Consider the following 228,198-nt stretch of genomic DNA (forward strand, 5'->3'; position numbering starts at 1 on the left):
CCTCCTCGGCACCGACGAAGCGACCCGTGAAGACCATGTCCTTGGCCTTGGCCGGGCCGACGAGTCGGGCCAGGCGCTGCGTTCCGCCGCCGCCGGGGATGATGCCCAGCAGGATCTCCGGGACGCCGAGCTTGACGTTGTCGCCGGCGATGCGGCGGTCCGCACCGAGAACGACCTCGAGGCCGCCACCGAGCGCGTAGCCCGTGATCGCGGCGACGGTCGGCTTCGGGATGTCGGCGATCGCACCCAGCGCAGACTGCAGGTCGGCGACGATCTCGCTCATCCGGACGAAGTCGAGCTCCACCATCTCCTTGATGTCGGCGCCCGCGGCGAACACCTTCTCGCCGCCGTAGACGATGACAGCCTTGACCTCCGGATCGACGGTCGCCTGACGCGCCGCGTCCCGAATCTCCTCCTGCACCTGACGGTTCAGGGCGTTCATCGGGGGACGTGCCAGACGGATGGTGCCGATACCTTCGGAAACCTCGAGGGTCACAAACTCAGCCATGCGGCTCAGGCTACTGGGCGTCATCCCCAGGGCAGCGCGCCGGTGTCGTAGTAGCCCGCGTCGCCCGGGAAGGACACGCGCGGCTTGCCGGCGACGAAGCTCAGCTCCGGCAGGATCGGCGAGATCTCCTGCTCGGCAGCGAGTATCGCGTCGACGCTCGGGAACTGGCCGAGGGTGGCCAGCTGACGCCACGTGGGCGGCAGCAGAATGCTGCGCTTCTCACGCCAGTCGTCGACAGCCGCGGCGGGCGTCCGCCACGCGACCTCCGCCGCCTCCGAGGTCTCCCCGTCGGCCTGCTGGCCCTCGGGAAGCACCGCGACGAAGAAACGGGTGTCGTAGCGACGCCCCTCCTGCACCGGGGTGATCCAGTTGGCCCACGGACGCAGCAGATCGGTTCGCAGCACGAGGTTCTCGCGGGCGAGGAAGTCCGCGAACGACAACTCCCGCGACTCGAGCTGACGACGCGTCTGCGCGTACCCGGAGGTGTCGGCGACGACGCTGTCCTCGGCAGGACCGGCGAGCAGCACGCCGCACTCCTCGAACGTCTCCCGGACCGCCGCGCACACCAGCGCCTTGGCGCGCGACTCGTCGACGCCGAACCGCTCCGCCCACCACGACGGCGACGGTCCGGCCCAGCGGACATCGGCGTCGCCGTCGGTCGGGTCGACACCGCCACCAGGGAACACCGTCATGCCGCCGGCGAACGCCATCCCGGCGACGCGGCGGAGCAGGAACACCTCGACGCCGGCGTCACCGTCGCGCACGAGCATGACGGTGGACGCGTCCTTGGGCGCCGCCGCGGTGGCCGCGGTCTGCGTCGCATCGAACATTCCGGCCTGCTGCGCGGCGCCGACGGAAGAGGCGCCCGACTCTCGAGAAGTTCCCATACCGGGAACTTACGCTCCGAGTGACGGACGCCTCCCGACCAGTCCCACCGGACACGTCGGATCAGCGTGTCGCCGACCGGTTTCAGGCCCGGTGCAGACCGGGGTGGCGGGTACGGCGCGCGAAGAAACGGCCGTCGACGCGGTCGAGGCTGATCGACTGGGTGAACGCCTCGCTGAGATTCTCGGCGGTGATGACGTCGTCGAGCAGGCCCTGCGAGACGACACGCCCCTCGGACAGCAGCAACGCGTGCGTGAAGCCCGGCGGGATCTCCTCGACGTGGTGCGTGATGAGCACGGTCGCCGGCGAATCGGGGTCGGCGGCGAGATCGCCCAGTCGCGCAACGAGTTCCTCGCGCCCACCGAGATCGAGTCCGGCGGCCGGCTCGTCGAGCAGCAGCAGTTCGGGGTCGGTCATCAGGGCGCGCGCGATGAGCACGCGCTTGCGCTCGCCCTCCGACAGCGTCCCGTAGGTGCGCTCGGCGAGGTGCTCGGCGCCCAGGCTCTCGAGCATCTCGATCGCCCGATCGGTGTCCATGTCCTCGTAGCGCTCGCGCCACCGGCCCAACACCGCGTAACCGGCGGAGACCACCAAATCCTTCACGACCTCGTCGGCCGGGACGCGATGCGCGAGCGCCGACGACGACAGGCCGATCCGGGGGCGCAGCTCGGTGATGTCGACGCGACCGAGGGTCTCGCCGAGCAGCCGCGCGACACCGGCCGTGGGGTGAAGCTCGGCGGCGGCGATGCGCAGCAGGGAGGTCTTGCCCGCGCCGTTGGGGCCGAGCACGACCCACTTCTCGTCGAGCTCCACCTGCCAGGACACCGGGCCGACGAGGGTCGCTCCGCCCCGGCGAATCAGGACATCTTCGAAATCGATGAGGAGATCAGGATCTGGTTCCGACACAACGACCATCTTCGCGTACGCACATTCGACCGCTCCGACTGGATCGGACCTGCGTGTCGCCGGGCGGCTCAGCGCACCGGGGCGATCACGGTCATCGAACCGGGCGCTACCTCGGTGAACCCGGCGTCGCGCACGGCGATCGCGCGCCCGGCAGCGACTTCGTCACACAGTGCCGCCCAGGCCTTCTCGTCGGCGTCGCGGACGGCGCAGCGATAGCCGTCGGCCGCCCACGACAGCGCCCGGTCCACCGGCATCGCTCCGGCCAGCAGCATCGATGCGTGCCCGACCTGCGCGGCGGCCTTGCCGACGGTCATCCCGAGCGACGCGTTCACCCACAGCGTGGGCACCCCGTCGGGCACCGGCCCCGGCGCGTCGTGATCGAGGTCGGTGCCGCCGATCTGCAGCTTCTTGATCCGTGGGTCCAGGTCCCCGACCCGACCGGGCACGAAGGCACGAGCCTGCGCCCCCTCGACGTCGACGGTCACGCCGTCGACGTCCTGCGCGGCGAACCACTGCGCTCCGCGAGCCCTGCGGGCCACCTTGCGGATGCGGGCGTCGGTCCACTCGCGGAACGCGTGCTGCCACGGTCCGGGCGCCCCGTCGGCGTCCGGTCCGACACGGTCGTCCAGGCACAGCGCGACCGTCGCCGATGCCGCCGCGGCCAGCAGTGCGCTGCGCGCGGGTGGATCGGCCTTGGGGATGTGCAGCACGATCGGCATCGCCAGCACCTGCCCGGGATCCGTCGGGTCCGGACGGCTGCCGTACCCGGCGGCCAGCACCGCGTGACGTGCCGCGAAGCCGTCGCCCGTCTGTGTCACGTGGCCGTCCACGGCCGGTGTCATGGGATCGGCACGCGCCGCACGACACCGTCGACCGCGTCGGCGGCCTCGACCTCGTCGCGGGTGACACCGAGCACGAACAGCACCGCGTCGAGGAACGGATGCGACAGCGCGGTGTCGGCCACCTCGCGCAGCGCCGGCTTCGCGTTGAACGCGACACCGAGCCCGGCGGCGGTGAGCATGTCGATGTCGTTGGCGCCGTCGCCGACCGCGACGGTCTGCTCCATCGGCACCCCGACCTCGGCCGCGAACTTTCGCAGCGCAGTGGCCTTGGCGGCGCGGTCCACGACGTCGCCGACCACGCGTCCGGTGAGCTTGCCGTCGACGATCTCGAGCGTGTTGGCCTGGACGAAATCGAGCTCGAGCTCGTGCGCGAGCCCCTCGATCACCTGGCGGAAACCTCCCGAGACGACGCCGCAGTGGTAGCCGAGACGCCGCAGGGTGCGGATCGTGGTCCGTGCGCCCGGCGTCAGCTGCAGGTCGGCGGCGACATCGTCGATGACGGATGCGTCGAGGCCGGCCAGGGTGGCGACGCGCTGGTTGAGGGACTCGGTGAAGTCGATCTCGCCGCGCATCGCCGCCTCGGTGACGGCCCGGACCTCGTCCTCGACGCCCGCGCGTGCCGCAAGCATCTCGATGACCTCGCCCTGCACGAGCGTCGAGTCGACGTCGAACACGATCAGCCGCTTGGCGCGCCGGGCGAGGCCGCCACGCTCGACGGCGACGTCGACGTTCTCGCCGGCCGCGACCTCGGCGAGCCCGGCCCGCAGCTGGGCGTCGGCCTCCGCTCCGGTGCTGGACGCCGTGACCATCAGCTCGAGACCGGTGACCGGGTAGTCGGCGATGCCGCGGATGGAGTCGATGTTGGCACCCTGCCGGGCGAGTTCACGCGACAGCGAACGGAACGAGCGCGCACTGACGGGGCTGCCGAGGACCACGACCGCGTGGGTCGACACCTGCTGGCGTCCGGCCGGGTCGGCACCGATCTCGACGTCGACGTTCATGCCGACGGTGTCCATCGCTTCCTCGAGTTCCTCCTGGAGGGACTCGGGGTCGGTGGGGCACTGCACCAGGACGCCGAGGGTGAGCCGACCACGGATCACCACCTGCTCGACATCGAGGAGGCTGACCTCGTGGCGCGACAGCGCCGCGAAGAGCACCGACGTCACGCCGGGCCTGTCCGGACCAGTAACCGTCACCAGAACAGTGGCGTCTGACGCACCCACCGAGAAACTCCGTTCGTTTGGGCTCGAACAACGTGGAAGAAGTACCGCCCCCATTCTGCCAAGTGGGGGTGTAGGCAACGGAAAGGCCCCGCCCGTGATTCGGGCGGGGCCTTCCGGTAGTGCAGGGACCCTCAGGTCCGCTAGACCTTGCTGTCCTCCAGGACCGCGGTGGCGTGCTTGCCTCCGTGGCCCGGTCCGACATGAGCCTCGGCGCGCATGCGCTCGACCATGTGCGGGTAGTGCAGCTCGAACGCGGGGCGCTCCGAACGGATCCGGGGCAGCTCCGTGAAGTTGTGCCGCGGCGGCGGGCAGCTGGTGGCCCACTCGAGCGAGTTGCCGTAGCCCCACGGGTCGTCGACCTTGACGACGTCGCCGTAGCGGTAGCTCTTGAAGACGTTCCACAGGAACGGCAGCGTCGAGGCGCCGAGGATGAACGAGCCGATCGTGGAGATCGTGTTCAGCGTGGTGAAGCCGTCGGACGGCAGGTAGTCGGCGTAACGACGCGGCATGCCCTCGGCACCGAGCCAGTGCTGGACGAGGAACGTGCTGTGGAAGCCGATGAACGTGGTCCAGAAGTGCCACTTGCCGAGGCGCTCGTCCATCATGCGGCCGGTCATCTTCGGGAACCAGAAGTAGATGCCCGCGTAGGTGGCGAACACGATGGTGCCGAAGAGCACGTAGTGGAAGTGCGCGATCACGAAGTACGAGTCGGTGACGTGGAAGTCGATCGGCGGGCTCGCGAGCAGAACGCCCGACAGACCACCGAAGAGGAACGTCACCAGGAAGCCGACGGAGAACAGCATCGGCGACTCGAAGGTCAGCTGACCCTTCCACATCGTGCCGATCCAGTTGAAGAACTTCACACCGGTCGGGACCGCGATGAGGAACGTCATGAACGAGAAGAACGGCAGCAGGACGGCGCCGGTGGCGTACATGTGGTGCGCCCACACGGCGATCGACAGGGCAGCGATGCCCATGGTGGCGTACACCAGGCCGCTGTAGCCGAAGATCGGCTTACGCGAGAAGACCGGGAAGATCTCCGAGACGATGCCGAAGAACGGCAGCGCGATGATGTAGACCTCGGGGTGGCCGAAGAACCAGAACAGGTGCTGCCACAGCAGGACACCACCGGTGGCCGGGTCGAAGATGTGGCCACCGAGGTGACGGTCGACGAACAGACCCATGAAGGCGGCCGTCAGCAGCGGGAACGCCAGCAGCACGAGGACGCTGGTGATCAGGATGTTCCACGTGAAGATCGGCATGCGGAACATGGTCATGCCGGGGGCACGCAGGCACACGATGGTGGTGATGAAGTTGACGCCACCGAGGATGGTGCCGAGGCCGGCGACGGCCAGACCCATGACCCACAGGTCGGCGCCCATGCCCGGCGAGTGCAGTGCGCTCGTCAGCGGGGTGTAGGCGGTCCAACCGAAGTCGGCGGCACCACCGGGGGTGATGAAGCCGGCCGTGGTGATGATCGCGCCGAAGAGGTACAGCCAGTAGCTGAAGGCGTTCAGACGCGGGAACGCGACGTCGGGGGCACCGATCTGCAGCGGAACGATGTAGTTGGCGAAGCCGAACACGACCGGGGTCGCGTACAGCAGCAGCATGATCGTGCCGTGCATCGTGAACAGCTGGTTGAACTGCTCGTTCGAGAGGAACTGCAGGCCAGGAACTGCGAGCTCGGTTCGCATCAGCAGCGCCATCAGGCCGCCGATGAGGAAGAACGCGAACGAGGTGACCAGGTACATGATCCCGAGCACCTTGGGATCAGTCGTGGTCACCATCTTGTAAACGAACGAGCCCTTGGGTCCCTGCCGCGGCGGGTACGGCCTCGCTGCTATCTCTGGGACTGGCTGGGGCGCTACGGCAGTCACTGATCCTCCTGAATGTGCCCTTGGTCGCTCCGCAGGCTCGCTCCGAACCCCCACCCCTGTGCTCGAGGCGGACGTTCTCTGGCTTGCGCTCATCGAATCGTAGACGGTGCTTTCGGGCCCCGTGGATCGGGTCCTACTCCCTGTCGTACTCGGGCCCTTCCGCCTCCGACCCATAGGGCCGCGAGCAGGACTTTAGTCCCCGACCGGTCACACCACCCGGTAGCGGGCGGCGTGTCGAGCGAGGTCACGGAGGTCTCGGACCGGCCGTCTCCAGGGACAGCCGTGCCGCATCACGCCACCGGCGTTGCTAAGGTTCCACTCATTAAGGTTTCCCTTACCTAATGATCAGGCCATCTCGACCAGGGAGCTCCACTTGCTCAGATCGTCCCGACGCGCCCTCATCTCTCTCGCCGCGGTGGGTGTGGCCGTCAGCCTCACCCTCACCGGCTGCTCGTCCTCCGGAAACGATGCCGACATCGACGACACAACGACTGTCGACGCGAGCGGGTTCCCGCGGACCGTCGAGCACTTCCGGGGTGTGGCCCACATCGATGCCCAGCCGCAGCGCATCGTCACCCTCGACAACAGCTACGCCGACGCGGTCCTCCTGCTCGAGTCGCCGCTGGTCGGATACGTCGACTACCGCGAGCAGGGCCTGCCCGACTACCTCGGCGACGCCCGCACCGAGTACGCGGCCGACGCCGTCTCGGTAGGCAAGGTGCAGGACGCAAGCCTCGAGAAGGTCGCGCAGTTGCAGCCGGACCTGATCCTCTCGGCCGAGGTGAGGGACGGAAAGAACTACGAGGCGCTCGCCGCACTCGCCCCGACAGTGTTCTCGCAGTCGACCGGCCCGACCTGGAAGGACAACATCCGCCTCGTCGCCCGGGCCCTCGGCAAGGAGGATCTGGCCGAGCAGAAGATCGGCGAGTACGAGGCCCGCGCCAAGGCGATCGGAGACGAGATCAACGCCAAGGCGAACAACCCGAAGGTCTCGGTCGTGCGCTTCGCGGGCGAACCCACCGCCCGCCTGTACCGGACGACGTCGTTCAGTGGCATCGTCCTCGCCGACGCGGGACTCGCGCGCCCGGACAGCCAGGGACCGGACCCGGCCGACGCCGGCAGCATCATGAATTCGATCAGCCCCGAGCGGATCAACGAGGCCGACGCCGACGTCATCTTCGTCGCGACGTACAAGGATCCCGCGGGCAAGTCGCTCGAGGCGGCGCAGGCCTTCCTGCAGAACCCGCTGTGGGGAACGTTGAAGGGTCGGATCGTCGACGTCGACGACGCGATGTGGATGACGCCGGTCAGCATCCAGGGCGCGCACGAGATCCTCGACGACCTCGCGGAGGCGTTCGGGGTCGACCCGCACAACAGCTAACCTGGATCGGCCCGCACACGCCGAGCTCGTCGAACAGGAAGTCGCCGCATTGTCCAGTTCCCAGGCCGTCCGCACCGTCCGCCGCGTCACCGTCGCCGCGATGGCGGCGTCCGTGGCCATCGTGGGGCTCGCCGGGTGCAGTGACTCGTCGGACGACGACGCGAGCACGATCGTGCGGACGACGACCAAGATCGCAGGCGCGGGTGTCGTGAGCGTGGAGCGCGACACCCGCGCCGCCTGCGCGACGCCGACGCCGGCCGACCCGGGCGCCCCCGATCCGCAGCGCATCGTCGTACTCGACGGCGCCGCAATGGATTCGGTGTGCGCACTGGGCCTGTGGGAGCGGGTGGTCGGCGCGGCGACGTCGGCCGGCGACACCCCGCAGCCGGCCTACCTGGGCACCGGAATCTCACTGCTGCCCAAGGTCGGCCCGGAGTCGGCACCCGACGTCGACCTGATCGCGAAGGCCGCCCCGGATCTGATCCTCGGCTCCGCACCGGCCTCCCCCGAGCTGGCCGATCGGCTGAAGGCCGTCGCTCCCACCGTCTTCGTCGGCGACGATCCGGTCCAATGGAAATCGCGGTTCCTCGCGTCGGGCAAGGCGCTCGGACGGTCCGGCGCGGCGCAGCACGCACTGGACGTGTACGCCGCCGACGCCGACCGCGTCGGTAACGAGATCAACGCGCGCCAGACCCAGGCGTCGGTGATCCGGTTCGGGTCCGACACGACCGCGATCGAGGGTCCCGGTTCGTTCTCCGGCCAGGTGCTCGCCGACGCGCACGTCCAGCGTCCGGCCTACCAGCGAATCGAGGTGGCGTCGAAGGACATCGACGACCGCGACGGTTTGTCGGCGGCCGAGGGTGACCTCATCTACGTCAGTTTCGACGGCCCGGACGGCCTCGAGCACGGCACTTCGGTCATGAAATCCGATGCCTGGTCGGGCCTCGGCGCGGTCACCGACAACCGCGTCTTCGCCGTCGAGGACGAGGTGTGGAACGCCGGCAACGGCGTCGTCGCGGCGCGCGCGCTTCTCACCGATCTCCGGGAGAGCCTCAACGCCTACGTCAGCTAGGAGCCAGTGATGCCGGTACCGGAATTCGTTGCGGCGCTGCGGGAACACGTCGGGCACGCCCCGCTGTGGCTGCCGGGCGTCAGCGTCGTCCTGCTCGACGACGACGGCCGGATCCTTCTCACCCAGCGCGCCGACAACGGCCTGTGGGCCGTGGTCTCCGGGATCCTCGAACCCGGCGAGGAACCCGGTCCGGCGGCACTGCGGGAGATCCGGGAGGAGACCGGAGTGGAGGCGGAACTGGTGCGCGTCGTCCGCGTCGGCGCCGCCGGTCCGGTCACGTATCCCAACGGCGATGTCGCCGCCTACCTCGACGTGTGCTTCCTCGCCCGGGCGGTGTCCGGAGAGGCCCACGTCGCCGACGACGAGAACCTCGACGTGCGTTGGTTCTCCGCCGACGCGCTGCCGTCCGACATGACCGCGTCGTCGCGACTGCGCATCACCGCGGCTCTGCGCGACGACGACCGCACCTGGTTCGCACGGGACTGACGCTCACATTCAGGCGTTCTGCCACAACCCCATCACGTTGCCTTCGGTGTCCCGGAAGTAGGCAGCAAACCCCATCTCCCCCACCGGTTGCTTCGCCGAGACCGTCGCACCACCCAACGACTCGATCTTGGCCAGTGCCGCCTCGATGTCGGGGACGTCGACCGTGATCACGGGCCCCGTCGGGGCCTGCTCCGCACGCTCGAACATGCCGCCGCCGATGTATCCGGGCTCGGCCGGCATTCCCGACTCCGCGACCGGCCCGGTCGACACGCCGGTGTACTTCATCTCGGGCATCTCGTTGAGGTTCCAACCGAACGCCTGGCGATAGAAGTTCCGTGCCCGGTCACCGTCGTCGAACGGGACCTCGAAATGGATTACTCGACCACTCATTTGCCGTCTCCTCGAATTGTCGTCGGCTGAGTCGTGCTCCCTCCGAGGGTAGGCGCGTGGCCCCGCCGATCACAACGATTGCCCGAAAACCCGTTCCCACCATTGTTTTTCGCTGGTCGATCCGGCACCCTTCTCCGGTGACGACATCAGGGTTCGACGCGAGCGCTCCGGACACGAGACCGATTCCGGTGCAGATTCCCGACAAACACGGCGAGTCGCACGATCCGCGCTATCCGTCTCCGCGCGACCTGCGTGAGGTGATCGCCTTCGTCCTCGACTGGTGCCTGCACATCGCGGTCGGCCTCGTCGCGATGACCGTGTGCATGGACATCGCGGACGTCGCGGACTGGGCGGCCCTGGCCCTGTTCATCGGCTGGATCGCCGCGTCGCTGCTGCAACGCGTGGTGGCGCAACGGATCTTCCACGCAACCCTCGGCAAAGCCCTGACCGGGCTGTGCGTCATCCGCCCGTCGGACGGATCGTGGCCCACCCTCGGCTACCTCCTGAAGTGGTGGCTCATCGGGGCGCTCGACTTCGTCTCCACCATCTCCGACAGCCCGTGGCTGGGCGACTACGGCGGCGCGCCGGCCGTCGTGCGGCGCCGGGACGTCGTCGCCCTGCACACCGCCCGTTGAAACGCCGATGGCCGAATGTCACATCGGTTCAGTTGGACTGAACGAATGTGACATTCGGCCACGGAAGGTGGGGTGGAACTAAAAGTCCCAGTCCTCGTCCTCGGTGTTGACGGCCTTGCCGATGACGTAGCTCGAGCCCGACCCGGAGAAGAAGTCGTGGTTCTCGTCGGCGTTCGGCGACAGGGCCGAGAGGATCGCCGGGTTGACGTCCGTCTCGTCCTTCGGGAACAGGCCCTCGTAACCGAGGTTCATCAGCGCCTTGTTGGCGTTGTAGCGCAGGAACTTCTTGACGTCCTCGGTGAGCCCGACCTCGTCGTAGAGGTCCTGCGTGTACTCGACCTCGTTGTCGTACAGCTCGAACAGCAGCTCGAACGTGTAGTTCTTGAGCTCCTCGCGCTCGGCCTCGGTGATCTGCTCGAGTCCGCGCTGGTACTTGTAGCCGATGTAGTAGCCGTGCACGGCCTCGTCGCGGATGATCAGGCGGATCATGTCGGCCGTGTTGGTGAGCTTGGCGCGCGACGACCAGTACATCGGCAGGTAGAAGCCCGAGTAGAACAGGAACGACTCGAGCAGCGTCGAGGCGACCTTGCGCTTGAGCGGGTCGTCACCCTTGTAGTAGTCGAGGACGATCTGCGCCTTGCGCTGCAGGTTCCGGTTCTCCTCCGACCAGCGGAACGCGTCGTCGATCTCCCGCGTGGTGCACAGCGTCGAGAAGATCTGCGAGTAGCTCTTCGCGTGCACGGACTCCATGAACGCGATGTTGGTGAGCACCGCCTCCTCGTGCGGGGTGACCGCGTCCGGGATGAGGCTCACGGCGCCGACGGTGCCCTGGATGGTGTCCAGCAGCGTCAGGCCGGTGAACACGCGCATCGTCAGCTGCTGCTCGTTCGGGGTGAGCGTGGCCCACGACTGGATATCGTTGGACACCGGCACCTTTTCCGGCAGCCAGAAGTTGCCGGTGAGGCGGTCCCACACCTCCGAGTCCTTCTCGTCGGGGACGCGGTTCCAGTTGATCGCCGAGACGCGGTCGATCACCTTGAGCTTGTCACGCATGGCAGCAGTCGCTTTCTTCACTCATCATTAGGTTTTGCTGCATCTTCGATGCAGTACTGACACGTGCGATTGAAGACACCCTTGTTCGTGTGGTGGCGAGTGTGAGCGTTCCGCTTACTCGACGGCATCGGCCGCCCCTTTCGAGCCGCCGACATCTTCGCACGTGTTACTGCGCTGGCACGTCGCCCGAAGTTGGGATTCCCCTCGCCCCGCCTCTGCTCGGACAGTCTCGAACGCGCCTCATCGGACATGACGCGCCCGAAGCTCGGATGATCCTCCCCGAACTTCCCGTAGTTGGGATTGGCCGCCCCGCTGTTCGTACCCTTCCGGTCCCGAGCCCACTTCTCGCGCTGAGCATCGGAATGCCTGCGCCCGAAGAACGGGTTTTCCTCGGCAAACCGACTGGTCCCCAGTCGGCCCGTCGAACGGAGACGGGCAGCCTCCCTCATTTCGTCGGTCCAGACGACACCGGTAGGACCGAGTCCTCCTCGGGACAGGTTGAGCAGAGGTTGGCCGTCGCGCCGGAGGTAGTCGATCCAGCTGATCTCGGCCTGTCCGAGTTCGTCGAGCCCGTCCAACCAGTCCAATTCGTCGGCGATCACGTCGTTGCGGTCCTGCTTCCGGAGCCAGTCGTAGAACGGTGTCTTGCGACCCCCGGCTGCGACCTTGAAGTGCTGACGCAGTCGGAGATCCGCAGACTTGGTCGTGAGACCGACATAGCGATAGTCGAACCCCGGCCGAAGCCGAACTCCGTAGATCACTCCGCCGGTCGTCACTTCCACGTCCACTCCCGTCTCAGAAGGGAAAGCTGAACATCACAACATGCAGGAAACGCAGTTCTCCACCTCAGTCCCCTCGAGGGCCATCTGACGCAGACGGATGTAGTACAGCGTCTTGATTCCCTTGCGCCACGCGTAGATCTGTGCGCGGTTGACGTCACGCGTGGAGGCGGTGTCCTTGAAGAACAGTGTCAGCGACAGACCTTGGTCGACGTGCTGCGTAGCCGCCGCGTAGGTGTCGATGATCTTCTCGTACCCGATCTCGTACGCGTCCTGGTAGTACTCCAGGTTGTCGTTGGTCAGGTAGGGCGCCGGGTAGTAGACGCGACCGATCTTGCCTTCCTTGCGGATCTCGATCTTCGCGGCCACCGGGTGAATCGAGCTGGTGGAGTTGTTGATGTACGAGATCGACCCGGTGGGCGGGACGGCCTGCAGGTTCTGGTTGTAGATGCCGTACTTCTGCACCGAGGCCTTCAGCTCGCGCCAGTCGTCCTGCGTCGGGATGTGGATGTCGGCGTCCGCGAACAGCTGACGCACCCGCTCCGTCTTCGGCTCCCACACCTGGTCGGTGTACTTGTCGAAGTACTCGCCCGAGGCGTACTTGGACTCGGGGAAGCCCTTGAAGTGGGTGCCGCGCTCCTTCGCGATCTCGTTCGACGCGCGAACCGCGTGGAACACGACCGTGTAGAAGTAGATGTTCGTGAAGTCGACGCCCTCTTCGGAGCCGTAGTGGATCCGCTCGCGCGCGAGGTAGCCGTGCAGGTTCATCTGACCCAGGCCGATCGCGTGAGAGTCGTTGTTGCCCTGCTCGATCGACGGCACCGAGTAGATGTGCGTCTGGTCCGAGACCGCGGTCAGCGCACGGATCGACGTCTCGATGGTCTTCGCGAAGTCCGGCGAATCCATCGTCAGCGCGATGTTGAGCGAACCGAGGTTGCACGAGATGTCCTTGCCGACATGGCTGTAGGACAGATCGTCGTTGAAGTACGACGGCGTCGAGACCTGCAGGATCTCCGAGCACAGGTTCGAGTGGGTGATCTTGCCCTCGATCGGGTTCGCCCGGTTCACCGTGTCCTCGAACATGATGTACGGGTAGCCCGACTCGAACTGCAGCTCGGCGAGGGTCTGGAAGAACTCGCGCGCCTTGATCTTCGACTTGCGGATCCGCTTGTCGTCGACCATCTCGTGGTACTTCTCGGTGACGTTGATGTCCGCGAACGGCACGCCGTAGATGCGCTCGACGTCGTACGGCGAGAAGAGGTACATGTCCTCGTTCTTCTTCGCAAGCTCGAACGTGATGTCCGGGATCACGACGCCCAGCGACAACGTCTTGATGCGGATCTTCTCGTCCGCGTTCTCGCGCTTGGTGTCGAGGAAGCGGTAGATATCCGGGTGGTGCGCGTGCAGGTACACCGCGCCGGCACCCTGACGGGCACCGAGCTGGTTGGCGTACGAGAACGAGTCCTCGAGCAGCTTCATGATCGGGATGACGCCGGAGCTCTGGTTCTCGATCTTCTTGATCGGGGCGCCGTGCTCACGAACGTTGCTGAGCAGCAATGCAACTCCGCCGCCACGCTTGGACAGCTGCAGGGCCGAGTTGATCGAACGGCCGATCGACTCCATGTTGTCCTCGATGCGCAGCAGGAAGCACGACACGGGCTCGCCGCGCTGCTTCTTGCCGGAGTTGAGGAACGTCGGGGTCGCCGGCTGGAACCGTCCGGCGATGATCTCGTCGACCAGTTCGGTCGCGAGCGTCTCGTCGCCTGCGGCGAGGGTGAGCGCCACCATGCAGACACGGTCCTCGAAACGCTCGAGGTAGCGCTTACCGTCAAACGTCTTGAGGGTGTACGAGGTGTAGTACTTGAAGGCGCCGAGGAACGTCGGGAAGCGGAATTTCTTCGCGTAGGCCCGGTCGATCAGAGACTTGACGAAGTTGCGGGTGTACTGGTCGAGAACCTCACGCTCGTAGTAGTTCTCCTTCACCAGGTAATCGAGCTTCTCGTCTTGGTTGTGGAAGAAGACCGTGTTCTGGTTGACGTGCTGCAGGAAGTACTGATTGGCAGCCTCACGGTCCTTCTCGAACTGGATCTCGCCGTTGGGACCGTACAGGTTCAGCATCGCGTTGAGCGCGTGGTAGTCCAACTCGCCCGCCGACGCGTCAGGTTGTGCCGCAGCGCGCTCTACACTCCCAGCCGGGGCTGAATCTGTGATGGTCGGTGCCACTGTTCACTCTCCATGAATTGTGCGAGGCCCTCGCGCACGGCGACGACGTCCTCGGCTGTTCCCATTAGTTCGAAGCGGTACAGGTACGGGACCCGGCACTTCTGTGAAATCACGTTCCCGGCGTAGCAGTACGACTCGCCGAAGTTCGTGTTGCCGGCCAGCAATCACCCCTCGGATGAGGTCGCGATTGTGCTCGTTGTTGAGGAATCGGATGACCTGCTTGGGCACGTAGCTCGTGTCGCGCCCCGTCGCCGTCGTACCGCCCCCGTAGGTGGGGAGGATCATGACGTACGGTTCGTCGACCTCGAACAGGCCTTCGCGGTCATGTAGTGGAATGCGCGTAGCGGGGACACCGAGTCGTTCTACGAATCGGTGTGTGTTCTCCGACGCGCTGGAGAAGTACACCAGCGAAGCCATCGGCGTTCACCATTCACTCGTGTGGATCATCCCCGCGGCGCTGCCGCGTGGCGGCTTAGGCAGCGTTTGCGGTGAGGTCCTTGATGCGGTCCGGACGGAAGCCCGACCAGTGCTCGTCACCGGCCACCACGACGGGGGCCTGAAGGTATCCGAGGGCCATCACGTAGTCGCGAGCCTCAGGGTTCTCGGAGATGTCGACGATGTCGTATTCGAGACCGGCCTTGTCGAGGGCGCGGTAGGTGGCATTGCACTGAACGCAGGCGGGCTTGGTGTAGACGGTGATGCTCATATTGGTCCCTCTTTCCAACGGCCTGACGAGCTTGGGTCGTGCACTGTTCACGCCGAGGATGAGCCTCATCTCCAAGCCGGGATCCGTTTGGTTCCCGTTGTGCCCCCTCGGCTGTGTAGACACTACACCTTGTGGCCGACAGATACGCACAGCGCGAGATCTTGTGAGTGACACGCGTGGAATTCCCAGGTCGACCCCCTGCCGGAGAATCGATTCAGCCCGCCTTCGGCGTGTCGCGCGTCACATCCACGGCCGTGATTTCGGGCACATCGGACGGGCGCGAGATCGCGCGCACAAGCCGCGCCGCATGCAACCGACCAGCGGGTCCACTCAGGTTTCGAGCGCGCTATTCGACGGGCCGCCAGGGCGCCGGCGCCCGCTCCGTGGGACCGGGCTCCCGGCCCCGCTAACGACACGCCGGAGCGCGACACGCGGGGCCCCGAACGGAACCCGCACGACGACGCGTCGACGACCCCGTCCGGAAGATAACTGACCGATAACCGCCTGACCGTCGCGCGGCGCCGCCACCACCCCTCGCCCACCGCGGTCCGCGGCGGTGTTGCGGGCCACAGAAACGCCGAATGTCACATACGTTCAGTTGGACTGAACGCATGTGACATTCGGTCAGATGCGCGGGTGACCCGACGAATCAGGCGCTGACGAGCGCCTTGGAAGCCTCGACGAGGGCGACGACGACGCCGCCGACCTGCTGGGCGACCTCGGCGTTCTCACGCGGGTGCTGGTCGCCGAACTTCTGAATGGTGCCGCCGATGGACAGCTCGGCGTCGAGGACGTTTCCGCCGGCGATGCCGAGGGCCTTGCGAGCGTCGTCGTGGGCCCACTTGGCAGCGTTGGGGCTCGGCGAGGCGCTGATGACGGCGACCGGCTTGTCCTTGACGGCGCCGGCACCGTAGGGGCGCGAGATCCAGTCGATGGCGTTCTTCAGGACGGCGGGAACGGTGCCGTTGTACTCCGGGGTGACCAGGAGCAGGGCATCGGCCTCGGCGGCCGCGGCACGCAGCTCCTCGACACCGGCGATCGCAGCACCGGGGACGTCGATGTCCTCGTTGTAGAAGGGCAGGTCGCCCAGGCCCTCGAAGATCGTGAGCTCGACACCCTCGGGGGCAACGGCTGCGGCGGTCTCGGCGACCTGGCGGTTGACGGAGCCGGCACGGAGGCTGCCGACGAGAGTGAGGACGCGGGTGTCAGACATGACGGTTTCCTTCGGTGGTGCGGTGGTGGTTGACGCTGCAACAGGTATAGCAGCCTAAACGGACCGCGGTCCACTTGTATTCCCGCTGGGCTACGATGCCTGATGTGAACAGCCCGCTGATTCCGCTGGTGGACGCCGAGATCCCCGAGCGATGTGACGCTGCCCGCAATCGGAAGCTGCTCCTCGACGCGGCGGCCGCCCTCGTCGCCGAACGAGGCGTGGACGCGGTCACGATGGAAGCCGTCGCCGCGAAGGCCGGCGTTGGCAAGGGCACCGTGTTCCGGCGCTTCGGAAGCCGTTCGGGTCTGATGAACGCGCTGCTCGACCACACCGAGCGCGAGTTGCAGCAGGCATTCATGTTCGGTCCCCCGCCCCTCGGCCCGGGCGCCGACCCGATCGTCCGGCTGATCGCGTTCGGTCGCGCCCGCCTCGACATGGTCACCGTGCAGGGCGATGTGTTGCGCGCCGCCGAGGGCTCCCCCGAGGTCCGGTTCGCCGGCCCGGCCCGCGGCGTGAGCCTGCGTCACATCGTCATGCTGCTCACCGACGCCGGTGTCGACGGCGACGTCGAACTGCTCGGAATCGCACTGCTCGCCGCGCTGGAGGCCGGCCTGGTGCTGTACCAGATCCGCGAGCTCGGGATGTCGCATCAGCGCATCGCCGACGGCTGGGAGGACCTGGCGCGCAGGGTCACCGGTGCGGTACCCGCTTCCGGCTAGGGTGTGCCCATGCGCACGCTTCCGGTCGCTCTCGCCTTCCTGTGTGCCGCCACGCTCAGCGCGTGCGGCAGCACGGCCGACGGAGCCGACGCCGCAGACGTGACGGAGACACCGGCCGTGGCGGCCTCGCCCGCGGACGCGATGTGGGGCCGGACGTTCCTCTCGACCTCGGTGACAGGATCGACGATCCCGGGCGGCGGCCCGCTCGAGGTCGCGTTCCCGGAGCGGGACCACATCGCGATGAGCGCGGGCTGCAACCGGGGTGTGAGCAGCGTCGACCTCGCCGGCGGAACCGTGAAGACCGGTCCGATCGCGACCACCATGATGGCCTGCCCGGGCGACTCCGCCGGGGCGGACAAGTGGATGACGAGCCTCTTCGAGGCACAGCCGGCGTGGACGCTGGCCGAGGACATCCTGACGCTGTCGTCGGCGGACGTCACGGTGACCCTCGCCGACAAGAAGACCGCCGAGCCGGATCGCCCCGTCATCGGCACCACGTGGGTGGTCGAATCGTTGATGACGCCGGACGCCGTGGTGACGTCGACCGCACTCGAGGCCACGGCCCCGTCGCTGACGATCGGCCAGGACGGCCAGGCCACCGGCTCCACCGGATGCAACCGATTCAGTGGCCCGGTCCGGGTGGGTGACAGCACCATCACGTTCGGGAAGCTCGCGACCACCCGTGTCGCGTGCCCGGACGACGTCGCCGACGTCGAGCGGGCGGTGCTGCACGTCCTCGACGGCGAGGTGACCTACACCGTCGACGGACCCGTCATGAAGCTGACGCGGCCCGACGGCACCGGACTGCAACTGCGAGGGACCTGACCCGCCGCTAGAGCGCGTCGCGAAGCCAGTCGGCAAGAACCCGGGCGCTGGCGTCCACCTGGGTGGGCCAATCCATCGCCGAGTCGTCGGCATGGTCGCTGACGTGCTTGACCAGTCGGCACGGCGCACCCAGTTGCGCGCACGCGAACGCGATGGCGAAACCTTCCATGTCGACCAGATCGGCCCGGGCCGCGAGGGCATCGCGGACCTCGGCGTCGGAGATGAACGAGTCGCCGGTCGCCAGGACAGTGCCGTCACCGCCCTCGAGGTCGATCACGTCACGCACGGGATAGCCGAGCGAGCGCAGCACCTCGCTGCTGAAGTCGTGGTTGAGCACTGCCGACGGCACATACAGTCCACCGTGGTGCGCATGCAGGGCACCGGCGGTTCCGATGTTGACCACCAGCGGCAGACGCTCCGCCGGGTACTGCGCGAGTGCTCGGGTGACGGCCACCGCCGAGGCGACCTTGCCGATGCCGGTGACGACCAGATCCAGACCGTCCGGCACGTGCGCCGCCTCCTCCCGTGTGGCACTCACCACGAGGACGCCGGTGTTGTTCATGAAAGGTCTCCCGAGTTCTGGTTCGGCGCCGATCGGACGCCGCAGTCGCATCCTGCCGTGACGGTTCACGGCTGCGCGCACCCGACGCTACAGTTCTGCCATGGCGATTCCACGTGCACAGATCATCGAGGAACTCGGCGTCCAGGCGACGATCGATCCCGCCACCGAGATCCGTAAGCGCGTGCAGTTCCTCGCGGACTACCTCCGGTCCACGCCCGCACGCGGATTCGTGCTCGGGATCAGCGGCGGGCAGGACAGCACATTGGCCGGACGCCTGACGCAGCTGGCGGCCGAGAAGCTGCGGGCCGAGGGGCACACCGCCGAATTCGTCACGGTGCGGCTGCCGTACGGAACGCAGTTCGACGAGGACGACGCGCAGGTGGCGCTGAAGTTCATCGCGCCGGACCGGTCGCTGACCGTCAACGTCAAGCCGGGCGCGGACGCGACGATCGCCGAGGCGTCGCAGGCGATGCACAACCTCCTCGACGACGGCGACATACTGCGAGACTTCGTGCGCGGCAACATCAAAGCCCGTGAACGGATGATGATCCAGTACGCGATCGCCGGCGAACTCGGCTACCTCGTCGTGGGCACCGACCACGCGGCCGAGGCGCTCACCGGGTTCTTCACCAAGTTCGGCGACGGCGGCGTGGACGTCACGCCACTGACCGGGCTCACGAAGCGTCAGGGCGCGGCGCTGCTGCAGGAGTTGGGCGCGCCGGACAGCACGTGGCAGAAGGTGCCGACGGCGGATCTCGAAGACGACCGGCCGTCGCTTCCGGACGAGGTGGCGCTCGGAGTGACGTACCGGCAGATCGACGACTACCTCGAGGGCAAGGATGTCACGAGCGACGTCGAAGACAAGCTCGAGGCGATGTATCGCAACACCCGGCACAAGCGCACGGTGCCGGTGACCCCGCTCGACACGTGGTGGCGCGAGTAACGACCAGTTCCATACCGGAGGGGGCACGCTGTGACGACGTATCTGGTGGCCGGCGGGACCGGAGTCGCGGGCCGGGCCGTGGTGACCGAGTTGCTCCGGCGCGGTCAGACCGTGCGGGTGCTGAGCCGGCGCGGCGGATCGCCGGGCGGTGGCGTCGAGCACGCCTCGGGCGACCTGGTGAGCGGCGTGGGCCTCGCCGCCGCGCTGGAGGGCGTGGACGTCGTCATCGACACGACCGACGGCAAGACCCGAAGCACCCGTGACGTTCTCACCACGGGCGCGGCGAACCTGCTGTCGGCGGCCGCGACCGCGGGCGTCTCGCGCGCCGTGCTGCTGTCCATCGTCAACGTCGACCGCGGACAGTTCGCGTACTACCGGGCCAAGACCCGGCAGGAACAGCACTACCGGGACGCGACGCTGCCCACGCACGTCGTGCGTGCGACCCAGTTCCACGAGTTCGTTCCCATGATCTGCGCGCCGGCCGCCCGGATCGGACTGATTCCGGCGTTCACCCACACGCGGTTCCAGCCGATCGACACCTCCGACGTGGCCCGCGCACTCGTCGATGCCGCCACACAGGAGCGGCCGTCGGACGAACCGACGGTGGTGGGCGGACCCGAGGTGCTCACGATGCGCGAAATGGCGACCGCGTGGCAGGCCGCGACCGGAACGCGCGGCCGGGTGACGAACATCCGCATGCCCGGCAACATGGGCGCGTTCTGGCGCAACGGATGGAACCTGGTGCCCGACAACACGTTCGGCACGGTCACCTTCGAGCAGTGGCTGGCGACGCGGTAGCGCCTCTCAGCCGCCCGCGAACGGGGGCAGCACGTCCACCTGTGCGCCGACCGGCCGGGTGAGGTCGCGCGTGAGTTCGGAGTCGATCAGGTAGGCCGCGACGCCGAGGATCTTCCCCATGCGTTCGCCGTAGCGGTCGATCAGCGCCGTCCGCAGGTCGGCGAGATCTGCACCGGCAGGCAACGACAGCGTCTCCTCCGCCCGGTCCGCGGCCTCGGCCGCCGCCGCGAAGTACCGCACCTCGACGGTGCGCACCGAATCCTGCACCGAACCCGGCATCTCCGAGGTCTCAGCCACCGATCGCTCCCATACTGCGTTGCGGAGGAACGAAACCCGCCGCGTTGATGCCGTGACCGGCCCACTTGTTCCACATCGCGGCCCGCCAGAGCTGCGCGAGTTCCTCGTCGTCGGCGCCGCCCCGCAGCGCCGCACGCAGATCCACCTCGCGGTCGCTGAAGAGGCACGACCGGACGGTCCCCTCCGCGGTGAGTCGCGTGCGGTCGCAGTCCGCGCAGAACGAGCGGGTCACCGACGCGATGATCCCCACCGTCGCGGGACCACCGTTCACCAGCCACTCCTCGGCGGGCGCGGACGGATCCTCGCGCCCCACCTCGCGCAGGTCGAAACGCGCGCCGAGCACGTCGAGCAGGGTCTGCGCGTCCACCATCCGCTCGCGGGCCCACTCGTGGTCGGCGTCGAGCGGCATCTGTTCGATGAACCGCAGCGCACAACCCGAATCGAGGCACCACTGCAGCAGATCGGCTGCTCCGTCCAGTGTCTCCGCCATGAGCACGGCATTGATCTTCAGTGGCGCGAGCCCGGCAGCCTGCGCGGCGCGGATCCCGGCGAGCACCGAGTCCAGGCGGTCGCGGCGGGTGAGTTCGGCGAAGTGGCGCCGGTCGACGGTGTCCAGCGAGACGTTGATCCGGGACAGCCCGGCGCGGGCGAGGGCGTCGGCGCGGTGTTCGAGGCCGACCGCGTTGCTGGTCATCGACAGCGGGATCCCCGGGACGGCGGCGGTACATCCGGCGACGATGGTCTCGAGGTCGCGGCGCATCAGCGGCTCGCCGCCGGTGAACCGCACCTCCCGGACGCCCAGCCGGTGCACGGCGATGCCGACCAGTCGGACGATCTCGTCGGCGGTCAGCAACTGCTGCGACGGAATGGCCGGCAACCCCTCGGCCGGCATGCAGTACGTGCAACGCAGCGAGCACTTCTCGGTGATCGAGACCCGCAGATCGCGCGCGATCCGCCCGAACCCGTCCACCAGTTCGGGGACGTCGGGGCGTCCCTCCGTCGACGGCGCCGCACCGGCCGAGGCGGACCGCACGGTGGGAATGCCCACGTCCACCGCGGTACGCGCTCGTGTCGCCGTCGTCATGCCACCAGTATGCCGCCGTCCGGACTCCCGAGTGCGCCGAAGATGCCTAGGATTGACACTCATGGCACAGGCGCAGCGGCACTCAGGCCACACAGGTGCGGCGCGATCCGTCGAGGACCACGCCGCCGAGGTGACCGAACTGCTCGGCCCGCTCCTGACCCGCCCCTCCGAGACCGTCCGGCTCGACGACGCGCTGGGCCGGGTCCTGTCGTACGACGTGTCCTCCCCCGTCGATCTGCCGCTGTTCCGGAACTCGCAGATGGACGGATTCGCAGTCGATGCCGCATCGGTCGCGAACGTCCCGGCGACCCTGCCGATCGCGGCGACCGTGCCCGCCGGGCCGGCCGAGCCGGCTCCGCACGTGCCGGCGACCGCGGTGCGGATCATGACCGGCGCGGTGATGCCCGAGGGTGCCGATGCCGTTGTGCCCGTGGAGGACACGGAGGTGTCGGACGGAAAGGTCACGGTGCAGCGGTCGCGCGGCGTCGGCGACTTCGTCCGCGAACGCGGCAGCGACGTGCGCACGGGCATGCTCCTGTTGCCCGCCGGCACCCTGCTCGAACCCCGCCACCTGGGGGTGCTCGCGGCCGTCGGCCTGAGTTCGGTGGCGGTGCGGACGCGGCCCCGCGTCGCGGTCATCACGACGGGCGCCGAACTCGTCGACACCGGCACCACCCCGGGGCCCGGCCAGATCTACGACTCCAACGGCGTCGCGCTCGCGGCGAGCCTGCGGGCCGACGGCGCCGAGGTCGCGGTCGTCGACCGCAGCACCGACGAACCGGACGCCTTCCGCGCGACGCTGCGTCGCGCGATCGCCCGTACAGAGCTCGTGATCACCTCCGGCGGGGTGTCCATGGGCGACTACGAGGTGGTCAAGGACGTGCTCGCCGAGCTGGGCGCGCGATTCGGTCCGGTCGCGATGCAGCCGGGCGGGCCTCAGGGGCTGGCGCTGGTCGACGAGACCCCGGTCCTGACGTTCCCGGGAAACCCGGTCAGCACGATGGTCTCGTTCGAGGTGTTCCTGCGTCCGCTGCTGCGTCGGGCGGCGGGGCTGCCGCCGATCGACCGCGCGGACGCGGTCCTCGACCACGACCTGACGTCGGTGCCGGGCAAGCGCCAGTTCCTGCGCGGCCGGCGCACCGACTCCGGGGTCGAAGTGGTCTCCGGCCCGGGCTCGCACCTCGTCGCGGCGCTCGCGTGGGCCGATGTTCTGATCGATGTTCCCGCCGATGTGACCACCCTGGCGGCGGGCGAGCGAGTGAAGGTATGGCCCCTGTAGTGACCGAGCAGAACACGAGCGAACTGAGCCACCTCGACAGCGAGGGCCGCGCCCGGATGGTCGACGTGAGCGCGAAGGCGGACACCACGCGGGTGGCGCTGGCCGCCGGCGAACTGGTGACCACCCCGGAGGTGGTGGCGTTGGTGCGCGCCGACGACATGCCCAAGGCCGACGTGCTGGCGACCGCCCGGATCGCCGGCATCGCCGGGGCGAAGAAGACATCCGAGCTGATCCCGCTGTGCCACCAACTGTCGCTGTCGTCGGTCAAGGTCGAGTTCGGGTTCACCGAATCGTCGATCACGATCGAGGCGACGGCGAAGACCAAGGGGCCCACCGGCGTCGAGATGGAGGCACTGACCGCCGTCGCGGTGGCGGGGCTGACCCTGCACGACATGGTCAAGGCAGTCGACCCGGCCGCGACGCTCGACGGCGTCCGACTGCTCACCAAGGAGGGCGGCAAGCGCGGTCGGTGGCAACGTGACGAGGCATCGCCCGCCGCGGCACCGGAGACCGTCGGATCCGAGGTGCGCCCCGGATCGGCGACCGTCGTGGTCGCGTCGACCGGAGGCGCCCGCGGCACCCGCCCGGACACCACCGGCCCGGCGATCACCGAGTGGCTCTCCGCCCGCGGCCACGCCGTCCGCGGGCCGCTGGTGTACGCCGACGCCGACATCGCGGCCGGGCTCGCCGATGCCCTCTCCGACGGCCCCGCCCTGGTGATCACGACAGGCGGAACGGGCGCCTCCCCCACCGACGCGACCCCGGAGGCGACGCTGGCCGTGCTCGACCGGGAGCTCCCCGGGATCGCCGAGGAGATGCGCCGACGCGGGACGAAGGTGACCCCGCACGCGTCGCTCAGTCGCGGCGTGGTGGGGCTGTCGGGCCGCACGCTGATCGTGAACCTGCCGGGCTCGCCCGGCGGGGTGAAGGACGGGCTGTCGGTGCTCGATCCGGTCCTCGAACACCTGCTCGCGCAGATCGCCGGCGGAGGTGCCCACAGTGCGTGAACTGCTGGCCCGCATCTCGGCCGACCCCCTCGACCCCGCGGCGGTCGATGCCGCCGTGTCCGGGCCCGAGCACGGAGCCGTGGTGGTGTTCACCGGGGTCGTCCGCGACCACGACGGCGGCCGGTCGGTGTCGGCGCTCGAGTACCAGGCCCACCCGGACGCCGAACGGTTCCTGCGCCGGTGCTGCGAGCAGGTGTCCGAACGAAGCGGGCTGCCCGTCGCGGCCGTGCATCGCGTGGGCCTTCTCACGATCGGCGACCTGGCGCTGGTCGCGGCCGTGGCCGCGCCGCACCGTGCCGAGGCGTTCGCTGCATGCGCCGAACTGGTGGAACGGATCAAGGCCGAGGTGCCGATCTGGAAGCGGCAACGGTTCACGACCGGGGTCTCGGAATGGGTGGGGCTCTAGCCGACCGGTATGGTGGCAGGAACTGGACGTCCCGCGAGGGGCGTCCAGCGTCGTAGAACGCTTCATGTCTCGAGCAGGTCTTGCGGCGCTCGATCTTGCCCACCGGCAATGTCGCCACCTTGTGCAAGCCCCTGACCCGGGACTCCTCCGGCCGCGGGCATGCATGATTGCCCGAAAGGCACCGAGAAACTTGTCCACCAGCGTCACCTCCCCGTCCGGCGAGCCCGCCTCCTTCGCATCCCTGGGCGTTCCCGCGCCGATCGTCGCGGCACTGGCCGACGGTGGCATCACCTCACCGTTCCCCATCCAGGTCGACACCCTGCCCGACACCCTGGCGGGCCGGGACGTCCTCGGCCGCGGCAAGACCGGCAGCGGCAAGACCCTCGCCTTCTCGATTCCCCTCGCGGCCCGCCTGGCCGGCGGCAAGCGGCGCCCGCGGAAGCCCCGCGGGCTGGTCCTCTCCCCCACCCGGGAACTGGCGACGCAGATCACCGCGACCCTCGAACCCCTCGCGAAGGCCCACGGCCTGCGGGTGACCACGATCTTCGGCGGCGTCTCGCAGCACCGGCAGGTGAACGCGCTCGAGGCCGGCGTCGACATCGTCGTCGCCTGCCCGGGGCGGCTGGAGGACCTGATGAAGCAGGGCTTCGTCACACTCGACGACGTCGAGATCACGATCCTCGACGAGGCCGACCACATGGCCGATCTCGGCTTCCTGCCCGGTGTCACGCGCATCCTCACGGCCACCCCGAAGGGCGGTCAACGACTGCTGTTCTCGGCGACGCTGGACAACGGCGTCGACAAGCTGGTCAAGCGCTTCCTGCAGAACGAGGTGCTGCACTCGGTCGACGAGGCGAACTCGCCGGTCGCCGCGATGACGCACCACGTGTTCGACGTGACCGGCGTCGACGTCAAGAAGGCCCTCGTCCACAAGCTCGCGTCCGGCCAGGGCCGACGGATCCTGTTCATGCGCACCAAGCACCAGGCGCGCAAGCTCGCCCGCCAGCTCACCGAGGCCGGAATCCCGTCGGTGGATCTGCACGGCAACCTCTCGCAGAACGCGCGCGACCGGAACCTGGCCGCATTCTCGGAGGGTTCGGCGCGCGTGCTGGTCGCCACCGACGTCGCGGCGCGTGGCGTCCACGTCGACGAGGTCGAACTAGTCGTGCACGTCGATCCGCCCGCCGAACACAAGGCGTACCTGCACCGGTCGGGTCGCACCGCGCGGGCCGGCAGCGCCGGTGACGTCGTGACGATCGTGCTGCCGGACCAGCGCAAGGACCTGTCGGTGCTGATGCGCAAGGCCTCGATCAAGGTCACCCCCGTCCAGGTGACCGCCGAGTCCGAGCACGTGCTCGAGCTGGTCGGCGATCCGGCGCCGCACGTGCCGCCGGCCCCGAAGACCGAGAAGCAGCAGGCCGGCGGCGGGCAGCGTCCGGGTCGCCGCGGCGGCGGGCAAGGTGGGCAGGCGCAGCGTCAGGGGCAGGCCCGCGGTCGTGGTCCGCGCCCCGAGGGCGCGGGTGCCGCGGCCGGTGGCGGTCGCCGCCGCTCGGGTGGACGCCCGGGTTCGGCCGGCGGCAATGGGACCGGGTCCGGCGGATCGACGGGCGGTGGCTCACGCCGCCGCCGCGGCTGAGGCTCCCCCTTCACACCGGCGCCAGGCCCTGGACCCCTGGCGCCGGACGGCGGTCACGCTGTGTCAGTGCATCCGCTCCTGATACAGCCGATCGATCAGGGCATGCGCGAAGCCCTGCGGTAGTTCCTCCGTCTCGAAGAGCAGCCGGTAGACGATCGGTGCGACGACCACGTCGAGGATGTCGTCTGCCGCGGGCGTGAACTCGCCCCGGTCCCGACCCCGGGAGAGGATGATCTCGAGGCGTTCGCGCGTGTACTGGCCTCCGCGGAATCCGCTCTGACAGTCCGGGCCCCCTGAGACCATGTCGCGCAAGAACTCTCGGCCAGTCGCCGACCCTGTCTCCTCGGCGTACTGAGCCGCCCACGCGGTCAGGTCTCCCTGCACCGAGCCGGTGTCCGGTGGCCCTTCCGGGCGCAGTCGTGCGACCGCCACATCCGCGAGCAGCTGGTTCAAGTCGCCCCATCGCCGATAGATCGTCGACGGCGCTACCCCCGCCAGCTCCGCGATCCGGGGCACCGTGATGTCCCCCCGATAGTGCTCCGCCTGAAGCGTGCGCACGGCGGCATGTACTGCCGTTTGGATGCGGACGGCTCGTCCGCCCGGGCGTGGATTGGGAGTCGCTGCCACCACACCACCCTAACGCAAAGATTTTGCAGTAGGGACTCGCCGGAAGTACCGTTTCCGCAGTTTCGCAAAATCTTCGCGTTAATGGATCCGGCTGGCCTGCTCGAACGGGCCGGCATCGAGTGTCCGGAAGGGAATGGGACGCCTTGACGTCGACTCCGACCGCGCCACGTCGGCGCCGCAGCGCACTGACACCCCGAGTCGCATTCTGGCTGCAGGCGTCGGTCTTGGCCGTCGTCATGGGAGGGTCGAGCGCACCGACCCCTCTCTATCCCGTCTATCAGGCGATGTGGGGTTTCTCCCCGATCACCCTGACGGTTGCGTTCGCCGTGTACGCGCTCGCGTTGTTGGCGGCTCTTCTGACAGTCGGGGCGCTGTCAGACCACCTCGGACGTCGGCCGGTGCTGCTCGCAGCCCTGCTGGTCGAGGTGGTCGCAATGGTCGTCTTCGCCGTGGCCGACAGTGCGACTGCGCTGATCGCCGCACGTGTCGTTCAGGGACTGGCGACGGGCGCGGCCCTGGGGTCGCTCGGCGCCTATCTCATCGAGCTCGAACCCCGAAACCGACCGGGGCTGGGCACAGTGATCAACAGCGCCGGCCCGATTCTGGGCCTGGCCGTCGGCGCCGTGGCCTCCAGCATCATCATCACAATCGCACCGGGTTCGATACACGCGGTCTATGTCGTGATCCTCGGGCTCCTCGTCTTGCAGATCGTCGGCACCGCGATCACCCCGGAGACGGTCCGCCCGGCGCCCGGTGCGCTCGCATCGCTGCGTCCTCGTGTGCACTTGCCGCAGTCGGCCCGCCGCGCAGCGATGTGGGTCCTGCCCGCGGCCGTCAGCACCTGGGCGCTCGGCGGACTGATCCTCTCCCTCGGCCCGATCGTCGTGCGATCGATGGCGGGTTCGGGTTCGGCGATGCTGGGCGGGCTCATCGTCGCCGCCCTGGCGGGCACCGGCGGGGTCGCGGTCCTCCTCGTCGGCTCGTGGGCGCCCCGCAGGCTGCTCACCCTCGGGATGGTCACTTTGCTGATCGGCATGGCCACGACCATGATTGCCGTCGGCGTCGGTTCGTTGCCGCTGTACTTCGCGGCCACCGTGGTCGCCGGCGTCGGTTTCGGCGCCGGCTTCCTCGGCGTGCTGCGCACCCTGATGCCGCTTGCCGCCGCCCACGAAAGGGCGGGATTACTCTCGGCCATCTACGTCGTCAGCTATCTCGCGATGAGCGTGCCCGCTGTCGTCGCCGGCCGACTCGTCACCGTTGTCGGACTGAATTCCACGCTGCTCGGCTACGCGGCGGCGATCATGGTCCTGGTTGTCTTCGTCCTGGCCGGGCTTCTGCGCACGCCGCGGTCCGCCGCTGACCGAGGTCTGTCCAGCGACAAGATTCGTCGGTCCACCCCGAATCACGTTCCGGCTCCGCGGCGAGCGGATACTGGAAGCGCCGACATCAACATTCGGGACGGCACCGACGCCATCGAACTACGCCCCCTCGGCCGTGGCCCGATGGATACCGACCGGATCACCGCCCCCGGAACGGAGTGACGCGATGGCCCCGAACATCAGGATCGAAGCGGTCGTCGACCACGAATATCGCGTCCACATCGACGACCGTGGGGACTCCGTCGAGTCCGAGATCATCGTCCACCCCGACGTCCTCGCCGATCTCGGATTCACGCCCGCCGACGAACAACTGGTCGTGCACCACACGGCGGCCTTCCTTGCCGAACACCAGCCCGTCGTCGACTTCCCCACGCTCGTCTACCTCGACGAAGTCGCCGCCGCCTACCGCGACTACCCCGAACAACTCCGCCTCCGGTTCGATCGACGAGACGGTCACGAGGGGTAGGTGCTTCTGTCAGAAGCGCTCCCAGTGGATCGCGTCGGCCAGGTTCCGACGGTTCCGCCAGCCGAAGCGCTCGAGATCGGGAACCTCCTGGAACTTGTCGACTTTGCCGACGCACAGCCACGCGATCGGCCGCACCGGCGCCGGGATACCGAGCAGCTCGGTGAGGTACTCCTCCTCGTAGAACGACACCCAGCCGACGCCGATGTTCTCGGCCGCCGCGGCGAGCCACAGGTTCTGGATCGCGAGTACGGCCGAGAACAGTCCGGTGTCGTCGATCGTGTGCCGGCCGAGGATGTTCTGGCCGCCGCGCGACGGGTCGTAGGTGACGACGATGCCCGTGCCGCTCTCGCGAATTCCCTCGATCTTGATGGGGTCGAACGTCTTCCGGCGATCCTCGGGTAGCGAGTCGGCGAATGCCTTGCGGCGCCCGGCCACGTGCTGGGCGAACGCGTCGAGGGTGTCGGGGTTGCGCACGACGATGAAGTCCCACGGCTGGGTGTTGCCGACGCTCGGCGCCGCGTGCGCCGCGCCGAGCACACGCTCCAGGGTGCCGTCCGGGATCAGTTCGCCGCTGAACTCGGCGCGGACGTCACGGCGTCGGCGGATGGCTTCGTACACGGAAACGAGAGATTCGGTCACCACTCCACGGTAGCCGCCGGGGATCGGCGGCCTGCAGGGATCCGATCAGGCGTCGACGGTGTAGCGGTGCACGCCCATCATCGTGTCGGACTCGAGGCCCTCCGCCTCGGGCTCGGCGCACGCTTCGAGCAACGCGTCGATCGACTCGGGGTCCAGGTCGGTGCCGATGACGACGAGTTCCGTGCGACGGCCCTCGCCCGGATTCCACTTCTGCGGATGGAACGCGATGTGGTCGCCCACCACCTGCAGCAGATACTTCTGCTGGTGCCCACGGACACCGAAGTACACGTACCCCTTGATCCGGTAGATACCGGCGGGCTGCTTCTCCAGGAACCGGACGAGCCGGCGCGGGTGCATCGGCAGCTCCGACGTGAACGTCATGCTCTGGTACATCGTGTGGAAGTGGTCGTCGTGGTCCCCGCCACACTCCGTACACGTGTCGTCGGCCACCGCGAACAGCTCGTCGAACGTCAACTGCTCACCGGGCTGCGCTTCACGCCGCGGCGTCCGGTCGAACAGCAGCCCCGGATCGACCCGCCCCTGCACCGTCGAGACCACCGCGGCTCGGGGATTGATCCGGCAGACGTCGCTCAGGAGGGTGTCGTGGTCGTCCTCACCGATGCGGTCGGTCTTGTTCAGCACCACCAGGTCCGCGATCGCGATGTGCTGGTCGAGTTCGGGATGGCGTTGCCGACTGGCCTGGTACTCGGCGCCGTCGACCAGCATGACCAGCCCGCCGTAGGTGATGTACTGGTTCTCGCTGCCGAGGACGAGCCGAATCATGTTGCGCGGCTCCGCGAGCCCACTCGCCTCGACGACGATGACGTCGATCTCCGACGTCCGGTGCGCGAGCCGGTTCAGCATGTCGTCCATGTCGCTGACGTCGACTGCGCAGCACATGCACCCGTTGCTGAGCGCCATCATCGAGTCGACCTGGCCGGCGACCATCATCGAGTCGATGTTCACCGAACCGAAGTCGTTGACGATCACACCGATACGGGTGCCCCCGTTGTTGCGCAGCAGGTAGTTGAGCAGGGTCGTCTTCCCGGAACCGAGGAACCCGGCAACCACCACGACGGGGATCGACCGCGGACTCCGCTTCTTCGCCACCCCGACCTCCGTACCGCCGACAACACCGACCGGCAATCGTACTAGGTTCGCGCCTCGGACATTTCGGGCGATTTCTCCGGTTCGAAACCGGCATGCAAGAATGCCCCGGTCAGGTGATGACGAACGAGGAAGCCGGTGCGAAACCGGCGCGGTCCCGCCACTGTAATCGGGGAGCGACCCTCCACCCAGCCACGGCTCACACGCCGGAAGGCCGGGGGGAAGCGACGATCCGAGAGCCAGGAGACTCCCGTCATCGCAACCTCCTATTCGGGGCGGATTTCCCCGAGAGAGGTGGCCAGTCCACCATGCTGTTCGCTGCATCGTCACCACGGTTCTCCGCGTCGCGCCTCGACGAGTTCACCTGGGACAACTCTCTCCACATCCGCGCCTGACGCCCCATCGCTTCGCGGCGCACCAGCGCCGCCTCGTCAGGCTGATCTCGTTCGCCGGTGCGCTGCCCCGCTCGTCGTCGGCATACCCGAGAGCGAGTCGAGCCGAAGACCAACCGTCCCGCTCACCCGTGGAGAACCCATGTCCCAACGGTCCCTGACCGCCCTGCTGGCTGCCGTCGCCGCGGCAGGTCTCACGCTCACCGCGTGCTCGTCCGACACGTCGAGCGCCGACGCCGCCGTCGACGCGCGCGGGTGCATCACCGACTTCGACGCGAACACCGACTACTTCCCGGACAAGTCGACCCTGCTCGACGCGAAGAACTTCACCGTCGACTACCACGGCAGCTACCAGGTGCTGACCGTCAACCAGCCGTTCCCGGGCGCCTCGCCCGAGTCGTACGTGCTGGTCAAGTGCGGTGCGCCGGAGCCGGAACTGACCGGCGACCTGGCCGCGGCGCCGAAGATCACGACGCCGATCCAGAGCCTGTACTCGGCGTCCACGACGCACCTGCCGCTCATCACCGAGCTCGGCCAGCTCGATGTCCTCACCGGTGTCGCGAACGCGGCCAACGTGAACGGTGAAGACATTCGTGCCCGCATCGCGGAGGGCAAGATCGCCGAGTACGCGTCGGGCAAGACCGTCAACGTCGAGAAGGTCGTCGCGGCGAACCCCGACGTCCTGATGACGCAGGGCACCGACGACCCGTCGTACGTCAAGCTGCGCGCGGCCGGCATCCCGGTGGTCGCCAACGCCGAGTACCTCGAGAACACCGCTCTCGGCCGCGCCGAGTGGGTCAAGATGATGGCGGCGCTGACGGGCACCGAGGCGCAGGCGGGCACGCTGTACGACCAGATCCGCAGCGACTACGAGAAGGTTGCCGCCACCGCCGCGTCCGCCGAGAAGAAGCCGGTCCTGAACGGCACCATGTACCAGGGCACGTGGTACATGCCCGCCGGCGGTAGCTACGTGGGCCAGATGCTGCGTGACGCCGGCGCGACCTATCCGTGGGAGAGCGACCCTGCGACCGGCAGCCTCCAGCTGAACTTCGAGACCGTCTACGCACAGAACGGCACCGCGCCGCTGTGGCTCGTGATGAGCAACTGGCCCACCACCGGCGACGCGGTCGCCGAGGACCAGCGCTACGGACAGCTGACCGCCGTCAAGGACGGCCAGGTCTGGTCCGGCACCAAGGACATGGGCCCCACCGGCGGCAACAACTTCTACCAGTTGGGTGTGCTGCGCCCGGACCTGATCCTCGGTGACCTGGTCGCGATCGTGCACCCGGAGCTGGCCCCGAACCACGAGTTCGCGTTCTACCGGCCGGTTCCGCAGGCATGACGACGCTCCTGACCCGCCCGCCCGCCTCGGACACCGGGGCCGCGGGCGGGCGGGACGCCGCCCCGACCCCGCGGGTCCTCTCGCGCCGGGCGGCACTGGTCCTGGTCGGACTGGCGGCCGCAATCGTGGTGCTGTTCCTGCTCGCGCTGGCTCTCGGTCCGGTCCGCGTCCCGCTCGCCGACACCGTCCGCGTCGTTCTCGGCGCCCAGCCGTCCGATCCCCGCTGGCAGGTCGTCGTCCACGAGCTACGGCTGCCGCGGGCGCTGACCGCGGTGTTGGTGGGTGCCGCCCTGGGCGTTGCGGGCCTGCAGATGCAGACCCTGTTCCGCAACGCGCTCGCCGACCCCTACGTGCTCGGTGCCAGTTCCGGGGCGAGTCTCGGTGTGGCGCTCGTGGTCATCACGGCCGGGACCGCGGGCTCCGCGTCGTTCACCGCCGGACTCGCCGGCATGGGACGCGCCGGCGTCGTGCTGGCCGCCGCGGGCGGTGCCGCGATCGTGTTGCTGTTCGTGCTGATGCTGTCGCGCTGGGTGCGCTCGTCGGTGACGCTGCTGCTGGTGGGCGTCATGGTCGGTTCCGCGACCACCGCGATCGTGAGCGTGCTGCTCGTGTACGCGGATCCCGTTCGAGCCCAGTTGTTCCTGCTGTGGGGTCTCGGCAGCTTCGCCTCCACGACCTGGTCCGACCTGGCGCTCATGGCACCGATCGTGCTGGCCGCCGTCGCGGTCGCACTGGCCACCGTGCGCCCGCTCAATGCCCTGCTCCTCGGCGAGGGCTACGCCCGCACGATGGGCATCGATGTGCGCCGGGCACGGTTGATCACCCTGCTCACGGCGTCACTGCTCGCCGGGGTGACCACCGCGTTCTGCGGCCCGATCGGATTCCTCGGCCTGGCCGTCCCACACCTGGCTCGGCTGGCCGTCGGCACATCGGATCACCGCACGCTCATGCCGACGGTGATGCTGATGGGTTCCGCTGTGGCCCTCGCATGCGGCATCGTGAGTCAGGTACCGAACAGCGACCGTGTCCTGCCCCTCAACGCGGTGACCGCCATGATCGGCGCGCCGATCGTGATCACCGTGCTGATCCGGGCCCGCCGTGGAATCGATGGAGCCGCCCTGTGAGTACCGATGCAGTGAGCCCGGACGGGTCGGCCGTCGCGCTCCGCCTCGACGGCGTCACGACCGGATACTCGGTGCGACGCGCGCTGCGCCCGGCCGTCACCCGGTCCGTGGCCACCCGATTGTCGGCGACCGCCCGACGCGGCGAGCTGACCGTCCTCCTCGGACCCAACGGCAGCGGGAAGTCGACGCTGCTGCGGACCATCTGCGGTCTGCAGCCCGCGCTCGACGGTACGACCATGCTGGACGGCAGGGACATTCGCGACATGGCGGCCGACGAGGTGGCCCGCGCGATCGCGGTGGTACTCACCGAACGCGTCGATCCGGGGATGCTCTCCGGGCGCGAACTCGCCGGGCTCGGGCGCACTCCGCACCTGGGCCTCGGTGGCCGCATGAGTCCGCGCGATCACGCCGTCGTCGCGTGGGCGCTCGACGCGGTCGGCGCCACCCACCTCGCGGACCGACCGGCGTCCGAGATGTCCGACGGCGAACGCCAGCGCGTCCTCACCGCACGCGCTCTCGCGCAGGAACCCACACTGCTGGTTCTCGACGAGCCGACGGCGTTCCTCGACGTACCGTCGCGGGTCGCGCTGGTCGAGTTGATGCGGCGTGCGGCCCGCGAGCACGACCTGGCCGTCGTGATGTCGACGCATGACCTCGAATTGGCGCTGCGCGTCGCCGACCACGTGTGGTTGCTCGATCGCACCGGCCGCCTCGACACCGGCACCCCCGAGCAGCTCGCGCTCGACGGCCGCATCGGGTCGGTGTTCGATTCGCAGGCATTGCGATTCGATCCCGCGTCCGGCGTGTTCGTGCTGGACGCGACGGTCGGCGACAAACGACAGGTGCGAGTCTTCGGATCCGAGCCTGCGGTGTCCGCGGCGTGCCGGTTGCTCGGCCGAGAGGGCTTCGGCATCGCGACCGCCGACGACGACGGCACCGACGCGGAGCTGTCGGTGGACGTCGGGGTCGGCAGCGGCACCGTGGCACTGCGGCATGCCGGACACACGATGCGCCTGCCGAGTGTCGATGCACTCCCCGATGCGCTTCGCGCGCTGCCCGATTCGACGCTGCGAGTTGCGACGCCCGCCGAGATCGCCGCGACGCTGTCCGAGATCGCGACCGTCAGTCCGCATCTCGCGACCACGTCGGGCGCCCCCACGGCAGGCCGATGGCGCCGTGCCCGCGACCTGTACGAGAACCCGGGCGTCCTCGCGGAGACCGTCGACGCCGTCCGTCGGCGGATCGGCCCCACCGAGTGGCGGGTGGCCGCCTCGACGCTGTTCTTCGGCTACGCCGCGCGGCTGTGGAAGTCGGCGCTGGGCGGTGTGGTGCTGACCGAGCGGCTCCCCGATCTCGATCCCCACGACCTCGAGTGGATGTGCGATGAGGGGACGATCAGCCTCAACCTCCGAGATCCCCGCGGCTGGTCCTGCGCCGACCACGCGGAGCTGGTCGACCTGGCCCGGGTCATGGTGATGGACCGTCACCTCGAGCCGATGATCGGCGCCATCCGCGACGCCGAGCCGATGTCGGCCCGACTCCTATGGGGCAACGTCGCAGCGGCCCTCCTGGGCGCGGCGCGGGTGATCGGCAACGGCTCCGACCCCGAGACTGCGCTGCGCGCACAAAATTTCGCCGACGCGATCCTGCGCGATCCGCGTCTCGTGGACACCGTCGTCCCGGAGGGCGACGGCTACCGCCGGCGCAGCTGCTGTCTGTTCTATCGCACACCCAGGTCGGGCTTCTGTGGTGACTGCGCGCTCACCCGCCCGACCGAAAACGAAGAGGAAACCGCATGACCACCACCGAACCCGTCGAAGTGACCACCGAGAGCGGACGCCGCGAGCAGCGTTGGCCGTTCCCGACGGACGAGGAATCGCTGCTGAAGCTCGTCCACATCCTCTTCGAGGAGCACTGGGACGACATCTGGTTCGGCAACTTCGCCGAGGGCGCCGCGTGGGAGGTGGCCGCCCCCAACGCGCCCGAACGCATCTCGATGCTCGACGGGTACGTCACGGTCGACTTCGGCCGCTGGCACTTCCACCTGTGCATCGGCGAGCACACCGCGAGCGGTCCGGAGCTGGGCCGGATCCGCCGGTGCTCACGTGCCGAGATGTACCGCATGCTCGGCAAGGACGGCACGCCGACCTCGTGGGGTCTGCGGCTGTTCAACGGCCGCGACGACCAGATGATGACCGCGATGCTCCCCAACCCGTTCCTCACCAACCGGCAGAAGGCTCGCGACGAACCGGACTGGTCCCGGCTCGAGCTGTGGGACCGGCTCCGGGAGCAGTTCCTGGGCCTGGGCCCGGACGAGCAGGACCGCGCCGGAAAGGGGTTCCGTCACGGCTGAAACAGCAGATTGACCGTCAGGAGTGCCGAGATCGACTCGCGAGGAGGAGCGACATGACGACCGCTCGACCCGAATCCGTCCAACCGCCTGTCGTCGTCACCGAAAGCGGCGGGCGCGAGCAGCGCTGGCCGATTCCGGCCGACGAGGATTCACTGCTGCAACTGATCCACCTGCTGTTCGACGAGTACTGGGACGACATCTGGTTCGGCATCCTCATGGAGGGCGCGGCGTGGGAAGTCGCGGCGCCGAACGCGCCGAAGCGGATCTCGACGTACGACGGCTACGCCACGATCGACTTCGGCCGCTGGCACTTCCATCTGTGCATCGGTGAACACAAGGACAGCGGACCCGAACTCGGCCGGATCCGGCGGTGTTCGCGCGCCGAGCTGTACCGCAGCCTCGGCGCCGACGGGACCCCGCACTCGTGGGGCGTCCGGATGTTCAACGGCCGCGACGAGCAGATGATGACCGCCATGCTGCCGAACCCGTTCCTGACGAAGACGCAGCAGATCCGCGACGAGCTCGACTTCTCGCAACTGGCGCTTTGGGACCGCCTGCGTGAGATGTACCTCGGTCTGGCCCCGGACGAATTGGACCGGCAGGGCAAGGGTTACGCGCGCCACAGCTGAACAGACGATTGACTGGCCCGCACCGGAATACGGTGCGGGCCTGCCCGTCGTCCGGCAGCACCACGACGCAGAACTCCGTTGCGAATCCGATCTCCGCAGCCATCGCCGGATCGGCAATGCGACTTGGAACACACTCCGGTCAAACGACCCATTTCGACGTGCCTTGCGCCACAAATTGCACTACAGTTCAAAAAGTTGCCCCCTCCCCCCTGGGCAGCAACGGCGCTCGCCCGGCGATTCCCCCCCTGCCCGGGCGAGCAGTCGGGTGGTGGCGTGTGAGAACACTCCACGCCACCACCTGGCACCGTCTGGGACGATTCGCCGATGATCCTCGAGCACGCACTTCTTCAGGTGAAGCCCGGACACACCGCCGATTTCGAGGCGACCTTCGGTCGCGCGAAACAGATCATCGCCGCAATGCCCGGCTTCCGACGCCTCCGCCTCTCCTGCTGCCTCGAGCACCCCGGCACGTACCTGCTCCTCGTCGAGTGGGACAGCCTCGAGGCCCATACGGAGGGTTTCCGGGGCTCGCCCGAGTACCAGGAATGGCGCCGGCTGCTCCACCACTTCTACGACCCGTTCCCGACCGTCGAGCACTACGAGGACGTCGACTCCGCGTAACTGTTCGCACGAAAGTCCGTCGCCCGCGGCGCCACCGTCGGCCAGGATGGCTCCCGTGGAATCAACCGTCATCCTGAACGAGACCGACGCGGGCGAGTTGCTGACGCTCCAGCGCGCCGCGTACGTCACCGAAGCGCAGGCTCACCAGGACCTGCACCTGCCCCCGCTGACGCAGCCACTCGCGGATCTAGCGGACGAACTGCGCAGCCCGGACGTCGTCGCTCTCGGGCTGCGCGGCAGCGGCGCCCGCCTCGTCGCCGCGGTGCGTGTCCGTGTCGATCCCGATCGCCCGCATGTCGCCGAACTGGGGCGGCTCGTCGTCGTCCCGGATCTGCAAGGCCGCGGGCTGGGAAGCCGTCTCCTCGGCCTCGCCGAGCAGCGACTGCCCGACTCGGTGACGACGATGCGGCTGTTCACCGGAGAACACAGCGCCGCCAATCTCCGCCTCTACGCCCGGTTCGGATACACCGAGACGCACCGCACCTCGACCCCTGGCGGCTACGACATCGTCCACATGACTAAAGACGTGCACTGACCGCACTGGGCCTACCACAGCGTGCCGACCGCACAAAAAACTCCGGGCCACGATCGGATGATCGTGACCCGGAGTTTCGGAGTGGAGCTAAGGGGACTCGAACCCCTGACCCCCACACTGCCAGTGTGGTGCGCTACCAGCTGCGCCATAGCCCCGTGTTGAGTTGTTCTCTGCGCTTCCGGAGTGACTCCCTCGCGCTGAAAGAAAGTTACACCACCGCCGACATGGACTACAAATCGCCTGGTCAGAGGTAATAGGGCCCGACGGTGGCCGGCCCGATCGGGCCGGCCACCGGGCGGTTCCTACTGCGAAACCTGCGAAACCCAGTCCGGGTTGCTGAGCGCGTCGACCACCTGGCCGTTGTGGACGACGGCCGGGGTGCCCGTTGCGCCGGACGCGGCGAGGGCGGCACGGCCGGTCTCGGCGTCCGCGGCGGCCTGCTGCACCCGCTCACCGCTGGTGATGCAGTTGACGACCGTGTCGTTCGCGCCGGCATCCTTGGCCAGCTTCGCGAGGTCCTCGTTCGACAGGTCCGACTTCCCGTTCTCGGGCGGCTGGTTCTCCGGCGAGAACAGCTCACCGTGGAACTTGGAGTACGCGATCGCGTCACCGCTCTGCGCGACGCACTGGGACGCGGCAACCGCGCGGGTCGAGTAGTCGCCGCTCGCGGAGAGCCGGTTGAGGAAGTTGAGGATGTGGTAGCGAACCGCGAACTTGCCCTCGTCGATGGCCTGGGCCACCTCCTGGCCGTGCTTCTGCTCGAGCTGCGCGCAGTAGGGGCACATCGGGTCCTCGAACACGTCGATGGTGTTCGTCACGTCGGGGAGCCCGAGTCGGACGACGCCCGCATCCTCCATCGTCACCGTGACGGCGGCGTTCTGGACCGCGCCGTAGCCGGCGTTGCGCGGCTCGTCGCTGCTCTTCGTCAGGAGGATGCCGCCGATCACCAGCGCCGCGATCACCACGATCGCGAGACCGCCGACGATGTACGTCGCCTTGCTGGACGTCGCCTGCGGGGTGTACTTGGCCGACTTCGGTTTCTTCGAACTCACTTCGCGTCCTTCGTCATGGGTGTGAGATCCGTTCGGAACTGATGACAGTGCCTGCCGCGTGACCGCGAACAGGCACTACTCGGCCCCTACTCTGCCACCGGCGCCTGAGCGGGCACTGAGAACGGCACGCGGGATCGCGGTCCGAGCGAGTACGGGCTCCGGGGGAACACCACGAGCCACACCGCCAGCGCCAGGAAACCGACATCTCGGGCAATCTCCCGCGCGTAGTCCCAGCCGCCGACGTCGGCGGCTCCACCACCACCGAAGCATCCGCAGTCGATCGACAGGCCGCGGGCCCACACCGAGATGATCACGCCGATCAGGACGAGCAGCGTGGCGCTGGAGACCACCGCCACCACCCGTACCCCGAGGCCGATCACCAGGAACAGGCCGAGAGCGATCTCGAACATCGGCATCGTGTACGCGACCGGGCGGACGAGGTCCTCGGGCAACAGTTGATAGGCCCGGACCGCGACCACGGTCTGGGTGGGATCGATGAACTTGATCCACCCGGAGATCAGCCACACAGCGGCCAGGCCGAAGCGCGCGAGGAGGCTCACAATGCGAATCCACACGCCCCACACGCTACCGAAGAGGTATGCCTGCGCTTTCTAGATCAGTTCCGTTTCCCCAGCTAGGTTCAGTTTCGTGAACGCCGCACCGGACACCGCACCCAAGCCGCACGACTTCGACCACACCCACGCCGACGTCTCGGGGGGCTGGCTGCGCGCCGCCGTGTTCGGCGCGATGGACGGCCTGGTCACCAACACGTCACTGATCGCCGGCGTCGGCGGCGCGGGCGTCGACGCGCATACCGTCGTGCTCAGCGGCGTGGCGGGGCTGGTGGCGGGCGCGTTCTCGATGGCGCTCGGCGAATACACGTCGGTGAAGACGTCCAACGAACAGATCGACGCCGAGGTGCGGGTGGAGCGGCGGGCGCTTCGCACGCACCCCGAAGCGGAGGAGGCCGAGTTGGTGGAGACCTTCACGACCATGGGCATGAGCGAGCAGACGGCGACCGCCGCCGCGGCCGAGGTCCACGCGGACGCCGAGCGGGCGGTCGAGATCCACATCACCCACGAACTGGGCGTGAACCCGAACGAGAAGCCGTCGCCGGTGGTCGCGGCGGGGTCGTCGTTCGTGATGTTCGCGATCGGCGCGATCATCCCGCTGATCCCCTACCTGTTGGGATTCGAGTCGCTGATCGCCGGCCTCGCAATCGGCGGCGCCGGGCTACTGCTCGCGGGCGCGCTCGCGGCGCACTTCACCGCCCAGTCCAAGTTCCGCGGCGCCCTCCGGCAGCTGCTGTTCGGCGCGATCGCCGTCGGCGCCACCTACCTCGTGGGTGCGCTCATCGGAATCGGGGTGCCCGGCTGAGCCGTCCGAGCCGGCTGAGCCGTCCTTGACGTGGCCCTTGGGCGCGAAGATCCACATCAGAATCGGCAGCAACATGATGCCGCCGGTGATCGCCCAAGCCGCGCCGAAAGACCAGGTCTCCGCGAGCCATCCCGCCACGAGCGGGCCCGCGAACGCGCCGACGTCGCTCACCATCTGGAAGGCCGCCAGCACCGGGCCGCCACGCCGCTGGGAGCCGACCACGTCCGCCACCGCGGCCTGCTGCGCCGGCCCCATGACACCGGAACCGATGCCGCAGACCGCTGTCGCGATGTAGAAGACGACGAGGTTGTCGGCGAAACCCATGGCGATGGTGGAGACGCCGCAGATCGCGAGTCCGACGACCACGAACTGTCTGCGACCGAGGCGATCCGACAGGCGCCCGGAGCGCATGAGCACCACGGCGTTGCCGATCGCGAACACGGTGAGCGCGATCGCGGCCGTCGCCTCACTCCCGTCCAGGGCGGCGACGACGAACAGCGGCACGAGCGAGATCCGCACTCCGAAGATCACCCAGCCGGTGACCAGGTTCGATCCGAGCGCGGCCCGGTACGTCGACGAGCGCAGTCCTTCGCGCAGGGTCATCGCCTGCAGGTTGCTCTCCCCCGCCGGTTCGGCGAGGTGCGACTTCCGCAGCGCGACGAACACGACGGCCGCGGCGACGACGAGCGCGACGGTGTAGATCACGAACGGGACCCGCAGCCCGAACCTCGCGAGCGCGCCACCGACCAGCGGGCCGCTGATGGTGCCGATGAGGAACGCCGCCGAGTACACGCCCGACACCCGGCCTCGACCGCCCGGCGGCGACATCCGGATCAGCAGGCCGAGTGCCGAGACGGTGAACATCGTGGAGCCGATGCCGCCGAGCGCCCGGAACACCAGCAGCTGCCAGTAGCTGTTCGCGAGGGCGCACGCACCCATCGAGCCCGCCGTGATGAGCAGACCGGTGAGGTAGGTGGGCCGCTCGCCGATCGCCTGGACCAGGCGGCCGCTGACGGGTGCGAAGGCCAGCCGCATGAGCGCGAACACACTGATCACCGCACTGGCCGCGGTGAGTCCCACACCGAAACTGCTCGCGAACTGCGGCAGCGCCGGGGCCACGATCCCGTACCCGAGGGCGACGATGAACGCCGACACCACGAGCACCCAGATCTCCTTGGGCAGCCCGGGTTCGGCGGATGTCGTGGATTCAGTCGGGTTTCTCATCGTCGATGAATGTATCGACGCTGCACGAGGGCGAATCAAGCAAGTCCCAGTGCGCGGGAGACGACATCCTGCGCGGCGGCCTGAACCTCGGTGAGATGCGCTGGGCCGAGGAAGGATTCGGCGTAGATCTTGTAGACGTCCTCGGTGCCGGACGGCCGCGCCGCGAACCACGCGTTCTCGGTGACGACCTTGAGTCCACCGATCGCGGCGCCGTTGCCGGGTGCCGTCGTCAACGTCGCGGTGACCGACTCCCCGGCCAACTCGGTGGCGGTGACCTGCTCGGGCGAGAGCTTCGCCAACACCGCCTTCTGCTCCCGCGTCGCCGGGGCGTCGATCCGGGCGTACGCCGGATCGCCGTGCTGTCTGGTGAGTTCGCGGTAACGCTCGGACGGGCTCTGCCCGGTGACCGCGGTGATCTCGGCGGCCAGCAGCGCCAGCAGCAGTCCGTCCTTGTCGGTGGTCCACACCGTGCCGTCGTGCCGGAGGAACGAGGCCCCCGCGCTCTCCTCGCCACCGAACCCGAGGGAGCCGTCGAGCAGCCCCGGCACGAACCACTTGAACCCGACGGGCACCTCCACGACCGACCGGCCGAGCCCGCCGGCGACCCGATCGATCATCGACGAGCTGACGAGGGTCTTGCCGACCTTCGTCGTCGGCGACCATCCGGCGCGGTAGGTGTAGAGGTAGTCGATCGCGACCGCCAGATAGTGGTTGGGATTCATCAGCCCGCCGTCCGGGGTGACGATGCCGTGCCGGTCGGCGTCGGCGTCGTTGCCGGTGGCCAGGTCGAACCGGTCGCGCGCGGCGATCAGCGAGGCCATCGCGTACGGCGACGAGCAGTCCATCCGGATCCGACCGTCACCGTCGAGGGTCATGAACCGCCACGTCGCGTCGACGAGCGGATTGACGACCGTGAGATCGAGGCGGTGCCGCTCGGCGATCGCCGCCCAGTAGTCGACCGACGCGCCGCCGAGCGGGTCGGCACCGATGCGCAGTCCCGACGCGCGGATCGTGTCGAGGTCGAGCACGCTGGGCAGGTCGTCGACGTAGGCGGCGAGGAAGTCGTAGCGGCCGGCGGCCTCGAGCGCCCTCGCGAGCGGCACCCGGGCGATGCCGGACAACCCGGACCGCAGTAGGGCGTTGGCCCGGTCGGCGATGACCGTGGTGGCGTCGCTGTCCGCCGGGCCGCCGTGCGGCGGGTTGTATTTGAAGCCCCCGTCCCGCGGCGGATTGTGCGACGGCGTGACGACGATGCCGTCGGCCCGGCCGGCCGGGCCGGTGGCGTTGTGCCGCAGGATCGCGTGACTGACCGCGGGGGTCGGCGTGTACCCGTCACGCGAATCGATCACCACCGCAACATCGTTCGCGACCAGCACCTCGAGTGCGGTCGCCCACGCCGGTTCGGACAGCGCGTGCGTGTCGCGGCCCAGGAACAGTGGGCCCGTGATGCCCTGCGCCGCCCGGTACTCGACGATCGCCTGGGTGGTCGCGGCGATGTGCGCCTCGTTGAAGGCGGAGTCGAGACTCGAACCGCGGTGTCCGGACGTCCCGAACACCACCTGCTGCTGCGGATCCGACGGATCGGGCGTGCGCGTGTAGTAGGCGGACACCAGGTGCGCCAGATCCTCCAGGTCCTCCGGCCGCGCCACCTGGCCCGCACGTTCGTGCACCATCAACCCCTCCGACTCCGTGATGCTGGAAACGATGCGGAAGACGCATCGGTTCCATCGTGCCAGGGGTGGAAGCTACCTGCCGGTTCATCGGGTTCAACCGGTGATCCGAAACCCCAACCACGCGAAACCGATACCGATGGCGAGACTGGCCGCGACATACACCGCGGACGTGACGGATCGGCGCACCCGCACGAGACCGACGGCCTCGTTCGCGAACGTCGAGTACGTCGTCAGACCGCCGCAGAAGCCGGTGCCGAGAAGCGCGAACAGCGCGGCCGGCATCGTGGCACCGGCAAGCAAGCCAAGGATCAGGCAGCCGGACACGTTCACCACGAACGTCGGCACGGGAAAGCTGCCGTACGAGTGCAGATGCCGGCCCGCGAGGTATCGGACCGAAGCCCCTGCGCCCCCACCGAGAGCGACCCACAACAAGTTCACGCGGCCTCACCCCGGAGACGCACGTGCAGATACTCTCCTGCGCCCATCCCGAGGCGCGCCGCGAGCAGTGCGGGCAGCAGTGTCGCGACCACGTAGAGCACCGCCGAACCGGGGTTCTGCACCACATCGACGGCCATCGTCGAGAAGGTAGTGAAGCCGCCCAGCACGCCGACGCCGAGGAAGAGCCGCCACAGTCGATCGGGGCCGACCATCGCCGCGAGCACGCCGAGGAGCAACGACCCGATCACGTTGATCACCGTGACCGTCCAGATCCCGTGGAACTGCTGGGAGAGCAGGAACCGGACGCTCGCGCCGATCGCACCGCCGAGTGCCACGACGATCAGCGCCCGACCCTCCACCATCACGTCGCTCCCGTCCTGTTCGCCGTCACCGATCCTGGCGTGCGGGCCGAGCCCGGCCGCGCGATCCCGGCGTCCTCGCCCGCATGATCATCGCAGCGACGAAGTAGCGGCACGGCGTTTGCCCCTCGTTGGCGAATCGGTGGGGGGCGTCAGCCTCGAAGTACAACGTGTCGCCGGCGCCGAGTGTCCACGAGCGTTCCCCCACGTCGATCACAAGCTCGCCGTCGACGACGTGGACGAACTCGTGCGAGTTCGGCGCGTACGCGGGGAACTCACCGGCGTCGCACGCGGCCGGCAGGACGATCTCCATCCATTCGAAGTTCACTCCGGGAATCACCGGCGTCAGGACAGTCCTGGTCCAGCCACCGTCCTCCTCCGCGACGTCGTGGTCGGTCGCTCGGCGCAGGACGGTGCGGTCACGCTCGTCCCCGCTGATCAGCGCCTCCAGTTCCACGCCGAGTCCGCGCGCGATCCGGTCGAGCACCACGACGGTGGGCGCCTTCGCGCCGCGCTCGATCGCCGAGATCATGCTCACACTGACGTCCGAGCGCGCGGCCGCCTCGGCCAAGGTCAGGTCCGCCGCGCGCCGGGCCTGTTGCACACGTTCACCGAGAGCCTCCAGATTCATGTGCTCTATAGTAGTTGCAGTTCAACCTCTATAGAAGAATTGGGAGGGGATCATGCCGGAAGCCACAGTGCGCCCCGCCTGGCCGGCCGACCTCGCCGACATCGCGTCGATCTATCGGCACTACGTGAACACAACCACCGTGACGCTGGACGAGACGCCACCCGACCACGCGGCGTGGAGCAGTCGCTACTGGTCGTTGGCCGGGCGGGGACTGCCGTTCCTCGTTGCCGAGACGGACGGGCGGATCGCCGGTTACTCGTACTGCGCGCCCTGGAAGACGCGCTCGGCCTACCGGTACTGCGTCGAGGAATCGATCTACCTGGCGCCGTGGGCCACGGGACGACGGATCGGCGGTGCGCTGCTCGACCGCACACTCGACGAGTGCACCCGTATCGGGATCCGTGAGGTGATCGCGGTGCTGACGTCCGAAACCGGTGCACCCGAATCGAGTTCGTTCCACCTACACCGAAGTCGAGGCTTCGAGGTCGCCGGACGACTGAAGGGCGTCGGGTTCAAGAACGCCTCGACGATCGACACGGTCATCATGCAGTGCGCGCTCGCCGACCCCGACCGGGCACGCTTGGCCGCAGGGCAGCGCGTCTAGTTCAGACCGAGGAACAGGTCGTGGGCGCCGTCACGGTCCGGCCGATAGCCGACGTCTAGCTTGTACGCGCCGGGACGCAACTCGTTGACCTCGGCCCACCGGTACATGAAGGCGAAGCTGTCGCCGATCGCGGCCTCGTCACCCCGATGCGGGTGGTGCAGGTATCGGCCGGCCGGGGCCTTTGCGATGGTCCACCCCTCGGGCAGGGACGCGGGCAGTGCCTCGACGACGACGCCGAGCAACTCGCGGTAGACACCGTCACCCAGATCCGTGCTGAACTCCACGAATACATCGTCGGGCCCGGTCAGCAGGTCGCTGCGACGGGCGAAGACACGCGCCCACGCCTGCGGCACCACGACGGCCAGTTCGTCGAACGGCGCGACCACCTCGATCCCGACAATCGTCGTCGCGGGCCGCTCCACTATCTGCACGAAGGTCTCCTCCACTCGGCGCGTCAGGCCCGTAGCATCGCGGCCTCGATGGCGGTCAGCTTGTCGGTCAGGTCCGCGCCGACCTGGGCGATGTAGGGCTCGTCGACGATCTGGATATGGTCGCACCCGACGTGGACGATCTCCAGGTTCTGCACCGCCTCACCCCAACCGCCGTCGGGCTGCCGGGTCCCGAATGCGGGCTCGAGCGCGATCTGGTCGTCCAGGTAGGTCTCGGCCATGTAGAGCACGACGTCGCCGTCGTAGGTCTCCAGGTCGGTGGTCGGGATGGCGCGGTTGTCGAGCCACGACGTGCGCTGGTGCTCGATGATGCCGCTGGGGATCTTGGCGCCGCTCATCCTGAGCAGCCCCATCAGGATGTCGATCTGTTCCTCGTCGCTGCCGGCGGCGGCGAGCTGGTCGTAAGGCAGCGGCGCGTCGAAGTTGTAGGTCTTCTTCGCGAACGCGGCGTAGCGCTGCCAGCGCTTGCGGATCTCCTCGGGGGTGTCGTCGACCTTCTCACCCGGCATGACGGTGTCGATCAGGCCGACCAGCCGAACGTCCGCCCCGTCCTTCCGAAGTTGCTTGGCCACGGCGTAAGCCAGTGCACCCCCGAACGACCAGCCGGCCAGCACGTAGGGACCGTCGCCCTGGATCTCGCGCAGAATCGGCAGGTACTCCGCAGCCCTGTCCCGAAGGGGACCCTCGACCCGCTCGAGGCCGTACATCGGGGTGTGCGCGGGCAGCCGCTTGAGGAGCGGCTCGTACGCCACCGTCGACCCACCGGCCGGATGGAACACGAACACCGGCACCGCATCCGAACCCTCGGCCCGCGGACGCAGCGTGCGCACCAGACCGTCGATCTTCAGCCCGTCCTCGAGATGCTGACGCACCGTCTCGGCCAGCTGCTCGATGGTCTCGGCGTCGAGCACGTCGTCGACGGTGATCTCGCCGCCGGAACGCTCGGTCAACCGTGCCGCCAGCTTCTCGGCGGCCTCGTCGTCCAGGATCGGCAGCGTCGCGAAGATGCTCTTCGCCGACTTACCGGTCACCACTGCCCACGACGCGAACGCCAGGCGCTCGGCAGCGTCGCGCGGCGGAACGTCGACCTCGCCGGACACGGCGGGAGCCCTCCCCTCCGGATCGCGACGGCGTTCGGACCGGGGCGACCGCGCGGCCGGCTCCGGGTTCTCCTCGCCCGACGACACGACCGCTTCGTGCAGGAGCGCAAAACCCGACGCATTGACCACGGGCGACGTCGCCATGTCGGCGCGACAGTGGATCTGGACCGAGGCACCGCCGAGGTGCGGCCGCACCGTTACGTTGAGCGAACCCGTCGACGGCAGCCCCGCATGGGTTCTCGCCTCGGAGACCGAGCCGTTCGGAAACACCTGGGCCACCACCGCGGCGACGACATCCTCGAACGTCGCCACCGTCGAGACCGGTAGCTCCCACGCGTAGCGCCCGTCCGACAACGCCACCCGTCCGCCGGCGAGCAGGGAGAGAGTCCCCGTGTCCTGATCATTCGTCGTGGCCTGCACATCCGTCATCGCGGTATCCCTCCCCCGTGACGCCCCGCCCGGATCGGGACGGTCGCCACCCTTTTGCCCTACCGACAGGACCCGGCGGTCTCCCCCTCGCCGGATCCGAACGCGAACGATCATGGCACGGGAGACGACGCCGCAACGCGGATCACGCGGATTCCGCACCCGGACAGCAAAAAGGGCCTGACCCGAGAGTGTCGAATCACTCTCCGATCAGGCCCCCCTTGGTGGAGCTGCCGGGAATCGAACCCGGGTCCTCCGCCGCTTTGCCAGGGCTTCTCCGTGTGCAGTTCGCTATGCCTCTACTTGGATCTCCCGGTCCCGCGAACAAGCCGTGATGACGATCCCAGTCGCTGTTGGTTGTCCCGCTCCACTCCGCGACCGAGTGGATAGGTAGAGCCCTCTAGCTGATGCCAGGATCCGGGTCGAGGGCGAACCCGGGCTGACAGACACGCAGTCGCTACTTAGGCAGCGAGGGCGTAGTCGCGCTGATTGGAATCGGCGCTTATTGGTTTGCAGCGACGCTTACGGTGGTCTCTTGCCTGCACCGACACGCTTCCCCTAACTCAACGTACGCAGTCGAAACCGTTCAGCCCCGTACGTCCCCACGTCTCTCATGGGGCTACCTACTGTAACCCGTGCGTGCGCGGGAATCATCCCAATTATTTGCCGCAGATCCGCCTCGAGCCCGGGACACCACTTCAGGGCCCTCCCCCATCAGCGTGTTTCCGGGCCCGGCGACCGGTCGTTCCGTTAATGTCGTGCCGCGAGACCCACCGTTCGGTGATCTTCATCACTAGACATCCACACTGGGGGACAACGAATGACGTCGTTGGCGCGTCGACTCACTTCCATGGCCGCGCTGATCCTGACCACCCTGGTGGCCTGGGGGCTCGCAGCACCGACGGCGACCGCCACCCCCGCCTATCCGACACCTCTGCCGGACCCGTTCTACGCCGCACCCGCGGACATTGCGTCGAAGGCGCCCGGTGACGTCCTCGCGGTCCGCCGCGCCGACACGTGGCTGGCGCCGGGCAACGAGGTGTGGCAGATCAAGTACCGGTCCACCAACTCCGCGGGCGCACCGATCCCGGCGGTCACGACGGTCATCAAGCCGATGGGTGCTCCCGCGGACATGCCGGTGCTGTCGTACCAGGCGATCGTCAACTCCCTCGGCCTGCGCTGCGCGCCGTCGGCCGCCCTGTTCACCGGCGAGATCAAGGACGTCGTCGGCCTACCGCTCGCGCTCGCGCAGGGTTGGGCGGTCGCGATCCCCGACCACCTCGGCCCCGACAGTGCGTACGGCGCCGCCAAGCTCGGCGGGATGATCACGCTGGACGGCGTCCGCGCGGTCAAGCGGTTGCCGGAACTGCGCCTGTCGAACAGCCCGGTCGCGTTGGCCGGCTACTCGGGCGGCGGCATGGCCACCGCGTGGGCCGCAGCCCTCAATCCCACCTACGCGCCCGACGTGAAGCTCGCCGGTGTCGCGCAGGGCGGCGTCCCGGCGGACATCGAGGAAATGGCCGTCGGTCTCGGACTGGCCGACCGGCATCCCGGTTTCGGTCTCGGGTTCGCGGCAGCGATCGGACTCGAACGCGAGTACCCGGACCGTTTCCCCGTGAGCTCACAGCTCAGCCCGTCGGGGCTGGCGTTGCGCGAAGAACTGAAGGACGAGTGCCGGACCATGATCATCGCGAAGGGCCTGCTGCACAGCGTCACCGAGGTCGCCACGTCCACGAACCTGATGCAGGACGAGGGCATTCGCGCGGTGATGCGTGAGAACAGCCTCGTCGACTACCCCGGCATCCCGACCGCACCGGTGTTCATGTGGCAGGGCACCACCGACCAACTGACCCCGTACCGCTCGGTCGCGGCGACCGCCGACCGGTACTGCAAGGCCGGCGCGACGCTGATGTTCCGCGGCTACCCCATCGCCGAACACATGACGAATGCGGCGCTGGGTCTGCCGGAGGCATTCATGTACCTGAAGGATCGCTTCGCCGGGCTGCCCGCACCGACCAACTGCTGACCCGCGACCAGCGCTTACACCGGCGCGCGAATCGTATATGTCCACGTCTCGAGATTCGTTCGCGAAAGCACCTGGACGCACGTCCAATTTGACCTAATCTCCTGCCCGATAGCGCCTTTTGCGACTCCTCAGGAGACAGCCGCCGATGACTGCAGCATCCAGATCCGTACGACGACGGGCGATTGCGCTGTTCAGCGCCACCCTGGCACTGCTGGTGGCGGGAACCGCGAGCGCGGTGTCGGTGTCACTCTCGCCCGATCCCACCGATCCGGGACCGCCGAGCGATCCGGTCTACGGCCTCGCCGGCGGTTGCTACACGCTCACCACCGACGCGGCACCGGGATTCGTTACCCGCGACGGCGACGGCTTCCGCAGCGGCGCCGACGCGGCGTCGGCCACCCGCTTCCGGATGCAGCCGGCACAGCTCGGCCGTTTCATGTTCTACGGCAACGACTCCACCATGATCACGGGCGACGCGGGCAAGGTGACCGGGTCACCGCAGGCGACGCCCGCGGCGGACTGGACGCTGACGTTCACCGACGGCGTCTACACCGCGACCGGCACCGTGACGGGTAAGCAGTTGGGCGTCAACCGTTCCGACGGGCGCCTCACGGTCACCGATCCGGGCGCGGATCCCGAGGCCGCACGGTTCCGATTGACGGCCGCCGACGGCTGCGCCGACTTCCCGGAGGTCGACGTGAATGCCACCGGCACTCCCGTCGGGGCGACCCCGTCCGGCGAAGTCCGCGGATTCATCGACGCGCACGTGCACATGAACGCCAACGAGTTCATCGGCGGCGAGATCCGTTGCGGCAAACCCTACTCACCGCTCGGCGTCACCGTGGCGCTGCAGGACTGCGAGGACCACAAGCCGAACGGCCTGCCGGCCCTGCTCGAGAACGTCCTCTCCCACGGCGATCCGTTCGAGTCGCACGACACCACGATGTGGCCGAGCTTCGCCGACATCCCGGCGTACGACTCGATGACGCACGAGCAGACGTACTACCGGTGGGTCGAGCGCGCGTGGCGCGGCGGTCTGCGTATCTTCACCAACCTGCTGGTGTCGAATCGCGTGCTGTGCGAGCTGTATCCGCTGCGCAGCAACCCGTGCGACGAGATGGAGACCGCCCGCATCGAGGCCCGACAGGCGCACGAGATCCAGGACTACGTGGACGCGCAGTACGGCGGCCCGGGACGCGGGTGGTTCCGGATCGTCAGCTCGCCCGAGGATGCGCGCCGGGTCGCGGCGTCAGGCAAGCTCGCGGTGACGCTCGGCATCGAGGTCTCCGAGCCCTTCGGCTGCGGTGTGCAGCACGGCGTTCCGCAGTGCACCGAGCAGGACGTCGACGCCGGACTCGACGAGCTGTACGCGATGGGTGTGCGTCAGGTGATCCTCACCCACAAGTTCGACAACGCCTTCGGCGGCGTGCGTTTCGACGAGGGCCTCACCGGCACCGCGGTGAACATCGGTAACTTCCTGGGCACCGGCGAGTTCTGGAAGTCCGAACCGTGCACCGGCGTCGCGAAGGACAACCCGATCGGCAACGTCGGCGCCGACGTCGCAGAGCTGACGAAGTCGCTGCCCCCGGGCGTCACGCTGCCCGTCTACGCGCCCGGCGACGCCTGCAACGCCCGCGACCTGACCCCGCTGGGCGAGCACGCGATCCGCGGACTCATGCAGCGCGGGATGATCGTCGACATCGACCACATGGGCGTCAAGACCGCCGACTCGGCGTTGAAGATCCTCGAGGAGGCGCACTACTCGGGTGTCGTGTCGAGCCACGGCTGGACCGACCCCTCGAACTACCCGCGCATCTACAAGCTCGGTGGATTCGTCGCGTCGTACGCGGGTCCGGCGGAGAACTTCGTCGGTGAATGGCGCGACGCCCGCAAGGACCGGGACGACGACTACTACTTCGGGTACGGATTCGGAGCCGACACCAACGGCTTCGGCTCCCAGCCGTCTCCGCCGAAGGACGGTGGCCACCTCGTGGACTACCCGTACACGACGTTCGACGGCGGCACCCTCATGGATCAGCAGCGTGCCGGCACCCGAGTGTTCGACTTCAACACCGACGGACTCGCGCAGTACGGGATGATCCCGGACTGGATCGAGGGCATGCGCAAGTACGCCGGCGATGACGGGCAGCAGTTCATGGACGACATGTCGCGCGGCCCGGAGGCATACCTGCAGATGTGGGAGCGGGTCGCACGATAGAACGGCGGTGGCCGCCACTGCTTCCCCTTATGTGGCGGCCACCGCGATCATCGCGACCGACGCGAGCGCCAGCAGCATGCCGGCCTGCTGGACCCGGCTGACGCGCTCGCCGAGCATCGCCATCGCCAGCAGCACCGTCGCGGCCGGGTACAGCGAGCCGATGACGCTCACCAGCGACAGCAGTCCGCCCTGGAACGCGTACATCATCGCGGCGTTGGCGACCACGTCGAGCACCGCGATGTAGACCGACAGGCGCAGCACCTCGCCGTGTGGTGGACGGAACTGCCGCGCCGACAGCGCGACCAGCCACACGACGACGGTTGCGGCGGCCCGGGCGGCGGCGAGGGGCCACAGTCCGGTGCCGTCCGGGATCTCGTGCAGCCCGACGAATGCGAACGCGAATGCCACCCCAGAGCCCACGGTCAGCCACGCCACCGTGCGGGTGAACCGCAACTCCCGGCCGCCGGCGACCTCCCCGGCCACCTCGTCGGGCGACTCCCTGGACACCAGCACGACCGCGACGAGCGCCAGCGCGATCCCGAGATATGCGACCGCGCCGGGCCGTTCGCCGAGCGCGACGCCCACGATCGCCGGCAGTCCGGCCACCAGCACCGCCGTGAGCGGCGAGACGACGGCCATCGGGCCGGACGCGAGCGCGAGGTAGAACCACCACACTGCGAGGCCCGAACCGACGCCGGACGCCGCACCCCACAGCATTGCCTCACCGGTGACCGCTCCCCCGACCAGCGGGGCGAGCGCGAGCACCAGCAACAATGAGAGCGGATAGGAGACGATCACCACCCGCAGGGCAGCGACCCGCCGGGAAGCAACCCCACCGACGAAGTCGCTGACGCCGTAGCCGACCGCGGCCACGAGCGCGAGGAGAACTGCGGTCAGCGCATGCCCTTCACGCGACGACCGAGCTCGCGGGTGACCTCCCGCTCAGCCGTGCGTCGGGCCAGATCCTGTCGCTTGTCGTAGTCCTGCTTGCCCTTCGCGAGCGCCAGTTCGACCTTGACCTTGCCGTCGGAGAAGTACATCGACAGCGGCACCAGTGTCTGGTTGCCCTCGCGGCTCTTGCCCACCAGGTGCTCGATCTCGCGCCGGTGCAGCAGCAGCTTGCGGGTACGCCGCGGCGCGTGGTTGGTCCACGAACCCTGCGTGTACTCGGGAATGTGCAGTCCGCGCAGCCACACCTCGCCGTCGTCGACGGTGGCGAACGCGTCGACGAGGGACGCCTTGCCCTCACGCAGGCTCTTCACCTCGGTGCCGAGCAACGCGACGCCCGCCTCGTAGGTGTCGATGATGGTGTAGTTGTGTCGCGCCTTGCGATTGGTCGCGATGACCTTGCGGCCCTTCTCTTTCACGTGCGGGCCCTCACTGTCCTCGATCCGCTGTCAGTCCTGGTGTGACCAGGGTTGGTACGCCTCCAGCATAGGGGTCGCGGCAAGCCGTTTATTCCCCCGCGCCTTCGTCAGTCCCGCACGTACAGCCGCAGCGCGATGTACGCGGTGATCGCGGCCATGCCGGCACCGACGATCACGATGAACGGCGAGACCAGCAGCAGGTCACTGTTGGAGATCCGTGCCACGATGTTCGCGTCGTAGATATCGCCGAGGACGTCGTCGATGAACAGGTTCTTCGCGGTGAACAAACCGGCGATGGCCAGCACCGATCCGATCAGCGACGCGACGACGGCCTCGAGTAGGAACGGCAACTGTGTGTACCAGCGTGTCGCGCCGACCAGTCGCATGATGCCGACCTCGGTGCGGCGGGTGAGCGCCGCCACCTGAACCATGTTGGCGATGAGGAAGATCGCGGCGATCGCCTGGACGATCGCGATCGCGAACGCCGCGTTGCGGATGCCGCCGAGCACGCTGAACAGACGGTCGACCAGTTCCCGCTGGTTGAGGATGCTGTCGATGCCCGGCCGGTCGGCGAACTCGTCGTTGATGACACCGAACCGCTCGGGATCACTGAGCTTGATCTTGAACGAGGCCGGGAAGCTCTCCGGGCTCACCAGCGAGGCCAGTTCTGGGTTGTCCTTGAACACCCGGTCGGTCGCGTCGGTGACGGCGTCGTCGCGGTTGAGGTACTGCACCGAGACCACCGCGTCGGCGTTCTCGAGGTCGTTGCGCAGGCCGCGGCAGATGTCCTGGACGCAGTCCGGGTCGGACGCGGAAATGTCCTCGGTGAGGAACAGCTGCACCTCGACCCGGTCGAGGAAGATCTGCTGCGTCTTGTCCGCCATCTGCACGACCAGCAGGCCGCTGCCGAACAGGCCCAGCGAGATCGCGGTCGTGAGGATCATCGCGATGGTCATCGTGATGTTGCGGCGCAGGCCGGTCAGGACCTCGCTGAAGATGAAGCTGGCTCGCATCGGGGAATCGCAGTCCTTCGAGTCGTCTGTTCGAGAAGGTGGTCGGCGGGCGCCGTCGCTAACGGCCGACGGCGTACACGCCCCTCGCTTCGTCGCGCACCACCCGACCGAGGTCGAGTTCGACGACGCGTCGACGCATCGAATCGACGATGTGGTGGTCGTGCGTCGCCATGAGGACGGTGGTGCCGGTGCGGTTGATCCGCTCGAGCAACAACATGATGTCGGCGCTGGTGTCGGGGTCGAGGTTGCCGGTGGGCTCGTCGGCGAGCAGCACGAGCGGTCGGTTCACGAACGCGCGGGCGATCGCGACTCGCTGCTGCTCGCCGCCGGAAAGTTCGTTGGGCAGCCGGTCGGCCTTGCCGGACAGACCGACGAGATCGAGCACCTCGGGAACGGTCCGCTCGATCACCGAACGCGACTTGCCGATCACCTCGAGCGCGAACGCGACGTTCTGCGACACCGTCTTGTTGGGCAGCAGCCGGAAGTCCTGGAACACATAGCCGACGCTCTGCCGCAGCTTCGGCACGCGCCGACCCGACAGCTTGTTGACGTGGAAGTCCGCGACGTAGATGTCCCCGGACGTGGGCGTCTCCTCCTTGAGCAGGAGCTGCATGAACGTGCTCTTGCCCGAGCCGGACGGCCCGATCAGGAACACGAATTCGCCCTTGTCGATCTCGACGCTCACCTTGTCCAGGGCCGGCCGCGTGGAGGCCTTGTAGAACTTGGAGACATCCTTGACGCTGATCACGAGGAGTCAGTCTAGCCGTTATCTAACGGTGATCTAGGGCAACGACGCGCCCCTGTGGCGACGTCAGCCCGCCGGGCTCGGAACGGCGCTGGGCTCCGCGCTGGACGTGGTTGCGCCGTGGTCCTGCAATTGCTGCGAAGACTCCGTCGTGGTGGTCGACTGACCCGCCGTCTCCTGCTGGGTCGTTGTGCGTCCGGCGCCCGGTGTGGTGGTCGTCGCACCCGGCTGCCGCTCGGAACGACTCGTCTCCGACTGCGACGGCGCGGGGGACGACGAGCCACTCTGAGACGGCGCCGTCGTCGTCGTGGTGGTGGCGGAGTCGGAGCCGGACGACTTCTGCGAACCCCCGGACGTCTGCGACTGCTCGAGGTGATTCTCCGCGATCCCCGCGGGTGCCGGGGTGTCCACGGTGGCGGGCTCGGGATTCAATTCGGCGTTGAGCATCGCCAAGCCGAGCCACAGCACGCACATCACGACCGTCGTGGTACGCATTCTGCCGCCGAACACCTTGCGGGGAACCCTCCCCCACAGCTGTGACACCTTCTCCTGCGGACTCATTCGGTGCTCTCTTCCACCGGGTCGTTCTCGAGTTCGGCCGACACCGTGATGCCCGCTCGGCGCAGCGCCGTCACAACGCGGACCCGCAGCGCACGACCCACCTGGAACTGTTTGCCCGGCAACGTCCGTGCGACCACCCGGATGCTCACCTGGTCCATCTCGAGGCTCTCGACGCCCATCACGGTCGGGGTGTCGAGCAGCAACGGTCGCAGCGCCTTGTCCTCGTAGGCGTCGACGCCGACCCGGTGCAGGATGTCGTTGACGTGGTTGATGTCCGCGGTCGACGGGATCGGCACGTCGACCACGGCGCGTGCCCAGTCCTTGGACAGGTTGACGGCCTTCACGATCTGGCCGTTCGGAACCGTGATGACCTCGCCGTCCGCGTTCCGCATCCGGGTCACGCGCAGCGTGACGTCCTCGATGACGCCCTCGGCCTCCTTGGACGACCCGGTCACCGCGATCTGAACGGTGTCACCGAACCCGTACTGCCGCTCGGTGATGATGAAGAACCCCGCGAGGATGTCCTGCACCACGCGCTGCGCACCGAAACCGAGCGCCGCACCGAGCACGGTCGCCGGCGCTACGAGACTGCCGATCGGCATGTCCAACTGCGAGAGCACCTTCACGGTGGCGATCACGTAGATGATCGTGATGACCACCCACGTGACGACCTGCGCCACCGAGTGCCGGTGTTTGGTGGCCTCGGAGCGGACCAGTGCGTCGCCCTGCTGATAGTTGTCGTCGATGCGCGCTGTGACGAGACTGCCTCCCCAGCTGACGAAGCGGGCGAGGATCAGCGCGCCGAGTACCGTCAGCGCGATCTGCAGGCCTGTGGTCTGCAGCCAGTCTTGCAGTCGGTCCAGAGGGGCGAAGGACAGGGCGAGATCGGTGGTCTGCATACGGCCTAAGCTTGGGCTTCCTGGGCTTCGCTCATCCGCCAGCGGATGCCGGCCTCGATGAATCCGTCGATCTCACCGTCGAGGACGGCCGACGGGTTGTTGACCTCGTACTCGGTGCGCAGGTCCTTGACCATCTGGTACGGATGCAGCACGTACGAGCGCATCTGGTTACCCCACGAGCTGCCGCCGTCACCCTTGAGCGCGTCCATCTCGGCACGCTCCTCCTGGCGCTTGCGCTCGAGCAGCTTGGCCTGCAGGACCCGCATCGCGGACACCTTGTTCTGCAGCTGCGACTTCTCGTTCTGGCAGGTGACGACGATGCCGGTGGGGATGTGCGTCAGGCGGACCGCCGAGTCGGTGGTGTTGACCGACTGACCACCCGGGCCGGACGAGCGGTAGACGTCGACGCGGACGTCGTTCTCGTCGATGTCGATGTGGTCGGTGGTCTCGACGACGGGCAGGACCTCGACCTCGGCGAACGACGTCTGGCGACGACCCTGGTTGTCGAACGGGCTGATGCGGACCAGGCGGTGCGTGCCCATCTCGATCGACAGGGTGCCGTAGCTGTAGGGCGCCTTGACCGCGAAGGTGGCGCTCTTGATGCCCGCCTCCTCGGCGTAGGAGGTGTCGTAGACCTCGACGCCGTAGCCACGCTTCTCGGCCCAGCGGATGTACATGCGCATGAGCATCTCGGCCCAGTCCGCGGCATCGACGCCGCCGGCGCCGGCGCGGATGTTGACGAGCGCGTCGCGCTGGTCGTACTCGCCCGAGAGCATCGTCTTGACTTCCATCGCCTCGATGTCGGTGCGTAGCTGCCCGCGCTCGGAGTGGGCGTCGGCGACCGCCTCCGGCCCCTCCTCCTCGGCGAGCTCGTACAGGACCGTCATGTCGTCGAGGCGTGAACGCAGGTCCTCCACACGGCGCAGTTCGGCCTGCGCATGCGACAGCTGGCTGGTGACCTTCTGCGCGTGCTCCTGGTCGTTCCACAGATCGGGGTCGGACGCCTGGTGCTCGAGTTCGTCGATGCGGCGGCGCAACTCCTCGACATCGAGGACCTTCTCGACCGTGGTCAGAGTGGTGTCGAGCTCGGCGAGGTCAGCGGAAACGTCAGGATGCACAGTTACCCAGGCTACCGGGTCCTTCGCCATGACCGCCGTGCGACCAGGATCACATCGGAACCCCTACCGGCACAGACCCGCAAGCGCCGACGAGCGGGATCCGTCCACATTCACGCCAAACCCCTTCGAAGGCGAATGTTGATGACAATGGGCAATACGATTGTCTAGATTCTCCACTCTATTGCGGCATTCTGGCGAATATGCAACACTCACTCCGCATCGTGGCGCGGGTCACACGCCCGCCGAGCCGCGCGTAGGCCGCACCGATTCGCTCCGGTGCCCCAACCCACCCCAGGAAGTCAGATGAAACGTCGCCTCGCACTCACCGCCATCGCCCTCGCCGTGGGCGCCGCCGCATCCCTGTCCGCCTGTTCGCCCGGGACGGCATCGGGCACCGAGCTCGTCGTCACGACGTTCGGTGGGGAGTGGCAGAAGAACTTCACCGAGGCCGTGGTGAAGCCGTTCGAGAAGGAGAACAACGTCACGGTCAAGCAGGTGACGCTGTACAGCTCCGACGCGCTCGCCCAGCTCAAGGCCCAGAAGTCCAGCCCCCAGATGGACGTCGTCTTCTTCTCCGGTGGTCAGGAGACGGTGGCGGCGGAGGACGGGCTCCTCGCTCCGATCGACCCGGCCGCGCTCACCAACGCCCCCGACCTGATCAGCCAGGCGACCGCCGGGCTCGCCGGCGGGCAGGGCCCCGTCGTCCAGATCACGCCGATGGGGCTGCTCTACCGCACCGACAAGATCAACGAGCCCACGTCGTGGAACGACTCGTTCAACCCCGACTACCGGCAGCACGTCGCGTTCACCGACCTGTCGAACAGCTACGGCACCCTCGGCATGCTGATGACCAACCAGACGCGCGGCGGAACGATCGACGACGTCACTCCCGGGATCGACGCGATCGGCCAGTCGGCCCGCGCCGGTGACGCCATCATCACCAAGACGTCATCCGACCTGCAGCAGGCTTTCGCGGCGCGCGACATCTGGGTGGCCCCCTACTCGCAGGACTACGCGGAGACGCTGCGTAAGGCGGGCCAGCCCGTCGGCTTCGCCATCCCCAAGGAGGGGACGACCGGCTCGTTCATCACGGCCAATCTCGTTGCCGGACGATCCAACACCGACCTCGCGACCAAGTTCATCGACTACGCGCTCAGCGCCGGAGCCCAGGAGAAGTTCGTCACCGGCATGGCGTACTCGCCCGTGAACACGAAGGCGGTCGTTCCCGCCGACATGCAGTCCAAGATCCTCGCCGGCCCGACGCTGGAGAAGCTGGTCCGCTTCGATCCGGAGCAGCTCACGGGTAACGCCGCGGCGTGGCAGAAGCAGTGGCAGGAACAGATCACGCGATGAAGAGGCGCTCCGTAGAACCCTGGCTGTTGGTGCTGCCGCTGATTGCACTGCTTCTGATCGCATTCGTGATCCCGGTTGCCAGAACACTTCTGGCGAGCTTCACCACGGACTCCTCGGGGTTCACGCTCGACAACTTCGCCAGGTTCTTCGGGTCGTCGGTTTCTCTCGGCGCGTCGGAGCGGTCATTGCGGATGGCGTTCATCCAGACGATCGTTTCGGTCGCGATCGCTGTTCCGCTCGCGTACATCATGGCCGGGCTGTCAGCGAAAGCCCGGGCCTTCATGATGATCGCGACGATCCTCCCCCTGATGACCAGCGTCGTCATCCGCACTTTCGGCTGGGTCATCCTCATGGGCCCGTCCGGCCCGCTGGCACAGATTCCGGGCTTCCTGGAACTCAGCCAGGCTCGTCAGGGCCTGCTGGGCACCGAACTCGGTGTCAATATCGCGATGGTCCAGGTCCTGGTGCCGTTCGCCGTCCTCTCCGTTCTAGGCGTCATCAACGGGATCGACGGGCGGCTGCGGGAAGCGTCGCGAACCATGGGTGCGAGCTTCCTCGGCACCTTCCGGCACGTGGTGCTCCCCCTGGCCCTGCCGGGCATCGTCTCCGGCGCCACGCTGTGCTTCGCGCTGTCGATCAGCTCGTTCATCACTCCGAACCTCATTGGCGGAGCGCAGCTTCCGGTCATCGCCGGATTCATCTACCACGATGCGACGGTCAGCAACGACATTCCGTTCGCCGCGACGCAGGCGGTGCTGATCCTGGCGGTCGTCGTCATCACGATCGCGGCGACCAATCGAATTGCGAACGCGAGGATGAAATAGTGGTCCGATCGACTCCGCTTCCGTTGAGGATCGCCGGCAAGGTGTTCCTCGTCCTGATCGCGCTGTTCATGCTGGCACCGCTCGCGGTGGTGGTGGGGGCCGCGTTCAACTCCGACCAGTTCCTCGCCTTCCCACCCGAAGGCCTCAGCCTCGAGTGGTTCGCGGATGCACTGGCCGACACCACCTACACCTATCCGTTCCTGTTCAGCCTGCAGATCGCACTGATCACCGCGCTGGGCTCGGCCGCGATCGGGATGCTGTTCGCCATCGGCATCGCACGACACAAGGTTCCCGGTGCGGGTGCGCTGCAATCGTTCGCGCTCTCCCCGTTGACCATGCCGAGCATCATCTTCGCGATCGGCATCCTCCAGACGGTGTCGCAGCTGCTCGGTGGGTCCTCGCCGTGGATCCTGATGCTCGCGCACGTGGTCATCACGGTCCCCTACGTGGTCCGAACGGTTCTCGGCGTGATCGCCCGGTCGGACGTCTTCACCGAAGAGGCCGTCCGGGTGATGGGAGCCAGCTGGTGGCAGCGCTATTGGCACGTGCTGCTGCCGATGTGCCGCCCCGGCATCATCGCCGGCGGGTTCCTGGCGTTCATCGTCTCCTTCGACGACGCGGTCATCGCGTTGTTCCTGCGGACCCCGCAGCTCCAAACCCTCCCCCTCGCCATCTACGGGCAGCTCGAGTTCAGCGCTTCGCCGACGGTTGCGGCCGTCTCGACGTTGTCGATGGCACTCACTGCGATAGCAATCCTGGCGATCGAGAAGATCGTCGGTCTCGGAAAGGTCTTCAGCTAATGGCCGATCTCACCATCGCCGCCGTTCACAAGACATTCGGGGATGTGAAGGTGCTCAAGGGCGTCGACATCCACGCGAAGTCGGGCAGCTTCGTATCGCTGCTCGGGTCCAGTGGCTGCGGCAAGTCGACTCTGCTGCGCTGCATCGCGGGTCTCGAGACCGTGGACTCGGGAACGATCTCGGTGGGCGGCGAGGACGTCACCGGCCTCGCGCCGGAACACCGCCGACTGAGCATGATGTTCCAGAGCTACGCGCTCCTTCCCCACATGAGCGTGCTCGAGAACGTCCGCTTCCCGCTGCGGATGCGCGGCAAGACGCACGGAAACCGTGCCGCTCAGCGGGACCTCGCGGTACGGGCGCTCGAGCAGGTCCAGATGGATCACCTGGCGTCGCGAATGCCGCGGCAGCTGTCCGGTGGCCAGCAACAGCGTGTGGCGTTGGCCCGCGCCATCGTCGGCGGTCCCCGACTCATCCTGCTCGACGAGCCGCTGTCGAATCTCGATGCGCGCCTTCGGGAGGACATGCAGGTGGAACTGGTGTCGCTGCAACGGAGTCTGGGTGTGACCACTGTCTTCGTCACGCACGATCAGGACGAGGCTCTCAGCATGTCCGACCAGGTCGTGCTCATGGACGGTGGTGTCGTCGAGCAGTCCGGCACCCCCGAGGACCTCTACGCGAATCCGAGCACGCGTTTCGCGGCGGACTTCCTGGGCGCGGCGAACCTGCTCGCCGTCACCGGCGTCGCCGGCAGCCGGGTCTCGGTGGGCGATGCGACCGTGCCGTCTCCGGAGGACTTCGGTGGGGAAGCGCTGCTGATGATTCGGCAGGAGGACATCCGGGTCGACGCACCAGACGGTTGCGACGCTCACCTGACCGCGGTGGTCAGGTCGCGGGTGTTCCGGGGCAGCGAGTTGCTCCTCGTCCTGGACGCTGCCGGACAGGAGCTTCGGGTCGTCGCCCCGACCTCGACGGTCGTGTACCAGGACAGCGAGGTGACGCTGTCGTGGCGCAGCGCGCATACCCGGATCCTGCCGAAGTAGCGGCGACGATGCCGTTACAATCTGTAATTCTCTTCCCGCACAAAAATTCTCATGTGAAGGCTGCAGACGATGAGTCAGAAAGGCAATGACACCGACGACACCGATCGGCTCATCGCGAGCGCACTCCAGGTCAATGGGCGCGCCTCGTGGGAGGCGATCAGCCGTGTCATCGATCTCCCGTCGCGGACCGTCATGCGCCGCGGACAGCATCTGATCGACACGGGATGCGTGCGCGTGTCGACGTTCGTCGACGCGAACAAGCTGCTCCACGCTCGGGGCGTGCTGATCCGCCTCGGGACCGAAATCGACCAGGTGGCCCAGGTGGCCCGCGGGGTGGCCGCGCTTCCGGGCGCGTCGTCGGTGTCGATCCTCGAGGGCTCCGGCGACATCGTCGCCCTCGTACTCGTGGAGAACGCCGAGGCACACCAGATGCTGCTGATGCAGACTCTTCCGGCGATCCCCGGCCTGCGCGCGTTCGAGGTCAGTACCGTCCTGCGGTCGTACCGCATCGGCCTCGACTGGCACGCGGGCATACTCCCCGCCGAACAGGTCGACGCCCTCCGCGCATCGGCGCCGTGGCATGCGCCGTCGGCCAGTTCCACTCCGGTCGTTCTCGATTCCGTGGACCAGAACTTGATAGACCAGCTGAGCCACGACGGGCGGGCGACCATCTCGGTGCTCGCCCAGGAGGCCGGAATCAACGCGCAGACCGTGCGCCGCCGGCTCGACACGCTGTTCGGTGTCGGTGTGCTCCGGGTCCGGACCGAGGTGGCACCGGCGTTCTTCGGCTACAAGGTCGAGGCCATGCTGTGGCTGCACATCCGAAACGGCGACATCGAGAGCATCGGCAATTTTCTGGCCACGCACCCGTCCGTCCGCTACTGCGCGGCGCTCACCGGGCACGCCGGCCTGTTGGTCGACGGCCTATTCATGGACGAGGAGGCGCTCTTCGACTTCCAGAACGGTGTCATCGGCTCCCTCCCCACCGTGGAGATCGCCGAATCGCGGGTCGTCCTCAAAGCCGTTCGACGCGGCCCGCTGTACATCGAGGACGTCGTGGCCTGACCTCGACGGTCGCCCTCCGACGGCCCCGGCGCCGCACCACACGACATGTGGTGCGGCGCTTCTGCGTGTGCGGTCCTCGATATCGGGCAGTGGTTCGCGGGTTCCGCGAACACGAAAAGGGCCCTGCCCGCCGGCAACGTCGGCGGGCAGGGCCCCTTTTCAGGTGTGGCTGCGCGTTATTCGACGCGACCGATGGTGAGCTTCTTCAGGCCCGTGATGCGGATGTCGGCGGAGGCCTTCGCGAAGTCGGCGAGTCCCTCGGTGACGGTGGCGAACACGTTGACAGGCGTCCACCCCAGCGGCCCGAAGGTGCGCACGCCGGGGGCGTAGCAGACCCCGACCTCGTACCACTCGAACGGCAGGCCGCCCATCTGCATCGGACGCTGGTAGTACCACAGGACGTCACCCACGCCGGGGATGACCTGCTGGTTCTCGAACGGAACGGCCTCCGGGTCGAAGTTCTGCGCCTCCTCGGGAAGACCGGTCATCACCTCCGGGCCGGCGTACATCGCGTGCATCGCATCGACGGTCACCGGCTTGGCCAGCGCGTTCCACAACGCCTCGCACGTCTTCGGCGCCAGATCGAGGTGCATGGTCGCAATAGCGCGGGGGCCGTTCTCGTACTCGAAGAAGAGCTTCTGCTCGGTCACTGGGTTTCTCTCTCTCTTGACTGCACTTTTCGGTCGTGCATGATCAGGGGGTTCGGCGATATCTCTCGACGGCGTCGAGGAAGGGCGCGACAAATCGTTCCTGTTCGGCGAGTTCATCTGCGCCGCACATCTTCTCGGGATGCCACTGCACACCCGCGGCGTACCAGTCGGTGGTCGATTCGATGGCCTCGATCGTCCCGTCCGGCGCAGTCGCCGTCACCGCGAAGCCCTCGGGGCAATGCGAGATCGCCTGCTGGTGAATCGAATTGACGATCATCCTCGACGCCACCGCGGTGGTTGCCGAGGACGACGCGGACAGAGCGGTGAGCTCGATCTCGTGCCGGTAGCCGAGTTGGGCGTCGGGTTCGAGTCCGTACGAGTGCAGTTCACGGGCCGCGGGTAGATCGACCACCCGGCTGCCGTGGAGGGCCGCGAGCAGTTGCATGCCCCGGCAGATGCCGAAGACAGGCAGGCCCAGGCCCCGAGCGGCCACGACGAGTGCCCGCTCGGTGACGTCCCGGGTAGTGGCGTCGAGCGGAGCGTCGTCACCCTCGCCGCGGGCGATCCACTCACCCACGTCCTCTCCCCCGGACACGACCAGCCCGCTGACGTGCGAGAGCAGTGCGGTCGCCTCGTCGGCGGTGCATTCCGGGACGAGGACCACGGACACTCCGCGGGCCGAGAAGAATCGAACGTACTCGGTGCCCACCGTGAACAGGTCGGTGCGCTCGCCGAGGTAGGTGGGGAGATCGCGCCGCCACGTCGTGAGGGCGATCAGGGGTCGGTCAGCCATCGAGCTTCATCCAGACCGCGGTGGTGTCGGTGTACTTGTGCAGTGCGTCGGCGCCCTTGTCGCGTCCGAATCCGCTCTCCTTCACACCGCCGAACGGCAGACGCATGTCACCCTCCTCGTAGCAGTTCACCCAGATGACCCCGGCTTTCACGGCCCGCGTCACGCGGTGGATCGCGGCGACGTCCCGGCTCCAGACCGATGCGGCGAGCCCGTAGCGGGTGTCGTTGGCGACGCGGATCGCCTCCGCCTCACTGCCGACGCGAATGATCGACAGGACCGGCCCGAACACCTCCTCCTGCGCGATGCGGGAGTCGGGGTCGACGTGGTCGAGAACCACGGGAGCGAAGTACGAGCCGTCCTCGAGCCCTTCGACGACGGTGCGCTGCGGACTGCCGGCAACCAGGCTGGCGCCCTGTTCGAGCGCGTCCGCGACCTTCGCCTCGATCCCGGCCACCGCGGCCGCGCTGACGATCGCGCCGAAGCCGGTGCCGGCGTGGAGCGGATCCGCCGGCTGCAGCGCCGCCGCGACCTCGCAGGCCGCGGCCACCGCTTCGTCCGCGTTCTCCTCGAACACGATCAGCCGGGACGAGGCACTGCACATCTGGCCCTGGTTGAAGAAGGCGTTCTCCGCGGCGCTGGCGGCCGCGGCCCGGATGTCCGCGTCGGGCAGTGCGATCGTGGCGGACTTCCCGCCGAGCTCCGGCCACACCCGCTTGCCGTTCGATTCCGCGCTGTACTTCATGAAGGCGCGGCCGGTGACGGGCGAACCGGTGAACGTGAGGACGTCGACGTCGGGATGTCGGCCCAGCGCCTGACCGGCGACCCGGCCCAGGCCGTTCACCACGTTCAGCACGCCGGCCGGAAGGCCCGCCTGCCCGGCCAGCTCCGCCAGACGCAGCGCCGAGAAGGGCGTCTGCTCGGACGGTTTCACCACCACCGAGTTGCCGGCGAGAAGCGCGGGAGCGAGCTTCCAGGCCGTCATGGTGAGGGGGAAGTTCCACGGCACGACGGCCGCCACCACACCCGCCGGAGCCTCGACGGAGTACGCCAGCACCGACTCCTCGTGCGCGATCAGCTTGTCGGGCATCTTGTCCGCGAGCTCGCCGTACCACCGGATGCACTTCTCGACCGCCGCGAGCTCGACGTTGAGCGCCTGGGACACCGGCTTGCCCATCTCCAGCGAGATCATGGTGGCCAGCTCCTGGGCGTTCTCACCGATGAGCAGCGCCCACTTCTTCAAGACGTCGCCACGTTCCCGCGGAGCGGCGGTGGCCCAGCCCGACATCCGGAAGGCCGTTCGGGCGACGTGAACCGCGAGATCCACCTGCGCCTCGTCGGCCGCATGCAGCGTCCCGATCGGTCGGCCGTCCCGGGGCGAGACGACGGGGATGCGTTCGACACCGTCGAACGACACGAGCTGCCCGCCGATGTAGGCCCCCTCGAGGCGCGCGACGTCCTGCATTGCGTCCCGCGCGGTTGAGCTGAGCGACATGTAACGGTCCCTTCGACGAGGATTGTGGCTTCCGCCACGATTCGCGTTCCAGGGTGTCATATCCGCCAATATTCAGCAATCAATGGTCGTGATTCGTCATTGATCATCAATTCGGCATCCAGATCCGCCTATCGGCGGCGCCGGGTGCCGGGCGGGTGCGTGGGTGGGCTCACGGGCGGCGACGTCACGCGGGCGCCGGTAGGCTGTGCGGTCGTGACTGCACGCACCGCCGATCTCACCCTCGCCCGCCGCATCGCCGACGAAGCCGACGCCATTACCCGCGCCCGGTTCGGGGCGCTGGACCTGAAGGTCGACTCCAAGCCGGACCTCACCCCCGTATCGGACGCGGATCTCGCGGTGGAGCGCGCCGTGCGCGCAACGTTGGCGGCGGAGCGTCCCGCCGATGCCGTCCTCGGCGAGGAGTTCGGCGGCGACGCGAAGTTCGAAGGCCGCCAGTGGGTGATCGACCCGATCGACGGCACCAAGAACTTCGTTCGCGGAGTCCCGGTGTGGGCGAGCCTGATTGCACTGCTCGAGGACGGCGTGCCCGTGGTCGGTGTGGTGAGCGCGCCGGCGCTGAACCGCCGGTGGTGGGCGTCGGCGGGTGAGGGCGCGTGGGCGGCCTACGACGGCGGCGACGCGCGCCGGCTGTCGGTGTCCGGGGTGAGCGACCTCGCGTCGTCGAGCCTGGCGTTCTCGTCGCTCTCGGGCTGGAAGGACCGCGGCATCCGCGAGCAGTTCGTCGATCTCACCGACGACGTGTGGCGTATCCGCGGCTACGGCGACTTCTTCTCCTACTGCCTGCTCGCCGAGGGCACGCTCGAGATCGCCGCCGAGCCCGAGGTGTCGCTGTGGGATCTCGCACCGCTGGATCTGCTGGTGCGCGAGGCCGGCGGCCGCTTCACCAGCCTCGAGGGCGCCGACGGCCCGCACGGCGGCAGCGCCGTCGCCACCAACGGACTGCTGCACGACGAGGTCCTCGCGCGCCTGCGCTGATTCCCCCACGGCCCGACACTGATGGGAGTCATTGGAATGGACGCCGACGAGGTCGACTTCGCCCACACCGATCAGGCGAGCCGCAAGCGCCGGGAGAAGGCAGTGGAACTGGCGCGGTTCGCGTGGGAGCGCGACGTCACGGGCACCGAACTGCTCGACCTGCCCGAAGACCGGCTGCGCAAACTGGCGCGGGCGGCCGGCACCAACCCGCCGAGTACCCGCGAGACGTGGACGGTCGCAGCCGAGTTGATCGACACGAAGGATCGCTGGGCCGCCGAGCATCCCGACGACGCGCGGTCCGCCCGCCCGCACGCCGACGAGAAGATCATGTGGGTCAAGCCACCCATCACCCCGTGGAGCTGACGAGGCACGGACCCACCGGCCGGGCCGCGAGAAGTTCCCGCGCCTTCGCCCGAGCCGCGTTGTACTCGAACCCCGACGAGCCGCCCCCGAGGTCGATGCCGATCAGTGTGCACGACCGCGCCGGTTCGGGCAGTCGGTCGAGCGCGGGCACGGCGTCGACGGACAGTCCCTGCAGGTAGGCGATGTCGAGCTTGCCGGTGGTGGCGTAGCGGTCGACGTTCCGGGCGGCGATGTAGCCGTCCGGGTCGAGCGCGGCGAACCCGAGCAGGCCGATCGCCGCCGACGCCAGCACCGCGCGGGGCAGCCACCGCGCCGAGAGCCTGATCCCCGCCACGAGCAGTATCACGAACACCACGCCCAGCCACAGCTCGACGGCCATCACCCCCAGGCGCAGTCGGGTGAATCCGAACTCGTTCTCGTACAACGACATCCGATGCAGCGCGGACGCGACCACCACTAGGCTCGACACGCAGAGCAGGCCCAGCAGGACCCGGGCGAGGCGACGATCACGGCGGCGCCGGCGATCCACCTTCCGGATCGCGACCGCGACGACGACCAGCGTCAGCACGGTCACCGCGGCCAACTGCCAGAACCCTTGCCGCGCATAGTTCGCGTAGGTGAGGCCGTGCGTGCCCCGCACGTGCTCGTCCCCGCCGAACAACACCGGCAACTGCACCGCCACGAATCCGACGAACAGCATGTCCAGCAGCGCCAGGGGTACCGCCCACTCCCACCGTGCGATCGGACGCCCCGCGCCGGGAGCCAGCGCGTCGAACCGCGGTGTCCGCCGCCGCAGGTACGTCGCCGCCACCGCCACGCCCGCGACGAAGGCACCGAGCAGCACGCGATCGACAGGGTTCGACACCCGCATGTCGGGAACGAGGTCCTCGAAGATCCTCCCGAAGCGCGGATCGGCGCTCACGAACAGCGATCCGAACAGCGCCACCAGCGCGACACTGACTGCGGCCACGCCGAGCACGCGACCGGATTCGATCCGACGGCCGGTGCCCAGCCGGGAGCGACCGCGCCGCACCCAACCGAACACCCGCGCGGGTGTGAACCACAGTGCGAGCGACCCGAGTGCGAGGCCGGTCCACGTCCAGCCCCCGACCAGCGCGATCGACCCGACGACCCAACTGGCCACGACACACAGCGCCACCAGCCAGTCCGCGCCCCGGACCGCGGCCACCGCCAGCAGAGCCAGGGCGCCCGCCGCCGTCGCGAGCTGGAACCGGGTGGGCCGCGGACGCACCGTCGTGAACGCCGTCGCCACCACCGCGGCCCCGGTGATCACGTAGGCCACACTCGCCGCCGTGGTCTGCAGGGTCAGCGCCGCGACGGCCCCCGCTCCGAGCGCGGACTGCATCGTCGTGCGCGGCGCCAGCGACGACCGATCGCGGCGCCACACATCGCGGGGCCACAGCGGTATCCCCACCTCGTCGGGTCGAGTGATGGTCGGTGCGGTCATGGGGTCCTCCTCGTCCACGCCCGGCCGGATGCGGGCAGGCGTCATCGCGGGGCGACCGGAAAGGTCCGGCCCCGAACGGAATACGGTCGTGTCGTGCGCTTACGCCTGCGGCAGCGCCACGCGGATGCAGCAGCCCGACGGCGTGTCGAGCACCTCGATGCGCCCGGCGTGCAGTTCCACCGCCCACCGGGCGATGGCGAGTCCGAGTCCGGTCCCGCCGTCCTGCGCGCCGCCGCGCGCGAAGCGCTCGAAGACCCGGGAGCGATCGGCGGCGGCGATGCCCGGGCCGTCGTCGTGGACGTCCAGGAGCAGTTCTCCCGCATGCGGATCGGTGCGCACCCGGATCCGCACCGGCCCGTGCGGCGACCCGTGTCGGGCCGCATTGTCGACGAGGTTCGCGATCACCTGGTGGAGACGGGCGCTGTCGGCGACCGCCTGCAGGCCGGCCGGCGCCACGTCGACGTCCACCCGCAGCGGCCGCGCCGGAGTCGACGCCTGCCGGACGACGTCGTCGAGGAAGGGGGCGATCTCGAAGGTCTGCAGGCGCAACGGAACCGCGCCGCCCTCGAGTCGCGACAGGTCCAGCAGATCGGCGACCAGGCCGCCCAGCCGTTCGGCCTGGGCCAGCGCCGATCGCATCGTCGTCTCGTCGGGGATCTCGACGCCGTCGACGACGTTCTCGAGCACCGCCTGCAGCGCCGCGATGGGGGTGCGCAACTCGTGCGAGACGTTGCCGATCAGTTCGCGGCGATACCGGTCGTGCGCCTCGAGGTCCTCGGCCATCTGGTTGAACGCGGCCGCCAGTTGGCCGATCTCGTCACGCGAGGTCGAGCGCACCCGGCGGGAGTAGTCGCCGGTGGCCATCGCCTTCGCGGCCGCGGTCATCTCGCGCAGCGGCGACGTCATGCCGTGCGCCAGCGCCTGCGTCACCACCAGCGCCGCGACGAGCGCGGCCAGCAGCGCGTACCGGAACTGCCACTGCGACGTGACCCAGAACGTCAGGGACGCCAGGACCAGCGACGCGCCCACCAACAGACCGGTCTTGGCCTTGAAGGACCGCAGCGGGTCGAGGGGCCGGGGCCAGTTCATCGCGGCACCTCCAGCGCGTAGCCGACACCGTGCACCGTGCGGATCACGTCGCCACCGAGCTTGCGGCGCAACGCCTTCACGTGGCTGTCCACGGTGCGACTGCTCGCACCGTCTCCCCACCCCCACACCTGTTCGAGCAGGGTTTCGCGGGCGACCGCTGCGCGCGGCCGCGACGCGAGATGTGCGAGGAGGTCGAACTCGGTCCGGGTCAGATGGACCTCGACACCCGCGGATCGCACCTGACGGGCGGTGAGGTCGATCGAGACGTCGCCGAGCACCAGGACCTCGGCGTCGACGACGCGCTCGGCGCGGCGCAGCAGTGCGGCGATCCGCGCGACCAGGACCCGCATGCTGAACGGCTTGCTCAGGTAGTCGTCGGCGCCCACGCCGAGTCCGATCACCATGTCGGTCTCGTCGGCGCGGGCGGTCAGCATCAGCACCGGAACCGCGCGCGACGCCTGGATTCGCCGGCACACCTCGAGCCCGTCGAAACCGGGGAGCATGACGTCGAGCACCACCACGTCGGGCCGGAACGCCTCGCACTCGGCGACGGCATGCGGGCCGTCGCCGGCGATCCGCACGTCGTAGCCTTCCGCGCGCAGGCGGGCGGCGATCGAGTCGGAGATCGTGTGTTCGTCGTCGACGACGAGCACTCTTCGTCGGCTACCCGGGTCGCGGTTCATCACGAGATCGACTGTATTTCGCGGTTGTGGGGATGCCCCGGAGGAGTTGTGAAGGTTGTGTGCAGGTTTTCGATGCCCGAAAGGTGACGCTCGTCACTTTCCCTTTTGACTCGACGCCACTTCTTACTCCGGAGTAAGGTAGTGGCGTCCGCGACCGAACCCCGGAGAAATGGTCATCATGAGCAAGCAAGACGTTGTGAAGACGAACGGCGCCGAGCGTGAGCCCCGCGACACCTCGGCGGTCGGCCTGAACCCGGTCAAGCGGGACGCGATGGGCGCCGCGATGCGCGTGCTGACCCGGATCACCGGGTCCGACCTGGCCGAGAAGTACAACCTGCGCCAGGTCATCGACCGCGTCACCTACGAGGGCACCAAGACCGGCTTCAAGACCCTCGGGGCCGCGACCCGCACCTTCAACCGTGTCTCCGGCGGCGGCGCGCCCAAGCGCCTGTCCGACGGCGCCACCAAGCACGCCGATTACTTCGACCTGACGCCCGACGACGAGCAGAAGATGATCGTCGAGACGGTGCGCGAGTTCTCGGCCGAGATCCTGCGTCCGGCCGCGCACGACGCCGACGAGGCCGCCGAGGCTCCGTCGGATCTGCTGAAGCGCTCCGCCGAACTGGGCATCACGCTCATCAACATCCCCGAGGAACTCGAGGGGGTGGCATCCGAGCGCGGTGCGGTCACCAATTCGCTGGTGGCCGAGGCCCTCGCGCACGGCGACATGGGTCTGGCGCTGCCGATCCTCGCGCCCAGCGGCGTGGCCGTCGCCCTCACCCAGTGGGGCACCGACGCCCAGCAGCAGACGTACCTCCCCGCGTTCGCGGGCGACAACGTCCCGGCCGCCGCGGTCGTCGTCAGCGAACCGCGCGCACTGTTCGATCCGTTCGCGCTGCAGACCAAGGCGGTCCGCTCCCCCAGCGGCTACAAGCTCAACGGCGTCAAGAGCCTCGTCCCGGCGGCGGGTTCGGCGGAGCTGTTCGTGATCGCAGCCGAACTCGACGGCCGTCCGGCGTTCTTCCTCGTCGAGTCCGACACCAAGGGCCTTGTCGTCGAGTCGGATCCGAGCATGGGCCTGCGGGCCGCCGGCCTGGGCCGTCTGATCCTCACCGACGTCGCGGTGCCGGAGTCGGCCATCCTCGGCGACGGCGACGCCGACCAGCGAGCGCGCGAGTACGCCGACGCGATCCGCCTGGCGCGTCTGGGTTGGGCATCGCTCGGCGTGGGCACGTGCCAGGCCGTTCTCGACTACGTGATCCCCTACGTCAACGAGCGCGAGGCGTTCGGCGAGCCGATCAGCCACCGCCAGGCGGTGGCGTTCATGGTCGCGAACATCGCGATCGAACTCGACAGCATGCGGCTGGTGACGTTGCGCGGCGCATCCCGCGCGGAGCAGGGCCTGTCCTTCGCCCGCGAGGCCGCGCTGGCCCGGAAGCTCGCGTCGGACAAGGGCATGCAGATCGGTCTGGACGGTGTCCAGCTGCTCGGCGGCCACGGCTACACCAAGGAACACCCGGTGGAGCGCTGGTACCGCGACCTGCGGGCGATCGGCGTTGCCGAAGGCATCGTCCTCATCTGACGCCGACCCGATTCGTCGGATCTTTCGACTAGGAGACCTTTTCGATGATCAACCTCGAACTTCCCAAGAAGCTGAGGGCCTCTGCGAACCAGGCGCATCAGGTCGCAGCACAGATCTTCCGCCCCATCTCCCGCAAGTACGACCTCGCCGAGCACGAGTACCCCAAGGAACTCGACACCATGGCGGCCATGGTCGAGGGCCTCAACGACTCGGGGCAGGGCGCGTCCGGCGCCGCCCTGGGCCGCGGCGACGAGCCGAAGGTCATGGGCAACACCAACGGCGGCAACATGGCGTCGCTGATGAACGTCATCGAGACCTGCTGGGGTGACGTGGGCCTGACCCTGTCCATCCCCTACCAGGGTCTCGGCAACTCGGCGATCGCCGCGGTCGCCACCGACGAGCAGCTCGAGCGGTTCGGCAAGGTGTGGGCGTCGATGGCCATCACCGAGCCGAGCTTCGGCTCCGACTCCGCGGCCGTCACCGCCACCGCCGTCCTCGACGGCGACGAGTGGGTCCTCAACGGCGAGAAGATCTTCGTCACCGCCGGCGAGCGCTCCACGCACATCGTGGTGTGGGCGAGTGTCGACAAGACCAAGGGCCGCGCGGCGATCAAGTCGTTCGTCGTGCCCCGGGAGGCGCCGGGCCTGAGCGTGGCCCGCCTCGAACACAAGCTCGGCATCAAGGCGTCCGACACCGCGGTGCTCCTGCTGCAGGACTGCCGTATCCCGAAGGACAACCTGCTCGGCAGCCCGGAAGTGAACGTGGAGAAGGGTTTCGCGGGCGTCATGCAGACGTTCGACAACACCCGCCCCATCGTCGCGGGCATGGCGGTCGGCCTGGGCCGGGCCGTCCTCGAGGAACTGCGCGGCATCCTGGAGGAGGCCGGCGTCGAGATCTCGTACGACATCCCGCCGTACAACCAGCACGCGGCCGCGGCCGAGTTCCTGGCGCTCGAGGCCGACTGGGAGGCGTCGTACCTGCTGGCGCTGCGCGCGGCGTGGATGGCCGACAACAAGAAGCCCAACTCGCTCGAGGCGTCGATGTCGAAGGCGAAGGCCGGCCGCACCGGAACCGCCGTGTCCCTCAAGGCCGTCGAACTGGCCGGTCCGCTGGGCTACTCGCAGCGCCCGCTGCTCGAGAAGTGGGCCCGTGACAGCAAGATCCTCGACATCTTCGAGGGCACCCAGCAGGTCCAGCAGCTCATCGTCGCCCGACGCGTGCTCGGCAAGTCCTCGGCCGAACTCAAGTAGGCTGCACGGCAACATCTCTCACAACGAATCCGTCCCCGCCGCTTCACGAGTGGCGGGGACGGATTCGTCAGTGAAATGCCCGGACGGCGAACCACCTCCCGCGCATGGGTCGCGGGAGGAGGTTCACACCGGAGGGACCAGGAGGCGGTACCCCTCGCGGACCTGCATCAATTCACCCTGTCGGCGGCCGCGGATTATCCGAATCGGTGCATCCGTCGAAGCACCTTTGCACCGCGGCCATATACATCCGATCAAGGTATTCGAACGATAACGAGCCGGATCCAGCTTGTCTCGGTATTGCCACAGATCATGATCGAGACTATTACCGAATTGTCGGTTCGAGTCCGGATTGTCGCGGAATTCCCGCGATCGATCGAGGGCCCGTCCGCCTCAACGGCCGAGGTAGCCCTGCAGACACTCGACGGTCGCGGCCTGCTCCTCGTCTGCCCCGAAGACCCACGCCATGTATTCGGTGGCACCGGCGTCGCGCAATGCGTCCAGCTTCTCGAGCACCTGATCGCGCGAACCGATCAACGCGACGTCGGCAGGGTCGGCGGCGCCCTCCTTGTCGAGCATCGCCCGGTACGACGGCGTGTTGGTGTACGCCGCGAACTCCTTCCGGCCACGCTCGCGCGCAGCCTCGACGTCGGACGTCACGCAGATCGGCAGACCCACCACGATCCGGGGCGCCGGCCGGCCGGCGGCCGCGGCGGCCACGCTGATGGTCGGGACGATGTGTTCGGCAACCGTGCGGACGCCCGTCATCAGGGTGACCGTGCCGTCGGTGTGCTCACCGGCCAGTCGCAGCATCGCGGGCCCCAGCGCCGCGATCAGCACCGGCGGGGCCGGGGTGTCGAAGGTGTCCAGCGGACGCGGCAACTCGGCGCGCAACCGCACCCCGTCGACATGCGTCCGCTCCCCCTGCAGTGTCGGAACCAACGCCGCCAGGTAGTCCCGTGCCCACTGCACCGGACGATCGAAGCTCAGCCCCCACACGTCCTCGACGATGAACCGGTGCGAGACACCGATCCCGAGCTGGAGGCGTCCGCCGACCGCGGCCTGCGTGGTCAGGGCCGACGCGGCCATCATCAGCGGATGCGTCGGATGGGTCGGCAGCACCGCGGTTCCCAACCGAATCGACGTCGTCCGATCACCGGCCAGGGCGAGCACCGTCAGCGCATCCCACCCGAAGATCTGCGGCACCCACGCCGCGGCGAACCCGTCGGCCTCCACCTGCGCCACCAGCGCGACCACCTCGTCGAGTCGCGCTGTCGGCCACACCATCCGGCCGATCTCCATCTCCGACCACCCCTTCCGTCGACGTCGAAGGCAGTGTCCCAGTTCGAAAGTGGATCGCGGTGGGATTCCGGAACACGAGGGGCCCGGCCGCAGACGCGACCGGGCCACTCATGTCCGACACTCAGCGCCGCAGGACGTTGGAACGGCCGGCGACGACCGGGATCCAGAGCACCGCCAGCAGCGCCATCGCCGCCCACTCGACGAGCAGGCCATAGCCGATGCTGCCGGTGTGGACGCTGCGGACGCTGTGCTGCGACCAGTACGTGAGCAGCCCGAGAACCGTGCCGACCGTGACGCCGGCCATCGCGACCCACGCGAACACCCAGCGCCTGGTCCAGGCGGCGAGCGCGGACACGCCTATTCCGAACACGACCACGAACCAGGTGAACAGTCGTGCCAGCGACGCCACCTCGTGGTGCCCGCCGGCCAGGACGTTCCACGCGCGCAGCCCGTCCACCTGCGGTGCGGCCAACGCGATCAGCAGGATCATCACCGTCGCCGCGATGAAGGGGGCCCGTCCGCGCGGGTCGACCTCACGGGCCACCTTCGCCTCGATCGACGCCAGTTCTCGTCGCAGCAGCGATAAGTCGTCGCTCATACGCTCACGTCGGTCGATGCTCGTCTGCGTTGAAACACACCGAAAACCATATCGGCGGCGACGAACCCGAGCAGGGTCAGCCCCAGCAGCGGCACGAACCATCCGACCAGTACGGACCCGATCACAATCGACCCGATCGCACCCGCAGACAGGCCACGCAGCCCGCCGCGCACCGGCGGACGGCCCCACCGCCGCGAGCCACGAGTCGGACGACGCCGCCACCACATCGTGTAGCCGAGGGCGATCACCACCAGCAACGCCACGGCCAGCACCAGCAGTGCGATCTGGTTGAGCAGACCGAAGAGGATACCCATGTGCATGCCGATGGCCCAGAACGTGAGCTTGGCCGCCAGCGGCCAGTCCGCAAATCGGGACGTGTCGGTGATCTGTCCCGTCGCGCCGTCGATCGCCACCGCGTCGGTCGCGAACTGGAACGGCTGCCGTGTCTGTGTGACGGTGAACGCGGTGGCGGACTTCGACGGGATCGACGCCTCGACCTGACCGGTCACACCCGCGTTCGCGGCGATCGCCAGCACGTCGTCGATGCGTGCGACATTGGTGTCGAGCACATCGGCTCCGGTCGGCGCGGCGGTGTCGTGCCCGCCGTGACCGTCGTGACCACCGGATGCCGGGGCCTCCGCAACGTCGAGCGACTTCGACACCGACGGCGTACCCCAGCCGAGATCGGCGCGCAGGTCACCGATGTTCTCGCCCGCGTACTTCGACCAGGTCAGGCCCGTCGCGGACAGGAACACCAGGCCGAGCGCGATCCACAATCCGATCGCGCCGTGCCATCCGAGCGCGCGATTGCGCCCGCGGGCCCCACGCTTGACGGTCCACAGCCGGGGCGCGGCGGACGCGCCGCGGGCCTTCGCCGTCCGGTAGCGGCGCACCCACAGGTAGACGCCGCCGAGCGCGATCACCCACAGCCACGACGCCGCCAGCTCGCTGTAGATGCGGCCGGGTTCGCCGAGGTGCAGGTGTCGGTGGAGTTGCGAGATCCACGTCCGCAGCGGCAGTGCGCTGCTGCTGCCGTAGACGACGAGCTCGCCGACCGGCCGTGCGGACACCGGGTCGACGAACACCGCGAGCCGCTCGGATTCGCCGAGCGTCGGGTCGGCGAACAGCACCCGCGTGGTCTGCCCGTCCTCGGTGGACGGCCGCACGGCCGACACCGTCAGGTCGGGACGCTCGGCCTGTGCGGCCGCGACCTGCGCGCTCACCGGCGCGGTGGGTCCGGTCGACTCGACGTGCAGGTAGTCGCGGTAGACGAACTGTTCGAGCGTCGGCGCGATCGCGTACAGGCCACCGCTGATCGCGGCGATCACGAGGAACGGCGCGACGAAGATGCCGGCGTAGAAGTGCAGGCGCAGGACCAGCCGGCGGAACGCGCCCGGCGGCGACGGGTCCTGCGACGCGGTCTCTGCCTCGCTGCGGGGTTTCGGGGCGTTCGGAAGGTGCGCAGGGGTGATCCCCACGCCTTCGGAAGCGTGCATGGAACAGGCTCTTTCCTGAAGTTCGGATCGGCGCGCGAGACGAGCACACGCGCCGCGAAGGACACGCCGACACGGACCGGCACACGAGTCGTGTGCGGACGTCGGCGGTGCAGACAGCAGCGGACGCCGGACGCGCGGGTGCGCGACCGGCCGTCTACCGGGAAAGAGCGGGAGGTCCGCGCGTGCCGCCCGCGACGCGGGCGACGCGAGAAGTCGTCGGATCGAGGCGAGGGACGGCGGTCGGCGTCCACCGGCGGACGTCGGGCACCGGGGGCGCGGTCAGCACCGCGACCACGATGCGGATCACCGAGCCGATCACGGTGAGCACCGACCGCTCGGCCGCCCGGACCAGCACTGCGCCGACGACGGTCGCTGCGGCGTGCGCCGCGAGCATCTGCGGGGTCAGGTGGAGGCCGTGACCGTGCTCGGACGCCAGCGTCAGCGTGAGGTGGCCGATTCCCTGGCCGGCCGCGAGCACCGCCGCGAGCGACAGCAGCGGATTGCGGCCGCCGCGGAGCGAGGAGACGACGGCTCCGACCACGGCACTGGCGGCGAGCAGCAGCACGATCGCTTCCTCGCTCGGCACGGCGGTCCCGCCGCCGAGTCCGTGCGCCGCGATGCTGATCGCCCCGGACAGCGAGCCGACGAACATGCCGCGCAGGCGCGCGACGGCATCGGCTCGGGCATTCACCCCGCGACAGTAGCGCCTACTACAGCCGTTAGTACATCGAGCGGGACGAATCCTCGAACTGTGATGTCCATCACCATTAGGCTGATACTGCTGACGTCGCCGATGGGAGCCACCATGCAGGACGTTCTGACGAAGATCGCCGACACGCTCAGCGCCGTCCGAGTTCTGCAGCGCTCCGGCCTGATCCCCTTCCCCCGCGTCGACGAGGGCATTCGCGTGCTGCTCGGCGTCGACAAGTACGGGCCGTTCGCCGGGTCGGTCCACGCCCACGCCGCGCAGGGGCACGACCGCGTCGCACTGATCGACGAACGCGGACCGCTCACCTATCGCGAACTCGAGCAGCAGTCCAACGCCCTGGTCCACGCGTGGCAGGCCGAGGGCATCGAAGCCGGTTCGTGCATCGGCGCCATGTGCCGCAATCACCGCGGTCTGGTGCTGACGATGCTGGCCGCGACGAAGGGCGGCGCGCGCCTGGTGCTGATGAACACCGGATTCGGTCGCCCCCAACTCGCAGACGTGGCGAAGCGAGAAGGCGTGCGCCACTTCGTGTTCGACAGCGAGTTCGCCGACATCGCCGACGCCCTGCCCTCCGACGTCACGCTGTTCCGGTCGTGGGTGGACGAACCCGCGCGGACACCGCCGTCCGAGACGACGCCGCGCACCCTCGACGAACTCATCGCCGGGCAGTCCACCGACACCGTGCCCGCCCCGGAGGAACCGGGCACCTTCATCCTCCTCACGAGCGGCACCACCGGTACCCCGAAGGGCGCACCGCGCGGTCACACCTCGCCGCTCGTGTCGGCCCAGTTCCTGGACCGGATCCCGCTGCGCCCCCGGCAGACCATGCTCGTGCCCGCACCCACGTTCCACGGCACCGGCGTCTCCCAGCTCGTCCTGGGATTCGCACTCGAGAACACCGTCGTGATGCAGCGTCGTTTCGACCCGGAGGTCACCGTCCGCCTACTCGCCGAACACCGCGCCGATTCCCTCGTCCTCGTTCCGACGATGCTGCAGCGCATCATCGACCTCGGCCCCGACGTGCTGTCCCGGTACGACACCTCCAGCCTGAAGGTGATCTTCGCCGCCGGCTCGGCCATCTCCCCCGACCTGAGCATCCGCACCCAGCAGGCGTTCGGGAAGGTGCTGTACAACTTCTACGGCTCCACCGAGGTCGCCGCCGTCACCATCGCCACCCCCGACGACCTCGAGCACGCCCCCGGGACCGCCGGCCGCGTGCCCGCCACCTGCCACATCGCCCTGTTCGACGACGACGGCCACCAGATCACCGAACCCGACGTCGTCGGACGGATCTTCGCGAAGAGCGGGCTGAGCTTCGAGGGCTACACCGACGGCCGCGACAAGCAGCGCATCGACGGCATGCTCTCCACCGGCGACGTCGGGCACTTCGACCGCGACGGCCTGCTGTTCGTCGACGGCCGCGACGACGACATGATCGTCTCCGGCGGCGAGAACGTGTACCCCCTCGAGGTCGAGAACCTCATCGCCGAACGCCCCGACGTCCTCGACGTCGCGGTGGTCGGCGTCGTGGACGACGAATTCGGCCACCGGCTACGGGCATTCGTGGTGCCGGCCCCGACGTCGACGCGGAACGCGGACGAGATCCGCGCACACGTGAAAACGAACCTGGCCCGCTACAAGGTGCCCCGCGATGTCGTCTTCGTCGAGGAGTTGCCCCGCAACACGACCGGCAAGCTGCTGCGGCGGGTGCTGATCGAGATGGACGTCGAATCCGACTGAGTGCCTACGAGAGTCACCCGTCGTGGGTGCTGCGTGAGCCGCGCGTCATACGGAACGAGTTGAGCGTCCCGAGCAGGCCGGCCACAACGGGTACGAGCAGTGCGACCTGCAGCGCGAGGGGGCGCGCGTCGGTGTTGATGCGGATGATCTCGTCCTGGATCTGGGCCGGTTGGCCCGCGAGCAACGATTCGAGTTCGGTGTTGCTCATGACCTGCGCGTCCTCCTCGAGCACCTGGGCGACGCGTTGCTGGTCCGCGGGCGGAAGCACCGCGCTCGAGTGCGCCATCGAGGTGAAGGTGATCGACAGCGTCGCCAACATGACCGCACCGGCGAAGGCCAGTCCGAACGACAGCCCGAACGACCCTGCCGCCGAGTTGGTGCCGGCAGCTTCGCTGACGCGTTCCTCCGAGATCGGCGCGAGCGTGTAGTTGTTCAGCTGCGAAACGAGCAACCCCAGGCCCGAACCGGCAACCACGAGGGGCACCAGCAGCGCCCACCCGAATTCCGCCCGGGGCACCAACGGGATCAGGACGGCGATGCCGACGGTGGCCAGCAGGAAGCCCCACCGAATGATCCCGGCCGGGTCACGGTCACCCGACTTCTTCCCCGCGAGCAGTGCCACGGCGAACATGCTCAGCGACAGGGGCGCGAGCGACAGTCCCGCCTGCATCGCGTTGTATTCGAGCACCATCTGCAGGTAGATCGGCAGCGCGATCATCGTGCCGCCCAGCGCGATCTGCTGGAGCATCTGCTGCGAAACACCGACCCTGAAGACCTTCGATCGGAACAGATCCGGATCCAGCAGTGTCGGTTCGCCGCGTCGCTTCCGCCGCACCAACCAGTAGGCCAGCCCGCCCAGCCCCACGGCACCCGTCGCCAGGAGCGCGGCGACCGCCTCTCCACCCTCCTGCCACACCAGGATGCCCAGCACCACCCCGCCCATACCCACGACCGAGAGCTCCGCACCGACGACGTCCACCCGCCGAGACCCGGTGTACGGCACGTCGCGGACGAGTCCGATACCGGAGAGCACGACGACGATGATCGCCACCTCGAGGAGGAACGCGATGCGCCACGAGAGATAGGTGGTGATGAATCCGCCGAGCAGCGGTCCGACGGCAGCGGCGATCGCGGCCGCGGCCCCGACGAGGGCGTAGGCCTTCTTCTGAGCGTCGCCTTCGAAGTTGCCGTGCACGAGCGATTGCATCGCGGGCAGCAGCAGTGAAGCGCCGATCCCTCCGATGACGGCCCAGAAGATGATCACGACCGTCAGGCTCTGCGCCACCGACATCGCTGCCGCACCCGTCGCGTAGCCGAACAGGCCCAACACGTAGGCCCGCTTGCGCCCGATGAGATCGCCCACCTTGCTGCCGATCAGGATGAAGGCCGCCGACACCAGCGCCTCGAGCGCGATCGCCGCCTGCACACCGCTGACGGTGGTGTCGAGATCTCGCACCACGGCAGAAATCGACACATTCATCAAGGACGTGTCGACGACCAGAACGAACATGGCCATCGCGAGGAGGGTCGCGAGCAACTTCGTGTGGTCCGCGGCCCGAGCGGATCCGTCGGTCATCGCACCGTCTGACATGGCTGGCTCACCACCTCGGCAGTCGCGCCACCATCCGTATGGTGAGTGCGGCATCGCCGCTGGAATCCGAGGGTATCGGGCGGAAGCGCCGGACCGATCCGGAACGGCCTGCACACAGCAAAGAACCCCCGCCCTGGATCAGGACGGGGGTTCTTCTTAGTAGTCCTCGCTGGTGCCAAAATCAACACCCCTAATCGATGCGCAACCCCGGCTGACCCCGGATTGCCCCCAGGCAGAAACGTCCGGTCGCGCGTTACGGAGTCTCATCGACGAGAAGCAGTCGAGCTGTACACGTCTGGGCTCAGTGCGCTGGGTGTGGCGGAGCGGCTTGGACTCGGGAAGTCAACGGTGCTCCGGATCTTGAAGTTGCAAGGCGTCTCCGTCAGACCACAGGGTCAGCGGATTAGCTAAGTCCAGCCTCTTGACCTCCTGCTCGCTTGTCGCCATGCAACGCTCGCCCCACCTAGTGAGTCCAACTATCTACAAGGTCCTACAGTCGCTCAGCTTCTGCGATCGCGTCGTCCACACCGTAGACACCAAGCTCCAGAAGCATATCCAGGACGTCGAGCAACGCCGCCCGATGGCGCCTGTTTCGAGATTGAGCCAAGCCACGGACTACTAGCTCACTGATGTAGCGCGCGTCGCCAGCGGCACCGGTCCGGATGTCACCGGCATCACTGCCAAAGACGGAAATGAACCGTTGAGACGCCTTCAATACGAGTTCATCAACCTTGTCTGGCGCGTGCTGCAGCGTGAGCAATAACTGCGGGGTTGCATGGTCGTAGGCTGGCGATTCAATGAGTGCAGACAGTAGACCAGCGAATGGACGGAGGGGGTGGTCGCGTAGGTGAGGAGCGACCTTCGCAACAGCCTTTAGGACTTCTTCGTCATCATCATTCATCATGCCGATCAGAGCGGAACTCGCAAGCTCGACGTTCATCGTTCGATCAACACGATGAGCGCAGATCTCTGCAGCACCCTTCCGCACCCTGGCGTCACCTGCCAACACCTGCGTCATCAACTCGGGACGGCTCCATTCGAGCGCGGCAAAAGCGGCGAGTGCTCCGCCCGCCTCACGCGCCTCCGCATTCTGGGACTCCAGCATCCTCTGAATAACGGGGGTAATAATCTCTGGGTTGACATTGCCGATGTGGAGCATCAATCGCTGCACCATCTCCGCCGCCAAAATTCGATCGTCGGCATCGATCAGCTTCTCGAACGCCGCGACGGCATCCGGACGAGCATGTCGGAGCGACGCTGCGACTACATGTGCAACACACGATCGGACGAAGAGCACTGGGTCGGTCGCGAGTGTGTCGAGATGCGGTCGAACGAGCTCAGTACGCGCACCGTCAGCGTCGTAGACGAGCAGGTCGCCGAGCGTTTCGGCAAGACTGCCTCTCGCCGTGTTGATGCCAGCATGACGCATATCGGCTGCACTTCTGCCGTCATCTCCCTCGCGAGTGAAGATAGGCGAATCATCTTCGGGGTCCGAAGACTGGAGTGCGCGATCGCGGAGAAGTTCAACTAAATCAAGCGGGACGTCGCGGTAGTAGCGTCTCAGTGCGTTACCAAGCCAACGGTCGACTTCATCATGCCCGAGGGACGCGATGTGTCGAACAGCGGCATAGATCAGTGGCGCCGTCTCGTCAGAGTGATCGGCATCCGCGAAACCCATCAAGAGACCATTGGCGTACGCTGCATTGTGCTCCGGCGTCAGCTTGAGAGCTAGGCGGGTAAAGCGGCCCGGGTCAGCAGCCGCCTGCTCACGCAGGACATATGACAATTCGCGGGCTCCACCCGTGAAGGTGCCCCAGTTCCTTTCGTCAGAGCCGTACCTGGTCATGGCCTTAAGCCACTGCTCATCGGTCATCCTGCTCGCTGCTTGCGACCCGATGGGCGAACCAATCGCGCCGCCGACCATACCGCGAGGCTTCGACGGCGCGTCTTCCTGGAACTTTCGGCGATACTCCCCTAGCCGACGCACGCCCTCTGGACTTAGTCGCTGTTCCTCAAGTGCCGAGAGGAAGGTGAACGAACACCATCCGAAGCTGTGGCGACTCTCGTAGGCATTGCGCAGGTCGCGGAACTGGTCCTCAAGCTGCCTGTGAACCTCATCGCTGAGATGTGGCGCCACTGCCCGGACCAACTCGCGCGCGACCCAGTCCGAGTCCGACATATAGCCACAATCAAGACGGGCACCACCTTCCAGGATCAAGGTCGCCGCCCAACTAGCGAAGCTGGCAGCACCGGCGGTCAGCGCCCGGTAGAGCAAGAACTGAGCCGCATCGTGCGGATCGGCGGCCAGTTCTTCGAGTAGCGGTCGAGCTTCGTGAGGTGAGGTCTGAGCAAGTACTTCGAGTGCGCGAACTGAGCCAGTGAACAGCGCATCATCAAGATCTCTGTCATCAAGCTCGTCGACATCAAACCGCGCTGAGAAGTGTCGGTCACGAATAGGGTCACCGGGACGCGGCTCATAGGCCGTGGCAGCCATGACCTGACATAGGTACGGAACGACCGTCTGGACAAAGGCCAGGGGTTCAGCTGTGGCAGCTTCGCGCACCAGCTCTGTTGCACTGTACTCCCGCAGCTTGAGGAGACCGACATACTCACTCTCATCTAGCGAAAGTCCTTCAGGGTGGTCAACGACCCGTGCCTGAATCAACTCAATCGCCCAAAGCGGCTTATGCTTCGCAAGGTCATGAACTGCTAGCCACAGCTCATTCTCGGCGGTGTCGAAGCCACCTTCGCGGACCGCCGCTAGGATTAATTCGAACAGTGCACGATTCTGATGTGCGTCCGAGAATCGAGCGATCCACCGCAGCCAGTTGAGGTACTCAGGCGCAGCCTGAAGTGCACGTAGAAGTTCGGCCACCTCGCCCGGCAACTCCTTAATAGCGCTTGTCATCAGGTTGACCGCACGGTGCTGCAGAGTCGCCTCCCCGCTATCAAGCCAGGCGACGATCGTGCCGTCTTCGTGGAACCTTCTGAACCAGGGGGCGCGCCGTGTGTGCGACCAGAGTTGCTCCTCAAGCTGCGGCGCCGCTGCGGCGACCTCGAACACAACCTCGGCGTCCTCGGTGGTAGGAGCAGCGAGGTTGGAGAGCACTGCAAGCACTGTCGCCTTGATGTGGAAGCGCACTTGTTCGCTCGTCAACGCGCCTGATGCTTCAATCCGGAAGCGTTCAGGTTCGCGTTCATAGAGGTGTTGCAAGATCTGACGAACCTGTGCCCTGCGGAACAGCTCTTGCTCATCCCGCAGCAGGAAATCGACCAATGATTCAGATCGCGATACCCATTGCCGCGCAAATGCGTAGTCGAAAAACGTTTCATGGAAGAACGCGATCCGGTTACCGTCACGAGCCAGGACGTGTTCTGAAACAAGCACATTCGCATCCTCGATGAGGTCGCCGTCATCAAGAATCTCGACTGGGACGGAGAGCGTCTGGCGGTCGCTTGCCGCGTTCGCGACTCGGTTGAGCACGTCGTTGAATCGCACATTAGCTCGCCTTGCGCGGGAGGTTTGCCGCTTACGCTCCCAATAGGCCTCGAACAGCGAGCCCTTGGATTGAAAGGCTAGCGCTGCCTTTTCGCCGGCAATCGTCTCGAGTAGCACGAGGTGCAGCGGAGTTTGCAGAATCGCTCGCTGGGAAGTGGTTAAACGTGTCGGATCGAGGCCCATCTCAGTGACGGCGGCGTCGACCACCTCAGCAGTGAGAGGGCCGATGGACACCTTCACCGTGTCCGACCGGTCAGTCAGTGACCGAATCCGATGGTCGTTGTCGATATCGAACTCTCGGCAGGCGAGGATGACGTTGATGCCCGACACCGACAACGCTTCTCCGATGAGGTCCACAACGATGTCGAAACTTTCGGGCATTCGTCCCGACGCAAGGCTGACCGCATCGAGCTGATCAATGACAAGAAACGCGTTCCGTTCTTCGGCGGCCAACGCCAATACGACCGCCGGTGAGGTCTCTAGTCCAAGCTGTCGACCCAAGTCCGTCGTCGAAGCAAACGAGTCGAGACGGTCAAGACGAATGGCGAGCACTTTCGCGCCTGTAGCTTCAAGTGACTCGACGGACTGCTCAAGAACTGAACTCTTTCCTCCGCCCGCGGTACCGGCTACGAAGCCCATCCGGTGATCGCGAAATACGTCGATCAACTGAGAAGCTTCAACACGTTCGATGCGGGGCTGTAGCAGTTCGCGTCGTACCGACTCACGCCAGCTGTTCGTGAGGGCACGCACCTGCTCGTGTGCGCTTTGGCGCGAGGCGGCCTCGAGCGGACGGATGTCTTGCTGTGCGAGCAGCTCTAGGAGTTCAGTCCGCGTAAGTCGCCGGCCAAGGTTGTCGAGAAGGAGGTCTCCGATCGCGAGCGCAATCAAATGACCCGTCGCTCCACCCAACTGACGTCCGGCGAGCATAGCGTTCATTCGGATGATGTCGTGCTCATCCTGGACCGAGAACCACATGCCTCGCAAGGTGTCCCAGGTGTTCTGCGGGCTGCCGAGAATTTTCGCGGCAGACAACTGATCAAAGACGGGACGGAGTTCCTCCGTCAGCCAAGACTGGGTAAACGAGATTAGATCGGATGACTTACGCGCCCGGTCAGCCAACTCCTGCAACGGACGGCAAGGGACCAGAGAAACGAAGTGAAATTCGCGACTTGCTGCAACATGAGTGGCTGCCGCGTCGAAGACCTTGAGGTCAGCGAGAGCCTTCACCGTCCAGCTGTTGCTGTTTCCATTCTGACGCTTGAGCTGGTGAACCTCGGTGGATGTACCGCTTACATAGGTAAATTCCGAACCTTTGCCGACTTCAATATCCACATCTTCGAGCGTCAGCGAATGGCGCTCATCTGCGATGCAGTAAAGCGCATGCCTAATGGCCCACGCTGCCTCGTACTTGTTACCCAGTTTGTCGGCCTCACCGCCCGGCCTCGGACTCACATGGACTCCAAGCTGCAGGCGCTTCGTGCACTCGCATCCTCAACCCGCGACATCATCACCAGGCCTCCTCGACCAACGGTGAGGATGTAGTCCTTGTACTGTGGCGCGTCCATGCCGCATCGAAGCTGGTCGCAACTTGCCCATAGGGATGAGTAGAGGTCCGACTTCATAAGCGACACAGCTGGTCTACCTTCGCTTTTTCCAGGCATATGATGCCATTTTACCATCAGCTCGAACAAATGTGCGAAGAATCAGGCTAGAGGCCCGCCGCCCTCCGCGTGCACAGCATGCCAAACCAACTAGACATTGTGTGCCAGACACGGCGTAACAGCCCGACCCTCCGTTCTTCGCAGGACGCCCGAAGTACGTCATAGCGGCGCGACTCGCGTCTATGTCTCGTACAGGCCGCGTCCGTTGGCCTTGAACCACGCCTGCAATCGTTGAATGGGACTGCCCCCGGTTTGGTTGACATCTTGACCTGTGAGGACCGCTCGTCACAGGTGGAAGGATGTTCCCCATGCCGAAAGCGTTTCCCGAGGAGTTCCGCCGCGACGTCATCGCGGTCGCTCGTAAAGGCGAGGCCCCGCTGCGCCAGATCGCGAAGGACTTCGGAATCTCCGAGGGCTGCCTGCACCGTTGGTTGAAGATCGCCAACCGCGAGGACGGCATCGACACTGGCACGACGCCCACGAGCTCGGACGAGTCGGCGGAGCTACGAGAAGCACGCAAGCGGATCAAGCTCCTCGAGCAGGAAGCCGAGGTCATGCGCCGTGCCGTCGCCTATTTGTCCCGGGACATCAACCCAAAATGATGTTCCCGCTGGTCCTCGACCTTGCCGCTGACGGTGTCCCCGTCACGGTGACCTGCCGGGTTCTCGGATTCTCCACCCAGGCGTTCTACAAATTGAGGAAAGATCCAGTAACGCAACGTGATTGGGACGATGCGCATCTCATCAATGCTGCTCGCGAGATCCATGCCGACGATCCCGCCTTCGGCTACCGATTCATCGCAGACGAACTCCCCGATCGAGGCATCACCGCCGGCGAGAACCGCGTCGCACGACTGTGCTCGCAAGAGCGCATCTGGTCGGTGTTCTCGAAGAAGCGAGGCCTGAACAGAAAAGCCGGCCCGCCAGTTCACGACGACCTCGTCGACCGCCGGTTCGCCGCTGGGCAGCCCAACGAGCTCTGGCTGACCGACATCACTGAACACCGCACCGACGAGGGCAAGCTCTACCTCTGCGCGATCAAGGATGTGTACTCGAACAAGATCGTCGGGTACTCGATCGACTCCCGTATGAAGGCGTCCCTGGCAGTCACGGCGTTGCGAAATGCCATCGCGCAACGCGACCCGACCAGAACGATTGTGCACTCCGACAGAGGGAGTCAATTTCGGTCACGGAAGTTCGTACATGAACTCTCACACAACGGGTTACGTGGTTCGATGGGACGCGTGGGAGCATGTGGCGACAATGCCGCAATGGAGTCGTTCTTCGCTCTCCTGCAGAAGAACGTCCTCGATCGGCAGCGATGGTCGACCCGAACAGAACTACGTATGGCGATCGTGACCTGGATCGAACGGACCTACCACCGCAAGCGCCGGCAACGCCGTCTCGGAAAGCTCACTCCGATCGAGTTTGAGACAATCAACAGAGCCGCATACGCGGCCTGAACTACTCAACCCCACGAGTCAACCAAGGTGGGGGCAGTCCCAATCAGCTCGGCGTACTCAGTGAGTGTGAGTTCCTTAATCGCATTCAGTGCGACGTTAATCTTGTAGTCCTCAGGCTGCGAGGATGCTTGATACTCGATGCTGTATGTCTCAATCAAACTTGCAAAGGTCAGCAGGGCATTAGCCTCGGGCTGCTTTCTGAAGGTGTCGACTGAGTGGTAGCCCAACCGGGTGGCCGCAACTTGGCGCAGGACGGTTGGGTTGGCTCCTCGGCGGCCTTGCTCAAGCCCAAGCAGTATGCCGATCGCCGTCCCTTGTGCTCCTTCACTGCGCAACTTGTACACGCTGCGTAGCAAGTTCTCGATGTGCTCGGCGTTATCCGCTCCCGTGGTCTGCGCGGTGACCTCGCGTAGTGCAGGCACGTCGTCTAGGTAGTCAGATAGCCGATGCAGGCCACGTCTCCGCACGACCTTCAGGTCATTAACGAGGCGATCGCGAAGTGTCGGTTCCGGCATGACCCGATTTTGCCCGGCAACTGCCCGGTTCGTGCCCAGAAGAGACGGCGTTCAATCCGCAAACCTTGAGGTAGAGGGCAAATCGCCGGACTGTCCACCGACTGAAAGAAGTATCATGACCGATCTTGAGCGCTTTGGAGCTTCAACAACCGGATCCAGGAGTAGTCGACTTGCCGGCCGGGCGCTGGCCCGTCAGACCGCCCGCGATCTCGCTGCGATTGATCACTCGACCGAGGTTCGTTCGGCTCAAGTTAGCGCTGCTGGCAAAGTCCAGCAGGCCAAGGTTGACGCCGCGGCTCGGACTGGCGCCTATGCCATGGAGCAAGTCGCGCTGGTGGCACAGATGCAGCAACAGCTCGCGTTAGCCGCCCCGACTGCCTCGGGCGACCTGGATTTCATCAAGACGATGACCGTCATGAGCGTCGGTCAGATCGTCGCGGATACCGGCCGGGCGGTGAATCGGAGATGACGGTAGTCGCAGTCGCCCTCGTGATCATCGCGGCACTCTTGGCGGTGCTGTTCCTCGTGAGGTTCGTGCTCAGCATCTGCGACGAGTCTGATTACGAGAGAGAGATCGCCCGCATCAACCGCGACCGGCGTCGGGCGGAGACGCAGATCAATCAGATCGCGACCGCTGCGATGCAGCAGATGACCAACGTCATGCAGCGTGAGCAAAACCGCCGGGAGTCGCCGTGAGTGGCGATGCCGGCGGGGTCGGTGGCCGCCTGTTGAACGCCTGCATCGCTGTATTCGTTGGTGTGATGGCTCTCTATGGTGCCGTCTATATTCTGCGCGAGATCTGGGTGCCGCTGTGCATCACGCTCGCAACAGTCGCCATCGTCGGCGGGTCTGCTGTCATTTTGTATCGCCATTTTCGACGCTGGTAAGCCGGATAGCAATGCGTTCCGGCCGGTGTTGTGGAATGCGCAAACCATGTTGACCGCTGCATTTGTGCAGCTCATAGTAGGAGTATGGCCGCTGCATGAATGCAGCCCCAATTGTCATTCAAATTATCTACCTAACCGCCGAAAGGAGGGTGTATTCACTATGTCCAAAGAACATCTACGCAAATCGCAACAACTGAAGCGGGGCAGGAATCGGCACGTGCGGATTCGCGGCCAGCTCCGCTCCGACCCAGACCTGGGACGCATTGCCCGTACGGTGGTTGCGATCGCCATTGCCCAGGCTGAAAAGGAGGCTCAGGCAGAGGTCGAGCGTCGCGCAGACCACCGGGAGGTGCGCGATGACTGACACCAACCAGATTGTCTTCGTGGGACTTTCGATTCCCGCACCGCTCCCTATTGAGGCCGCGCATGCTGCCATGGTCGCGCTCGCCGGACTCAGCGGCCAACCACAACTCATCCTCGAAGCACTCGGCCACAACCAGCAGGTGCGCTGGCGAATCGGGATGCCGCGACACCAACGTCATCCAGTGGTCGAAGCACTACGAACCCATCTACCAGGACTAGTCACCGATGAGCCGGTAACACTCCCTAGCGGCTCACGTGCCGATATAGCGGCGAACGTCCGGGTCCAGTCACGATCTGGCGGCGCCTGTGTGCTGGCGCATGAAGCAACCGAGTCAGTGACCCGAGGCATCCTCGGAGCGCTGGCAGTCGCGAACCGTCATGAGCGCGTTTACCTTCAGCTCGTGCTCGGACCCCGTAAGGCGCCGCAAACCCCACCGGCGCAGGTGAGGAGTGGTGGCTACGCTCAGCCGGCAGTCGCGAAGCTGCGCGAATTCCGGTTCGGCTGCGCTATCCGGATAGCAGCGACAGCTGCAGATGACGGGCGAGCACGACGACTGGCTGATCGGGTTGTCGGGGCCGTCCGAGGACTCAACGCGCCGAACGCTCAGATTACCGCCACCCGCAGATCCACCGCCGCTTTCGATAACGCTCGTGCGCCGTGGTTCTGGACAACCACGCTGAGCGTGAGTGAGGTCGTTGCGCTGACGGCCTGGCCGATCGCTCGCCGTGATGCCGCACCACTCCCCGGTGTGCCTTCGCGACATCCGAAGCTGCTCCCGGCTCTGGCGAGTACTCCAAAGGAAGGTCGGGTGTTCGGGGTATCAACCGCAGAGACAGATCGACCCATCGCGATCTCGGTCCGCGACTCGCTGTCAGGAATCGCCATTACCGGCCCGACGGGCGTGGGTAAGTCGAATCTACTGGCGCAGTTTGCGCTGGCAGATATCGCTGCGGGGCGTGGACTCGTGGTGATCGACCCCAAGGGCGATCTGATCGACGACATCCTGGTCCGGGCCGACGAATCGCGACTCGACGACGTCGCCGTCGTTGATGCCACCGACTCCGCACCGATCGGGATCAATGGACTGGTCGGTGCGGCCGATCCCGACCTCGCGGCCGACACCACCCTTGGCGTGTTCCACTCGCTATGGGCCGACGCGTGGGGACCACGCACGCAAGATGTCCTGCACGCTAGCCTCCTGACGCTAGCCCGACGCGGTGACGCCTCGATCGCGATGCTGCCGCTACTGCTTACCAATCCGGGCTTTCGGCGCTCGATCGTGGGCCAAGTGGCCCGCGAGGACCCGATGGGGCTCGGTGGCTTCTGGGCGTGGTGGGAGGGCCTCGGCGAGAACGAGCAGGCGCAGGCTACCGCGCCGCTACTGCGGCGAGTTCGTCCGATTCTGCTGCGTCCCGGCCTGCGGGGCATCCTCGGCCAGCGCCGTCCGAAGTTCGATCTGGCCGACGTGTTCACCAAGCGCCGCATCCTGCTGGTGAGTCTGGAGAAGGGCAAGATTGGCCCCGAAGCGGCCGCGCTGCTCGGGTCCCTGATCGTCTCGCAACTGTGGACCGCGACCCTCGCTCGGGCCTCGCAGCCGCCCCATTCTCGGCAACCGGTCACCATCCTGATCGACGAAGTCCAGGACTACCTCCGGCTCCCTGGCGATATCGGCGATGCGCTCGCCCAAGCCCGCGGTCTCGGTGTCGGCTACACACTCGCGCACCAGCACCTCGGTCAGCTCTCCAAGTCGATCCGCGAAGCCGTTACCGCAAATGCCAGGACTCGCATCGCCTTCCAGCTGAGTCACCCTGACGCCCGCGAGTTTGCCAGCCTCACCAGCGGACAGCTCGAGCCAGCGGACTTCGAAGCGCTGCCCGCCTACCACGCGTACGCCCAGATCTTGCACCAGAACACTCCCAGCCCGTGGGTCAGCGTCACCACTACGAAGATGCCCGATCCCGTTCGTTCCGCCGTGTTGGTCCGCCGTCGTTCCCGCGAGCGCTACGGCCAGCCGCTCAGCGACGTCGAAGCCGATCTCCTGTCGCTGACCGAGCGTCGATCCGCCCGTGAATCCTTCGGCCGTACCAAGCGATCCGATGCGGAAGGGAGCGCGTCATGACCGGCTACATCCCAGGACAAGGCATTCCGCCCGCTATTCCAGCCGGCTCGTCTGCCACATCGCCGTCGACGCAGGTCTGTGACGAATCTGTGCGCGGTCGGGGGACGAATACTCCGCCGACGATGTCGACGGAGAGCGCCCGAGTATTGCAGCCGGACAAGCGACGGCGACGGATCGACAGCGACAAGCTCCGGCGTATCAGCGAAGCCATGCCCGAGCGGGATCGCGCGGTCCTCCGCAGCATCGATGAGCACCGCTACTTGACGACGCACCAAATTCAGTCCTTCGCCTTCACCGCTCACGGCAGCACTGACTCGGCCGCCCGCACCACGCGTTACGTCCTGGCGCGACTTGAACGCCTCGCATTGGTCCGGTCGCTGCCACGCCGGGTGGGTGGGGTCCGAGCGGGCAGTGCCGCCCGTGTTTGGCAGCTCGCTCCGGCCGGTGCCAGACTGCTCCGCGACGAGGGTCAGACCTACCGCACCCATGAACCGTCGCTGCGCTTCCTCCAGCATTGCTTGGCGGTCGCCGATGTCCACCTCGGCCTGCGCAACCTGACCGCAATAGAGACCGTCGAAGCGATCGACGTGGCTACCGAGCCCGATTCCTGGCGGCGCTATATCGGCCCCGGCGGTGAGCAACGCTTGCTACAGCCCGACCTCGCCAGCGTCGTCCGGACGAGAGACTACGTCGACCGCTGGTTCATTGAGGTCGACCTCGGCACCGAATCGCTGCCGACCGTGCTGAAGAAGTGCGGCCAGTACGAGACCTACCGAGCCAGCGGCATCGAGCAAGATGCCCACGAGGCCTTCCCGCTTGTGATCTGGATTTTCACGAGCCAGACGCGAGCCGAGAAGGTTATGTCCTCGATCTTGCGCTCTCCCAAGCTGACACCTGACCTCTACCGCGTGGTGACGACTGACGGCTTCGCAGCCAGCGCGCAGGAGTGGCTGCAATGAGCGGGCCAGCACGAAACCAGATTTTGACCGGCGATGCGCTCGCACAGTTGAAGACGCTGCTCGACGCCAGCGTCGACTGCGTCATCACCAGCCCGCCGTACTTCCGGCTGCGCGACTACGGCCACGACGACCAGCTCGGCCTCGAACCGCACGTCGACACCTGGGTTGCCCAGCTGCGGGCCGTGCTGACCGAATGTGCCCGCGTGCTCGTGCCGACCGGGACACTGTGGCTCAATCTCGGCGACACCTATAGCACCCACACTAGAGAAGGCGCCGCTCGCAAGAGTCTCCTGCTTGGTCCGGAACGTCTGGCGCTCCAACTGATTGCCGACGGCTGGACGATTCGCAACAAGATCGTCTGGGTCAAGACCAACCCGGTGCCATCGAGTGTGCGTGATCGGCTCACTGCCTCGCACGAGGTCATCTACCTGCTGACACGATCACCGCGCTACTACTTCGACCTCGACGAGATCCGCATCCCCCACGTCTCACAGCGGCCACGCCGATCACCTCGACCAGCGAACCGTGCGGAGAGGGCAGGACGAGGGCCCAACACGCACAGCGATCGGGGCCTGCTTGACCTCCGCGCGAGCGGACGGGTCGGTCATCCTCTCGGCAAGAACCCCGGTGACGTCTGGGCTATGAGCGTCAGCACCTTCCGGAGCAGTCACATCGCGACATACTCGGCATCGCTCGTCCGTCGCATGATCCTGGCCGGCTGCCCACGTCTGCGGTGCGCATACTGCCGCTGCCCCTGGACCCGCGAACTTGTCCGACGCGGCGACCAAGCTCGCCGCAAACCACCGCGACCAAGCTGCAACTGCGACGCGCCCGCCGAACCCGGACTCGTCCTCGATCCGTTCATCGGCTCCGGCACCACGGCCGTCGTCGCTGCCCGGACCGGGCGCGACTGGCTCGGGATCGACATCAATCCGCGCTACGTCGAGCTGGCCGAAGAACGCATCCGAACCGCGCTACAGCACAACACAACGAAGCCCACGAAAGAACTTAAATAGGTAAGGACAACCTCGCCGAATTCTACAACGATTCAGGTACTGCATTTATGCAATTTTGGGAATATAATAGAAATAAAGAAACGAATGAATCGGAGGTGAATCACCATGACGAACGCTACTAACGCAGTCACGCTCGGAAAGGCACTCAAAGACCGCAGAAGCGAGCTTGAGTTGACGATCAAGGAGGTGGCTCGCCGCTCCGGCATGACCGATTCCAATGTGCTTCGTATCGAGCGCGGCGACATCCCCCAGCCAAGACCGGACACGCTGAAGTCATTGGCCGATGTTCTGGGACTCGAACTCTCCGACTTGTTCAACCTCGCGGGCTACGTCCAACCGAAAACACTCCCGAACTTCTCCCCCTACCTCCGTAGCAAGTACTCAGATCTCCCGGAATCGGCAGCGAAAGAAATGGAAGCTAGTTTCGCGAGAATTGCCGCAAAGCACGGGTATGACCCGAATGGACCTCGCGACGGAGAAGACGAAAGAGAATAACTAAGAGCCCACTACGAAAGGAGGCTCACTATGACACATACTTACAAACCATCAGTACTGACGAGCCTCCGGGCGGTCATCCCGCAGCGCGACGCGAGCTTCCTGGAAGCACTACGTACCGCCGAGATCCAGGCAGCCAAGCTTGCCGATCTGATCGGAGACGAACGCGGCATCCTCGAGCACCACATCACCGGACTGCCACGCATCGTCGTCATCCATGAGAACATCCCCGTATCGGGCATGAGCTACTGGGACGGCCAGCAGTGGGTCATCGTGCTCTCGGCCAGGGAACCCGCCGTTCGACAGCGCTTCACACTCCTGCACGAGTTCAAGCACATCATCGATCACGGCCACACAGACCAGCTCTACCGCACCACCCACAAGATGACGGCGCCCGAGCAGGCCGAAGCCGCCGCCGACTACTTCGCAGGTTGTGCCCTCGTCTCCAAACGATCACTCAAAGCCGCCTGGGGCAACGGCATTCAGCGCGTCGCCGATCTGGCATCTCACTTCGGTGTCAGTGAAACGGCCATTCGCGTCCGTCTTGCGCAAACTGGACTCGACAAGACCAACGATGTACCCCTCACGAGCCGCTGCGCCCGGCCTATTCACACCAACCGCTCCGAGCGCCAGAAATTCATCCGCGCACCCCGCTCGACCCGACAAAGGAGCTACGCATGACCGCCGCACCATCGCTCGGGACCAAGCCGATGGCGGTTCAGTACCTCCGCGTCAGCACCAAGGACCAAGCCGAGCGCGGTGGCGAAGCAGAGGGCTTCTCAATCCCCGCCCAGCGCGAAGCCTGCCTCCGTAAAGCGCAGTCACTGGATGCGGTGACCGTTGCCGAGTTCGTCGACGCTGGTGAAAGCGCCCGCTCAGTCAATCGTCCGGAACTGAAGAAGATGCTCGACTACGTCAAAGCACATAAGATCCAGTACGTCATCGTGCACAAGATCGACCGTCTCGCCCGCAACCGTGTTGACGACATCGAGATCAACCTGCAGCTGACGTCAGTTGGCGCCCAACTGGTCTCCTGCTCAGAGAACATCGACGAGACACCGAGCGGGATGCTGCTGCACGGCATCATGAGCTCGATCGCCGAGTTCTACAGTCGCAACCTGGCCACCGAATCCCGCAAGGGCATGCTCCAGAAAGCGAAGGGCGGCGGCACTCCGGGCATGGCGCCGTTCGGCTACCTCAACAGCCGCATCCGCACCGACGATGGCAGAGAAGTGAAGACCGTCGTCATCGACCCCGAGCGCGGCCATTGGGTCACCTGGATGTTCGAGCGCTACGCCACGGGCGAGTGGACAGCCGGCATGATCAAAGACGAGTTCGACAAACGCGGTGTGACCACCGTGACCCGGCCGAATCGCCCCAGCCGGCCGATCGCCCACTCACACGTCACGTCGATGCTCCAGAACCGCTATTACACGGGCACTGTCAGGTTCGAAGGCGTCGAGTATCCCGGTAGTCACCCCGCGCTCGTCAGCGAAGCACTCTTCGCCGAAGTGCAACAGGTCCGCGAGGCCCGCCACCAGAGCCGCGAAAAGCCGCGCGTGCACAACCACTACCTGAAAGGATCGGTCTACTGCGGGCAGTGCGGCGAACCGCTCACGTTCGAAAAGACCCGTAACCGGGTGGGCATCACCTACGACTACTTCTACTGTCTCGGTCGTCAGCGACTCAAGAACGGCTGTACCTTTCGCGCCATCCAAGCACCCCACCTCGAGGACCTGGTGATCGCACACTGGCAGACTGTCACGCTCAGCGAGCAGCAGACCAGCACCATCCGTGGCCTCATCCTCGACCACATGCGCGTCCTGCTGCCCGACGCGACGCAAACGCGACAGGCAGCCTCCGAGCAACTCCAGCAACTCGAACAGGACAGCCGCAAGCTGCTCGATGCGTTCTACGCCGACGCGATCGGCACGCCAGAACTCCGCACTGAGCAAGCGCGCATCGCGACCGAACGCGCGCAGGCGGAAGCGAAGCTCGGCGAGTTCGATCTTCAGGAATCACATCTCGCCGCAAAGCTCGAAGGCTGCCTAGAACTCCTCGGCAATGCCCACGAGTACTACCTGCTGGCCGATGCGAAGTCGCGCCGAGACCTCAACCAGAGCATCTTCACGCACCTCTACGTCCACGACGACGACATCGTCGCTAGCGACCTGACTCCGGCCTACCAACTACTCATGAACGACGATCTGGCCGCGACGCTGGCATCCGAACGGAAACGGGAGCAGAACCTCGTCGTTAGAACCAGTGACCTTATCGACGTGACAGAGGTCACCGACAATGTCGACAGAGGTGGCGAAGCGACCACACGGGACCTACCGACACGCGCCCGCAGGATCGCCCCAGACGCCCGAATCCCCAGGTTCCTGGCCAACGAACGCCCCAGCGGTGCGATGCCGTGGGAAAAAGAAAGAACCACGGCCCCTGAGGACCGTGGTTCTAACATCATTTCTTTGGTAGCGGGGACAGGATTTGAACCTGCGACCTCTGGGTTATGAGCCCAGCGAGCTACCGAGCTGCTCCACCCCGCGATGCATGAATGAAAGTACACGAGCCGCCGAACCGAAGGCAAATCGCCTGCAAGCGACTCGAATCGGCGCGCCTCAGACCCCTCGCACACCCCGGACGCAGCCATGCGAGTGACACAGTTCACGAAAATGCGGTGATCCATCTCACATAACAGGTATGTAACGCTACGACTTCAACTCTGCAACGACCGTCCTCCACCTGCGGAAACACTTCGCCGTAGCGAAATCGAACGGGTTGACCGGTCTGTTTCAACGAGGTGACGGCCCGCGAAGCTCTGTCGTACGTTCGTTACCGGCTCGTGATGATCGAGCGCATCGACCGACCGCCCCGCCGCTGCCAGCTCTGCCCCCGCGGGACCGGACACGACAAACCCTTCGAGGGGCAGGGACGCGAAGATCGCACGCCCGGGACGACGAATCGTCGACCGCAGGCCGCTCGCGTCAGCGCAGGAGAGGATCCAAACCCGCATGACCATCAGCATCAGCAAGCGTGCCCTCGGCATGGCCGCCGTGACCGGCGCCCTCGTCGCCGTCCCGTTCGGCCTCGCCACCGGCACCGCCTCCGCCGCGACCCACAACTGGGACGGCGTCGCACAGTGCGAGAGCGGCGGAAACTGGTCCATCAACACCGGCAACGGCTACTACGGCGGCCTGCAGTTCTCGCAGAGCACCTGGCAGGCCAACGGCGGCGGCGGCTCCCCGGCCAACGCGTCGAAGGAAGAGCAGATCCGCGTCGCCGAGAACACCCTCGCGTCGCAGGGCCCCGGTGCCTGGCCCGTGTGCGGCCAGTACCTCAGCGAGGCCGCGCCCGCACCGGCACCCGTCGAGCCCACCCCGGCTCCGGCCGTCGTCGCCCCGCAGCCCGCCCCGATGCAGGCCACCGCGGCCCAGTACATCGATCAGGCGGTCCAGGCGGCCGGCGACCTCGCCGCGCAGCACGGCTACGGTGACCAGTTCCAGCAGGTGCTCGGCACCCACGGCAACGTGCTCGCCGACATCAAGGCCAACTTCGTGCAGTAAGGCCCACCGCCGAAGGGACCCTCCGCGCGCTCGCAGCGCACGGAGGGTCCCTTCGTTTTCCGACCGTCGTCAGGTCCGGGCGGTGGGCCCGCTACCCGCCGGCCTGCTGGTAGGCCTGGATCGCCTTCTGCAGCTGGTCGAGCGCGTCACCGTAGGCCTTGAAGTCGCCTCGCTGCTGCGCGGTCTGCAGATTCGCGAGCGCCGAATCCAGCTGCGCGACTGCCGCAGCCTTGTCCGGCGTCTGACCGGCCGCCGGCGGCGGGGGCGTCGTCGTGGGCGACGTCGTCTGACCGGTGTTCTGCTCCGGTGTCGGCGACGTCTCACCGCTCGGCGCGGTCGCGGCGTTGCCGGTTCCGGAACCGAACACCTGATCCAGCGCCTCCGCCAGCGTCGGCGCGTAGCCGACCTTGATGCCGTTGGTGTCGGTGAAGCTCACCATGACGCGCGCCAACTGCGGGAACGCGTTCGGCGAATTCCGCTGCGTGTAGATCGGCTCGACGTAGAGGATGCCGCCGTCGGCGATCGGCAACGTCAGCAGGTTGCCGTACTGGATCTTGTTCGACTGCTTGAGCAGCGACAGCTCACTCGCCACGCGCGGGTTCGACGTCATCGCCGACTGCGCCTGCTGCGGACCCTGCGTCTGCGTCTCCGTCGGCAACTGCAGCACCGTGAACTTGCCGTAGTTCTGCGGATCCGACTGCACCGAGATGTAGGCCGACAGCAGCTCACGCTGGTAACCGACCATCGGGCTGGTCAGCACGAACTGCGGCTTCGCCGTCTTCGGGTTGCCGGACAGGACGTAGTACGGCGGCTGATTCTTGTCCGTGTCGACCGTCGGGTCGCTCGGCACCGACCAGAACGCGTTGTTACCGAAGAACACGCCGGGATCGTCGACGTGGTACTTCGCGAGCATCTCCCGCTGCACCTTGAACAGGTCCTCGGGGTACCGGAAGTGCGCCTGCAGATCGGCCGAGACGTCCGACTTGGGCTTGACGGTGTCCGGGAAGACACCCATCCACGCCTTGAGCACCGGATCCTTGTCGTCCACCTGGTACAGCGTGACGGTGCCGTCGTACGCGTCGACGGTCGCCTTCACCGAGTTCCGGATGTACGACACCTCCTTCTTCGGCAGCATCCGCCCGGTCGCCTGGTTGGTGCTGTCCTGCACCAGCCCCTCGAGCGACGAGCGCTGCGCGTAGGGGTAGTTGTCGAGCGTGGTGTACGCGTCGACGATCCACTGCATGCGCCCGTCCACGACAGCCGGGTACACCGTGCCGTCGGTGGTGAGCCACGGCGCCACCTTGTTGACGCGCTCCGCCGGATCGCGGTTGTAGATGATCTTCGAATCCGACCCGATCGCGCCCGAGAACAGGATGTTGCGCTCGGTGTACTTGGCCGCGAACGCCAACCGGTTGAACCAGTTGCCGATCCCGACGCCACCGTCACCGGTGTACGTGTACTTCTGGTCGTCGGTGTCGTACTCGCGGGGCGCGCTGCCCGGGGAACCGCCGACGATCGCGTAGTCGGCATCCGAGGCCGCGATCACCGGACCGTAGTAGATACGGGGGTTGTCGACCTCGAGCGCCTTGTCGGTGGGCTTGGTCGTGAGGTCGCTGACGGTGTAGATCGGGTAGCCGCCGGTGTTGTTCTGGGCGTCGCCGCTCACCGCCGTCACCTGGTTCGCGTACGCGGCCACGAACCCGTTGCCGTGCGTGTAGACGGTGTGCTTGTTGATCCAGTCCGTCTGGTTGCCCTGCAGGCTCGACGGGGACAGCTCACGCGCGGCCACGACGAAGTCCCGCAGGTCACCGTTCATGTCGTAGCGGTCGATGTTGAGCGACTTCGGGAACGCGTAAAAGTTCTTGAGCTGCTGCTGCGCCGTGAACGTGGGCGAGAGGATGTTCGGGTCGAGCAGTCGGGTGTTCGCGATCGTCGTGACGTCCGACGGCACATCCTTGGGCTGCTTCTCCGTCTTGCCCGAGTACGGCACGTATTCGACGGTCTCGTCGGTGATCCCGTACGCCTGCCGCGTCGCGGTGATGTTGCGCTCGATGTAGGCGCGCTCCTTGTCGGCCGCGTTCGGCTTGACCGAGAACTGCTCGACGATCAGCGGGTACACGGCGCCGACCAGGATCGACGAGAGCACGAGCAGGACGACCGCCATCGCGGGGATCCGCAGATCGCGCAGGAAGATCGCCGCGAAGAACGCGATGGCGCAGATGATCGCGATCGCCATCAGGATCAGTTTGGCCGGCAGGACCGCGTTGATGTCGGTGTAGCCGGCGCCGGTGAACGTGGGCTCCTTCCGGCTGCTGAACAGCAGTGCGTACCGGTCGAACCAGTAGGAGATGGCCTTGAGCAGCACGAACGTGCCCGCGAGGATCGCCAACTGGACGCGCGCAGACCGCGTCAGCGCTCCCTGCCGACCGCTGAGGCGCAGGCCACCGAAGATGTAGTGCGTGATCAGGCTCGCGAAGAACGCGATGATGACCGCGACGAACAGCCAGTTCAGAACGAACTGGTAGAAGGGCAGGTCGAACGCGTAGAACCCGATGTCCTTACCGAACTGCGGGTCCGTGATCCCGAACGAGCTGCCGTTGAAGAACATCTGCACCGTCGCCCAACTGGCCTGACCGACCAGACCGGCGAACAGGCCGATCACGACAGGGATGCCGATCCCGAACAGCTTCTGACGGGTCATCACCGCCGTGCGGTACCGCGCCACCGGATCGTTCGACCCCGGCGACGGCAGGAACATCGGCCGCGACCGATACGCCAGCAGCAGTGCGAGCCACACGATCGCACCGACGACCAGTCCGACGATCACGAACAAGGCCAGTCGAGTGAACAGCACCCTGCTGAACACCCCACGGAAGTCGACCTCACCGAACCACAACCAGTCGGTGTAGATGTCGACGAACCGAGGGCCGATCAGCAACAGTGCCGCGGCGATCAACGCCAGAATCAGCAGCACGCGTGTGCGTTTCGACAACGAAGGTAATCCGGCGGGGGGCCGCATGCCCACTTGCCACTCTCCCAACAATCCGGCGACGCCTTCGCGCCGCAGCCAATGCACCGTCCAGCGTCACGTGAGAGTGACCGTTTCGTCCCACTCTACGTAATGAGTGGGCGTCGAGAGCGCCGCGACCGACGAGTGCCGGCGCAGCCCCCTGATGCAAGGATATGTACGTGATCGACAGCGATGGCGTGTTCCACGGGGATGACCCGTTCTCCGGCAACCCGAATGTGAACCTTTCCGACGAGTCCCTGCGCAGATGCGTGCACGAAGTGATCGACTTCGTCGACGCCGGTGGGTGGGGTCAGCCCCCGACGATGTTCGCCATCGTTCCGACCGCACTGGTCGCCGCGGCCGAGCCGTCGCTCCTCGACCAACTGGACGACGGTGCCGAGCTGACGCCGATCGAACAGGGCGCCCTGCCCGACGACGTCGAGGGCGGCTCCCCCGCACTCGACGAGTTCCTCGCCACCATGAGCTGGCCGTCCGAGGTGGTCGGCTGCGCACTGGTGCAGGAGATCGTGGTCCTCCCGCCGGAGGCCGAATCCGACCTCGACGACGCCCTCGCCCCGACTCTGTCCGACCGGCACGCCGCGGAGGAGGCCGCACGGACCGCAGCCGAAGAACACCCCGACCGCCGGGAGGCGCGCCTGATCGCCGCCGTGCTGCGCGACGGGCCGTCGATCGCGCTGCTGCAACTGCGCCCGACCGACAACGACGACCCGTTCGCCGGAATCGAGCTGCGCACCTACGACAACCTCGCACCCGGCGTGGTCGCCGCGCTGTACGCGACGCTCGAAGCCGACGAGGACTAGCCCGTCAGCAGGTCGGTGCCGTTCCGCCGGAGTTGATGGTGGCGAGGGCGTCGACCGCACTACTCAGGGTGTCGACCTTCACCAGGTCGATGCCGTCGGGCCGGTTCGCGCGGGCCTCGTCGCAGTTCTTCGCCGGCACCAGGAACGTGGTCGCCCCCGCCTCCTGCGCAGCGATCATCTTGTACGGAATGCCGCCGATCGGCCCCACGTCACCGTCGGGGTCGATCGTGCCGGTGCCCGCGACGAACTTGCCGCCGTTGAGTTCGCCGGTGCTCAGCTTGTCGACCACTGCGAGGCTGAACATCAGACCGGCCGACGGGCCACCGATGTCGGCGAGGTTGAAGTCGATGGTGAACGGCACGTTCGGCACCTGCTTGGCGTTGACGCCGAGGTAGCCCTTGCCCGCGTCCTCGCCGCCGTCGGCGCCGGGTCGGGAACCGAGCGTGATCGGTGCGGTCGACTCGACGCCGTCCCGCTGATACGTCACCTGCACGGTCGTGCCGGGCGCGGCGGCGCCGATCACGTCCTGCAGCCCGACGAGCGTGTCGACGGGAGTGCCGTCGATACGCAGCAGCAGATCGCCCTCCTTCAGCACCGATGCGGCCGGGCCGTCGGTGCTGACGGTGGTCAGCTCGAGCGCCACCGGCAGGCCGAGGTACCGCAGAGCGGCGAGTTCGGCACTGTTCTCCGACTTCGCGAACTGGGCGGTGTTCTCCTCCTGGACCTCGTTCTTCGACTTCTGCGGCGGATACACCTCCTCGCGGGGCACCAGGCCCTGGCGCCCGCTCGCCCACAGCCCGAGGGCATCGAACAGCGTCAGCTTGTCGCGCACCGCGACCGTCGTCATGTTGAGATTGCCGGACGTCGGATCGACCTCGGTGCCGTCGATCTCGACGACGGGCTTGCGCACGACCTTGCCGTCTTCGTTGACGTCGGCGTCACCGAGGGTGTTGACGGTCGGACCGGGACCGAGCGCGACGAACGGCACGTGCACCGTCGTCCCCAGCACTCCCAGAGCCACGACCGGGGCCAACGCTGCCAGCAGGGTCACCATCCGTCGGTTCACCAGGCCCAGGATAGAGCGCCGACCGGGGCGCTCCCCGCCGCCCTACCGGCTGTTCGCCGTCAGCGTGATCTCCGCGCGGGCCACAGGCCGTCTCGCCTTGTACCGTTGAACTATGAGCGATCTGCCCTTTGGTTTCTCCAACTCCGACGACGACCCGGACCGTAAGAAGGACTCGGGCCGCGAACAGGGCGGGGGGCAAGGCGCCGGTCAGCCGTTCGGCTTCGATCCCAGCGCGTTCGGTCTCGGCGGCGCGGGCGGCCCCGGCGGGGCGGGATTCGATCCGGCGGCCCTCGGCCAGATGCTCACCCAGTTCGGCCAGATGCTCAGCGGCATGGGCAACGCGATGGGTCAGGGCGGGCAGTCGGGCCCCGTCAACTACGACGTCGCGAAGAATCTTGCACGCCAGCAGATCGGCTCGGTGACCCCGATCACCGAGGGCACCGCCTCCGCGGTCGCCGACGCCGCCCGGCTCGCGGAACTGTGGCTCGACGGCGCCACGACGCTGCCGGCCGGTGCCACCCGCACCCTCGCGTGGACGCCCAACGACTGGCTCGACGGCACCCTCGACACGTGGAAGCGCCTGTGCGACCCGGTCGCCCAGCAGGTGTCCGGCATGTGGGTCCAGGGTCTGCCAGAGGAAGCCCGCAGCATGATCGGCCCGATGGCCGGAATGCTCACCCAGATGGGCGGCCTGACGTTCGGCTCCCAGCTCGGCCAGGCCCTGGGCCAGTTGTCGAAGGAGGTGCTCACCTCCACCGACATCGGACTGCCGCTCGGCCCCGCCGGGACCGCGGCACTGCTGCCGGCCGCGATCGAGGCGTTCAGCGAGGGCCTCGAGCAGCCGCACCGCGAGGTGCTCGTGTTCATCGCGGCCCGCGAGGCCGCCTACCAGCGCCTCTACACCCATGTGCCGTGGCTGCGTCAGCGCCTGCTGTCGACGGTCGAGGACTACGCGCGCGGCATCAAGATGGACTTCTCCGCGATCGAGGAGGCCGCGCAGGGACTCGACCCGTCGGCGCTGACCGACCCGTCGCAGATCGAGAAGATCCTGCAGCAGGGTGCGTTCGAACCGCAGACCACCCCCGAGCAGAAGCAGGCACTCGAACGCCTCGAGACGCTGCTCGCACTGGTCGAGGGTTGGGTGGAGACGGTCGTCTCCGAGGCGCTCGGCGACCGACTGCCCGGCGTCGCGGCGCTCACCGAGACGCTGCGCCGTCGTCGCGCGACCGGCGGACCGGCCGAGCAGACCTTCGCCACCCTCGTCGGCCTGGAACTGCGCCCCCGGAAGGTCCGTGAGGCCGCGCAGTTGTGGCGTCGACTCACCACCGACACCGGCGTCGACGCCCGCGACGGCGTGTGGGCGCACCCCGATCTGCTGCCGGACTCCTCCGATCTCGACAGCCCGGCCGCATTCGTCGACCGGATCCTCGGCGGCGACTCGGGCACCTTCCACGATCCGATCGCACAGCTCGAGCAGACCGAGGCCCGCGAGCGCGAGGAGAAGAACCGCGAGAGCGGCGACTCCGACTCCTAACCGGTAGGGGTCTCGACGCGGTCGCCGGAACCGTCGTCGGCGGCGCAGTCGCCGCCGATCAGGTCGACCAGGTCCGGCTGCCGCGTCACCACCGAGTAGGCCTCGAGGTAGCCCATGGCCCGCTCGGTCCTCGGATACTGGCGCACCTCCCGCCAGAAGCGCTCGTTGTGGCCGCCGGCGACATAGAGGTGCACGAGTTCGTGGACCAGCACATAGTCCAGCACGTACGACGGCACCGTCCGCAGCAGTTCGCTGACCCGGATGGTGCCGTCCTGCGGCGTGCAGGACGCCCAGCGGGTCCGCATCGACGGCACCCAGCGCACCGACACGGGGGCGGCCGCTCCCCCGAGCCACCGCGCCGACAGTCGGGCGGCGCGCTCGGCGAGTTCGACGTCGCTGCGTTCGGCGCGGGCCGCGGCACGGCGGTCCGCCCGCTCGAGCTTGCCGATCATCTCGGCGACCAGTTCCGACTCCGCGGTCTTCGACAGACCGGTGGGCATCAGCACGACCACTTTGTCGCCCTCGCGCCGGGCACTGACGGTGCGGCGCCGACGAGCGCTGCGGCGGATCTCCACCTCAGGTCTTCCGGGGTGGTCACTGTCGAAGGTTCCGGTGCCGGTCACGAGGACCCACGCTAGCGACCGGTTCCGACAGCGCCGGACGCGCATTTCGGACGAATCCGCGGGCCGCCCCGAAGACGCACGTCGCACGCCGTCCGGGCCTGTGGACAACCCCTCCCGGCAACCGATTCCCGCGGCCGCGGGATGCGATCGTCGACGCCATGACCCAGGCACCCGTGCGACGCGTCCACAGCCCCGTGCTGGATCCGCGCCGTCCCGTCGTGATCCGCCCCAGCGGACGTGTCCAGATCGGCTGGGATCCCGACACCGCCCTGATCCTGACGCCACCGGTCGGCATGGACGCCGCCGCGCTCGTGTCGGTGCTGCAGTTGCTCGACGGCCGGACGCCGCGCCCCACGGTGGTGTGGCGGGCCGTCGAGTACGGCATCACGCCCACCGACATGTCGACTCTGCTCAGCGAACTCGACGAGGCCGGGCTGCTGCGGCCGGCGCCGATGCTGCCGGCCGCGCTGCCCGCCATCCGGATTCATGGCCGTGGTCCGCTCGCGGACGCGATCGCCACCGGGCTCGAGGGCGCGCCGGTGCGGGTCACCCGGTCCACACACTTCACCACCGACACCGACGTCACCCGGTGGAACTGCATGTGCGTCGTCCTCACTGACGACCTGGTCGCGGATCCGCGGCTGGTCGACGCGCTGTTCACGGCCGGGACACCGCACCTGCAGGTCCGCCTGCGCGACGGCCGCGGCATCGTCGGCCCGCTCGTGCTCCCTGGTCGCACCAGTTGCCTGCGGTGTGCCGACCTGACCCGGTGCGCTGCAGACGAGGAGTGGCCGCACGTGGCCGCGCAACTGCTCGGTCGGGTGGGCCACGCCGGGCCCGCCGCGGTCATGGCCACCGCGGCAGTCGCACTCGGACAGCTCGAGAAGGTGCTGTCGGGGACGGCCCGACCGGCGCCCGCGAGCCTCGACGCGACGCTGGAACTCGACCTGGACACGCACCGTCTTGCGGTCCGGCCGTGGCCGCGCAACCCACGGTGTGGATGCTCACGATCGACGATGTTCGTGGACGAACCCGGAAATCTTCCGCCATGATGGTTAGGTGTCCGAAATTCCCCGCAGAAGCACCGCTCGCACCGCCAAGCTCGCGAGCATTCCGCTGGGCATCGCAGGGCGGGCCGCAATGGGCTTCGGCCGGAAGCTCGCCGGCGGGGACCGGGACGCGATCGACGCGCAGTTGACGTCGAAAGCGGCCGAACAGTTGTTCACCGTGCTCGGTGAGCTCAAGGGCGGCGCGATGAAACTCGGGCAGGCGCTCAGCGTGATGGAGGCCGCGGTCCCCGAGGAGTTCGCGGAACCGTACCGCGAAGCGTTGACCAAGCTGCAGGCCGAGGCTCCCCCGCTGCCCGCCAAAGCCGTGCACCGGGTGCTCGACCAGCAGCTCGGCACCAAGTGGCGGTCGCGCTTCGCGGAGTTCGACGACACGCCCACCGCGTCGGCCAGCCTCGGGCAGGTGCACCGCGCGGTGTGGGCCGACGGGCGCGACGTGGCGGTCAAGGTGCAGTACCCCGGCGCCGACGAGGCGCTGCGGGCCGACCTGAAGACGCTTACGCGCTTCGCGAACCTGTTCACGTCGGTGATGCCGGGCACCGACATCAAGCCGGTCCTCGACGAGCTCAGCGCCCGCACCGAGGAGGAGCTGGACTACCGCATCGAGGCCGAGAACCAGCGCGCGTTCGCGAAGGTGTTCGACGGCGATCCGAAGTTCGTCGTGCCGCGGGTCGTCGCGAGTGCCCCCAAGATCGTTGTCACCGAATGGATGTCAGCCACGCCGCTGTCCGCGATCATCTCCGGCGGCACCCCCGAGCAGCGCAACACCGCGGGCGCCCTGCTCGCGGAGTTCCACTTCGTCTCGCCCGCCCGTGTCGGGCTGCTGCACTGCGACCCGCACCCGGGCAACTTCATGCTCCACGACGACGGCCGGCTCGGGGTCATCGACTTCGGCGCCACCGCCCCCATGCCGGACGGCCTGCCGCCCGTGCTGGGCCGAATGGTCCGGCTCAACCTCGAGGAACGCTTCGAAGAACTCACGGAACTGTTGCGCGCCAACGGGTTCGTCCTGCCCGGCCGCACCGTCACCGATCGAGAGATCGCCGACTACCTGCGCCCGTTCACCGATCCGATCCGCACCGAGTCGTTCCACTTCACCCGGGCGTGGCTGCAGAAGGCCGCGGGGACCGCGACCGACTTCCAGAGCGCACACTTCCGAACGGCACGTGCGCTCAACCTGCCGCCCGAGTACTTGATGATCTTCCGGGTGCTGCTCGGATCGGTCGGCATCTGCGCGCAGCTCGACGCCTACGCGCCCTACATGGCCATCCTCACCAAGTGGCTGCCGGGCTTCTCCGAGGAGCTCGTCGAGCCTGTCGATCTCGAGAGCCTCGACGGCGCATAGCTCGTCCGACGCGTCGGCTCGCGCCGAGCCGGGATTCCGACAGGATCCTCAGACGAACTGAGGAACCATGTCCGCGAGCCGGGGAAGCACGGTGTCGCGCCATCCGATGCCCATGCGCTCGTAGGCACCCTGCTCGCGCTTGTCGTCGAGCTCGAAGCCGGTGTGGTCGAGCAGCAGCCGCGTGCCGTTGCCCTCCTCCACGAGCCGCCACGTGAGCATCCAGTGGCCGTTGAACGTGTACACGAATCGCTTGTACTGCTCGACCTCGGTGACGGTGCAGGGAATCGAACCGAATCCCGGCATCTCGAGGTGGAACTGGTGCCCCACGGTCGCCTGGACGTCGCCCGGAACCCACCATTTCGCGAGCACATCGGGATCGGTCAACGCCCGCCACACCTTTGCCGGCGGGGCCGCGATGAACTGGTCCACCGACACGGTTCCGATACGTGCTTCAGTCATCGAGATTCTCTTTCTCCAGAAGATCTGCCATCTGCCGCAGTCGGCTGCGCCAGAAGCGCTCGAACGGGTGCAGCCACTCGCTGACGCCCTCCAGCGGCGCGGTGTCGAGTCGGTAGAACCGTTGTCGCCCCGCGGGCTCGGAGTGGACGAGCGCCGCACGGCGGAGCACCTGAAGGTGCTCGGCCACCGCCGGCCGGCTCATCTCGAACTCGGCGGCCAGATCACCGGCCGTCTTCGGGCCGTCCACGAGGAGCTCGAGCAAACGCCGACGCGCCGGGTTGGCGAGCGCGAGGAATACGTCGTCGGACACACCGACAAATTAGTAAGCAGCTTCCGACATGTCAACTATTTCCGACGCATCAGGTTGGGTCGCCCGATCCGTATCGGCTGGGCACGGACAGACAGCGGATCCACGAAAGCCCTTGCCGGATACCGGTAATCGGCATCCCGCAAGGGCTTTCGCGTCACGACGCCGGTACTACGCGCACACCAGCGTCTTCTGTTGCTCGGGGTTCTTCCGTGGTCGGCCTCGAGGCCTCTTGCGGGCGATGACGACACCCTGATCGAAGATCTCGCCGCCCCACACGCCCCACGGCTCCGCGCGGTCGATCGCAGCGTTCAGGCACCGGCTGCGGATGGGGCATCCACCGCACAGTTCCTTGGCGCGTTCGAGATCGGCCGGGGTCTCGGCGAACCACAGATCGGGATTGTCATCGACCCGGCAGGGCAGCTCCCGGCGTGCCGCGCGGACGATTCCCAGTCCGTTGGAAACGGTGTGGTTCGTGGTGCGTACTCGGCATGTCACGGTAGACACGTCTTCTCCTTGTGGTTTCGAGCGATCGGCTCGTGGCTCTTGCGGGCTTTCGGGGTTCGAACGAACCGTGGTCGAAGGCTCGGATCCAAACTCGAAGCGATGAGCTGAAACACGAAGGCCACGGTTCGCGGTTGCGATCCGTGGCCTCGGGAGGACGGGCGGAGTGTCTACCGAACGACGGTTCGGTGTCGGCTCCTGGCCACGGATGCGCAGGCTGCTGCTGCTGCCTGATCTGCTGCTGCTGCCTGATCTGCTGCGCGCAGACGGATTGCGTGCGGTGCTGCCGCCGCGACGCGCGCGGCGGCCATTTCGGCCGCAGGGAGGTATGCGCATGCGAATGCGCGCACCGACGGACGTCCCGCAGTTGCGTTCCAATCGTTCATCGTTGCCACCTCCCTTTCACGTCGTCACGGACCCCGTCTCCAGGGCTCCATATGCTGGACACGGTCACCGCACACGAGTTTCCCCGTGGCGTGCTGTCCAGAGTATGGGACCCGAACAGACCGCACAAGTTATTTTTGACCTGCGGTTTTACCGCTGATCGACTGTCACGTCAGATCCAGTGCCGGCGCCGAGCGCTCACCGCGGACCACCGCGAGGACCTCGGCACCGAACTGGTCGAGCTTCTTCGCGCCGATCCCCGGGATCGCCACGAGGGCCCGCTCGTCCTGCGGTTGCTGCTCCGCGATCGCAGTCAACGTGTTGTCGCTGAACACCACGTACGCGGGCACCTTCATCTCCCGGGACTTCTCCCGGCGCCACTCCTTGAGCGCCTCGAACAGTTCGATGTCGAGGTTCGACGGACACTGCTCGCAGCGGCCGAGCATCGTCGCCGTCGACCCCATCAGCTGCTTGCCGCACACCCGGCACCGCGGACGCCGCTTGGACTGCGCGGGCTTCGCGATGCGCGACGCCGGCGAGTCGTCCGGGATCAGTCCGTGCAGGAATCGGGACCGGCGGCGCGACTTGCGGCCGCCCTCGTTGCGGGCCAGCGCCCACGACAACGCCAGGTGTTCGCGGGCGCGGGTCACCCCGACGTACAGCAGGCGGCGCTCCTCCTCGATCCCGGCCTCGTCGCCGGGCGAGTTCGCGTCGCCGAGCACGTGGGTGATCGGCAGCGTCCCCTCGGTGAGACCGACGAGGAACACCGCGTCCCATTCGAGGCCCTTCGCCGCGTGCAGCGACGCGAGCGTGACGCCCTGCACGACCGGTGGGTGCCGCGCCTCGGCGCGGGCGGCCAACTCGCCCAACAGCGCACCCAGGGTCAGGTGCGGGTCGTGGGACAGCAACTCCTCGGTGAGCGCGACGAGCGCGGTGAGCGAACCCCACCGTTCCCGGGCCTGGGCGCCAGTTGGCTCGACGTCCGTAAGGCCCAACGGCACCAGCACCGCGCGCACCAGCGTGACCAGCGCGTCGCCCGTGTCGGCGCCGTCGGGCAGATCGTCGCGGCCGGCGGCCTGCCGGAGCGCGGTGATCGCCTGGCGCACCTCCTGGCGTGTGAAGAAGCCCTCGCCGCCACGCACCTGGTACGGGATACCGGCCTCGGTCAGTGCCTGCTCGTGCACCTCCGACTGCGCGTTGATGCGGTACAGGACCGCTATCTCGGCGGGATCGACACCCTGGTCGATGAGCTTCTTGATCTGCCGGGCCACCGCCGCGGCCTCGGCGGGCTCGTCGTCGTACTCGGCGAACGTCGGCTCGGGTCCGGGCGGCCGCTGACCGATGAGCTGCAGCCGGGTGCCGGCGATACGCCCGCGGGCGGCGCCGATGACGCGGTTGGCCAGCGAGACGACCTCGGGGGTGGACCGGTAGTCCCGCTCGAGCCGGACGACGGCGGCGTCCGGGAACCGGCGGGAAAAGTCGAGCAGGTACTTCGGGGTGGCGCCGGTGAACGAGTAGATCGTCTGGTTCGCGTCGCCGACGACGGTCAGGTCGTCGCGTTCCCCGAGCCACGCGTCGAGCACGCGCTGCTGCAGCGGGGTGACGTCCTGGTACTCGTCGACGACGAAACAGCGGTAGCGGTCCCGGAACTCCTCGGCGACCGCCGCGTTGTCCTCGAGCGCGGCCGCGGTGTGCAGCAGCAGGTCGTCGAAGTCCAGCAGTATGCCGTCGTAGTTGCGGGCCTTGAGTTCCTCGTAGCCGGTGTAGACGGCGGCGACCTGCGCCGCATCGGCCGGGACGTCCCGCCGGGCCCGCGCGGCGGCGGCCGCGTAGTCCTCGGGCGCGACGAGCGAGCCCTTGGCCCACTCGATCTCGCCGGCGAGGTCGCGGATGCTGTCGGTGCTGGTCGACAGGCCCAGCCGGCTCGCGGCCTGCCCGACGAGCGCGAACTTGCGGTCGAGCAACTGCCATTCGGTGTCGCCGACCACCTGCGGCCAGAAGTATTTGAGCTGCCGCAGCGCCGCGGCGTGGAAAGTGCGGGCCTGCACCTGCGGCCCACCGCCCCCGATGCCCAGGCCGCGGAGCCGGCCGCGCATCTCCCCGGCGGCCCGCGCGGTGAACGTCACGGCCAGCACCTGGCCGGCCGAGACGTGTCCGTTCGCGACGAGGTGCGCGATGCGGCGCGTGATGGTCCGGGTCTTGCCGGTGCCGGCACCGGCGAGCACACACACCGGGCCACGCGGGGCGAGCACCGCCGCCGACTGCTGCGGATCCAATCCCTCGTCGGGCCGGGCTCCTGTGTTCGCCGGGGTGGCATCCGCTGACATGCCGTCCATACTCTCAGGGACCACCGACACCGGCTGCCGCACCCGTCCGCGGATGTGACGTGCGCCCGCGACGGGAACAGACCGGACCGATCATGGTGTTATAGGCGCCGTGACTACCCAAGCGCCTGCCCTGACCATGTACTCGACCACCTGGTGCGGTTACTGCCGTCGCCTCAAGAAGCAGCTCGACGAGAACGGCATCTCGTACGTCGAGATCGACATCGAGGGCGATCCCGCGTCGGCCGAGTTCGTCGGCAGCGTCAACGGCGGTAACCACGTCGTTCCCACCGTCAAGTACGCGAACGGCAGCACCGCCACCAATCCGACGCTGGTACAGGTCAAGCAGGCGCTGGGACTCTAGTCAGTCGGCCTTCGCCCAGGACTCGAGCATCACCCGCGCGATCGAGATCGAGCCGGGCAGCAGCAGTTCCGCGTCCGACGACTCGCGCGTGCTCGATGCCCAGTCGCCGGCGTCGAGCGCCGCGCGCACCTGATCGCGCGTGAACCAGTGGGCCTCGGCGATCTCGCCGTCCGCGAACCTCAACGCGGCGGCGGGGTCGCCGACGGCCGCGAACCCGAGCATCACCGATCGCGGGAACGGCCACGGCTGGCTGCCCAGGTAGCGGATATCGGTGACGTCCACGCCCACTTCTTCTTGGATCTCCCGCTCGACGCACGTCTCGAGCGACTCCCCCGCCTCCACGAAACCGGCCAGCACCGAGAACATCCGCGGCGGCCAGGACGGCTGACGCGCGAGCAGCACCCTGTCGCCGCCGTCGTGCACCAGGCAGATCACCGCCGGGTCGGTTCGCGGGAACTCCTCGTGCCCGGTGCTGGTGCTGATCCGCGACCAGCCCGACATCGTCGACTCGGTGGGCGCGCCGTCGATGGCGCTGAATCCGGCGTGGTCGTGCCAGTTCAGCAGAGCCACCGCCGTGGTCACCAGTCCGGCACTGGCCTCGTCGAGGCGGTGGCCGAGCATCCGCAGATCGCCCAACTCCCCCGTCATCGCCGGCACCCGGACCGCCCACACGTGGCGGTCGCCGCGCAACCCCAGGAACACCGTCCCCGACGCCGGTTCCGCACCGAGCGACGTCGCCGGTTCGAGCACCAGTTCACGGTCGTCGACCCGGAACTGCCCGCGGGGGTTGACCCGGATCAGCAGCGCGTCCCCCCATCCGGCGCGCAAGGCGTCCGTGTCCGAACGCAGATGCTCGGCTCGGTCGACGGCGGCACGCGACAGCATGGGCGTTTCGGTCAGCGTGAAATCGGGTGCTGTGAACTCGGACACGGCAACGACCCTACTGCGGTGGTCGCCGGGAGCCGACGCGGACGGTCAGTTGCTGACGCGCTTGATGTACAGCAGAAGATCGTCGGCCTCGACGGCGTCGACCTCGGGCGAACCCACCCGCAGGAGCTGACCGTCACGCACCACGCCCAGGACGATGTCCGACAGGTGCCGCGGCGAGCCGCCCACCTCCTCGGGCTCGACCTCGCGTTCGGCGATCGCGAAGCCGGCCTCCGGGGTGAGCAGGTCTTCGACCATCTCGACAACGCTCGGCGTGGTCCGCGCGATGCCGAGCAGCCGGCCTGCGGTCTCCGACGAGACCACGACGGAGTCGGCCCCGGACTGGCGCAGCAGATGCGAATTGTCGGTCTCGCGGATCGCGGCGACGATCTTCGCCTTCGGCGCGAGTTCACGCGCGGTGAGCGTGACCAACACGGCGGTGTCGTCGCGGTTGGTGGCGACGATGATCGATGCCGCGTTCTGGACACCGGCCAGGCGCAGGACGTCCGACTTGGTGGCCGAGCCGAGCACGGTCACCAGCCCCATGCCCGCCGCCGCGTCCAGCACCAGCTGATCGCTGTCGACGATGACGATGTCCGACGGCGTGATGCCGTCACCGAGCATGGCGTCGACGGCGGTCCGTCCCTTGGTGCCGAATCCGACGACGACGGTGTGGTTGCGCACGCTGTGCCTCCAACGCTGAATCTTGAATGCCTGGCGGGAGCTCTCGGTGAGCGCCGAAAGCGTCGTACCGACAAGGACGATGAGGAAGAAGATCCGGAGCGGCGTGATGAGCACGACATTCACCAGCCGTGCTTCCGGGGTGATCGGGGTGATGTCGCCGTAGCCGGTGGTCGACAACGAGACGGTTGCGTAGTAGACGCAGTCCAGCAGGGACATCTGGTTGCCCTGCGCATCCTGGTAGCCGTCCCGACCGACATAGACGATCGCCACGGAGAGCGCGAGCGCCGCCAGCGCGTACGAGACGCGGCGCGCGATGGCTCGGCCCGGGCTGGTCTGCAGCTGCGGAACCTTGAGCACGCCGACGAGGGCGAAATCCGGCCGATCCGTCAGCTCGTCCGAGTTCCGGAACCGCCCCCTCAACCTACCGGGCATTCACTCGTCCCTATCTACGTCTCGGCCTGCAACATCGGATCGCAGCCTAGCCGCGGTTCCGGCATTCAACGAACGGCACGGGCAAACCGGACCGAACGGTGACTTCCCGTTCCGGTCACGCCCCCGGCTCGGACTCCGCCCCCGCGCTGCGGATCAACCGGGCAAGACGCTCGGCGTCGGGCAGATTCGCCGGGGCGATGGTCCGCCCGGTGCGCACGTAGTGGAACGCCGCGCGCACCTTGTCGAGCGGTGGGGCGACCGGGCGGCCGGTGGCCTGCGACTGCCGAGCCGCCATCAGCTCCGCCCACGCCAGCCGGTACGCGGCGAGCTGCATCACGACGGCCCGCTCGTTCGCGGCCGACGGCTCGGCGCCGGTCTTCCAGTCGATGACGGTCCAACCGCCGTCCGGGTCGGCGAACACCGCGTCGATCCGGCCGCGCAGCACCGTGCCCGCGACGACCGTCTCGAACGGCACCTCGACCTCGACCGGGTTGCGGTCGGCCCACGACGACCGCAGGAACGCGTCCTGGAGCAGCGCGAGCTCGGTCTCGGTGCCGACTCCGGTGTCGGCGGCGCCGGGCAGCTCGTCGAAGTCCAGCAGCCGCGTCGCCCCGAACCGCTGCTCCACCCACGCGTGGAACGCGGTTCCGCGGCGCGCCAACGGGTTCGGCGGGAACGGCAGCGGCCGTCGTAGCCGCGCGGCCAGCTCGTCCGGATCGGCCGCCAGGTCGACCAGCTGACTGACCGACATCTGCGGTGGCAACGCGACGTCGGCCGTCCCGGCCACGCGGGCGCTGCGCTCGGCCAACAGCGCATCCACGTCGGCGGCCCAGTTGTCCGGATCTTCCTCCGGCGCTTCGGGTTCGGGCACCTCGCCGCCGAGCATGTCGAGCGCAGCGCGCACCAGCTGCGCCCCGTGCTCGACGTCGGCGCGGCGTCGTCCCAGCGGGTCGCGCGGCCACTGCGCCGACCGCGGGGTGGCGGTCAGCGGGTTCTCGCTGCCGTCGTCGGGCGCGGGCGCCCACACGTCGATCACACCGAGCGGCGCACCCTCCGATGCGGAGATCAGCTCGTGCAGTTCGAGCAGAAACGGCGACGGCCCCTTCGGTTTGGGGCCCGACTCGGTCCAGTGGTGCCCGGACACGAACAGTGCCCGCTCGGTCCGGGTGAGCGCGACGTAGAACAGGCGCCGGTCCTCGTCGAGCCGACGGTTCGCCAGGGCCTTCTTGTGCGCCTCGATCTCGTTCTCGAGGTCCTTGCGGTCGTAGACGTGCTCGAAGTCCAGAACCGGGACACCGTCGGCGGATTCGCCGGAGAGGGCGCGGTCGCCGCGCAGTGTCGGCGGCAGTTCGGCCACCGAGCCGAGCCAGGTGGCGGACGCCTGCGTGGACGGGAAGACCCCCTCGGTCAGGTACGGTACCGCGACCACCTCCCACTCGAGGCCCTTCGCGGAGTGCACCGTCAGCACCTGGACCCGGTCCGGGGCGACCTCGATCTCGCCCGGGGCCAGACCGTTCTCGACGTGCTCGGCGGCCGCGAGGAACGACAGCAGACCGGTCAGCGTCGCCGAGGACCGGCTCGCGTACCCGGACACGACGTCGGCGAAGGCGTCGAGGTGTTCGCGGCCGGCGCCGCCGACCTCGGACTGCCGGGTGCGGGCCTGCGCCTCGATGCCGATGCCGATCACCCGCTCGACCTCGGCCACCAGCTCCGTCAGCGGCTGCCCCAGGCGCTCGCGCAGCGACGCCAACTCGGCCGCGAGCGCACAGATCCGCACGTAGCCGGACTCCGAATAGCGCTGCGCCGGGCCGGGATCCGCGAGCGCGTCGGCCAGGCCCGCCTGCTCGGAGTGCTCCCCCGGCAGCGCGCTGCCCAGGGCCTCGTCGAGCGCGGCGGAGTCGGTGACCGCGCCCGTCGTGCCGTAGCCCGACCGGATGCCGAGTTCGCCGGCACGCTTCCACAGCGCGCGCAGGTCGGCGGCACCGATCTGCCAGCGGGCGCCGGTGAGAACACGGACCGCGGCGCTGCCCGCCATCGGGTCGGCGACCAGGCGCAGCATCGCCACGACGTCGGCGACCTCGGGGGTGTGCAGCAGGCCACCCAGGCCCACCACCTCCACCGCGAGTCCACGGGCGCGCAGTTCCTCGGCGATGGGGGCGCCGTCGGCGTTGCGCCGCACCAGGACCGCGGCGGTGGGTGGCTTCCCGCCGTCCGACCGCGCGGCCTCGTACTGCTCGGCGATGCGGTCGGCCACCCACGCCCGCTCGGTCTCGACGGTGTCGTGCAGGGCCAGGCGCACATCGCCCGGCACGGCGCCCGGTCGCGCCCGCAGCATGCTGACCTCGACACCCCGGTCGCGCAGCGGGTCGGAGACCATGTTCGCCAGCTCGAGCGCCTCCGGCGGGTTGCGCCAACTGGTGAGCAGTTCGAGCTTGGGCGCCGGGGTGCCGTCGGGGAGCGGGAAGTCCGTGGCGAAGCGCGGCAGATTGGCCGCGGACGCGCCGCGCCAACCGTAGATGGACTGCATGGGGTCGCCGACCGCGGTCAGCGCCAGCCCGGCGTCCTCGCCGCCGCCGAACAGCGACGACAGCAGCACCCTCTGCGCGTGCCCGGTGTCCTGGTACTCGTCGAGCAGCACCACCCGGAACCGGGCGCGTTCGCTGCGGCCCACCTCCGGATGTTCGGATGCCACCCGCGCCGCGAGCGACATCTGGCTGCCGAAGTCGAGCGCGCCCTCGCGGCGCAGGGTGTCGGCCAGGCGCTGCACCAGCGGCAGCAGATCCAGCCGCTGGTGCTGCACCTCCAGCAGACCGAGGAGCGACTTGGACGGTCCGCCACGCTGTTTCGGACCGGCCGGCAGCGTGTGGATCAGCTTGTCGAGGTCGGTGTGGGCCTCGCGCAGATCCGCGGGTTCGACGAGGTGCTCGGCCAGCTGTCCCGACAGCGCCAGCACCGATTCGGTGATCGACGCCGGGTTCCTGTCGGTGTCGAGGTCACCGTCCCACGCGCTCACCACGCGGTAGGCCAGCTGCCACAGCTCGGTCTCCGACAGCGGTGTCGCCGACGGCTCGATCGGCAGCAGCAGCCCGTGCTCGGTCAGCAGCCGTCCGGCGTAGGCGTGGTAGGTGCTGACCTCGGGCTCACTGCCGAGGATCCGTGACCGCAGCCCGCCGCTGGGGTCGAGGTCGCGCACGAGTGCCGAGCCGGCGAGCTTGGCGAGCCGCTGCCGGATCCGGCTGGTGAGCTGTTGCGCGGCCTTGCGGGTGAACGTCAGGCCGAGGACCTGTTCGGGATCGACCAATCCGTTGGCGACCAGCCACACCACGCGCGCGGCCATGGTCTCGGTCTTGCCCGCGCCGGCGCCGGCGACGACCAGCGTCGGGCCGAGCGGCGCCTCGATGACCGCGGTCTGCTCGGCGGTCGGCGGGAACTGCCCGAGCGCCTCGGCCAGTTCCGCGGGGCCGACGCGGCGCGCATTGCGGGGCCTCTCGGGGGTACTCACTCCGATGTCACCTGCCGTCCCTCGTCGTGCGCCGGGCAGCTCGAGAGCACCGGACAGTGCCTGCACCCGTCGTTGATCCGCGCCGTGAACGTCGGCCCCTGTGTGGCGGCCGCCGCGTCGTGGATCATGTTCTCCCACAGCTCGAGTCCCTCGTCGTCGAGTGCGAGCTGCATCCGCTGCGTCGAGCCCTCCTTGTTGTGAGGCTTGGCGACGAACACCAGCCGGGCCCCTCCCGGAGCGGACGCGGGCTCGCCCTCGATCAGGCCTCGCGCCGCAGCCACCTGGTAGGCGGCGAGCTGTGCATGCTGCTGCGCCTGCTCCTTCGTCACCGCGTTCTTCGCGGTCTTGACGTCGATGACGACCGGCCTGCCCTCGGCGTCGCGTTCGAGTCGGTCGATGCGGCCGCGGATGTGCACCGTCGGATCGCCCTCCGCGCGCGGCTCGAGCACGCCGTCCACCGCGACCTCGACACCGACCTCGGTGAGCTCGGAGCGGGTGCTGCGCATCCAGTTCGCGAATGAGTCGAGCATGCCGCGGGTGCGTTCGAGTTCGCGCCGCGAATACCACTCGGACCCCAGGTCCACCGAGTCCCATGCCGTCTCCAGCGCATGGTCGACCTGGTCGGGCGGGATGTGACCGGCGAGGGCCTGCACCAGCGTGTGCACGAGCGTGCCGGCGATCGCGTGCGTGTTGTCGCCGTCGCTGCCGCCGTGCCGCTCGAGCATCCAGCGCAGCGGGCAGTTGTTGATGAGTTCGATGGTCGACGGCGACAGCGGGACCGGCCCGTCGTCCGGATCCCACAGCGCCGCATCCGAACTCGGCTCCGCGGTGCCGTACCACTGGTCCGGGTGTGCGCCCCGCACGCCGGCCTCGGCCAGCCGAGCCAACTGGTGGGCGGCGCGACGCTGCCGATCCGGATCGGACGCCGCGACGTCGGGGTCGCAGACGACACTGCGCAGTTCCGCGACGAGCGCGGGCAACGCCAGCACCCGCGGATTCTCCTGCACCACCGGTGCCAGGTCGGAGTCGTCGGCGTCGGTGTCGCCGGCTCCGAGCAGGTCGTCGACGAAGCGCGAGCGGACCAGGTCGGTGTCCCCGCTAGACGAGTCCACGGCCGTCACGAGCAGCGACGATCGCGCCCGACTGCACGCAACGAGGAACAGGCGGCGCTCCTCCGCGAGCAGCGGCGCCGTCCTCGACAGCGTCGCGTCGACCTGCCCCACGCCGCTGGTGAGGTCGATCAAAGCCTCGGTGCCGAGCAGGGTTCCGCGGGCGCCGAGACTCGGCCACAGGCCCTCCTGCACCCCGGCCACCGCGACCACCCGCCACTGCCGGCCCGCGGCCGAGTGTGCGCTCAGGATGGTCACGGTCTCCTGCGTCGCCACGGCACGGGCCCGGGCACTGCCGGGAATCTCCTGCTCCACCAGGTAATCCACGAACCCGGACAGCTGGGCGCGGGGCAGTCGGTCCACGTAGTCGGCGGCGGCGTCGAACAGTGCGACGACGGCGTCGAGGTCCCGGTCAGCCTGCGCTCCGATGGGCCCGCCGAACGCCGACGCGGCCGCCCAGCGCCGTTCGAGTCCGGTGGCCTGCCACGCCGCCCACAGCACTTCCTCGATGCCGCGTCCCCGGTCGAGCGGCACCCGGGCCCGACGCAGCACCTTGAGCACCCTTCGCAGGGAGAGGGATTCGACGTCGGTCAGGCCCGGCAGCAGGTATGCGACGCCCTCGGCCTCGGACCCGTCGACGATGAGCGCCCGCAGCAGTTCGGCCGAGTCCCGGTCGCCGCCCGACGCGAGTTCCACGCGCCGCAGACCGCGCCGCAGTCGACGCAGGCTCACCGGTTCGGCCCCGCCGATCGGCCCCGACACCAACGCGAGCGCGTCCTCGCCCGTGAACTCCCCGCCCGACAACGCCCGCAGCACCGCCAGCAGGCCCGCGACGCCGTGCTGCTTCGCGAGCGGCAGTTCGCTGGCCGCGGTCGTGACGGGAACCCCGGCGGCGAGCAGGGCCCGGCGCAGCGGCGGCAGCACCCGCGGCACCGAGCGCGCGACGATCGCCATCTCGGACCACGGCACCCCGTCGATCAGGTGCGCCCGCCGCAGGGTGTCCGCGATGAGTGCGGCCTCCTTGGCCGGGGTGGTCAGCACCCGCACGACCGCCCGGCCGGGCGACTCGTCGTCCGCTGCCGGCACGCTCGCCCCGCGGTGCGGCGGATTGCCGGGCAACCGCGCGGCCACGCGGGCCGTGACGGCCGCGACGTCGGGGGCCGAGCGGAAATTCGTGTCGAGGATCACCTGCGCCGGGTCGTCACGGTCGGCCAGTTCGGCGACGAAGCGCGCGTCGGCGCCGCGGAACGCGAAGATCGACTGGTCGGGGTCGCCCGCGATTGCGGTCATCGCGGTGCCCGTGCCGATCAGGCGGATCAGTTGCGCGGCCTGCGGATCGAGGTGCTGCGCGTCGTCGACCAGCAGGTGCCGCACGCGAACCCGCTCGCGGTGCAGCAGGTCCGGGTCGGTCGCGAACGCGGTGAGCGCGGCGCTGATCAGCTCGGCCGCGTCGAGGGCGGGCGCGGTGGCCTCCGGCGCCTCCATGCCGACGGATCCGCGCAGCAGCATGCTCTGCTCGTAGTGCGTCGCGAAACGACCCGCCGCGACCCACTCAGGCTTGTCGTGCGCGTGGCCCAGGTCGATGAGGTCCTCGGGCCCCAGCCCGCGCTCGTTGGCCCGCAGCATCAGGTTGCGCAGTTCCACCGCGAACCCCGTCATGCCGAGGGCCGGCCGCAGCCGTTCGGGCCAGGCCTGCGCGCCGTCGGCGATGTCGCCGCGCAGCAGTTCGCGCAGTACCGAGTCCTGCTCGGAGCCGGTGATCAATCGCGGCGGCGGGTTGCCGTGCGCCGCGGCCTGCAGGCGCAGCACCGCGAACGCGTACGAGTGCACGGTGCGCACCAGCGGCTCGCGTGTCGCCCGCGGGCGCGCGGCGGAACCCGACTCGGCTTCCGCCGCGAGCAGGCTTGCGGTGATCTGTTCGCGCACCGCGTTGGCGGCACGACGGGACTGCGTCAGCACCAGAACCGATTCCGGGTCGGCTCCGGCCGCGATCCGGGCCACCGCGGCGTCAACGATCAGCGACGTCTTGCCCGTCCCGGGTCCGCCCAGGATCTGCCAGGGGTGCCAGCCGCGTCCGGGAGGAGCACCGGTCAGTACGCGTGCCGGGCCGCGCGCCCACGTCCGCGCCGCCGACGCCGCGACTGCGCGGCCCACGAGCCGTGCAGACGGAGCCGACGGTCGAGGTGCGGCCGATGCGGTCATGCGGAGAATCTCACCAGACGAGTCCGACACCGACCGAATCCGGCATCATGATGGCCATGCGTGGTCTCCATACCTATCTGTTCGGCACTCCCGGAGCACCCGAGGTGCTCGCCCTCCACGGGCTCACGGGGCACGGGCGCAGGTGGGAGGCCCTCGGGGCGGAACAGCTGAGCGACACCCGCATCATCGCCCCCGACCTGCGTGGTCACGGTCGCTCGCCGTGGACCCCGCCGTGGGGTCTCGACACGCACGTCGACGACCTCGTCCAGGTGCTCGACGAGCACGCGACCGGCCCGGTCGTCGTGATCGCCCACTCGTACGGCGGCGCGATCGCGCTGCACCTCGCGAGGGCCGTGCCCGACCGGATCCGCGGGATCGTCCTGCTCGATCCGGCCCTCGGTCTCGACCCGGAGAACATGGGCCGGATCGCCGGCCTCGTCGCCGCGTACCCCGACTACACCGACGCCGCGGAGGCCCGCTCGGAGAAGGTGCACGGCGCCTGGGCAGACGTGCCCGCCGACGTCCTCGACACGGATCTCGCCGAGCACCTGATCGAACTCGAGAACGGCCGCGTCGGCTGGCGCATGTCGATTCCGGCGGTCGTGGCGTCGTGGGGCGAGATGGCTCGCGACTTCGTCCTCCCGCCGAAGGGCATCCCGACGGTGCTGGTGCAGGCGCTGCGGGTGCAGCCGCCGTACGTGACGGCGGAGTTCCGCGCCGCGCTTTCCGAGCACCTCGGCCCCGACCTGACGATCGCCGACCTGGACTGCGACCACATGGTCGCGCACGCCAAGCCCGACGACGTCGCCGCACTCGTCCGCAAGCTCCTCTAGGAGGATCCGTGGCGGCCACCACCGAGGAACAGATCGAACGCGTCCGGGAACTGGTCGCGTCGATTCCGCCCGGCACGGTGGCCACCTACGGTGACATCGCCTCGGCGGCAGGCCTTTCCAGCCCTCGAACGGTCGGCTGGATCATGCGCACCGACGCCGCCGACCTGCCGTGGCATCGGGTGCTGGGCGCGTCCGGCCGGCCCGCACCGCACCTGGCACACCGACAGCTGGCGAAGCTCGAACTCGAGGGCGTGCCGATCCGCGACGGTCGGGTGGATCTGGCCGTGGCACGTCACCGGTTCTGAGCAGGCGTTCGCGCGCGAGCGCGGCTCATGCGGCAGCATTGGCCCATGAGCTTTTTCGGCCGGCCCACTGACGCGATCGTCCTCGCCGGTGGGCGCGCGACCCGCATGGGCGGTGTCGACAAGCCCGCGCTCGTGGTGGGCGGACGCCGCATGCTCGACACCGCGCTGACCGCCGTCGACGGTTGCGACCGCGTCGCGGTCGTCGGACCGTATCGGGACGAGCTGCCCCCGCGGATCGTCCAGACGCAGGAATCCCCCGTCGGGTCCGGGCCGGTCGCGGCGCTCGCCGCCGGTCTGGCGAGCCTCGAGGGTCCCCGCGACGATCTCGCCACGGGGCTTGTCGTCGTGCTCGCCGCCGATCTGCCCACGCTCGACCGCGGCACCGTCGCGGACCTGGTGGCGGCGCTGGTCGATCAGCCCGACGCGGACGCGTCGTTCGCGGTGGACGAGTCGGGACGGGTGCAGTTCCTGCTGGGGGTGTGGCGGCGGGCGGCGCTCACCGACCGACTGGAAGAGCTGGCGGGACACGAGAACCGACCGATGAAGGCGCTGGTCCCGGGCCATCACGTGACGATCGTGGTGGCCGGGGTCGCCGACTGCGACACCCCGGCCGATGTCGAGCGCGCCCGGGCCGCCTGGGTACCGGAGCCGATGGACATCGGCGACGCGCGGGCAGCGGTCCGGGAGGCCTTGACACCCTTGCCTGTTCGCGAGGTGCGACTCGCCGAGGCGCTTGGGGCCACGCTGGCCGCCCCCCTCGTCGCGGCGGAGGCACTGCCCCGCTTCGACGTCTCCGCGATGGACGGGTACGCGGTGGCCGGTCCGGGACCGTGGCGGCTGCACACCGAGATCCGGTTCGCCGGTTCGTCCACGGACCTCGCGCTCACCGACGGTGAGGCGGTCCGGATCGCCACGGGCGCACAGGTCCCACCCGGAGCCACATCGGTGATCAGGGACGAACACGTCGAGGCGGCAACCGATCCCGAGGCACTGTTGCGGCGGCTGCCCGACGCCCCGGTGCAGGACGACACCCGGCGCCGAGGCGAGGACTGGCAGCCCGGGCACCACCTTGCGGAGGCAGGGGTTGCGGTGACGCCGATGGTCGTGTCGGCCGCGGCGAGCGGGGAGGTCACCGTAGCTGCGGTGCGCGGGCCGGTACGCGCGCACGTCGTGGTGACCGGCGACGAGATCCGACGCGATGGACCGCTGCAGGACGGCCAGACCCGCGACTCACTGGGACCGATCCTGCCGGAAGTGCTGCGCCACTGCGCTGTTCGGACGGTCGCGGACGCGCACCTGCGCGACACCGCGGACGGTTTCGACGCGCTGCTGCGCGATGTCCGCGACACGGATGTGATCGTCGTGGTGGGTGCGACGGGCGGCGGCGCCGCCGATCAGCTTCGCGGCGCGCTGGCGCGGGCCGGGGCCCGGACGCTGGTGGGGCGGGTGCGGTGCCGACCCGGCGGATCCCAGTTGACCGCGGTGCTGCCGGACGGACGCGTCGTGCTCGGGCTGCCCGGTAATCCCGTCGCCGCGGTGGCGACCGTGCTGACCATGCTGCCCGCGGTCGTGGACGGCCTCACGGCCCGGACACCGTCCGTCCCGATGACGGGATCGGTGTCGAATGCCGCGGCGGCCGGGACGTCGGTGACGCGGATCGTGCCCGTCGTCCGACATGTCGACGGAACGTGGCGCGCCGACACGGCGGTGCGCACCGCGCACCTGGCGGGACTGATCGGGCGGGAGGCTCTTGCGCTCCTCCCACCCGATCCGGTCGACGGTCAGACCGTCGAGTTACTGCCCCTCCCCAGGTAATTCACCAGGACACGTGGGCCGCGATCGCGCGAAACCGTCACTCCCCGGATTGCGCGCGACGTTGTTCGCGTCCGATGCGGCGCTGTTCCTCCGCGCGTTCGCGGCAGCGCCGGAGGAATTCGTCGTCGTCCATCGAATCCTGGGCGATGTGCCGGCCCGGCCGGTCGTACTCCGGATACGTCGACGGCGCGACCGGGCGCCGCGGCGCGGCGTAGCCGCCCTCGGGTCGACCCGCGACGAGCCACAGCACCGATCCGATCAACGGCAGCAGCAGGACGACGATCACCCAGCCGACCTTCGGGATGTTCCGAACGGCGTATTCCTCGGCGACGATCACGTCCACCAGACAGACGATCCACAGGATCATCACGATCAAACCCAGATACGGCATGAATGCCGACCCTCCCCATGTCCTCCCCAACCACACTGTCTCCCCGACCACGTGCGCAGTCGATGAAACCAACCAAAAGGTACATGGCGCAACCCCTCGGAGACGACAGGTGTTCCGCGAGGAGGCGGGCTAGATCCCCATCGACCGGGCGATCATCGGCCAGGAGTTGTGCAGGTCGTCCTGCCAGTAGCCCCACGAGTGGGTGCCGCCGGGCCGGAAGTCGAACGTGGCCGGGATCTTCAGCTCGGCCAGTCGGTTGGCGAGGTTGTGGGTGCAGTAGTTGGTGGCCGCCTCGATGACGCCGCCCACGATCACCTGGTTGGCGAGGGTGCCGACCTGCCCGTTGATGCCCGGACCGTTGAGCGTCTCGTGGGGGCCGGGCAGTCCGGAGCCGCTGGTGATGTAGAGCTCGGTCCCGCGGAGCTTCTCGGCGTTGACGACGGGGTCGTTCGCGACCCAACCCGGCCCGTTGAGCGGACCCCACATGTTGGTGACGTCGACACCGCCGCGCGCACCGGTCACGATCTGGATGGCGTTCTTGCCGGCCCAGGTGCTGGTCTCGGCGCAGCCGCTGTAGGAGCCGACGCTCTTGTAGAAGCCGGGCTTGGCGATCGCGAGGTTGAGCACCGACGTGGCGGTCATGGAGATCGCCGCGACGGACTGGACCTTGTTGGTGCCGAACGCCTCGTCGATGACGGGCGGGAGTTCCTCGGTGAGGAACGTCTGCCACTTCTGGCGGCCGAGCTTCGGGTCGTCCTTCTCCCAGTCGGTGTAGTAGCTGAAGGCGCCCTCGAGCGGGGTGACGACGTTGACGTTCTTGTCCTTGAAGAAGTTCATCACGTCGGTCTTGCGCTGCCAGGTCGCCGAGTCCTCGCCGCCCCCGGCGCCGTTGACGAGGTACAGCGTCGGGCGCGGCGCGCTGGTATCCGCGGGCGTGATGACCTCGAGAGGGATGTTGCGACCCATCGACGGCGAGTACACCGAGATGGTGACCTTGCGGTCGGAGTTCTTCGTCGTCTTGACCACGTAGGCCCCGGACGCGGCCGAGACGGTAGTGGCGCCACTGTCTGCCGACGCCGTCGCCGGCACCGCGAGCAGCGACGCGGCGGACACCACTACCGCTGCCGCGAGAACCCGTCCGCGCCCGACCGTCGAATTCCTCATGCGAAACACCCTCCCCTGAAACCCGAAACACCCTGCGTCCGCACCGGTGCCAACTCAGCGCCGAGCTTCCCCTTCGGCACGGCATCGGTACAGAACCGTACCGGCACGCGAGCGACGGTGGCCCTGATCGGAACCACGAGAGGGAAATTCACCCGTCGATTCACACCGTCACCCGGCCTCATCGAGGAGCGGGCAGACGAATCGAGCCGGCGACGACTCGGAATCTCGTTCCGGGCGAGTGCCGTACGAACGCAGGTACGTTGTGGGCCATGGGGATGACAACGGCTACGGATTTGCCGGATCTGCCGATCGAACGCCGTCGGCTGATGGGGTGGACACGCACGACTCCGACGGAGGGTCAGGTACTCGCGGCGCGCGATGTCGCCGCCCTCGCCGAGGCGGTAGCGCTGGTCGCCGAAGCCAGGTCGGACAAGCCGAGCTACCTGCGGCGGGGCGTCATCGCCCGCGGGCTGGGCCGGTCCTACAACGAATCTGCCCAGAACAGCGGCGGATTGACCATCGACATGACCGACCTCGACCGGATCCACTCGATCGACGATCGCACGCTGGTCGCCGATGTCGACGCCGGTGTCAGCCTCGAGACACTCATCAAGGCCTGCCTGCCGTTCGGCCTGTGGGTTCCGGTCCTGCCCGGTACCCGACAGGTCACGGTCGGCGGCGCCATCGCGCACGACATCCACGGGAAGAGCCATCATTCCACCGGCAGTTTCGGCAATCAGGTCGCCGAGATGAGCCTCCTCGTCGCGGACGGCCGGGTGTTGACCCTGACCCCCGACGGCGGGCCCGACGATCCGGGCGGCGAATTGTTCTGGGCCACCGTGGCTGGCGTCGGATTGACGGGGATCATCCTCCGCGCGAAACTGCGGCTTCAGCGCACCGAGACCGCCTACTTCCTCGTGGACGGGGCGCGAACGCGATCCCTGGACGAGACGGTCGACCTGCACCTCGACGGCTGGGAGGACGGGCAGGACTTCAGCGCCGGCTGGTTCGACTCGATCTCGTCCCCACCCCGCCTGGGACGTGGCTACTTCACGCGCGGCCGTCTGGCGACGGTCGACGAGCTTCCTGGTGATCTACGCCGGAATCCGCTGAAGTTCGATGCGCCACAGCTACTTACACTTCCCGACGTCTTTCCGAGCGGACTGGGGAACAAGCTCAGTTTCTCCCTCCTCACCGAGGGCTACTACCGGACCGGCGCGACGTACACCGGCAGGATCCACAACATCACCTCGTTCCTGCATCCCCTCGACGGGTTCGGTCAATGGAATCGCGCGTACGGCCCCAAGGGATTTCTGCAGTACCAGTTCGTGGTCCCGCCCGGCCGGATCGACGAGTTCAAGCAGATCATCGGGTACGTGCAGCGGTCCGGGCACGTCAGTTTCCTCAACGTCCTCAAGATGTTCGGCCAGGGCAATCGGGCGCCGCTGTCCTTCCCGACCGAGGGCTGGAATGTCTGTCTGGACTTCCCCATCAGGAAGGGTGTCGACGCACTCGTGCGGGAACTCGACCGACGAGTTCTCGCGATCGGCGGTCGGCTGTACACGGCCAAGGACTCTCGCACGACGGCCGCGACCTTCCACTCGATGTACCCCCGGATCGAGGAGTGGAAGGCGACCCGCCGACGGATCGATCCGACGGGCGTCTTCCTCTCCGACATGGCCCGGCGCCTCGAACTGACCTGACGCCGTTCCGATTTCGCGCCGGGTTGCAATCGGCGTGCGATCAGCGATGCCCGGCCGATCGGCGTCCCAGGACGAAGGCACCCCAGACAGCCGCGGACACCAGCAGAACGGCCAGCACCGCGGCGACGTAGAGCCACCCGGGAACCCCGCCCGCCTCGGACTCCACCGCCGCCTGCGGCTGGTCGGCATCACCCGGCGTCGCGGCCTTCGCGGTCGGCAACGCCTTCGACGCGTCCGCGACGTTGGTCGACAATCCCTTCACCACACCGCCGATCGGGGCCGCGCCGTCGACCAGCTGCCCGGTGCCGTCGGCGAGCGCCTTGCCGCCGTCGTCGAGGAGGACCAGCCCGTCGCTGAGTTGCCGGGCACCCGCGGCGATCTGCCCGACACCGCTGACGAACTGCGCCGACGGATCGTTCAGCTCGTACGACAGCTGGCGCGCCCCGTCCTTCAACATCCCGAGCTGGGCGAGTGTGTCCGGCCCGAGCCCCTGAGCGTCCAACTGCCCGGCGAGGTCGGTGACCTTGGCGGCGGCGCCCCGGGATACCGGATCCGCCGACGCCGCCAGCGCGGCGGCCACCTGCCGGAGCGACGCCGTGGCCTGCGCCTGCATGTCGCCCAGCCCGGCGAGGCGGTCCACCACCTCGTCCACACCGCCACTGACCTGGCGCGCACCGTCACCGAGCAGCCCGACACCACCGCCCAGTTCGGTCAAGCCTTCGGACAACTGCCCCGCCCCGTCACGGGCCTGTCCGAGGCCGTCGGAGAGCTGGTTGGCGCCGTCGTCGAGCTGTCGGCCGCCGTCCACCAACTGGCCGACGCCGGCGCTGAGCATCGACAGCGGAAGGCTCGCCTGCGAGAGGCTGCTGCGGGCCTTCGCGATCGCCGCGCCGTCGTCCACCGTGGGAGTCGATTCCTCGGATACCGGTGGCGCCGTAGCTGTCTGCTCCGTCTCGCCCCTCCCCACGGTGAGCCACACGATCACGCCGGCCACGGCGAGCGCGAAGAAGACGAACAGGGCTGCGACCTGCCGGGTGGAGAGCCGACGGCGGGTGGTGTCGTGTTCACTCATAGGTCCGCGAACGGTAGTCGCGGCGATTAAGCGATCTCTGAGATCGAGACGCTCCTCACTTGGCCGCCTCGGCGGCGACGTCCGCGATCACCGCCGCGTCCTCCTCCCCGAACGTGTCCTCGAGCGCCTCCGGCGAGTAGTCGAGGTCGATCTCCTCGACGGCTCGCCCCCGCGCTGATTCGATCGCGCCGAGTCGTCGCTGCGCGCGGTCGGCCGCGTAGACGAGGTAGTCGTCGGGGTCGATGCCGAACGGCGGTTCCTCGAACTGGTCGTTGACCCACTGGATCATGTTCAGAGCGTGCGGCATCAACTCCCCCATCCGCTGCTGGACGAGGTCCCAGTTGCTGTCGTCGGCGGCGACGTGCCGGCGACACGTGAAGGTTCCCCACGCCATGTGGCGGCGCTCGTCGTCGCCGATGCGCCGGACGAGTTCCTGCATGCCGGGCAGGATTCCGCGTTCGGTGCACACCCGCTGCCACGCGTAGTACCCGGTGAGCGCGAGACTGCCCTCGATGACGTGGTTGTAGGTGACACTCGCCCGAATCTGGTTGGCCGGGCTCGGATCGGTCTCGAGAACGCGCAACGAGCGCGGCAATTCCTCGTAGAAGAGGGTGCGGTAGTGCGGGTTCTCGGCGACGAACGGATGCAGGTCGTTGTCGAGGCCCACCACGTCCATCCACCGCCGGAACACCTGGACGTGTTTGGCTTCCTCGAAGCAGAACTGCGTCAGGTACATCTGGTCGCCGAACCGGCCCTCGGCAGCCATCGCCTTCATGAACGGCTGGATGTCCTCGGTCACGGCCTCCTCGCCCGCGATGAACTGGGTGCACAGGTAGGTGGCGCCACGCTTCTCCTCGCTGCTCAGCGCCGCCCAGTCCTCGGCGTCCTGGGTGAAATCGAGGTCGGCGGGATTCCAGAACTTGGCGTTGCCCTTCACGAACAGCCTGAGGGGAAACGCGTCCCAGTTGAGCCCGCCCTGACGCAGCGAGCTGAAACCCTGCCTGTCGACTGATGTCGCGGTCATCCGAAGAACCTTCTTCCCGGCCTACGCCGACGTCCGCCTCGCACGCTCCGAGTCCTGGACCTGGATGTGTCGTGGGCCGAGCGTGCCCGGTGTCTCCTCACGGTAGCCCGGTGCCCGCCGGCTCGGACCGTTTCTTGCACACCGATGCGCAAGAAACGGAACCCGTCCGCTGACCTCGGTGTGTCGACCGTCACGGACGATGTCGTATGTTCCGGTAAGTAGTCGTCGTTCGGCGACGGGAGCGAGGGGTAGGGGCGGATGAGCGATTCGATCGGGTTTCTCACACGGGACGGTGGCGGATTCACGCCGCTGCCGCTGGGAATCAGCCGATGGTCGTCGGACATGATCATCGGCCCGGCCCTGTGCGGAATCCTGGCTCGCGCCATCGAGAACGAACACGGCGCCGAGGGGTTCGTGCCGGCGCGCCTCACCGTCGACCTGTTCGCGCCGGCACGTGCCGAACGGATCGACGTCGTCACCCGGACCGTGCGCGAGGGCAACCGGATCCGTGTCGCCGATGCCGACGTGGTCCAGAACGGCCGGTCCGTGGCCCGCGCGACGGTGGTGTTCCTGCGTCGTTCGGTGCAGCCGCCGGGCGAACTGTGGACGCGCCCGGAGAGCCCGCAGCCCCCGCCGGTGGATGTCCTGCCGCCGCTGCAGGCCCCGTCGCCGCCGTGGATCAACAGCGACGGCCAGCCCGTCGGATGGTCCTCGTCGCTCGGCGACCATCAGACCGCGAACCGAAAGCGTATGTGGCAGTATCAGGTTCCCCTGATCGCCGGCGAGGAGCCGTCCCCGTTCGTGCGTGCGGCCATGGTGGGCGAGACGACGAGCCTGATGACGAACTGGGGCACCGAGGGCATCGGCTTCATCAACGCCGATCTGACGCTCGTGCTCTCCCGGCTTCCCGAGGGACCCGAGATCGGGCTCGAGGCCGACAACCACATCAGCGCCGACGGCATCTCCGTCGGCACCACCACGATGTTCGACCGTCTCGGCCCGGTCGGCACCTGCGTGGTCAGCGCGCTGTCGAACGCGGCTCGGCAGCTCGACTTCTCGAACTGACCGGCAACGACTGCGCCGCGAGCAGGTACCGGGCGGCAACCAGATCGACGATCGCCGGATGCACGCCGAGCGGCTCGGCGACCCCGTCGGCGCCGGCCTGCCCGAGCCTGGTGTGGAACAGCCCGGGCGCGAGGAGGTACGACGCGACGAACACCCGCCGCTCCCCCGCCGCACGCAGACGCTGCACGGTCTCCGGCACCGTCGGGGTCCCGGTCGCGATGTAGGCGACCGGGACCTCGCGTCGCACGCGTGCCGACAGCATCGCGGCGGCGCGGCGGACGTCGTGGCGGGCCCGCGGATCCGATGAACCTGCGGCTGCCACGATCACGGAATCACCCGGCCGCCAACCTGATTCACGGAGTCGCTCCGCCAGGACCCGCGCCAGATCCGGGTGCGGCCCGAGCGCCCGGGTGACCGTCACCCGCCGGTGTCCACTCTCGATCACACCGCGCGGCACATCGCTGTGGACGTGGTAGCCGGACGCCAGGAACGCCGGCACCAGCACGGCAGGCCCCGGGACGTTGCGCAGGGCCTCGGCCGGCGACGGTCCGAGCACGTCGACGAAGGCCGTGCGCACCGTCCCGACCCGCTCTGCCACCGCATCGGCCAGGGCGGCAACGGTTTCGACGCCGGCGCGGCTGCGGGTGCCGTGCGCCACGAGCACCAGTTCGGCCCCGTTCACGAGCGGCTTGCCTCGAGCAGTCGGTCGTAGTCCGCCGGGTCGAGCGCCAGCCGGTAGCCCCGCTTGACGACGGTCTGCACGGCGTCGGGCGCCCCGAGGTGGACACGCAGCCGGGCGATGGCCGTCTCCACCGCGTGCGGGTCGTCGCTGCGGCCGGGCAGCGCGGCCAGCAGGTCGGCGCGCGAGACGACCATCCCGGGCCGCTCCGCCAGTCGCCGGACCAGTGCCATCGCCGCCGGCGAGAGCGCCTTGACCTCGCCGTCGACCACCACGCAGTTCCCGCGCACGCTCAGTTCGTGGCCGCCGGCGCGGACCTGCTCGGCCCGGCGCGGCAACTCCTCGGCGATGTGCCGCGCCAGCGCCCCGAGGCGGGAGCGGGCGGGCGCCGTGGTGGGCACCCCGAGAGCCGCCAGCGGCGCCGCCGTGACCGATCCGACGCAGGCCACCAGCACCCGATCACGCAGAGCCCGCAGCATCGGGTCGAGCTTGCCGGTTTCCTGGGCCCGTCCCAGGAGTGACGCCACCGCCGGCGCGCTCGTGAAGCTGATCGCGTCGAGTTCGCCGCTGCTGACGGCCTCGATCATCCGGTCGAGTGCGCCGCAGTCGTCGGGCGGCGTCCAGCGGTAGACGGGCACCGCGATCACGTCGGCGCCCGCGGATCGCAGCGCGGCGCAGAAGTCCGGGGTCGGTTCCCACTCCGTCGTCTCCCCGTGCAGCTGCACTGCGATCCGGCGTCCCGACACCCCCTCCGCCATCAGGTGCTCCAGCACCTCGGCCGACGACTCCGAGTCGGGCGACCACTCCTCCCGCAGATCGGCGGCGCGGACCGCCCCCTTCGCCTTGGGACCACGCGCTAGGATGCGGCCCGCGGCGAGCGCGCCCAGCAGTTGCTCGGCGCGGCCCCAGCCCTCCGCGGCGCCCATCCAACCGCGGAACCCGATCCCCGTCGTCGCGACGGTGACATCGGGCGGGCGTGCGATCACCTCGTCGGTGACGCGCGCCAGTTCGACGTCGTCGGCGAGCGGGACGATCCGGATCGCCGGCGCGTGCACGACCTCCGCGCCGCGCCGGGTCAGCAGGGTCGCGAACTCCTCCGCCCGCCGCGACGCCGTGATCCCGATCGTGAACCCGCGCAGCTCACCGCCCCCCGACGGCACCGTGGACGTCACGGCGACCCGACCCCGACGGCACACACCTGCACGACGTCGTCGCCGCGCCCCGCGACGACGCGCACCGGGTACACCGGCAGCCGCACCGACTCGTCGTCGAGGCAGCGGCCGTCGACCAGCGAGAACACCTGCTTGAGCAGCGGCGATGCAATGGTGGGCTCACCGTGACGGTCCCCGATCAGCCCCCGCGACATCACCGCGGCCCGGCCGAACGGGTCGATGTTCCCGACCGCGCGCAGGCTGCCGTCGGCCAACTCGAACAGCGCCGCCTGCGTACCGCCACGGAGCAGCACCGCCACCCCACGGCCCGGGATCAGATGGCTCCGCGTACACGCGGACGTCCAGTCCCGCCCCTCCGCCACCAATGGCGTCTCATGTGTGCCGGCCTCGCCGTGCACCCAGCTCTCCATCACCGTCATCGCAGACCTCCTGCACAGTGTGCTCACTCGGGATTCATTCAAAAGTCGGGTTGTTTCGTCGGCGTTACCCAGCGATTACCGGCTCGAGGAGCTTTCCGAACGGCGGCCCGGAACGTCCGGAATGCCCATCAGAACGGGCACCTTGCGCGGTCCGGAGTCGTCGAAGGCGACCGTCGGGTCGGGTACGTCGGGGGCGTTGACGAACGACACGAACCGCGACAGCTTCTCGGGGTCTTCGAGTACGCCCGCCCACTCGTCGCGGTAGCCGGCGACGTGCCGCGTCATCGCCGCCTCGAGGTCCTCGGCGATGCCGAGGCTGTCGTCGCACACCACGGACTTCAGGTGGTCCAGACCGCCCTCGAGCGATTCGATCCACGGCGCGGTGCGCTGCAGACGGTCGGCCGTGCGCACGTAGAACATGAGGTAGCGGTCGATGTACCGGACGAGAGTGTCGTCGTCGAGACCACCGGCGAGCAGTTGCGCATGCTTGGGCGACTGTCCGCCGTTGCCGCCGACGTACAGGTTCCAGCCGCTCTCGGTGGCGATGACGCCGACGTCCTTGCCGCGGGCCTCCGCGCACTCGCGCGCACACCCCGACACCCCGAACTTGATCTTGTGCGGCGACCGCAGGCCCCGGTAGCGGTTCTCGAGCCGCACCGCCATGCCGACCGAGTCCTGGACGCCGTAGCGGCACCACGTGGATCCGACGCAGCTCTTGACGGTGCGCAGCGACTTGCCGTAGGCCTGGCCGGACTCCATCCCGACGTCGACCAGGCGCCGCCAGATCTCGGGCAGCTGTTCGACCCGCGCGCCGAACAGGTCGATCCGCTGACCGCCGGTCACCTTGAGGTACAGCCCGAAGTCGCGGGCGATCTCACCGATCGTGATGAGCTGCTCGGGCGTGCACTCGCCGCCCGGCATCCGCGGCACCACCGAGTACGTGCCGTTACGCTGGATGTTCGCCAGGAAGTGGTCGTTGGTGTCCTGCAGCGACGCCTGCTCGCCGTCGAGGACGTGGTCGGACGACGTCGACGCGAGAATCGACGCGACGACCGGCTTGCAGATGTCGCAGCCGGAACCGCTGCCGTACTGCGCGATCAGGCCCGAGAACGTCCGGGTGCCGGTGGCGCGGACGATCTCGAACAGCTCGGCCCGCGACTGGGTGAAGTGCTCGCACAGCGCCTTCGACAGCTCCACCCCGGACGACGCCAGCAGCGACTTCACGGTCGGTAGGCAGCCGCCGCACGTGGTGCCCGCGCTGGTGCACGCCTTGACCGCCGCGATGTCGCAGGCGCCGTCCGCGATCGCTGCGCAGATCTCCCCCTTGGTGACCGCGTTGCACGAGCACACCTGCGCGTCGTTGGGGAGCGATCCCGCACCGGGCTTCTCACCGGCCGGCGAGATGAGCGCGGCGGGATCGCCCGGAAGTTCGCGGCCCACGAGCGGACGCAGCGACCCGTACGCCGTCGCGTCGCCGACGAGGATCCCGCCCAACAGGGTCTTGGCATCGTCCGAGACGACCAGCTTGGCGTAGGTGCCCTTGGCGCCGTCGCTCAGCACCACCTCGAGGGCGCCCGGCGTGGTGGCGTGCACGTCGCCGAAGCTCGCGACGTCCACGCCGAGCAGTTTGAGCTTGGTGGACAGGTCGGCGCCGGGGAAGACCGCGTCCCCGCCGAGGAGCCGGTCCGCGACCACCTCGGCCGTCGAGTAGCCCGGCGCGACCAAGCCGTAGCAGCGGCCCTCGACGGCGGCGCACTCCCCGATCGCGAAGACCGCGGGGTCGGACGTGACGCAACCGCTGTCGGTGACGATGCCGCCGCGCTCGGCGATGTCCAGGCCGGCATCGCGGGCCAGCCGATCCTGCGGCCGGACACCGGCCGAGAACACCAGCAGCGCCGCGTCGATCACCGAGCCGTCCGCCAGTTCGACCCGTACGCCGGCGGGTCCGTCGCCGATGGACGCGATCCCGGTGCCGGTGTGGACCGTGAGCCCCAGGTCGGTCACCAGCCGCGACAGCACCGCACCGCCGCCCTCGTCGACCTGCAACGGCATGAGACGGGTGTTGTGCTCCACCACGTGCGGCACCAACCCCAGCCGGCGCAACGCGTTGGCCGCCTCGAGCCCCAACAGCCCGCCGCCGACCACGACACCGGCCGCACCGGGAGCGACCGCCTCGACACGGGCCCGGATGCCGTCCAGGTCCGACGGGGTGCGGTAGACGAAACACAGGTCGTGCTCGTGTCCGGGCACCGACGGGACGAACGGGTACGAGCCGGTCGCGAGGACGAGCGCGTCGTAGTCGAGGACGTCGCCCGCCGAGGTGGTGACTTTGCGCGCGGCGCGGTCGATCGACTCGGCCCGAACCCCGACGCGTAGGTCGACAGCGGTGTCGCCGTCGAAGTCGTTGCCCGCCAGGGCGAGTTCTTTCACGTCCCACGTGCCGACGTACGACGACAGCGCGACCCGGTCGTACGCGGGTACCTCCTCCTCACACAGCACCGTCACCGACCAGGTATCGGCGTCGTCGCGGGTCCGCAGCGCCTCGACGAAGCGGTGTCCCACCATGCCGTGTCCGATCACGATCGCGGTCCGCTTGCTCATGCCGCGCCTTCCTTCCGTGTTGCCGTCGTCATGGAGTCACCGAAACAGGCTGTGCCAAAGAACTATTCGCGGTGGAGGTGCGGCGCACGAACACGAACCACGTGGCGATCGCGCACACCACGTAGAAGCCGAGGAACACCCAGAACGCCATGGTCGCCGACTTGGCGGGGCTGCTGTACGACGCCCGCAGCACCAGGTTGATCCCCACGCCGCCCAGGCCGCCGATCGCACCGGCGAACCCGATGAGCGCGCCGGCCATGTTGCGCGACCATGCCGCTCGTCCTGCCGCGTCCAGGCCGTCGAGGGAGCTGGACCGGCGCTCGAAGATCGACGGGATCATCTTGTAGACCGACCCGTTGCCGATGCCCGAGAGCACGAACAGCGCCACGAAGCCGATCACCAGCGCGGTCAGCGTGATTCCGGTGGCCGCTCCGGGGGTGGCGTCGTCGGCGCTGCCGGCGCTGCCGAGGATCGCCGCGGCGAGCACCATGGCCGCGAACGTCCACAGGGTGATCCGTCCACCACCGAGCCGGTCGGCGAGCCTGCCGCCGAGCGGACGCGCGATCGACCCGAGCAGCGGCCCGAGGAACGCGATCTGCGCGGCGTGCAGCGCGGCCTGCGCCGGGGTGTCGCCGCCGGCCAGGAAGTTGATCTGCAGGACCTGCCCGAACGCGAAGCTGAAACCGATGAACGAACCGAACGTGCCGATATAGAGGAAGCTGACGATCCACGACTCCGGCACCCGCAGCGCCTCCCCCATCGACCGCAGGTCGGCCTTCTGATTGCCGAGGTTGTCCATGAACAACGCGGCACCGACCGCGGCGACCGCGATGAGCACGAGGTAGACCGCACACACCAGATACGGGGCGGTGTTGCCGACGGTCGCGATCACGAGCAGACCGACCAACTGGATGACCGGGACGCCGATGTTGCCGCCGCCCGCGTTCAGTCCGAGCGCCCAGCCCTTGAGCCGCTGCGGATAGAAGGCGTTGATGTTGGCCATCGACGACGCGAAGTTGCCACCGCCGACACCCGCGGTCGCCGCCACCAGCAGGAACGTCGTGTACGACGTGCCGGGATGCATCACGAACCACAGCGTCAGCAGTGTCGGGACCAGCAGCACGAGCGCGCTGAAGACGGTCCAGTTACGGCCACCGAACCGCGCGGTCGCGACCGTGTACGGGATGCGGAGGACCGATCCGACGAGGGTCGGCACCGCTACGAGGAAGAACTTGCCGGCCGTGTCGATGCCGAACACGTCGGTCGGCATGAACAGCACCATCACCGACCAGATCGACCAGACCGAGAAGCCGACGTGCTCGGCGATCACCGACCACACGAGATTCCGGCGAGCGATCGCCTTGCCGCCGGCCTCCCAGGCCTCGACGTCTTCGGCATCCCAATGCTCGATGTAGTGCCCTTGCACCACCGGCGCCGAAACGGCGCGGGTCGCGGGGCCCTGTGCGGGCCGATCGGAGAGAGTGGTCACCTGGGCCTCCTACCTGTGTGGGAAACCCCAAGGTAGGAGGCCGGTGTTGCGTCGGTGCTGCCCCCGATGACCCGCCCGTCAACACTCGCTCACCCACGAATCTCCGCGCGGTGAGGAAGGAAGAACCCCAGGTCAGGAGGTCTTGGCGCCCCAGCTGTCCTCGAGCATCCGCGGCTTGCACGCCGCCCAGGCGGAGATGAGGACGACGACGACCGCGACGCCGAGCAGGGCGAACGGGGCGCCCCAGCCGCCGGTCGTCTCGTGCAGCACACCGAACAGCAGCGGGCCGAGGCACGCGACGGTGTAGCCGACGCCCTGGGTGAACCCGGACAGTGCCGCCGAACCCACGTGCGTGCGGGTGCGCAGGTTGATCAGCGTCAGCGACATCGGGAAGGTGCTGGGCCCCAGACCGACCGTGACGACCCACAGGATCGGCACCGACATGGGCGCGACGAGCAGACCGATGAAGCCGATCGTGTAGCAGACAGCGCAGCCGACGACGATCGGGAACGGGTTGCGCATCCGCGCGCACACGCTCGGTGCGCCGAAGGCGGCGATCAACCCCATGAACGAGAACAGCGCGACCATGCTGCCGCCGAACGACTCGCTCGCCCCGGCCTCGGTGAGGATCTTCGGGATCCACGTGAACATCGAGTACGTGATGAGCGACGTCATGCCGAACATGCCGGCCATGCCCCAGCCCACCGGCGACCGCCACGGCCGCCCGGGCGCGTGCGACTCGACACCCGTCTGCGCGACCGCATCTTTGCCCGACTTGCTGCCGCGGGCGAGCAGCATCAGCCACGGCGCGGCGGCGGCGAAGCCGAGCAACGACCACACACCCAACGAGATCCGCCAGTCGAACGCGTCCGCGAGCGGCACGGCCACGGTCGCCGGGAGGATCGTGCCGATCTGCACGGCCGTGATGTAGATCGAACTCATCAGCGCCAACCGGTCACCGAAGTAGCGCTTCACCAGCGGCGGGATGACCACGTTGCCGATGCCCATGCCGCCGAGCGCGAGCGCCGACAGCGCCAGCAGCGCCCACGTGTCGCCGACCATCGCGCGGGTGAGCATGCCGACGCCCGCCATCAGCATTGCGAGCAGCGCGGTCCACTCGAGCCCGAGACGCCGCGCGATGACGGGCGTGAGGAGACCGAACACCGCGAACATCGCGGTGGGCACCATGCCGAACACGCCGACGACCGTGGACGAGAAGCCGAGGTCGTCGCTGATCTGCGACGCGAGCGGGGTGAACGACGTGACGGCGAGGCGCAGCGTCAGCGCCGACATCACGATGGCCGCGAATACGAGTACCCGACCGGCGATCAGGGGCTGCGGCCCACTCGGGATCGTGGCCGTGGACGCGGTCGCGGTCATGTACTACCTCGTTCCGTCGGAAGTCGAATGTCGGGTGAGGCGCCGCCTACGGCTGCGCGCTCGACCGACAAATCATAGGATGACCGGATGACAGAGGCAAAGCATTAAAGTTCGCACAACCCATCTACCCACCAGGAGCGCCGTGCAACCCGTTCGCCGCAGCACCCTGATCGCCCAGGTCACCGATCAGCTTCGCGACGAGATCCGGTCCGGGCGGTGGCCGGTCGGATCACGCATCCCCACCGAGCCCGAACTCGCCGAACTCACCGGCACCGGACGCAACACCGTTCGCGAAGCGGTGCAGGCGCTGGTCCATTCGGGACTGCTCCAACGCCGACAGGGATCCGGGACGTTCGTGCTCGCGGACTCCGAGGTGAGCGGCACCCTGGGCAAGTACTTCGCCGGGGCGCACGAACGCGACGTCGTCGAGTTGCGACAGTCGCTCGACGTCACCGCCGCCGGACTGGCCGCGCAGCGCCGCGACGCCGACGACATCCGCGAGCTGACCGCCCTGCTCGACGCCAGGATGGCGGCGTGGGAAACCGCGGAACTGCGCGAGGCCATCGCGGCCGACATCGCCCTGCACCGCGGCATCGTCGCCGCCAGCCACAACCAGGTGTACCTGGAGTTCTACGACTCGCTGCTCCCGGTCATCGAGGCGACCGTCTTCAAACACGCGTCCGCGACGGGCGCCGGATTCCACGACGAGCACCGCGCCCTCGTGCAGGCCATCATCGACGGCGACAGCGACCGCGCGCTCGGCGCCGCACGGTGCTTCTTCAACGAGCTACTCGCCGGCTATGCGGACCGGGAACGGGACGCGGGCTAGAGGATCAACCGCACCAACTCGGCGGTCCGGACGAGTCCGGGCAGCGCCTCGGGGGTGGAGCGCGGGTGCAGCGCATGTACCGCGAGCCGGAACAGCAGAGCCCGCAGGAGCATCTGCGGCCACTCCGGCAGGTCCTCCCAGCGTCCGATCAGACCCTCGTCGGCGCCGCCCCACGACAGAGCGTCGACGACGATCACACCGGCCGCCCACGCCGCGGGCCGCCAGTAGGGCGTGATGTCGGTGACGCCGGGCGCGGTGCTCCCCGAGAACAGGACCGTGCCGAACAGGTCGCCGTGGACCAACTGATCGGGTGACCGCACCGGCTTGCGCAGCGTCGCCAGCTGACCGACGAGTTCGACACTGCGCGCGCCGTCCTCGGGCAGGTCCTCGAGCGCCCCGGCCGCTCGTGCCGTCCGCAGCGGGACCGTCTCCCACGCCGCGCGGTCGGCGGCGACGAAGACGTCGACATCGGCCCACGGCTCGACCGGCGGTTGCGCCAGGAAGCGGGGCCGCTCGAGCTGCGCGGTCGCCGCGTGCAGGCGCAGCGACAACGACACCACCTCGTCGTGCCGCGGCTCGGGGGTGCCCTCGAGGAAGGTGTCCGCGCGCCAGCCCGACACGACGTAGCGACCGTCGGTGGCCCGCACCGGACGAGCCAGGCGGACCGCGTCCACGGCGAGCGTCTCGCGCACCTTCGCGGACCAGGCGGCGCGGGCGTGATCGGCAACCGGGGTCAGCACGACGTCGCCGAGGCGCCAGCCGCCCTCCCAGTCCGCCCCCAGCGCAACCGGTTCGATCTCGCGGAGACCGAAGGTCGAACAGACGTGCTGGGGCGGTTGTGCAGAGCTCACGGCCGTCAGGCTACCGCCGTCGGGCGCTCGGATCGGTGAGGCGCTCCGTAGGGCACGCTCAGTAGACGGGAAGTGACGGATCGACCTGGTGTGCCCAGGCGATGACGCCGCCCTGCAGGTGCACCGCGTCGGCGAATCCGGCCTTGCGGACCGCCGCCAGCGCCTCCGCCGAGCGGATGCCGGTCTTGCAGTGCAGCACGAGGCGCTTGTCCTGGGGCAGTTCCGCGAGGGCCTCCCCCGACAGGATCCGGTCCTTGGGGACGAGTGTCGCGCCGGGCAGGTGCACGATGTCCCACTCCACCGGCTCCCGGACGTCGATGATCGCGATGTCGGCGCCCGCGTCGATCAGCTCGCGCAGCTCGCGCGGTGTGATCGTGGCGTCCTGTCCGGTGTCGGCCACCGGCTCGACACCGCAGAAGGCCTCGTAGTCGACCAACTCGGTGACGGGCACCCGGTCGGGATCGCGGCTGAGCGCCACGGTCCGGTAGTTCATGGCCAGCGCGTCGTAGATCATCAGCCGGCCCAGCAGCGATTCTCCGATGCCGGTGATCAGCTTGATCGCCTCGGTCGCCATGATCGAGCCGACGGACGCGCACAGCACGCCGAGGACGCCGCCCTCCGCGCACGACGGCACCGTCCCCGGCGGCGGCGCCTCGGGATACAGATCGCGCAGTGTGATGCCACGACCGTCGGGGGCGTCCTCCCAGAACAGCGACACCTGGCCCTGGAACCGGTAGATCGACCCCCACACGTACGGCCGGTGCGCCAGCACCGCGGCGTCGTTCACCAGGTACCGGGTGGCGAAGTTGTCGGCGCCGTCGAGGATCAGGTCGTACTGCTCGAACAGCGCGACGGCGTTGGACGCGTCCAGCCGGAACTCGTGCAGTCGCACGTCGACGTTCGGGTTGATCTCCCGGATCGACTCCCGTGCGCTCTGCGCCTTGGACCGTCCGATGTCGGCCGTTCCGTGGATCACCTGACGCTGCAGGTTCGACTCGTCGACCACGTCGAAGTCGACGATGCCGATCGTGCCGACCCCGGCCGCCGCCAAGTACATCAACGTCGGCGACCCCAGGCCGCCGGCGCCGATCACGAGCACGCGGGCGCTCTTCAGGCGTCGCTGCCCGACCGTCCCGACGTCGGGAATGATCAGGTGACGGCTGTAGCGCGCCACCTCGTCACGGCTCAGTTCGGCCGTCGGCTCCACCAAGGGTGGAAGCGGACTCTTCGCGGACAACACACGCTCCTGACATCGACCGGTCAACGCTCGCGTCAAGCCTATGCCGTCCCGAATCGCACCTCGAGATCGCTCAGGTCGGGCACCACGACGTCGGCCCCCGCGGCCCGCAGCGCGTCCGCGTGATGGGTCCGGTTCACGCCCACGACCACCCCGAACGCGCCCCGCCGGCCGGCCTCGACGCCCGCCAGCGCGTCCTCGAGGACGACACATCGGGGCGCCGGCAGGCCCAGCCGCCGGGCGCCCTCCAGGTACGTGTCCGGCTCGGGCTTGCCGGCGAGCGACAACCGGTCGACGTCGATGCCGTCCACCCGGGCGTCGAACAGGTCGGTGAGCCCCGCCGCGTCGAGCACCCGCAGCGCGTTGCGGCTCGCGGTCACCAGGGCGACCGAGACGTGCCCGGCACGGAGGCGACGGATGAGCGCCACGGTGCCCGGGAACACCTCGACACCGTGCTCGTCGACTTCGTGGAGGAACAGCCCGTCCTTGCGGGCGGCGAGCCCGCACACGGTGTGGGCGGTCGGCGGATCCGACGGGTCGCCGTGCGGAATGTCGATCGAACGCGACGCCAGGAACGACGCCACCCCGTCGACGCGGGGCCGGCCGTCGACGTAGGTCAGATAGTCGTCGGACGTGAACGGCGCCTCGCCCTTCCCGCGTTCGGCGAGGAACCCGTCGAACAGTCGGGCCCAGGCCCGGGCGTGCACGCGGGCGGTGTCGGTGACGACGCCGTCCATGTCGAACAGGAAGCCGGAACACGCGACGTCACCGATGTGGGCGACGGCGGCGCTCGCGGCGGTCACGGTCTGTTCCTTCTCAGCCGCGCGGGTACGGCCACGGATTGAACCGGCACACCTTGCCGTCCATCGGGACGACGCCCTCCGGGTCGAGCTTGGCGATGTCGTTGTTCGCGGTGCCGAACGTCTGCTGCATCATCACCGGGGCCAGTCCCCCGTCCGTCTCGCACGGCTGGTGCTCGCGGTAGCCGATCGCGTGGCCGACCTCGTGATTGATCTGGTACTGCCGGTACGAACCGATGTCGCCCTGGAATGCGATCGCACCGCGCACCCATCGCGGCTCGTTGAGGACGACCCGGTCGATGCCGGGGTTGTAGCAGGACACCTCGAGCTGGATGTCGTAACCGCACGCCTCGCGGATGGTCATCTGCGACGTCAGCGAGATCCGGAAGTTGGGGCCGCTGCCGTTCGCGACGACGGGATCGCTCTGGTCGATGCGCCGGAACGCGAATCGGGGGTCCTTCGTCCATCCCTTGGGGTTGGCGAGCGTCTGGTCCACCATCCGGCCGAAGGACTCGTCGCCGCCGAACCCGGCAGTGTCGACCCCGTCCTCCACCTCGACGGTGTAGGTGAGCACACCGTCGGTGCCCTGACCGACCTGCCCGGTCACGCCGGGGACGACATGCCACGTCCCCGCACCCTTCTCGGTGAACGGCCCACCATCGGGGAGCACGCCCGTCGGGACGCTGTCTGCGAAGTTCCCGTCCGCGAGTGGCGGCACGCCGACGATGTCCGTGCCGTCGGAGTGACTGAGTTCACCGAAGCCCGGGTCCTTCGGACCGCTCGATTCGGCGTCGCTGATGCCGCGGATCGCATCCACCAGCACCAGCACCGTCACGATCAACAGCACCGGGATCGCGTACGCACGCCAGCCGTACATCGAGACGAACTTGCCGACGCGGCTCTGCTTCTTCACCCCCCGATCGGGACGCGGCGCGCGGGAACGACCACTGTTCCTGCGGGTGGGATCCCACAGCGCCCGCAGCGGCTCGTGCGGGTCGGGTACCCGACCCGGATCGAAACCACTGCTCCGGGCCTCTTGCAGGTCGTCGTCGGACATCTCGGGAACTGTGCCCCCCAGGCGCGGTCCTCCTCGGTCACTCACCCCGCCAGACTCTCATAGTCCGCGCCCGCCTTCACCCGCCCTGCCGGAATCTGCCCGCTCGAGATCGCGCACGGGTGCTCGGGGTGGGAAGCTGGAATACTCGCTATCAGCGGCATGTCCAGCCACATGTCCAGCGACGCGTCCTCGACCGGGGACGAGCCAGTTCAACGAATACGATCGAGAACCCCCCGGGTATCGTGCAAATGATTTATCTTGCCCCGAGGTGTTCGCGAGACGTCGGACACCGAACGAAGCGGGGCTCTTGTGCAGATTGGGAGCGACATGACTGAACTCGCGGATCGGACAACCTCCGATCGCGCCGCCACGACCGCAAACGGTCAGGGCACTCGCCGCAGCACCCGGCTACCCCGGGACGCGCGGCGCCTTCAGTTGCTCGCGGCAGCCAGCGAGGTCTTCGTCAGCCGCGGCTACCACGCCGCCGGCATGGACGAGATCGCCGAGTGTGCCGGGGTGAGCAAGCCGGTGCTCTACCAGCACTTCCCCGGCAAGCTCGAACTGTACGTGGCGGTGCTGCAGAGCTACGTCGACAGCCTCATCTCGGGGGTGCGTCAGGCGCTGCGATCCACCACCGACAACAGGCAGCGTGTCCGGGCCGCCGTGCAGGCGTTCTTCGATTTCGTCGACAACGATACCCAGGGCTTCCGCCTCGTGTTCGAGTCCGACCTGATGGGTGAGCCGCAGGTGGCGCGTCGCGTCGAGCAGGCCACCGAGGCGTGCGTGGACGCGGTCTTCGACCTGGTGGCCCACGACTCCGGTCTCGACCCGTACCGCGCCCGCATCCTGGCCGTCGGTCTCGTCGGCACCAGCCAGTTCACGGCCCGGTACTGGCTCGAGGCCGCGCGCCCGATCCCCAAGGAAGAGGCCGTCGACACGACGGTCGCGCTCGCGTGGGGCGGCCTGTCGCATGTGCCGCTGCACGCCGAGTCCAAGTAGGTCCGAACATACGAAAGGGCGCGCAGTCCCGGGAAGTCCCGGACTGCGCGCCCTTTCGGCGTCTCGGCTCTAGCTCGTGAAACCGACCTTGCGGCTGTCCGACGGGCCGAGCTCCACGTAGGTGATCCGGCTGGCCTGGACGAGGAACTTGCGCCCCTTGTCGTCGACGAGCGAGAGAACACCGTCCGCCTTGCCGCTGAGCGCGTTCGTCACGAGCGTCTCCACCTCGTCGGGCGACTGTGCGCTGTTGACGACGAGCTCACGCGGGCTGTCAGTAACACCGATCTTGACCTCCACGGCCAACCTCCGAACTCTCCGAGCGCTTTCAGCTGTCTCGGCCAGGTTAGTGCAGCATCCGGCCCGTCAGCCCGTCCGACCGCTGTGCTGAGAGCGAACAGCGGGGCCGGTGTCAGACCAGCCCGAGCACCGCCATGCGCTCGGCGTGCTTGGCCTGCATGTTGTCGAACAGCGCGGCGACACCGTTGAGGCTGCCGGTCGCGGTCATCACCAGGTCGGTGAGTTCCTCGCGCTGGGCCAGCACGAACTGCGCCTGCGTGATGGCCTCACCGAGCAGGCGGCGCCCCCACAGCATCAGGCGGTCCTTCTCCTGCTTGCTCGCGGTCACGGCGGCGCGCACTTCCTGGACGACGAACTCGGAGTGGCCGACCTCGGCGAGCACCTCGCGGACGGTGCCGCCGACAACGGGGTCCAGCGAGTGTGCGATCTCGCGGTAGAAGTCGGCGGCGATGCCGTCACCGACGTAGGCCTTGACGAGGGATTCGAGCCACGTCGACGGATCGGTGGACGCGTGGTAGGCGTCGAGCGCCCGCACGAACGGATCCATGGCGGAGTAGATCTCCACGCCACGGTCGGTGAGCGCCTCCTGCAGCGTCTCGAAGTGCGACATCTCGGCCGCCGCCATGCTCGCGAACGCGACGCGTCCCTGCAGCGTGGGGGCCATTTGGGCGTCCTCCGCCAACCGGTAGAACGCGGAGATCTCGCCGTAGGCGAGAACCGCGAACAGTTCTGCCACGCCGGGGTGATCGGCGGCGATGGTCGGCACGGACGACGTTGGCGAATCGGCTCCCATGAGGTCACAGCCTAATCCGTGCGGCGGGGCCGCCCCGGACCACCGCACACAGCGAGAATCGTGATCTGCGCCATGGGTGCAGGTTTGGAACCATTCGACCGTTACAATTGCGACGGGAGACCGTAGTTTCAGACGCGGTTCACGATTTCCGATCGGACTCACCGAACTGGAATTCGGAGACGATTCGAGCAATTCGGACGCGAGACCGATACGGAATCCCGAAGATAATGTGCGCGCACCTGATCGACGGCGCCCACCGTAGCTCGCCGAGACCGACACCGGTTTCCGTGCTGATGCAGTGGCCGAGAAGGCCCGGTGGCACCGACGCAAGAGGGCATCGACATCGGCCGACTTACGGCCTGGCCCCTTACCTCGTGCGTGCGTGCCGATACGAGGAAGGCCAGTTCCCTGAGCAAGATCACGATCGACCACGAAGACAGCAACCACGCTGCAACCGAAACCACCCTGTCCGCCCAGTTGGACGACACACACAGCGCTCCCACCTTTGCCGCACTCGGCGTCCGCGACGAGATCGTCAAGGCACTCGGCGAGATCGGCATCGAGCGCACCTTCGCCATCCAGGAGTTGACGCTTCCGCTGGCACTCGCCGGCGACGACCTCATCGGTCAGGCGCGCACCGGCATGGGCAAGACCTTCGGCTTCGGCATTCCGCTCCTCCACCGCGTGTCCACCGCGGACTCCGGTACCGCTCCCCTCGACGGCACGCCTCGCGCACTGGTGATCGTGCCGACCCGTGAGCTGTGCATCCAGGTGACCCAGGACCTCGAGAACGCCTCGAAGTACCTGAAGTCCGGCAAGAAGAAGCTCGAAGTGCTGTCCATCTACGGCGGCCGCCCCTACGAGCAGCAGATCGACGCGCTGCGCAAGGGCGTCGACGTCATCGTCGGCACCCCGGGCCGCCTGCTGGACCTCGCCAACCAGGGTCACCTGATCCTCGGCAAGGTCGGCGTCCTGGTCCTCGACGAGGCCGACGAGATGCTCGACCTCGGCTTCCTGCCCGACATCGAGCGCATCCTCGGCATGGTCCCGGACAAGCGCCAGACGATGCTCTTCTCGGCCACCATGCCGGGCCCGATCATCACGCTCGCGCGCACGTTCCTGACCCAGCCGACGCACATCCGCGCCGAGGAGCCGGACTCGTCCGCCGTCCACGAGCGCACCACGCAGCACATCTACCGCGCACACGCACTGGACAAGGCCGAGATGGTCGCCCGCGTCCTGCAGGCCGACGGCCGCGGCGCGACGATGATCTTCACCCGCACCAAGCGCACCGCGCAGAAGGTCGCCGACGATCTGAACGAGCGCGGCTTCAAGGTCGGCGCCGTGCACGGCGACCTCGGCCAGATCGCCCGCGAGAAGGCGCTCAAGGCGTTCCGCAACGGCAGCGTCGACGTCCTCGTCGCGACCGACGTCGCGGCCCGCGGCATCGACATCGACGACGTCACGCACGTCATCAACTACCAGTGCCCCGAGGACGAGAAGACCTACGTGCACCGCATCGGCCGCACCGGTCGCGCCGGTCGCACCGGCACCGCGATCACCCTGGTGGACTGGGACGACGTCCCGCGCTGGCAGCTGATCGACAAGGCCCTCGAACTCGGTGCCGCGGACCCGGTCGAGACGTACTCGAGCTCGCCGCACCTGTACGAGGACCTGGGCATCCCGACCGACGCCAAGGGCACGATCCGCAAGCCGCGTGCCGAGCGTCCGGCGAAGGACGCCGACGCGTCGTCCGAGACCCGCGAGAAGTCCGCGCCGAAGCGTGATCGGGTCCGCCGCCGCACCCGCGCCGGCAAGGCGACCGACGACACGACCGTCGCAGCCGAGAAGCCGGAAGCCACCGACGCCGCGCCCGCCACGGGCCCGGCGTCCGAGGACCAGCCGGCCGCACCGCGTCGCCGGCGCCGTCGCCGCCGCTCCGGCGCGAACACCGCCGCCTCGGCCGACGCCGAGACGGTGAGCGTCGCGGCCGCGTCCGAGTAGCACCGAGCCGGTCCGGGTAATCTGCCACCTGTGCTGGCACCCGAGCGTCGTACCCGCCTGGACGTCGCGGTCGCCGCGGTCATCGCGATCGTCGTCGCGGTGGCCGTGACCGCGATCTGGACCCGCAGCGACGCTCGGGGCACCACCTCGGTGACCGCGAACACGCCCGCACCCGAAGCGGGTACCGCGCTGTCGGTGCCCGAGACCCTCACCGAGATCTGGCACGCCGACAGTCCTGTCACGGCCGCACCCGTCGTCGCCGGCGGGGCGGTCGCAACGGCGGACGGCGGCACCGTCACCGGCCGCGACCGGCTCACCGGTGCCGAGTTGTGGCGCTATCAACGGGACATGCCGCTGTGCGGGGCCATCGGCGCGTGGAACACGGTGGTCGCCGTCTACCGCGACCAGCGTGGCTGCAGCCAGGTCACCCAGCTCGACGGCGCGACCGGTGAGCGCAAGGCGCAGCGCTCGAGCGACGCCGATGACGCGGTGACGCTGTCGTACGACGGCACGTACGTGGTCTCCCGTGGGTCGGAGCGCATGGAGGTGTGGCGCTCGGACCTGGTGCGCACCCTCGAGTTCGGACGGGTGGACGCCCCCGTCAATCCCGGCAAGCAGCCGCGTACCGGGTGCGAGCTGTCGTCCGCGGCCGCCGGTGGCACCCGGATCTCGGTGCTGATGCGCTGCCCCGGCGAGGCGGGCGACCGGCTCAGCGTGCTCGACGCCGTGCCCAAGGACAATCAGGAACCGAAGGAGACCGGGTCGAATCTCGTCGGTGCCGCCGACGCCCCCGGCACCCGGCTCATCGCGGCGTCCGGCGACCGCACCGCGCTGTATCTGCCCGCCAGTCCCCTCGGCGGCGCGCGGATCGCCGTCTACGACGGCACCGGTGGCGAGGTCGCCTCGTACCCGGTGGCCGGACCGGTCAGCGCCGACGCCACCGCCGCCCGTAACGGTGGGGTGTTCACGTGGTGGACCGGCACCGAACTGATTGCACTGTCCACGAGTGAGCTTGCACCCCGCTGGACGATGTCCGGGGCGTCGGGACCGGGCGCGATCATGGCGGGATCGCTGCTCGTGCCGGTGCCCGGTGGCATCGCCGTCGTCGATCCGACCAACGGGATGGAGCAGCGCCGGATTCCCGTCGCGCGCGACGACGAGACCGCGCCGATCGCGACCACGGTCCTCGGCGACGTCGTGCTCGAGCAGCGCGGCGACCAGGTGTTCGCCCTCCGCTGACCCGGAAAGTGGGCGAAACGCCCGACCTCCCCGCCGCGACGTGGTCGAATGCGACCCATGGCCAACATCGTCGTCACCGGTGCCGCGTCCGGAATCGGAGCCGCCACCGCCGATCTGCTCCGCCGCTCCGGCAACTACGTCGTCGGCGTCGACCTGACGGGCACCGAGATCATCGCAGACCTGTCCACCCCCGAGGGTCGCAAGCAGGCGGCCGCCGCGGCGATCGATGCGACCGGCGGCAGCCTCGACGCCGCGATCTGCTGCGCCGGCGTGGGCCCGCTGTCGTCGCACACCGGTGGAAAACTGGTGTCGGTCAACTACTTCGGAGTCGTCGACTTCCTCGAGGAACTCCGCCCCACCCTGGCCCGCGCCGAACGCGCCTACGCGGTTGCGATCTCGTCGAGCAGCACCAGCACCCAGCCCGGGATTCCCGAGAGCCTGGTGACCGCCTGCCTGGACGGCCCCGAGGAGACCGCGGCGGCGCTAGGCGACGAGGTGGGTCCGATCCCCGCTTACCCGGCGTCGAAACTCGCGCTCGCGCGGTGGGTGCGGCGACAGGCCGTCACTCCCGGGTGGATCGGCGCCGGTATCCGACTCAACGCCGTCGCGCCCGGCATCGTCGACACCCCGATGACGTCGGGCCCTGACCTGGACCCGGAACTGGCCAAGGCCCTCGACTTCTACCCGGTGCCGCTGGGGCGCCGCGGCCGACCGGAAGAGATCGCCGCGCTCATCCAGTTCCTCACCAGTGACGCCGCGTCGCTGCTGTGCGGCAGCGTCGTGTTCGCCGACGGCGGCACCGACGCCCTTCTGCGGCAGGCCGATTGGCCCAAGGTATGGGAGCCGACACACGAGGATCTCGCTCGCCATTTCACGGGCTGACGCGGATCACGGTTCTACGCTGGACTGGATACCGTCACCGACCGAACGAGGTTGCGTCATGGGCTCCAGCGATTCGTCCCCCACCGCGGCGTGGCTCGCCGACTTCTACCGCGACCTGCACGCGCATCCCGAGCTGTCGTTCGACGAGACGCGCACCGCCGGCCGGATCGCGGAGAGACTCGTCGAACTCGGAATCGACGCGACCGCGGGCGTGGGACGGACCGGTGTCGTCGGCATGATCCGCAACGGGGACGGCCCCACCGTCCTGCTGCGGGCCGACATGGACGCCCTGCCGGTCGAGGAACAGACCGGGCTGCCGTACGCGAGCACCGTCCGCGCCACCGGACCCGGCGGTGAGGAGGTCCCGGTCGCGCACGCGTGCGGGCACGACATGCACGTGACGTGCCTGCTCGGCGCACTGGAAGTACTGATGCGCGACAAGGATTCGTGGCAGGGCACGGTGATGGCGGTGTTCCAGCCCGCCGAGGAGGTGGGCTCGGGTGCCCGGGCGATGATCGACGACGGGCTGTTCGAGCGGTTCGGCACGCCCGACGTGGTCCTCGGCCAGCACGTCGGACCGCTGCCGGCCGGAATGCTCGCGGCGCATCCGGGGGTCGCGCTGGCGGGTGCCGACTCGCTGCGGGTGCGCCTGCACGGCACCGGGTCGCACGGATCGATGCCGGAGCGGTCCGTCGACCCCGTGGTCATGGCGGCGGCGACGGTGATGCGACTGCAGACCGTGGTGTCACGGACCGTCGCGGCGACCGACACCGTCGTGCTGACCGTCGGATCGATCCGGGCCGGCACCAAGGCCAACGTCATCCCCGACCACGCCGAACTGCAACTCAACGTGCGTACGTACGCACCGGACGTGCGCACGCGCGTGCTCGACAGCATCTCGCGCATCGTCGAGGCCGAGGCGCAGGCGTCCGACGCCCCACGCAAGCCCGAGATCTCCCCGATCGATTCGTTCCCGGTGACGGTCAACGACGACGCCGCGGTGGCCCGAACGGTAGCCGCACTACGGAAACGGTTCGGTGACACCAACGTGGTCGACCCGGGCCCGGCACCCGCGAGCGAGGACGTCGGCGACTTCGCGACCGCATCCGGGGCGCCGCTGTGCTTCTGGTTCTTCGGCGGCGCCGACCCGGACGTCTTCACGAGAGCTGCGGCGTCCGGCACCGCACCGGACCTGCCACCGAACCACTCCCCGCGCTACGCGCCGGTGATCGAGCCGACGATCACGACGGGTGTCGCGGCGCTGGTGACCGCGGCCCGCGAGTGGCTGAACTGACCCGCCTCGGGCTCAGGCCGTTCCCTCCCACGGCGAGTAGGTGACCAATTCGGCACCTCCACTCCAGTAGGACGAAAGATGGTGCGCCAGTTCACGGTACGCTTCGGCGCCCTTGTTCTTGCGGCCCGCGAGCACGGTGGCGCCCGACGCCGACGCCTCGGCGAACCGGACGGTCCGCGGGATCGGCGGCGCGAGGACCGGGAGGTCGTAGCGATCCGAGACGTCGGACAGCACGTCGCGGCTGTGCGTCGTCCGCGGGTCGTAGAGCGTCGGGAGCGCGCCCAGCAGCACGAGGTCCGGGTTGGTGATCTGCTGCACCTCGGACACCGTGCGGAGCAACTGCCCCACCCCGCGGTGCGCCAACGTCTCGCACTGCAGCGGCACCAGCACCTGCTGCGCCGCGGTCAGCCCGTTGAGGGTGAGCACCCCCAACGACGGCGGACAGTCGATGACGACGACGTCGAAGTCGTCGAGCAGCGGCGCGAGCGCACGCTTGAGCGTGAACTCCCGCCCCGGGCGCATCAGCAGCAGTGCCTCCGAGCCCGCGAGGTCGATCGTCGCGGGCAGCAATGTCACGCCCTCGTCGGTGCGGATCAGCACGTCCGTCGCCGGAACATCCCCCACCAGGACGTCGTGCACAGACGTCTCGATCCGATCGGGGTTGTGCCCCAACGAGAATGTCAGACATCCCTGGGGGTCGAGGTCCACCACCAGCACCTGCTGGCCCAGGCCCACGAGCGCCGCCCCCAGCGAAGCGACCGTCGTGGTCTTGGCCACCCCACCCTTTTGATTCGCTACAGCCAGTACCGTCGTCACGGCCTAGATCCTTGCGTACTCGAGGCCGGAGCGCGAGGATTCCGTCGCGCCCGGCATGATGAATCCATGACCTCACCCGACCGCCGGCTCGTCCTGCTCCGTCACGGGGAGACCGAGTGGGCGCGTCTCGGTCGGCACACCGGTACCACCGAGGTTCCGCTCACCGAGCGCGGAACCGAGCAGGCCCGCGCCGCCGGGCCGCTGCTGGCCGCGCTCGACCTACGCGACCCGCTGGTGGTGACCAGTCCACGTCGACGTGCACATGTCACCGCGGCACTCGCCGGGCTGAGCGACGATCACCGGTGGGACGCGCTGTCGGAGTGGGACTACGGCGAACTCGAGGGACTGACCACACCCGAGATCCGCGAACGGATTCCGCACTGGACGGTGTGGACCCACCCGTGCCCGGGCGGCGAGACCCACGACATGGTCACCTCTCGCGCCGACATGGTGGTGCACACGTGCGAGGCCGCGCTCGCGGACCGCGACGTCGTGCTGGTCGGCCACGGCCACTTCTTCCGCGCCGTGATCGCCCGCTGGATCGAGCAACCGGTGTCCGAGGGCCGCCGTGTCCTGCTCTCCCCCGCCGCCCATACGGTCCTGAGCTACGAGCACGGGTTCCGCACGATCGTCACCCACAACGTGACCCCGAAGGTAGGTACCGAGTGAACACCCTGTCCGAGAAGAACGCGATCATCCGCCGCGCGACGCCCGCCGACGCCGCCGCGATCACCGGCCTGATCTACGAACTCGCCGAGTACGAGAAGGCGCGGCACGAGTGCACGGTGGTGCCCGAGCAGATCGAGGCCGCCCTGTTCGGCCCGGAGCCTGCGGTCTTCGCGCACGTCGTCGAGGTCACCACGCCGGACGATCCGAGCCCGCACGTCGTCGGGACGGCGATCTGGTTCCGCAACTTCTCGACGTGGGACGGCGTCCACGGCATCTATCTCGAGGATCTGTACGTGACACCCGATCATCGCGGCGCGGGCTACGGCACGGCACTGTTGGCGACGCTCGCCGAGGAGTGCGTCACGAAGGGGTACACGCGTCTGGCCTGGTCGGTGCTGAACTGGAACACACCGTCGATCGGCTTCTACGAATCGCTCGACGCGGTCGCGCAGGACGAGTGGACGACCTATCGGCTCAGTGGGGACCCGCTAGCGGCCCTCGCCACCCGCGCGCGGTAACCGGTTCCGGCGTTCATTCCTCGTCGGGGGCGTCGGGGGCACCGTAGGCCTCGGCCATCCAGCGAGATGTACTGCCCGCGAACAACATCACCAGCGCGGCAATCACCACCGCACCGAGCACGACGCCCCAGACCCACCGATGCGACGTGAGCACGTACCACGTGACGGGGAGCAGGAGCAGCTGCGCCATGAGCGCGATCGTGCGGCCCCACCGCTGTCCGAGAATGAGACCGATGCCTGCGGCCAGCACTGCGCCGCCGAGGATCGCGAACCACAAGGCGGTGCCGTAGCCGCTGGTCACGCTCTGGTCGTAGCCGAGTAGACCCCGCACCACCAGGAAGATCGCGAAGCCTACGGCAACCGCCCCCTCGAGAGACACGAGTGCGCCGGCTCGCCGGACCGTGCTGGGAGTCGGGGCGGGTACAGGCTGGTTCGACACGCAGCCAGCCTATACACCGGCGGGACCCGGCTAGGCTGATGCCCCGTGCGCGCGCTGCTGATCGTCAACCCCAACGCCACCTCGACCACACCGTCGGGTCGTGACCTTCTCGCACACGCCTTGTCGAGCCGGGTGCGGTTGACCGTGGCGCACACCACCCACCGCGGACACGCCGCGGAACTGGCCGCGCAAGCACGGGTCGACAGCGTCGCGCTGATCATCGTCCACGGCGGCGACGGCACCGTGAACGAGGTGATCAACGGACTACTCGGCGAGCCGCACCCGAAGTCGATGCGATCCGTTCCGGCCGGACCGATCCCACTGGTCGCGGTCGTGCCCGGCGGCTCGGCGAACGTGTTCGCGCGATCGCTGGGCATCGCCCCCGATCCCGTGGATGCCACGAATCAGCTGATCGACCTGCTGGCGCTGCGCCGCAGCCGGACGATCGGGCTCGGCCACTGCGACAACCGCTGGTTCACCTTCAATGCCGGAATGGGCCTCGACGCGCAGGTGTGCGAGGCGGTCGACCGCGGTCGCAGCAATGGCCAGGCTGTCACGCCCGGACGCTACGTCCGGCACGCCGTCCGCGCCTTCTTCCGCGCCAAGCGGGAGGAGCCGACGCTGACGATCGAACTCCCCGATCAGGAAGCCATCGACGGCGTGCACTACGCGTTCGTGTCGAACTCGACCCCGTGGACGTATCTGAACAGGCGTGAGGTGCACACGAATCCGGCCACGAGCTTCGACACCGGGCTCGGTCTCTTCGCGATGCGGACGATGCGCGTCTTTGCCAGCTTGCGCGTCGTTCGTCAACTACTTACGGCCGGATTATCGCCGAAATCACATTCATTGATTCGTTTCGACGACGTTCGGCAAATCCGTATCCACGCCAGTGCACCTATCGGACTTCAAATGGACGGCGACTATATAGGCCTCCGAACCGATGTGACATTCACCGCCGTTCCCGACGCACTCACGGTTGTCGCGCCGGCGGCACACTGAGCGCACACCCCTCGCGTCCGCCCGGTCTCACTGAATCGAACGTCCGGTTGGGACCGCCCGAGCGATCGTTCGACAACGAACGGTGACCAATTTGCCCAGATGGGGTGCACAAACCCCCAGGTGGGTGTAGAAAGGACGACGGGCCACATAGGGCAACCTAACCGAGTGAGCTTCCCCACGGTGCGGTCGATTTCTATTGACTTCCCCCTGGTTCGTGAAAGCATTCACAAGTAACAGTGCTGAAACTTCCAAGTAAGCACCCATGAACTTGCGAATACATAACGGTGCACGGCGCACCCAGTTAAGGAGTAGAAGAATGGACTGGCGCCACAAGGCAATCTGCCGCGACGAGGACCCCGAACTGTTCTTCCCCGTGGGAAACAGCGGCCCGGCTCTCGCGCAGATCGCTGATGCCAAGGTGGTGTGCAACCGGTGCCCCGTGACCGCGGAGTGCCTGTCGTGGGCTCTCGAGTCCGGTCAGGACGCCGGCGTCTGGGGCGGCATGAGCGAGGACGAGCGTCGCGCCCTCAAGCGCCGCAACGCCCGCACCCGCGCGCGCACCGCAGTCTGATCCTTCAGTTCAGGACGAAGGCCCGGCACCTCACGGTGCCGGGCCTTCGTCGTTTCACGAACCGGTCGCGGGCTCGTCGCGGGCCGTGATCAGGGCCGCGGCGCGCGCCGACCGAGCGGGACCCGCAGAACCGCGTCGGTGCCCCCGTCCGGAGACGGGTGCAGGCCCAGCGATCCCCCCAGTTCCGCGTCGACGAGCGTGCGGACGATCTGCAGCCCCAAACGGTCGGACTTCTCGAGACTGAAGCCGTCGGGCAGGCCGCGGCCGTCGTCGTGGATGACGACATCGAGCCAGCGGGCCGACCGATCCGCTCGCAGGTACACGGTGCCGGACCGGCCCGGGTCGAAAGCGTGCTCGATCGCGTTCTGCACCAATTCGGTGAGCACCATGACCAGCGGAGTCGCCCGTTCGGCCGAGAACACCCCGAGTGTGCCCTCGCGCTTGATCTTGATGGGCATGTTGACCGCCGCGACGTCGGCGAGGATCGGGACGAGGCGATCGACCACCTCGTCGAGGTCGACCTCTTCGTCCACCGACATCGACAACGTCTCGTGGACCAGTGCGATGGACGTGACGCGGCGGACCGACTCGCTGAGCGCCTGACGCGCTTCCTCGTTGTCGGTGCGGCGGGCCTGCAGGCGCAGCAGCGCCGCGACCGTCTGAAGATTGTTCTTGACCCGGTGGTGGATCTCGCGGATCGTCGCGTCCTTGCTCAGCAGGGCGCGGTCGCGCCGCTTGACCTCGGTGACGTCGCGGATGACGACGGCGGCGCCGACGACCTTGCCGTGGGGCTTGAGCACCAGCGCCCGAAGCAGCACGATCGCACCGCGGGCCTCCACCTCCATGCGGTGCCCCAGCCGTCCCGCCAGGGTGCCGCTGATGTAGTCGGCGACTTCCTTCGACTCGAACGGATCGGTGATGAGCGCCCGGGTGGTGGATGCGAGATCCTGTCCGACCAGGTCGGTGTTCAGGCCCATCCGGTGGTACGCCGACAGCGCATTGGGACTCGCGTACACCACCCGGCCCTCGGGGTCGAGACGAATGAAGCCGTCCCCGGCCCGTGGGCTGGAATTGGTGTCCGAACGGGAGTCCGGGTTGGGAAACGTTCCCTCGCTGATCATTTGGCACAGGTCGGCCGCGCAGTCGAGGTATGCGAGCTCGAGCGGGCTCTGGGCCCGCTGCTGCGCCAGGTTGGTATCGCGGCTCAGGACCGCGATCACCTCACCGTCGCACCGCACGGGGACGGCCTCTCGGCGCAGCGGCGTCCCCCCTCGCCACGCATGATCGACCTCGGTCACGATCTCGCCTTCGAGGAGTGCCCTGAGGACCTGCGGATGCTCCGATTCGGAGACCACCGAGCCGACCGCATCGTCGGGGAACGCCGTGGATGCCGTCGTGGGGCGGCACTGGGCGACACATACGACGGTGAGCGGCTCGGAGCCGGCGGTGCTCTCGGTCGCCACCCACAGCAGGACGTCGGCGAAGGACAGGTCCGCGAGCAGCTGCCATTCACCGACCACCTGCTGTAGGTGATCGACCGCGTTTCCGGGGAGGTCGGTGTGCTCGGCGAGCAGGTCGCTCAGTGTCGACATGTGCCAGGCTCCGAATCGCTCTTGTCAGATCAGCTGATGGTGGCGATCAGGTCGCCCTGCTGGATGACGTCTCCGACGTTCACGTCCACGGACGTGACCTTGCCGGCGACCTCCGCGAGAACCGGGATCTCCATCTTCATCGACTCGAGGATCACCAGGGTGTCGCCCTCGGTCACCTCTTCGCCTTCACGCACAACGACCTGGTAGACGGTCGAAACCATCTCGGCGCGCACATCTTCTGCCACCTGACACCTCACTCTTCGTGGACGGTTGCGGACCAGCCAATGGAACCACAGCCAACCACACGTGAAACACTAGGACGAACCCGAGTTCGAACAGAGAAGGAGCTACTCATGGGTAAGCGTGGTCGTAAGAAGCGCAGCCGCAAGGGCAACGCCGCCAACCATGGCAAGCGTCCCAACGCCTGAGACGCGTACAGACGGAATCAGGGGCCGGCGAGCACTGCGCTCGCCGGCCCCTGATCTCGTTCACGGACGCTCCTGTCGGGGCGTCTAGTCGTCCGACTCGCGGTCGGAAACCAACTCGGTCTCGGTGAGGATGACGGTGCGGCGGATCTCGATCGAGAGCCGCTCGCGCAGCCCAGCCGGGGCGTGTTCGCCTCCGCACTTCCGACCGATGAGGCTCTTGATCTTCTCCTCGATGCCGTAGGCCTCGAAGCACGCGCCGCAGTCCTCGAGGTGCCGCTCGATCCGCGCGCGGGAATGCTCGTCGCACTCGCGGTCGAGCAGCAACCACACGTCGGCGAGCACCGCCGAGCAATCCAACTGCTCGAATTCGTTCTCCCCCGTCACCGGGTAACCTCCTGCTCCGCTGTCTTGCCGACCTGCTTAGCAGGTGTGCGGTTGAATCCACGTTCCCGCGCGACATCGGCGAGCAGGCCGCGCAGTTGCTTACGCCCGCGATGCAGCCGCGACATCACGGTGCCGATGGGCGTACCCATGATCTCGGCGATCTCCTTGTACGGGAATCCCTCGACGTCGGCGTAGTACACCGCCATCCGGAATTCCTCCGGGAGCTCCTGCAACGCCGCCTTGATGTCGTCGTCGGGCAGGGCGTCGAGTGCCTCGACCTCGGCCGAACGCAGGCCCGTCGACGTGTGCTCGGCCGTTGCCGCCAGCTGCCAGTCGGTGATCTCGTCCGTCGGGTACTGCGCCGGCTGCCGCTGCTTCTTGCGGTACGAGTTGATGTAGGTGTTCGTGAGGATGCGGTAGAGCCAGGCCTTGAGGTTGGTCCCCTCTTTGAAGGAACGGAACGCCGAGTACGCCTTGACGTACGTCTCCTGAACCAGGTCCTCCGCGTCGGCCGGGTTGCGCGTCATGCGCAGCGCCGCACCGTACAGCTGGTCGAGGAGCGGTAGCGCATCGCGCTCGAACCGCTCGGTCAGCTGATCGTCGGGCTCCGGCCTGTCACCCTCGGGGCGGTCCCCAGGTTCGTGGTCGCCTCGCACGCTGATCCCTTCGCTTGCCGTAAGCGTCAAGGCTACCGCCATCGCGGGCACGAGACCCGGACGCGTCTCGCCGGGGACAGCCGGACGAACACGTTCTGCACACAAGACCGGCACGAACCACTCCCTTCCCTCACGCAGCTTTCGGCAGGGTTCAACAGTCCGCGCGCGTCGTCTGTTCCCGAGCGCGGCGCCGACGTGCACGCGACCTCGACCCGGGCGTGTCCTCGACGCCGTCCTAGAGTCGACGTCATGGCCGGAACCTCGACTCCCGCAACGAAGCTGCTCGACAAGGAGAAGGTGGCGCACCGCATCCACAGCTACGACCACGACGCGCGGGCGGCGTCGTACGGCGACGAGGCCGTCGACTCGCTGGCAGGTCACGTCGGGGTGGAGCCCGCGCAGATCTTCAAGACGCTCGTGATCAAGACGGACTCGGGCAAGCTCGCCGTCGCGGTGCTGCCGGTGCCGTCGAAGCTGTCGTTGAAGGCGGCGGCGGCCGCGGTGGGTGCGAGCAAGGCCGTCATGGCCGAGCAGGCCGATGCCGAGCGCTCCACCGGCTACGTCCTGGGTGGCATCTCGCCGCTCGGCCAGCGCAAGCGACTGCCGACCGTGATCGACGCGTCGGCCCTGACGTGGGACCGGGTGCTGTGCAGCGCCGGGCGTCGAGGCCTCGAGATCGAGGTGGCGCCGCAGGAGTTGGTGCGGCTGACGGGCGCGGCGGTCGCCGAGATCACCGCCGGCTGAGCTGGCTGTCGGATACCCAGCTGACCCGGCGCGGAATCTGCGCGCGGGCGCGGCTGTTGCCCACTGAGACGAATCTTCGACGAACGAAAGACGGTGTTCGGCGTGACTGCCTTCTCCACTCCCCTGTCGATCCTCGACCTCGCCCAGGTCGGCACGGACGAAACCCCCGCGGACAGCTTCCGGGCCAGCGTGGAGATGGCCCGGAACGCGGAACGCTGGGGCTACCACCGGATCTGGTACGCCGAGCACCACAACATGTCGGCGATCGCGTCGTCGGCGACGAGTGTGCTGATCGCGCACATCGCCGCCAACACCGAGCGGATCCGGCTGGGTTCGGGCGGCATCATGCTGCCCAACCACGCGCCGCTCACGATCGCCGAGCAGTTCGGCACGCTCGCCGAACTGCACCCGGGTCGCATCGACCTGGGGCTGGGCCGGGCGCCGGGCAGCGATCAGCAGACCATGCGCGCGCTGCGCCGTGATCCGAGTTCCGCGGAGTCGTTCCCGCAGGACGTGCTCGAACTGCAGGGCTATCTGACCGGCCCGTCGCGCATCCCGGGGGTGGAGGCGACGCCCGGCAAGGGCACCGACGTCCCGCTGTACATCCTGGGTTCGTCACTGTTCGGTGCCCGGCTGGCCGCCGCGTTGGGGCTGCCGTACGCGTTCGCGTCGCACTTCGCCCCGGGCGCGCTGCTCGACGCGCTCGAGATCTACCGCCGCGAGTTCCGGCCGTCGGCGCAGCTCGCCGAGCCGTACGTGATCGCGGCGGTCAACGTGATCGCCGCCGACACCGAGGACGAGGCGGAGCGGCAGTTCCTGGAGACCAAGCGCAAGCGGGTGGGGCTGTTCGTGGGGCGGGGACGGACGTTCACGCCGGAGGAAGCCGACATGATCCTCGACTCGCCCGCCGGCCGGCAGGTGCTCGCGATGGTCCGCTACACCGCGGTCGGCACCCCGGCGGTGGTGCGTGACTACCTGGACCGGTTCGTCGAGCAGACCGGCGCCGACGAGCTGATGGTCGTGTCGTCGGCCACCGAGCGGGCGGCGTGGATGCGGTCGCTCGAACTGGTCGCCGACGTCACCGGCCTGGCGTCGCGGACGGCGGTCACAGCAGGCTGATCTGCTCCCCGGCCCGGTCTCCGGTATCGGGTGTCAGCAGGTCCGCCCCGTTGTTGCGGACGCTGTTGACCTTGGGCGACACGCGTCGGATCTCGACGGCGGCGACGGATTCCAGGCTGGGGCGGATGAGATCGGGGTGCCCGAGGCTGTCGGGGTCGAGCCAGGCGTCCCACCGGTCGGGCGGCAGGATCAGCGGCATCCGGTCGTGGACGTTCGCGAGCTGATCCACCGAGTCGGTCGTGAGGATCGTGGTGCTCAGCAGCGGCTGCGACGTTGGCGCCTTGGGGTCGTGCCACACCGCCCACAGGCCGGCCATGAACATCCGCTGTCCGTCACCGCGCGACATGTAGTACGGCACCTTCGACGCCTTGCCGTCCGCCGTGGGTTCGGTCTGCCATTCGTACCAACCGTCCATCGGGACCAGGCAGCGCTTGAACCGCAGCGACGTCTTGAACGCGGCCTTGGTGGCGACGGTCTCGGAGCGGGCGTTGAACAGCGGCGCACCCTTGCCTGGCTCGGTCGCGTACGACGGGACCAGCCCCCAGCGCATGCGGCGGATCCGGCGCCACACCGGGCTGTCGTCGTCGCCGCGGTCGTGACGTGCGACGACGGTGAGCACCTGCGTCGTGGGCGCGACGTTGTAGTCCGCGGAGTCGGGTCCACCCAACTCGCCGGTCTCGTTCAGCGCATCCAACTCGACCGCGAGCGTCGCGGGGTCGGCTGTGGTCGCGTACCTGCCGCACATGCCTCGTAACCGTCCTCTCCCGGTCCCCGACCGAGTGACCGTCCCCTCCATGCTGGCACGCCTGGCACGCACGGCCCACGCATAGGCGAAGATGGACGGGTGAGTCGTGAGAGCCTGTGGAGAGCGCCCCGAGCCGAAGCCCCCGTGGATGCGTCGGTGACGCTGCCCGGATCGAAGTCGATCACCAACCGGGCGCTGATCCTCGCGGCCCTCGCCTCCGGCCCGTCCACGATCACCGGCGCGCTGCGCAGCCGCGACACCGACCTGATGATCCGGGGCCTGCAGGCACTCGGCATCTCGATCACCGCGACGCCCGACGCTGCGACCGGCACCACGCTGCGGGTCGCCCCGGGCCCCATGACCGGCGGCGCCGTCGACTGCGGTCTCGCCGGCACGGTGATGCGCTTCCTGCCGCCCGTGGCCGCGCTCGCCGAGGGCACGGTCGCCGTCGACGGTGACGAGCAGGCACGCACCCGCCCGCTCGGCACGATCCTCGAGGCCCTGCGGGGGCTGGGCGCCGACATCGACGGCGACGCGCTCCCCTTCACCGTCCACGGTCACGGCGCACTGCGCGGCGGCACCGTCACGATCGACGCGTCGGGCTCGTCGCAGTTCGTCTCCGGTCTGCTGTTGTCCGCGGCCCGTTTCGACGAGGGTGTCACCGTCCGCCACCAGGGCGGCTCGCTGCCGTCGATGCCGCACATCGACATGACCGTCGAGATGCTGCGCGACGCCGGCGTCACCGTCCACACCCCCGGCGAGAGCGGCGACGCCGACACGTGGAAGGTGCTGCCGGGCAAGGTCGACCCGGTGGACTGGGTGATCGAGCCGGACCTGTCGAACGCGACGGCGTTTCTCGCCGCGGCCGCGGTGACCGGAGGCACCGTGAGGGTGCCGCTGTGGCCGTCGCGCACCACGCAGCCCGGTGACGCGATCCGCGGCATCCTCACCGACATGGGCGCCGACGTCCGACTCTCGGAAGGCGCCGTCGGCACCCTCACCGTCACCGGACCGAAGTCGTTGCGCGGCATCGACATCGACCTGCACGACATCGGCGAGCTCACTCCCACCGTCGCTGCCCTGGCGGCGCTGGCGGACGGCCCGTCGGTGCTGCGCGGCATCGCGCACCTGCGCGGCCACGAGACGGACCGACTGGCCGCACTCGCCACCGAGATCAACAAGCTCGGCGGCGCGGTCACCGAGACCGACGACGGCCTGCGCATCGAACCGCGCCCGCTGCACGGCGGTCAGTGGCACTCGTACGCCGATCACCGCATGGCGACGGCCGGCGCGATCATCGGCCTGGTCGTCGACGGCGTCGACATCCAGGACGTAGGCACCACCGCGAAGACACTGCCCGGGTTCGAGAACCTGTGGGCCGCAATGCTGAGCGAGTCCACCTCCGCCGAGCAGGGGGCGCTGTCCTGAGCCGCCGGCAGTACGACGAGTCCGACGTCCGGATCCGCCCGGGCAAGGGGTCGCGTCCACGGACCAAGAACCGGCCCGAGCACGCCGACGCCGCGGAGGGCATGGTCGTCTCGAAGGACCGGGGCCGCTGGGGCGTCGTGCTGGGCGGTGACCCGGACCGACCCGTCGTCACCATGCGGGCCCGGGAACTCGGCCGCACCCCGATCGTGGTGGGCGACAAGGTGAGTGTCGTCGGCGACCTGTCGGGCAAGCCGGACACCCTCGCCCGCATCGTGCGTGTCGCGGACCGGGAGACCGTGCTGCGACGCACCGCGGACGACACCGACCCGTTCGAGCGGATCGTCGTCGCCAACGCGGAGCAGTTGCTGATCGTCGTCGCCCTGGCGGACCCGCCACCGCGCACCGGGTTCGTCGAGCGCGCGCTCGTCGCCGCCTACGTGGGCGGGCTGAAACCGATCCTGTGCCTGACGAAGAGCGATCTGGCGACGCCGGACGAGTTCGCCGCGACGTTCGCCGATCTCGACATCCCGGTCGTCGTCGCCGGGCGGGACGATCCGATCGAGCCGGTGACGGAGATTCTCGAGGGCCGTCTGACTGCGCTCATCGGCCACTCGGGCGTCGGCAAGTCGACGATGGTCAACCGTCTGGTGCCCGACGCGGACCGGGCGACGGGCGTGGTGTCGGGCGTCGGCAAGGGCCGGCACACGTCCACGCAGTCGGTGGCGCTGCCGCTGCCGGGCGGGGGCTGGGTGGTCGACACCCCGGGCATCCGGTCGTTCGGGCTCGCGCACATCTCCCCCGAGAACGTCGTGGACGCCTTCACCGACCTCGCGGCGGCCGCCGAGGACTGCCCTCGCGGATGCACTCATCTGGGCCCGCCGGCCGACCCGGAATGCGCACTCGACAAGCTCGAGGGCAAGTCCGCGGGCCGCGTCGAGGCAGTTCGGCGACTGCTGGTCGCGCTGATGTCGAACGAGTCCTGGGCCTGAGCAAGTATCTGATACCCGTAGTAACTACTTTCGGGTAACAAGTATTAGGGTGTGCTCCGGATCACTGATTCGTCAGTCGTCGAACCGGGGAGGACACTTTGCGAACCCTGCTGCACCCGCGTCCGGGCCTGCGCCGGCGCCGAGGCACCGCCGCACTTGCCGCCACCACAGCGGTCGTGATCGGACTCACCGGTGGGCCGCCGGTCGCGTCGGCCGACCCCACCGGCGGCGCCGCCGGGCAGGCTTGGACGGCCACGACGGACGGACCGAACCAGTACCCGGGCATCACGGTCGACGCGGACGTCCCGATCCGGATGAGCGACGGTGTCGTGCTCCGGGCGAGCGTCTTCCGACCGGCCGACGCGTCCGGCACCGCGGTCGACGCCGAGCTGCCGACGATCTTCAACGTCACGCCGTACACGCGCCTCGTCCCGGCCCTGGCCGACGCCGCGAGCGCGAATCCGGTGCTCGGGCAGGCGCTGGAGCAACTCGGTGCTGCCGACCTGTCCGGGACACCGTTCGACGGGCTCACCGAACTGACCGGCGGGCTGGGTGGCGGACTGCTGCGCACGTTCGGCGTCAATCGCAATCTCGTGCAGAACGGCTACGTGCAGGTGGTCGTGGACGTCCGCGGCACCGGCTACTCCGAAGGCGTGTGGGACGTCCTGGGCGCCCGCGAGCAGCAGGACACCGTCGAGGTGTTCGACTGGGCGCGCTCGCAGCCGTGGTCGGACGGTCGATTCGGCATGGCCGGCGTCTCGTACTCCGCGATCAACAGCCTGCACGCCGCCGACAAGCGACCGCAGGGATTGAAGGCAATCTTCCCCGTCGAGCCGTCCGAGGACCTGGCGCGCGAGATCGTCGCGACCGGCGGCGCTGTCGGTGCCGGGTTCATGCCGGCGTGGCTGGTCGCGGTCAACGGACTCAAGTTCGCACCGATCGACTCGCTGCTGCGCGGCGACTTCGATCCCCAGTGGCTCGCCGAGCGGCTGGCCGACCCCGCGGTGATGTTCCCGCAGATGTTCGACGCCCTCCTCGACGGGGGCGGTGACGCCGCGAACGACGGGGCGTTCTACGACGTCCGCAATGCCGACATCGAGCGCATCCAGGTCCCCACCTTCGTCACCGGCGGTTGGCACGACATCTTCGGTCGCGGCGAGTCCCGCATCTTCGACCGCCTGCAGTTGCCGGCCGGCCAGAAGCAGCTGCTGATGGGGAACGGCTATCACCTCAACCCGGGCCTGGGACACGGCAAGGAGGGGGCGCCGCCGCGCCTGGACGTCCTCGAGCGCGCGTGGTTCGACAAGTGGCTCAAGGGAATCGACAACGGCATCGACCGCTACGGTCCGGCCACCCTGTACCAGCAGGGCGGCGGCTGGATCACCGCGTCGCAGTTCCCGCGCGCGGGCGCCGAGTACCAACGCCTCTACCTGAACGGGACACCGTCGGGGTCGGCGCCGCACGCCCTGGTCGACGGCTCGCTGGCCACGGCGGCACCGGCCACCGCGAGCACGCACAGCGTCGCGCCCGGCCTGCGCGCGGCGTGCTCGCGCGACACCGCGCAGGGCACCGCCGGATTCGGCGCCATCCTCGGTTCGGCCTGCACGCAGGACGCGCGCTTCGCCGAGGCCGAAGCGTTGACGTTCACGACCGGGCCGGTCACCGAGGCGACCGAGATCTCCGGACCGATCGCCGTGCATCTGCTCACCACCACCGACGCCCCGGACGGATTCTGGTCCGTCACGGTCAACGACGTCGCCCCCGACGGCCGTTCGACCGTCGTCACGAACGGCGCACTGCTCTCGTCCCGGAGCACGCTCGACGAGTCGAAGAGCGTGAAGGACGCGTCCGGCGCGTACACCGTTCCGGTCGCGGACCTGCACGCGGACACCAAGCACGCCGTCACACCGGGGGTGCCGTTGGTTCTCGACATCGGCCTGAACGGCACCGAGGTGAAGCTGGCGCCGGGCCACCGGCTGCGCGTGGACGTCGCGGCCGCGAGCTTCCCGCGGTACCTGCCGATGCTGCCGGACCTGGAAGCGACGGGCCTGAAACCGCAGCGGCTGCTGATCGATCCGGCGAACCCGAGTTTCGTCAACGTCCCGGTCGTCGGCAACGCCGGTTGGTAACGGTCACCCGACCTCGAACGCGCCACGCCCGCCTCGATTTTCGGGGCGGGCGTGGCGCTGTCTGCGCGCGTCGGATCACGCGGGCGTGATCGGCAGTTCCTTCGACCGGTCCGCGGTGAACGAGGTGGACGCGGCGGACCCGGCCGCGCCGTGGGTGCTGTCCGGGTCGAGCACGCAGTGGGTGCGCCCGTACACGGTGTACATGCACTTGTTGTTGTGATTGCAGCGACCGGAGACGGTGTGGTCGGCCTTGATCCGATTCATCAGGTCCGGCTCCCGCAGCAGCGCGCGGCCCATTGCGACGAAGCCGAAGCCCTCACGCATACCGGTCGCGATGTGGTCGTAGTTGTTGATGCCGCCCAACAGGATCAGTTGCGTGTTCGCCACGACCGGAACGAACTGGCGGGCCGATTCGAGCATGTACAGGTCCTCGTACGGGTAGGTGCCCAGCGCCCGCTTGCCGAACAACCGGACGCCGGTCTTGAACGGCTCCTTCATCACGGCCGCGAACTCGTCGACGGGGACGTCACCGCGGAAGAGGTACATCTGCTTGAAGAACGACGACCCCTGGGTCAGCTCGATGGCGTCGAGGTTGCGGTCCTGATCGAGGAGTTGCACAGTCCGCAGGGACTCGGAGAGCCAGATGCTGCCGCGGATCCCGTCGTCCATGCTGATCTTGGCGGTGACCGCGATCCGGTCGCCGACAACCTCCCTCACCCGCTGTGCGATCTCCCGCACCAGCCGGGACCGGTTGTCGATGGTGCCGCCGTATTCGTCCTTGCGGCGGTTGAGAAGTGGGCTCAGGAACGAGCTCGGCAGGTAGAGGTGACCGAAGTGCAGCTCTACCGCGTCGAACCCCGCCTCGACGGCGATCTCGGCCGCCTCGCCGAACTGGTCGATGACGCGGCGAATCTCCGATGCGGTGATCTCCCGACAGTATTCGAGCGACGACGGGTTGATCACCCGGCTCGGCGACATCGCCGTCACGCCGGTGATCTTCTTCGACGCCACCACACCGGCGTGACCGAGCTGGGCGGCGATGGCACCGCCCGCGTCATGGATCGCGTCGGTCAGCCGTCGCAGACCCGGCAGGGCCTTGCGGCTCATCAGGATCTGTCCGGGCGCGCTGGCTCCTTCGGAAGCGACACAGCAGTACGCGACCGTGGTCATGCCGACGCCGCCCCGAACGAAGCCGAGATGGAAGTCGATCAGGTCGTCCGTGACGAGTCCCTCGGGGGACCGTCCCTCCGACGTGGCGGCCTTGATGATGCGGTTACGGAGTCGAACCGGTCCCAGGGTCGCGGGGGCGAACGGGTCCGGGGTCACCGACACCGTGTCGGTGGGTAGTCCTGCGATGGTCATGAGTCGCCCTTCACTCGATCCAGTGTGACGGGCACCACGATTCGGGGAGGGCCACCGTGGGGTCAATACGGTGTCCCTTCCAACGGACAACCTGTTCGGATCGGATGCGCTCTCAACCCACGCGGCGGGCGCGTGCCTCGAGGACTCGATACTCCTCGTCGGTGATCGCTCCCGAGTCGAGCAGCGACTTCGCCGTCGCGAGGTCCCGCTCCGACGACCTGCCGGCCGCCCCGCGGATGTACTCGTCCTCGGCCTGCCGGAAGTGCCGGTCCGCGGCCGCGGCCCGATCCACCATGCCGCGGCCCCGGGCGATCAGGTACACGACCTCGCCGATGACCGGAAGGACGAACAGGAAGAAGACCCAGACCGCCTTGCCCCAACCGGGTGTCCGGTGGTCTCGGAACAGGTCGGCGAGGATCGAGAACAGCACCATGATGTAGGCCGCGAACGCGAAGCACGCGAAGACGAGCCAGAAGAAATCCCAGAACGAGTCCATCGTTCGCTCCGTTCACCAGACGATCTCGACCAGACTCCGTCCGTCCACTGTCCCACCTCCGCGCCCGGCGGGTACACAGAACCGGGGCAATCGCCGTCCGGCCGCATCGGACGGAACAACCCGGGCCCCGGCAAGAGGCACACCGAATCGGCATGCGTCTCACCGGGAACCCGGGCTCCGATCGATCTAGCGCGACACCAGCGCGCGCAGGCCGCGACGCTTCTTCGACGCCTTGATCGCCGACAGCAGGCCGCTGCGGCGACCCGTCGCCGGATCGATCGTCGCGCCGGTGTTGCCACCGAACTTGCGCTCCGACGCCGTCTCGGGGGCGTCATCGGAGGTGTCCTTGAGGTACTTGTTCGGCAGCGACAGCTTGGCGATGGTGCGCCACGCCTTGGCGTACTGCACCGGCAGCGGGCCGGTGGTGTACGGCAGGTCGTACTTCTCGCACAGCACCCGCACCTTGACCGCGATCTCGGCGTACCGGTTGGACGGCAGATCCGGGTAGATGTGGTGCTCGATCTGGTAGCTGAGGTTGCCGGTCATGAAGTCCATGACGGGGCCACCGGTGATGTTCGCGCTACCGAGCATCTGTCGCAGATACCACTCGGCGTGCGTCTCCTTGTCGACGTCCGCCTTGGTGAACTTCTCGGCCCCGTCAGGGAAGTGGCCACAGAAGATGACCGCGTTGGTCCACAGGTTTCGGATGACACCGGCCGTCAGGTTCGCGGTGAGCGTGGTCTTCCACGCCTTACCGGTCAGGGCCGGGTAGACGACGTAATCCTTGAGCGTCTGCTTCGCGATCTTGCGGCCGACTTCCTTGGCGTTCCGCTTGGTGTACTCGCGGTCGTCGCGCCCGGCCGCCACCCTGCCCAGCTCGAGCAGCTGGATCGCGATGCCGTACTCGAACAGCAGCGCCAGGACGGCGTTGTATGCGAGATTGCCGTAGTTGAACGGGCGCCACTTCTGGTCGCGGGTGACGCGCAGCAGCCCGTATCCCACGTCGTCGTCCATGCCCAGGATGTTCGTGTACTTGTGATGCAGGTAGTTGTGGGTCTGCTTCCAGTGCGCCGACGGATCGACGTTGTCCCATTCCCAGTTCGCCGAGTGGACTTCCGGATCGTTCATCCAGTCCCACTGCCCGTGCATCACGTTGTGCCCGAGCTCCATGTTCTCGATGATCTTCGAGACACCGAGCATGCCGGTACCGAGCCACCACAGCGGCCGCTTGCGACTGCCGAACAGCACCGCGCGACCGCCGATCTCGAGCCCGCGCTGCAGTCGGATGGTGTTGCGGATGTAGCGCGCGTCGCGCTCGCCGCGCGACTCCTCGACGTCCCGACGGATCGCGTCGAGCTCGCGCCCGAGCGCTTCGACGTCGGCATCCGTCAGGTGCGCATACTCCTTGATGTCCGTAATCGCCACGCACCTACCGTACCGTAAGTTACGAGACCGTAGGTTAACACCACGTGACTGTGATGCGGATCACCTTAACTTACGTTCGCCGCTTTCGGCGCCTTTCGACCCGAGCTTCTGCGTGCGCACGCAACGCCGACATCAGGCCACTCCGACGGCCGGTCTCGGCGTCGATCCGCAGCGCCTCCGCGATCCGCGATCCGCTCAACCGGAACTTGTGTTCCGACGACGTCTCCGGAGCGTCGTCGGAGGTCCGCCTGAGGAAGCGGTCCGGCAACGCCAGCTTGTGGATCGTCCGCAGCGCCAGCAGGTACTGCTTACTCAGCGGACCGGTGGTGTAGGGCAGGTCGTACTTGTCGCACAGCTCCCGCACCCGCACCGCGATCTCGGCGTACCGGTTCGACGGCAGATCCGGGAACAGGTGGTGCTCGATCTGGTAGCTGAGGTTGCCGGTCATGAACGCCATCACCGGGCCGGCGTCGATGTTGGCGCTGCCGAGCATCTGCCGCAGGTACCACTGCGCGCGGTTCTCGGTCTCGAACTGCTCGATCGTGAACTTCTCCGCGCCGTCCGGGAAGTGCCCGCAGAAGATCACCGCGTACGCCCACAGGTTGCGCACCAGGTTCGCCGTCGCGTTCGCGGCCAGCGTGTGCTTCCACGCGCGGCCCGTCAGCGCCGGGAACAGCACGAAGTCCTTGCCGACCTGGCGCACGATCTTGACCGCGAACTGTCGGTTGGGCCCGCTCGTCAGCGCGAACCGATCGACGCCCTCGAGCTGCTTCTGCGCCGTGAGGTCGTGCAGCGCAATGCCCCACTCGAAACCGGCCGCCAGGATCACGTTCGCAATCGGCTGCAGCAGGTTGATCGGGCGCCACTTCTCGTCGCGCGTCATCCGCAGGATTCCGAATCCCACGTCGTCGTCCATGCCGACGATGTTGGTGTAGGTGTGATGCGAGTAGTTGTGCGCGCGCTTCCAGTGCTCGGACGGACCGGTCATGTCCCACTCCCACGTGGTGGAGTGGATCTCCGGATCGTTCATCCAGTCCCACTGGCCGTGGGTAACGTTGTGCCCGAGCTCCATGTTCTCGATGATCTTGGCCAGCGAGAGCATCGCCGTACCCACCACCCACGCGGGGCGACGACGGCTGCCGAACAGCGTCGCGCGCGCACCCAGCTCGAGGGAGCGCTGCAGGCGGATCACTCCCCGGATGTACCGAGCGTCGCGAACGCCTCGGGACTCCTCGACGTCGCGACGGATCGCGTCCAACTCGCGCCCGAGGGCTTCGATGTCGGCGTCGGTGAGGTGGGCGAACTCGTTGATGTCGGTGATGGCCACCGAGGGTCCTCCGTTTGGATAGTTCAGATCACCGGCGTCGAATGCCGATCAGGCCGCCGACGTCGGAATACGACGCGGGGCACCGTGTGCAACGATACGGGAAATCGGACAACCGCCGGGTCGACGGCTGCCGAGATCACAGCAAATTCACACGTCGAGCGTGCAGTCGCCCGCGGCCGCGGAGATGCAGGTCTGGATGCGCTCGCCCACGGAGTGCTCATTGCCGTTGCGTAGATCCACCGCGTGGCCCGACGCGAGCGGCACCACGCAGGTCTGGCAGATGCCCATGCGGCAGCCGAACGGCATCAGCACGCCGGCCTTCTCGCCCGCCTCCAGCAGCGTCGTCGCGCCGTCGGCCTGGATCTCCTTGCCGGAGCGGCCGAACTTGACGGTGCCGCCCTCGCCGGACAGGTCGGCCCGCGACACCGCGAACCGCTCCAGGTGCAGCTGCGGAGCGATCCCCTCGCGCTCCCACGTCTTCTCGATCTCGTCGAGCATCGCGAGCGGACCACACGCCCAGGTCTGACGCTCTCGCCAGTCGGGGCACACCTCGTCGAGCGACGACAGCGCGAACTTGCCCGCCGAACGGGTATGCCGGACGTGGCACCGGAACGAGTCGTGCGCCTCGTCCAGACGGGCGAGCTCGTCGCCGAACATCACGTCGTCCTCGGTGGGCGCGGAATGGACGTGCACGATGTCGGGCAGGTCGCCGCGCCGGTCCATCGTCCGCAGCATCGACATCACCGGGGTGATGCCGCTGCCGGCGGTGAGGAACAGCATCTTCCGCGGCGGCGGCTCGGGCAGCGCGAAGTTGCCGGTCGGGGCCGCGAGCCGCACGATCGTGCCCGACGGCACGCCGGTGACGAGGTGACTCGAGAGGAAACCCTCGGGCATCGCCTTGACCGTGATGGAGATCAGCTTGTCGCCGACGTCGGGGGCCGACGTGAGCGAGTACGAGCGCCAGTGCCACCGACCCCCTACGAGGATCCCGATGCCCACGTACTGGCCCGGCTGGTAGGCGAAGTCGAAACCCCACCCCGGCTTGATCACCAACGTCGCCGAGTCGGCCGTCTCGGGACGGACCTCGACGATCCGCCCGCGAAGTTCACGCGCCGACCACAGCGGGTTGACCAGGTGGAGGTAGTCGTCGGGAAGCAGCGGCGTCGTCAACCGGGTGACGGCACCGCGCACCAGGTTCGCCACGGATCGGTTCGACCCTGCGACCCGTGCCGCCGGCGCCTCGATCCAGCTCTTCAGTCCCATCCGACCTCCATCTCGCGTGAGCGTACGGCCAGCGTAGGGCATGGTCTACGGTCGCGTAAGTTGCGGCCGGATCGTGAGCTCGAACAAGGATCCGACGGCGGGGTCAGAGCAGCTCGAGCAGGAACGGTAGTTCCTGCGTCGCGTACCACGCGAGCTCGTGATCTTCGGCGTCCCCGAGCACGAACTCTGCGTCCTCGTCCCCGAGATCGGCGGCGTCGACCACGCGGACCGCCTTCTCGATGTCGGGCTCGGCCTCGGCCAGGTCGACGTGCACGGACGCCACCTGCGCGAGCCGCACGACGTCGCCGAGTCGGACCACCGCGTCGTCGAGATCCGGACGCAGCTTCACGTCCTCGACGTCCGCCGCGATCACCGCGCGGCGGTGGAGCGGCGCCGCACCGTCTCCCCCGTCCTCGGGGACGGCGGCAGCGATCAGCCGCAGCGATGCACGCGCGGCCTCGGCCATCGCGACCTCGGAGAGTTCGTCGTCGTCCCCGGAGTGGTACGCCTCGCGCAGCGCCGGCGTCACCGCAAAGGCGGTCCGGCTCACCGGGGACAGCTCACGCTCGTCGACCAACTGCCGCAGCATCGCGATGGTCGCGGGAATGTAGACCCTCACGCGCGACCTCCGGCCACCAGTACCCGCAACGCGCACACCGACTCAGCCACTGGCATCCACCAACTCCTCGAGAGACTCGTACAACGCCGCGGCGACGACGTCCACGTCGGTCATCGCGTCGCGATCCGCATTCAAACCGTAGTGGACGTACCCGTCGTACGACGTCAGCGCGATGCTGAGCGTCTGATTCTTCAGCAGCGGCGACACCGGGTACATCTCGACCATCCGCATGCCGGCCAGGTACAGCGGGATCTGCGGCCCGGGCGCGTTGGTGACCGTCACGTTGAACATGCGCTGCGACAGGCTGCTCGCGACCCGGGCGCCGCGCGCGTGCAGCGATGCCGGCGCGAACCCGGACAACCGGATCATCGTCCGCGCCGTCACCTGTCGGCTCTGCCTCGCGAACGCCTCGGTCGCGTGCGCTACGTGCGAGAGTCGCACCACTGGATTCGGCTCGCCCACAGGCAGATCCACCAGGAACGACGACATCCGTCCGTGCGGGTGACTCACCTCGTCGTCGCCGCACACGTCGACGACGCTCGCACCGTTCGTCCCCGGCTGGGCCTCGCAGATCGACATCGGCACCAGCGCCCGCACGGTCGTCGCCTCCGACACGGGTTCCCCGCGAGACAGCAGCCAGGTCCGCATCGCGCCCGACACCACGGTGAGGACGACGTCGTTGATCGAGCAGCCGTAGCGGGCGCGGATCTTGCGGTAGCGCTCGAGGTCGGTCCGCGCCACCGTGAACCGCCGGTTGCGGGAGATCGGTGCATTGAGTGGGCTCGACGGGGCGGGCTGGGCGGCTGTTCGAACCAGCGCAGCGAGCTTGCCGACCGCGTCGGCTGCCTCGTCGACAACCGACGACATGTCCCCCAGGGTCATTCGCAGCGTCTGGACACTCTCCCGCGGCTGCGACACCAGCTGCGCCAACGCCCCCGCGACGAGGGCAGCCTCGCTCGGCGCCGGTTCGGGCATCCACAGGTCGTCGGTCACCGGCGCGGGTGTGGCGTCCTCGTCGAGGATCACCTGACTGATCTCGAGCGCTTGTTCCCCGTCGACCAGCGCCGAATGGGACTTGGCGAACACCGCGCACCGGTTGTCCGCCAAACCCTCGACCACGTACATCTCCCACAGCGGCCGGCTCGTGTCGAGCGGTCGGGACGTCAACCGCGCCACCAGATCGTGCAACTGCTCGTCGGTGCCCGGCGACGGAATCGCAGACCGCCGGACGTGATAGGTGATGTCGAAGTCGGGGTCGTCGACCCACACGGGCCGCGCCAGCCCGAACGCGACCTCGCGAACCTTCTGGCGATAGCGCGGAACCAGGTGCAGCCGACTCTCGATCAGCTGGAGCACGGCCTCGAAATCGAGCCCGGACTCGGGCAACTGCAGGATCGCGAGCGAACCCATGTGCATCGGTGTGTTGCTCGCATCGAGAAAGTAGAACGACGCGTCCTGCGTCGTCAGTCTGGTCGCCTTCGCCATCAACGCCCCCTGCTCTCCGAATCACCGTCGCCCGATTCGCGGTCCGTGCCCGAATCGAGAAGGATCGCAATCTCTTCCACCGCAGCCGACGCGTCGGCGTGATGGACGCCTACCATTCCTGCCACGACGGCCGCGTGCACGTTGGACACCAGATCGTCGACGAAGACGCACTCGGCCGGATCGAGCCCGAGGCGGTCCGCGGTAAGCGCGAATATCCGCGGATCCGGCTTCGCCATCCCCACGTCACCCGACAGCACGACCTCGTCGACGAACGGTCCCGCGAGATCCCGCAGGCCCTGCGCCGCGGGACCACCGGGATCGTTGCTCAGTATCGCCGTCCGCACCCCGTGACGGCGCGCGTCCGCGACGACCCGGGCCATCAGTCCCGGGTCCGAACCCGGTCCACCCAGCACCCCGCCGAAGTCCAGCACCAATCCGCGCACGCCCTCACCCTAGGACGCGCCGATCACGATGGCGAGACGACCGACCGAGGCACCCTCTCGCTTTTCGGGGTCGGGCATGCCATGCTGTGCGCCAGATTCCGTCCTCTCCACGGAGTCGACCCGAAACGGCTGCCGCCGCGCGGCAGCACACGTCGACAGGGGTACCGCCGCACGGCGATCGCGGTACCGGAGAGGTGAAATGATGAACGCTGCGCACCGGTTTCTTTCCCCGGCACCGCAATTCGAGCCGCCGACCAGCGATCGACCCGCGTCGACGCCGCGGCACACCGCCCCGATCTCGGCGACGCGGTCCGCGCGGCGGTCCCCGCACAGCGGCCGGTCGCCGCGGCAATCCGCGCACACCGACGAGGTCGCCTCGACCGATGCCCGCCTGTTCGCCGAGCAGGCGCTGCGCCTGGCGCTCGAGGTCCTGGATCGACGTCGCACACCGACCCAACTGCGCCACGTGGCCACCCCTGCGGTGATCGACGTCGTGCATTCCCTGGTCCGTGCGGGCACCGCCGGCAGCCGACTGGGGACGGCCACGCTCGAGCGGGTACGGGTGCGACCCGTGCGGCCCGACGCCGCCGAGGTGTTCGGCACCTACAGCCGCGCCGGCCGGGTGTTCGCCGTCGCCGCTCGTATCGAACGTGGCAACGGCACACACCCGGCCGGTTGGGCGATCACGTCACTGCGGATCGCCTAGGTTCTCCGCTCAGCGCCTGCGCTTGGACTTGGGTGCCCTCTTGCCCTTGGCCTCCGACCGGGCCGCTTCCCGGCGCTCCCGGCGGGTTCCGTCCGGGGCGTCGGCGTCGCCCGCCACGCTGCTCACCCGCGCGGTGCCGTCCTCGGCGGGACCCGACAGCGTGAGCCCGCTCGGTGCGGCGTCGTCGAGGCCCTTGGCGCGGAGCGCCACCGGTGCCTGCGGACGCTCCTCGGCGGCCTGCTCCGACGGCAGCGGCTGCGCCGACTGCTCGCCGAGCGCCGGTCCACCGGCCGCCGTCGCGGCGGCGGACGCCGCCGTGACACTCACCGCGGGCCCACCGCCCTGCGGGGTGCCGGCCTCGACCTGCAGATTGAACAGGAAGCCGACCGACTCTTCCTTGAGGCCGTCGAGCATCGCGATGAACATGTCGTAGCCCTCGCGCTGGTACTCGACCAGCGGATCGCGCTGCGCCATCGCACGCAGGCCGATGCCCTCCTTGAGGTAGTCCATCTCGTAGAGGTGCTCACGCCACTTGCGGTCCAGCACCGACAGCAGCACGCGGCGCTCGAGCTCGCGCATGCCACCCTCACCGGCGATCTCGTTGATCTGCTGCTCACGCTTGGCGTACGCGTTACGCGCGTCCTGCAGCAACGCATCGAGCAGGCCGTCGCGATCGAGGTCCGAATCGCCCGCCTCGGCGGCACCGACGAGTTCCTGGTGGTCGATCCCGACCGGGTACAGCGTTCCCAGCGCCGTCCACAGCTGCTCGAGATCCCAGTCCTCGACGTAGCCCTCCGCGGTGGCGCCGTTGACGTACGCGGTGACCACGTCGGTGATCATCGCCTCGACCTGGCCCTCGAGGTTCTCGCCCTCGAGGATGCGGCGACGCTCGTCGTAGATGACGGTGCGCTGCTGGTTCATCACCTCGTCGTACTTGAGGACGTTCTTGCGGATCTCGAAGTTCTGCTGCTCGACCTGCGTCTGCGCGCTCTTGATCGCCTTCGAGACCATCTTGGCTTCGATCGGGACGTCGTCGGGCAGGTTGAGGCGCGTCATGATCGTCTCGAGCGCGGCACCGTTGAAGCGCCGCATCAACTCGTCACCGAGCGACAGGTAGAACCGGGACTCGCCCGGATCGCCCTGACGGCCGGAGCGACCTCGCAGCTGGTTGTCGATCCGTCGGGAATCGTGCCGCTCGGTGCCGAGCACGTACAGGCCGCCCGCATCTCGGACCTTCTCCGCGTCCGCCTTGACCTCGCTCTTGACCTTGTCGAGGACGCCCTCCCAGGCCGCCTCGTACTCCTCCGGGTTGTGCACCGGGTCGAGGCCCTGCTTGCGCAGCACGATGTCCGCGATGATGTCGGGGTTGCCACCGAGCACGACGTCGGTGCCACGACCGGCCATGTTGGTCGCGACGGTGACAGCACCGGAGCGGCCGGCCTCGGCGACGATCGTCGCCTCCTGCTCGTGGAACTTCGCGTTGAGGACGTTGTGCGCGACCCCGCGCTTGGTGAACTGCTTCGACAGGTACTCCGAGCGCTCGACGCTGGTGGTACCGATCAGGACCGGCTGACCCTTCTCGTGCCGTTCGACGACGTCGTCGACGACGGCGTCGAACTTGGCCTCCTCGGTCTTGTAGATCAGGTCGCCCTGGTCGATGCGGACCAGCGGTCGGTTCGTCGGAATCGGGATGACGCCCAGACCGTACGTCTGGTGCAGCTCGGCGGCCTCGGTCTCGGCCGTACCGGTCATGCCCGACAGCTTGTCGTACAGACGGAAGTAGTTCTGCAGCGTGATGGTCGCGAGGGTCTGGTTCTCGGCCTTGATCTCGACCTTTTCCTTGGCCTCGATCGCCTGGTGCATGCCCTCGTTGTAGCGGCGGCCGACGAGGATGCGTCCGGTGAACTCGTCGACGATGATGACCTCGCCGTCGCGGACGATGTAGTCCTTGTCTCGCTGGTAGAGCTCCTTGGCCTTGATGGCGTTGTTGAGGTAGCTCACCAGCGGCGAGTTCGCGGCCTCGTACAGGTTGTCGATGCCGAGCTGGTCCTCGACGAACTCGACGCCGGCCTCGTGCACGCCGATCGTGCGCTTCTTGATGTCCACCTCGTAGTGGACGTCCCGCTTGAGCAGCGGCGAGATACGGGCGAACTCGCTGTACCACTTGCTGGACGCATCGGCCGGACCCGAGATGATCAGCGGGGTACGGGCCTCGTCGATGAGGATCGAGTCGACCTCGTCGACGACGGCGAAGTTGTGACCGCGCTGCACCAGATCGTCGAGGGTGTGCGTCATGTTGTCGCGCAGGTAGTCGAAGCCGAACTCATTGTTCGTTCCGTACGTGATGTCCGCGGCGTACGCCTTGCGCCGCTGCGCCGGCGTCATGCCGGACAGGATCACGTCGACCTCGAGGCCGAGGAAGCGGTGGACACGGCCCATCCACTCCGAGTCGCGCTTGGCGAGGTAGTCGTTGACGGTGACCACGTGCACGCCGTCACCGGAGATCGCGTTGAGATACGCCGGAAGGACACAGGTCAGGGTCTTGCCCTCACCGGTCTTCATCTCGGCGACGTTGCCGAAGTGCAGTGCCGCCCCGCCCATCAGCTGGACGTCGAAGTGCCGCTGGCTGAGCACCCGGCTGGCCGCCTCACGGGCGACAGCGAACGCCTCCGGCAGCATCTCGTCGAGCGACTCGCCGTCGGCGTAGCGCTTCTTGAATTCGTCGGTCTTGGCTCGCAGCTGCTCGTCGGACAGCTTCTCCACCTCGGAAGAGAGGGAGGAAACATGATCAGCGATCTGCTTGAGTCGCTTGACCATGCGACCTTCACCTACACGGAGCAGCTTCGATAGCGACAGTGACGGCACGGGCCTCTTCGTCCTCAATCCAGGTGGCGGAATCCAACGTCAATATGTGACAAACGGAATCCGGCCGAGGTCGGGCGACCCCAGCCGGATCCCATGGTATGCGTAATCACGGTCGAGCGAGTAGACCGACCGCCCGCAATGTCACGCCAGGCGAATCAATCCGTAGTCGAACGCGTGGCGACGGTAGACGACGGAGGGCCGATCGGTCTCCTTGTCGTGGAAGAGATAGAAGTCGTGTCCGACCAGTTCCATCTCGTACAGGGCGTCGTCGACGGTCATCGGCTCGGACGAGTGAACCTTCGTCCGGACGATCTGCCCAGGGCCCGGCGGAGCCTCGCCGCCGAAGGGGATCTCTTGGCCGATTGCCAACGAATCATCTTGTGCAAGAGCAGCTGTCGCCTTCGCGACTGATACGGGAGTTTTCTCTCCGTAGTGGACTCGGCGGCGATCCTTCGTGCGACGCAATCGGCTTTCCAGCTTGGCCGTGACGGATTCGAAAGCGGCATAGAAGCTGTCCGCGCTCGCTTCGGCGCGGACGACAGGTCCCTTGCCCCGGGCCGTGATCTCGACCCGCTGGCAACTCTTGGCCTGTCGGCGGTTGCGTTCGTGCTGAAGTTCCACATCGAAGTGGTAGATGGTGGGATCGAAGCGCTCGAGTCGTGCGAGCTTCTCGGAAACGTAGACCCGGAAGTGATCCGGAACCTCCACGTTCCGTCCTTTGACGACGATTTCGGCGTTGTTCGCGCCCGATGGAACTGGAGCCTCTGTGGTGTCCTCTTCAACGAAAACCGAGGCGTTGGCAGGGGTCGTCACTCGTACCTCCCGATTTACGGCCGGCTCACCTCGTGAGACCGGCGAGTTCGATCTCGACCGGGCGGGGAACCACCCGGCATCAGAACGTGAAATATCACCTCCCACCTGTGACTTCGGGTGTGAACGCGACGCTAGTACGTAACCGGCCGGTGTGCCACCGTTCAGCGGTAATTCACCGGTGTGTCGTGTGAGACATCTGTCCCGATCGCCCGAATCCCCAGGATGCGGCGACGGACGGGCGTCACGCGGCTGCGACGACGAGCGTGGCCGCGACCCGCACACCGACCGCCGCGCACGCCCGGACGGATTCCGCAGCCGTGGCTCCGGTCGTGACGACGTCGTCGATCAGGACCACCTCGGCGCCAGCTCGCACCGCCGCCCACAGGTCCGCGCGCCCCGACGGCGACACCCGGATCCGTCCCGCCAGATTCTCCTGCCGCTCCGCCGCAGACAGCCCGACGGAATCGCGTACACCCCGACGCGTCGACAGCACCGGATGCACCCGGCAGCCGTCGCCCACGACGCGGGCCGCGGCGCGCGCGGCCCGCAGCACCGGGTCACCGCCGCGCGCGCGGGCAGCGCGGGGACGGGACGGGGCCGGCACGAGGCACAGCGGCGCCGACGCCGGCGGAGACAGCTCGCCCCACCGACGCAGGGTCGCGATCGCGCGGGCCAGGGCAACCCCGATCGGGTCGGCCAGATCCCTGCGACCGCGCTCCTTCGCGGCGATGATCGCACTCCGCCGCGGCCCCGAGTACGGCCCGAGCGCCCACACGGGGACGTCTGGGTCCACCCGCGGACTCACCGCCACGGGAACGTCGGCCAGCGCGCGACGACACCGCTCGCACCAGCCCGAACCGGGATTGCCGCAGCCCCCGCACTCGGCGGGCAGGACCAGGTCGAGGAGGGCGCGCACGCCGGCCAGTGTGCCCGCGGCCACCGACAAGATCGATCGCTCAGCCGGGCACGACCGGGGTCGCCCGCGAACCGGTGAGGCCGGGTACCTCGCGCCAGTAGCGATCACCGGCCGGGTCGTTGTTGTTCAGCTGGAACACCGCGCGCGCATCGGCGACGTACTCGGTGGTCGACGTGGCGTCGACCGCGGTCACCGGCGACGTGAGGTTCCGGCTCGGCAGCGGATCCATCCGGGACCCGTCGACCGCCAGCTGCACGACCGGAACATCCGAACCGTCGCGGACGACGACGACGGTGTCGGCCGTCCCCCAGTCGAGCGCCACCGCGCGCCCGCCGAGGCCGTGCGCGATGGCCCGCGGACTGGTGAGCGAGTAGCCCCCGTCGGGCGTCCGCATCACGGTGGCGACGTAGACCTTGCCGTCGACGATCAGGGCGGCGCGCACGCCGTCGCGGGACAGGCGTAGATCGGTGATCGGACCGCCCAACGCGGTGATGGCCCCGCTCTCGACGTTCATCGTGGCGAGCTTGCCGGTGCCGGACTCCCGGACCACCCGCACCACCGTGGAATCGTTCACCACCGACCACACGGTGGCCCCGTCGAGGGCCCACGTGGGTCGGGTGATCGACCGCGCTTCGAGGGCTGTGGCCACGTTGCCGTCGTACGTGCCGACGACGAGTGCCGTCTGCGGCTCCGGAGCGGGCCGCCGAGTTTCCGCCACGGCAGCCGCCAGTGAGCCGTCCTGCGACAGCGCGATCGACCGGAGATTGTCCGACGCTCCGAAATAGCCCGGCACGGGCGCGGCGCCGGCGTCGCCGACACGGACCAGCGCGCCGTCACGCAGCGCGTGCAGGCCCACCGACGCGCCCGCCGTCGCGAGCGGATTGAACGACGAGACGTCGGCGATGCTCCACCCGTTCGGGTAGCGCTCGTCGAGCGGCTGACCGTCGGCCAGCAGAACGTAGGGACCCGAGATGTCGGCGTTCGCCAACGTCCAGATCACTTGCGAGGCAAGGAGTTCCCGCGACTGTGGGTTCATCCGGCCGAGTCCCTGGAAATCCACCTTGACGCCCCCGAGGCCGACGCCGACCTGGGACGCCCGGCCGTCCGCCTTCGTGATCGGTCCGAGCACCGAGACACCGGAACCGAGTTCGTTGCGCACCGCTCCCCCGAGCGACGGCTTCGGGCCGTCGATCAGAAGCCCGATCAACTGGGTCACCATCTGGTCCTGGCTCGCCGAGATCCACCGCGGATCCGGCACCACCGTCTGAGCCGACGGATCGAGGAAGTACAGCGACTTGCGCTGGTACGAGTTCAGGAACTGCGGGCGATCCATGATCACGCCGTTCGGCAGGTTGTCGATGCGCCACTCTCCGTCGACCTTCACCCAACTGAACTTCGCCTCGAACTGCCCCTCCTGGGCCTGGTACAGCCCGCCCGGCTCGAGCTGCCCCACCCGGTTCGCGCGGATGGTGTACACCGCACTGTTGGCATTGCGCGACTCGGTGATGAGGTCGATCTTGTCGACGATCGTGGCGCTCGCGGCGTCGTCCCACCGGGCCGACATGTCCTTGGTGAGGTACTGGCGGGCAGCGAGATGCCTGTTGGCCGGGTCGGTGCTCGCCTTGACGAAGTCCCGCGTCAGCAGATCCGGCTCACGCCCCGGCGCCGGTGCCTCGACGCTGGTGCTGGCCGGGGCGCGCGCCACCGTGCCGATCGCCTGCGGCGCCGACGCATCCGGGAGGTTCGCGCAGCCCACGGCAAGGAACGTGAACGACGACAACATCGCGACTGCTCTCACACGGGCGCGCGACCGGCGCAAAGGCTTATCGCTCACGACTCGCGCTCCCGCACCCTCGGAACGGTCGGCGAATCGTCGGGATCGGGAGCGACGCTCGACGTCGCCTCGGCGGGCGCGGAGGGCACGGTCGGCGTAGACGGCCCGGTCGTCGGAGGGGCGGCGTCGGGGATCTTGGGCTCGGGTGCGCCCGGTTCCGCGCGCAGCGCGGCCTCCGCCTTCGTGCCGGGCAGTGGAGTGCCCTGGACCAGCTTGCCTCCGCCCGGCTTGAGCGGCAGCGGACTCCGGGTGACCTTGCGTCCACGCACCCGCGGCAAGGTCAGCCGGAAGCACGCGCCGTGGCCGGGCTCGCCCCACGCCTCGAGCATGCCGTTGTGCAGATTCGCGTCCTCGACGCTGATCGCCAGGCCCAGCCCGGTACCGCCCGAGCGGCGCACGCGGGAGGGATCGGACCGCCAGAATCGGTTGAACACCAGCTTCTCCTCCCCCGGACGCAGACCGACACCCTGGTCGCGCACGATGAAGGCCGCGGCGTCGTCGTCCGCCCGCAGCCGCAACAGCACGGGCTTGCCCTCGCCGTGGTCGATCGCGTTCGCCAGCAGATTGCGCAGGATGCGCTCGACGCGACGGGGGTCCACCTCCGCGACCACTGCCTCCTCGGGCAGGTCGACGATGAGCTCGGTCGACGTCTCCTTCGCCAGGTGCCGCACCGTCGAAACCGCGGCGCGGGCACACATCCGCAGGTCCAGCTGCTCGGCGGCCAGTTCCGCGACACCCGCGTCGTGGCGGGAGATCTCAAGCAGGTCACCCAGCAGGCTCTCGAACCGGTCGAGCTCCGCGACCAGCAGCTCGGACGAGCGCTTCAGCACGGGGTCGAGGTCGTCGCTGCTGTCGTGGATGAGGTCGGCGGCCATACGCACGGTCGTGAGCGGCGTCCGCAGCTCGTGGCTCACGTCGGAGGTGAACCGCTTCTGCAGATTGCCGAACTCCTCGAGCTGCGTGATCTGCTTGGACAGGCTCTCGGCCATCTCGTTGAACGACATCGCCAGCCGCGCCATGTCGTCCTCACCGCGCACCGGCATGCGCTCCTTGAGCCGGCCGTCCGCGAACCGCACCGCGATCCGCGACGCCGAGCGGATCGGCAACACGACCTGACGTGCGACGAGCATCGAGATGGCGGCGAGCAGCACCGCCAGCACCGCGCCGCCGATCAGCAGCGTGCCCCGCACCAGGGAGAGGCTGCGATCCTCGCTGGCCAGGGGGAACACCAGGTACAGCTCGAGCGTCGAGATGTCCGACGAGGTGGGGCTGCCGATGATCAGGGCCGGCCCGGAGTACCCGTTCGGATCGGCCACCGTCGCGAACTGGTAGCTGATCTGGTTCGCGCGCACGAAATCCCGCAGACTGGTCGGGATCTGATCCGCGGGCCCGCTGGACGTGGGTTCACGGGGTCCGTCACCGGGGACGATGAGCACCGGATCGAAGGTACCTGCGGAACCTGCGGACTGGCCACCGTCGGACTCCCGGTTGGTCAGCGCCAGCCGGGCCGCGTCCAGGCGTACCTTCAGAGATCCGCTGTCGTCCGCGCCGGCGAGCTGCGCCTCGACCGTGCTGCGGGCACGGTCCATCTCCTCGGTGGCAGCGGTGATCTTCGCCTCGAGCAGCCGATCGGTGATCTGGCTCGTGAGGACCACGCCCAGAATCGTGATCACGATCAGGGACAGCGACAGGGTCGACACGACGACCCGAAGCTGGAGTGACCGACGCCAGACGTGGGCCAACGAGTTGCCCCACGCCCGACACCAGCGGATCAGCGGCGAGAACAGCCTGTTGACTCGCCGCCGCTTCCGGCCGGCACCGATCACGGCGGTCCGGCCTTGTAGCCGACGCCCCTCACCGTCAGCACCACCTCGGGATTCTCAGGATCCTTCTCGACCTTGGCGCGCAGTCGCTGCACGTGCACGTTGACCAGTCGGGTGTCGGCGGCGTGCCGGTATCCCCACACCTGCTCGAGAAGCACCTCACGGGTGAACACCTGACGCGGCTTGCGCGCGAGCGCGACCAGCAGGTCGAACTCGAGCGGCGTGAGCGAGATGAGCGCGTTGTCCCGCGTCACCTTGTGCGCCGGCACGTCGATCATGATGTCGCCGATGCTGAGGACCTCGGCGGGCTCCTCCTCGGTGCGGCGCAGCCGCGCCCGCACCCGAGCCACCAATTCCTTCGGCTTGAACGGCTTCATGATGTAGTCGTCGGCGCCGGACTCGAGACCCAGGACCACGTCGACGGTGTCCGTCTTCGCGGTGAGCATCACGATCGGGACGCCCGACTCGGCGCGCAGCACGCGGCACACGTCGATGCCGTTCATGCCCGGCAGCATGAGGTCCAGGAGCACCAGGTCGGGTCGTGTCTCACGAACTGCCGTCAATGCCTGGCTGCCGTCGCCCACCACGTAAGGCTCGAATCCCTCACCGCGGAGCACGATGGTGAGCATCTCGGCGAGCGCTGTGTCATCGTCGACAACCAGAATCCTTGGCTTCATATCCCTATCGTTACATCTTCGAGGCTGCGAAATGTGGAAAGGAGCGTTCACTCCTACGGCGTGCCGCCCGATGTTGCTACGGCGTGCCGTCCTGCTGCTGCAAGAGTGCCAGTTTATCGGCCAGAATGCCCGGATCGGCGGCAGGCGCGACCGACCACCACGGCGAGTTCCAGTCCGCCGCGGCCAACTCGCGATACACCGCACCCGTGCGGGCCTGCAGTCCGCTGTCCTTCTCGTACGCGTCGAGGGCGCGCGCACTGTCCTCGGCCTCGCGCCGGCGGGCCCGCTCCTCCGCGAGCGCGACCGGCACGTCCAGGTACAGCTGCAGATCCGGACGCGGCAGCCCGAGCCGACCGAACTCGAGGTCCTCGATCCACGCCGCGAACTCGCCGTCGGCATGCTGGTGCAGCCGGGCCGCGCCGTACGCGGCGTTGGACGCGACGTACCGGTCCAGGATCACCAGATCGTGCGCCGCGACGAGGTCACGCAGCCGGTCCGCGGCCCCGGCCCGGTCGAGCGCGAACATGACGGCCATCGCGTGAACCGACTCGCTGAGGTCACCGTGGGCTCCCTTGAGCGCCTCCGACGCGAGGTCCGCGTGGATCGACGCGCCGTACCGGGGGAAGTCGAGCGTCGCGACCCGCAGGCCCCGCTGCTCGAGTCGCGCCACGACCTTGCCGACCAGAGTGCGCTTGCCTGCGCCGTCGAGCCCTTCCAGAGCGATCAGAGTTCCCACGAGCGCCGAGCCTATCGGTGCTCGGGAGTCGACCGTGTGACCGCTGTGTGGGAGGGCTGTCACAGCGCGTTCTCGACGCCGTCGCCGCCCTCGACGATCACGGCGAGGTGCTTGCCCGGATCGTCGTGGAAGAGCAGGCGTTTCCCATTTCGCCCCGGATACGGCCGTGGCCGGGGACGGTCGAAACCGTCCCCGGCCACGGAGAGCCGATCGCAGTGGATCAGTAGCGGTAGTGCTCGGGCTTGTACGGGCCCTCGACGTCGACGCCGATGTACTCGGCCTGGTCCTTGCTCAGCTTCGTGATCGAGCCGCCGAGCGCCTCCACGTGGATGCGGGCGACCTTCTCGTCGAGGTGCTTCGGCAGGCGGTACACCTCGTTGTCGTACTCGTCGTTCTTGGTGAACAGCTCGATCTGCGCGATCGTCTGGTTCGCGAACGAGTTCGACATCACGAACGACGGGTGGCCGGTCGCGTTGCCGAGGTTCAGCAGGCGACCCTCCGACAGCACGATGATCGAGTGGCCGTCGGCGAAGCGGAACTCGTCGACCTGCGGCTTGATGTTGATCCGCGTGACCTCCGGCGAGCGCTCGAGCGTCGCCATGTCGATCTCGTTGTCGAAGTGGCCGATGTTACCCAGGATCGCCTGGTGCTTCATCTGCTTCATGTGCGCGAAGGAGATGATGTCCTTGTTGCCGGTCGCGGTGACGACGATGTCGGCCTGACCGATGAACTCCTCGACCGTCTTGACGTCGAAGCCGTCCATCATGGCCTGCAGCGCGTTGATCGGATCGATCTCGGTGACCGTGACGCGCGCACCCTGTCCGCGAAGCGCCTCGGCGCAGCCCTTGCCGACGTCGCCGTAGCCGCACACCAGTGCAGCCTTGCCGCCGATCAGCACGTCGGTGCCGCGGTTGATGCCGTCGAGCAGCGAGTGGCGCGTGCCGTACTTGTTGTCGAACTTGCTCTTGGTGACCGAGTCGTTGACGTTGATCGCCGGGAACACGAGCTCACCTGCGGCGGCGAACTGGTACAGGCGCAGAACGCCCGTCGTGGTCTCCTCGGTGACGCCCTTGACCGACTCGGCGATCGCGGTCCACTTGCCGCCGTCGGCCTCGAGCGACTTGCGCAGCAGCGCGAGGAACACCTTGTACTCGTCCGAGTCGTGCTCGTCGTCGGTGGGCGGGACGACGCCGGCCTTCTCGTACTGCGCGCCGCGCAGCACCAGCATCGTGGCGTCGCCACCGTCGTCGAGGATCATGTTGGCGGGCGCACCCGGCCACGTCAGCATCTGGTCGGCGGCCCACCAGTACTCCTCGAGGGTCTCGCCCTTCCACGCGAAGACCGGAACGCCCTGCGGCTCCTCCGGCGTGCCGTGCGGGCCGACGACGATGGCCGCCGCCGCGTGGTCCTGCGTCGAGAAGATGTTGCACGACGCCCATCGAACTTCGGCACCGAGCGCGACGAGGGTCTCGATGAGGACCGCCGTCTGGATGGTCATGTGGAGCGAGCCCGAGATGCGAGCGCCCTTCAGCGGCAGAACCTCCGCGTACTCACGGCGGAGCTCCATCAGGCCGGGCATCTCGTGCTCGGCGAGACGGATCTCCTTGCGACCGAACTCCGCGAGCGACAGATCCGCCACCTTGAAGTCGATACCGTTGCGGCGCTCTGCCACCGGACCCGATGAAACTGAGGTCGTCATACTGCCTCTCCTGTTAACCGTCTGGGATGACACCCAGGCTATCGGGTGACGGTCCCCGCCGGGGACGGGCAGCCCCTCACACCCGTGTCACGACATCGACGAACGGCGACAAAAGCGCCGCCAATTCCTGCGCATCGTCACGATCCGATGTCGGTGGCATCGAGATGTAGCTGAGCGCGACCCGTACGACACCGTGGCTCAGGATCATCGAATCCGTGTCGGAGGCCTGGACCCAACTGAGCCGGAACGTCTCCGCCAGCCGCGCCGACGCGCGCTCGACGAGCGGGGCGCTGTCGGTCGTGACGATGCGCAGCAGGTCCGGTTTCGCCTCGCCGCTGCGCAGCGAGCCCACGAGCGGATCGGCCGCGCTGGCCTGGAAGAACACGGTGAATCCGTCGACGAGGGCCGCCCGCGCGTCGCCGACGTGCGCGTAGACGGCCGCCGAGACGGCGTCGACGAACTGGTCGACGAGGCGAAGCGCATAGCCCTCGGCGAGCCCCTGCCGGCTGCCGAACTCGTTGTACAGCGTCTGCCGGCTGACCCCTACCGCGGCCGCGACATCCGTCATCGTCACCGCCGACCAGTCCCGCTCGAGCAGGAGGTCACGGACGGCACCGAGGATCGACTCCCGCAGCAGCAGCCGTGACGCCTCCGGGTAGGGCATCCGGGACCGTGACTCGCTCATGGCGTCGAGCCTAGAGACTCCCCCTCAACTGCGCTCGACCTCCACCATGAAGAAGTCCTCCTTGGCTGCACCGCAGTCGGGGCACCGCCAGTCGTCGGGAATGTCCTCCCACCGGGTACCCGGGGCGATGCCTTCGTCCGGCCAGCCGAGTTCCTCGTCGTACTCGAATCCGCACTGCGCGCACTGATAGAGCTTGTAGTCCTTCATGATCACCGTCCCAGTTCCCGCATCACACGGGTTCGAAATCGATCTTCTCCCTGACCCCGCAGTCGGGGCAGCACCAGTCGTCCGGCACCGACCCCCACGCCGTACCGGCCGGGAACCCCTCCCGAGGAGCGCCGGCGGACTCGTCGAACACGTACTCGCACACCGGACACCGATACGCACTCATGCCGTTCCTCCTCCAGTCCCGTACGCCGCGAGCAGCTTCTCCCGCTTGCGCGGCTGCAGATTCACCTTCGTGATGTCGCCGTCGTAGTGCGCGAGGACCCGCTTGTCCATCACGGCGCGCCACAGCGGGGGCACGTACGCGAGCATGATCATGCTGGCGTATCCGCTCGGCAGGTTCGGCGCAATGTCCATGCTGCGCAACGTCTGATAGCGCCGCGTCGGGTTCGCGTGGTGGTCACTGTGCCGCTGCAGGTGGTACAGGAAGATGTTGGTGCAGATGTGGTCGCTGTTCCAGCTGTGCGCCGGCGTGCAGCGCTCGTAGCGCCCCCGATCCGTCCGCTGCCGCAGCAGTCCGTAGTGCTCGAGATAGTTCACTGTCTCGAGGAGCGTGAAACCGAACACGGCCTGCAACACCAGGTACGGCGCCACCGCCCAACCGAACACCGCGATCAGCGCACCGAACAGCGCGACCGACATCAGCCACGCGTTCAACACGTCGTTGCGAATCGTCCACGGACCCTTGCCCAACCGCTCCAGCCGAGCCTTCTCGAGGTGCCACGACGAGCGCAGGCTCCCCCACACGCTGCGCGGCAGGAACGTCCAGAAGCTCTCCCCGAAGCGCGAGCTCGCCGGATCCTCCGGCGTCGCGACCCGCACGTGGTGACCGCGGTTGTGCTCGATGTAGAAGTGGCCGTAGAAGGATTGCGCCAGCGTGACCTTGGACAGCCAGCGCTCGAGATCGTCCTTCTTGTGCCCCAGTTCGTGCGCGGTGTTGATACCGATGCCTGCGACGCAACCCACGCTGAACGCGAGGCCGATCTTCGAGACCACGCCGAGGCCGCCGTCGATCCCGAGCCAACTCAGGTCGTCGGCCGACCACAGGTAGCACGCAGCCACCAGGGTCAGGAGCTGGAACGGGATGTAGGCGTACGTGCACCAGCGGTAGTAGCGGTCGTTCTCGAGTTGCTCCATGACCTCGTCGGGCGGGTTCTGCCCGTCGGAGCCGAACCAGAGGTCGAGTATCGGCAGCAACCCGTACACGAGCAGCGGTCCGATCCACCACCACACCGGCGAGATCGCTTCGAGCCCCAGCCGATTGGTGAGCCACACCAGCCCGAGCGCGAGAAAGATCGCGGTCGGCGGGATCAGCCCCAGCAACCACAGGTAGCGCTTCTTGTCCCGCCACACCGGAGTGTCGACGGTCGGTTCCCCCACATCGGCTGCCATCGTCGTCCCTTCCACGAACCCGCTCGACTATGAGCGGCATCACTGTGAACTGGACGATACGCGGCTATGCGTACGTCGTCTAGACAAATGAATGGATTTGTAAAGTTGTTAGCCGTCGCCGCGTGCCTCCGCCCGTGCGCGGATCCCGAGCATCGAATGCCGCCGGCTGTAGGCGAAGTAGACGACGACGCCGATGGCCATCCACACCACGAAGCGCAGCCATGTCTCGACCGAGAGGTTGATCATCAGCCACACACAGGCCAGGACCGCGAGGATCGGCACCAGCGGCACGAGCGGCACCCGGAACCCGCGCGGGAGGTCGGGCCGCGTCCGGCGCAGCACCACGACACCGATCGACACCAACACGAAGGCGAACAGCGTGCCGATGTTGACCATCTCCTCCAGCGTCCCGATCGGGAAGATCGCCGCCAGGACGGCGACGACGACACCGACCAGGACGGTGATGCGCACCGGAGTCCCGTGCTTACCGGTCGGCGCCAGCGACCTCGGCATGAGGCCGTCGCGCGCCATCGCGAACAGCACCCGGGTCTGTCCGAGCATCAGCACCATGACGACGGTGGTGAGGCCCGCGAGTGCACCGAACGAGATGAGGTTCTTCGCCCAGTCCATTCCGTTGATCGCGAACGCGGTCGCGAGCGTCGAGTTGTCGCCGGCCAACTCGGTGTAGTTCACCATCCCGGTGAGCACGAGCGACACCGCTACGTACAGCACGGTCACGATGGCGAGCGAGCCGAGAATGCCGCGGGGCAACGCCTTCTGCGGATCCTTGGTCTCCTCGGCGGTGGTCGCGACGACGTCGAAACCGATGAACGCGAAGAACACCAGGCTGGCGGCGGCGAGCAGGCCGTACCAGCCGAACGTGCTGCCACCCGCGCCGGTGACGTACGAGAACAGCGACTGGTGGATGCCCTCCCCCGTCGACCCCGCCTGGGACGGCGGAATGTACGGCGAGTAGTTCTCGGCCTTGATGAAGAACGCGCCGACCACCACGACGAACAGGACCACGGCGACCTTGATCGCGGTGATCACCGCCGAGACCCTGGACGACAGCTTGGTGCCGGTCGCCAGGAGCACTGTGATGATCACGATGATCAGGACGGCGCCCCAGTCGATCTGGTGGGATCCGATGTGGAGCACCGGGGTCGAACTGCCCAGCACCTCACCGAGATACAACGACCAGCCCTTCGCCACCACCGATGCCGCGAGCGCGAACTCGAGGATGAGGTCCCAGCCGATGATCCAGGCGACGAACTCCCCGAAGGTGGCGTACGAGAACGTGTACGCGCTACCCGCGACGGGGACCGTGGAGGCGAACTCCGCGTAGCACAGCGCAGCGAGCGCACACGCGATCGCGGCGAACGCGAACGCCAGCGACACCGACGGCCCGGCGATGTTGCCGGCGGTGCGCGCGGTGAGGGTGAAGATGCCGGCACCGATCACGACCGCGACACCGAACACCGTCAGGTCCCACGCGGTGAGGTCCTTACGGAGCTTGGTCTCGGGCTCGTCCGTCTCGAGGATCGATTGTTCGACCGACTTGGTGCGGAACAGCCCTGAGCGAGCATTCCGGGAGCGCCCAGGCGCAGCCTTCCGGTCCGGTGTCGCCATCACTGCCTCCTCGGGAGGTGGGGATGGTCGTCAGCCTATGCCGGGAGGCTGGTGTCAGCACGGTTTCCGAAACGGCTACTCCACCGTTGCGCGGTACAGATCGGGTTCGATGTAGATCAGCCGAGCCGCCGGGACCGCGTCGCGGATACGGACCTCGGCCTCGTCGATCGCGGTCGCGACGTCCTCGATCCCCGAGCCCGGGGCGATGCCCACCTTGGCGGCCACCAGAATCTCCTCGGGACCGAGGTACTGCGTGCGGCAGTGGATCACCCGATCGATGCGGACGCCGTCGACGAGCGCGTCCAGGATCCGGTTCTCCTCGTCCTGCGTCGCGCCCTCACCGATCAGCAGGCTCTTCATCTCCACGATGAGGACGATCGCGATGATGCCCAGCAGCACACCGATGCACAGGGTTCCGACGCCGTCCCACACCGGATCCCCGGTGAGCATCGTGAGCCCGACACCACCGAGCGCGAGCACGAGGCCGATCAGCGCGCCTGTGTCCTCGAGCAGGACGACCGGCAGCTCGGGCGTGCGCGACGTGCGGATGAAGCCCCACCAACTGGCGTTGCCCTTGAGCGGACGCGATTCGCCGAGCGCGGTGACGAAGCTGTACCCCTCGAGCGCGATGGCGACCAGCAGGATGACGACGGCCACGATCGGCGAGGACAGCTCCTCCGGATGCTGGATCTTGTGCACGCCCTCGTAGATCGCGAACAGCGAACCGAGAGTGAACAGCACCAGCGCCACGACGAAGGAGTAGAAGTACCGGTTGCGCCCGTACCCGAACTGGTGGAGTTTGTCGGCCTGCTTCTCGGCGCGGTTCTGCCCGAAGAGCAGCAGTCCCTGGTTGGACGTGTCGGCCACCGAGTGCACCGACTCCGCGAGCATCGACGACGACCCGGTGATGAGGAAGCCGGTGAACTTGGCTACCGCGATGCCCGCGTTCGCGGTCAGTGCCGCGAAGATCGCCTTCTTGCCCCCGTTTGCCGACACCGGCCGCTCCTCTCGTCGAATTCGAGCGGCTCACAGGCTACGTGATCGCCCGGGCACCGGGCGAACCGCTGCGTCAGGCTTCGACGATCCCGACTCCGGCCCGGAACAACTGGGTGTCCTCGGCGCACGCCTGGATGTGAACCTCGTTGTCCGAGGCCGATATCCACGCCGCCGCGCCACGCTCGAGCATCAGCGACTGCGATCCGCACCCCAGCTTGGCCGCGCCCGACGTGCACAGCACGATCTGCGGGCCGTCCGGTTCGAAGGTCGTCGCGGCGCCCGCCCCGGCACCGGAGGCGTCGAGGTCGATCCGCGACAGGCTGAACTCCGGCGCCGGCGTCTCGTACACGACCTCGCCGTCGCGTCGCGTCGCGACCGCGGTCAGGACCGGGACGTCGACGGTGTCGAAGTCGAGGACCCGCAACAACTCCGGGACGTCCACATGCTTCGGGGTGAGCCCTCCCCGCAGGACGTTGTCGGAGTTCGCCATGATCTCCACGGCGGTGCCGTGGAGGTACGCGTGAAGGTTTCCGGCATCGAGGAACAGGCCCTGCCCCGGTTCGAGGGTCACCCGGTTGAGCAGCAGCGACGCCAGGACGCCCGCGTCCCCCGGGTAGGCCTCGCCGAGTTCGAGCGCGGTCCGGGCCTCCTGCGCGAACTCGATCCCACCGGTGTCGGCGTTCGAGAGGTAGGCGACGCAGCCGTCGAGCACCGCCGGGAGCAGCGTTACCAGCGCCTGCGCCGGCAACGTGATCCACGTGGTGAACAGTGCGCGCAGCCCACCCGAATCAGGTTGCCCTGCAAGCAGACCCACGTACGGTTCGAGCGCCGGCACCGCCAGAGCCCCGAGGAACCGCACCGTCCGGTGCGGATCACGGAAGCCTGCGAGTGCCTCGAATCGGGTGAGCGCCACTACCAGTTCGGGCTTGTGGCTCGCATCGCGGTAGTTCCGCTCGGCCGAGTCGACCGGGATTCCCGACGCCTCCTCCCGGGCGAAGCCTTCATTTGCCTGCTCGGCGCTCGGGTGCGCCTGCAGCGACAGCGGCTCCTCCGCCGCCAGCACCTTCAGCAGGAACGGCAACCGTGCGCCGAACTGGGCGATCGACCGCTCGCCGAGCTCCCGTTCGGGGGCGGCGTCGACCACGTCACGCAGAGACCGGTCTCCGTCGTCCTCGATCACCCGCGCAGGATCCCCGGGATGGGCCCCCAACCACAGTTCCGCTTCCGGATGTGCGCTCGGGCTCGGGCGTCCGCACAGCTCCGCGAGCGCGGTCCGCGACCCCCATGCATAGGACCGGAGCGCACCTTCGAGTTGGCGCACTAGTTACCACCGATCAAACGTAGGTACGCCGCGCTCATCTCGAGGCGGCCGACGAGAACTGCGATCTGCTCGATCTCGGTGCGCGCGGCGGTCGGTGCCGCCGGCAGCGGTCCGCCAGACCCTGGCGGACCCGGCGGTCCCGACGGTCCGGGCTGTTCCGACTCGGCCACGACGACATCGACGTCGGGCAGGGAAGCCACCCGACGCTCGACGACGGGCCGGTCCGCTTCCGCCGCGAACACGAACACGCGCAGCGGCATTCCGGGAACCGGGCCGTCGAGCTGCTCGTCGTGGAAGAACGGGTCGTAGTCCGGCGGCATCGATGTGGCCGTCGAACCGAAGCGGTGCGCGCCGGAGACGACGACCGACAGGTCCGCGGCGGCGGCGACGGTGGCGCCGCTCCGCAGCAGGACCTCGCTGCCGTGACGTGCCAGGTGTGTGGTGGCGCGGGTGTCGCCACCGAGGACGACGCGTCGGCCCTGCATCCGCGCCGCGAGCGACTTGGCCGGGTTGTGGAAGACCTCGTTGCGGGGGTGGTCGCGCAGCGCTTCCTCGTCGAGGGCGTCGGCGAGACGTCCCAGGTCGGGGCACACCGTCGCGGTGCGCTCGGCCTCGATCGCGATCAGGACTGCGAGGAAGACCGCGAGGTAGCGCAACAATCCGTGATGGTCGGGAACGGCGACCCGGGGCGGGAGCACCGTCGCCCGACCCGCGCCGGCGGCCCGCAGCGGTCCCTCGTCGGGGGCGGCGACGATCACCTCGGCGCCGCGCCGCAACGCGCGGTCGACGGACTCGACCAGCCGCGGATCACCGGCGTCGTCACCGGCGACCACCACGACATCGAGCGGGCCCACCCACAGCGGGGTGTCCACGCTCCCGACAAGGGGGATGCCGATCCGGCTGCCGACCGCGGCGGTGACCAGATCGGCGGCGCGGGTGGCCGGGCCCTCGCCGGTGACGAGCACGACGCTGCGCGGTTGCAGGCCGTGCAGCCGCGCGAGTCCGTCCTCCTCCACCGCCGACTGGGTGGCACGGATCTGGGCGCCGCCGAGGGCCGCGAACCGGAGCGAGCCGTCGACGTCCGCGGCCAGCAGAGCATCGACGTCATCGAGGTCGAGCAGAGACGACGGAGCTGTCATCACGGACACACCTCCCTTTTTCTCCCACTCCCTGTCCCCCCGACGAGTTCAGGTGACTCGAGTATCCCAGCAATTCCCCGACTAAGCGCGCACTGCTCCGAGGATCTCGGAGACGAGCGCCTCGACGTCCGCCGGCGTCCGTGCCTCGACGTTCAGGCGCAGCAGGGGCTCGGTGTTGGACGCGCGCAGGTTGAACCAGGCGCCATCCGGAAGATCGACGGTCACACCGTCGAGTCGGTCGACCGACACCGACCGATCCGCGAAGAGATCGACCACCGCGGCCGTCCGCTCGGCCGCATCGGCGACGGTGGAGTTGATCTCGCCGGACGCCGCGTAGCCCTCGTACGACTGCATGAGCTCCGACAGCGGACGATCCTGCTCACCGAGGGCCGCGAGCACGTGCAGCGCCGCGAGCATGCCCGAGTCGGCACCCCAGAAGTCACGGAAGTAGTAGTGCGCGGAGTGCTCGCCGCCGAAGACCGCGCCGGTCTCGGCCATCTGCTGCTTGATGAACGAGTGCCCGACGCGGGTGCGCACCGCAGTGCCGCCAAGCTTCTCGACCAGTTCGGGGACGAAGCGGGACGTGATCAGGTTGTGGATGATCGTGCCGCCCGGCTCCTTCGCGAGCTCGCGGTCCGCGACCAGCGCGGTCACCGCCGACGGCGAGACCGGGTTGCCCTTCTCATCGACGACGAAGCAGCGGTCGGCGTCACCGTCGAAAGCCAGACCGATGTCGGCACCGGTCTCGCGCACGAAGTTCTGCAGGTCCACCAGGTTGGCCGGATCGAGCGGGTTCGCCTCGTGGTTCGGGAAGCTGCCGTCGAGCTCGAAGAACAGCGGCAGCACGGTCACCGGCATCGGGCCGAACACGGCCGGCACGGTGTGCCCGCCCATGCCGTTGCCCGCGTCGACGGCGATCTTCAGCGGGCGCAGCTCGGACAGGTTCACGAGGCCGCGCACGAAGCTCGCGTACTGCTCGAGCACGTCGTCCTCGCTGGTCGTCCCAGCGGGGCCGTCGTGCGCGGGAACACCCTCGGCGACCTCGCGCGCGATCACGGCCAGACCCGTGTCCTGACCGACCGGCTTGGCGCCGGCGCGGCAGAGCTTGATGCCGTTGTACTTGGCCGGATTGTGGCTGGCGGTGAACATCGCACCCGGGCAGTCGAGAACGCCCGACGCGAAGTACAGCTGGTCGGTGGAGGCCAGGCCGATGTGGACCACGTCGAGGCCCTGGGCCGTCACACCCTCGGCGAACGCCCGCGACAGCTCGGGCGACGAGTCGCGCATGTCGTGACCGATCGCGATCCGCGTCACACGCTCGCCGCCGGTCTGCTCGTCACGCACCAGTCGTGCGAACGAAGCACCCACGTCGCGAACGAAGTCGGCATCGATCTGTTCGCCCACGACACCACGCACGTCGTAGGCCTTGATCACGGCATTCACGGATTCGACGGATCGAGCCACTGCTGGTTACTCCTGCTGTTCGTTGATGCGACAGACGATGTTCGTCCCACCGATTGTTCGCCCCGGCCGGTGGACCGGACGAGGCGTCCCACCGAGCCTAGTGGTGAGTGCCCCGACTGCGCTTCCTGAGCGAAATGCCGGGTTTCGCAGACCGGACTTCCGCAGGTGAGGAGCCCAGATTTCTGCAGACGAAAAGCAAGGTCAGGCACCTATCGGGGGCGCCTGGGGGTGATGTGGACCGCTAGTTCGCGGGATCGGGCAGGACGCGGAGATGTCCGCGACGGCCCGTTCGTGCGGTGGGCGGAGCAGACTGCGGCGCCGCGCCCGGGCGCGACTCGGTGGAGCCCGTGTCGGTCCGGGGACGCTCACCCAGACCAGCCTCGCGAACAGCCTCGGCGAGGGCGGTGAGGTCGTCCTCGTCGGGCGTGCTCGACGAGAAGCCGCCTTCGTAGCGCACGAGTTCCCAGCCCTTGGGCGCGGTGATCCGGGAGGCGTGGGTCTCACACAGATCCCACGAGTGCGGTTCCGCGACGGTGGCCAGCGGCCCGACGACGGCAGTCGAATCCGAATACACGTACGTCAAGGTGGCGACAGCAGGGTTCTTGCACCCAGGTCGGCAGCATCGACGCAGTGATCTCACAAGCAAGGAGACTAGCCCTAAGTGTCCAGTCGGCCTACTCGGACACACCGATGCACGGCCTTCGAACAGTGGAATACACAGTGCCGGGGAGAAGGCGGGCGGTGACGCGGCGGCGTCGTCGGACAGCCGCTGTAATGTCGCGTACATGGCCAGATCTCGTCGTCCCCGCCCGCTGACATCACGATCGGTCGCGCGGAGAGGCCGGGGCATCCGCGGCCCGCTCTTCCCGCCGGACCTGCCGGCGGCGCGGACGCGCGCAGAGAAGTTCGATCACATGGTCCTGGGCGCGTTCGAGCCGATCGACGCGCGGTGGCACGACCGGCTCACCAAGCTCGACATCGCGGTGGACGATGTGCCGCGCATCCGCGCGATCGACCCCGATTCGGTGAACTGGCCGCCCGAAGTGGTGGCCGACGGGCCGGTCCCTCTGTCTCGACTGATCCCGGCCGGCATCGATCGCCACGGGACGGCGACGCGTGCGCGCATCGTGCTGTTCCGGCGCCCAATCGAGTTGCGCGCCAAGGATCCTCAGGACCTCGAGGACCTCGTCCACGACGTGCTCGTCGAACAGGTGTCGACCTATCTGGGGGTCGACCCCGAGGTAATCGACCCCGATCTACCCGGGGACGATTGAAAACGACGTACTAGATGATTCCGCGCTTGAGGCGACGGCGCTCACGCTCGGAGAGCCCGCCCCAGATGCCGAACCGCTCGTCGTTCGAGAGCGCATACTCGAGGCACTCCCCACGGACCTCGCAGCCCATGCAGATCCGCTTTGCCTCACGAGTGGACCCGCCCTTCTCCGGGAAGAAGGCCTCGGGGTCGGTCTGCGCGCACAGCGCGCGGTCCTGCCACTGCTCCTCATCGACCTCGAACATCGCATCGAAGCCGGGAATCAGACTCAGCTGGGGAACCGTGACGCCCAGCTCGAAGTCTTCGAAGCCGGCGCCAACTGTGGCACCCGCATCGGAATCGGTCCGCGTTTCGTCGCCGACCACGCTCAGAGGAGTTTCGAACTCGTAGTGCTGGTAGGGCATCATATCGCTCTGCCTCCTCACCTGTTTTTAGCGCAGAAAATCTGAATTCATCTCGAATCGCGTTCTGCCGCTCCCACCCCGACGATCGTCCCGCACTCACCCGAACGATCGTTCGAGTCGAGGGTCGTCCCAAGTGAACTCGCCCCTCGAACCTGGAATGACATACATGTGATTAGACATGCCCTGGCGTGTCGGGTCAAGCTGAAACGGAAAGTCGTCTACCATCCCGCACTCCCCCGAACAGCGTGATACAACCCGGCCGAAGAGACTGCGCCGAGTGGCATGCGACACCACCGCATAGGCTTCGAGTTGTGAACGTGACTGTATTGGTTGGCGGCGTCGGAGGGGCCCGTTTCCTCCAAGGAGTTCGAAGTCTGCTCGGTGGCGGTACCACCGGGGACCCGAACGCCCCAGGTGGGAGCGACCATCGAATCACCGCCGTCGTCAATGTCGGCGACGACGTGTGGATGCACGGCCTGCGCATCTGCCCGGACCTCGACACCTGCATGTACACCCTGGGCGACGGGATCGACCCGGAACGCGGCTGGGGTCATATCGGCGAAACCTGGAATGCCAAAGAGGAACTCGCGGCCTACGGTGCCCAGCCCGACTGGTTCGGACTCGGCGACCGTGACATCGCGACACACCTGATCCGCAGCCAGATGCTGCGCGCCGGGTACCCGCTGTCGGCCGTCACCGAGGCGTTGTGCAATCGCTGGAAGCCCGGTGTCGCACTGCTTCCGGTCAGCGACGATCGCAGCGAAACCCATGTTGTCGTCACCGATCCCGACGATCCGTCCGGGGAGCATCAGAAGGCGATCCACTTCCAGGAGTGGTGGGTTCGCTATCGCGCGCAGATCCCGACGCACAGTTTCGCGCATATCGGTGCAGACCAGGCGAAACCGGCACCGGGCGTACTCGAGGCGATCGAGACCGCCGACATCGTCCTTCTGGCGCCGTCGAATCCGGTCGTCAGTATCGGCGCCATCTTGGCCGTCCCCGGCATTCGTGGCGCGCTGCGCACCACCAAGGCGAAGGTTGTCGGCCTGTCCCCCATCATCGGTGGAAAGCCGTTGCGCGGCATGGCCGACGAATGCCTCGAGGTGATCGGCGTCGAGACGTCGGCGGAGGCGATCGGCCGCCACTACGGCGCCCGGTCCGGTACCGGCATCCTCGACGGCTGGCTCGTCCACTCCACCGACGAGGCCGACGTCCCCGGTGTCGACGTCCGCAGCGTCCCGCTGCTGATGACCGATCCGGAGGCCACCGCCGAGATGGTCCGCGCGGCATTCGATGTGGCCGGAGTCCCACTGTGACCGTGCGCGATCACGGAGCCGGGCGGTCGATCGAGATCCTGCCCGTCCCGGGCCTGCCCGAGTTCCGACCGGGCGACGACCTGGCCGCCGCGATCACCGGGGCCGCGCCCTGGCTCGCCGACGGCGATGTACTGGTCGTCACGAGCAAGGTGTTCTCGAAGGTCGAGGGCCGGATCGTGCAGTCCCCCACCGATCCCGACGAACGCGATGCGGCCCGCCGTCTCCTGGTCGACCAGGAGGCGGTCCGGGTGGTGGCGCGGAAGGGCCGCACGCTGATCACCGAGAACAAGCTCGGCATCGTGCAGGCGGCGTCGGGGATCGACGGATCGAACGTCGACGGCTCCGAACTGGCGCTGTTGCCCGAGGATCCGGACGGCAGCGCACGGAAGTTGCGCGGGGACATCAAGTCTCGTCTCGGCATCGATGTCGCGGTCGTCGTGACGGACACGATGGGTCGGGCGTGGCGCATCGGCCAGATCGACGCGGCGATCGGCGCGGCCGGCGTCCCCGTCCTGCACGCGTACGCGGGTGCCGTCGACAGCCAGGGCAACGAGCTGTTCGTGACCGAGGTCGCGGTCGCTGACGAGATCGCTGCCGCAGGCGATCTCGTGAAGGGCAAGCTCGGGGGCGTCCCGGTCGCGGTCGTCCGTGGGTTCGACCTCGAGGACGACGGCTCCTCCGCGGACAAGCTGATCCGCCGCGGGCCCGAGGACCTGTTCTGGCTGGGCACCGCGGAGTCGTTCGAGCTGGGCCGGCGCGAGGCATTGCTGCTGCGCCGCTCGGTGCGCGAGTTCGCCGACGATCCGGTCGATCCCGAGGTGCTGCGCGACTCGATCGCCGAAGCACTCACCGCGCCGGCGCCGCACCACACCCGTCCGGTGCGGTTCGTGTGGTTGCGCACCGTCGAGACCCGCATGCGCCTACTCGAGGCGATGCGTGCGCGCTGGCGCGCGGACCTCGCCGCGGACGGCATGAGCGCCGAACGGATCGAGCGTCGGGTGGCGCGGGGCGACATCCTGTTCCGGGCGCCCGAGGTGGTTATCCCGTTCTGCGTGCCCGACGGCGCACACGACTACCCGGACGAGCGGCGCACACGCGCCGAGTCGACGATGTTCACGGTCGCCGTGGGCGCCGCGGTGCAGGGGCTGCTGGTCTCGCTCGCCACGCGGGGCATCGGCAGCTGCTGGATCGGGTCGACGATCTTCGCGGCCGACACGGTCCGCGCCGAGCTCGGCCTGCCGGACGACTGGCAGCCGCTGGGGGCGATCGCCGTCGGCCATCCCATCGAACCGCTGACCCCGCGCGACCCCAGAGTTCCGGGCGACGCCCTACTGGAGTTGTAGATGTCGGCACAATCGCTGCACGCGTCCGCGCGTGACGTCCTGACCGACTGGGAGGCCGACTCCGAGGACGCGGAGTCGCTGCGGCACACGATGCTCGCGTTCCTCGACTCCGCGCCCGACGGCTGCCTGCGCTCGCACGCACCCGGGCACATCACGGCGTCGTCGCTCGTCCTCGACGAGGGCGGCTGCCACGTGCTGCTGACGCTGCACCCACGGGTGGGGCGGTGGATCCAACTGGGCGGGCACTGCGAGGAGGGCGACGACACCGTCGTCGCGTCGGCGCTACGGGAGGCGCGCGAGGAGTCGGGTATCGAGGGTCTGCGAATCGACCACCGGCTGTTGTCGGCGCACACGCACCCGATCACGTGCTCGCTCGGTGTCCCCACCCGCCACCTGGATCTGCGGTTCCTGGTCCGGGCACCCGAAGGGGCGCCGATCACCATCAGCGACGAGTCCCAGGACCTGCGCTGGTTCCCCGTCGACGACCTGCCCGAGGGGGCGGAGAAGGAGACGATCGACCACCTGGTCCGGCTGGCCGCCGCGCGCTGAGCGCGGCGACCGGCCCGACCGGTCTGCTCAGACCAGCAGTGTCGCCGCGGTCGCCGCGACCACGTCGTCCACGCTGACGCCGGGGGCGGTCTCGACCAACCGCAGCCCCTCGTCGGTGACGTCGAGGACCGCCATGTCGGTGATGATCCGCTGGACGCAGCCCTTGCCGGTGAGCGGCAGGGTGCACTCGTCGAGGATCTTGGGCTCGCCCTTCTTGGAGACGTGCTCCATCATCACGATGACGCGCTTGGCGCCGTGGACGAGGTCCATCGCACCGCCCATGCCCTTGACCATGTGTCCGGGGATCATCCAGTTGGCGAGATCACCGGTGGCGCTGACCTGCATCGCGCCGAGCACCGCGACGTCGACCTGGCCGCCGCGGATCATCCCGAACGACTGCGACGAGTCGAAGAACGACGCGCCGGGCAGGGTCGTGATGGTCTCCTTGCCGGCGTTGATCAGCTCGGGGTCGAGCTCGTCCTCGGTGGGGTACGGCCCGACGCCGAGCACACCGTTCTCCGAGTGCAGCACGACGGTGATGCCCTCGGGGATGTAGTTGGGCACCAGGGTCGGCATGCCGATGCCGAGGTTGACGTACTGGCCGTCGGACAGTTCCTGCGCGACCCGCGCGGCCATCTGCTCGCGGGTCAGCTTCTGGTTCGCTACCTGAGTCATGCTCGTACCGTTCGCTTCTCGATTCCGACAGTGACCTTGCCCACGGGCACGACGCGCTGCACGTGGATGCCCGGGGTGTGGATCTGGTCGGGATCCAGCTCCCCCGGCTCGACGAGGTGCTCGACCTGCGCGATGGTGATCCGGCCCGATGCCGCGGCGGGCGGGTTGAAGTTGCGGGCGCTGCGGCGGAAGACGAGGTTGCCGTGGCGGTCGCCCTTCCAGGCGTGCACCAGGGCGAAGTCGGCCACGATGCCGCGCTCCATCACGTACGTCGTGCCGTCGAACTCGCGGGTCTCCTTGACCGGGCTGGCGACGGCGATACCGCCGTTGCCGTCGTAGCGGCGCGGCAGCCCGCCCTCGGCGACCTGGGTGCCGACACCGGCCGGGGTGAAGAAGGCGGGGATGCCGGCGCCGCCCGCACGCAGTCGCTCGGCGAGCGTGCCCTGCGGCGTCAACTCCACCTCGAGCTCACCCGACAGGTACTGCCGCGCGAACTCCTTGTTGTCGCCCACGTACGAGCTGATGGTGCGGCGGATGCGGCCCTTCTCGAGCAGGACGCCGAGCCCGAAGCCGTCGGTGCCGCAGTTGTTGCTCACCGTCTCGAGGTCCGTGGCCCCCTGTTCGAGGAGCGCGTTGATGAGGATCTCGGGCACCCCGACCAGGCCGAATCCACCGACCGCGATGGTTGCACCGTCCGGGATGTCGGCGACGGCTTCGGCCGCCGTGGCAATGACTTTGTCCATCATGGCCGTCAGCATACGACCAGACGTACGTATTGTGAACCCTCGTCCGTATCGCGAACAGAATTACCGCCAGCCGTTGATTGACTCGCCCGGACGCACTAGATTGTTCGTATAGCGTCACATCGTCCACATTGCGAACAGTCTCGATTCCCCCTCACCTGTTCCCGAACGAGGTCCCACATGCTTCACCTGCCCCCGCAGTACCGGCCCGCCGGCGACGGCGTGAACGCGCCGCCGGACTTTCCCGATTACAAGACGACCGGGCTGCGCAGTCCGCGCCGGCCGCTCAAACTGATCCCGCAGCGACTCGGCGAGCTCACCGGGCCTGTGTTCGGCGAGGATCGCGTCCGGCCCGGCGACGCCGACCTGACGATCGCGAACGGCGGCGAGGCCCAGGGGCAGCGGATCATCGTCCACGGCCGGGTTCTCGACGCGAACGGCAAGCCCGTCCCGAACACGCTGCTCGAGGTGTGGCAGGCCAACGCCGGCGGCCGCTACCGCCACACCGGCGACAACTGGCCTGCTCCCCTGGACCCGCACTTCGACGGCGTGGGCCGCTGCGTCACCGATGCCGACGGCCACTACACGTTCACGACGATCAAGCCGGGCGCGTACCCGTGGCGCAACCACGACAACGCGTGGCGGCCCTCGCACATCCACTTCTCGCTGTTCGGCCGGTCGTTCACGCAGCGACTGGTGACGCAGATGTACTTCCCGGACGATCCGCTGTTCTTCCAGGACCCGATCTACAACGCCGTTCCGGCCGAGGCACGGCACCGGATGGTCAGCGTCTTCGACTACGACGCGACCGTCGCCGACTGGGCGCTGGGCTTCCGCTTCGACATCGTCCTGCGTGGACGCGACGCCACCCTGTTCGAGGACGAGGATCACGATGACTGACACTGCCCCGCAGACCGCCGGACCGCAGAACCCTGCACCCACCTATCCGGTCACGCCCGGCGACTTCACCACCGCCGAGTTCGGCGTCACCCCCTCCCAGACGGTGGGCCCCTACTGGCACATCGGACTGCCGTGGGCGGACGGCCCGGACGCCGCCCCCGAGGGCGCCGAGGGCCGGATCACGCTGCGCATCACCGTGATCGACGGCGACCGTGAGCCCGTCACGGACGCGATGGTCGAAACGTGGCAGGCCGACGCCGCGGGACGCTTCGCGCACCCCGACGACCCGCGCGGCGCAATCGAGCCGGATCCCGCGGGATTTCGGGGCTTCGGCCGGGCCGGCGCCGACGAGACCGGCACCGCGCTGATCCACACGGTCAAGCCGGGCGCGCTTCCCGCGGAGGACGACACCGTCGAGGCGCCGCACGTCAACGTCGGTGTCTTTGCGCGCGGCATGCTCGAGCGCCTGTACACGCGGCTGTACTTCCCGGAGGACACCGACGCGCACGCCACGGACCCCGTGCTGACGTCCCTGCCCGAGTCGCAGCGCCCCAAGTTGATCGCCCGCAAGACCGACGGCGGGTACAGCCTCACGGTCTATGTTCAGGACAGCGACCCCGACGGTGTCGAGACGCCGTTCTTCGAGCTGTGATCAGGAGCCACTCGTGACGCACACCCGCGGCGAACTGTTCGACCCCGTCTTCGGCGCAGACGCACTCGCCGAGAACATCTCGGACCGCGCGTGGGTGGAGGCCCTGCTCGAGATGGAGGCCGCACTGTCCCGCGCGGCCGCCACCGTCGGACTGGTGACCGGCGACGACGCGGCCACCGTCACCGCGGTGTCCGCGCGCCTCGCCGAGCCCGGCGGGATCGATATCTCCGATCTGGGCCGCCGATCCGCGTCGGGCGGCAATCCGGTGATCCCGCTCGTCCGCACGCTGCGCGCGGCCTGCGCCGGTCACGGCGTGCCCGCCGCGGCAGTGCACGTCGGCGCCACCAGCCAGGACGTCATGGACACGGCGCTGATGCTGTTGTCGCGCAGGGCGGGCCGAGTCGTTGTCAGCGATCTGCGGACCGCGTCGGACGCGGCCGCCGATCTCGCGCGCCACCATCGCAGCACCCCGATGGTGGCGCGCACGCTCGGACAGCAGGCGCTGCCCACGACGTTCGGCGCGCTGGCCGTGTCGTGGTTCACCGGGCTCGACGCCGCTGCCGATGCCCTCGAACACACCCTGTCGACGCTGCCGGTCCAGTTCGGCGGAGCGGCAGGCACTCTGGCCGCCACTGCGCCCCGCGGACTCGACCTGGCCGACGCGTTGGCGGACGAACTCGACCTGGCCCGGCAGGTCGTTCCGTGGCACACCACCCGCACCCCGGTCGCCGCGTTGGCCACGGCGCTGGGCATCGCGGCGGGGGCCGTGTCGAAGCCCGCCACCGACATCACGCTGATGGCGTCGACCGAGTTCGGTGAGGTGGCCGAGGACGCACCGGGGGGCTCGTCGGCCATGCCGCACAAGCAGAATCCCGTCGCCGCCATCACCGCACGGGCGGCGGCGCGCCGGGTTCCGGGCCTCGTCTCGACGATCCTGTCGTCGATGGACCACGAGTTCGCCCGCGCGGCCGGCGCGTGGCACGCCGAGTGGGAGACGGTCACCGACCTGCTGCGGCTCACCGGCGGCGCCGCACACCGGCTCGCGTCGAGCATCGGCGGCCTGCGGGTCGACACCGATGCCCTGGACCGCAACCTCTCGCTCACCGGCGGACTGATCCTCGCCGAACGGGTGACCGGAGCCCTGTCGGAGTACACCGATTCGGCACGCGACATCGTGACCGCCGCAGCCGCATCCGGCGTCCCGCTGGACCGGGCGCCCGACATCACCGCGCACCTCTCGGCCGACACGCTCCGCGACCTGCTGGACCCGTCGCACTATCTCGGCCACGCCGTCGACCTCGTCGACCGCGCGCTCGCCAACCGGGCGGCACCGCCCGCCCGCACCACCGGAGGACATCGATGACCGTGGACCTGCATTTCGAGACGCACGGCGACCCCGCCGCGCCGCCGGTCCTGCTGCTCGGCTCGTTGGGCTCGGACCTGCGCATGTGGGATCCGCAGATCCTCGCGCTGTCGGCCGCCCACCGTGTGATCGCGGTCGACCACCGCGGGCACGGCGGCTCGCCCGCCCCCGCGGGCCCGTACACGATGGCCGACCTCGGCGGCGACGTGATCGCGCTGCTCGACAAGCTCGGCCTGGACTCGGTGCACTTCGTGGGCCTGTCGCTCGGCGGCGCCGTCGGACAGTGGCTGGCCGCACACCATCCGCAGCGGGTGCGGACCCTCACGGTGATGTGCACGTCGGCCCAGTTCGCCCCGGCTCAGCCGTGGCTCGACCGCGCCGCGGCCGTCCGCGCCGACGGCATCGCCTCGATCGCCGAGTCCGTCGTCGGCCGGTGGTTCACTCCCGAACTGGCGCAGCGTGATCCGGAGCTCGTCGACCGCCACGTCGCGATGGTGTCGGGTACCTCCGACGAGGGGTATGCCGCGTGCTGCGAGGCGCTGTCACAGTGGGACGGGCGCGCCGACCTCGCGCGCATCGTCGCCCCGACGCTGGTGATCGCCGCCGAGCAGGACGGGCCCACCCCGCCGGCGGCGCTGCAGGCGATCGCCGACGGCGTCGCAGGCGCCGAATTCCACGTCGTCTCCCCCGGCGCGCACCTTGCCAACGTCGAGCAGGCCGGCGCGATCACCCGGCTGATCGAACGCCACATCGCCGCGGCAACACCGGTGGGTGTCTCCCGCCGCGCCGTGCACGACGTCGGGATGACGGTGCGCCGCTCCGTCCTCGGCGACGCACACGTGGACCGGGCGATCGCGGGCAGCACGCCGTTCACCGAGCCGTTCCAGGACTTCATCACCCGCACCGCGTGGGGCGACATCTGGGCCCGGGACGGACTGGACCACCCCACCCGCCGACTGCTCACCCTGGCGATCCTCACCGCGGTCGGCAACGAACACGAACTCGACATGCACATCCGGGCCGCGCTACGCGCCGGAATGGACCCGAACCTGCTCGTGGAAGTATTCCTGCACACCGCGGTGTACGCGGGTGTGCCGAACAGCAACCGGGCGTTCGCGCTCGGCAAGCAGGCCCTCGCCGACCTGGCGGGTGCCACCGATGGGAGTACGTGACAGTGACGAATTCGAGTGGGACCGAACCGACCGGGGCCTCGACCGACTACGTGCAGTCGCTCGCGCGCGGACTCTCCGTGATCAAGGCGTTCGACGCCGAGAACCCGCGTCGCACGCTCAGCGACGTGGCACGCGCCACCGACCTCACCCGGGCGACGGCCCGCCGGTTCCTGCTCACGCTCACCGAACTCGGCTACGTGCGCACCGACGGCTCCGCATTCTGGCTCACCCCCCGGGTCCTCGAACTCGGGTACAGCTACCTGTCGAGCCTGTCGCTGCCCGAGCTCGCCGGACCGCACCTCGAGGCGCTGTCCGACCAGGTTCACGAGTCGACGTCGGTGTCGATCCTCGACAACGGTGACGTCGTGTACGTCGCGCGCGTCCCGGTCCGGCGGATCATGACGGTCTCCATCACGATCGGCACCCGCTTCCCCGCGTTCGCGACGTCGATGGGTCGCGTGCTGCTGGCCGGACTGGGTCCCGCCGACCTGGACGCCTACCTCGCGAGCGTGGACCTGACCCCGCTCACCGGGCGCACCATCGCCACACCCGACGCACTGCGCGCCGAACTCGACAAGGTCCGGTCCGACGGATTCTGCGTCGTCGACCAGGAACTGGAGGAAGGCCTGCGCTCGCTGGCCGCACCGATCCGCGACCGGGACGGCACCGTCGTCGCCGCCGTGAACATCTCCACTCAGGCCGCCCGGTACACGACCGAGGCGGTGTACGACACGCTCGTGCCCGCGGCCGTCGCGACTGCGGACGCCATCTCCGCGGACCTCACCCGCACCCAGAGTCAATCGCCTTCGCCCCAAGGACGGAAACATGCCTGACGCAGTCATCTGCGAACCCCTCCGCACCCCCGTCGGCCGCTTCGGTGGCGTCTTCCGAGACATCGCCCCCGAAGACCTCGCCGCCACCGTCATCACCGAACTCGTCTCCCGCACCGGCATTTCCGGATCCGACATCGACGACGTCATCCTCGGCCAGGCCTCCCCCGGCGGCGAAGCCCCCGCCATCGGCCGCATCGCCGCCCTCAACGCCGGCCTCGGCATCGACGTCCCCGGCCTCCAGGTCGACCGCCGCTGCGGCTCCGGCCTGCAGGCCATCATCCAGGCCGTCATGCAGGTCCAGTCCGGCGGCAGCGACCTCGTCCTCGCCGGCGGCGTCGAGTCCATGAGCCAAGCCGAGTTCTACGCCACCGGAATGCGATACGGCGTCCGCGGCGAATCCCTCACCCTCAACGACCGACTCGCCCGCGCCCGCGTCACCGCCGGCGGCCGCAACTACCCGGTACCCGGCGGCATGATCGAGACCGCCGAGAACCTGCGCGCCGAATTCTCCATCAGCCGCGAGGACCAGGACACACTCGCCGTCCAATCCCACCAACGCGCCGTCGCCGCACAGCGCAGCGGCATCTTCGCGCAGGAGATCGTCCCGGTCACCGTCCCACAGCGCAAAGCCGACCCACTGATCGTCGACACCGACGAACATCCCCGCGCCGACACCAACCTCGAATCCCTCGCCAAGCTCCGCCCGATCCGCGGCAAGGTCGACCCCGAATCCACCGTCACCGCCGGCAACGCCAGCGGCCAGAACGACGGCGCCGCCATCGCGATCGTCACCACACCCGAGAAGGCGAAGGCCCTCGGCCTGCGCCCACTCGCCCGGCTCGCCAGCTGGGCCGTGGCCGGCGTCCCGCCCCGCACGATGGGCATCGGCCCCGTGCCGTCGACCGAGAAGGCCCTCGCCCGACTCGATCTCACACTCGCCGACATGGACGTCATCGAACTCAACGAGGCCTTCGCCGCCCAGGCCCTCGCCGTGACCCGCACCTGGGGCCTCGAACCCGACGACGCGCGCCTGAACCCCAACGGTTCCGGCATCTCCCTCGGCCACCCCGTCGGCGCGACCGGCGCCCGCATCCTCGCCACACTGCTGCGCGAGATGGACCGCCACGAGGCCCGCTACGGCCTCGAAACCATGTGCATCGGCGGCGGCCAAGGCCTGGCCGCAGTGTTCGAACGCATCTCCTGATTCCCGTCACGACGAAGGCCGGCCCCGCGGATCACTCTGCGGGACCGGCCTATTCGTGACTATCAGCGAGCCGTGGCCGCCTGCACAATCTCGTACATCTCCGCGATCGCGCGTGCGCAGTCGCCCTTGGTGTACCCGAGCAGCGCGGTCTCGGCCGGATCGGTCTCGTACGCGATGGCGTTGCCGCGGCCCTGCACGATGAAGCTGTCGGGCAGCAGCGGGTGCTCCTCGTTGCGCTCCTCGATGGTGCGGTTGCCGCCGGCGGCGTCGACGAGCATCTGGAAGTACTCGGTGAACGTCAGGTTCTGGTCGCCGATCAGGTACGCCTTGCCGGATTCGGCGTGCTGCAGCGCCCCCCAGATCGCCTCGGCGAGCGAGTGCGCCGACATGTAGTTCGTGCCGCCGGCGGGCGCGAAGTCCGGGATCTGCGGCTCGTTGCCCGCGGCCCACGAGAACAGCTTGCGGTAGCGCTTCGCGGACACGCCGCTGATGGCGCCGAGGATCGACGGCGGGTTCAGCGTCGAGACGTTGAAGGTGTCGTCGGCCAGCGCGCGGGCACCCTCGTCGGCCGCCTTGCGGGCCGCGACGTACGGCATGGTCTCCGCGTACTCCGGCCGCAGGTGGTGGTAGTAGCTGCCGACCTGGACGAAGCGCGAGACCCCCGCCTCCTTGGCGAGCGCGGCGAAGCGCGGCACACCGCCGGACTGCGTCTTCTCCCAGAACTCTGCCTCGTCCACGTCGCGGCCCATGTGGCGAATGTCCTGGCCGGCGGCGAACACGATGCCTTCGAACGGCGCCAACTGGTCGGCCGTGAACGTCTGCTCCGTGTAGTCGCCGAGCAGCACCGGGAAGTCCCGCACCGGCGAGTCGTCGGCAAGCGGGTTGCGCGCGGCGACGGTGACGTCGTTGCCGGCCTCACGCAGGTGGAGTGCCGTGTGGGCACCGATCATGCCGGTGCCGCCGACGATCAGGATCTTCATGGAATGCCTCTTCTGTAGGTGGAGCGGTACAGCTCTCACGAACCTAAGGGCGACACCCCTGCACGCATCCCCCGTTTCTCACCGAGCGAGAAATCGGACCCGTCCGATCTCGGACGGCGCGCGGGTTCGGCCGGCCCCGCCACCATGCGGGGCCGGCCGAACCCGTCCAGCCGCGGCTCAGCCGAGCGGCGTACCCACGTAGTTCTCGGCGAGGAGGGTGCGCCCGGCCACGGATCGGGTGACCATGTCGAGCTCGGCGACCTGACGCTTGTGATCGAAGCCGGAGGCGTCGGGCAGACGGTGCAGCATCGACGACATCCACCACGAGAAGTGCTGCGTGCGCCAGATTCGCGGCAGCACCGTCTCGGTGTAGGCGTCGAGGCGGCCACGGTTGCCGGTCTCGAAGAACTCGGCCATGCCCTTCGACAGCACGTAGACGTCGGCGACGGCGAGGTTGAGGCCCTTCGCGCCGGTCGGCGGGACGGTGTGAGCGGCGTCGCCGGCGAGGAACAGGTTGCCGTGCTGCATCGGCTCGCACACGAAGCTGCGGAACTGCAGGATCGACTTCTCGAAGATCTTGCCGTCCTTGATCTCCGCGCCCTCCCCGTCGACGCGCGCGTGCAGTTCGGACCAGATGCGGTCGTCGGACCAGTTGTCCACCGAGTCGTCCGGGTCGACCTGGAGGTAGTGCCGCTGCACCTCGGGCGTGCGGGTGCTGATGAGCGCGAAGCCCCGCGGGTGGTTGGCATAGATCAGCTCCTCCGACGACGGCGGCGCCTCGGCCAGAATGCCGAACCACGCGAACGGGTACTGGCGGAAGTGGTCCTGGCGGATCGACGGCTCCGGGATCAGCTTGCGCGTCTTGGTCCGGGAACCGTCGCAGCCCGCCACCAGCGCGCACTTCAGCGTCTGACGGTTGCCGTCGGTGTCGGTGTACGTGATGTACGGGTTGTCGGTGGTGTGGTCGTGGACCTCGGTATCCGAGACTCCGAAGCGGATGTCGCCGCCGTCGGCGAGGCGCTTGGCGATGAGGTCCTTGAGCACCTCGTGCTGCGGGTAGACCGTGACCGCGCGGCCGTTCGTGAGCTCGTCGAACGCGATGCGGTGCCCGCGGCCCCCGAAGCGCAGTTCGATGCCGTGGTGTTCGAAACCCTCGGCCTTGACGCGGTCACCGAGGCCGGTCGAGGTCATGAGGTCGACGGTGTTCTGCTCGAGCACACCCGCCCGGATGGTGCCCTCCACCTCGTCCCGGGTCCGCGCCTCGAGAACCACGGACTCGATGCCCCGCAGGTGCAGCAGGTGGGACAGCATCAGGCCGGCCGGGCCGGCGCCGACGATACCGACCCGGGTGCTCGAATTGGTCATGCGTCATCTCCTCGGTAGATCGTGATGGCCAACACTGTCCCCGCCGGCCGTCGACGGCAGAACCGGCACTTTCACTCAGTGAAAGACGAAGTTCCGGGCGCCCGAGGAAGCCCGCATCACGCGAGGCCGCGGGAGATGCCGCGCGCCGCGGCCCGCAGCGCGGGGATCAGCGGTGCGGGATCCGCATCAGCACCGACGACCACCGAGATCGACGCGACCACCTCCCCGGTCGGCCGCAGGATCGGCGCGGCGACCGCGAGGGTCCCGATGTTCAGGTGCTCGCGGCACACGATGAACCCGGTCCGCCGGATCTCGTCGAGCGTCTGACGCAGTCGATGCTCGCTGGTGATGGTGTTCGGCGTGAACCGCTCGAGACCGGCCGCGAGCACCTCGCCGAGCAGGTCCGTCCCACTGTGCGCGAGGAGGACGAGGCCACCGCTCGACGCGTGCAGCGGCAACCGCCCACCGGCCCGCCCGACGACCGCCACCGCACCCCGCGCCGACAGACGCTCCACGTAGAGCGCCTCGAGGCCCTCCCTCACGATCAACTGCACGTTCTCGCGCGTCGCCTCGTAGAGGTCCTCGAGGTACGGCATCGCCACCTGGCGCAGTCCGTGCGCCCGCGGTGCCAGCGCCCCCAACTCCCACAGTCGGACGCCGATCTCGTACCGGCCCTCACTGTCGCGCTCGAGGGCACCGTGCTCGGCCAGTTGCACGCACAGCCGGTGCACCGTCGGGAGGGGCAGCCCGGTCCGGCGGCTCAACTCCGACTGCGTCATCCGTGGCCGCTCGGCGGAGAAGGCGTCGAGCACATGGAAGGCCCGGCCGAGCATGCTGCGGCCGGCCTCGTTCGCGTCACTCACCCGTTCAGTGTCGCCGCCCGGCACCGGCGGCGGCGACAGCCGGTCTATCAGGCCGCGAGGTCTGTGGCTTGACTTTCACGTGTGATCCAACCAACAATTGCCCCGTTCTTAAGTTGAACGGTGGTTCGTATTGCGAACACCTTGGCTTTTCGGAGATCGAATGAGCACCATCGAACGCCCCGCGACGCGTGGGCAAACCGCGCTGTGGGTGGCCCCCCTCTGCTGGATCGCTGTACTCCTCGACGGGTTCGACATGGTGGTGCTCGGCACTGTCATCCCGTCCCTGCGCGAGTACGGCGACTGGAACCTCAGCACCGGCACGATCACCACGATCACCACGTTCGGCCTGGTCGGCATGACGATCGGTGCCCTCACGATCGGCACGCTCACCGACGTCGTCGGTCGCCGCCGCGCCCTCATCTACGCCGTCGCGGCGTTCTCGGTGCTCACCCTGCTGTGCGCGATCGCCCCGAACCCCTTCATGTTCGGTCTGTTCCGCTTCCTGTCCGGCATCGGACTCGGCGGCTGCCTGCCGACCGCGCTGGCGCTGGTCAACGAGTTCTCGAAGAAGCAGGGCGGCGGATCGGCGTCGACGATGCTCATGACCGGCTACCACGTCGGTGCCGTCGCGACAGCTGCGCTCGCGCTCGTGCTCATCGATCCTTTCGGGTGGCACTCGATGTTCGTCGTCGGCGCACTTCCGGCCGTTGTGCTGGTGCCGCTGATGATCCGCTACCTGCCGGAATCGCCCGCCTACCTGCTCTCGCGGGGTCGCCGGGAGGAAGCCGAGCGCATCGCCACCCAGTACGGTCTCGTTCTCGACGACGCTTCCGCATCCGACGCCCCGCCGGCCGCCTCCGCGCCCGCCCGCACGCTCTTCTCGCCGAAGTACCTGCGCAACAGCATCGCCATCTGGGTCGCGTCGTTCATGGGCCTGCTGCTGGTCTACGGCCTCAACACGTGGCTACCGACCATCATGCGTGAGGCCGGCTACGAACTCGGGGCCGCGCTGACGCTGCTGCTGGTCCTGAACGCGGGCGCCGTCGTCGGCTTGCTCATCGCCGGTGGCGTCGCGGACAAGATCGGCCCGCGGACCGCGTGCATCGGATGGTTCGTCGGTGCGGCGGTGTTCCTCGGCCTGCTGAGCGTCAAGGTCTCGTTCGGCATCTACGTCCTGGTGTTCCTCGCCGGTTGCTTCGTCTTCAGCGCCCAGGTGCTGGTCTACGCGTTCACCAGCGCGAGTCACCCAGCCAAGATTCGCGCCACCGCGCTCGGCTGGTCGGCCGGCGTGGGCCGTGTCGGCGCCATCTGCGGACCGCTGCTCGGCGGACTCCTGCTCGACGCCGGTTACGCGGTGCCCTGGGGCTTCTACGCCTTCGCACTCGTGGGCCTGATCGGCTTCGTCGCGATGAGCGCCACCCGCGCGGTCACCACCGACTGACGCCCCGCACGAGCGAGAGAAGGCCGACCGGGAGAACCCGGTCGGCCTTCTCGTGCATCTGACCTTTGTATCCGCCGACCCGCTCAGCGGATGGGCGCGAGGGTGGGACGCTTGGCGGTGACGCCGTCGCCCGACGACGTGCCCCGCACGCGTCGTCCGATCCACGGGATCAGGAATTCCCTGGTCCACTTCAGATCGGCGCTGCGCTGCGACGCCTTGTCGGTGGGCAGGTCCGGCCCCAGCGGATCCATCACGATGTGGTGCTCGACGCCGAGCGTCTCGAGCACGCGGATGGCCATGTTCTGGTGGCCCGGCGTCGACATGTGCAGCCGATCCCAGTCCCACATGCGCAGATCCCGGTACTCGTCGAACCGCCAGAAATCGACGACCTTCGCGCCGTGCCGGTCGGCGACCTCACGGACCAGCTCGTTGTAGACCGCCGAACGGCCGCGCAGCTTGCCGAACACCGTGGCCCAGCCCGCGTCGTACGCGGTCCACATCAGCACGGTGGCGCCGGTGGCGGCGAGCTTGCCGATCGCCTCGTCGTAGCGCGCGACCAGTGCGTCGATGTCGATCTTGGGCCGCATGAAGTCGTTGCCACCGGCGTAGATGGTCACCAGGTCGGGCTGGAGCGCGATCGCGGCGTCGAGCTGCTCGTCGACGATCGGAGCCAGCAGCCGGCCCCGGACCGCCAGATTGGCGTACCCGAAGTCGGCGGTGCGCTGGGCGAGTTCCTCGGCCACTCGGTCCGCCCAGCCACGCAGGCCGTTCGGGCGGGTCGCGTCGGGGTCGCCGACGCCCTCGGTGAAGGAGTCACCCAGGGCGACGTACCTGTGGAAGACCGGTTCCTGCGACATCATGCCCCCAGTATTTCAGTAGCAGAGCTAAAGAAGTCGGATCCGTGCGCAATCACACGTCGGTGCTGAAGCGCACTCCACCGTCAGGAAGAGCGACACCCGGCCACACCCGGGCACCGCTGATCAGCTCGCAGCGGGCACCGATGTCGGCGCCGTCGCCGATCACCGCGTCCCGAACCAGGGCACGCGGACCGATCCGCGCACCGAAACCGATGATCGACCGCTCGACCACCGCACCGGCCTCCACCTGTGCGCCGTCGAACAGGACCGCACCGTCGAGCCGGGCTCCGGCCCCGACCTCGGCGCCGCGACCGACGACGGTGCCGCCGATCAACAGCGCACCGGGCGCCACACCCGCACCGGGATGCACCAGCGATTCACCGCGCGGCCCGTCGAGCGCGGGCGACGGCGCGATGCCGCGCACCAGATCCGCGGACCCGCGCACGAAGTCGTCCGGGGTACCCATGTCGCGCCAGTAGGAGCTGTCGACGTGACCGAAGACGCGCGCGCCGTCCGCGAGCAGCGCCGGGAACACCTCGCGCTCGACCGAGACCGGGCGATCCGACGGGATCTTCTCGATGATCTCGCGGCGGAAGACATAGCAACCCGCGTTGATCTGGTCGGTCGGCGGATCCTGCGTCTTCTCCAGGAACGCCTTCACCCGGCCGTCGTCGCCGGTGGGCACGCAACCGAACGCGCGGGGGTCGCCGACCCGCACGAGATGCAGGGTGACGTCGGCGTTGGTCCGATGGTGGGTCTCGAGGACGGCACCGAGATCGGTGCCGCCGAGGACGTCACCGTTGAAGACCATGATGTTGTCGGCCCGCAAGCTCGGCAGCACGTTGCGGATGCCGCCGCCGGTACCCATCGGCTCGACCTCGGTGACGTACTCGATCTCGAGCCCCATGTCGCTGCCGTCACCGAAGTGGTCCTCGAAGACCTCGGCCTTGAACGACGTGCCCAGCACGACGTGCGTGATGCCGGCCTGCTTGATCCGGGCGAGGAGGTGCGTCAGGAAGGGAACACCCGCCGTGGGAAGCATGGGCTTGGGCGCAGACAGCGTCAGAGGACGCAGCCGGGTGCCCTGGCCTCCCACCAGAACGACGGCATCGGTCGCCGAAGCAGTTGTCATGCTTTCCCCTCAATCTCGATTTCCCGACGCTCGTCCGCGCTGCGCCGACGAACGGCTGCCGCGACCGCGAGCTTTGAACGCAGGGCAAGTCCGCCCCGCAACGCCCACCGCAGCGGCGCCTGCCACCACGCGGGGTGGCGGTCGGCCTGGAAGCGGTAGGCGCTCTGATGATGGGCGGGCAGCATCAGCTCGGGATGCCGGCCCGCGGCATGCCCTTTGGCATGCGTGACCTCGGCCGACGGCACGTAGACGTTGAGCCAGCCCGCCTTGCCGAGCCGGTCCCCCAGGTCGACGTCCTCCATGTACATGAAGTACCGTGAATCGAAGCCGTCGATCGAATCGAACGCGACCCGGCGCATCAGCAGGCACGAACCCGACAGCCAGCCCGCCGCGCGCTCGGTGATGGTCTCGTTCTCCTGGCGGTAGGCCTGCGACCACGGGTTCGACGGCCACACCGAGCCGAGGACCGCGTGTCCGGCGCCGGAGACCAGATCGGGCACGCGCCGCGCCGACGGATACACACTGCCGTCGGGCTCGCGGACCATCGGGCCGAGGGCACCGGCCCGCGGCCACCGCTGCGCCGCCGCCAGCAGTTCGTCGATCGCACCCGGCGACCACCGCACGTCGGGATTGACGACGACGACGAACTCGATGTCGGGGTCGATCTCGGCGACAGCGCGGTTGATCGCCCCGCCGTAACCGATGTTTCCGCCCGTGCGCAGCAGCCGGACGTGATCGTGAGCGGCTGCGGCGGCCTCGGGTGCACCGTCGGTGGACCCGTTGTCTGCCAGGATGACCTGCGGATTCTCGACCGTCGCATCGACCAGCGTGCTCAGGAAATGCTCCAGATGCTCGCCGGGCGAGTAGGTCACCGTCACCACGGCCAGCTTCGAACTCACGCGGGCAAGCGTAGCCCGAAAGCCCACGCCGTCCTCACTCGAGCCGCGACAGCGCGTCGGCCAGAGCGTCCCGCCAAGGCCGCAACGGCGCGAGTCCCGCCGCCGCCCACGCCGCGGGCGAGAGCACCGAATACGACGGCCTCGGCGCCGGACGCACGAACTCCGCACTGGTACACGGCAACACGCGATCGGGGTCGGCGCCGACACCCGCGAACACCGCGCGAGCCAGGTCGAACCACGTCGCGGAGCCCGCATTGGTCGCATGGAGCGTCGTGACGCCCGCGGCACTTCGCCGCTCGGTGCGAGCGAGTTCGAACAGCCCGGCAGCCAGATCGGCCGAATACGTGGGCGAGCCCGTCTGGTCGTTCACGACCTGGACGGTGTCGCGCTCGCGCTCGAGCCGCAGCATCGTCGCGACGAAGTCGTTGCCGGCACCGGTGTACACCCAAGCGGTCCGGACGATCTGCGCGTCCGGAGCCACCTCGTGGATCGCGCGTTCGCCGGCGAGCTTGGTCCGTCCGTACGCCGTCAGCGGACCGGTCGGAGCATCCGGCTCGTACGGGGTGTCCGCGTCACCGGCGAACACGTAGTCGGTCGAGACGTGGATCAGGCGGGCCCCGGCCCGCGCACACGCCGACGCCAGGTTCCGCACCCCGATCTCGTTGACCGCCGCGGCGGCGGCCTCGTCGGACTCGGCTGCGTCGACCGCCGTGTACGCCGCACAGTTCACGACCACCGAATCCGGTCGGACCCACGAGTCCACGGCCCCGCGATCGCGGATGTCGAGCTCGGCGGATCCGACGCCGGACACCGGGACGTCGGCAGCCTCCGCGCACTGCAGCAGTTGGCTTCCCAACTGCCCGCGCGCACCGGTCACAAGAAGAGTCGTCACAGCTGCCGAGTCTGGCACGCCGGACAGCTGTATCGCTTGTCGAGCGAAGATCACCAGTAGCCTTGACGCCAGTATGAGAACCGACCGTCATGGAGGCGCACACGTGCCTGAGCAGCCCACCACACGGAAGGTGCCGCGACGGCCAGCGCCGTTCTCGCGCATCCAGATCACCATTGCGATCGCCGCAGTCCTCGTTCTCGTGATCACCGGATTCGCTTGGCGCAGTGTCGACTCGCTGCGTTCGAGCCTCGCCACGGCAGGCGGCCTCGGGCTGGGCGGAGGCAAGGACGGCGCCGTCGACATCCTCCTCGTCGGCACCGACAGCCGCACCGATGCACACGGAAATCCCCTCAGCCAGTCCGAACTCCAAGCCCTGCGCGCCGGCGACGAGGTCGCGTCCAACACCGACACGATCGTCCTCGTCCGAGTCCCCAACGACGGCGGCTCCGCCACCGCGATATCCATCCCCCGCGACGCGTACGTCGACGTGCCCGGGATCGGGATGTCGAAGATCAACGCGGCCTACGGCGCGACCAAGGAAAACGAACGACAGAAGCTGATCGCGGCGGGCAAGTCGGAATCCACGGCGGACAAGGATTCCACCCAGGCCGGTCGCCAGGCGCTCATCAAGTCGGTGGCGAAGCTCACCGGCATCACGGTCGACCACTACGCGGAGATCGGACTGCTCGGCTTCGTCCTGCTCACCGACGCGGTCGGTGGCGTCGACGTGTGCCTGAACGCGGCTGTCGACGAACCGCTCTCGGGCGCGAAGTTCCCGGCCGGCGAGCAGAAGCTGAGCGGCTCCGACGCCCTCAGCTTCGTCCGCCAGCGGCACGATCTGCCCCGTGGCGACCTCGATCGCATCGTCCGGCAGCAGGTGTTCATGGCGTCCCTCGTCCAGCAGGTGCTGAGCGCGAAGACGCTCACCAACCCGGGCAAGCTCAACCAGCTCTCCGCCGCCGTCCAGCGGTCGGTGGTGCTCGATTCCGACTGGGACATCATCGATTTCGCCACGCAACTGCAGGGTCTCGCCGGCGGCGCGGTCAAGTTCGAGACCGTCCCGGTGGTCGACATCAACGCCATGACCGACTACGGCGAGTCGATCGTCCAGGTCGACCCGAAGGCGATTCGCAAGTACGTCGCCGGCCTCGTCGGTGAGGAACCGAAGGACGACAGCAAGACCACCACGACCGACTCCGCCGTCCCGACGACGATGCCCGACATCGACGTGTCCTCCGTCACGGTCGACGTCGCCAACGACAGCAGCATCGGCGGCCTCGCCGCGACCGTCGCCACCACCCTCGAGAACGAGGGATTCGGCCTCGGCAACGTCGGCAACAACACCGGCAAGTCAGTGACGCGAACCACCGTGTTCGCCAAGGACTCCGGCAGCGACGCCGCGAAGGCGGTCTCCGTGACGCTCGGCGGGCTGCCGATCGAGACCGACTCCTCCCTCTCGTCGGGGAAAGTCCGTGTCGTCCTCGCCGGTGACTACAAGAGCCCGGCCGGAACCTCGTCGTCCACCAGCTCCGACGGCATCTCGAGCGTCGGCACCTCGCCGACCCCCGTCGAACCCGGCCCCCCGATCGATGCCGGCAACAAAGGGCCACACTGTGTCAATTGAGGTCAATCAATTGAGCGCACCCGCGCCCGCCTCTCGTTGAAAGAACGGAAGCCCGTGCCCAACCTGACCACCGCGCTGCTCGATCCGATCCTCACTGCGGACCCGGCCGGCCCGCGCATCACCTACTACGACGACGACACCGGTGAACGCATCGAACTGTCGGCGGTGACCCTCGCCAACTGGGCCGCGAAGACCGCGAACTTCCTGTGCGACGAGTTCGCGCTGATGCCCGGCGCGCGGGTGTCGGTGCTGCTGCCCGCGCACTGGCAGACCGCCGCCGTCCTCCTCGGCGCCTGGTGGGCCGGCCTCGACGTCACACTCGACGCCGACCCGGACGCCGACGCCGCGCTCGTCACCGCCGATCGACTCGACGACGTCGCCGACGCCCCCGAGGTCGCGGTCCTCTCGCTCGACGCGTTCGGCCGTCCGGTCCCCGACCTGCCGGTCGGGGTCACCGACTACGCGACGGCCGTGCGCGTGCACGGCGACCAGTTCCGGGCGGTCGCGTCCGGTCCGACCGCGCTCGACGGCCGCGGCGTCGACGAGGTCCTCGCGTCGGCCCGCGCCGTCGCCGCCGAGCAGAACGTCACCGGGTCGGATCGCGTGCTCTCCACCCGCACCTGGTCGTCGGCCGACGAACTGATCGCCGGACTCGTCTCGGTCCTCGCGGTCGGCGCTTCGCTGGTGCAGGTGACCAACTCCGACGACGCCGCGCTCACCCGCCGCGTCGACTCCGAGAAGGTCACCGCCCGACTCGGCGGATAGCAGTCGATCGACACGGCAGGGCCCGGGATCACCGTGATCCCGGGCCCTGCGTCGTCTCTCTGCTGCTCAGCCGGCCAGCGCCGCCACCGGTGCGGTGCCCGCCGCCCGCCGCGCCGGCAGCACTGCCGCGACGACTCCGGCGACGCCACCGCCCACCACGATCAGTGCAAGCGTCGCCCAGGGCAGGGTGTTCAGCACGAGGTCGTCGAATCCGAACAGCGACGCCGACCCGCTGATGCCGAACGCCACGCCCAGCGCCACGCCGAGCGCCGATGCCACGCCCGCGATCAGCAGTGCCTCCCACAGCAGCAGTGACCGCAGGCCCGACCGGGTCAGGCCCAGCGCCCGCAGCAGCCCGGATTCGCGGCGCCGTTCGAGCACCGACAGCGCCATCGTGTTGCCGACACCGATCAGGGCGATCACCACCGCTACCGACAGCAGCCCGGCGACGATCAGCAGCAGCGTGTCCAGCACGCTGTCGAGCGTCGCGCGCATCACGAGCGAGCCGCCGACATCGCTGCCCGGAGCCAACTGCTCTGCAAGCGAAGTGATCTCGTCCTGCATGGCACGGCTGTCGGCGTCGCTCAGTCCGTCGTCGAGCCGGATCCACATCTGGTCCTGCACCACCTGCGACGACAGTGCCGTCAGAATCCGCGCCTCGGTCAACGGGGTCCGGCCGTCCGCGCTGCCCACCGTCAGCTCGGCACGACCCGCGTTCCCCGCCAGCGTGACCTTGTCGCCCGAATGGAGTCCGTAGTACTGCATGTCGGCCGACGGCAGCAGCAGCTGGTCCGCGACCGGCAGCTCGACGTCGGAACGCAGCGTCGTACGAACCGCGCCCGGATCGACGCCCGTGACGCGGATCGTCCGCCCGTCGGGCAGGGCGACGTCGGCGGTCCCGATCGGCGCGACCGCGGCCACACCGTGCAGGCCCCGCACCCGGTCGACGAGATCGACCGGCAGTCCCGCCGCTGCCTCGCTGACGACGCTCACGTCCACCGGGAATTGATCGTCCACAGCGCCGGGCGCGCTGGCCTTGGTGACCGCGATCCCCACCACGAGAGTGCTGGTGAGCGTGACGCCGATCAGCAGCGCCGTCGCGGTCGCCGCGGTGCGGCGCGGATTACGACCGGCGTTGCCGGCCGCGAGCTGGCCCACGGGGCCGCCCAGGCGGGACACCACCGCACCGACCCGGGAGATGACCGCCGGGATGATCCGCTGTCCGAGGATCACGATCGAGACGAAGGTCAGCAGCCCGCCGAAGCAGCCGATCAGCACCTGCGCGGTGCCGGCGCCGACGCCGAGAATGCCTACGCCGGCGAGCAGCCCGACGGTTCCCACCACTCGACGGGTCCGCGACACCACGACCGATTCCGGCTTCGACTCGAGAGGCTGCAGCGCCGCCAGCGGCGACACCCGTGTCGCGGCCCGGCCCGGGGCCGATGCCGCAACCATCGTCATCACGACACCGACCGCGAGGCCGACGACCACCGTCACCGGTGTCACGCTCAAGCTCTGCAACGGGATCGGCACGTCGGCCGCCGAAGCGATTTGCGCCACCAGCCAGGCCGCGGCCACACCGAGGCCGACGCCCAGCACTGACGCGACCGCGCCGACACCGGCCGCCTCGACCCGCACACTGCCGCGGACCTGTGCCGCGGTCGCACCCACGCAGCGCAGCAGCGCCAGTTCCTGGGTGCGAGCCGCGAGCAGGACCGCGAACGTGTTGGCGATGACGAGCCCCGCGACCACCACTGCAATCGCGCCGAACGCGAGCAGCACGCTCGCCAGGACGTCGGAGCTGCCCAGATACTGCTGCGACGCCAACTCCGCTTGCCGCGCACCGGTTTCCACCGTCACGTCTGCGGGCAGCATCGACTGCACTCGCTGGGCCAGCTGTTCCTGCGACAGAGTGCCGTCACCGGCGACACGAATCTCCCGCACCGTCACGCCCGACGTCGCCCACTCCCCCAGCTGCGCCGGGGTCGCGAAGACGGTCGTGCCGTTCATGCTCTGCGCCGTGCCCGCCAGATCGATGGTGCCGACCACCTTCGCGGTCTCCGTCAGGGAGTCGCGGCCGAGCATCGTCACCGTCAGGTCGGTCCCGACCGGGATACCCGACCCGGACCCGACCGCGACCTCCCCCAGCGCCTCCGGGAACCGGCCGTCCTGCAGCTTCTGCCAACGCAGCCCGGGATCCTGCGACAGCGACACCGCCGACCCGTACGACGAGCCCTCTCCATCGCGCCGCACCTTGACACTGGCCGAGTTGTCCTCGGCGACCGCCCGCACGCCCGGAATCGCCGCAACCGTCGCCGGGTCGACGGTGCCGGTGACGACCACGTCCGTCGTCGCGTACTGTCCAGCGAGCGAACCCGTCACGCCGGCCCTGAGCGTCGAATTCAACGTCAGCGTCGCCACGATGAACGCGACCGAGATCACGACCGCGAGGATCGACGCGACATACCGTCCCGCATGCGCGCGCATCTGCGCCCACGCCAACCCACGCATCAGCGGGCCTTGCTCAGGTCGTCGGCGCCGAGCGAACGCATCGTCTCGATCACCGAATCTGTCGTGGGACGGTCGATCTCGCCGGCGATGGTGCCGTCGGCGATCAGCACCACGCGGTCGGCGTACGACGCTGCGACCGGGTCGTGTGTCACCATCACGACGGTCTGCCCGGTCTCGCGGACGCTCGAGCGCAGCAGGTCGAGCACCTCGGCACCGGTGCGCGAATCGAGGTTGCCGGTGGGCTCGTCCGCGAAGATCACGTCCGGCTGCGGCAGCAGGGCCCGCGCCACAGCGACCCTCTGCTGCTGTCCACCGGACAGTTCGTGGGGGCGATGCCCGAGCCGGTCGGTCAGACCCAGGCGGCGGACCACCTCGTCACGCCAGCCGCGCTCGGGGACCCGTCCGGCCAGCCGCATCGGCAGCAGCATGTTCTCCTCGGCCGACAGCACCGGCAGCAGGTTGAACGCCTGGAAGACGAATCCGATTCGCTCCCGGCGCAGTTCGGTGAGCTCCTTGTCGCCCAGCGCGGTGATCTCGGTGCCGCCGACGTGCACGGTGCCCGACGTCGCAACGTCCAGTCCGGCGAGGCAGTGCATGAGCGTCGACTTGCCCGAGCCGGACGGACCCATGATCGCGGTGAAGGCACCTGCCTCGAAGTCCACGTCAACGCCACGCAGCGCATGGACGGCGGTCTCGCCGTTGCCGTACGTCTTGGTCAGGGCCCGCGCCCGCACCTTCTGGTCACCATTTCTCATGCTGTCGACGTTATGGCTGGTCAGGGGTCTTCCACATCGGAGCGCGGGGCGATCTCCGGAGCTGCCGACGTCATACCCGGGTAGGACATGGCATCAGCCTGAGTGCCCATTCCTGGCCCGATCACGACGCGCTCGACGTCGGCACGCGACGCCAGTCTGCGAGCGTGAACCCCTTCGGAATCCACACCTTCGACGAACTACTCGCCGCCGGTGTCCCGCGCAGCACCATCGGCAGCCGATGCCGCAGTGGGCGCTATCACCGCGCGCAGCCGCGGATCTACGCCGTGACCGAGCCGCCCATTCTTCGTCCGCCCGCGCGGGAATCCGCTCGCGGCACGAAAGGAGTGGGCGCTGAGGCCGATGTCAGTCGGAGCCGAGGAGGTCCTGCGGGCGGACGAGCCCGATCTGGAACGCGTACAGCACGGCCTGCACGCGGTCCCGCGATCCGGTCTTCGAGAGAACGCGTCCCACATGGGTTTTCACGGTCGCCTCGGAGACCACGAACTTGTCGGCGATCTCGGCGTTCGACAGCCCGTGCGCCATCGCCTCGAGCACCTCGACCTCGCGCGGAGTCAGGTCCTCGGGCAGTGACGGCTGCACCGAATTGCCCAGCATCGGCCCAACGTGCTGCAACAGCTTGCGGGTGGACCGGGCCTCGATGACCGCGTCGCCGCGGTGCACGGTGCGGATCGCGTCGAGCAGTTGTTCCGGTGGGACGTCCTTCAGCAGGAAGCCACTGGCACCGGCGCTGATCGCCGACATCACGTACTCGTCGTTCTCGAACGTGGTGAGCACCACCACCTTCGGCGAATCGTCGAGCGCGGTGAGCCGGCGGGTGGCCTCGATGCCGTCCATGTTCGGCATCTGGACGTCCATCAGCACGACGTCTGCGGGCGTGCGCGACAACTCCTCGACGCCGCGGGCGCCGTCCGACGCCTCGAGCACCACCGTGAGGTCCGGCTGCGAGTCGATCACCATGCGGAACCCGGCCCGCACCAGCTGCTGGTCGTCGACGAGGGCCACGCGAATCATGTCGTCCACCCTAGGGTGCGACGTACGGGAGCCTGCCCCGCACCCGGTAGCCGCCGCCCGCCACAGGTCCAGCCGTGAGCTTTCCGCCGTGCAGCTTGGCCCGCTCGGTCATGCCGATCACGCCCTGCCCGCCCGGCGACGGCTCGATCAGTGCCGCAGCACCGCCACGGCCGTCGTCTGCGACGACCAGTTCGACGTCGTCCGGTCCCCAGTTCACCGCGACGCGCGCCTGCGCCCCGGGACCGGCGTGCTTGAGGACGTTGGTCAGCGACTCCTGCACGATCCGGTACGCCGTCAGCCCCGCGCCGGTGGACAGCTCCCGCTTCTCACCGGTCACCGTCATGCCGACGTCCAGGCCGCCGCGCCGCAACTCGGAAACCAGGCTCTCGATGTCGTCGGCGCCGGGCATCGCGGCGAATTCTCGCGGCCTGTCCTCGCGGAGCACCGACAGCAGCGCCCGCATGTCCGTCAACGCCTGCCGGCCGGTCGACGCGATGGTCTCGAGCGCGGTGATCGCGGCCTGCGGGTCCTGCGCCGCGCTGTACCGGCCGCCATCGGCCTGCGCGATCACGACCGTGAGCGAGTGCGCGACGATGTCGTGCATCTCGCGGGCAATGCGGGTGCGCTCGTTGACCGCCGCCAACTCCGCCTCCTGCGCACGCTCGAGTTCGAGCAGTCGCGCCCGCTCGGCCAGACCCTCGAGTTCCTGGATGCGAACCCGGCGCAGATCGCCGAACGCCCACACGGCAAGCACGAACACCGTGAGGAAGACCGCGGAGACCACTGCGGCCTCCAGCCCGACCTCCTTGTTCGCGAAGTATCTGAACCCGGCCGCCGTCGCTCCGAGGATCGCGATGCCGAGGGCGGTGTAACTGCTCCACCGGGGTGCGTAGGCCGCGAACGCGTAGAGCGCGACCGGCACTGCGACCACGCTCGGCATCAACATCTGGTCGACGACGAGCAGGTGCAGGATGGCGAACGCCGCCACCACGAACCCGGACACGACGGTCTTCGAGCGCCGCCACGCCAGCGGCACCGTCATGCCGAGGGAGACGACGACCGCGGGCCCGCCGAAGCCGAGTGCGGTCGGGATACAGACCAACGTCAGGAGCGCCGCCTCGACGCGGTCGATTCCGACCACGTGGGCGGCGCTCCAGCGATACCAGCGCTCACTCAGGGGGAACCGGGCCATGCTTCTCAGCCTAGAGTCCGATTCGATCCCGAGACGGCACTGCTCAGCCGAGCAACCTGGTACGCAGGGCCGCGTCCTTCTCGAGCACCATCTGCTCGAGCCCGGCCTGGAAGTCGGCCATCCGCTGCTGCAGGGCCGGATCCGACGCACCGAGGATGCGGGCCGCGAGCAGGCCCGCATTGCGGGCACCACCGATCGACACCGTCGCGACAGGGACACCGGCCGGCATCTGCACGATCGACAGCAGCGAATCCATGCCGTCGAGGTACTTCAGCGGCACCGGGACACCGATCACCGGCAGCGGCGTGGCCGAGGCGACCATGCCGGGTAGATGGGCGGCGCCACCCGCACCCGCGATGATGACTTTCAGTCCCCGAGCTGCCGCGTCACGCGCGTAGTCGAGCATGCGCTGCGGGGTGCGGTGCGCCGACACCACGCCCACCTCGAACCGGACACCGAACTCGGCGAGAGCCTCGGCGGCGGCCTCCATCGTCGGCCAGTCCGAGTCGCTGCCCATGATCAGCCCGACGAGGGGCCCGTTCGATTCAGTCACTTGCTGTCCGCTCCTGTGTGTTCGTTCCGGAAACCGTCGACTCCGGTCATGCCTGACCGTGCACGTCCCACCCGTCGGTCCATTCGGCGTGCGACAGCCAGTGCGCGGCCCGCTCGGCGCGCTCGCGCACCGCCGCGACGTACTGAGCGTCGTCCGGCGAACCGTCTGCGCCTCCGACCACGTTCACGTGCCCGATCTTGCGGTCCTTGCGCTCACCCTTGCCGTACATGTGCACCTTGGCGTCGGGCATGCGCGCGAACAGGTGGTGCAGGCGCTCGTCCATGCTCATCGTGGGCGCCTCGGGCGCTCCGAGGACGTTCGCCATGACCGTGACCGGTGCGATGGGCGACGGATCGCCGAGCGGGTAGTCCAGCACCGCCCGCACGTGCTGCTCGAACTGCGACGTCCGCGCCCCGTCCTGCGTCCAGTGGCCGGAGTTGTGCGGACGCATCGCCAGCTCGTTCACGATCAGGGCACCGTCGGTGGTCTCGAACAGCTCGACGGCCATCGCACCCACGACACCGAGTTCGGACGCCACACGCAGTGCCAACTGCTCGGCCTCCGCGGACAGTTCCTTCGACAGCTGCGGAGCCGGCGCCAGCACGACAGCGCACTGCCCGCTGCGCTGCACGGTTTCGACGACCGGCCACGACGCGCCCTGCCCGAACGGCGAGCGGGCGACCATCGCGGACAGCTCACGCGTGAAGTTGATCGCCTGCTCGACCATCAGCTGGACGCCCTTGTCGAGCTGTTCGGTGACGATGGCCTCGGCCTCGTCGGAGTCGTCGGTGATCCAGACACCGCGGCCGTCGTAGCCGCCGCGCACCGCCTTGAGGACGACGGGCCAGCCGTGCTCGGCACCGAACCGGACGACGTCCTCGGCCCACGTGACCTCGGCGAACGCCGGGACCGGGGCACCCATCTCGCTGAGCTTGCGGCGCATCGCCAGCTTGTCCTGCGCATACACGAGCGCCTGCGGCGGCGGCTGCACGTTGACGCCCTCGGACACCAGCACGTCGAGATGCTCGGTGGGGACGTGCTCGTGGTCGAACGTCAGGGCGTTCGACCCGAGGGCGGCCTTGCGCAGCGCGGCGAGGTCCTCGTGGCTGCCGAGCACGACGTCGGGGCTGACCTGAGCGGCGGGCTCGTCGATGCTCCCCGCGAGCACGCGCAGGGTCTGGCCCAGCTCGATCGCGGCCTGATGCGTCATGCGCGCGAGCTGACCGCCGCCGATCATCGTCACCACGGGCATACCGCTCGGGAGGTCACGCGGAGGGGTGGGGCGAGATTCGGAATCAGATTTGCCGGTCACGACACACCATGGTGTCATGTTCGCCCGCGACGAGTTCTGCCGAGGTCATCCGGCGTCTGGACCTGTGAAGAACCTGATAGATCATGATCCAACCGCTCGATCGAGATCGAGGGTTCGTACAATACTTCGTTGTGTCTTTCGTCGACGCGGCGATGAGCCGAGTTCCGCAGCCCTTCCGGGCCCTCGTCCTTCGCCACCACGAGCTGATCAAATTCGCAATCGTCGGCGGCACAACGATGGTGGTCGACCTCGCCATCTTCTACAGCCTGAGCCTGACGATCCTCGAGCAGAAGCCCGTCGTCGCCAAGATCTTCTCGGGCGTGGTCGCGACCATCCTGAGTTACGTCCTCAACCGTGAGTGGTCGTTCAAGCACCGTGGTGGCCGGGAACGGCACCACGAGGCGCTCCTGTTCTTCACGATCAGCGGCATCGGCGTCGTCATTTCGGCGGCGCCGCTGTGGATCGCCAACAACGTCTTCGACGTCCGCTCGTCCGTGAGCTTCACGGCACTGATGATCGTCGACTTCGTCCTCAACTACATCATCGGCAACCTGCTGCAGATGGTCTTCCGGTTCTGGGCGTTCCGCCGGTGGGTGTTCCCGGAGGAGACCACCCCACACGAGGCGATCGAACAGCCGGAGCCCGCCGAACTCACCGGCGAGGACCCCAGCCACAGCTAGCGCGGCTCGTGGACGCCGGCCACCCGGGTCGGGATGTCGTCCCGAGCCGGCGAGAGAAACACCGCGAACAACGCCGGACGGCGGCGCTGCAATTCGAGTCGTCCCCCGTCGGCCTCGACAAGCGCCCGGGCGAGAGCCAGCCCGACACCGGTGGACCCGGCACCCGAGAATCCCCGGTCGAAGATGTGGGGCGCCAGCTCGTCGCTCACCCCCTCCCCCTCGTCGGACACCTCCACGCAGACGCGTGATCCTGCGGCCGAGCCCCGACCCGAGACGCCCGACACCAACCGCACCGACACCGTGCAGGTGCCGGCGCCGTGGTGCAGGGCGTTGTCGATCAGCACCGACACCGCCTCCCGCAACCGCGACCCGGTCGCCTTCGACGTCAACCTCGGCTCACCCCGAAGGCGCAACACCCGGCCCGCGTCCTTGAACGGGACCTGCCAGTCCGCCACGACACTCGCCAGCTCGCCCACCACCGACACCGGCTCGCGGTTGGTGGCACCGCTGTCACGCGACGACCGCACCAGATCGTCCACGGCCACGGTGAGACGGTCGACCTGCGCCATCGCCTCCTCGGCCTCGTGTACCACGTCGGGGTCGGAGTGCCCCGACAGCTCGTCGAGTCGCAGGCGCACGGCGGTGAGCCGGCTGCGAAGCTGGTGCGACACGTCGGCCACGAGCGAGTGTTCGCGTTGCAGGCGCCCCGATATCTCCACGGTCGCCGAGTCCAGCACGTCGGATACGCGGTCCAGTTCGGGAATGTCGTGGCGGCGCGAATCGGGCCGGAAATCGCCCTCGGCGAGCCGCGCGGCCCGCTCGGCGACGTCCTTGAGCGGATCGGCGAGACGCTTCGCAGTGACGACCGCGACGCCGGCGCCCGCCCCGATCGACGCGAGCACCAGCAGGGTCACCGCGCCGACGGCTTGACGCTGCAGGGTTCGCATCCGATCGGACGGCACCTCCAGGCGCAGCGACCCCGACGTCCCCATCGACAGCGACTCGACGAGCGGGGACTGAACCGTCGCCGCACCGATGTCGAGGCGTGCGGCACCCTCTTCCGGTGTCGGGTAGACGACGACCAGCTTGCCGCCCTCCGGGATGACGAGGCGCAGCGACGTGGTGTCGAGACCGTCCTCGACGACGCCGGCGCTGCCCTCCTGGACGATGATCTCCGCGGCCATCCGGTCGAGCCGACTCTGGAGGTCACTGCGGGTGAAGTCCTCCACCCACAGCCATGCGGTGTAGATCAGCGGGACACCGAGCAGCAGTCCGGTGAAGATGACGACGGCAAGGATCGACTGCAGGATTCTGCGACGCACTTCGAACGGAACCTAGTCGGTGTTGATGCGGAAGCCGACGCCCCGCACGGTCGCGATCCGTCGATCCGCTCCCGCGCCCTCGTCGCCGATCTTCCGGCGCAGCCAGGACATGTGCATGTCGAGGGTCTTCGAACCGCGCAGTTCGACGTCCCCCCAGACCTCTCGCAGGATGGTGTCTCGCGAGACGACCTGGCCGGCGTGCTCGAGCAGCACCCGCAACAGCTCGTACTCCTTGTTGGCCAGCGCCACCTCGGATCCGTTGACGAGAACCCGCCGGGCCGCCGGCTCGAGCCGGATACCGGCCACCTCGACGACGACGTCCTCCCCACCGCCGCTGCGCCGCAGCAGCGCCCGCACGCGCGCCATGAGCTCGGCCAGTCGGAACGGTTTGCCGACGTAGTCGTCGGCGCCCGCGTCGAGCCCGACGACGAAGTCGACCTCGTCGGTGCGTGCAGTGAGCATCAGTACTGCCAGATCCAGGCTGTGCGCGCGCAACTGGCGGCACACCTCGAGCCCGTCCATTCCGGGCAGCCCGAGGTCGAGGATCAGGAGTTCGAAGTCACCGGTGAGCGCACGCTCGAGCGCGGACGGGCCGGTCTCCTCGATGGTGACGGTGTAGCCCTCGCGGCCGAGTGCGCGCGACAGCGGAGCGGCGATGGCCTCGTCATCTTCGGCAAGCAGTACGGCGGTCACGCCGACAGCCTACGGTCGGTTCCGCCCTCGCGGTTCTATAACCAGCCTTTCCGGTGTTTCCGGCGTTCTTCGCCGCCGGTGCCGGGCCCGTCGTCCTGTCGCGGGTAGTGCTCGTCGTGACGGGTGTCCTGGTAGTGGTCGCGGTAGGGATCGTGGTGGGCGCTCGTCGAATCGAAGACCTGGTGGTACAGCATCGAATGCACCTTCTGGACCTCGGGAATGTCGTCGAATTCGAGCGGGTCGTCGGACGACGCGACGATCATCAGCGTGCCGGTGCGCAGCATCCGGTCGACGGGTCCGTGCCGGAACTGCACGTTGCTGATCCGGTTCATCGGGATGTCGATGCCGGTGTGGGTCATCACGCCGTGGCGGATCATCACGCGCCGGTCGGTCACGATGAAGTGCGTCGACTTCCACCGCAGTACCGGAACAAGGACTTTCCACACCACGACGGCGAGCCAGGCGGCCGCGATCACGATCGACACGACCGTGACCGCCGCGCCGCTCAACTCCGACTCCGCGAGACCCAGAAGGAAGCCCACGATCGCGGTGGCGAGGATGAAGATCGCCGACGGGATGACGAGCACCTTCCAGTGCGGATGCCGGTGCAGCACCAGTTCCTCGTCCGCAGCCAGAGCGTCCTGTGGGTATCCCATGCCAAAAGTGTGACAGGTCGGCAGAGCGACGGACGATCAGGCGACGCCGGTGGCCGGGGCCGGCTCGGGCGGTTCCGGGAGGGACGCCGCCGCAGGGTCACGCGGCCCCCTGATGAACACGTCGGCCCAGCGCGTCGACGGGTCGATGTCGATCAGGAACGCCTTCACCAGGAGCGACATCGGAACCGCCAGTAACGCGCCGAGCGGGCCGAGGACCCAGCCCCAGAAGATCAGCGCGATGAACGTGGCCGTCACGGACAGACCGACCGCGTCGCCGACGAACTTCGGTTGGATCACGGACTGGATCAGCACGTTGATGACGCTGTACACGACCACCACGATGATCGCGAGCTTCGGCCCGCCCTGCAGCAGCCCGAGTGCTGCCGGCGGCGCGAGACCGAGGATGAAGCCGATGTTCGGAATGTAGTTCGTGATGAATGACAGCAGCGCCCACAGCACCGGCAGCGGAATGCCCAGCCACCACAGCGCGAGGCCGTCGATGACGGCGACGATCAAGCCGAACACGGTCGACACGACGAGGTAGCTGCGGGTGCCCGACGCGAACGTCTCGAGAGCGTAGGCGATCTCGGGGCGGTGTCTCGTGACGACGGCCAACCGTTCGTGCATCGACATTCCGTCGAAAGCCATGAACAGCAGAAGCGCGAGAATGAGGACCAGGTTCGAGAAGACGCCGAGAAGACTCGAAACCACCGACTCCGCGTACCCGACCGCCTTGCCGAAATCGATTCCCGACAGGGCGTTCTGGATCTGATCGGATCCGATGCCCCATTGACTCAGCTGATCGCTGATCGCGTCGAGCATCTTCTGCGCGTCGTCCGAGTACTGCGGCAGCAGGGTCGCGAACTGGGCGACGGAGACAGCGAGCGCACCGACGAGGCCGAGCAGGATCGCGTAGACGGCGACCAGTGCCCCGAGCATTCCGATCCAGCGAGGCCATCCGCGGCGTCGCACCCATTCCTGGATCGGCTGCACCGCAATGGTGAGCATCAGCGCGAGGAAGACCGGGCCGAGAATGCCGGAAAACGATTTCATACCGGCGACCGAAACTACGGCGCCGGCCAGCGCGAGAAGGACAATGAGACCGCGAGGAATTGCCCAGTCCGCGCGATTCGTCGGATTCGGCGGTGTCCGGCGGTTCGACCGTTCCTTTCGACCCCCTCGTTCGAGCAGGCCGACATCCCGACCCGGCCTGTTCATCACATTGCGCGACGCAGCAGGAACGGCGCGGCTACCACAATGACGCCGTAAAGGATCATCCAGACGCCGACGACAATGACGAAGACACCGAGCGAAAGCTCCGGTTGCAGCAGCACGATCGCACCCGCGACCACGCTGATGATGCCGAGAATGATGCTGGCCGCACGGTGACCCCGGACCTCCGATGCGCCGGCGACGATGTCGAGCACGCCGCGGAACACCCACCACGCGCCGATGACGAGAGCGATGATCACCAGCGTCTGCAGCGGACTACGGAGAACCAGGAACCCCAGCAGGATCGCCAGCGCACCCGACAGGCCCGTCAACGTGCGCGCCGACGTCGGCGCACCGACCTCGGCGAAGGACCGGACGATCTGGATGATGCCGAATGCGAACACCTGGATCGCGATGAGCACCGCGGCAACGACCAGCGTCGCGTGCGGCCACACCAGCATCACAATTCCGAGACCGAGAGTGAGCAGCCCGAAAACGACCGTCAGCCCGGTCAGGAAACGACTCGCCGTTTCCAGATCACGGGACTCGGTGGCAACCCAAGCGCCGCCGGCCCCTTCGGACGTTCCATGTTGAGCGTTCATCACTACCCCTCCGCCGCACGATATTTCGTGGATCAGCGACAAAGTAGCAGCAAACGACGCTTCGCGAGCGATTGCGCGTAGACACAATTCGGTGCCGTGATCCCGACCGCGTTTTCACCCGTCGGGGGTGAGGATTCGCCGTCGAAACCGCTGGAAAATCCCACCCGATGGATTGGCTCCACCCGTGTGATTTCTCCCACCGATCGAAAGGGCACGGCAATGACCACAACGACGACTCACGCTTCGGGAAGTGGCACAAAACAGGGATTCGCGGCGGGTGCGTCGATCGCTGCAGCGATCATTCTCATGACCGTCGGCATTCTCCAGATCTTCCAGGGAATTTCCGCACTGGCCAAGGACGACGTCTTCGTCGTCGGCCCCGAATACGTCTATCAGTTCGACCTCACCACGTGGGGTTGGATCCACCTCATCCTCGGCATCGTCGTCGTCCTGGTCGGCCTGGCGCTGCTGACGGGTGCGATGTGGGCACGCGTGTGCGCGATCATCATCGCGGCGCTGTCGATCATCGCGAACTTCCTGTGGATCCCGTGGTACCCGATGTGGTCGATCCTGATCATCGCGCTCGACATCGTCGTGATCTGGGCCGTATCCACATGGGAGACCGAGAAGGCCTGAGGTTCACACAGCACGCAGATGGGTGATGTCACCGGCCGACACCGCGACCGGTGACTCACCTTCTGCCTTGATCACGATGCGGCCCTCGACGTCGACGTCGGTCGCGATACCCACGAGCTCCCGGTCTCCCGGGAGCTCTGCGCGTACCAGGCGGCCGAGGGTGCCGCACCGTTCCCGGTAGGCGGCCGCGAGGGCATCGACCTTCCAGCCCGCGCCCTGCCACTCGCGCCACCGCGACGCCATTTCGCGGAGCAGCGCGCGCACCAGGACGGTGCGGTCGGTGACGTCGGCACCCGCGAGTTCGAGCGACGTCGCCGTCGGCACCGGCAGCTCGTCCTCGGTCAGCGTCACGTTGAGACCGATCCCCACGACGACGGTCGGGACTGGTCCGGTCGACGCCACCTCGGCAAGGATTCCCGCGACCTTCTTCCCGTCGATCAGAACGTCGTTGGGCCATTTCAGTTCCGCGTCGACCTTCGCGACCTGGCGCAATGCGTCGACCACCGCGATGCCCGAC

The 228,198-nt window shown here is 68.3% G+C and carries 218 protein-coding genes, 2 tRNA genes, 1 other RNA gene, 3 pseudogenes and 1 riboswitch (2 of these 225 running past the window's edge); of the genes and pseudogenes, 88 read left to right on the forward strand and 136 right to left on the reverse strand.

What is annotated here, in order from left to right; genetic code table 11:
- From ACQ5DX_RS15170 to ctaD, 6 genes are all read right to left on the reverse strand, one after another.
- Window positions 1–508, reverse strand: partial view of an enoyl-CoA hydratase/isomerase family protein gene (locus ACQ5DX_RS15170; protein WP_430333387.1) — the 5' portion only. Its footprint begins 272 nt before the window's first position; the window shows 508 of its 780 coding nt (coding positions 1–508); it begins with the start codon at window positions 506–508; the stop codon falls past the left edge of the window.
- A gap of 20 nt (window positions 509–528) precedes the next feature.
- Window positions 529–1,338 (reverse strand): NUDIX hydrolase, encoded by an 810-nt coding sequence (locus tag ACQ5DX_RS15175; RefSeq protein ID WP_430335681.1) that lies wholly within the window; start codon window positions 1,336–1,338, stop codon window positions 529–531.
- 139 nt (window positions 1,339–1,477) lie between these two features.
- Complete coding sequence (locus ACQ5DX_RS15180; RefSeq protein WP_430333388.1) at window positions 1,478–2,308, reverse strand: ABC transporter ATP-binding protein; 831 nt, start codon at window positions 2,306–2,308, stop codon at window positions 1,478–1,480.
- Between the two features lie 59 nt (window positions 2,309–2,367).
- Window positions 2,368–3,141, reverse strand: coding sequence for an aminoacyl-tRNA hydrolase (locus ACQ5DX_RS15185; RefSeq protein WP_430333389.1), 774 nt, complete (start codon window positions 3,139–3,141; stop codon window positions 2,368–2,370).
- Window positions 3,138–4,364, reverse strand: a complete 1,227-nt coding sequence (serB, locus tag ACQ5DX_RS15190) for a phosphoserine phosphatase SerB (protein WP_430333390.1) — start codon at window positions 4,362–4,364, stop codon at window positions 3,138–3,140. The genes ACQ5DX_RS15185 and serB overlap by 4 nt, the downstream gene beginning before the upstream one ends.
- Window positions 4,365–4,504: 140 nt before the next feature.
- Window positions 4,505–6,241 carry an aa3-type cytochrome oxidase subunit I gene (ctaD, locus tag ACQ5DX_RS15195; RefSeq protein WP_430333391.1) on the reverse strand — a complete coding sequence of 579 codons (1,737 nt, stop codon included), beginning with the start codon at window positions 6,239–6,241 and terminating at the stop codon, window positions 4,505–4,507.
- 400 nt (window positions 6,242–6,641) lie between these two features.
- Between ctaD and ACQ5DX_RS15200 the strand changes: the two genes are divergently transcribed.
- The 3 genes from ACQ5DX_RS15200 (at window position 6,642) to ACQ5DX_RS15210 (ending at window position 9,180) form a co-directional block, all read left to right on the forward strand.
- Window positions 6,642–7,622: an ABC transporter substrate-binding protein gene (locus tag ACQ5DX_RS15200; protein ID WP_430335682.1), complete on the forward strand. Its 981-nt coding sequence runs from the start codon at window positions 6,642–6,644 to the stop codon at window positions 7,620–7,622.
- 100 nt (window positions 7,623–7,722) lie between these two features.
- Window positions 7,723–8,694 (forward strand): ABC transporter substrate-binding protein, encoded by a 972-nt coding sequence (locus tag ACQ5DX_RS15205; protein WP_430335683.1) that lies wholly within the window; start codon window positions 7,723–7,725, stop codon window positions 8,692–8,694.
- Between the two features lie 9 nt (window positions 8,695–8,703).
- Entirely contained in the window at window positions 8,704–9,180 is a 477-nt protein-coding gene (locus ACQ5DX_RS15210; protein WP_430333392.1) for an NUDIX hydrolase, read from the forward strand.
- Window positions 9,181–9,189: 9 nt separating this feature from the next.
- Here ACQ5DX_RS15210 and ACQ5DX_RS15215 read toward each other — a convergent pair whose 3' ends face one another.
- Window positions 9,190–9,570, reverse strand: a complete 381-nt coding sequence (locus ACQ5DX_RS15215; RefSeq protein ID WP_430333393.1) for a VOC family protein — start codon at window positions 9,568–9,570, stop codon at window positions 9,190–9,192.
- A gap of 137 nt (window positions 9,571–9,707) precedes the next feature.
- On the opposite strand from ACQ5DX_RS15215, the gene ACQ5DX_RS15220 reads away from it, so the two are divergent.
- The gene (locus ACQ5DX_RS15220; RefSeq protein WP_430333394.1) at window positions 9,708–10,205 is read left to right on the forward strand and encodes an RDD family protein; all 498 of its coding nucleotides are present in this window, start codon (window positions 9,708–9,710) and stop codon (window positions 10,203–10,205) included.
- 78 nt (window positions 10,206–10,283) lie between these two features.
- On the opposite strand, the gene nrdF is transcribed toward ACQ5DX_RS15220, so the two are convergent.
- The 6 genes and pseudogenes from nrdF to ACQ5DX_RS15250 form a co-directional block, all read right to left on the reverse strand.
- The gene (gene nrdF, locus ACQ5DX_RS15225; RefSeq protein WP_430333395.1) at window positions 10,284–11,258 is read right to left on the reverse strand and encodes a class 1b ribonucleoside-diphosphate reductase subunit beta; all 975 of its coding nucleotides are present in this window, start codon (window positions 11,256–11,258) and stop codon (window positions 10,284–10,286) included.
- Window positions 11,259–11,275: 17 nt separating this feature from the next.
- On the reverse strand, window positions 11,276–12,040 hold the full coding sequence (locus ACQ5DX_RS15230; protein WP_430333396.1) for an NUMOD3 domain-containing DNA-binding protein: 765 nt from the start codon (window positions 12,038–12,040) through the stop codon (window positions 11,276–11,278).
- 33 nt (window positions 12,041–12,073) lie between these two features.
- A complete protein-coding gene (gene nrdE, locus ACQ5DX_RS15235) occupies window positions 12,074–14,260 on the reverse strand; it encodes a class 1b ribonucleoside-diphosphate reductase subunit alpha (protein ID WP_430333397.1) in 2,187 nt (728 codons plus the stop codon).
- A pseudogene (gene nrdI, locus ACQ5DX_RS15240) lies at window positions 14,218–14,677 on the reverse strand (class Ib ribonucleoside-diphosphate reductase assembly flavoprotein NrdI). The gene nrdE and the pseudogene nrdI overlap by 43 nt, the downstream one beginning before the upstream one ends.
- Window positions 14,678–14,732: 55 nt before the next feature.
- Complete coding sequence (locus tag ACQ5DX_RS15245) at window positions 14,733–14,966, reverse strand: redoxin NrdH (protein WP_430333398.1); 234 nt, start codon at window positions 14,964–14,966, stop codon at window positions 14,733–14,735.
- A gap of 649 nt (window positions 14,967–15,615) precedes the next feature.
- Window positions 15,616–16,179, reverse strand: coding sequence for an NADPH-dependent FMN reductase (locus tag ACQ5DX_RS15250; RefSeq protein ID WP_430333399.1), 564 nt, complete (start codon window positions 16,177–16,179; stop codon window positions 15,616–15,618).
- 95 nt (window positions 16,180–16,274) lie between these two features.
- On the opposite strand from ACQ5DX_RS15250, the gene ACQ5DX_RS15255 reads away from it, so the two are divergent.
- Both ACQ5DX_RS15255 and ACQ5DX_RS15260 read left to right on the forward strand, forming a co-directional pair.
- Window positions 16,275–16,898 carry a TetR/AcrR family transcriptional regulator gene (locus tag ACQ5DX_RS15255; RefSeq protein ID WP_430333400.1) on the forward strand — a complete coding sequence of 208 codons (624 nt, stop codon included), beginning with the start codon at window positions 16,275–16,277 and terminating at the stop codon, window positions 16,896–16,898.
- Between the two features lie 9 nt (window positions 16,899–16,907).
- Window positions 16,908–17,723 (forward strand): META domain-containing protein, encoded by an 816-nt coding sequence (locus ACQ5DX_RS15260; RefSeq protein ID WP_430333401.1) that lies wholly within the window; start codon window positions 16,908–16,910, stop codon window positions 17,721–17,723.
- Window positions 17,724–17,730: 7 nt separating this feature from the next.
- Here ACQ5DX_RS15260 and ACQ5DX_RS15265 read toward each other — a convergent pair whose 3' ends face one another.
- Window positions 17,731–18,285 (reverse strand): nucleosidase, encoded by a 555-nt coding sequence (locus ACQ5DX_RS15265; RefSeq protein ID WP_430333402.1) that lies wholly within the window; start codon window positions 18,283–18,285, stop codon window positions 17,731–17,733.
- A gap of 100 nt (window positions 18,286–18,385) precedes the next feature.
- Between ACQ5DX_RS15265 and nadE the strand changes: the two genes are divergently transcribed.
- A complete protein-coding gene (nadE, locus tag ACQ5DX_RS15270) occupies window positions 18,386–19,228 on the forward strand; it encodes an ammonia-dependent NAD(+) synthetase (RefSeq protein WP_430333403.1) in 843 nt (280 codons plus the stop codon).
- 30 nt (window positions 19,229–19,258) lie between these two features.
- Window positions 19,259–20,026 carry an SDR family oxidoreductase gene (locus tag ACQ5DX_RS15275; protein ID WP_430333404.1) on the forward strand — a complete coding sequence of 256 codons (768 nt, stop codon included), beginning with the start codon at window positions 19,259–19,261 and terminating at the stop codon, window positions 20,024–20,026.
- A 6-nt stretch (window positions 20,027–20,032) separates the two neighbouring features.
- Here the strand turns inward: ACQ5DX_RS15275 and ACQ5DX_RS15280 are convergent, their stop codons facing one another.
- Entirely contained in the window at window positions 20,033–20,305 is a 273-nt protein-coding gene (locus ACQ5DX_RS15280; RefSeq protein WP_430335684.1) for a MoaD/ThiS family protein, read from the reverse strand.
- A gap of 10 nt (window positions 20,306–20,315) precedes the next feature.
- The gene (moaA, locus tag ACQ5DX_RS15285; RefSeq protein WP_430333405.1) at window positions 20,316–21,407 is read right to left on the reverse strand and encodes a GTP 3',8-cyclase MoaA; all 1,092 of its coding nucleotides are present in this window, start codon (window positions 21,405–21,407) and stop codon (window positions 20,316–20,318) included.
- A 61-nt stretch (window positions 21,408–21,468) separates the two neighbouring features.
- Between moaA and ACQ5DX_RS15290 the strand changes: the two genes are divergently transcribed.
- The 4 genes from ACQ5DX_RS15290 to ACQ5DX_RS15305 all read left to right on the forward strand — a co-directional run bounded on the left by ACQ5DX_RS15290 (window position 21,469) and on the right by ACQ5DX_RS15305 (window position 25,735).
- Complete coding sequence (locus ACQ5DX_RS15290) at window positions 21,469–22,686, forward strand: molybdopterin molybdotransferase MoeA (protein WP_430333406.1); 1,218 nt, start codon at window positions 21,469–21,471, stop codon at window positions 22,684–22,686.
- A gap of 56 nt (window positions 22,687–22,742) precedes the next feature.
- The gene (moaCB, locus tag ACQ5DX_RS15295) at window positions 22,743–23,693 is read left to right on the forward strand and encodes a bifunctional molybdenum cofactor biosynthesis protein MoaC/MoaB (protein WP_430335685.1); all 951 of its coding nucleotides are present in this window, start codon (window positions 22,743–22,745) and stop codon (window positions 23,691–23,693) included.
- On the forward strand, window positions 23,686–24,099 hold the full coding sequence (locus ACQ5DX_RS15300; protein ID WP_430333407.1) for a molybdenum cofactor biosynthesis protein MoaE: 414 nt from the start codon (window positions 23,686–23,688) through the stop codon (window positions 24,097–24,099). The genes moaCB and ACQ5DX_RS15300 overlap by 8 nt, the downstream gene beginning before the upstream one ends.
- 64 nt (window positions 24,100–24,163) lie before the next feature.
- Window positions 24,164–25,735 carry a DEAD/DEAH box helicase gene (locus tag ACQ5DX_RS15305; protein WP_430333408.1) on the forward strand — a complete coding sequence of 524 codons (1,572 nt, stop codon included), beginning with the start codon at window positions 24,164–24,166 and terminating at the stop codon, window positions 25,733–25,735.
- 63 nt (window positions 25,736–25,798) lie between these two features.
- Here ACQ5DX_RS15305 and ACQ5DX_RS15310 read toward each other — a convergent pair whose 3' ends face one another.
- A complete protein-coding gene (locus tag ACQ5DX_RS15310; protein ID WP_430333409.1) occupies window positions 25,799–26,293 on the reverse strand; it encodes a TetR/AcrR family transcriptional regulator C-terminal ligand-binding domain-containing protein in 495 nt (164 codons plus the stop codon).
- Window positions 26,294–26,505: 212 nt separating this feature from the next.
- Between ACQ5DX_RS15310 and ACQ5DX_RS15315 the strand changes: the two genes are divergently transcribed.
- Window positions 26,506–27,903 carry an MFS transporter gene (locus ACQ5DX_RS15315; protein ID WP_430333410.1) on the forward strand — a complete coding sequence of 466 codons (1,398 nt, stop codon included), beginning with the start codon at window positions 26,506–26,508 and terminating at the stop codon, window positions 27,901–27,903.
- A gap of 4 nt (window positions 27,904–27,907) precedes the next feature.
- On the forward strand, window positions 27,908–28,207 hold the full coding sequence (locus ACQ5DX_RS15320) for a hypothetical protein (protein WP_430333411.1): 300 nt from the start codon (window positions 27,908–27,910) through the stop codon (window positions 28,205–28,207).
- A 9-nt stretch (window positions 28,208–28,216) separates the two neighbouring features.
- On the opposite strand, the gene bluB is transcribed toward ACQ5DX_RS15320, so the two are convergent.
- Window positions 28,217–28,846, reverse strand: coding sequence for a 5,6-dimethylbenzimidazole synthase (gene bluB / locus ACQ5DX_RS15325; protein WP_430333412.1), 630 nt, complete (start codon window positions 28,844–28,846; stop codon window positions 28,217–28,219).
- A gap of 45 nt (window positions 28,847–28,891) precedes the next feature.
- A complete protein-coding gene (locus ACQ5DX_RS15330) occupies window positions 28,892–29,956 on the reverse strand; it encodes a CobW family GTP-binding protein (protein ID WP_430333413.1) in 1,065 nt (354 codons plus the stop codon).
- Window positions 29,957–30,026: 70 nt separating this feature from the next.
- Window positions 30,027–30,223, forward strand: a riboswitch (cobalamin riboswitch).
- Window positions 30,224–30,487: 264 nt separating this feature from the next.
- On the opposite strand from ACQ5DX_RS15330, the gene ACQ5DX_RS15335 reads away from it, so the two are divergent.
- The 7 genes from ACQ5DX_RS15335 to ACQ5DX_RS15365 all read left to right on the forward strand — a co-directional run bounded on the left by ACQ5DX_RS15335 (window position 30,488) and on the right by ACQ5DX_RS15365 (window position 36,949).
- Window positions 30,488–31,687 (forward strand): ABC transporter substrate-binding protein, encoded by a 1,200-nt coding sequence (locus ACQ5DX_RS15335; RefSeq protein WP_430333414.1) that lies wholly within the window; start codon window positions 30,488–30,490, stop codon window positions 31,685–31,687.
- The gene (locus ACQ5DX_RS15340) at window positions 31,684–32,811 is read left to right on the forward strand and encodes a FecCD family ABC transporter permease (RefSeq protein ID WP_430333415.1); all 1,128 of its coding nucleotides are present in this window, start codon (window positions 31,684–31,686) and stop codon (window positions 32,809–32,811) included. The genes ACQ5DX_RS15335 and ACQ5DX_RS15340 overlap by 4 nt, the downstream gene beginning before the upstream one ends.
- Window positions 32,808–34,610, forward strand: coding sequence for an ATP-binding cassette domain-containing protein (locus tag ACQ5DX_RS15345; protein ID WP_430333416.1), 1,803 nt, complete (start codon window positions 32,808–32,810; stop codon window positions 34,608–34,610). Before ACQ5DX_RS15340 ends, ACQ5DX_RS15345 begins: the two co-directional genes overlap by 4 nt.
- On the forward strand, window positions 34,607–35,164 hold the full coding sequence (locus ACQ5DX_RS15350; protein WP_430333417.1) for a DUF7676 family protein: 558 nt from the start codon (window positions 34,607–34,609) through the stop codon (window positions 35,162–35,164). Before ACQ5DX_RS15345 ends, ACQ5DX_RS15350 begins: the two co-directional genes overlap by 4 nt.
- 53 nt (window positions 35,165–35,217) lie before the next feature.
- Window positions 35,218–35,793: a DUF7676 family protein gene (locus ACQ5DX_RS15355; RefSeq protein ID WP_430333418.1), complete on the forward strand. Its 576-nt coding sequence runs from the start codon at window positions 35,218–35,220 to the stop codon at window positions 35,791–35,793.
- A gap of 324 nt (window positions 35,794–36,117) precedes the next feature.
- Window positions 36,118–36,414, forward strand: coding sequence for an antibiotic biosynthesis monooxygenase family protein (locus ACQ5DX_RS15360; RefSeq protein WP_430333419.1), 297 nt, complete (start codon window positions 36,118–36,120; stop codon window positions 36,412–36,414).
- 55 nt (window positions 36,415–36,469) lie between these two features.
- On the forward strand, window positions 36,470–36,949 hold the full coding sequence (locus ACQ5DX_RS15365) for a GNAT family N-acetyltransferase (RefSeq protein ID WP_430333420.1): 480 nt from the start codon (window positions 36,470–36,472) through the stop codon (window positions 36,947–36,949).
- Window positions 36,950–37,031: 82 nt separating this feature from the next.
- On the opposite strand, the gene ACQ5DX_RS15370 is transcribed toward ACQ5DX_RS15365, so the two are convergent.
- From ACQ5DX_RS15370 to ACQ5DX_RS15380, 3 genes are all read right to left on the reverse strand, one after another.
- Window positions 37,032–37,104 (reverse strand) — tRNA-Ala (locus tag ACQ5DX_RS15370).
- A gap of 147 nt (window positions 37,105–37,251) precedes the next feature.
- On the reverse strand, window positions 37,252–38,001 hold the full coding sequence (locus tag ACQ5DX_RS15375) for a DsbA family protein (protein ID WP_430333421.1): 750 nt from the start codon (window positions 37,999–38,001) through the stop codon (window positions 37,252–37,254).
- 86 nt (window positions 38,002–38,087) lie between these two features.
- Complete coding sequence (locus tag ACQ5DX_RS15380) at window positions 38,088–38,576, reverse strand: MauE/DoxX family redox-associated membrane protein (protein WP_430333422.1); 489 nt, start codon at window positions 38,574–38,576, stop codon at window positions 38,088–38,090.
- Between the two features lie 73 nt (window positions 38,577–38,649).
- Here ACQ5DX_RS15380 and ACQ5DX_RS15385 point away from each other — a divergent pair, with 73 nt between their 5' ends.
- Window positions 38,650–39,378 carry a VIT1/CCC1 transporter family protein gene (locus ACQ5DX_RS15385; RefSeq protein ID WP_430333423.1) on the forward strand — a complete coding sequence of 243 codons (729 nt, stop codon included), beginning with the start codon at window positions 38,650–38,652 and terminating at the stop codon, window positions 39,376–39,378.
- 36 nt (window positions 39,379–39,414) lie between these two features.
- Here the strand turns inward: ACQ5DX_RS15385 and ACQ5DX_RS15390 are convergent.
- The 5 genes and pseudogenes from ACQ5DX_RS15390 to ACQ5DX_RS15410 all read right to left on the reverse strand — a co-directional run.
- Window positions 39,415–40,602: pseudogene (locus ACQ5DX_RS15390) on the reverse strand (MFS transporter); the annotation flags it as partial.
- 35 nt (window positions 40,603–40,637) lie between these two features.
- The gene (gene pgm / locus ACQ5DX_RS15395; protein ID WP_430333424.1) at window positions 40,638–42,275 is read right to left on the reverse strand and encodes a phosphoglucomutase (alpha-D-glucose-1,6-bisphosphate-dependent); all 1,638 of its coding nucleotides are present in this window, start codon (window positions 42,273–42,275) and stop codon (window positions 40,638–40,640) included.
- Window positions 42,276–42,368: 93 nt separating this feature from the next.
- Window positions 42,369–42,713 (reverse strand): fluoride efflux transporter CrcB, encoded by a 345-nt coding sequence (gene crcB / locus ACQ5DX_RS15400; protein WP_430333425.1) that lies wholly within the window; start codon window positions 42,711–42,713, stop codon window positions 42,369–42,371.
- The gene (locus ACQ5DX_RS15405; RefSeq protein ID WP_430333426.1) at window positions 42,710–43,075 is read right to left on the reverse strand and encodes a fluoride efflux transporter FluC; all 366 of its coding nucleotides are present in this window, start codon (window positions 43,073–43,075) and stop codon (window positions 42,710–42,712) included. Before ACQ5DX_RS15405 ends, crcB begins: the two co-directional genes overlap by 4 nt.
- Window positions 43,076–43,100: 25 nt before the next feature.
- A complete protein-coding gene (locus ACQ5DX_RS15410; protein WP_430333427.1) occupies window positions 43,101–43,703 on the reverse strand; it encodes a helix-turn-helix domain-containing protein in 603 nt (200 codons plus the stop codon).
- A 52-nt stretch (window positions 43,704–43,755) separates the two neighbouring features.
- Here ACQ5DX_RS15410 and ACQ5DX_RS15415 point away from each other — a divergent pair, with 52 nt between their 5' ends.
- Window positions 43,756–44,307, forward strand: coding sequence for an N-acetyltransferase family protein (locus ACQ5DX_RS15415; protein ID WP_430333428.1), 552 nt, complete (start codon window positions 43,756–43,758; stop codon window positions 44,305–44,307).
- Here ACQ5DX_RS15415 and ACQ5DX_RS15420 read toward each other — a convergent pair.
- The 3 genes and pseudogenes from ACQ5DX_RS15420 to ssrA form a co-directional block, all read right to left on the reverse strand.
- Entirely contained in the window at window positions 44,304–44,738 is a 435-nt protein-coding gene (locus ACQ5DX_RS15420) for an effector binding domain-containing protein (RefSeq protein ID WP_430333429.1), read from the reverse strand. The two genes, ACQ5DX_RS15415 and ACQ5DX_RS15420, sit on opposite strands and share 4 nt — an antisense overlap.
- A 23-nt stretch (window positions 44,739–44,761) precedes the next feature.
- Window positions 44,762–45,844, reverse strand: a pseudogene (locus tag ACQ5DX_RS15425) (thioesterase domain-containing protein); the annotation flags it as partial.
- A 660-nt stretch (window positions 45,845–46,504) separates the two neighbouring features.
- Window positions 46,505–46,876, reverse strand: a transfer-messenger RNA (tmRNA) gene (gene ssrA, locus ACQ5DX_RS15430).
- A gap of 226 nt (window positions 46,877–47,102) precedes the next feature.
- On the opposite strand from ssrA, the gene ACQ5DX_RS15435 reads away from it, so the two are divergent.
- Both ACQ5DX_RS15435 and ACQ5DX_RS15440 read left to right on the forward strand, forming a co-directional pair.
- A complete protein-coding gene (locus ACQ5DX_RS15435; protein ID WP_430333430.1) occupies window positions 47,103–48,308 on the forward strand; it encodes a lipase family protein in 1,206 nt (401 codons plus the stop codon).
- 145 nt (window positions 48,309–48,453) lie between these two features.
- The gene (locus ACQ5DX_RS15440; protein WP_430333431.1) at window positions 48,454–50,526 is read left to right on the forward strand and encodes a peptidase; all 2,073 of its coding nucleotides are present in this window, start codon (window positions 48,454–48,456) and stop codon (window positions 50,524–50,526) included.
- A 27-nt stretch (window positions 50,527–50,553) separates the two neighbouring features.
- Here ACQ5DX_RS15440 and ACQ5DX_RS15445 read toward each other — a convergent pair whose 3' ends face one another.
- The 7 genes from ACQ5DX_RS15445 to prfB form a co-directional block, all read right to left on the reverse strand.
- On the reverse strand, window positions 50,554–51,423 hold the full coding sequence (locus ACQ5DX_RS15445; protein WP_430335686.1) for an EamA family transporter: 870 nt from the start codon (window positions 51,421–51,423) through the stop codon (window positions 50,554–50,556).
- Window positions 51,420–51,893: an SsrA-binding protein SmpB gene (smpB, locus tag ACQ5DX_RS15450; protein WP_430333432.1), complete on the reverse strand. Its 474-nt coding sequence runs from the start codon at window positions 51,891–51,893 to the stop codon at window positions 51,420–51,422. The genes ACQ5DX_RS15445 and smpB overlap by 4 nt, the downstream gene beginning before the upstream one ends.
- Window positions 51,894–52,000: 107 nt before the next feature.
- Entirely contained in the window at window positions 52,001–52,906 is a 906-nt protein-coding gene (gene ftsX, locus ACQ5DX_RS15455; RefSeq protein ID WP_430333433.1) for a permease-like cell division protein FtsX, read from the reverse strand.
- A 58-nt stretch (window positions 52,907–52,964) separates the two neighbouring features.
- Window positions 52,965–53,654, reverse strand: a complete 690-nt coding sequence (gene ftsE / locus ACQ5DX_RS15460) for a cell division ATP-binding protein FtsE (RefSeq protein WP_430333434.1) — start codon at window positions 53,652–53,654, stop codon at window positions 52,965–52,967.
- A 63-nt stretch (window positions 53,655–53,717) separates the two neighbouring features.
- Window positions 53,718–54,146 (reverse strand): hypothetical protein, encoded by a 429-nt coding sequence (locus ACQ5DX_RS15465; protein WP_430333435.1) that lies wholly within the window; start codon window positions 54,144–54,146, stop codon window positions 53,718–53,720.
- 62 nt (window positions 54,147–54,208) lie between these two features.
- Complete coding sequence (locus ACQ5DX_RS15470) at window positions 54,209–55,111, reverse strand: mechanosensitive ion channel family protein (RefSeq protein WP_430333436.1); 903 nt, start codon at window positions 55,109–55,111, stop codon at window positions 54,209–54,211.
- 5 nt (window positions 55,112–55,116) lie between these two features.
- Window positions 55,117–56,229, reverse strand: a complete 1,113-nt coding sequence (gene prfB, locus ACQ5DX_RS15475) for a peptide chain release factor 2 (RefSeq protein ID WP_430333437.1) — start codon at window positions 56,227–56,229, stop codon at window positions 55,117–55,119.
- Between the two features lie 303 nt (window positions 56,230–56,532).
- Here prfB and ACQ5DX_RS15480 point away from each other — a divergent pair, with 303 nt between their 5' ends.
- Window positions 56,533–57,582, forward strand: a complete 1,050-nt coding sequence (locus tag ACQ5DX_RS15480; RefSeq protein ID WP_430333438.1) for an ABC transporter substrate-binding protein — start codon at window positions 56,533–56,535, stop codon at window positions 57,580–57,582.
- On the opposite strand, the gene ACQ5DX_RS15485 is transcribed toward ACQ5DX_RS15480, so the two are convergent.
- A complete protein-coding gene (locus ACQ5DX_RS15485; protein ID WP_430335817.1) occupies window positions 57,572–57,907 on the reverse strand; it encodes a hypothetical protein in 336 nt (111 codons plus the stop codon). The genes ACQ5DX_RS15480 and ACQ5DX_RS15485 overlap by 11 nt on opposite strands.
- Between ACQ5DX_RS15485 and ACQ5DX_RS15490 the strand changes: the two genes are divergently transcribed.
- The 4 genes from ACQ5DX_RS15490 to ACQ5DX_RS15505 all read left to right on the forward strand — a co-directional run bounded on the left by ACQ5DX_RS15490 (window position 57,867) and on the right by ACQ5DX_RS15505 (window position 61,311).
- Window positions 57,867–58,406, forward strand: coding sequence for an ABC transporter permease (locus ACQ5DX_RS15490; RefSeq protein ID WP_430335687.1), 540 nt, complete (start codon window positions 57,867–57,869; stop codon window positions 58,404–58,406). The genes ACQ5DX_RS15485 and ACQ5DX_RS15490 overlap by 41 nt on opposite strands.
- Window positions 58,406–59,206, forward strand: a complete 801-nt coding sequence (locus ACQ5DX_RS15495; RefSeq protein ID WP_430333439.1) for an ABC transporter permease — start codon at window positions 58,406–58,408, stop codon at window positions 59,204–59,206. Before ACQ5DX_RS15490 ends, ACQ5DX_RS15495 begins: the two co-directional genes overlap by 1 nt.
- A complete protein-coding gene (locus ACQ5DX_RS15500) occupies window positions 59,206–60,246 on the forward strand; it encodes an ABC transporter ATP-binding protein (RefSeq protein ID WP_430333440.1) in 1,041 nt (346 codons plus the stop codon). Before ACQ5DX_RS15495 ends, ACQ5DX_RS15500 begins: the two co-directional genes overlap by 1 nt.
- Window positions 60,247–60,315: 69 nt before the next feature.
- Window positions 60,316–61,311, forward strand: a complete 996-nt coding sequence (locus ACQ5DX_RS15505) for an Lrp/AsnC family transcriptional regulator (RefSeq protein ID WP_430333441.1) — start codon at window positions 60,316–60,318, stop codon at window positions 61,309–61,311.
- Between the two features lie 176 nt (window positions 61,312–61,487).
- Here ACQ5DX_RS15505 and ACQ5DX_RS15510 read toward each other — a convergent pair whose 3' ends face one another.
- The 3 genes from ACQ5DX_RS15510 to ACQ5DX_RS15520 are packed head-to-tail and all read right to left on the reverse strand — an operon-like array spanning window position 61,488 to window position 64,246.
- Window positions 61,488–61,961, reverse strand: a complete 474-nt coding sequence (locus ACQ5DX_RS15510; protein WP_430333442.1) for a DUF3830 family protein — start codon at window positions 61,959–61,961, stop codon at window positions 61,488–61,490.
- 43 nt (window positions 61,962–62,004) lie between these two features.
- Entirely contained in the window at window positions 62,005–62,754 is a 750-nt protein-coding gene (locus ACQ5DX_RS15515; protein WP_430333443.1) for a gamma-glutamyl-gamma-aminobutyrate hydrolase family protein, read from the reverse strand.
- Window positions 62,747–64,246 carry an aldehyde dehydrogenase family protein gene (locus ACQ5DX_RS15520; RefSeq protein WP_430333444.1) on the reverse strand — a complete coding sequence of 500 codons (1,500 nt, stop codon included), beginning with the start codon at window positions 64,244–64,246 and terminating at the stop codon, window positions 62,747–62,749. The genes ACQ5DX_RS15515 and ACQ5DX_RS15520 overlap by 8 nt, the downstream gene beginning before the upstream one ends.
- A gap of 213 nt (window positions 64,247–64,459) precedes the next feature.
- Here ACQ5DX_RS15520 and hisN point away from each other — a divergent pair, with 213 nt between their 5' ends.
- Both hisN and ACQ5DX_RS15530 read left to right on the forward strand, forming a co-directional pair.
- Window positions 64,460–65,242, forward strand: a complete 783-nt coding sequence (gene hisN / locus ACQ5DX_RS15525) for a histidinol-phosphatase (protein ID WP_430333445.1) — start codon at window positions 64,460–64,462, stop codon at window positions 65,240–65,242.
- A gap of 36 nt (window positions 65,243–65,278) precedes the next feature.
- Window positions 65,279–65,605, forward strand: a complete 327-nt coding sequence (locus ACQ5DX_RS15530) for a hypothetical protein (RefSeq protein WP_430333446.1) — start codon at window positions 65,279–65,281, stop codon at window positions 65,603–65,605.
- Here ACQ5DX_RS15530 and ACQ5DX_RS15535 read toward each other — a convergent pair.
- The 3 genes from ACQ5DX_RS15535 to ACQ5DX_RS15545 form a co-directional block, all read right to left on the reverse strand.
- On the reverse strand, window positions 65,589–67,073 hold the full coding sequence (locus ACQ5DX_RS15535; protein ID WP_430333447.1) for a DUF4153 domain-containing protein: 1,485 nt from the start codon (window positions 67,071–67,073) through the stop codon (window positions 65,589–65,591). The two genes, ACQ5DX_RS15530 and ACQ5DX_RS15535, sit on opposite strands and share 17 nt — an antisense overlap.
- 99 nt (window positions 67,074–67,172) lie before the next feature.
- Window positions 67,173–68,162 carry a HAMP domain-containing sensor histidine kinase gene (locus ACQ5DX_RS15540; protein WP_430333448.1) on the reverse strand — a complete coding sequence of 330 codons (990 nt, stop codon included), beginning with the start codon at window positions 68,160–68,162 and terminating at the stop codon, window positions 67,173–67,175.
- A complete protein-coding gene (locus ACQ5DX_RS15545; RefSeq protein WP_430335688.1) occupies window positions 68,159–68,845 on the reverse strand; it encodes a response regulator in 687 nt (228 codons plus the stop codon). Before ACQ5DX_RS15545 ends, ACQ5DX_RS15540 begins: the two co-directional genes overlap by 4 nt.
- Window positions 68,846–69,014: 169 nt before the next feature.
- Here ACQ5DX_RS15545 and ACQ5DX_RS15550 point away from each other — a divergent pair, with 169 nt between their 5' ends.
- Both ACQ5DX_RS15550 and ACQ5DX_RS15555 read left to right on the forward strand, forming a co-directional pair.
- Window positions 69,015–70,427: an acyl-CoA dehydrogenase family protein gene (locus tag ACQ5DX_RS15550; protein ID WP_430333449.1), complete on the forward strand. Its 1,413-nt coding sequence runs from the start codon at window positions 69,015–69,017 to the stop codon at window positions 70,425–70,427.
- Between the two features lie 44 nt (window positions 70,428–70,471).
- Window positions 70,472–71,677, forward strand: coding sequence for an acyl-CoA dehydrogenase family protein (locus ACQ5DX_RS15555; protein WP_430333450.1), 1,206 nt, complete (start codon window positions 70,472–70,474; stop codon window positions 71,675–71,677).
- Between the two features lie 390 nt (window positions 71,678–72,067).
- Here the strand turns inward: ACQ5DX_RS15555 and ACQ5DX_RS15560 are convergent, their stop codons facing one another.
- The 4 genes from ACQ5DX_RS15560 to ACQ5DX_RS15575 form a co-directional block, all read right to left on the reverse strand.
- Complete coding sequence (locus ACQ5DX_RS15560; protein WP_430333451.1) at window positions 72,068–72,961, reverse strand: TIGR03564 family F420-dependent LLM class oxidoreductase; 894 nt, start codon at window positions 72,959–72,961, stop codon at window positions 72,068–72,070.
- 136 nt (window positions 72,962–73,097) lie between these two features.
- Window positions 73,098–73,574, reverse strand: a complete 477-nt coding sequence (locus tag ACQ5DX_RS15565) for an Rv2732c family membrane protein (protein WP_430333452.1) — start codon at window positions 73,572–73,574, stop codon at window positions 73,098–73,100.
- Window positions 73,571–75,070: a PepSY-associated TM helix domain-containing protein gene (locus ACQ5DX_RS15570; RefSeq protein ID WP_430333453.1), complete on the reverse strand. Its 1,500-nt coding sequence runs from the start codon at window positions 75,068–75,070 to the stop codon at window positions 73,571–73,573. Before ACQ5DX_RS15570 ends, ACQ5DX_RS15565 begins: the two co-directional genes overlap by 4 nt.
- Before the next feature lie 154 nt (window positions 75,071–75,224).
- Window positions 75,225–75,761, reverse strand: a complete 537-nt coding sequence (locus tag ACQ5DX_RS15575; RefSeq protein WP_430333454.1) for a hypothetical protein — start codon at window positions 75,759–75,761, stop codon at window positions 75,225–75,227.
- Between the two features lie 114 nt (window positions 75,762–75,875).
- Here ACQ5DX_RS15575 and ACQ5DX_RS15580 point away from each other — a divergent pair, with 114 nt between their 5' ends.
- Window positions 75,876–77,519 (forward strand): acyl-CoA synthetase, encoded by a 1,644-nt coding sequence (locus tag ACQ5DX_RS15580; protein ID WP_430335689.1) that lies wholly within the window; start codon window positions 75,876–75,878, stop codon window positions 77,517–77,519.
- Between the two features lie 13 nt (window positions 77,520–77,532).
- Here the strand turns inward: ACQ5DX_RS15580 and ACQ5DX_RS15585 are convergent, their stop codons facing one another.
- Together ACQ5DX_RS15585 and ACQ5DX_RS15590 are read right to left on the reverse strand one after the other, a co-directional pair.
- Window positions 77,533–79,110, reverse strand: a complete 1,578-nt coding sequence (locus ACQ5DX_RS15585; RefSeq protein WP_430333455.1) for an MFS transporter — start codon at window positions 79,108–79,110, stop codon at window positions 77,533–77,535.
- A gap of 490 nt (window positions 79,111–79,600) precedes the next feature.
- Complete coding sequence (locus tag ACQ5DX_RS15590; protein WP_430333456.1) at window positions 79,601–84,061, reverse strand: hypothetical protein; 4,461 nt, start codon at window positions 84,059–84,061, stop codon at window positions 79,601–79,603.
- 517 nt (window positions 84,062–84,578) lie between these two features.
- Between ACQ5DX_RS15590 and ACQ5DX_RS15595 the strand changes: the two genes are divergently transcribed.
- Window positions 84,579–85,732, forward strand: a protein-coding gene (locus ACQ5DX_RS15595) for an IS3 family transposase (RefSeq protein ID WP_430335690.1) whose coding sequence is annotated in 2 segments (ribosomal slippage) — window positions 84,579–84,867 and window positions 84,867–85,732 — 1,155 coding nt in all. Because the reading frame shifts where the segments join, the coding sequence is not laid out codon by codon here.
- Window positions 85,733–85,737: 5 nt separating this feature from the next.
- Here the strand turns inward: ACQ5DX_RS15595 and ACQ5DX_RS15600 are convergent.
- Window positions 85,738–86,247, reverse strand: a complete 510-nt coding sequence (locus ACQ5DX_RS15600) for a hypothetical protein (RefSeq protein ID WP_430333457.1) — start codon at window positions 86,245–86,247, stop codon at window positions 85,738–85,740.
- A gap of 115 nt (window positions 86,248–86,362) precedes the next feature.
- Here ACQ5DX_RS15600 and ACQ5DX_RS15605 point away from each other — a divergent pair, with 115 nt between their 5' ends.
- From ACQ5DX_RS15605 to ACQ5DX_RS15615, 3 genes are read left to right on the forward strand one after another with little or no spacing between them, the layout of a single operon-like run.
- Window positions 86,363–86,716, forward strand: a complete 354-nt coding sequence (locus ACQ5DX_RS15605) for a hypothetical protein (RefSeq protein ID WP_430333458.1) — start codon at window positions 86,363–86,365, stop codon at window positions 86,714–86,716.
- Window positions 86,717–86,736: 20 nt separating this feature from the next.
- Window positions 86,737–86,943, forward strand: coding sequence for a hypothetical protein (locus tag ACQ5DX_RS15610; protein WP_430333459.1), 207 nt, complete (start codon window positions 86,737–86,739; stop codon window positions 86,941–86,943).
- Complete coding sequence (locus ACQ5DX_RS15615) at window positions 86,940–87,134, forward strand: hypothetical protein (RefSeq protein WP_430333460.1); 195 nt, start codon at window positions 86,940–86,942, stop codon at window positions 87,132–87,134. Before ACQ5DX_RS15610 ends, ACQ5DX_RS15615 begins: the two co-directional genes overlap by 4 nt.
- Window positions 87,135–87,309: 175 nt before the next feature.
- Here the strand turns inward: ACQ5DX_RS15615 and ACQ5DX_RS15620 are convergent, their stop codons facing one another.
- Window positions 87,310–87,501 carry a hypothetical protein gene (locus tag ACQ5DX_RS15620; protein WP_430333461.1) on the reverse strand — a complete coding sequence of 64 codons (192 nt, stop codon included), beginning with the start codon at window positions 87,499–87,501 and terminating at the stop codon, window positions 87,310–87,312.
- Here ACQ5DX_RS15620 and ACQ5DX_RS15625 point away from each other — a divergent pair.
- The 6 genes from ACQ5DX_RS15625 to ACQ5DX_RS15650 all read left to right on the forward strand — a co-directional run bounded on the left by ACQ5DX_RS15625 (window position 87,491) and on the right by ACQ5DX_RS15650 (window position 94,603).
- Window positions 87,491–89,617 carry a type IV secretory system conjugative DNA transfer family protein gene (locus tag ACQ5DX_RS15625; RefSeq protein ID WP_430333462.1) on the forward strand — a complete coding sequence of 709 codons (2,127 nt, stop codon included), beginning with the start codon at window positions 87,491–87,493 and terminating at the stop codon, window positions 89,615–89,617. The genes ACQ5DX_RS15620 and ACQ5DX_RS15625 overlap by 11 nt on opposite strands.
- Entirely contained in the window at window positions 89,614–90,576 is a 963-nt protein-coding gene (locus ACQ5DX_RS15630; RefSeq protein ID WP_430333463.1) for a replication-relaxation family protein, read from the forward strand. The genes ACQ5DX_RS15625 and ACQ5DX_RS15630 overlap by 4 nt, the downstream gene beginning before the upstream one ends.
- On the forward strand, window positions 90,573–91,592 hold the full coding sequence (locus ACQ5DX_RS15635; RefSeq protein ID WP_430333464.1) for a DNA-methyltransferase: 1,020 nt from the start codon (window positions 90,573–90,575) through the stop codon (window positions 91,590–91,592). Before ACQ5DX_RS15630 ends, ACQ5DX_RS15635 begins: the two co-directional genes overlap by 4 nt.
- Window positions 91,593–91,697: 105 nt before the next feature.
- Window positions 91,698–92,087 carry a helix-turn-helix domain-containing protein gene (locus ACQ5DX_RS15640; RefSeq protein WP_430333465.1) on the forward strand — a complete coding sequence of 130 codons (390 nt, stop codon included), beginning with the start codon at window positions 91,698–91,700 and terminating at the stop codon, window positions 92,085–92,087.
- 30 nt (window positions 92,088–92,117) lie between these two features.
- Window positions 92,118–92,768, forward strand: coding sequence for an ImmA/IrrE family metallo-endopeptidase (locus ACQ5DX_RS15645; RefSeq protein ID WP_430333466.1), 651 nt, complete (start codon window positions 92,118–92,120; stop codon window positions 92,766–92,768).
- Window positions 92,769–92,797: 29 nt separating this feature from the next.
- Complete coding sequence (locus tag ACQ5DX_RS15650) at window positions 92,798–94,603, forward strand: recombinase family protein (protein ID WP_430335691.1); 1,806 nt, start codon at window positions 92,798–92,800, stop codon at window positions 94,601–94,603.
- Here the strand turns inward: ACQ5DX_RS15650 and ACQ5DX_RS15655 are convergent.
- Window positions 94,560–94,636, reverse strand: a tRNA-Met gene (locus tag ACQ5DX_RS15655). The genes ACQ5DX_RS15650 and ACQ5DX_RS15655 overlap by 44 nt on opposite strands.
- A 465-nt stretch (window positions 94,637–95,101) precedes the next feature.
- Between ACQ5DX_RS15655 and ACQ5DX_RS15660 the strand changes: the two genes are divergently transcribed.
- Window positions 95,102–95,653 carry a transglycosylase family protein gene (locus ACQ5DX_RS15660; protein WP_430333467.1) on the forward strand — a complete coding sequence of 184 codons (552 nt, stop codon included), beginning with the start codon at window positions 95,102–95,104 and terminating at the stop codon, window positions 95,651–95,653.
- 91 nt (window positions 95,654–95,744) lie between these two features.
- On the opposite strand, the gene ACQ5DX_RS15665 is transcribed toward ACQ5DX_RS15660, so the two are convergent.
- Window positions 95,745–98,678 (reverse strand): UPF0182 family protein, encoded by a 2,934-nt coding sequence (locus ACQ5DX_RS15665; protein ID WP_430333468.1) that lies wholly within the window; start codon window positions 98,676–98,678, stop codon window positions 95,745–95,747.
- A gap of 221 nt (window positions 98,679–98,899) precedes the next feature.
- Between ACQ5DX_RS15665 and ACQ5DX_RS15670 the strand changes: the two genes are divergently transcribed.
- The gene (locus ACQ5DX_RS15670; protein WP_430335692.1) at window positions 98,900–99,484 is read left to right on the forward strand and encodes a PPA1309 family protein; all 585 of its coding nucleotides are present in this window, start codon (window positions 98,900–98,902) and stop codon (window positions 99,482–99,484) included.
- A gap of 4 nt (window positions 99,485–99,488) precedes the next feature.
- Here the strand turns inward: ACQ5DX_RS15670 and ACQ5DX_RS15675 are convergent, their stop codons facing one another.
- Window positions 99,489–100,550: a YlbL family protein gene (locus ACQ5DX_RS15675; RefSeq protein ID WP_430333469.1), complete on the reverse strand. Its 1,062-nt coding sequence runs from the start codon at window positions 100,548–100,550 to the stop codon at window positions 99,489–99,491.
- A 112-nt stretch (window positions 100,551–100,662) separates the two neighbouring features.
- On the opposite strand from ACQ5DX_RS15675, the gene ACQ5DX_RS15680 reads away from it, so the two are divergent.
- Entirely contained in the window at window positions 100,663–102,084 is a 1,422-nt protein-coding gene (locus ACQ5DX_RS15680) for a zinc-dependent metalloprotease (RefSeq protein WP_430333470.1), read from the forward strand.
- Here ACQ5DX_RS15680 and ACQ5DX_RS15685 read toward each other — a convergent pair.
- Window positions 102,081–102,707, reverse strand: coding sequence for a M48 metallopeptidase family protein (locus ACQ5DX_RS15685; RefSeq protein ID WP_430333471.1), 627 nt, complete (start codon window positions 102,705–102,707; stop codon window positions 102,081–102,083). The two genes, ACQ5DX_RS15680 and ACQ5DX_RS15685, sit on opposite strands and share 4 nt — an antisense overlap.
- A gap of 158 nt (window positions 102,708–102,865) precedes the next feature.
- On the opposite strand from ACQ5DX_RS15685, the gene ACQ5DX_RS15690 reads away from it, so the two are divergent.
- Both ACQ5DX_RS15690 and ACQ5DX_RS15695 read left to right on the forward strand, forming a co-directional pair.
- Entirely contained in the window at window positions 102,866–103,759 is an 894-nt protein-coding gene (locus ACQ5DX_RS15690) for a hypothetical protein (protein WP_430333472.1), read from the forward strand.
- Window positions 103,760–103,766: 7 nt separating this feature from the next.
- On the forward strand, window positions 103,767–105,119 hold the full coding sequence (locus ACQ5DX_RS15695; RefSeq protein ID WP_430333473.1) for an ABC1 kinase family protein: 1,353 nt from the start codon (window positions 103,767–103,769) through the stop codon (window positions 105,117–105,119).
- 48 nt (window positions 105,120–105,167) lie between these two features.
- Here the strand turns inward: ACQ5DX_RS15695 and ACQ5DX_RS15700 are convergent, their stop codons facing one another.
- The 4 genes from ACQ5DX_RS15700 to ACQ5DX_RS15715 form a co-directional block, all read right to left on the reverse strand.
- Complete coding sequence (locus ACQ5DX_RS15700) at window positions 105,168–105,578, reverse strand: SRPBCC family protein (protein WP_430333474.1); 411 nt, start codon at window positions 105,576–105,578, stop codon at window positions 105,168–105,170.
- Window positions 105,571–105,888 (reverse strand): ArsR/SmtB family transcription factor, encoded by a 318-nt coding sequence (locus ACQ5DX_RS15705; protein WP_430333475.1) that lies wholly within the window; start codon window positions 105,886–105,888, stop codon window positions 105,571–105,573. Before ACQ5DX_RS15705 ends, ACQ5DX_RS15700 begins: the two co-directional genes overlap by 8 nt.
- A gap of 168 nt (window positions 105,889–106,056) precedes the next feature.
- Window positions 106,057–106,383 (reverse strand): WhiB family transcriptional regulator, encoded by a 327-nt coding sequence (locus tag ACQ5DX_RS15710; protein ID WP_430335693.1) that lies wholly within the window; start codon window positions 106,381–106,383, stop codon window positions 106,057–106,059.
- A 557-nt stretch (window positions 106,384–106,940) separates the two neighbouring features.
- Complete coding sequence (locus ACQ5DX_RS15715) at window positions 106,941–109,109, reverse strand: ATP-dependent DNA helicase UvrD2 (protein ID WP_430333476.1); 2,169 nt, start codon at window positions 109,107–109,109, stop codon at window positions 106,941–106,943.
- Window positions 109,110–109,236: 127 nt separating this feature from the next.
- Here ACQ5DX_RS15715 and ACQ5DX_RS15720 point away from each other — a divergent pair, with 127 nt between their 5' ends.
- Complete coding sequence (locus ACQ5DX_RS15720; RefSeq protein WP_430335694.1) at window positions 109,237–109,461, forward strand: mycoredoxin; 225 nt, start codon at window positions 109,237–109,239, stop codon at window positions 109,459–109,461.
- On the opposite strand, the gene nudC is transcribed toward ACQ5DX_RS15720, so the two are convergent.
- The 4 genes from nudC to ACQ5DX_RS15740 all read right to left on the reverse strand — a co-directional run bounded on the left by nudC (window position 109,462) and on the right by ACQ5DX_RS15740 (window position 118,317).
- Entirely contained in the window at window positions 109,462–110,346 is an 885-nt protein-coding gene (gene nudC / locus ACQ5DX_RS15725; protein ID WP_430335695.1) for an NAD(+) diphosphatase, read from the reverse strand. It lies immediately after the preceding gene.
- Window positions 110,347–110,436: 90 nt separating this feature from the next.
- Window positions 110,437–111,504 (reverse strand): potassium channel family protein, encoded by a 1,068-nt coding sequence (locus ACQ5DX_RS15730; RefSeq protein WP_430333477.1) that lies wholly within the window; start codon window positions 111,502–111,504, stop codon window positions 110,437–110,439.
- 115 nt (window positions 111,505–111,619) lie between these two features.
- Window positions 111,620–115,012 (reverse strand): ATP-dependent helicase, encoded by a 3,393-nt coding sequence (locus tag ACQ5DX_RS15735; RefSeq protein ID WP_430335696.1) that lies wholly within the window; start codon window positions 115,010–115,012, stop codon window positions 111,620–111,622.
- The gene (locus tag ACQ5DX_RS15740; RefSeq protein WP_430333478.1) at window positions 115,003–118,317 is read right to left on the reverse strand and encodes an ATP-dependent helicase; all 3,315 of its coding nucleotides are present in this window, start codon (window positions 118,315–118,317) and stop codon (window positions 115,003–115,005) included. The genes ACQ5DX_RS15735 and ACQ5DX_RS15740 overlap by 10 nt, the downstream gene beginning before the upstream one ends.
- A 56-nt stretch (window positions 118,318–118,373) precedes the next feature.
- On the opposite strand from ACQ5DX_RS15740, the gene ACQ5DX_RS15745 reads away from it, so the two are divergent.
- The 3 genes from ACQ5DX_RS15745 to ACQ5DX_RS15755 are packed head-to-tail and all read left to right on the forward strand — an operon-like array spanning window position 118,374 to window position 121,270.
- On the forward strand, window positions 118,374–119,150 hold the full coding sequence (locus ACQ5DX_RS15745; protein WP_430333479.1) for an alpha/beta fold hydrolase: 777 nt from the start codon (window positions 118,374–118,376) through the stop codon (window positions 119,148–119,150).
- Between the two features lie 8 nt (window positions 119,151–119,158).
- Window positions 119,159–119,455, forward strand: a complete 297-nt coding sequence (locus ACQ5DX_RS15750; RefSeq protein ID WP_430333480.1) for an MGMT family protein — start codon at window positions 119,159–119,161, stop codon at window positions 119,453–119,455.
- A gap of 45 nt (window positions 119,456–119,500) precedes the next feature.
- Window positions 119,501–121,270: an NTP transferase domain-containing protein gene (locus ACQ5DX_RS15755; protein WP_430333481.1), complete on the forward strand. Its 1,770-nt coding sequence runs from the start codon at window positions 119,501–119,503 to the stop codon at window positions 121,268–121,270.
- A gap of 37 nt (window positions 121,271–121,307) precedes the next feature.
- On the opposite strand, the gene ACQ5DX_RS15760 is transcribed toward ACQ5DX_RS15755, so the two are convergent.
- Both ACQ5DX_RS15760 and ACQ5DX_RS15765 read right to left on the reverse strand, forming a co-directional pair.
- Window positions 121,308–121,661, reverse strand: coding sequence for a PLD nuclease N-terminal domain-containing protein (locus ACQ5DX_RS15760; RefSeq protein ID WP_430333482.1), 354 nt, complete (start codon window positions 121,659–121,661; stop codon window positions 121,308–121,310).
- 129 nt (window positions 121,662–121,790) lie between these two features.
- Window positions 121,791–122,825, reverse strand: coding sequence for an alpha/beta hydrolase (locus ACQ5DX_RS15765; protein WP_430333483.1), 1,035 nt, complete (start codon window positions 122,823–122,825; stop codon window positions 121,791–121,793).
- Window positions 122,826–123,094: 269 nt separating this feature from the next.
- On the opposite strand from ACQ5DX_RS15765, the gene ACQ5DX_RS15770 reads away from it, so the two are divergent.
- Window positions 123,095–124,528 carry an FAD-binding protein gene (locus tag ACQ5DX_RS15770; protein WP_430333484.1) on the forward strand — a complete coding sequence of 478 codons (1,434 nt, stop codon included), beginning with the start codon at window positions 123,095–123,097 and terminating at the stop codon, window positions 124,526–124,528.
- Between the two features lie 40 nt (window positions 124,529–124,568).
- Here the strand turns inward: ACQ5DX_RS15770 and ACQ5DX_RS15775 are convergent, their stop codons facing one another.
- Together ACQ5DX_RS15775 and ACQ5DX_RS15780 are read right to left on the reverse strand one after the other, a co-directional pair.
- Window positions 124,569–125,600 (reverse strand): hypothetical protein, encoded by a 1,032-nt coding sequence (locus ACQ5DX_RS15775; protein ID WP_430333485.1) that lies wholly within the window; start codon window positions 125,598–125,600, stop codon window positions 124,569–124,571.
- A gap of 55 nt (window positions 125,601–125,655) precedes the next feature.
- Window positions 125,656–126,624, reverse strand: a complete 969-nt coding sequence (locus tag ACQ5DX_RS15780) for a R2-like ligand-binding oxidase (protein ID WP_430333486.1) — start codon at window positions 126,622–126,624, stop codon at window positions 125,656–125,658.
- A gap of 258 nt (window positions 126,625–126,882) precedes the next feature.
- On the opposite strand from ACQ5DX_RS15780, the gene ACQ5DX_RS15785 reads away from it, so the two are divergent.
- Entirely contained in the window at window positions 126,883–127,689 is an 807-nt protein-coding gene (locus ACQ5DX_RS15785) for an acyl-CoA thioesterase domain-containing protein (RefSeq protein ID WP_430333487.1), read from the forward strand.
- Here ACQ5DX_RS15785 and ACQ5DX_RS15790 read toward each other — a convergent pair.
- From ACQ5DX_RS15790 to ACQ5DX_RS15815, 6 genes are all read right to left on the reverse strand, one after another.
- Complete coding sequence (locus ACQ5DX_RS15790) at window positions 127,643–128,371, reverse strand: sirohydrochlorin chelatase (RefSeq protein WP_430333488.1); 729 nt, start codon at window positions 128,369–128,371, stop codon at window positions 127,643–127,645. The two genes, ACQ5DX_RS15785 and ACQ5DX_RS15790, sit on opposite strands and share 47 nt — an antisense overlap.
- Window positions 128,368–129,540 carry a uroporphyrinogen-III synthase gene (locus ACQ5DX_RS15795; RefSeq protein ID WP_430333489.1) on the reverse strand — a complete coding sequence of 391 codons (1,173 nt, stop codon included), beginning with the start codon at window positions 129,538–129,540 and terminating at the stop codon, window positions 128,368–128,370. The genes ACQ5DX_RS15790 and ACQ5DX_RS15795 overlap by 4 nt, the downstream gene beginning before the upstream one ends.
- Window positions 129,537–129,959, reverse strand: coding sequence for a nitrite reductase small subunit NirD (gene nirD, locus ACQ5DX_RS15800; RefSeq protein ID WP_430333490.1), 423 nt, complete (start codon window positions 129,957–129,959; stop codon window positions 129,537–129,539). Before nirD ends, ACQ5DX_RS15795 begins: the two co-directional genes overlap by 4 nt.
- A gap of 75 nt (window positions 129,960–130,034) precedes the next feature.
- Window positions 130,035–132,560, reverse strand: coding sequence for a nitrite reductase large subunit NirB (nirB, locus tag ACQ5DX_RS15805; protein WP_430333491.1), 2,526 nt, complete (start codon window positions 132,558–132,560; stop codon window positions 130,035–130,037).
- Window positions 132,561–132,588: 28 nt separating this feature from the next.
- A complete protein-coding gene (locus tag ACQ5DX_RS15810; RefSeq protein WP_430335697.1) occupies window positions 132,589–133,986 on the reverse strand; it encodes a nitrate/nitrite transporter in 1,398 nt (465 codons plus the stop codon).
- 195 nt (window positions 133,987–134,181) lie between these two features.
- The gene (locus ACQ5DX_RS15815) at window positions 134,182–135,429 is read right to left on the reverse strand and encodes a CynX/NimT family MFS transporter (protein ID WP_430333492.1); all 1,248 of its coding nucleotides are present in this window, start codon (window positions 135,427–135,429) and stop codon (window positions 134,182–134,184) included.
- Between the two features lie 142 nt (window positions 135,430–135,571).
- On the opposite strand from ACQ5DX_RS15815, the gene ACQ5DX_RS15820 reads away from it, so the two are divergent.
- A complete protein-coding gene (locus ACQ5DX_RS15820) occupies window positions 135,572–136,258 on the forward strand; it encodes a FadR/GntR family transcriptional regulator (RefSeq protein WP_430333493.1) in 687 nt (228 codons plus the stop codon).
- Here ACQ5DX_RS15820 and ACQ5DX_RS15825 read toward each other — a convergent pair.
- The 4 genes from ACQ5DX_RS15825 to ACQ5DX_RS15840 are packed head-to-tail and all read right to left on the reverse strand — an operon-like array spanning window position 136,255 to window position 140,203.
- A complete protein-coding gene (locus tag ACQ5DX_RS15825; protein WP_430333494.1) occupies window positions 136,255–137,109 on the reverse strand; it encodes a TIGR02569 family protein in 855 nt (284 codons plus the stop codon). The two genes, ACQ5DX_RS15820 and ACQ5DX_RS15825, sit on opposite strands and share 4 nt — an antisense overlap.
- A 58-nt stretch (window positions 137,110–137,167) precedes the next feature.
- Complete coding sequence (gene moeZ / locus ACQ5DX_RS15830; RefSeq protein ID WP_430333495.1) at window positions 137,168–138,346, reverse strand: adenylyltransferase/sulfurtransferase MoeZ; 1,179 nt, start codon at window positions 138,344–138,346, stop codon at window positions 137,168–137,170.
- A gap of 41 nt (window positions 138,347–138,387) precedes the next feature.
- Entirely contained in the window at window positions 138,388–139,149 is a 762-nt protein-coding gene (locus ACQ5DX_RS15835; RefSeq protein WP_430333496.1) for an HAD family hydrolase, read from the reverse strand.
- Between the two features lie 13 nt (window positions 139,150–139,162).
- Window positions 139,163–140,203, reverse strand: a complete 1,041-nt coding sequence (locus tag ACQ5DX_RS15840) for a DUF3152 domain-containing protein (protein WP_430333497.1) — start codon at window positions 140,201–140,203, stop codon at window positions 139,163–139,165.
- A 327-nt stretch (window positions 140,204–140,530) separates the two neighbouring features.
- Here ACQ5DX_RS15840 and ACQ5DX_RS15845 point away from each other — a divergent pair, with 327 nt between their 5' ends.
- Window positions 140,531–141,202, forward strand: a complete 672-nt coding sequence (locus ACQ5DX_RS15845) for a TetR/AcrR family transcriptional regulator (protein ID WP_430333498.1) — start codon at window positions 140,531–140,533, stop codon at window positions 141,200–141,202.
- Between the two features lie 69 nt (window positions 141,203–141,271).
- Here ACQ5DX_RS15845 and ACQ5DX_RS15850 read toward each other — a convergent pair whose 3' ends face one another.
- Both ACQ5DX_RS15850 and ACQ5DX_RS15855 read right to left on the reverse strand, forming a co-directional pair.
- Window positions 141,272–141,499 (reverse strand): DUF3107 domain-containing protein, encoded by a 228-nt coding sequence (locus ACQ5DX_RS15850; RefSeq protein ID WP_430333499.1) that lies wholly within the window; start codon window positions 141,497–141,499, stop codon window positions 141,272–141,274.
- A 112-nt stretch (window positions 141,500–141,611) separates the two neighbouring features.
- A complete protein-coding gene (locus tag ACQ5DX_RS15855; protein WP_430333500.1) occupies window positions 141,612–142,292 on the reverse strand; it encodes a ferritin-like fold-containing protein in 681 nt (226 codons plus the stop codon).
- A 378-nt stretch (window positions 142,293–142,670) separates the two neighbouring features.
- Here ACQ5DX_RS15855 and ACQ5DX_RS15860 point away from each other — a divergent pair, with 378 nt between their 5' ends.
- The 4 genes from ACQ5DX_RS15860 to ACQ5DX_RS15875 are packed head-to-tail and all read left to right on the forward strand — an operon-like array spanning window position 142,671 to window position 147,711.
- Window positions 142,671–144,296 carry a DEAD/DEAH box helicase gene (locus ACQ5DX_RS15860; protein ID WP_430335698.1) on the forward strand — a complete coding sequence of 542 codons (1,626 nt, stop codon included), beginning with the start codon at window positions 142,671–142,673 and terminating at the stop codon, window positions 144,294–144,296.
- A gap of 30 nt (window positions 144,297–144,326) precedes the next feature.
- A complete protein-coding gene (locus tag ACQ5DX_RS15865) occupies window positions 144,327–145,535 on the forward strand; it encodes an Rv3212 family protein (RefSeq protein ID WP_430333501.1) in 1,209 nt (402 codons plus the stop codon).
- 57 nt (window positions 145,536–145,592) lie between these two features.
- Window positions 145,593–146,417 carry an SDR family oxidoreductase gene (locus ACQ5DX_RS15870; RefSeq protein ID WP_430333502.1) on the forward strand — a complete coding sequence of 275 codons (825 nt, stop codon included), beginning with the start codon at window positions 145,593–145,595 and terminating at the stop codon, window positions 146,415–146,417.
- Window positions 146,418–146,475: 58 nt separating this feature from the next.
- Complete coding sequence (locus ACQ5DX_RS15875) at window positions 146,476–147,711, forward strand: amidohydrolase (RefSeq protein ID WP_430333503.1); 1,236 nt, start codon at window positions 146,476–146,478, stop codon at window positions 147,709–147,711.
- 12 nt (window positions 147,712–147,723) lie between these two features.
- Here the strand turns inward: ACQ5DX_RS15875 and ACQ5DX_RS15880 are convergent, their stop codons facing one another.
- Window positions 147,724–148,527 (reverse strand): ParA family protein, encoded by an 804-nt coding sequence (locus tag ACQ5DX_RS15880; protein ID WP_430333504.1) that lies wholly within the window; start codon window positions 148,525–148,527, stop codon window positions 147,724–147,726.
- A 66-nt stretch (window positions 148,528–148,593) separates the two neighbouring features.
- Here ACQ5DX_RS15880 and ACQ5DX_RS15885 point away from each other — a divergent pair, with 66 nt between their 5' ends.
- Window positions 148,594–149,196 (forward strand): acid phosphatase, encoded by a 603-nt coding sequence (locus ACQ5DX_RS15885; protein WP_430333505.1) that lies wholly within the window; start codon window positions 148,594–148,596, stop codon window positions 149,194–149,196.
- Window positions 149,197–149,219: 23 nt separating this feature from the next.
- Window positions 149,220–149,714: an N-acetyltransferase family protein gene (locus ACQ5DX_RS15890; RefSeq protein ID WP_430335699.1), complete on the forward strand. Its 495-nt coding sequence runs from the start codon at window positions 149,220–149,222 to the stop codon at window positions 149,712–149,714.
- Between the two features lie 13 nt (window positions 149,715–149,727).
- Here ACQ5DX_RS15890 and ACQ5DX_RS15895 read toward each other — a convergent pair whose 3' ends face one another.
- Window positions 149,728–150,153, reverse strand: a complete 426-nt coding sequence (locus tag ACQ5DX_RS15895; RefSeq protein WP_430333506.1) for a hypothetical protein — start codon at window positions 150,151–150,153, stop codon at window positions 149,728–149,730.
- A 45-nt stretch (window positions 150,154–150,198) separates the two neighbouring features.
- Between ACQ5DX_RS15895 and ACQ5DX_RS15900 the strand changes: the two genes are divergently transcribed.
- Window positions 150,199–151,155, forward strand: coding sequence for a diacylglycerol/lipid kinase family protein (locus tag ACQ5DX_RS15900; RefSeq protein ID WP_430333507.1), 957 nt, complete (start codon window positions 150,199–150,201; stop codon window positions 151,153–151,155).
- A gap of 316 nt (window positions 151,156–151,471) precedes the next feature.
- Window positions 151,472–151,726: a WhiB family transcriptional regulator gene (locus ACQ5DX_RS15905; protein ID WP_127914467.1), complete on the forward strand. Its 255-nt coding sequence runs from the start codon at window positions 151,472–151,474 to the stop codon at window positions 151,724–151,726.
- 89 nt (window positions 151,727–151,815) lie between these two features.
- Here the strand turns inward: ACQ5DX_RS15905 and ACQ5DX_RS15910 are convergent, their stop codons facing one another.
- Window positions 151,816–153,318, reverse strand: a complete 1,503-nt coding sequence (locus ACQ5DX_RS15910) for a sensor histidine kinase (protein ID WP_430333508.1) — start codon at window positions 153,316–153,318, stop codon at window positions 151,816–151,818.
- 29 nt (window positions 153,319–153,347) lie between these two features.
- Window positions 153,348–153,563 (reverse strand): biotin/lipoyl-binding carrier protein, encoded by a 216-nt coding sequence (locus ACQ5DX_RS15915; protein WP_430333509.1) that lies wholly within the window; start codon window positions 153,561–153,563, stop codon window positions 153,348–153,350.
- A gap of 108 nt (window positions 153,564–153,671) precedes the next feature.
- Between ACQ5DX_RS15915 and ACQ5DX_RS15920 the strand changes: the two genes are divergently transcribed.
- Window positions 153,672–153,746, forward strand: a complete 75-nt coding sequence (locus tag ACQ5DX_RS15920; protein WP_022597109.1) for a 50S ribosomal protein bL37 — start codon at window positions 153,672–153,674, stop codon at window positions 153,744–153,746.
- Window positions 153,747–153,830: 84 nt separating this feature from the next.
- Here ACQ5DX_RS15920 and rsrA read toward each other — a convergent pair whose 3' ends face one another.
- A complete protein-coding gene (gene rsrA / locus ACQ5DX_RS15925) occupies window positions 153,831–154,130 on the reverse strand; it encodes a mycothiol system anti-sigma-R factor (RefSeq protein WP_430333510.1) in 300 nt (99 codons plus the stop codon).
- The gene (locus ACQ5DX_RS15930; protein ID WP_430333511.1) at window positions 154,127–154,828 is read right to left on the reverse strand and encodes a sigma-70 family RNA polymerase sigma factor; all 702 of its coding nucleotides are present in this window, start codon (window positions 154,826–154,828) and stop codon (window positions 154,127–154,129) included. Before ACQ5DX_RS15930 ends, rsrA begins: the two co-directional genes overlap by 4 nt.
- A gap of 207 nt (window positions 154,829–155,035) precedes the next feature.
- Between ACQ5DX_RS15930 and ybaK the strand changes: the two genes are divergently transcribed.
- Both ybaK and ACQ5DX_RS15940 read left to right on the forward strand, forming a co-directional pair.
- Entirely contained in the window at window positions 155,036–155,530 is a 495-nt protein-coding gene (gene ybaK, locus ACQ5DX_RS15935) for a Cys-tRNA(Pro) deacylase (protein ID WP_430333512.1), read from the forward strand.
- A 102-nt stretch (window positions 155,531–155,632) separates the two neighbouring features.
- On the forward strand, window positions 155,633–156,649 hold the full coding sequence (locus tag ACQ5DX_RS15940) for an LLM class flavin-dependent oxidoreductase (RefSeq protein ID WP_430333513.1): 1,017 nt from the start codon (window positions 155,633–155,635) through the stop codon (window positions 156,647–156,649).
- Here the strand turns inward: ACQ5DX_RS15940 and ACQ5DX_RS15945 are convergent.
- Complete coding sequence (locus tag ACQ5DX_RS15945) at window positions 156,636–157,394, reverse strand: SOS response-associated peptidase (protein WP_430333514.1); 759 nt, start codon at window positions 157,392–157,394, stop codon at window positions 156,636–156,638. The genes ACQ5DX_RS15940 and ACQ5DX_RS15945 overlap by 14 nt on opposite strands.
- Before the next feature lie 99 nt (window positions 157,395–157,493).
- Between ACQ5DX_RS15945 and aroA the strand changes: the two genes are divergently transcribed.
- The 3 genes from aroA (at window position 157,494) to ACQ5DX_RS15960 (ending at window position 161,940) form a co-directional block, all read left to right on the forward strand.
- A complete protein-coding gene (gene aroA / locus ACQ5DX_RS15950) occupies window positions 157,494–158,822 on the forward strand; it encodes a 3-phosphoshikimate 1-carboxyvinyltransferase (RefSeq protein ID WP_430333515.1) in 1,329 nt (442 codons plus the stop codon).
- On the forward strand, window positions 158,768–159,811 hold the full coding sequence (rsgA, locus tag ACQ5DX_RS15955; RefSeq protein WP_430333516.1) for a ribosome small subunit-dependent GTPase A: 1,044 nt from the start codon (window positions 158,768–158,770) through the stop codon (window positions 159,809–159,811). Before aroA ends, rsgA begins: the two co-directional genes overlap by 55 nt.
- A 98-nt stretch (window positions 159,812–159,909) precedes the next feature.
- The gene (locus ACQ5DX_RS15960; protein WP_430333517.1) at window positions 159,910–161,940 is read left to right on the forward strand and encodes a CocE/NonD family hydrolase; all 2,031 of its coding nucleotides are present in this window, start codon (window positions 159,910–159,912) and stop codon (window positions 161,938–161,940) included.
- A 75-nt stretch (window positions 161,941–162,015) separates the two neighbouring features.
- Here ACQ5DX_RS15960 and ACQ5DX_RS15965 read toward each other — a convergent pair whose 3' ends face one another.
- From ACQ5DX_RS15965 to ACQ5DX_RS16000, 8 genes are all read right to left on the reverse strand, one after another.
- Window positions 162,016–163,302: an NADH:flavin oxidoreductase gene (locus ACQ5DX_RS15965; protein WP_430333518.1), complete on the reverse strand. Its 1,287-nt coding sequence runs from the start codon at window positions 163,300–163,302 to the stop codon at window positions 162,016–162,018.
- Between the two features lie 112 nt (window positions 163,303–163,414).
- Window positions 163,415–163,798: a PLDc N-terminal domain-containing protein gene (locus tag ACQ5DX_RS15970; RefSeq protein ID WP_430333519.1), complete on the reverse strand. Its 384-nt coding sequence runs from the start codon at window positions 163,796–163,798 to the stop codon at window positions 163,415–163,417.
- Window positions 163,799–163,984: 186 nt separating this feature from the next.
- Window positions 163,985–165,223: a fatty acid desaturase family protein gene (locus ACQ5DX_RS15975; protein WP_430333520.1), complete on the reverse strand. Its 1,239-nt coding sequence runs from the start codon at window positions 165,221–165,223 to the stop codon at window positions 163,985–163,987.
- A 70-nt stretch (window positions 165,224–165,293) separates the two neighbouring features.
- The gene (locus ACQ5DX_RS15980) at window positions 165,294–166,550 is read right to left on the reverse strand and encodes a fatty acid desaturase family protein (protein WP_430333521.1); all 1,257 of its coding nucleotides are present in this window, start codon (window positions 166,548–166,550) and stop codon (window positions 165,294–165,296) included.
- Between the two features lie 147 nt (window positions 166,551–166,697).
- A complete protein-coding gene (locus ACQ5DX_RS15985) occupies window positions 166,698–167,813 on the reverse strand; it encodes a ferredoxin reductase (protein ID WP_430333522.1) in 1,116 nt (371 codons plus the stop codon).
- Window positions 167,814–167,916: 103 nt separating this feature from the next.
- Entirely contained in the window at window positions 167,917–168,432 is a 516-nt protein-coding gene (locus tag ACQ5DX_RS15990; RefSeq protein ID WP_430333523.1) for a DUF6912 family protein, read from the reverse strand.
- A 42-nt stretch (window positions 168,433–168,474) separates the two neighbouring features.
- Window positions 168,475–169,917: a WS/DGAT/MGAT family O-acyltransferase gene (locus ACQ5DX_RS15995; RefSeq protein ID WP_430333524.1), complete on the reverse strand. Its 1,443-nt coding sequence runs from the start codon at window positions 169,915–169,917 to the stop codon at window positions 168,475–168,477.
- Window positions 169,917–170,360, reverse strand: coding sequence for an HAD-IA family hydrolase (locus tag ACQ5DX_RS16000; RefSeq protein WP_430333525.1), 444 nt, complete (start codon window positions 170,358–170,360; stop codon window positions 169,917–169,919). The genes ACQ5DX_RS15995 and ACQ5DX_RS16000 overlap by 1 nt, the downstream gene beginning before the upstream one ends.
- Before the next feature lie 199 nt (window positions 170,361–170,559).
- On the opposite strand from ACQ5DX_RS16000, the gene ACQ5DX_RS16005 reads away from it, so the two are divergent.
- On the forward strand, window positions 170,560–171,066 hold the full coding sequence (locus tag ACQ5DX_RS16005; RefSeq protein ID WP_430333526.1) for an Rv3235 family protein: 507 nt from the start codon (window positions 170,560–170,562) through the stop codon (window positions 171,064–171,066).
- Window positions 171,067–171,075: 9 nt separating this feature from the next.
- Here the strand turns inward: ACQ5DX_RS16005 and secA are convergent, their stop codons facing one another.
- The 19 genes from secA to ACQ5DX_RS16100 all read right to left on the reverse strand — a co-directional run bounded on the left by secA (window position 171,076) and on the right by ACQ5DX_RS16100 (window position 191,920).
- Entirely contained in the window at window positions 171,076–173,883 is a 2,808-nt protein-coding gene (gene secA, locus ACQ5DX_RS16010; protein WP_430333527.1) for a preprotein translocase subunit SecA, read from the reverse strand.
- Between the two features lie 189 nt (window positions 173,884–174,072).
- Window positions 174,073–174,744, reverse strand: coding sequence for a ribosome hibernation-promoting factor, HPF/YfiA family (hpf, locus tag ACQ5DX_RS16015; protein ID WP_430335700.1), 672 nt, complete (start codon window positions 174,742–174,744; stop codon window positions 174,073–174,075).
- A 241-nt stretch (window positions 174,745–174,985) separates the two neighbouring features.
- Window positions 174,986–175,690 carry a ComF family protein gene (locus ACQ5DX_RS16020; protein WP_430333528.1) on the reverse strand — a complete coding sequence of 235 codons (705 nt, stop codon included), beginning with the start codon at window positions 175,688–175,690 and terminating at the stop codon, window positions 174,986–174,988.
- A gap of 10 nt (window positions 175,691–175,700) precedes the next feature.
- Window positions 175,701–177,443, reverse strand: a complete 1,743-nt coding sequence (gene lpqB, locus ACQ5DX_RS16025) for an MtrAB system accessory lipoprotein LpqB (RefSeq protein ID WP_430335701.1) — start codon at window positions 177,441–177,443, stop codon at window positions 175,701–175,703.
- A 47-nt stretch (window positions 177,444–177,490) separates the two neighbouring features.
- Complete coding sequence (mtrB, locus tag ACQ5DX_RS16030; protein WP_430333529.1) at window positions 177,491–179,320, reverse strand: MtrAB system histidine kinase MtrB; 1,830 nt, start codon at window positions 179,318–179,320, stop codon at window positions 177,491–177,493.
- Window positions 179,317–179,994 (reverse strand): MtrAB system response regulator MtrA, encoded by a 678-nt coding sequence (gene mtrA, locus ACQ5DX_RS16035; protein ID WP_005518730.1) that lies wholly within the window; start codon window positions 179,992–179,994, stop codon window positions 179,317–179,319. The genes mtrB and mtrA overlap by 4 nt, the downstream gene beginning before the upstream one ends.
- A 76-nt stretch (window positions 179,995–180,070) precedes the next feature.
- Window positions 180,071–180,730, reverse strand: coding sequence for a dTMP kinase (locus tag ACQ5DX_RS16040; protein ID WP_430333530.1), 660 nt, complete (start codon window positions 180,728–180,730; stop codon window positions 180,071–180,073).
- A 59-nt stretch (window positions 180,731–180,789) separates the two neighbouring features.
- Window positions 180,790–180,930 (reverse strand): hypothetical protein, encoded by a 141-nt coding sequence (locus ACQ5DX_RS16045; protein WP_430333531.1) that lies wholly within the window; start codon window positions 180,928–180,930, stop codon window positions 180,790–180,792.
- Between the two features lie 20 nt (window positions 180,931–180,950).
- Window positions 180,951–182,429 (reverse strand): adenosylhomocysteinase, encoded by a 1,479-nt coding sequence (ahcY, locus tag ACQ5DX_RS16050; protein WP_430333532.1) that lies wholly within the window; start codon window positions 182,427–182,429, stop codon window positions 180,951–180,953.
- Between the two features lie 76 nt (window positions 182,430–182,505).
- Window positions 182,506–183,114: a TetR family transcriptional regulator gene (locus ACQ5DX_RS16055; protein ID WP_430333533.1), complete on the reverse strand. Its 609-nt coding sequence runs from the start codon at window positions 183,112–183,114 to the stop codon at window positions 182,506–182,508.
- A gap of 24 nt (window positions 183,115–183,138) precedes the next feature.
- Window positions 183,139–183,321 carry a rubredoxin gene (locus ACQ5DX_RS16060; protein ID WP_005518720.1) on the reverse strand — a complete coding sequence of 61 codons (183 nt, stop codon included), beginning with the start codon at window positions 183,319–183,321 and terminating at the stop codon, window positions 183,139–183,141.
- Between the two features lie 22 nt (window positions 183,322–183,343).
- Complete coding sequence (locus ACQ5DX_RS16065; protein ID WP_430333534.1) at window positions 183,344–183,505, reverse strand: rubredoxin; 162 nt, start codon at window positions 183,503–183,505, stop codon at window positions 183,344–183,346.
- Window positions 183,502–184,731 carry an alkane 1-monooxygenase gene (locus ACQ5DX_RS16070; protein ID WP_430333535.1) on the reverse strand — a complete coding sequence of 410 codons (1,230 nt, stop codon included), beginning with the start codon at window positions 184,729–184,731 and terminating at the stop codon, window positions 183,502–183,504. Before ACQ5DX_RS16070 ends, ACQ5DX_RS16065 begins: the two co-directional genes overlap by 4 nt.
- Window positions 184,732–184,839: 108 nt before the next feature.
- Window positions 184,840–186,360, reverse strand: coding sequence for an amino acid permease (locus ACQ5DX_RS16075; RefSeq protein WP_430333536.1), 1,521 nt, complete (start codon window positions 186,358–186,360; stop codon window positions 184,840–184,842).
- A 75-nt stretch (window positions 186,361–186,435) separates the two neighbouring features.
- The gene (locus tag ACQ5DX_RS16080; protein ID WP_430333537.1) at window positions 186,436–187,356 is read right to left on the reverse strand and encodes a cation diffusion facilitator family transporter; all 921 of its coding nucleotides are present in this window, start codon (window positions 187,354–187,356) and stop codon (window positions 186,436–186,438) included.
- Window positions 187,357–187,429: 73 nt separating this feature from the next.
- Window positions 187,430–188,677 (reverse strand): mannose-6-phosphate isomerase, class I, encoded by a 1,248-nt coding sequence (gene manA, locus ACQ5DX_RS16085; RefSeq protein ID WP_430333538.1) that lies wholly within the window; start codon window positions 188,675–188,677, stop codon window positions 187,430–187,432.
- Complete coding sequence (locus tag ACQ5DX_RS16090) at window positions 188,677–189,816, reverse strand: tobH protein (RefSeq protein ID WP_430333539.1); 1,140 nt, start codon at window positions 189,814–189,816, stop codon at window positions 188,677–188,679. Before ACQ5DX_RS16090 ends, manA begins: the two co-directional genes overlap by 1 nt.
- Window positions 189,817–189,897: 81 nt before the next feature.
- Entirely contained in the window at window positions 189,898–191,280 is a 1,383-nt protein-coding gene (locus ACQ5DX_RS16095; protein WP_430333540.1) for a phosphomannomutase/phosphoglucomutase, read from the reverse strand.
- Window positions 191,281–191,521: 241 nt separating this feature from the next.
- On the reverse strand, window positions 191,522–191,920 hold the full coding sequence (locus tag ACQ5DX_RS16100) for a DUF3499 domain-containing protein (protein ID WP_430333541.1): 399 nt from the start codon (window positions 191,918–191,920) through the stop codon (window positions 191,522–191,524).
- Window positions 191,921–192,065: 145 nt separating this feature from the next.
- Between ACQ5DX_RS16100 and ACQ5DX_RS16105 the strand changes: the two genes are divergently transcribed.
- Complete coding sequence (locus ACQ5DX_RS16105; protein WP_430333542.1) at window positions 192,066–192,554, forward strand: metallopeptidase family protein; 489 nt, start codon at window positions 192,066–192,068, stop codon at window positions 192,552–192,554.
- 10 nt (window positions 192,555–192,564) lie between these two features.
- Here the strand turns inward: ACQ5DX_RS16105 and ACQ5DX_RS16110 are convergent, their stop codons facing one another.
- The gene (locus ACQ5DX_RS16110; RefSeq protein WP_430335702.1) at window positions 192,565–192,798 is read right to left on the reverse strand and encodes a WhiB family transcriptional regulator; all 234 of its coding nucleotides are present in this window, start codon (window positions 192,796–192,798) and stop codon (window positions 192,565–192,567) included.
- Between the two features lie 470 nt (window positions 192,799–193,268).
- Here ACQ5DX_RS16110 and cofD point away from each other — a divergent pair, with 470 nt between their 5' ends.
- Genes cofD through ACQ5DX_RS16125 form a run of 3 tightly spaced genes read left to right on the forward strand, consistent with a single transcriptional unit; the run spans window position 193,269 to window position 196,165 of the window.
- Window positions 193,269–194,273, forward strand: a complete 1,005-nt coding sequence (cofD, locus tag ACQ5DX_RS16115) for a 2-phospho-L-lactate transferase (protein WP_430333543.1) — start codon at window positions 193,269–193,271, stop codon at window positions 194,271–194,273.
- Window positions 194,270–195,616 carry a coenzyme F420-0:L-glutamate ligase gene (locus ACQ5DX_RS16120; RefSeq protein ID WP_430333544.1) on the forward strand — a complete coding sequence of 449 codons (1,347 nt, stop codon included), beginning with the start codon at window positions 194,270–194,272 and terminating at the stop codon, window positions 195,614–195,616. The genes cofD and ACQ5DX_RS16120 overlap by 4 nt, the downstream gene beginning before the upstream one ends.
- Window positions 195,617–196,165, forward strand: a complete 549-nt coding sequence (locus ACQ5DX_RS16125; protein ID WP_430333545.1) for an NUDIX hydrolase — start codon at window positions 195,617–195,619, stop codon at window positions 196,163–196,165. It abuts the gene before it with no gap.
- A 27-nt stretch (window positions 196,166–196,192) separates the two neighbouring features.
- Here ACQ5DX_RS16125 and ACQ5DX_RS16130 read toward each other — a convergent pair whose 3' ends face one another.
- Window positions 196,193–196,840 carry a CoA transferase subunit B gene (locus tag ACQ5DX_RS16130; RefSeq protein WP_430333546.1) on the reverse strand — a complete coding sequence of 216 codons (648 nt, stop codon included), beginning with the start codon at window positions 196,838–196,840 and terminating at the stop codon, window positions 196,193–196,195.
- Window positions 196,837–197,583 carry a CoA transferase subunit A gene (locus ACQ5DX_RS16135; protein ID WP_430335703.1) on the reverse strand — a complete coding sequence of 249 codons (747 nt, stop codon included), beginning with the start codon at window positions 197,581–197,583 and terminating at the stop codon, window positions 196,837–196,839. The genes ACQ5DX_RS16130 and ACQ5DX_RS16135 overlap by 4 nt, the downstream gene beginning before the upstream one ends.
- 180 nt (window positions 197,584–197,763) lie before the next feature.
- On the opposite strand from ACQ5DX_RS16135, the gene pcaH reads away from it, so the two are divergent.
- The 6 genes from pcaH to ACQ5DX_RS16165 are packed head-to-tail and all read left to right on the forward strand — an operon-like array spanning window position 197,764 to window position 203,707.
- The gene (pcaH, locus tag ACQ5DX_RS16140; protein ID WP_430333547.1) at window positions 197,764–198,483 is read left to right on the forward strand and encodes a protocatechuate 3,4-dioxygenase subunit beta; all 720 of its coding nucleotides are present in this window, start codon (window positions 197,764–197,766) and stop codon (window positions 198,481–198,483) included.
- The gene (pcaG, locus tag ACQ5DX_RS16145) at window positions 198,476–199,135 is read left to right on the forward strand and encodes a protocatechuate 3,4-dioxygenase subunit alpha (protein WP_430333548.1); all 660 of its coding nucleotides are present in this window, start codon (window positions 198,476–198,478) and stop codon (window positions 199,133–199,135) included. Before pcaH ends, pcaG begins: the two co-directional genes overlap by 8 nt.
- A gap of 13 nt (window positions 199,136–199,148) precedes the next feature.
- Window positions 199,149–200,498 carry a 3-carboxy-cis,cis-muconate cycloisomerase gene (gene pcaB, locus ACQ5DX_RS16150; protein WP_430333549.1) on the forward strand — a complete coding sequence of 450 codons (1,350 nt, stop codon included), beginning with the start codon at window positions 199,149–199,151 and terminating at the stop codon, window positions 200,496–200,498.
- Window positions 200,495–201,670: a 3-oxoadipate enol-lactonase gene (gene pcaD / locus ACQ5DX_RS16155; RefSeq protein WP_430333550.1), complete on the forward strand. Its 1,176-nt coding sequence runs from the start codon at window positions 200,495–200,497 to the stop codon at window positions 201,668–201,670. Before pcaB ends, pcaD begins: the two co-directional genes overlap by 4 nt.
- 2 nt (window positions 201,671–201,672) lie before the next feature.
- Window positions 201,673–202,503, forward strand: coding sequence for an IclR family transcriptional regulator (locus ACQ5DX_RS16160; RefSeq protein ID WP_430333551.1), 831 nt, complete (start codon window positions 201,673–201,675; stop codon window positions 202,501–202,503).
- Window positions 202,496–203,707: an acetyl-CoA C-acetyltransferase gene (locus tag ACQ5DX_RS16165; protein ID WP_430333552.1), complete on the forward strand. Its 1,212-nt coding sequence runs from the start codon at window positions 202,496–202,498 to the stop codon at window positions 203,705–203,707. The genes ACQ5DX_RS16160 and ACQ5DX_RS16165 overlap by 8 nt, the downstream gene beginning before the upstream one ends.
- Window positions 203,708–203,769: 62 nt before the next feature.
- On the opposite strand, the gene ACQ5DX_RS16170 is transcribed toward ACQ5DX_RS16165, so the two are convergent.
- The 3 genes from ACQ5DX_RS16170 to ACQ5DX_RS16180 form a co-directional block, all read right to left on the reverse strand.
- A complete protein-coding gene (locus tag ACQ5DX_RS16170; RefSeq protein ID WP_430333553.1) occupies window positions 203,770–204,687 on the reverse strand; it encodes an NAD-dependent epimerase/dehydratase family protein in 918 nt (305 codons plus the stop codon).
- 177 nt (window positions 204,688–204,864) lie between these two features.
- Window positions 204,865–206,052, reverse strand: a complete 1,188-nt coding sequence (locus ACQ5DX_RS16175) for a 4-hydroxybenzoate 3-monooxygenase (RefSeq protein ID WP_430333554.1) — start codon at window positions 206,050–206,052, stop codon at window positions 204,865–204,867.
- A 116-nt stretch (window positions 206,053–206,168) separates the two neighbouring features.
- The gene (locus ACQ5DX_RS16180; RefSeq protein ID WP_430335704.1) at window positions 206,169–206,885 is read right to left on the reverse strand and encodes an IclR family transcriptional regulator; all 717 of its coding nucleotides are present in this window, start codon (window positions 206,883–206,885) and stop codon (window positions 206,169–206,171) included.
- Window positions 206,886–207,075: 190 nt separating this feature from the next.
- Here ACQ5DX_RS16180 and ACQ5DX_RS16185 point away from each other — a divergent pair, with 190 nt between their 5' ends.
- Window positions 207,076–208,356: an MFS transporter gene (locus tag ACQ5DX_RS16185; RefSeq protein ID WP_430333555.1), complete on the forward strand. Its 1,281-nt coding sequence runs from the start codon at window positions 207,076–207,078 to the stop codon at window positions 208,354–208,356.
- Window positions 208,357–208,439: 83 nt separating this feature from the next.
- On the opposite strand, the gene ACQ5DX_RS16190 is transcribed toward ACQ5DX_RS16185, so the two are convergent.
- The 4 genes from ACQ5DX_RS16190 to rfbD are packed head-to-tail and all read right to left on the reverse strand — an operon-like array spanning window position 208,440 to window position 212,136.
- On the reverse strand, window positions 208,440–209,216 hold the full coding sequence (locus ACQ5DX_RS16190; RefSeq protein WP_430333556.1) for an SGNH/GDSL hydrolase family protein: 777 nt from the start codon (window positions 209,214–209,216) through the stop codon (window positions 208,440–208,442).
- A 49-nt stretch (window positions 209,217–209,265) separates the two neighbouring features.
- Window positions 209,266–210,345, reverse strand: a complete 1,080-nt coding sequence (locus ACQ5DX_RS16195) for a sugar phosphate nucleotidyltransferase (protein WP_430333557.1) — start codon at window positions 210,343–210,345, stop codon at window positions 209,266–209,268.
- On the reverse strand, window positions 210,342–211,244 hold the full coding sequence (locus ACQ5DX_RS16200) for a glycosyltransferase family 2 protein (RefSeq protein WP_430333558.1): 903 nt from the start codon (window positions 211,242–211,244) through the stop codon (window positions 210,342–210,344). The genes ACQ5DX_RS16195 and ACQ5DX_RS16200 overlap by 4 nt, the downstream gene beginning before the upstream one ends.
- A gap of 34 nt (window positions 211,245–211,278) precedes the next feature.
- The gene (gene rfbD, locus ACQ5DX_RS16205; RefSeq protein WP_430333559.1) at window positions 211,279–212,136 is read right to left on the reverse strand and encodes a dTDP-4-dehydrorhamnose reductase; all 858 of its coding nucleotides are present in this window, start codon (window positions 212,134–212,136) and stop codon (window positions 211,279–211,281) included.
- A 73-nt stretch (window positions 212,137–212,209) separates the two neighbouring features.
- On the opposite strand from rfbD, the gene ACQ5DX_RS16210 reads away from it, so the two are divergent.
- Window positions 212,210–213,760: an LCP family protein gene (locus ACQ5DX_RS16210; protein ID WP_430333560.1), complete on the forward strand. Its 1,551-nt coding sequence runs from the start codon at window positions 212,210–212,212 to the stop codon at window positions 213,758–213,760.
- A gap of 54 nt (window positions 213,761–213,814) precedes the next feature.
- Complete coding sequence (locus ACQ5DX_RS16215) at window positions 213,815–214,525, forward strand: TIGR03089 family protein (protein ID WP_430333561.1); 711 nt, start codon at window positions 213,815–213,817, stop codon at window positions 214,523–214,525.
- Between the two features lie 66 nt (window positions 214,526–214,591).
- Here the strand turns inward: ACQ5DX_RS16215 and ACQ5DX_RS16220 are convergent, their stop codons facing one another.
- From ACQ5DX_RS16220 to ACQ5DX_RS16245, 6 genes are all read right to left on the reverse strand, one after another.
- A complete protein-coding gene (locus ACQ5DX_RS16220) occupies window positions 214,592–217,036 on the reverse strand; it encodes an ABC transporter permease (protein WP_430333562.1) in 2,445 nt (814 codons plus the stop codon).
- Window positions 217,036–217,791, reverse strand: coding sequence for an ABC transporter ATP-binding protein (locus tag ACQ5DX_RS16225; protein ID WP_430333563.1), 756 nt, complete (start codon window positions 217,789–217,791; stop codon window positions 217,036–217,038). Before ACQ5DX_RS16225 ends, ACQ5DX_RS16220 begins: the two co-directional genes overlap by 1 nt.
- 363 nt (window positions 217,792–218,154) lie before the next feature.
- Entirely contained in the window at window positions 218,155–218,823 is a 669-nt protein-coding gene (locus ACQ5DX_RS16230; RefSeq protein WP_430333564.1) for a response regulator, read from the reverse strand.
- 10 nt (window positions 218,824–218,833) lie between these two features.
- The gene (locus ACQ5DX_RS16235; RefSeq protein WP_430333565.1) at window positions 218,834–220,015 is read right to left on the reverse strand and encodes a sensor histidine kinase; all 1,182 of its coding nucleotides are present in this window, start codon (window positions 220,013–220,015) and stop codon (window positions 218,834–218,836) included.
- 43 nt (window positions 220,016–220,058) lie between these two features.
- On the reverse strand, window positions 220,059–220,532 hold the full coding sequence (gene purE, locus ACQ5DX_RS16240; protein ID WP_430335705.1) for a 5-(carboxyamino)imidazole ribonucleotide mutase: 474 nt from the start codon (window positions 220,530–220,532) through the stop codon (window positions 220,059–220,061).
- Window positions 220,533–220,614: 82 nt separating this feature from the next.
- Window positions 220,615–221,898 carry a 5-(carboxyamino)imidazole ribonucleotide synthase gene (locus tag ACQ5DX_RS16245; protein WP_430333566.1) on the reverse strand — a complete coding sequence of 428 codons (1,284 nt, stop codon included), beginning with the start codon at window positions 221,896–221,898 and terminating at the stop codon, window positions 220,615–220,617.
- 113 nt (window positions 221,899–222,011) lie between these two features.
- Here ACQ5DX_RS16245 and ACQ5DX_RS16250 point away from each other — a divergent pair, with 113 nt between their 5' ends.
- On the forward strand, window positions 222,012–222,560 hold the full coding sequence (locus ACQ5DX_RS16250; protein ID WP_430333567.1) for a GtrA family protein: 549 nt from the start codon (window positions 222,012–222,014) through the stop codon (window positions 222,558–222,560).
- Here ACQ5DX_RS16250 and ACQ5DX_RS16255 read toward each other — a convergent pair.
- From ACQ5DX_RS16255 to ACQ5DX_RS16275, 5 genes are read right to left on the reverse strand one after another with little or no spacing between them, the layout of a single operon-like run.
- A complete protein-coding gene (locus ACQ5DX_RS16255) occupies window positions 222,557–223,882 on the reverse strand; it encodes a sensor histidine kinase (RefSeq protein ID WP_430333568.1) in 1,326 nt (441 codons plus the stop codon). The two genes, ACQ5DX_RS16250 and ACQ5DX_RS16255, sit on opposite strands and share 4 nt — an antisense overlap.
- Window positions 223,883–223,894: 12 nt before the next feature.
- Complete coding sequence (locus tag ACQ5DX_RS16260) at window positions 223,895–224,575, reverse strand: response regulator transcription factor (protein ID WP_430333569.1); 681 nt, start codon at window positions 224,573–224,575, stop codon at window positions 223,895–223,897.
- 35 nt (window positions 224,576–224,610) lie between these two features.
- Window positions 224,611–225,231: a PH domain-containing protein gene (locus ACQ5DX_RS16265; protein WP_430333570.1), complete on the reverse strand. Its 621-nt coding sequence runs from the start codon at window positions 225,229–225,231 to the stop codon at window positions 224,611–224,613.
- 36 nt (window positions 225,232–225,267) lie between these two features.
- Window positions 225,268–226,422: an AI-2E family transporter gene (locus ACQ5DX_RS16270; RefSeq protein WP_430335706.1), complete on the reverse strand. Its 1,155-nt coding sequence runs from the start codon at window positions 226,420–226,422 to the stop codon at window positions 225,268–225,270.
- Between the two features lie 26 nt (window positions 226,423–226,448).
- Window positions 226,449–227,045, reverse strand: coding sequence for an HdeD family acid-resistance protein (locus tag ACQ5DX_RS16275; protein ID WP_430333571.1), 597 nt, complete (start codon window positions 227,043–227,045; stop codon window positions 226,449–226,451).
- Between the two features lie 219 nt (window positions 227,046–227,264).
- Here ACQ5DX_RS16275 and ACQ5DX_RS16280 point away from each other — a divergent pair, with 219 nt between their 5' ends.
- On the forward strand, window positions 227,265–227,681 hold the full coding sequence (locus ACQ5DX_RS16280) for a DUF7144 family membrane protein (protein ID WP_430333572.1): 417 nt from the start codon (window positions 227,265–227,267) through the stop codon (window positions 227,679–227,681).
- A 3-nt stretch (window positions 227,682–227,684) separates the two neighbouring features.
- On the opposite strand, the gene ACQ5DX_RS16285 is transcribed toward ACQ5DX_RS16280, so the two are convergent.
- Window positions 227,685–228,198: the 3' portion of a biotin--[acetyl-CoA-carboxylase] ligase gene (locus tag ACQ5DX_RS16285; RefSeq protein ID WP_430333573.1), read on the reverse strand. 320 nt of this gene lie beyond the right edge of the window; the window shows 514 of its 834 coding nt (coding positions 321–834); its start codon lies off the right edge, out of view; the stop codon is at window positions 227,685–227,687.

Source organism: Rhodococcus sp. ACT016 (assembly GCF_050477185.1).
Classification (GTDB): Bacteria; Actinomycetota; Actinomycetes; order Mycobacteriales; family Mycobacteriaceae; genus Prescottella.

Bases quoted from the DNA above. Each gene is read 5' to 3' on its own strand.
- ACQ5DX_RS15765 (WP_430333483.1), bottom strand. From the start codon at position 122,825: ATGAGGAATTCGACGGTCGGGCGCGGACGGGTTCTCGCGGCAGCGGTA.
- ybaK (WP_430333512.1), top strand. From the start codon at position 155,036: ATGGCCGGAACCTCGACTCCCGCAACGAAGCTGCTCGACAAGGAGAAG.
- ACQ5DX_RS16090 (WP_430333539.1), bottom strand. From the start codon at position 189,816: ATGACAGCTCCGTCGTCTCTGCTCGACCTCGATGACGTCGATGCTCTG.
- ACQ5DX_RS15785 (WP_430333487.1), top strand. From the start codon at position 126,883: ATGAGCGATTCGATCGGGTTTCTCACACGGGACGGTGGCGGATTCACG.
- ACQ5DX_RS15410 (WP_430333427.1), bottom strand. From the start codon at position 43,703: ATGAATCTGGAGGCTCTCGGTGAACGTGTGCAACAGGCCCGGCGCGCG.
- ACQ5DX_RS16220 (WP_430333562.1), bottom strand. From the start codon at position 217,036: ATGCGTGGGTTGGCGTGGGCGCAGATGCGCGCGCATGCGGGACGGTAT.
- ACQ5DX_RS15550 (WP_430333449.1), top strand. From the start codon at position 69,015: ATGGTCATCATGAGCAAGCAAGACGTTGTGAAGACGAACGGCGCCGAG.
- ACQ5DX_RS16230 (WP_430333564.1), bottom strand. From the start codon at position 218,823: ATGATTCGCGTGGCCCTCGTCGACGACCAGCAGCTGGTGCGGGCCGGG.
- ACQ5DX_RS16210 (WP_430333560.1), top strand. From the start codon at position 212,210: ATGAGAACCGACCGTCATGGAGGCGCACACGTGCCTGAGCAGCCCACC.
- ACQ5DX_RS15995 (WP_430333524.1), bottom strand. From the start codon at position 169,917: ATGGCGAAGGCGACCAGACTGACGACGCAGGACGCGTCGTTCTACTTT.
- ACQ5DX_RS15650 (WP_430335691.1), top strand. From the start codon at position 92,798: ATGGCGGTTCAGTACCTCCGCGTCAGCACCAAGGACCAAGCCGAGCGC.
- ACQ5DX_RS15520 (WP_430333444.1), bottom strand. From the start codon at position 64,246: ATGTCGCTCAGCTCAACCGCGCGGGACGCAATGCAGGACGTCGCGCGC.
- ACQ5DX_RS16130 (WP_430333546.1), bottom strand. From the start codon at position 196,840: ATGACTCAGGTAGCGAACCAGAAGCTGACCCGCGAGCAGATGGCCGCG.
- ACQ5DX_RS15905 (WP_127914467.1), top strand. From the start codon at position 151,472: ATGGACTGGCGCCACAAGGCAATCTGCCGCGACGAGGACCCCGAACTG.
- pcaG (WP_430333548.1), top strand. From the start codon at position 198,476: ATGACTGACACTGCCCCGCAGACCGCCGGACCGCAGAACCCTGCACCC.
- ACQ5DX_RS15320 (WP_430333411.1), top strand. From the start codon at position 27,908: ATGGCCCCGAACATCAGGATCGAAGCGGTCGTCGACCACGAATATCGC.
- ftsX (WP_430333433.1), bottom strand. From the start codon at position 52,906: ATGCGAGCCAGCTTCATCTTCAGCGAGGTCCTGACCGGCCTGCGCCGC.
- ACQ5DX_RS15415 (WP_430333428.1), top strand. From the start codon at position 43,756: ATGCCGGAAGCCACAGTGCGCCCCGCCTGGCCGGCCGACCTCGCCGAC.
- ACQ5DX_RS15350 (WP_430333417.1), top strand. From the start codon at position 34,607: ATGACCACCACCGAACCCGTCGAAGTGACCACCGAGAGCGGACGCCGC.
- ACQ5DX_RS15540 (WP_430333448.1), bottom strand. From the start codon at position 68,162: ATGAACTGGCCCCGGCCCCTCGACCCGCTGCGGTCCTTCAAGGCCAAG.
- ACQ5DX_RS15625 (WP_430333462.1), top strand. From the start codon at position 87,491: ATGACTGACACCAACCAGATTGTCTTCGTGGGACTTTCGATTCCCGCA.
- ACQ5DX_RS16165 (WP_430333552.1), top strand. From the start codon at position 202,496: ATGCCTGACGCAGTCATCTGCGAACCCCTCCGCACCCCCGTCGGCCGC.
- ACQ5DX_RS15440 (WP_430333431.1), top strand. From the start codon at position 48,454: ATGACTGCAGCATCCAGATCCGTACGACGACGGGCGATTGCGCTGTTC.
- ACQ5DX_RS15205 (WP_430335683.1), top strand. From the start codon at position 7,723: ATGGCGGCGTCCGTGGCCATCGTGGGGCTCGCCGGGTGCAGTGACTCG.
- ACQ5DX_RS15560 (WP_430333451.1), bottom strand. From the start codon at position 72,961: ATGGTGTGGCCGACAGCGCGACTCGACGAGGTGGTCGCGCTGGTGGCG.
- ACQ5DX_RS15740 (WP_430333478.1), bottom strand. From the start codon at position 118,317: ATGACCGCATCGGCCGCACCTCGACCGTCGGCTCCGTCTGCACGGCTC.
- ACQ5DX_RS15465 (WP_430333435.1), bottom strand. From the start codon at position 54,146: ATGCGTACCACGACGGTCGTGATGTGCGTGCTGTGGCTCGGCTTGGCG.
- ACQ5DX_RS16125 (WP_430333545.1), top strand. From the start codon at position 195,617: ATGTCGGCACAATCGCTGCACGCGTCCGCGCGTGACGTCCTGACCGAC.
- moaA (WP_430333405.1), bottom strand. From the start codon at position 21,407: ATGACGACGGCGACACGAGCGCGTACCGCGGTGGACGTGGGCATTCCC.
- ACQ5DX_RS15530 (WP_430333446.1), top strand. From the start codon at position 65,279: ATGGACGCCGACGAGGTCGACTTCGCCCACACCGATCAGGCGAGCCGC.
- ACQ5DX_RS15340 (WP_430333415.1), top strand. From the start codon at position 31,684: ATGACGACGCTCCTGACCCGCCCGCCCGCCTCGGACACCGGGGCCGCG.
- ACQ5DX_RS15875 (WP_430333503.1), top strand. From the start codon at position 146,476: ATGGGCTCCAGCGATTCGTCCCCCACCGCGGCGTGGCTCGCCGACTTC.
- ACQ5DX_RS15290 (WP_430333406.1), top strand. From the start codon at position 21,469: ATGGCACAGGCGCAGCGGCACTCAGGCCACACAGGTGCGGCGCGATCC.
- ACQ5DX_RS16275 (WP_430333571.1), bottom strand. From the start codon at position 227,045: ATGAACGCTCAACATGGAACGTCCGAAGGGGCCGGCGGCGCTTGGGTT.
- ACQ5DX_RS15355 (WP_430333418.1), top strand. From the start codon at position 35,218: ATGACGACCGCTCGACCCGAATCCGTCCAACCGCCTGTCGTCGTCACC.
- ACQ5DX_RS15870 (WP_430333502.1), top strand. From the start codon at position 145,593: ATGGCCAACATCGTCGTCACCGGTGCCGCGTCCGGAATCGGAGCCGCC.
- ACQ5DX_RS15210 (WP_430333392.1), top strand. From the start codon at position 8,704: ATGCCGGTACCGGAATTCGTTGCGGCGCTGCGGGAACACGTCGGGCAC.
- ACQ5DX_RS15485 (WP_430335817.1), bottom strand. From the start codon at position 57,907: ATGACGACGCTGGTCATCAGGGGGAGGATCGTCGCGATCATCATGAAG.
- nrdF (WP_430333395.1), bottom strand. From the start codon at position 11,258: ATGCGTGACAAGCTCAAGGTGATCGACCGCGTCTCGGCGATCAACTGG.
- ACQ5DX_RS15680 (WP_430333470.1), top strand. From the start codon at position 100,663: ATGAGCGATCTGCCCTTTGGTTTCTCCAACTCCGACGACGACCCGGAC.
- ACQ5DX_RS16185 (WP_430333555.1), top strand. From the start codon at position 207,076: ATGAGCACCATCGAACGCCCCGCGACGCGTGGGCAAACCGCGCTGTGG.
- ACQ5DX_RS16245 (WP_430333566.1), bottom strand. From the start codon at position 221,898: ATGACACCATGGTGTGTCGTGACCGGCAAATCTGATTCCGAATCTCGC.
- ACQ5DX_RS15715 (WP_430333476.1), bottom strand. From the start codon at position 109,109: ATGGACGGCATGTCAGCGGATGCCACCCCGGCGAACACAGGAGCCCGG.
- ACQ5DX_RS16180 (WP_430335704.1), bottom strand. From the start codon at position 206,885: ATGCTCGGCCGGGCCTTCCATGTGCTCGACGCCTTCTCCGCCGAGCGG.
- ACQ5DX_RS15265 (WP_430333402.1), bottom strand. From the start codon at position 18,285: ATGAACAACACCGGCGTCCTCGTGGTGAGTGCCACACGGGAGGAGGCG.
- ACQ5DX_RS15630 (WP_430333463.1), top strand. From the start codon at position 89,614: ATGACCGGCTACATCCCAGGACAAGGCATTCCGCCCGCTATTCCAGCC.
- ACQ5DX_RS15840 (WP_430333497.1), bottom strand. From the start codon at position 140,203: ATGTCCGACGACGACCTGCAAGAGGCCCGGAGCAGTGGTTTCGATCCG.
- ACQ5DX_RS16280 (WP_430333572.1), top strand. From the start codon at position 227,265: ATGACCACAACGACGACTCACGCTTCGGGAAGTGGCACAAAACAGGGA.
- ahcY (WP_430333532.1), bottom strand. From the start codon at position 182,429: ATGACGACCTCAGTTTCATCGGGTCCGGTGGCAGAGCGCCGCAACGGT.
- ACQ5DX_RS15535 (WP_430333447.1), bottom strand. From the start codon at position 67,073: ATGACCGCACCGACCATCACTCGACCCGACGAGGTGGGGATACCGCTG.
- ACQ5DX_RS15730 (WP_430333477.1), bottom strand. From the start codon at position 111,504: ATGCCCGGTAGGTTGAGGGGGCGGTTCCGGAACTCGGACGAGCTGACG.
- mtrA (WP_005518730.1), bottom strand. From the start codon at position 179,994: ATGAAGCCAAGGATTCTGGTTGTCGACGATGACACAGCGCTCGCCGAG.
- pgm (WP_430333424.1), bottom strand. From the start codon at position 42,275: ATGGTGCACGAACGTGCGGGCCAGGTGGCGCGGCCGGAGGACCTGGAG.
- ACQ5DX_RS16110 (WP_430335702.1), bottom strand. From the start codon at position 192,798: ATGTTCGAGGTCGATGAGGAGCAGTGGCAGGACCGCGCGCTGTGCGCG.
- ACQ5DX_RS15305 (WP_430333408.1), top strand. From the start codon at position 24,164: ATGTCTCGAGCAGGTCTTGCGGCGCTCGATCTTGCCCACCGGCAATGT.
- ACQ5DX_RS15855 (WP_430333500.1), bottom strand. From the start codon at position 142,292: ATGGGAGCCGATTCGCCAACGTCGTCCGTGCCGACCATCGCCGCCGAT.
- ACQ5DX_RS16070 (WP_430333535.1), bottom strand. From the start codon at position 184,731: ATGGCAGCCGATGTGGGGGAACCGACCGTCGACACTCCGGTGTGGCGG.
- ACQ5DX_RS16005 (WP_430333526.1), top strand. From the start codon at position 170,560: ATGATGAACGCTGCGCACCGGTTTCTTTCCCCGGCACCGCAATTCGAG.
- nirD (WP_430333490.1), bottom strand. From the start codon at position 129,959: ATGACGGTGATGGAGAGCTGGGTGCACGGCGAGGCCGGCACACATGAG.
- ACQ5DX_RS15185 (WP_430333389.1), bottom strand. From the start codon at position 3,141: ATGACACCGGCCGTGGACGGCCACGTGACACAGACGGGCGACGGCTTC.
- ACQ5DX_RS15775 (WP_430333485.1), bottom strand. From the start codon at position 125,600: ATGAGTGAACACGACACCACCCGCCGTCGGCTCTCCACCCGGCAGGTC.
- ACQ5DX_RS16175 (WP_430333554.1), bottom strand. From the start codon at position 206,052: ATGACCAATTCGAGCACCCGGGTCGGTATCGTCGGCGCCGGCCCGGCC.
- ACQ5DX_RS15405 (WP_430333426.1), bottom strand. From the start codon at position 43,075: ATGGTGGAGGGTCGGGCGCTGATCGTCGTGGCACTCGGCGGTGCGATC.
- ACQ5DX_RS15930 (WP_430333511.1), bottom strand. From the start codon at position 154,828: ATGGCGGTAGCCTTGACGCTTACGGCAAGCGAAGGGATCAGCGTGCGA.
- ACQ5DX_RS15335 (WP_430333414.1), top strand. From the start codon at position 30,488: ATGTCCCAACGGTCCCTGACCGCCCTGCTGGCTGCCGTCGCCGCGGCA.
- ACQ5DX_RS15600 (WP_430333457.1), bottom strand. From the start codon at position 86,247: ATGCCGGAACCGACACTTCGCGATCGCCTCGTTAATGACCTGAAGGTC.
- ACQ5DX_RS15585 (WP_430333455.1), bottom strand. From the start codon at position 79,110: ATGTCAGACGGTGCGATGACCGACGGATCCGCTCGGGCCGCGGACCAC.
- nadE (WP_430333403.1), top strand. From the start codon at position 18,386: ATGGCGATTCCACGTGCACAGATCATCGAGGAACTCGGCGTCCAGGCG.
- ACQ5DX_RS15720 (WP_430335694.1), top strand. From the start codon at position 109,237: ATGTACTCGACCACCTGGTGCGGTTACTGCCGTCGCCTCAAGAAGCAG.
- ACQ5DX_RS15255 (WP_430333400.1), top strand. From the start codon at position 16,275: ATGCCTGATGTGAACAGCCCGCTGATTCCGCTGGTGGACGCCGAGATC.
- ACQ5DX_RS15435 (WP_430333430.1), top strand. From the start codon at position 47,103: ATGACGTCGTTGGCGCGTCGACTCACTTCCATGGCCGCGCTGATCCTG.
- ACQ5DX_RS15215 (WP_430333393.1), bottom strand. From the start codon at position 9,570: ATGAGTGGTCGAGTAATCCATTTCGAGGTCCCGTTCGACGACGGTGAC.
- ACQ5DX_RS15640 (WP_430333465.1), top strand. From the start codon at position 91,698: ATGACGAACGCTACTAACGCAGTCACGCTCGGAAAGGCACTCAAAGAC.
- ACQ5DX_RS15945 (WP_430333514.1), bottom strand. From the start codon at position 157,394: ATGTGCGGCAGGTACGCGACCACAGCCGACCCCGCGACGCTCGCGGTC.
- ACQ5DX_RS16225 (WP_430333563.1), bottom strand. From the start codon at position 217,791: ATGAGAAATGGTGACCAGAAGGTGCGGGCGCGGGCCCTGACCAAGACG.
- ACQ5DX_RS15745 (WP_430333479.1), top strand. From the start codon at position 118,374: ATGCGTGGTCTCCATACCTATCTGTTCGGCACTCCCGGAGCACCCGAG.
- ACQ5DX_RS16170 (WP_430333553.1), bottom strand. From the start codon at position 204,687: ATGAAGATCCTGATCGTCGGCGGCACCGGCATGATCGGTGCCCACACG.
- ACQ5DX_RS15845 (WP_430333498.1), top strand. From the start codon at position 140,531: ATGACTGAACTCGCGGATCGGACAACCTCCGATCGCGCCGCCACGACC.
- ACQ5DX_RS15565 (WP_430333452.1), bottom strand. From the start codon at position 73,574: ATGAGCGACGACTTATCGCTGCTGCGACGAGAACTGGCGTCGATCGAG.
- moaCB (WP_430335685.1), top strand. From the start codon at position 22,743: ATGGTCGACGTGAGCGCGAAGGCGGACACCACGCGGGTGGCGCTGGCC.
- ACQ5DX_RS15690 (WP_430333472.1), top strand. From the start codon at position 102,866: ATGACCCAGGCACCCGTGCGACGCGTCCACAGCCCCGTGCTGGATCCG.
- ACQ5DX_RS16190 (WP_430333556.1), bottom strand. From the start codon at position 209,216: ATGATGTCGCAGGAACCGGTCTTCCACAGGTACGTCGCCCTGGGTGAC.
- ACQ5DX_RS15180 (WP_430333388.1), bottom strand. From the start codon at position 2,308: ATGGTCGTTGTGTCGGAACCAGATCCTGATCTCCTCATCGATTTCGAA.
- ACQ5DX_RS16075 (WP_430333536.1), bottom strand. From the start codon at position 186,360: ATGGCGACACCGGACCGGAAGGCTGCGCCTGGGCGCTCCCGGAATGCT.
- ACQ5DX_RS16055 (WP_430333533.1), bottom strand. From the start codon at position 183,114: ATGAGCGAGTCACGGTCCCGGATGCCCTACCCGGAGGCGTCACGGCTG.
- ACQ5DX_RS15580 (WP_430335689.1), top strand. From the start codon at position 75,876: ATGCAGGACGTTCTGACGAAGATCGCCGACACGCTCAGCGCCGTCCGA.
- ACQ5DX_RS15280 (WP_430335684.1), bottom strand. From the start codon at position 20,305: ATGCCGGGTTCGGTGCAGGATTCGGTGCGCACCGTCGAGGTGCGGTAC.
- ACQ5DX_RS15700 (WP_430333474.1), bottom strand. From the start codon at position 105,578: ATGACTGAAGCACGTATCGGAACCGTGTCGGTGGACCAGTTCATCGCG.
- ACQ5DX_RS15490 (WP_430335687.1), top strand. From the start codon at position 57,867: ATGATCGCGACGATCCTCCCCCTGATGACCAGCGTCGTCATCCGCACT.
- ACQ5DX_RS15770 (WP_430333484.1), top strand. From the start codon at position 123,095: ATGGGGATGACAACGGCTACGGATTTGCCGGATCTGCCGATCGAACGC.
- ACQ5DX_RS15635 (WP_430333464.1), top strand. From the start codon at position 90,573: ATGAGCGGGCCAGCACGAAACCAGATTTTGACCGGCGATGCGCTCGCA.
- ACQ5DX_RS15505 (WP_430333441.1), top strand. From the start codon at position 60,316: ATGAGTCAGAAAGGCAATGACACCGACGACACCGATCGGCTCATCGCG.
- ACQ5DX_RS15760 (WP_430333482.1), bottom strand. From the start codon at position 121,661: ATGCCGTATCTGGGTTTGATCGTGATGATCCTGTGGATCGTCTGTCTG.
- ACQ5DX_RS16135 (WP_430335703.1), bottom strand. From the start codon at position 197,583: ATGGACAAAGTCATTGCCACGGCGGCCGAAGCCGTCGCCGACATCCCG.
- ACQ5DX_RS16105 (WP_430333542.1), top strand. From the start codon at position 192,066: ATGGCCAGATCTCGTCGTCCCCGCCCGCTGACATCACGATCGGTCGCG.
- ACQ5DX_RS15480 (WP_430333438.1), top strand. From the start codon at position 56,533: ATGAAACGTCGCCTCGCACTCACCGCCATCGCCCTCGCCGTGGGCGCC.
- ACQ5DX_RS15780 (WP_430333486.1), bottom strand. From the start codon at position 126,624: ATGACCGCGACATCAGTCGACAGGCAGGGTTTCAGCTCGCTGCGTCAG.
- ACQ5DX_RS15910 (WP_430333508.1), bottom strand. From the start codon at position 153,318: ATGTCGACACTGAGCGACCTGCTCGCCGAGCACACCGACCTCCCCGGA.
- ACQ5DX_RS15545 (WP_430335688.1), bottom strand. From the start codon at position 68,845: ATGAACCGCGACCCGGGTAGCCGACGAAGAGTGCTCGTCGTCGACGAC.
- pcaH (WP_430333547.1), top strand. From the start codon at position 197,764: ATGCTTCACCTGCCCCCGCAGTACCGGCCCGCCGGCGACGGCGTGAAC.
- secA (WP_430333527.1), bottom strand. From the start codon at position 173,883: ATGGTCAAGCGACTCAAGCAGATCGCTGATCATGTTTCCTCCCTCTCT.
- pcaD (WP_430333550.1), top strand. From the start codon at position 200,495: ATGACCGTGGACCTGCATTTCGAGACGCACGGCGACCCCGCCGCGCCG.
- ACQ5DX_RS15245 (WP_430333398.1), bottom strand. From the start codon at position 14,966: ATGAGCATCACCGTCTACACCAAGCCCGCCTGCGTTCAGTGCAATGCC.
- ACQ5DX_RS15570 (WP_430333453.1), bottom strand. From the start codon at position 75,070: ATGCACGCTTCCGAAGGCGTGGGGATCACCCCTGCGCACCTTCCGAAC.
- nudC (WP_430335695.1), bottom strand. From the start codon at position 110,346: ATGCTGTCGCGTGCCGCCGTCGACCGAGCCGAGCATCTGCGTTCGGAC.
- ACQ5DX_RS15645 (WP_430333466.1), top strand. From the start codon at position 92,118: ATGACACATACTTACAAACCATCAGTACTGACGAGCCTCCGGGCGGTC.
- purE (WP_430335705.1), bottom strand. From the start codon at position 220,532: ATGGGCAGCGACTCGGACTGGCCGACGATGGAGGCCGCCGCCGAGGCT.
- ACQ5DX_RS16065 (WP_430333534.1), bottom strand. From the start codon at position 183,505: ATGAGTGCGTATCGGTGTCCGGTGTGCGAGTACGTGTTCGACGAGTCC.
- ACQ5DX_RS15660 (WP_430333467.1), top strand. From the start codon at position 95,102: ATGACCATCAGCATCAGCAAGCGTGCCCTCGGCATGGCCGCCGTGACC.
- ACQ5DX_RS15885 (WP_430333505.1), top strand. From the start codon at position 148,594: ATGACCTCACCCGACCGCCGGCTCGTCCTGCTCCGTCACGGGGAGACC.
- ACQ5DX_RS15260 (WP_430333401.1), top strand. From the start codon at position 16,908: ATGCGCACGCTTCCGGTCGCTCTCGCCTTCCTGTGTGCCGCCACGCTC.
- ACQ5DX_RS16060 (WP_005518720.1), bottom strand. From the start codon at position 183,321: ATGAAGGACTACAAGCTCTATCAGTGCGCGCAGTGCGGATTCGAGTAC.
- lpqB (WP_430335701.1), bottom strand. From the start codon at position 177,443: ATGTTGTCGTCGTTCACGTTCCTTGCCGTGGGCTGCGCGAACCTCCCG.
- ACQ5DX_RS16265 (WP_430333570.1), bottom strand. From the start codon at position 225,231: ATGGGATACCCACAGGACGCTCTGGCTGCGGACGAGGAACTGGTGCTG.
- ACQ5DX_RS15605 (WP_430333458.1), top strand. From the start codon at position 86,363: ATGACCGATCTTGAGCGCTTTGGAGCTTCAACAACCGGATCCAGGAGT.
- ACQ5DX_RS15755 (WP_430333481.1), top strand. From the start codon at position 119,501: ATGAGCTTTTTCGGCCGGCCCACTGACGCGATCGTCCTCGCCGGTGGG.
- ACQ5DX_RS15500 (WP_430333440.1), top strand. From the start codon at position 59,206: ATGGCCGATCTCACCATCGCCGCCGTTCACAAGACATTCGGGGATGTG.
- ACQ5DX_RS15515 (WP_430333443.1), bottom strand. From the start codon at position 62,754: ATGGCTGACCGACCCCTGATCGCCCTCACGACGTGGCGGCGCGATCTC.
- ACQ5DX_RS15250 (WP_430333399.1), bottom strand. From the start codon at position 16,179: ATGTCTGACACCCGCGTCCTCACTCTCGTCGGCAGCCTCCGTGCCGGC.
- ACQ5DX_RS15555 (WP_430333450.1), top strand. From the start codon at position 70,472: ATGATCAACCTCGAACTTCCCAAGAAGCTGAGGGCCTCTGCGAACCAG.
- ACQ5DX_RS15965 (WP_430333518.1), bottom strand. From the start codon at position 163,302: ATGACCATCGCAGGACTACCCACCGACACGGTGTCGGTGACCCCGGAC.
- ACQ5DX_RS15360 (WP_430333419.1), top strand. From the start codon at position 36,118: ATGATCCTCGAGCACGCACTTCTTCAGGTGAAGCCCGGACACACCGCC.
- ACQ5DX_RS15970 (WP_430333519.1), bottom strand. From the start codon at position 163,798: ATGGACTCGTTCTGGGATTTCTTCTGGCTCGTCTTCGCGTGCTTCGCG.
- ACQ5DX_RS15175 (WP_430335681.1), bottom strand. From the start codon at position 1,338: ATGTTCGATGCGACGCAGACCGCGGCCACCGCGGCGGCGCCCAAGGAC.
- ACQ5DX_RS15985 (WP_430333522.1), bottom strand. From the start codon at position 167,813: ATGGGACTGAAGAGCTGGATCGAGGCGCCGGCGGCACGGGTCGCAGGG.
- ACQ5DX_RS16235 (WP_430333565.1), bottom strand. From the start codon at position 220,015: ATGGCCCGGTTCCCCCTGAGTGAGCGCTGGTATCGCTGGAGCGCCGCC.
- ACQ5DX_RS16195 (WP_430333557.1), bottom strand. From the start codon at position 210,345: ATGACAACTGCTTCGGCGACCGATGCCGTCGTTCTGGTGGGAGGCCAG.
- ACQ5DX_RS15815 (WP_430333492.1), bottom strand. From the start codon at position 135,429: ATGACCGCGACCGCGTCCACGGCCACGATCCCGAGTGGGCCGCAGCCC.
- ACQ5DX_RS15470 (WP_430333436.1), bottom strand. From the start codon at position 55,111: ATGCAGACCACCGATCTCGCCCTGTCCTTCGCCCCTCTGGACCGACTG.
- nirB (WP_430333491.1), bottom strand. From the start codon at position 132,560: ATGAGCAAGCGGACCGCGATCGTGATCGGACACGGCATGGTGGGACAC.